Origin of the sequence: Psychroserpens sp. SPM9 (genome assembly GCF_025153525.1) — a bacterium.
Lineage (GTDB): Bacteria > Bacteroidota > Bacteroidia > Flavobacteriales > Flavobacteriaceae > Psychroserpens.
In genome coordinates this window covers 1-198,285 of the sequence record NZ_JANZNR010000008.1, presented here as the reverse complement: position 1 = coordinate 198,285, position 198,285 = coordinate 1, and the positions used below count along the sequence as shown (strand labels likewise).

General features: G+C 33.6%; 191 protein-coding genes and 4 tRNA genes. 98 read left to right on the top strand and 97 right to left on the bottom strand.

Translation table 11 applies throughout. The features are described 5' to 3' along the window. Positions 1 to 233: 233 nt before the first annotated feature. The 5 genes from thrS (at position 234) to N4270_RS16040 (ending at position 6,911) form a co-directional block, all read left to right on the top strand. The gene (gene thrS / locus N4270_RS16060) at positions 234 to 2,177 is read left to right on the top strand and encodes a threonine--tRNA ligase (protein ID WP_260098367.1); all 1,944 of its coding nucleotides are present in this window, start codon (positions 234 to 236) and stop codon (positions 2,175 to 2,177) included. 65 nt (positions 2,178 to 2,242) lie between these two features. Beyond that, positions 2,243 to 2,758 (top strand): translation initiation factor IF-3, encoded by a 516-nt coding sequence (gene infC, locus N4270_RS16055; RefSeq protein WP_260098372.1) that lies wholly within the window; start codon positions 2,243 to 2,245, stop codon positions 2,756 to 2,758. Between the two features lie 85 nt (positions 2,759 to 2,843). Next, positions 2,844 to 3,041, top strand: coding sequence for a 50S ribosomal protein L35 (gene rpmI / locus N4270_RS16050; protein WP_260098366.1), 198 nt, complete (start codon positions 2,844 to 2,846; stop codon positions 3,039 to 3,041). A 104-nt stretch (positions 3,042 to 3,145) separates the two neighbouring features. Then, complete coding sequence (gene rplT, locus N4270_RS16045; RefSeq protein WP_204347045.1) at positions 3,146 to 3,490, top strand: 50S ribosomal protein L20; 345 nt, start codon at positions 3,146 to 3,148, stop codon at positions 3,488 to 3,490. A gap of 163 nt (positions 3,491 to 3,653) precedes the next feature. Continuing rightward, positions 3,654 to 6,911, top strand: a complete 3,258-nt coding sequence (locus tag N4270_RS16040) for an amidohydrolase family protein (protein ID WP_260098365.1) — start codon at positions 3,654 to 3,656, stop codon at positions 6,909 to 6,911. Positions 6,912 to 6,946: 35 nt separating this feature from the next. Here the strand turns inward: N4270_RS16040 and N4270_RS16035 are convergent, their stop codons facing one another. From N4270_RS16035 to tgt, 9 genes are all read right to left on the bottom strand, one after another. After that, entirely contained in the window at positions 6,947 to 8,023 is a 1,077-nt protein-coding gene (locus N4270_RS16035; protein WP_260098364.1) for an adenylate/guanylate cyclase domain-containing protein, read from the bottom strand. Between the two features lie 18 nt (positions 8,024 to 8,041). Then, positions 8,042 to 8,317: an EF-hand domain-containing protein gene (locus N4270_RS16030; RefSeq protein WP_260098363.1), complete on the bottom strand. Its 276-nt coding sequence runs from the start codon at positions 8,315 to 8,317 to the stop codon at positions 8,042 to 8,044. A 54-nt stretch (positions 8,318 to 8,371) separates the two neighbouring features. Then, positions 8,372 to 9,631, bottom strand: a complete 1,260-nt coding sequence (locus N4270_RS16025) for an asparagine synthetase B (RefSeq protein WP_260098362.1) — start codon at positions 9,629 to 9,631, stop codon at positions 8,372 to 8,374. 116 nt (positions 9,632 to 9,747) lie between these two features. Beyond that, positions 9,748 to 10,797: an AI-2E family transporter gene (locus N4270_RS16020; protein WP_260098361.1), complete on the bottom strand. Its 1,050-nt coding sequence runs from the start codon at positions 10,795 to 10,797 to the stop codon at positions 9,748 to 9,750. A 74-nt stretch (positions 10,798 to 10,871) separates the two neighbouring features. Next, positions 10,872 to 12,410 (bottom strand): replicative DNA helicase, encoded by a 1,539-nt coding sequence (gene dnaB, locus N4270_RS16015; RefSeq protein WP_260098360.1) that lies wholly within the window; start codon positions 12,408 to 12,410, stop codon positions 10,872 to 10,874. Positions 12,411 to 12,576: 166 nt separating this feature from the next. Continuing rightward, the gene (locus N4270_RS16010; RefSeq protein WP_260098359.1) at positions 12,577 to 13,530 is read right to left on the bottom strand and encodes an acetyl-CoA carboxylase carboxyltransferase subunit alpha; all 954 of its coding nucleotides are present in this window, start codon (positions 13,528 to 13,530) and stop codon (positions 12,577 to 12,579) included. Between the two features lie 58 nt (positions 13,531 to 13,588). Further along, positions 13,589 to 14,503 carry a DMT family transporter gene (locus N4270_RS16005; RefSeq protein ID WP_260098358.1) on the bottom strand — a complete coding sequence of 305 codons (915 nt, stop codon included), beginning with the start codon at positions 14,501 to 14,503 and terminating at the stop codon, positions 13,589 to 13,591. After that, the gene (locus tag N4270_RS16000; protein WP_260098357.1) at positions 14,490 to 15,560 is read right to left on the bottom strand and encodes an LptF/LptG family permease; all 1,071 of its coding nucleotides are present in this window, start codon (positions 15,558 to 15,560) and stop codon (positions 14,490 to 14,492) included. The genes N4270_RS16005 and N4270_RS16000 overlap by 14 nt, the downstream gene beginning before the upstream one ends. A 114-nt stretch (positions 15,561 to 15,674) precedes the next feature. After that, positions 15,675 to 16,805 (bottom strand): tRNA guanosine(34) transglycosylase Tgt, encoded by a 1,131-nt coding sequence (tgt, locus tag N4270_RS15995; RefSeq protein WP_260098356.1) that lies wholly within the window; start codon positions 16,803 to 16,805, stop codon positions 15,675 to 15,677. A gap of 222 nt (positions 16,806 to 17,027) precedes the next feature. Between tgt and N4270_RS15990 the strand changes: the two genes are divergently transcribed. The 4 genes from N4270_RS15990 (at position 17,028) to N4270_RS15975 (ending at position 20,204) form a co-directional block, all read left to right on the top strand. Further along, complete coding sequence (locus N4270_RS15990) at positions 17,028 to 17,873, top strand: transketolase (protein WP_260098355.1); 846 nt, start codon at positions 17,028 to 17,030, stop codon at positions 17,871 to 17,873. 1 nt (position 17,874) lies between these two features. Then, a complete protein-coding gene (locus tag N4270_RS15985) occupies positions 17,875 to 18,582 on the top strand; it encodes a hypothetical protein (protein WP_260098354.1) in 708 nt (235 codons plus the stop codon). Continuing rightward, positions 18,579 to 19,535, top strand: coding sequence for a transketolase family protein (locus N4270_RS15980; RefSeq protein ID WP_260098353.1), 957 nt, complete (start codon positions 18,579 to 18,581; stop codon positions 19,533 to 19,535). The genes N4270_RS15985 and N4270_RS15980 overlap by 4 nt, the downstream gene beginning before the upstream one ends. Positions 19,536 to 19,613: 78 nt before the next feature. Beyond that, positions 19,614 to 20,204 carry a PorT family protein gene (locus N4270_RS15975; protein ID WP_260098352.1) on the top strand — a complete coding sequence of 197 codons (591 nt, stop codon included), beginning with the start codon at positions 19,614 to 19,616 and terminating at the stop codon, positions 20,202 to 20,204. A 70-nt stretch (positions 20,205 to 20,274) separates the two neighbouring features. Here N4270_RS15975 and N4270_RS15970 read toward each other — a convergent pair whose 3' ends face one another. Continuing rightward, complete coding sequence (locus N4270_RS15970) at positions 20,275 to 21,225, bottom strand: FKBP-type peptidyl-prolyl cis-trans isomerase (protein ID WP_260098351.1); 951 nt, start codon at positions 21,223 to 21,225, stop codon at positions 20,275 to 20,277. A 124-nt stretch (positions 21,226 to 21,349) separates the two neighbouring features. On the opposite strand from N4270_RS15970, the gene N4270_RS15965 reads away from it, so the two are divergent. Both N4270_RS15965 and N4270_RS15960 read left to right on the top strand, forming a co-directional pair. Then, positions 21,350 to 21,730: an RNA-binding S4 domain-containing protein gene (locus tag N4270_RS15965; RefSeq protein ID WP_260098350.1), complete on the top strand. Its 381-nt coding sequence runs from the start codon at positions 21,350 to 21,352 to the stop codon at positions 21,728 to 21,730. Positions 21,731 to 21,787: 57 nt separating this feature from the next. Then, on the top strand, positions 21,788 to 22,291 hold the full coding sequence (locus N4270_RS15960; RefSeq protein ID WP_260098371.1) for a phosphoribosyltransferase family protein: 504 nt from the start codon (positions 21,788 to 21,790) through the stop codon (positions 22,289 to 22,291). On the opposite strand, the gene N4270_RS15955 is transcribed toward N4270_RS15960, so the two are convergent. Further along, the gene (locus tag N4270_RS15955; protein WP_260098349.1) at positions 22,283 to 22,801 is read right to left on the bottom strand and encodes a shikimate kinase; all 519 of its coding nucleotides are present in this window, start codon (positions 22,799 to 22,801) and stop codon (positions 22,283 to 22,285) included. The two genes, N4270_RS15960 and N4270_RS15955, sit on opposite strands and share 9 nt — an antisense overlap. 129 nt (positions 22,802 to 22,930) lie before the next feature. Between N4270_RS15955 and N4270_RS15950 the strand changes: the two genes are divergently transcribed. From N4270_RS15950 to N4270_RS15920, 7 genes are all read left to right on the top strand, one after another. Next, a tRNA-Lys gene (locus tag N4270_RS15950) sits at positions 22,931 to 23,003 on the top strand. Positions 23,004 to 23,058: 55 nt separating this feature from the next. Continuing rightward, positions 23,059 to 23,142: transfer RNA gene (locus tag N4270_RS15945), tRNA-Leu, on the top strand. Positions 23,143 to 23,265: 123 nt separating this feature from the next. Next, positions 23,266 to 24,165 (top strand): MerR family transcriptional regulator, encoded by a 900-nt coding sequence (locus tag N4270_RS15940; RefSeq protein WP_260098348.1) that lies wholly within the window; start codon positions 23,266 to 23,268, stop codon positions 24,163 to 24,165. Between the two features lie 53 nt (positions 24,166 to 24,218). Then, complete coding sequence (locus N4270_RS15935) at positions 24,219 to 25,685, top strand: NAD(P)/FAD-dependent oxidoreductase (RefSeq protein ID WP_260098347.1); 1,467 nt, start codon at positions 24,219 to 24,221, stop codon at positions 25,683 to 25,685. 1 nt (position 25,686) lies between these two features. Then, positions 25,687 to 26,526 (top strand): phytoene/squalene synthase family protein, encoded by an 840-nt coding sequence (locus N4270_RS15930; RefSeq protein ID WP_260098346.1) that lies wholly within the window; start codon positions 25,687 to 25,689, stop codon positions 26,524 to 26,526. A gap of 5 nt (positions 26,527 to 26,531) precedes the next feature. Next, positions 26,532 to 26,981, top strand: coding sequence for a sterol desaturase family protein (locus N4270_RS15925; protein WP_260098345.1), 450 nt, complete (start codon positions 26,532 to 26,534; stop codon positions 26,979 to 26,981). A 15-nt stretch (positions 26,982 to 26,996) separates the two neighbouring features. After that, positions 26,997 to 28,142 carry a lycopene cyclase family protein gene (locus N4270_RS15920; RefSeq protein WP_260098344.1) on the top strand — a complete coding sequence of 382 codons (1,146 nt, stop codon included), beginning with the start codon at positions 26,997 to 26,999 and terminating at the stop codon, positions 28,140 to 28,142. Here N4270_RS15920 and N4270_RS15915 read toward each other — a convergent pair. The 5 genes from N4270_RS15915 to N4270_RS15895 all read right to left on the bottom strand — a co-directional run bounded on the left by N4270_RS15915 (position 28,129) and on the right by N4270_RS15895 (position 34,145). After that, a complete protein-coding gene (locus N4270_RS15915; protein WP_260098343.1) occupies positions 28,129 to 28,707 on the bottom strand; it encodes a TlpA disulfide reductase family protein in 579 nt (192 codons plus the stop codon). The genes N4270_RS15920 and N4270_RS15915 overlap by 14 nt on opposite strands. A 94-nt stretch (positions 28,708 to 28,801) precedes the next feature. Further along, on the bottom strand, positions 28,802 to 29,683 hold the full coding sequence (locus tag N4270_RS15910) for an anti-sigma factor (protein WP_260098342.1): 882 nt from the start codon (positions 29,681 to 29,683) through the stop codon (positions 28,802 to 28,804). Positions 29,684 to 29,755: 72 nt separating this feature from the next. Then, positions 29,756 to 30,427 (bottom strand): Crp/Fnr family transcriptional regulator, encoded by a 672-nt coding sequence (locus N4270_RS15905; RefSeq protein WP_260098341.1) that lies wholly within the window; start codon positions 30,425 to 30,427, stop codon positions 29,756 to 29,758. Between the two features lie 119 nt (positions 30,428 to 30,546). Continuing rightward, positions 30,547 to 32,817 (bottom strand): aconitate hydratase, encoded by a 2,271-nt coding sequence (locus N4270_RS15900; protein WP_260098340.1) that lies wholly within the window; start codon positions 32,815 to 32,817, stop codon positions 30,547 to 30,549. A 191-nt stretch (positions 32,818 to 33,008) separates the two neighbouring features. Then, positions 33,009 to 34,145, bottom strand: coding sequence for an acyltransferase (locus N4270_RS15895; protein WP_260098339.1), 1,137 nt, complete (start codon positions 34,143 to 34,145; stop codon positions 33,009 to 33,011). Positions 34,146 to 34,209: 64 nt separating this feature from the next. Between N4270_RS15895 and N4270_RS15890 the strand changes: the two genes are divergently transcribed. Both N4270_RS15890 and N4270_RS15885 read left to right on the top strand, forming a co-directional pair. After that, entirely contained in the window at positions 34,210 to 35,352 is a 1,143-nt protein-coding gene (locus N4270_RS15890) for a hypothetical protein (RefSeq protein ID WP_260098338.1), read from the top strand. 3 nt (positions 35,353 to 35,355) lie between these two features. After that, positions 35,356 to 35,949, top strand: a complete 594-nt coding sequence (locus N4270_RS15885) for an SCO family protein (RefSeq protein ID WP_260098337.1) — start codon at positions 35,356 to 35,358, stop codon at positions 35,947 to 35,949. Here N4270_RS15885 and N4270_RS15880 read toward each other — a convergent pair whose 3' ends face one another. Genes N4270_RS15880 through N4270_RS15865 form a run of 4 tightly spaced genes read right to left on the bottom strand, consistent with a single transcriptional unit; the run spans position 35,950 to position 41,119 of the window. Continuing rightward, positions 35,950 to 36,903, bottom strand: coding sequence for a MoxR family ATPase (locus N4270_RS15880; RefSeq protein ID WP_260098336.1), 954 nt, complete (start codon positions 36,901 to 36,903; stop codon positions 35,950 to 35,952). 1 nt (position 36,904) lies between these two features. Then, positions 36,905 to 38,338: a peptidylprolyl isomerase gene (locus N4270_RS15875; RefSeq protein ID WP_367399967.1), complete on the bottom strand. Its 1,434-nt coding sequence runs from the start codon at positions 38,336 to 38,338 to the stop codon at positions 36,905 to 36,907. Beyond that, on the bottom strand, positions 38,322 to 39,173 hold the full coding sequence (locus N4270_RS15870; protein WP_367399966.1) for a peptidyl-prolyl cis-trans isomerase: 852 nt from the start codon (positions 39,171 to 39,173) through the stop codon (positions 38,322 to 38,324). Before N4270_RS15870 ends, N4270_RS15875 begins: the two co-directional genes overlap by 17 nt. Before the next feature lie 5 nt (positions 39,174 to 39,178). Beyond that, positions 39,179 to 41,119, bottom strand: a complete 1,941-nt coding sequence (locus N4270_RS15865) for a peptidylprolyl isomerase (protein ID WP_260098334.1) — start codon at positions 41,117 to 41,119, stop codon at positions 39,179 to 39,181. Between the two features lie 313 nt (positions 41,120 to 41,432). On the opposite strand from N4270_RS15865, the gene N4270_RS15860 reads away from it, so the two are divergent. Genes N4270_RS15860 through N4270_RS15850 form a run of 3 tightly spaced genes read left to right on the top strand, consistent with a single transcriptional unit; the run spans position 41,433 to position 43,971 of the window. Beyond that, positions 41,433 to 41,888 carry an SRPBCC family protein gene (locus tag N4270_RS15860; protein ID WP_260098333.1) on the top strand — a complete coding sequence of 152 codons (456 nt, stop codon included), beginning with the start codon at positions 41,433 to 41,435 and terminating at the stop codon, positions 41,886 to 41,888. Continuing rightward, positions 41,881 to 42,117, top strand: a complete 237-nt coding sequence (locus N4270_RS15855; RefSeq protein ID WP_260098332.1) for a hypothetical protein — start codon at positions 41,881 to 41,883, stop codon at positions 42,115 to 42,117. Before N4270_RS15860 ends, N4270_RS15855 begins: the two co-directional genes overlap by 8 nt. A gap of 6 nt (positions 42,118 to 42,123) precedes the next feature. Beyond that, a complete protein-coding gene (locus N4270_RS15850; protein WP_260098331.1) occupies positions 42,124 to 43,971 on the top strand; it encodes a M1 family metallopeptidase in 1,848 nt (615 codons plus the stop codon). 38 nt (positions 43,972 to 44,009) lie between these two features. On the opposite strand, the gene N4270_RS15845 is transcribed toward N4270_RS15850, so the two are convergent. Next, positions 44,010 to 47,672 (bottom strand): hypothetical protein, encoded by a 3,663-nt coding sequence (locus tag N4270_RS15845; protein ID WP_260098330.1) that lies wholly within the window; start codon positions 47,670 to 47,672, stop codon positions 44,010 to 44,012. A 279-nt stretch (positions 47,673 to 47,951) separates the two neighbouring features. Here N4270_RS15845 and N4270_RS15840 point away from each other — a divergent pair, with 279 nt between their 5' ends. From N4270_RS15840 to N4270_RS15770, 15 genes are all read left to right on the top strand, one after another. After that, positions 47,952 to 48,398: a hypothetical protein gene (locus N4270_RS15840; RefSeq protein WP_260098329.1), complete on the top strand. Its 447-nt coding sequence runs from the start codon at positions 47,952 to 47,954 to the stop codon at positions 48,396 to 48,398. 175 nt (positions 48,399 to 48,573) lie between these two features. After that, positions 48,574 to 49,785 carry a leucine-rich repeat domain-containing protein gene (locus tag N4270_RS15835; protein WP_260098328.1) on the top strand — a complete coding sequence of 404 codons (1,212 nt, stop codon included), beginning with the start codon at positions 48,574 to 48,576 and terminating at the stop codon, positions 49,783 to 49,785. A 212-nt stretch (positions 49,786 to 49,997) separates the two neighbouring features. Next, the gene (locus N4270_RS15830; protein ID WP_260098327.1) at positions 49,998 to 50,759 is read left to right on the top strand and encodes a DUF6090 family protein; all 762 of its coding nucleotides are present in this window, start codon (positions 49,998 to 50,000) and stop codon (positions 50,757 to 50,759) included. A 36-nt stretch (positions 50,760 to 50,795) separates the two neighbouring features. After that, entirely contained in the window at positions 50,796 to 54,359 is a 3,564-nt protein-coding gene (locus tag N4270_RS15825; RefSeq protein WP_260098326.1) for a T9SS type A sorting domain-containing protein, read from the top strand. Positions 54,360 to 54,999: 640 nt separating this feature from the next. Continuing rightward, on the top strand, positions 55,000 to 56,223 hold the full coding sequence (locus tag N4270_RS15820) for a hypothetical protein (protein ID WP_260098325.1): 1,224 nt from the start codon (positions 55,000 to 55,002) through the stop codon (positions 56,221 to 56,223). A gap of 42 nt (positions 56,224 to 56,265) precedes the next feature. Beyond that, the gene (locus N4270_RS15815; RefSeq protein ID WP_260098324.1) at positions 56,266 to 57,180 is read left to right on the top strand and encodes a toxin-antitoxin system YwqK family antitoxin; all 915 of its coding nucleotides are present in this window, start codon (positions 56,266 to 56,268) and stop codon (positions 57,178 to 57,180) included. Beyond that, entirely contained in the window at positions 57,177 to 57,959 is a 783-nt protein-coding gene (locus N4270_RS15810; protein WP_260098323.1) for a hypothetical protein, read from the top strand. The genes N4270_RS15815 and N4270_RS15810 overlap by 4 nt, the downstream gene beginning before the upstream one ends. A gap of 148 nt (positions 57,960 to 58,107) precedes the next feature. Continuing rightward, the gene (locus N4270_RS15805; RefSeq protein ID WP_260098322.1) at positions 58,108 to 58,689 is read left to right on the top strand and encodes a Crp/Fnr family transcriptional regulator; all 582 of its coding nucleotides are present in this window, start codon (positions 58,108 to 58,110) and stop codon (positions 58,687 to 58,689) included. A 66-nt stretch (positions 58,690 to 58,755) separates the two neighbouring features. Further along, positions 58,756 to 59,379: an FMN-dependent NADH-azoreductase gene (locus N4270_RS15800; protein ID WP_260098321.1), complete on the top strand. Its 624-nt coding sequence runs from the start codon at positions 58,756 to 58,758 to the stop codon at positions 59,377 to 59,379. 198 nt (positions 59,380 to 59,577) lie between these two features. Beyond that, the gene (locus N4270_RS15795; RefSeq protein WP_260098320.1) at positions 59,578 to 60,507 is read left to right on the top strand and encodes a hypothetical protein; all 930 of its coding nucleotides are present in this window, start codon (positions 59,578 to 59,580) and stop codon (positions 60,505 to 60,507) included. A 309-nt stretch (positions 60,508 to 60,816) separates the two neighbouring features. Continuing rightward, positions 60,817 to 61,362 carry a carboxymuconolactone decarboxylase family protein gene (locus N4270_RS15790; RefSeq protein ID WP_260098319.1) on the top strand — a complete coding sequence of 182 codons (546 nt, stop codon included), beginning with the start codon at positions 60,817 to 60,819 and terminating at the stop codon, positions 61,360 to 61,362. Positions 61,363 to 61,426: 64 nt separating this feature from the next. Continuing rightward, a complete protein-coding gene (locus N4270_RS15785) occupies positions 61,427 to 61,846 on the top strand; it encodes a nuclear transport factor 2 family protein (protein ID WP_260098318.1) in 420 nt (139 codons plus the stop codon). An 11-nt stretch (positions 61,847 to 61,857) separates the two neighbouring features. Then, positions 61,858 to 62,742, top strand: a complete 885-nt coding sequence (locus N4270_RS15780; protein WP_260098317.1) for an AraC family transcriptional regulator — start codon at positions 61,858 to 61,860, stop codon at positions 62,740 to 62,742. Positions 62,743 to 62,907: 165 nt separating this feature from the next. Beyond that, on the top strand, positions 62,908 to 63,255 hold the full coding sequence (locus N4270_RS15775) for a hypothetical protein (protein WP_260098316.1): 348 nt from the start codon (positions 62,908 to 62,910) through the stop codon (positions 63,253 to 63,255). 189 nt (positions 63,256 to 63,444) lie between these two features. Continuing rightward, positions 63,445 to 63,906 carry a hypothetical protein gene (locus N4270_RS15770; protein WP_260098315.1) on the top strand — a complete coding sequence of 154 codons (462 nt, stop codon included), beginning with the start codon at positions 63,445 to 63,447 and terminating at the stop codon, positions 63,904 to 63,906. 41 nt (positions 63,907 to 63,947) lie between these two features. Here N4270_RS15770 and N4270_RS15765 read toward each other — a convergent pair whose 3' ends face one another. After that, positions 63,948 to 64,223 carry a helix-turn-helix domain-containing protein gene (locus tag N4270_RS15765; RefSeq protein WP_260098314.1) on the bottom strand — a complete coding sequence of 92 codons (276 nt, stop codon included), beginning with the start codon at positions 64,221 to 64,223 and terminating at the stop codon, positions 63,948 to 63,950. Between the two features lie 157 nt (positions 64,224 to 64,380). Here N4270_RS15765 and N4270_RS15760 point away from each other — a divergent pair, with 157 nt between their 5' ends. From N4270_RS15760 to N4270_RS15710, 11 genes are all read left to right on the top strand, one after another. Continuing rightward, positions 64,381 to 64,893, top strand: coding sequence for a VOC family protein (locus N4270_RS15760; protein ID WP_260098313.1), 513 nt, complete (start codon positions 64,381 to 64,383; stop codon positions 64,891 to 64,893). 172 nt (positions 64,894 to 65,065) lie between these two features. After that, positions 65,066 to 65,449 (top strand): VOC family protein, encoded by a 384-nt coding sequence (locus tag N4270_RS15755; protein WP_260098312.1) that lies wholly within the window; start codon positions 65,066 to 65,068, stop codon positions 65,447 to 65,449. A gap of 349 nt (positions 65,450 to 65,798) precedes the next feature. Continuing rightward, a complete protein-coding gene (locus N4270_RS15750) occupies positions 65,799 to 66,176 on the top strand; it encodes a DUF2200 domain-containing protein (RefSeq protein ID WP_260098311.1) in 378 nt (125 codons plus the stop codon). Between the two features lie 142 nt (positions 66,177 to 66,318). Beyond that, positions 66,319 to 66,753: a hypothetical protein gene (locus tag N4270_RS15745; protein ID WP_260098310.1), complete on the top strand. Its 435-nt coding sequence runs from the start codon at positions 66,319 to 66,321 to the stop codon at positions 66,751 to 66,753. Positions 66,754 to 66,847: 94 nt separating this feature from the next. Then, on the top strand, positions 66,848 to 67,162 hold the full coding sequence (locus tag N4270_RS15740) for a hypothetical protein (RefSeq protein ID WP_260098309.1): 315 nt from the start codon (positions 66,848 to 66,850) through the stop codon (positions 67,160 to 67,162). Positions 67,163 to 67,172: 10 nt separating this feature from the next. After that, complete coding sequence (locus tag N4270_RS15735) at positions 67,173 to 67,979, top strand: GLPGLI family protein (protein ID WP_260098308.1); 807 nt, start codon at positions 67,173 to 67,175, stop codon at positions 67,977 to 67,979. An 82-nt stretch (positions 67,980 to 68,061) separates the two neighbouring features. Next, positions 68,062 to 68,634 (top strand): DUF4738 domain-containing protein, encoded by a 573-nt coding sequence (locus N4270_RS15730; RefSeq protein WP_260098307.1) that lies wholly within the window; start codon positions 68,062 to 68,064, stop codon positions 68,632 to 68,634. Between the two features lie 128 nt (positions 68,635 to 68,762). Beyond that, positions 68,763 to 69,329 carry a hypothetical protein gene (locus tag N4270_RS15725; RefSeq protein ID WP_260098306.1) on the top strand — a complete coding sequence of 189 codons (567 nt, stop codon included), beginning with the start codon at positions 68,763 to 68,765 and terminating at the stop codon, positions 69,327 to 69,329. Between the two features lie 98 nt (positions 69,330 to 69,427). Further along, the gene (locus N4270_RS15720) at positions 69,428 to 69,844 is read left to right on the top strand and encodes an ACT domain-containing protein (RefSeq protein ID WP_260098305.1); all 417 of its coding nucleotides are present in this window, start codon (positions 69,428 to 69,430) and stop codon (positions 69,842 to 69,844) included. Positions 69,845 to 69,851: 7 nt separating this feature from the next. Beyond that, positions 69,852 to 70,724 carry a ketopantoate reductase family protein gene (locus N4270_RS15715; RefSeq protein WP_260098304.1) on the top strand — a complete coding sequence of 291 codons (873 nt, stop codon included), beginning with the start codon at positions 69,852 to 69,854 and terminating at the stop codon, positions 70,722 to 70,724. A gap of 29 nt (positions 70,725 to 70,753) precedes the next feature. Next, a complete protein-coding gene (locus N4270_RS15710) occupies positions 70,754 to 71,416 on the top strand; it encodes a DUF4272 domain-containing protein (RefSeq protein ID WP_260098303.1) in 663 nt (220 codons plus the stop codon). Between the two features lie 151 nt (positions 71,417 to 71,567). Here N4270_RS15710 and guaB read toward each other — a convergent pair whose 3' ends face one another. The 10 genes from guaB to N4270_RS15660 all read right to left on the bottom strand — a co-directional run bounded on the left by guaB (position 71,568) and on the right by N4270_RS15660 (position 85,526). Continuing rightward, complete coding sequence (gene guaB / locus N4270_RS15705) at positions 71,568 to 73,040, bottom strand: IMP dehydrogenase (protein WP_260098302.1); 1,473 nt, start codon at positions 73,038 to 73,040, stop codon at positions 71,568 to 71,570. Positions 73,041 to 73,384: 344 nt separating this feature from the next. Then, complete coding sequence (locus N4270_RS15700) at positions 73,385 to 73,888, bottom strand: ferritin (RefSeq protein ID WP_260098301.1); 504 nt, start codon at positions 73,886 to 73,888, stop codon at positions 73,385 to 73,387. A gap of 89 nt (positions 73,889 to 73,977) precedes the next feature. Next, complete coding sequence (locus tag N4270_RS15695) at positions 73,978 to 76,404, bottom strand: TonB-dependent receptor (RefSeq protein WP_260098300.1); 2,427 nt, start codon at positions 76,402 to 76,404, stop codon at positions 73,978 to 73,980. Next, the gene (locus N4270_RS15690) at positions 76,385 to 77,752 is read right to left on the bottom strand and encodes an HTTM domain-containing protein (protein ID WP_260098299.1); all 1,368 of its coding nucleotides are present in this window, start codon (positions 77,750 to 77,752) and stop codon (positions 76,385 to 76,387) included. Before N4270_RS15690 ends, N4270_RS15695 begins: the two co-directional genes overlap by 20 nt. 105 nt (positions 77,753 to 77,857) lie before the next feature. Further along, positions 77,858 to 78,973 (bottom strand): imelysin family protein, encoded by a 1,116-nt coding sequence (locus tag N4270_RS15685; RefSeq protein ID WP_260098298.1) that lies wholly within the window; start codon positions 78,971 to 78,973, stop codon positions 77,858 to 77,860. Positions 78,974 to 79,056: 83 nt separating this feature from the next. Further along, positions 79,057 to 80,253 carry a DUF4856 domain-containing protein gene (locus N4270_RS15680; RefSeq protein WP_260098297.1) on the bottom strand — a complete coding sequence of 399 codons (1,197 nt, stop codon included), beginning with the start codon at positions 80,251 to 80,253 and terminating at the stop codon, positions 79,057 to 79,059. Between the two features lie 187 nt (positions 80,254 to 80,440). Further along, positions 80,441 to 82,633: a PepSY domain-containing protein gene (locus N4270_RS15675; protein WP_260098296.1), complete on the bottom strand. Its 2,193-nt coding sequence runs from the start codon at positions 82,631 to 82,633 to the stop codon at positions 80,441 to 80,443. Positions 82,634 to 82,644: 11 nt separating this feature from the next. Continuing rightward, complete coding sequence (locus N4270_RS15670) at positions 82,645 to 83,130, bottom strand: DUF2271 domain-containing protein (RefSeq protein WP_260098295.1); 486 nt, start codon at positions 83,128 to 83,130, stop codon at positions 82,645 to 82,647. 10 nt (positions 83,131 to 83,140) lie between these two features. Continuing rightward, entirely contained in the window at positions 83,141 to 84,619 is a 1,479-nt protein-coding gene (locus N4270_RS15665; protein ID WP_260098294.1) for an ankyrin repeat domain-containing protein, read from the bottom strand. A gap of 1 nt (position 84,620) precedes the next feature. Then, positions 84,621 to 85,526, bottom strand: coding sequence for a DUF6607 family protein (locus tag N4270_RS15660; RefSeq protein ID WP_260098293.1), 906 nt, complete (start codon positions 85,524 to 85,526; stop codon positions 84,621 to 84,623). A 104-nt stretch (positions 85,527 to 85,630) separates the two neighbouring features. On the opposite strand from N4270_RS15660, the gene N4270_RS15655 reads away from it, so the two are divergent. Both N4270_RS15655 and N4270_RS15650 read left to right on the top strand, forming a co-directional pair. Continuing rightward, a complete protein-coding gene (locus N4270_RS15655; protein WP_260098292.1) occupies positions 85,631 to 87,772 on the top strand; it encodes a TonB-dependent siderophore receptor in 2,142 nt (713 codons plus the stop codon). Positions 87,773 to 87,785: 13 nt separating this feature from the next. Next, positions 87,786 to 88,874 (top strand): HmuY family protein, encoded by a 1,089-nt coding sequence (locus N4270_RS15650; protein WP_260098291.1) that lies wholly within the window; start codon positions 87,786 to 87,788, stop codon positions 88,872 to 88,874. Between the two features lie 56 nt (positions 88,875 to 88,930). On the opposite strand, the gene N4270_RS15645 is transcribed toward N4270_RS15650, so the two are convergent. Then, positions 88,931 to 89,794, bottom strand: coding sequence for a hydroxymethylglutaryl-CoA lyase (locus tag N4270_RS15645; RefSeq protein ID WP_260098290.1), 864 nt, complete (start codon positions 89,792 to 89,794; stop codon positions 88,931 to 88,933). A 38-nt stretch (positions 89,795 to 89,832) separates the two neighbouring features. Further along, on the bottom strand, positions 89,833 to 90,459 hold the full coding sequence (locus N4270_RS15640) for a LysE family translocator (RefSeq protein WP_260098369.1): 627 nt from the start codon (positions 90,457 to 90,459) through the stop codon (positions 89,833 to 89,835). 91 nt (positions 90,460 to 90,550) lie between these two features. Between N4270_RS15640 and N4270_RS15635 the strand changes: the two genes are divergently transcribed. Next, on the top strand, positions 90,551 to 91,501 hold the full coding sequence (locus tag N4270_RS15635) for a spondin domain-containing protein (protein ID WP_260098289.1): 951 nt from the start codon (positions 90,551 to 90,553) through the stop codon (positions 91,499 to 91,501). Positions 91,502 to 91,587: 86 nt separating this feature from the next. Next, positions 91,588 to 93,330, top strand: a complete 1,743-nt coding sequence (locus N4270_RS15630; protein ID WP_260098288.1) for a T9SS type A sorting domain-containing protein — start codon at positions 91,588 to 91,590, stop codon at positions 93,328 to 93,330. A gap of 41 nt (positions 93,331 to 93,371) precedes the next feature. Here the strand turns inward: N4270_RS15630 and N4270_RS15625 are convergent, their stop codons facing one another. Further along, complete coding sequence (locus N4270_RS15625; RefSeq protein ID WP_260098287.1) at positions 93,372 to 94,409, bottom strand: quinone-dependent dihydroorotate dehydrogenase; 1,038 nt, start codon at positions 94,407 to 94,409, stop codon at positions 93,372 to 93,374. Positions 94,410 to 94,524: 115 nt separating this feature from the next. On the opposite strand from N4270_RS15625, the gene pepT reads away from it, so the two are divergent. Then, complete coding sequence (gene pepT / locus N4270_RS15620) at positions 94,525 to 95,778, top strand: peptidase T (protein WP_260098286.1); 1,254 nt, start codon at positions 94,525 to 94,527, stop codon at positions 95,776 to 95,778. Beyond that, positions 95,775 to 96,374 (top strand): YdeI family protein, encoded by a 600-nt coding sequence (locus N4270_RS15615; protein ID WP_260098285.1) that lies wholly within the window; start codon positions 95,775 to 95,777, stop codon positions 96,372 to 96,374. Before pepT ends, N4270_RS15615 begins: the two co-directional genes overlap by 4 nt. 90 nt (positions 96,375 to 96,464) lie before the next feature. On the opposite strand, the gene yajC is transcribed toward N4270_RS15615, so the two are convergent. The 4 genes from yajC to N4270_RS15595 form a co-directional block, all read right to left on the bottom strand. Next, positions 96,465 to 96,755: a preprotein translocase subunit YajC gene (yajC, locus tag N4270_RS15610; protein ID WP_260098284.1), complete on the bottom strand. Its 291-nt coding sequence runs from the start codon at positions 96,753 to 96,755 to the stop codon at positions 96,465 to 96,467. A 4-nt stretch (positions 96,756 to 96,759) separates the two neighbouring features. After that, a complete protein-coding gene (locus tag N4270_RS15605; RefSeq protein ID WP_260098283.1) occupies positions 96,760 to 97,257 on the bottom strand; it encodes a DUF1573 domain-containing protein in 498 nt (165 codons plus the stop codon). Positions 97,258 to 97,382: 125 nt separating this feature from the next. Beyond that, positions 97,383 to 98,294 (bottom strand): transcription antitermination factor NusB, encoded by a 912-nt coding sequence (nusB, locus tag N4270_RS15600; RefSeq protein WP_260098282.1) that lies wholly within the window; start codon positions 98,292 to 98,294, stop codon positions 97,383 to 97,385. Between the two features lie 137 nt (positions 98,295 to 98,431). Beyond that, positions 98,432 to 99,535, bottom strand: coding sequence for a Glu/Leu/Phe/Val dehydrogenase (locus tag N4270_RS15595; protein WP_260098281.1), 1,104 nt, complete (start codon positions 99,533 to 99,535; stop codon positions 98,432 to 98,434). A 130-nt stretch (positions 99,536 to 99,665) separates the two neighbouring features. Here N4270_RS15595 and N4270_RS15590 point away from each other — a divergent pair, with 130 nt between their 5' ends. The 3 genes from N4270_RS15590 (at position 99,666) to N4270_RS15580 (ending at position 104,474) form a co-directional block, all read left to right on the top strand. Next, positions 99,666 to 101,420 carry an ABC transporter ATP-binding protein gene (locus N4270_RS15590; protein WP_260098280.1) on the top strand — a complete coding sequence of 585 codons (1,755 nt, stop codon included), beginning with the start codon at positions 99,666 to 99,668 and terminating at the stop codon, positions 101,418 to 101,420. Positions 101,421 to 101,491: 71 nt separating this feature from the next. Continuing rightward, positions 101,492 to 101,887, top strand: a complete 396-nt coding sequence (locus N4270_RS15585; RefSeq protein WP_260098279.1) for a PUR family DNA/RNA-binding protein — start codon at positions 101,492 to 101,494, stop codon at positions 101,885 to 101,887. 82 nt (positions 101,888 to 101,969) lie between these two features. After that, positions 101,970 to 104,474 (top strand): M14 family metallopeptidase, encoded by a 2,505-nt coding sequence (locus N4270_RS15580; protein WP_260098278.1) that lies wholly within the window; start codon positions 101,970 to 101,972, stop codon positions 104,472 to 104,474. A 2-nt stretch (positions 104,475 to 104,476) separates the two neighbouring features. Here the strand turns inward: N4270_RS15580 and N4270_RS15575 are convergent, their stop codons facing one another. Next, positions 104,477 to 104,812 carry a tRNA-binding protein gene (locus N4270_RS15575; protein WP_260098277.1) on the bottom strand — a complete coding sequence of 112 codons (336 nt, stop codon included), beginning with the start codon at positions 104,810 to 104,812 and terminating at the stop codon, positions 104,477 to 104,479. A 39-nt stretch (positions 104,813 to 104,851) separates the two neighbouring features. Here N4270_RS15575 and N4270_RS15570 point away from each other — a divergent pair, with 39 nt between their 5' ends. Together N4270_RS15570 and N4270_RS15565 are read left to right on the top strand one after the other, a co-directional pair. Further along, complete coding sequence (locus N4270_RS15570) at positions 104,852 to 105,406, top strand: thioredoxin family protein (protein ID WP_260098276.1); 555 nt, start codon at positions 104,852 to 104,854, stop codon at positions 105,404 to 105,406. A gap of 59 nt (positions 105,407 to 105,465) precedes the next feature. After that, positions 105,466 to 106,428: a DUF2268 domain-containing protein gene (locus N4270_RS15565; RefSeq protein WP_260098275.1), complete on the top strand. Its 963-nt coding sequence runs from the start codon at positions 105,466 to 105,468 to the stop codon at positions 106,426 to 106,428. Between the two features lie 76 nt (positions 106,429 to 106,504). Here the strand turns inward: N4270_RS15565 and N4270_RS15560 are convergent, their stop codons facing one another. Further along, positions 106,505 to 108,655 carry a TonB-dependent receptor gene (locus tag N4270_RS15560; RefSeq protein WP_260098274.1) on the bottom strand — a complete coding sequence of 717 codons (2,151 nt, stop codon included), beginning with the start codon at positions 108,653 to 108,655 and terminating at the stop codon, positions 106,505 to 106,507. A 143-nt stretch (positions 108,656 to 108,798) separates the two neighbouring features. Here N4270_RS15560 and N4270_RS15555 point away from each other — a divergent pair, with 143 nt between their 5' ends. Beyond that, the gene (locus tag N4270_RS15555) at positions 108,799 to 109,467 is read left to right on the top strand and encodes a lysoplasmalogenase (protein ID WP_260098273.1); all 669 of its coding nucleotides are present in this window, start codon (positions 108,799 to 108,801) and stop codon (positions 109,465 to 109,467) included. A 38-nt stretch (positions 109,468 to 109,505) separates the two neighbouring features. On the opposite strand, the gene N4270_RS15550 is transcribed toward N4270_RS15555, so the two are convergent. Beyond that, positions 109,506 to 110,777, bottom strand: coding sequence for an NAD(P)/FAD-dependent oxidoreductase (locus N4270_RS15550; protein ID WP_260098272.1), 1,272 nt, complete (start codon positions 110,775 to 110,777; stop codon positions 109,506 to 109,508). 133 nt (positions 110,778 to 110,910) lie between these two features. Here N4270_RS15550 and N4270_RS15545 point away from each other — a divergent pair, with 133 nt between their 5' ends. Next, positions 110,911 to 111,405 (top strand): RNA polymerase sigma factor, encoded by a 495-nt coding sequence (locus N4270_RS15545; protein WP_260098271.1) that lies wholly within the window; start codon positions 110,911 to 110,913, stop codon positions 111,403 to 111,405. Positions 111,406 to 111,409: 4 nt separating this feature from the next. Continuing rightward, positions 111,410 to 112,048, top strand: a complete 639-nt coding sequence (locus N4270_RS15540) for a hypothetical protein (RefSeq protein ID WP_260098270.1) — start codon at positions 111,410 to 111,412, stop codon at positions 112,046 to 112,048. 14 nt (positions 112,049 to 112,062) lie between these two features. Here N4270_RS15540 and N4270_RS15535 read toward each other — a convergent pair whose 3' ends face one another. Together N4270_RS15535 and N4270_RS15530 are read right to left on the bottom strand one after the other, a co-directional pair. Further along, on the bottom strand, positions 112,063 to 112,860 hold the full coding sequence (locus tag N4270_RS15535; RefSeq protein ID WP_260098269.1) for a 1-acyl-sn-glycerol-3-phosphate acyltransferase: 798 nt from the start codon (positions 112,858 to 112,860) through the stop codon (positions 112,063 to 112,065). A gap of 47 nt (positions 112,861 to 112,907) precedes the next feature. Then, positions 112,908 to 113,546, bottom strand: a complete 639-nt coding sequence (locus tag N4270_RS15530; RefSeq protein WP_260098268.1) for a CoA pyrophosphatase — start codon at positions 113,544 to 113,546, stop codon at positions 112,908 to 112,910. A 180-nt stretch (positions 113,547 to 113,726) separates the two neighbouring features. Here N4270_RS15530 and N4270_RS15525 point away from each other — a divergent pair, with 180 nt between their 5' ends. From N4270_RS15525 to N4270_RS15505, 5 genes are all read left to right on the top strand, one after another. After that, complete coding sequence (locus N4270_RS15525) at positions 113,727 to 114,503, top strand: hypothetical protein (RefSeq protein ID WP_260098267.1); 777 nt, start codon at positions 113,727 to 113,729, stop codon at positions 114,501 to 114,503. A gap of 4 nt (positions 114,504 to 114,507) precedes the next feature. Beyond that, positions 114,508 to 115,347 carry a T9SS type A sorting domain-containing protein gene (locus N4270_RS15520; protein ID WP_260098266.1) on the top strand — a complete coding sequence of 280 codons (840 nt, stop codon included), beginning with the start codon at positions 114,508 to 114,510 and terminating at the stop codon, positions 115,345 to 115,347. Between the two features lie 85 nt (positions 115,348 to 115,432). Beyond that, positions 115,433 to 116,140: a peptidylprolyl isomerase gene (locus N4270_RS15515; RefSeq protein ID WP_260098265.1), complete on the top strand. Its 708-nt coding sequence runs from the start codon at positions 115,433 to 115,435 to the stop codon at positions 116,138 to 116,140. 116 nt (positions 116,141 to 116,256) lie between these two features. After that, on the top strand, positions 116,257 to 118,410 hold the full coding sequence (locus N4270_RS15510) for a M3 family metallopeptidase (RefSeq protein WP_260098264.1): 2,154 nt from the start codon (positions 116,257 to 116,259) through the stop codon (positions 118,408 to 118,410). Between the two features lie 82 nt (positions 118,411 to 118,492). Continuing rightward, on the top strand, positions 118,493 to 118,846 hold the full coding sequence (locus N4270_RS15505) for a VOC family protein (RefSeq protein WP_260098263.1): 354 nt from the start codon (positions 118,493 to 118,495) through the stop codon (positions 118,844 to 118,846). Here N4270_RS15505 and N4270_RS15500 read toward each other — a convergent pair. After that, positions 118,843 to 119,463: a trimeric intracellular cation channel family protein gene (locus tag N4270_RS15500; RefSeq protein WP_260098262.1), complete on the bottom strand. Its 621-nt coding sequence runs from the start codon at positions 119,461 to 119,463 to the stop codon at positions 118,843 to 118,845. The genes N4270_RS15505 and N4270_RS15500 overlap by 4 nt on opposite strands. Before the next feature lie 116 nt (positions 119,464 to 119,579). Beyond that, a complete protein-coding gene (locus N4270_RS15495; RefSeq protein WP_260098261.1) occupies positions 119,580 to 120,338 on the bottom strand; it encodes an RDD family protein in 759 nt (252 codons plus the stop codon). Positions 120,339 to 120,361: 23 nt separating this feature from the next. On the opposite strand from N4270_RS15495, the gene N4270_RS15490 reads away from it, so the two are divergent. The 7 genes from N4270_RS15490 to N4270_RS15460 all read left to right on the top strand — a co-directional run bounded on the left by N4270_RS15490 (position 120,362) and on the right by N4270_RS15460 (position 127,228). Further along, positions 120,362 to 121,339, top strand: a complete 978-nt coding sequence (locus tag N4270_RS15490) for a stage II sporulation protein M (protein WP_260098260.1) — start codon at positions 120,362 to 120,364, stop codon at positions 121,337 to 121,339. Then, a complete protein-coding gene (locus N4270_RS15485) occupies positions 121,326 to 122,267 on the top strand; it encodes a hypothetical protein (RefSeq protein WP_260098259.1) in 942 nt (313 codons plus the stop codon). The genes N4270_RS15490 and N4270_RS15485 overlap by 14 nt, the downstream gene beginning before the upstream one ends. Continuing rightward, positions 122,260 to 123,015, top strand: coding sequence for a DUF4129 domain-containing protein (locus tag N4270_RS15480; protein ID WP_260098258.1), 756 nt, complete (start codon positions 122,260 to 122,262; stop codon positions 123,013 to 123,015). Before N4270_RS15485 ends, N4270_RS15480 begins: the two co-directional genes overlap by 8 nt. Next, positions 123,012 to 124,208, top strand: coding sequence for a DUF4350 domain-containing protein (locus N4270_RS15475; RefSeq protein ID WP_260098257.1), 1,197 nt, complete (start codon positions 123,012 to 123,014; stop codon positions 124,206 to 124,208). Before N4270_RS15480 ends, N4270_RS15475 begins: the two co-directional genes overlap by 4 nt. A 72-nt stretch (positions 124,209 to 124,280) precedes the next feature. Then, positions 124,281 to 125,300, top strand: coding sequence for a MoxR family ATPase (locus N4270_RS15470; protein WP_260098368.1), 1,020 nt, complete (start codon positions 124,281 to 124,283; stop codon positions 125,298 to 125,300). A 45-nt stretch (positions 125,301 to 125,345) separates the two neighbouring features. Next, a complete protein-coding gene (locus N4270_RS15465; protein ID WP_260098256.1) occupies positions 125,346 to 126,677 on the top strand; it encodes a DUF58 domain-containing protein in 1,332 nt (443 codons plus the stop codon). 122 nt (positions 126,678 to 126,799) lie between these two features. Then, positions 126,800 to 127,228, top strand: a complete 429-nt coding sequence (locus N4270_RS15460; RefSeq protein ID WP_260098255.1) for a DUF2141 domain-containing protein — start codon at positions 126,800 to 126,802, stop codon at positions 127,226 to 127,228. Positions 127,229 to 127,307: 79 nt separating this feature from the next. On the opposite strand, the gene N4270_RS15455 is transcribed toward N4270_RS15460, so the two are convergent. From N4270_RS15455 to N4270_RS15445, 3 genes are read right to left on the bottom strand one after another with little or no spacing between them, the layout of a single operon-like run. After that, the gene (locus N4270_RS15455) at positions 127,308 to 129,599 is read right to left on the bottom strand and encodes a TonB-dependent receptor (RefSeq protein WP_260098254.1); all 2,292 of its coding nucleotides are present in this window, start codon (positions 129,597 to 129,599) and stop codon (positions 127,308 to 127,310) included. Positions 129,600 to 129,604: 5 nt separating this feature from the next. Then, on the bottom strand, positions 129,605 to 130,531 hold the full coding sequence (locus N4270_RS15450) for a FecR family protein (protein ID WP_260098253.1): 927 nt from the start codon (positions 130,529 to 130,531) through the stop codon (positions 129,605 to 129,607). Positions 130,532 to 130,589: 58 nt separating this feature from the next. Then, a complete protein-coding gene (locus N4270_RS15445; RefSeq protein ID WP_260098252.1) occupies positions 130,590 to 131,102 on the bottom strand; it encodes an RNA polymerase sigma factor in 513 nt (170 codons plus the stop codon). 127 nt (positions 131,103 to 131,229) lie between these two features. Between N4270_RS15445 and N4270_RS15440 the strand changes: the two genes are divergently transcribed. Beyond that, on the top strand, positions 131,230 to 132,675 hold the full coding sequence (locus tag N4270_RS15440; protein WP_260098251.1) for a hypothetical protein: 1,446 nt from the start codon (positions 131,230 to 131,232) through the stop codon (positions 132,673 to 132,675). An 82-nt stretch (positions 132,676 to 132,757) separates the two neighbouring features. Here the strand turns inward: N4270_RS15440 and N4270_RS15435 are convergent, their stop codons facing one another. Then, on the bottom strand, positions 132,758 to 133,237 hold the full coding sequence (locus N4270_RS15435) for a Dps family protein (protein ID WP_260098250.1): 480 nt from the start codon (positions 133,235 to 133,237) through the stop codon (positions 132,758 to 132,760). Between the two features lie 100 nt (positions 133,238 to 133,337). On the opposite strand from N4270_RS15435, the gene N4270_RS15430 reads away from it, so the two are divergent. Further along, on the top strand, positions 133,338 to 134,276 hold the full coding sequence (locus N4270_RS15430) for a LysR substrate-binding domain-containing protein (RefSeq protein ID WP_260098249.1): 939 nt from the start codon (positions 133,338 to 133,340) through the stop codon (positions 134,274 to 134,276). A 64-nt stretch (positions 134,277 to 134,340) separates the two neighbouring features. Here N4270_RS15430 and N4270_RS15425 read toward each other — a convergent pair whose 3' ends face one another. The 5 genes from N4270_RS15425 to N4270_RS15405 all read right to left on the bottom strand — a co-directional run bounded on the left by N4270_RS15425 (position 134,341) and on the right by N4270_RS15405 (position 140,591). Continuing rightward, the gene (locus N4270_RS15425; protein ID WP_260098248.1) at positions 134,341 to 136,899 is read right to left on the bottom strand and encodes a T9SS type A sorting domain-containing protein; all 2,559 of its coding nucleotides are present in this window, start codon (positions 136,897 to 136,899) and stop codon (positions 134,341 to 134,343) included. A 108-nt stretch (positions 136,900 to 137,007) separates the two neighbouring features. Beyond that, positions 137,008 to 138,543: a LuxR C-terminal-related transcriptional regulator gene (locus N4270_RS15420; RefSeq protein ID WP_260098247.1), complete on the bottom strand. Its 1,536-nt coding sequence runs from the start codon at positions 138,541 to 138,543 to the stop codon at positions 137,008 to 137,010. Positions 138,544 to 138,919: 376 nt separating this feature from the next. Further along, positions 138,920 to 139,117: a hypothetical protein gene (locus N4270_RS15415; protein WP_260098246.1), complete on the bottom strand. Its 198-nt coding sequence runs from the start codon at positions 139,115 to 139,117 to the stop codon at positions 138,920 to 138,922. Positions 139,118 to 139,249: 132 nt separating this feature from the next. After that, on the bottom strand, positions 139,250 to 140,047 hold the full coding sequence (locus tag N4270_RS15410; protein WP_260098245.1) for a TIGR00266 family protein: 798 nt from the start codon (positions 140,045 to 140,047) through the stop codon (positions 139,250 to 139,252). Between the two features lie 88 nt (positions 140,048 to 140,135). Continuing rightward, positions 140,136 to 140,591, bottom strand: a complete 456-nt coding sequence (locus N4270_RS15405; protein WP_260098244.1) for a DUF4442 domain-containing protein — start codon at positions 140,589 to 140,591, stop codon at positions 140,136 to 140,138. Positions 140,592 to 140,735: 144 nt separating this feature from the next. Here N4270_RS15405 and N4270_RS15400 point away from each other — a divergent pair, with 144 nt between their 5' ends. The 6 genes from N4270_RS15400 (at position 140,736) to N4270_RS15375 (ending at position 145,876) form a co-directional block, all read left to right on the top strand. Then, the gene (locus tag N4270_RS15400) at positions 140,736 to 141,182 is read left to right on the top strand and encodes a DUF4870 domain-containing protein (RefSeq protein ID WP_260098243.1); all 447 of its coding nucleotides are present in this window, start codon (positions 140,736 to 140,738) and stop codon (positions 141,180 to 141,182) included. Between the two features lie 168 nt (positions 141,183 to 141,350). Beyond that, a complete protein-coding gene (locus tag N4270_RS15395) occupies positions 141,351 to 141,689 on the top strand; it encodes a PadR family transcriptional regulator (RefSeq protein WP_260098242.1) in 339 nt (112 codons plus the stop codon). Continuing rightward, positions 141,689 to 143,548 carry a PspC domain-containing protein gene (locus tag N4270_RS15390; protein ID WP_260098241.1) on the top strand — a complete coding sequence of 620 codons (1,860 nt, stop codon included), beginning with the start codon at positions 141,689 to 141,691 and terminating at the stop codon, positions 143,546 to 143,548. Before N4270_RS15395 ends, N4270_RS15390 begins: the two co-directional genes overlap by 1 nt. Before the next feature lie 123 nt (positions 143,549 to 143,671). Continuing rightward, entirely contained in the window at positions 143,672 to 144,157 is a 486-nt protein-coding gene (locus tag N4270_RS15385; RefSeq protein WP_260098240.1) for a DUF4440 domain-containing protein, read from the top strand. 36 nt (positions 144,158 to 144,193) lie between these two features. After that, entirely contained in the window at positions 144,194 to 144,922 is a 729-nt protein-coding gene (locus N4270_RS15380; protein WP_260098239.1) for a head GIN domain-containing protein, read from the top strand. Positions 144,923 to 145,042: 120 nt separating this feature from the next. After that, complete coding sequence (locus tag N4270_RS15375) at positions 145,043 to 145,876, top strand: DUF2807 domain-containing protein (RefSeq protein ID WP_260098238.1); 834 nt, start codon at positions 145,043 to 145,045, stop codon at positions 145,874 to 145,876. Positions 145,877 to 145,954: 78 nt separating this feature from the next. Here the strand turns inward: N4270_RS15375 and trxB are convergent, their stop codons facing one another. Then, entirely contained in the window at positions 145,955 to 146,932 is a 978-nt protein-coding gene (trxB, locus tag N4270_RS15370; protein WP_260098237.1) for a thioredoxin-disulfide reductase, read from the bottom strand. Positions 146,933 to 147,125: 193 nt separating this feature from the next. Here trxB and N4270_RS15365 point away from each other — a divergent pair, with 193 nt between their 5' ends. Further along, positions 147,126 to 147,536, top strand: coding sequence for an arsenate reductase family protein (locus tag N4270_RS15365; protein WP_260098236.1), 411 nt, complete (start codon positions 147,126 to 147,128; stop codon positions 147,534 to 147,536). Between the two features lie 73 nt (positions 147,537 to 147,609). Here the strand turns inward: N4270_RS15365 and N4270_RS15360 are convergent, their stop codons facing one another. From N4270_RS15360 to N4270_RS15340, 5 genes are all read right to left on the bottom strand, one after another. Then, positions 147,610 to 147,747: a hypothetical protein gene (locus N4270_RS15360; RefSeq protein ID WP_260098235.1), complete on the bottom strand. Its 138-nt coding sequence runs from the start codon at positions 147,745 to 147,747 to the stop codon at positions 147,610 to 147,612. Positions 147,748 to 147,801: 54 nt separating this feature from the next. Beyond that, entirely contained in the window at positions 147,802 to 147,963 is a 162-nt protein-coding gene (locus N4270_RS15355; RefSeq protein ID WP_260098234.1) for a DUF1328 family protein, read from the bottom strand. A gap of 114 nt (positions 147,964 to 148,077) precedes the next feature. Continuing rightward, positions 148,078 to 148,788: an SOS response-associated peptidase gene (locus N4270_RS15350; protein WP_260098233.1), complete on the bottom strand. Its 711-nt coding sequence runs from the start codon at positions 148,786 to 148,788 to the stop codon at positions 148,078 to 148,080. A 122-nt stretch (positions 148,789 to 148,910) separates the two neighbouring features. Then, positions 148,911 to 149,360, bottom strand: a complete 450-nt coding sequence (locus tag N4270_RS15345) for a PA2169 family four-helix-bundle protein (RefSeq protein WP_260098232.1) — start codon at positions 149,358 to 149,360, stop codon at positions 148,911 to 148,913. A 204-nt stretch (positions 149,361 to 149,564) separates the two neighbouring features. Continuing rightward, positions 149,565 to 149,999, bottom strand: a complete 435-nt coding sequence (locus N4270_RS15340) for a hemerythrin domain-containing protein (protein ID WP_260098231.1) — start codon at positions 149,997 to 149,999, stop codon at positions 149,565 to 149,567. 354 nt (positions 150,000 to 150,353) lie between these two features. Between N4270_RS15340 and N4270_RS15335 the strand changes: the two genes are divergently transcribed. Continuing rightward, complete coding sequence (locus N4270_RS15335; protein WP_260098230.1) at positions 150,354 to 151,397, top strand: AraC family transcriptional regulator; 1,044 nt, start codon at positions 150,354 to 150,356, stop codon at positions 151,395 to 151,397. A gap of 50 nt (positions 151,398 to 151,447) precedes the next feature. On the opposite strand, the gene N4270_RS15330 is transcribed toward N4270_RS15335, so the two are convergent. From N4270_RS15330 to N4270_RS15320, 3 genes are read right to left on the bottom strand one after another with little or no spacing between them, the layout of a single operon-like run. Then, positions 151,448 to 151,648: a hypothetical protein gene (locus N4270_RS15330; RefSeq protein WP_260098229.1), complete on the bottom strand. Its 201-nt coding sequence runs from the start codon at positions 151,646 to 151,648 to the stop codon at positions 151,448 to 151,450. Positions 151,649 to 151,653: 5 nt separating this feature from the next. Next, positions 151,654 to 152,001 (bottom strand): hypothetical protein, encoded by a 348-nt coding sequence (locus N4270_RS15325; protein ID WP_260098228.1) that lies wholly within the window; start codon positions 151,999 to 152,001, stop codon positions 151,654 to 151,656. Between the two features lie 3 nt (positions 152,002 to 152,004). Next, positions 152,005 to 152,337: a YtxH domain-containing protein gene (locus tag N4270_RS15320; protein ID WP_260098227.1), complete on the bottom strand. Its 333-nt coding sequence runs from the start codon at positions 152,335 to 152,337 to the stop codon at positions 152,005 to 152,007. Between the two features lie 170 nt (positions 152,338 to 152,507). On the opposite strand from N4270_RS15320, the gene N4270_RS15315 reads away from it, so the two are divergent. The 3 genes from N4270_RS15315 (at position 152,508) to N4270_RS15305 (ending at position 154,600) form a co-directional block, all read left to right on the top strand. After that, positions 152,508 to 153,869 carry an NAD-dependent succinate-semialdehyde dehydrogenase gene (locus tag N4270_RS15315; RefSeq protein WP_260098226.1) on the top strand — a complete coding sequence of 454 codons (1,362 nt, stop codon included), beginning with the start codon at positions 152,508 to 152,510 and terminating at the stop codon, positions 153,867 to 153,869. Between the two features lie 11 nt (positions 153,870 to 153,880). Beyond that, complete coding sequence (locus tag N4270_RS15310) at positions 153,881 to 154,036, top strand: hypothetical protein (RefSeq protein WP_260098225.1); 156 nt, start codon at positions 153,881 to 153,883, stop codon at positions 154,034 to 154,036. A gap of 87 nt (positions 154,037 to 154,123) precedes the next feature. Beyond that, on the top strand, positions 154,124 to 154,600 hold the full coding sequence (locus N4270_RS15305; RefSeq protein WP_260098224.1) for a hypothetical protein: 477 nt from the start codon (positions 154,124 to 154,126) through the stop codon (positions 154,598 to 154,600). 399 nt (positions 154,601 to 154,999) lie between these two features. On the opposite strand, the gene N4270_RS15300 is transcribed toward N4270_RS15305, so the two are convergent. Next, on the bottom strand, positions 155,000 to 155,197 hold the full coding sequence (locus N4270_RS15300; protein WP_084176766.1) for a hypothetical protein: 198 nt from the start codon (positions 155,195 to 155,197) through the stop codon (positions 155,000 to 155,002). Positions 155,198 to 155,421: 224 nt separating this feature from the next. Between N4270_RS15300 and N4270_RS15295 the strand changes: the two genes are divergently transcribed. From N4270_RS15295 to N4270_RS15275, 5 genes are all read left to right on the top strand, one after another. Then, a complete protein-coding gene (locus N4270_RS15295) occupies positions 155,422 to 156,177 on the top strand; it encodes a hypothetical protein (RefSeq protein WP_260098223.1) in 756 nt (251 codons plus the stop codon). A gap of 2 nt (positions 156,178 to 156,179) precedes the next feature. Then, positions 156,180 to 156,602 carry a DUF5675 family protein gene (locus N4270_RS15290; RefSeq protein WP_260098222.1) on the top strand — a complete coding sequence of 141 codons (423 nt, stop codon included), beginning with the start codon at positions 156,180 to 156,182 and terminating at the stop codon, positions 156,600 to 156,602. Next, positions 156,580 to 156,822 carry a hypothetical protein gene (locus N4270_RS15285; protein WP_260098221.1) on the top strand — a complete coding sequence of 81 codons (243 nt, stop codon included), beginning with the start codon at positions 156,580 to 156,582 and terminating at the stop codon, positions 156,820 to 156,822. The genes N4270_RS15290 and N4270_RS15285 overlap by 23 nt, the downstream gene beginning before the upstream one ends. Continuing rightward, on the top strand, positions 156,812 to 156,994 hold the full coding sequence (locus N4270_RS15280) for a hypothetical protein (protein WP_260098220.1): 183 nt from the start codon (positions 156,812 to 156,814) through the stop codon (positions 156,992 to 156,994). The genes N4270_RS15285 and N4270_RS15280 overlap by 11 nt, the downstream gene beginning before the upstream one ends. 65 nt (positions 156,995 to 157,059) lie before the next feature. Then, positions 157,060 to 157,386, top strand: a complete 327-nt coding sequence (locus N4270_RS15275; protein ID WP_260098219.1) for a YegP family protein — start codon at positions 157,060 to 157,062, stop codon at positions 157,384 to 157,386. A 639-nt stretch (positions 157,387 to 158,025) separates the two neighbouring features. On the opposite strand, the gene N4270_RS15270 is transcribed toward N4270_RS15275, so the two are convergent. The 4 genes from N4270_RS15270 to N4270_RS15255 form a co-directional block, all read right to left on the bottom strand. Beyond that, positions 158,026 to 159,192 carry a hypothetical protein gene (locus N4270_RS15270; RefSeq protein WP_260098218.1) on the bottom strand — a complete coding sequence of 389 codons (1,167 nt, stop codon included), beginning with the start codon at positions 159,190 to 159,192 and terminating at the stop codon, positions 158,026 to 158,028. Further along, positions 159,179 to 161,251, bottom strand: coding sequence for an AAA family ATPase (locus tag N4270_RS15265; RefSeq protein ID WP_260098217.1), 2,073 nt, complete (start codon positions 161,249 to 161,251; stop codon positions 159,179 to 159,181). Before N4270_RS15265 ends, N4270_RS15270 begins: the two co-directional genes overlap by 14 nt. Positions 161,252 to 161,346: 95 nt before the next feature. Further along, complete coding sequence (locus N4270_RS15260) at positions 161,347 to 161,940, bottom strand: RidA family protein (RefSeq protein WP_260098216.1); 594 nt, start codon at positions 161,938 to 161,940, stop codon at positions 161,347 to 161,349. Position 161,941: 1 nt separating this feature from the next. Then, entirely contained in the window at positions 161,942 to 162,529 is a 588-nt protein-coding gene (locus N4270_RS15255) for an NAD(P)H-dependent oxidoreductase (protein ID WP_260098215.1), read from the bottom strand. 94 nt (positions 162,530 to 162,623) lie between these two features. Here N4270_RS15255 and N4270_RS15250 point away from each other — a divergent pair, with 94 nt between their 5' ends. Further along, positions 162,624 to 163,514, top strand: coding sequence for a LysR family transcriptional regulator (locus N4270_RS15250; protein ID WP_260098214.1), 891 nt, complete (start codon positions 162,624 to 162,626; stop codon positions 163,512 to 163,514). Here N4270_RS15250 and N4270_RS15245 read toward each other — a convergent pair. From N4270_RS15245 to N4270_RS15125, 25 genes are all read right to left on the bottom strand, one after another. Next, complete coding sequence (locus tag N4270_RS15245) at positions 163,511 to 165,319, bottom strand: hypothetical protein (protein WP_260098213.1); 1,809 nt, start codon at positions 165,317 to 165,319, stop codon at positions 163,511 to 163,513. The genes N4270_RS15250 and N4270_RS15245 overlap by 4 nt on opposite strands. Position 165,320: 1 nt before the next feature. Continuing rightward, positions 165,321 to 167,777 (bottom strand): sensor histidine kinase, encoded by a 2,457-nt coding sequence (locus N4270_RS15240; RefSeq protein WP_260098212.1) that lies wholly within the window; start codon positions 167,775 to 167,777, stop codon positions 165,321 to 165,323. A 6-nt stretch (positions 167,778 to 167,783) separates the two neighbouring features. Then, on the bottom strand, positions 167,784 to 169,040 hold the full coding sequence (locus tag N4270_RS15235; RefSeq protein WP_260098211.1) for a hypothetical protein: 1,257 nt from the start codon (positions 169,038 to 169,040) through the stop codon (positions 167,784 to 167,786). A gap of 137 nt (positions 169,041 to 169,177) precedes the next feature. Then, positions 169,178 to 169,840 carry an ATPase gene (locus N4270_RS15230; RefSeq protein ID WP_260098210.1) on the bottom strand — a complete coding sequence of 221 codons (663 nt, stop codon included), beginning with the start codon at positions 169,838 to 169,840 and terminating at the stop codon, positions 169,178 to 169,180. A gap of 42 nt (positions 169,841 to 169,882) precedes the next feature. Next, complete coding sequence (locus tag N4270_RS15225; protein ID WP_260098209.1) at positions 169,883 to 170,572, bottom strand: hypothetical protein; 690 nt, start codon at positions 170,570 to 170,572, stop codon at positions 169,883 to 169,885. Positions 170,573 to 170,599: 27 nt separating this feature from the next. Next, positions 170,600 to 170,878, bottom strand: a complete 279-nt coding sequence (locus N4270_RS15220; protein WP_147679082.1) for a helix-turn-helix domain-containing protein — start codon at positions 170,876 to 170,878, stop codon at positions 170,600 to 170,602. Positions 170,879 to 171,159: 281 nt separating this feature from the next. Continuing rightward, the gene (locus N4270_RS15215) at positions 171,160 to 172,002 is read right to left on the bottom strand and encodes an RteC domain-containing protein (protein ID WP_260098208.1); all 843 of its coding nucleotides are present in this window, start codon (positions 172,000 to 172,002) and stop codon (positions 171,160 to 171,162) included. 117 nt (positions 172,003 to 172,119) lie between these two features. Then, a complete protein-coding gene (locus tag N4270_RS15210; RefSeq protein WP_260098207.1) occupies positions 172,120 to 172,695 on the bottom strand; it encodes a VOC family protein in 576 nt (191 codons plus the stop codon). 69 nt (positions 172,696 to 172,764) lie between these two features. Beyond that, on the bottom strand, positions 172,765 to 173,526 hold the full coding sequence (locus tag N4270_RS15205; protein ID WP_260098206.1) for an alpha/beta fold hydrolase: 762 nt from the start codon (positions 173,524 to 173,526) through the stop codon (positions 172,765 to 172,767). A gap of 17 nt (positions 173,527 to 173,543) precedes the next feature. Continuing rightward, positions 173,544 to 174,026, bottom strand: a complete 483-nt coding sequence (locus N4270_RS15200) for a GNAT family N-acetyltransferase (protein WP_260098205.1) — start codon at positions 174,024 to 174,026, stop codon at positions 173,544 to 173,546. Positions 174,027 to 174,033: 7 nt separating this feature from the next. Beyond that, positions 174,034 to 174,465 (bottom strand): ester cyclase, encoded by a 432-nt coding sequence (locus tag N4270_RS15195; protein ID WP_260098204.1) that lies wholly within the window; start codon positions 174,463 to 174,465, stop codon positions 174,034 to 174,036. Between the two features lie 4 nt (positions 174,466 to 174,469). After that, positions 174,470 to 174,994, bottom strand: coding sequence for a DinB family protein (locus N4270_RS15190; RefSeq protein WP_260098203.1), 525 nt, complete (start codon positions 174,992 to 174,994; stop codon positions 174,470 to 174,472). 12 nt (positions 174,995 to 175,006) lie between these two features. Then, a complete protein-coding gene (locus tag N4270_RS15185; RefSeq protein ID WP_260098202.1) occupies positions 175,007 to 175,318 on the bottom strand; it encodes an antibiotic biosynthesis monooxygenase in 312 nt (103 codons plus the stop codon). A 5-nt stretch (positions 175,319 to 175,323) separates the two neighbouring features. Continuing rightward, entirely contained in the window at positions 175,324 to 175,743 is a 420-nt protein-coding gene (locus N4270_RS15180) for a hypothetical protein (RefSeq protein ID WP_260098201.1), read from the bottom strand. Positions 175,744 to 175,745: 2 nt separating this feature from the next. Next, positions 175,746 to 176,504 carry an MBL fold metallo-hydrolase gene (locus N4270_RS15175; RefSeq protein WP_260098200.1) on the bottom strand — a complete coding sequence of 253 codons (759 nt, stop codon included), beginning with the start codon at positions 176,502 to 176,504 and terminating at the stop codon, positions 175,746 to 175,748. An 18-nt stretch (positions 176,505 to 176,522) separates the two neighbouring features. Next, positions 176,523 to 177,026 carry a GNAT family N-acetyltransferase gene (locus N4270_RS15170; RefSeq protein WP_260098199.1) on the bottom strand — a complete coding sequence of 168 codons (504 nt, stop codon included), beginning with the start codon at positions 177,024 to 177,026 and terminating at the stop codon, positions 176,523 to 176,525. A gap of 63 nt (positions 177,027 to 177,089) precedes the next feature. Beyond that, positions 177,090 to 178,409: an amidohydrolase family protein gene (locus N4270_RS15165; RefSeq protein ID WP_260098198.1), complete on the bottom strand. Its 1,320-nt coding sequence runs from the start codon at positions 178,407 to 178,409 to the stop codon at positions 177,090 to 177,092. Continuing rightward, a complete protein-coding gene (locus N4270_RS15160) occupies positions 178,402 to 179,226 on the bottom strand; it encodes an alpha/beta hydrolase (protein ID WP_260098197.1) in 825 nt (274 codons plus the stop codon). Before N4270_RS15160 ends, N4270_RS15165 begins: the two co-directional genes overlap by 8 nt. Before the next feature lie 3 nt (positions 179,227 to 179,229). After that, a complete protein-coding gene (locus tag N4270_RS15155) occupies positions 179,230 to 180,114 on the bottom strand; it encodes a PhzF family phenazine biosynthesis protein (protein ID WP_260098196.1) in 885 nt (294 codons plus the stop codon). Positions 180,115 to 180,116: 2 nt separating this feature from the next. Continuing rightward, positions 180,117 to 180,476 (bottom strand): cupin domain-containing protein, encoded by a 360-nt coding sequence (locus N4270_RS15150; RefSeq protein ID WP_260098195.1) that lies wholly within the window; start codon positions 180,474 to 180,476, stop codon positions 180,117 to 180,119. A 46-nt stretch (positions 180,477 to 180,522) separates the two neighbouring features. Next, positions 180,523 to 181,107, bottom strand: a complete 585-nt coding sequence (locus tag N4270_RS15145) for a TetR/AcrR family transcriptional regulator (RefSeq protein WP_260098194.1) — start codon at positions 181,105 to 181,107, stop codon at positions 180,523 to 180,525. A 95-nt stretch (positions 181,108 to 181,202) separates the two neighbouring features. Beyond that, the gene (locus N4270_RS15140) at positions 181,203 to 182,453 is read right to left on the bottom strand and encodes a site-specific integrase (protein ID WP_260098193.1); all 1,251 of its coding nucleotides are present in this window, start codon (positions 182,451 to 182,453) and stop codon (positions 181,203 to 181,205) included. Between the two features lie 232 nt (positions 182,454 to 182,685). Further along, positions 182,686 to 182,760 (bottom strand) — tRNA-Pro (locus N4270_RS15135). A gap of 38 nt (positions 182,761 to 182,798) precedes the next feature. Then, positions 182,799 to 182,887, bottom strand: a tRNA-Ser gene (locus N4270_RS15130). A 94-nt stretch (positions 182,888 to 182,981) separates the two neighbouring features. Continuing rightward, a complete protein-coding gene (locus N4270_RS15125; RefSeq protein WP_260098192.1) occupies positions 182,982 to 185,027 on the bottom strand; it encodes an HD family phosphohydrolase in 2,046 nt (681 codons plus the stop codon). Positions 185,028 to 185,182: 155 nt separating this feature from the next. Here N4270_RS15125 and N4270_RS15120 point away from each other — a divergent pair, with 155 nt between their 5' ends. Further along, complete coding sequence (locus tag N4270_RS15120) at positions 185,183 to 186,361, top strand: acetyl-CoA C-acyltransferase (protein ID WP_260098191.1); 1,179 nt, start codon at positions 185,183 to 185,185, stop codon at positions 186,359 to 186,361. A gap of 85 nt (positions 186,362 to 186,446) precedes the next feature. After that, on the top strand, positions 186,447 to 187,196 hold the full coding sequence (locus tag N4270_RS15115) for a C40 family peptidase (protein ID WP_260098190.1): 750 nt from the start codon (positions 186,447 to 186,449) through the stop codon (positions 187,194 to 187,196). A gap of 54 nt (positions 187,197 to 187,250) precedes the next feature. On the opposite strand, the gene N4270_RS15110 is transcribed toward N4270_RS15115, so the two are convergent. Both N4270_RS15110 and gyrA read right to left on the bottom strand, forming a co-directional pair. Further along, positions 187,251 to 188,534 (bottom strand): tetratricopeptide repeat protein, encoded by a 1,284-nt coding sequence (locus N4270_RS15110; RefSeq protein ID WP_260098189.1) that lies wholly within the window; start codon positions 188,532 to 188,534, stop codon positions 187,251 to 187,253. A gap of 27 nt (positions 188,535 to 188,561) precedes the next feature. Then, a complete protein-coding gene (gene gyrA, locus N4270_RS15105) occupies positions 188,562 to 191,111 on the bottom strand; it encodes a DNA gyrase subunit A (protein WP_260098188.1) in 2,550 nt (849 codons plus the stop codon). 256 nt (positions 191,112 to 191,367) lie between these two features. Here gyrA and N4270_RS15100 point away from each other — a divergent pair, with 256 nt between their 5' ends. Further along, positions 191,368 to 193,917: an ATP-dependent Clp protease ATP-binding subunit gene (locus N4270_RS15100; RefSeq protein WP_260098187.1), complete on the top strand. Its 2,550-nt coding sequence runs from the start codon at positions 191,368 to 191,370 to the stop codon at positions 193,915 to 193,917. An 85-nt stretch (positions 193,918 to 194,002) separates the two neighbouring features. Beyond that, a complete protein-coding gene (locus tag N4270_RS15095; protein WP_260098186.1) occupies positions 194,003 to 194,368 on the top strand; it encodes a hypothetical protein in 366 nt (121 codons plus the stop codon). A gap of 207 nt (positions 194,369 to 194,575) precedes the next feature. On the opposite strand, the gene N4270_RS15090 is transcribed toward N4270_RS15095, so the two are convergent. Next, positions 194,576 to 198,285, bottom strand: a 3,710-nt coding sequence (locus tag N4270_RS15090; protein ID WP_260098185.1) for a T9SS type A sorting domain-containing protein, incomplete at its 5' end; no start/stop codon positions are given.

Genomic DNA, 198,285 nt, shown 5'->3' with positions numbered 1-198,285 from the left:
GGGTGCAAATATACAACCCTTATTTTCTTCTTTCCAAACCTTTTGATATCTTTTTTTTAATTCTTTTTTTTACAAACGCTTAACACCTTAATATATCGACTATTGGGTAATGAAATTTGTTTGAAAACTCCACCACTTTGCAAAATAACTCAGATTAAAATATTATACATGACATATATTGTATGTCAATTTTTATCATCTTATCTTTGCCAACCTAATAATTAGGTACAATTATGATAGATATTACTTTGCCAGATGGCACAATTAAAACTTTTGAAGAAGGAACAACTCCAATGGATGTTGCAAAAAGCATTAGTGAAGGTTTTGCAAGAAACGTGATTTCGGCAAATTTCAATGGCGAAACTATTGAAACCTCTACTCCATTAACTACTAATGGTTCCTTAGTTCTATATACATGGTCTAATGATGAAGGCAAAAAGGCATTTTGGCACTCAACCTCACATGTCTTGGCGCAAGCTTTAGAAGAACTATACCCAGGTATTAAATTATCAATTGGACCTGCTATAGAAAACGGTTTTTATTATGATGTCGATTTTGGGGAACATTCTATTTCTGAAAAAGATTTTAAAACTATAGAGAATAAGATGTTAGAAATAGCCCGAGGGAAGCATGATTTTAAAATGCGAGCTGTTTCTAAAGATGAGGCCTTATCATTATATACATCTCAAAACAATGAATACAAAGTAGAACTCATTGAGAACTTAGAAGATGGGACAATCACTTTCTGTGATCATTCTACTTTCACAGATTTATGTCGTGGCGGTCATATTCCTAATACAGGAATAATCAAAGCCGTAAAAATCATGTCTGTCGCTGGAGCATATTGGAGAGGTGATGAAAACAACAAACAATTAACAAGAGTTTATGGTGTTTCATTTCCGAAGCAAAAAGAGCTAACCGAATATTTACACTTATTAGAAGAAGCAAAAAAACGCGACCATAGAAAACTTGGTAAAGAATTAGAATTATTTACATTTTCTCAAAAAGTTGGTCAGGGTCTTCCTTTATGGTTGCCAAAAGGCGCTGCTTTACGAGAGCGTTTAGAAAACTTTTTAAAAGCTGCTCAAAAAAAAGCAGGTTATGAAATGGTGGTTACACCACATATTGGACAAAAAGAATTGTATGTAACCTCTGGTCATTTTGCAAAATATGGTGAAGACAGTTTTCAACCTATAAATACGCCTGCTGAAGGTGAAGAGTTCTTGCTTAAACCAATGAATTGTCCGCATCATTGTGAAATCTACAATACGAGACCCTTTTCATATAAAGAACTTCCGAAGCGCTATGCCGAATTTGGTACTGTATACCGATATGAGCAAAGTGGTGAACTACACGGCCTAACACGAGTTAGAGGGTTTACTCAAGATGATGCCCACATCTTTTGCACTCCAGATCAATTAGATAAAGAGTTTAAAGAGGTTATAGATTTAGTACTATATGTGTTTGGTTCCTTAGGTTTTGAAAATTTCAAGGCGCAAGTTTCTCTTAGAGACCCAGAAAATCCGGAAAAATATATAGGTAGTGATGACAATTGGAAAAAAGCCGAAGACGCCATATTAAACGCAGCTATTGATAAAGGTTTAGATTATGTCGTCGAAACAGGAGAAGCTGCTTTTTATGGGCCGAAATTAGACTTCATGGTGAAGGATGCCTTAGGTAGAAACTGGCAATTGGGCACCATTCAAGTCGATTACAACCTCCCTGAACGTTTCGATCTTACCTATAAAGGAAGTGATAATGAATTGCATCGACCTGTAATGATCCATCGTGCACCATTCGGTAGTATGGAACGATTCATAGCAATTTTACTAGAACATACAGGTGGTAATTTCCCATTATGGCTGATGCCAGAACAAGTAATCGTACTCTCCTTAAGTGAGAAATATGAAAAATACGCGGAAAAAGTTTTAAATTTGCTAGAAAATCACGAAATTCGCGCCCTCGCTGATAATAGAAATGAGACGATTGGTAAGAAAATCCGTGAAGCGGAAATGAATAAAATACCGTTCATGATTATCATTGGTGAGAATGAAGAGCAAGAAAACAAGATTTCTGTTCGTCAACATGGTGGAGAAGATTTAGGCATGATTAGTGTAGATGAGTTTTCGAAAATTGTTGAAAATGAAATCAATAAAACATTAAAAACATTTAAATAAATAAGTTTAACTATAAAATATATAAAGTCATAGCAATACGTAGAAGACAAAACTCTAAGCGAGTTATAAAAGAAGATCAACACAAAATCAATTCGAAAATTAGAGCCGAAAAGGTAAGACTTGTTGGTGACAATGTAGAGGTTGGTATTTATTCAACTAAAGATGCATTAGCCATTGCAGATGAGCAAGGGTTAGATCTTGTTGAAATTTCACCAAAAGCTGATCCTCCAGTATGTAAAGTTATGGACTATAAAAAGTTTCTTTACGAACAAAAGAAGCGTGAAAAAGCTCTAAAGTCTAAAGCATCAAAGGTCGTTATCAAAGAAATTAGATTTGGTCCTCAAACCGATGATCATGATTACGAGTTTAAAAAGAAACACGCTGAGAAATTTTTAAAAGATGGAGCAAAACTGAAAGCTTTTGTGTTTTTCAAAGGACGTTCTATCATATTTAAAGAACAAGGTCAAATCTTATTATTAAGATTGGCTCAAGATTTAGAAGAACTTGGTAAAGTAGAACAAATGCCAAGATTAGAAGGTAAGCGTATGACTATGTTTATTGCGCCAAAAAAGCCTAAATAAACTATCAAACAGAAAATAAAAGCTCAATCCTGAAGTTCGGGACAGCCTAAAAATAATAAGCGAATCGTAAATAAAAAATAGGAAAATGCCTAAAATGAAAACTAATTCAAGTGCTAAGAAACGTTTTAAACTAACTGGCACTGGTAAGATTAAAAGAAAGCATGCTTTTAAGAGTCATATCTTGACAAAAAAATCTAAAAAGCGTAAGCTAGCTTTAACTCATGACACTTTGGTACACAAAGCAGATGAGGATAATATTAAAACATTATTACGCTTAAAGTAATAGCGTTTTAATCGGTTAAAACAAATTATAAACCCTGGAGTTAGGCAAAATAATTTAGCAAGTGTCGATTATCGACCGCCTACTACAAAAAAACAATTTAAGAAATGCCAAGATCAGTAAATTCAGTAGCGAAAAGAGCCAGAAGAAAAAAGGTTCTTAAGCAAGCAAAAGGTTACTTCGGAAGACGTAAAAACGTCTGGACAGTAGCAAAAAATGCGGTTGACAAAGCGATGCAATATTCGTATAGAGACCGTAGAAACAAAAAAAGAACATTCCGCTCACTTTGGATTATGCGTATAAACGCAGGAGCTAGACAACACGGAATGAGCTATTCAAAATTTATGGGAAAACTTAAAGCTAATAACATCGAATTGAACCGTAAAGTTCTTGCCGATTTAGCGATGAATAACCCAGAAGCTTTTGAAGCTATAGTAAACAAAGTAAAATAGGGCTTTCGCCTAAACAATAACAACAATTCGCTTATAAAACCGATTCAGAAATGAATCGGTTTTTTTATGCTTAACATTTTAATACATACCCTATTCCGTATAGAAAATTAACATGTATTTTCGTTTTTTATGGCTAACTTACAAGTCAATTAAAACCAATCCAATGAAACGCATACAACTCATCACAACCCTCATTCTTCTACTTAGTTTTAATACCTTCAGTCAAGATAAAGAAAAGTCTGAAACCTGGAACGTCTCTAATCCTGAAGGCGACTGGGACTTTAAAGAGCTCAAATTATCAACCAATGAAGGCACATGGATGAATTTAGATGTGAGTCCTGATGGCAAATCAATTGTTTTCGACTTGCTGGGTGATATTTATAAACTGGACATCAATGGTGGCAAAGCCAAAATTTTAAGAGAAGGCCTGGCTTTTGAAATCCAACCGCGTTTCAGTCCAGATGGTCAACATATTTCATTTACCAGTGATGCTGGTGGAGGCGATAATATCTGGATTATGAATACTGATGGTTCTGATGCTAAACAAATCACCAAAGAAAATTTCAGATTACTAAACAATGCTATCTGGACACCAGACAGCAATTATTTAATTGCCCGAAAGCACTTTACATCGGGTCGATCTCTTGGTGCTGGTGAACTATGGATGTACCACAAAACTGGAGGCAGTGGCATTCAGCTTACCAAAAAGAAAAACGACCAACAAGATCTTAATGAGCCTAGTCTGTCTCCTGATGGAAAATCGCTGTATTATAGTGAAGATGTATATCCTGGCGGATTTTTTCAATACAATAAAGATCCTAACAGCCAAATTTATGCGATTAATCGTTACGATATGGAAACAGGGAAAATTACAAGAATTACTGGTGGTCCAGGTGGTGCTGCCAGACCACAAGTATCCAGAGATGGCAAAAAACTGGCCTTTGTCAAGCGTGTTCGTACAAAATCGGTATTATACATTCATGATTTAGAAACTGGCGAAGAATGGCCAATCTACGATCAACTTAATAAAGACCAGCAAGAAGCTTGGGCGATTTTTGGCGTATATACAAATTTTAACTGGATGCCTAATGACGAAGCTATTGTAATTTGGTCTGGAGGAAAAATCAAAAAAATCAACATCAATTCGCTTCAGGTTACTGAGATTCCTTTTCAAGTGGATGCCACTATTAAGATTGCTAAAGCTATTGAAGTAGACACACCTGTGGCTCCTGATACATTTGACGCCAAAGTGATTAGACATGCTACAACTTCTCCAGACGGAACGTCCATTGTTTTTAATGCTTTAGGCTATTTACATATTCAAAAATTACCTAACGGAAAAGCGAAACGTTTGACCACTGGAACCGATTTTGAATTTGAGCCTGCATTTTCTCCTGATGGAAAAACAATTACCTATGTGACTTGGAATGATGAACAGCTAGGAGCCATTTACTCAGTACCTATAGCTGGAGGAACACCAACAAAACTCTCTTCAGAAAAAGGAATTTATAGAAACCCAGCGTATTCTCATAATGGTAAACAAATTGTCTATCGCAAAGAAGGTGGAAATAACGAACAAGGCCGAACGTTCTCAAAAAAAACAGGATTATATCTTATGAATTCTGATGGTTCTAACCCTAAACTGATTACTAAGGAAGGAGATTTCCCAATGTTTAACACCGATGACACTAGAATTATTTATCAAAATGGCGGACAGTTTTTTGGAGCCTTAACAAAAGAACTTAAAAGTGTAGACCTTCATGGTTTTGACGAACGCACCTTGGTAAAATCTAAACATGGAAATATTCTGGTACCAAGCCCTGACGGAAACTGGATCGCATTTGTACATTTACACAAAGTCTACATGGCACCAATGCCTCGTGCCGGACAAACATTAGACTTGACCGATAGCAGTAAATTTGTGCCAGTTACAAAACTTTCAAAAGACGCAGGCATTAATCTGCATTGGTCAAAAGACAGTAAGTTGTTGCATTGGACTCTAGGGAATCAATATTTTACAGCTGAAGTTTCCGAAGACACGAAGCTGGTTGAAAACAGTACTAAAATCAATTTAGAAGTCAAAACAGATAAACCTTCAGGACGAATTGCCCTAAAAGGTGCTCGTATTATTACGATGGAAGGTGATGAAGTCATCGAAAACGGAACAATCGTAATACATAATAATCGTATTGAAGCAATCGGAAGTGCTTCTGAAATTAACATTCCGTCTGATGCCAAAGTGTATGACGTTACTGGGAAAACGATTATGCCTGGAATGGTAGATGCCCATGCGCATATTGGTGGGTTCCGCTACGGATTAACCACTCAAAAACACTGGCAATTTTACGCCAATTTAGCTTTTGGTGTCACAACAGCACATGATCCTTCAGCACATTCTGAAACGGTTTTTGCGCTTTCAGAATTACAAAAAAACGGAACACTTGTTGGTCCACGCCTCTACTCTACAGGCTTTATTTTATATGGCGCTGATGGTGATTTTAAAGCTGTTATTAATAATCTGGAAGATGCACGTTCTTCAATAAGACGTACTAAAGCCTTTGGTGCTTTATCGGTTAAAAGTTATAACCAGCCCAGACGTGAACAACGCCAGCAAGTTTTACAAGCGGCTCGTGAAGAAGGTATTTTTGTAGTACCAGAAGGCGGATCGACATTTTATCACAATATTACGATGGTCATGGATGGCCATACAGGCGTTGAACATAATATTCCTGTTGCTCCAGTCTATAAAGATGTACTTGAACTCTGGGGAAATAGCAATGTAGGTTATACACCGACACTTATTGTTAACTATGGCGGCATGAATGGCGAAATGTTCTGGTATCAAAACACCAATGTTTGGGAAAATGAAAAACTGCTTAAATATACACCAAGAGGTATCATTGATTCCCGTTCGAGGCATCGTATTATGATTCCGGATGAGGAATACGAAAACGGTCACATCTTAGTTTCAAAAACTTGTAAAGCCCTTAGTGATGCTGGTGTTAAAGTGAATCTTGGTGCTCACGGACAACTTCAAGGTCTTGGTGCGCATTGGGAATTATGGATGCTACAGCAAGGTGGCATGTCTAATCATGAAGCACTTAAAGCAGCTACTATTAATGGCGCAGATTATATAGGTGCCGCAAATGATATTGGTTCTCTTAAAAAAGGAAAACTTGCTGATTTAATCGTTATGGATAAAAATCCTTTAGAAGATATCAAACATTCAGAAAGTATTATTTACACCATGATTAATGGTCGTATGTATGATACTGAAACGATGAATGAAATTGGTAATTATCCAAAAGAACGCACTCAGTTCTATTGGGAAAACTCAAAATACAACGAGGCATTTCCGTGGCATGAAGACTCACAAAGCTTTACCCGAAGTGGTTGTGGCTGTCATGTAGGCTCTCATTAAAACAAAAAACCGATTCGTAATTGAATCGGTTTTTTTTAATGTTCGTTAATTGCTACAATTTTAAGCGTGTCTTGTTTTCCTTTGAGGAGAATATCACCAATAACTTTGGATTTGTATTTAGATTTCAGCTTAATTCTACTTACTAATTCTTCGGAAATTAATAAGGATTCGTCATATTTATTACACTCATCTTGAATTCTGGCTGTCGTATTAATGACGTCACCATGGAATGCTAATTCTTTTTTAACCGTACCTACTTGAGCTACGATTAATTGTCCGCCATGCACACCAGCCTTGAAAAAAGGTTTTAAATTATAGGTTTTCATATAATACTTTGAACGTCTCTCTAGTAACTTTTTAAAAGCAAAGTACAATTCTATACAATTGTTATGTTTGAGACCCTTTTTAAGTTTCCAAGTAATCACCGCTTCATCTCCAACATACTGATAGATTTCACCATCGTAGCGTGATACGATTTTATTGAGGTCAAAAAAACAATCCTGTAATAATTTACTGTATTTATTATGCCCGATTTCTTCAGCAATAGTGGTAGATGATTTTAAATCTACAAACATAAAAATACGGTCTTCTTCAGTTGGGTTTCTATACTTTCCGATTAACATATTTATCAAAATTCCTTTCCCAAACTTTTCGTAAACCAGCCTTAGAAATAAAAAGATAAAAGAAGCCAAGAAGAAATAGGACGTGGCTAGCCAAAACAATGCGCTTGTTTTCCACCAGCCTCTTTCATTAGGCAAATCAATGTCCATTTCGAGTTCAATAAGTGTAATAATGAACGTTAGTGAAAATATGAGTATCACTAAATAGATGCATGTTTTTAAGACCATCGACAGTCCTAAATAGATGTTTTTGGTAATGAATTTATCAAATACAGATTCTATGATGGCATAAAAAATTCCTACAAGCACACCTAGAATGACGCCAAAATGAATCCATTCGGTTATAGGGACTTCATTTTTAGGATTGACAAACATGGTGCCTTGTTCTTCTCCATGAGCTACAAATCGTATCAAAATGAATATAGAAAAGGCAAAAATCCAATAGATAATTGCAAAAACTAATTGCTTTAAAAACCGCTTGAGGTTATACATGTAGAGAACGTCTAACTATTAAGTTGTTTTTGCTATTTCGTCAACGGCATGCTTAAATTCATCCCAATCAATAAGTTCGTCACCATCTTTATCATAACCTTCAATAAGTTTGGACGATACAATACCTCTTAAAAATCCACTTATTTCAGCCTGTTTTAATAAATCTTTTATTTCACTTTTCGTTAATTTTCCGTCTCCATCTTTATCAAAAAAAGCAAAAGCTTCTTCTGGTGAGTTAAAATGATTGGTTATCAAAATTTGGATTTTGTTGAGTATTTTCTTTTTGGATGCCATAGCTAATAAAATTTGGAATATTAAAAATACAAAACTTTAGAGAAAATCAAGTGTTTAGGTTTTCTGCTTCTTCTTTTTAGCGGCAGGAAATAACACATTATTGAGTATTAACCTATAACCAGGCGATGTTGGATGCAAATCGAGTTCTGTTTTGGGATCGCCTACTTTATGCGTATAGTCTTCAGGATCATGTCCGCCATAAAATGTAAAAAAGCCTTTACCTTTAATTCCGTGAATATATTTGGCTTCACCATTGGTTTTATTTTCCCCCATGATGAGGACATTTGACTTGATTTCTTCACGTGTGAACGACGTTGTTTGTCCCATAAATCCTTTTACTAAAGCCGTATGGTTTTGACACAACATTGACGGAATTGGGTCCCACTTTGCCGAAAACTCCATCAATGAAAAATAGTCTGTTGTCATTGGAATACGACGTTTTCTAGTCATATCAATGGATGAAAATTCATAAACATTTGGACTTCGTTCAAGTATAAAATCTTTGAATGCGAAGGTTTTATTATAATCAATTTTATTCTGGTAACCCGGATCACTTCCATCGCCATCAAACATAGGCTCGCAAATATCGATGCCATCAGCAGACAAGGCAATATCAAAACTATCGGTTGCGCTACACATCGCAAACATAAATCCGCCACCAATCACATAGTCGCGAATCTTTTTGGCTACGGCTAATTTTTCTTCAGAAACTTTAGCATATCCTAATTTGGTTGCCAAATCTTCGGCTTCTTTCTTCTCTTGAATATACCAGGATGCAGAACGGTAGGCACGATAGAATTTCCCATATTGACCAGTAAAATCCTCATGATGCAAATGCAACCAATCGTACAACAGTAATGCATCATTTAAAACATCTTCGTCATAGACCGTTTCATAAGGAATTTCGGCATAAGTTAACACCATCGTTACGGCATCATCCCAGGGCTGCAATCCTTTTGGTGTATACACTGCAATTTTTGGTGCTTTCTCCAAAACAACGGCTTCCATATTTTGTGACGGACTCGCTATCATCTCCAGAATTTCTTCAGCTTTAGCATTAGAAATCACCTCAAAGCTTACGCCTCTAATTTGACATTCGCGTTGGATTTCTTCAGAATCGGGTAATAAAAAGGAACCGCCTTTGTAGTTTAATAACCATTTTACTTTTAATTGCTTTTCTAAGGTCCAATAGGTAACACCATAGGCTTTTAGGTGATTGTTTTGCCCTTCAGCATCCATAGGAATTAAAATATAGGACGCATAAGATTGCAAAGAAACAAGAAATAGAATTAGGATTATAATGGTCTTTTTCATTTGGGAATCATTCTTTTTTATCATTGAAATATACTCAAAAATTATTCCTTAAAGCGAACCTTTAATATAGTTTTAGGTATTTTTTAGCTGAAATATACCAAAGTAAAAAGAAAATCCTATTTATTTTTAAGTGGCGGAATGGTACGTTCTGGTCCAGACAATAGCGTGGCTATGGTTTTAGTCTCTTGAAATTGTTCTAGAATAATTTTAATGAATACGGTAATAGGAATTGCCATAATCAACCCTGGAATCCCCCAAATAAATCCCCAAAGCATCAACATAATAAGCACTGTTATCACATTAATTGAAAAAGATTTACCCATAAAAATAGGTTCTAAAATAGCACCAAATAATACCTGTACACCTGTAATTGATAGGATAAAAAAGAAAAGTGTACTTGTTGGATCTAGCTCTACAAAGGCAAAAATAGACAGTAGAATTACCGAAATAAATGAGCCAACCATTTGCACAAAATTAATTAAGAACGCAAATAAGCCCCAGAAAATAGGAAAACTCACATCAAAAAACACGCAGGCTAAACCTGTGAAAATTCCTGTTAGTAAACTCACTAAAAATTTAACTTTGATAAAGGTGATTAAGTCTTTTTCAATTTTCATAAATGCTTTTATAGAGGTATGCTTTCGTTTTAAAATGGTATTATTCAACACCTTATGCATGTTAATCGATTCGGATAACCATAGAATCGTAAAAAAGGTAATCATCAATATATTCGTCAGAAATTTTCTCACAAAATCAAAGGTAGACCCTATGGTTTCTTTCTGAAAAAATTGTGATAAAAAGTTACCTTCCGGGTTGTATTCCATACCGACTTTATCCTGCATATACAGCATAAGCTCGTTAATTTTCACTTCTGCCTTACCAAAAAAGCCAGAGTCATTTGATAAAATCTGTTTGCTTGAAAGCTGAACCAATTCGACACCTATAAAAACACCAATCACAATTAAGGTTATCACAATAATGATACTAATCAATCTTGGCACATTTCGTCTGCCTAACCAACGCATAAGCGGTAAAAACAGTAAAGCAATAAACATTGAAGAAATCAACGGAATGAAAATAAATGATAATATTTTAAGTAAATAAAATACTAACGGAACCACTATAAATAGCAGTAGGATATTGGTAGTACGTCTTTGTTCTAACATGAGGCAAATTTTCGTTTGTTAACGGGCAAAAAGCAAATTTAGGATAAAATGTTGTTATAATATCCCAAAAAATCTTAAAAAGGCACATCATTGTCATCATCCTCTGGTGCATCAAAGGCATCAGAAGGTGACGGGAAGTGGTCTGGTTTTAAGGTGTCATCATTTGCTGCAGCATTCATTTTGGAATGAAATTCGCCAAAAGGTGTATCAAAATCATCGAGGTTATCAAACTTACCTAGATGTCCGATAAACTTTAATCTAATATTATCTAATCCACCATTTCTATGCTTAGCAACTATAAATTCACCTTGCCCTTCGGTTGGCGAACGCTCGTCATCATCCCATTCGTCAATTTTGTAGTATTCTGGTCTGTAGATAAAACTTACAATATCGGCATCTTGCTCAATCGCTCCAGATTCACGTAAATCTGATAGCAACGGACGCTTACTACCACCACGAGTTTCAACAGCACGTGACAATTGTGATAAGGCGATAACAGGCACTTCCAATTCTTTAGCCAAGGCTTTAAGGTTACGAGAAATCATAGAGATTTCCTGTTCACGGTTTCCACCTTTTTGACTGCCTCCAGCGGTCATTAACTGCAGGTAATCAATCATGATCATTTTAATACCATATTGAGAAGCCAAACGACGCGCTTTTGCTCTTAAGTCGAATATAGATAAGGATGGTGTATCGTCAATAAACAAAGGCGCTTTCTCTAAGGTTTTCACCTTAACATTTAATTGTTCCCATTCGTGTTTTTCTAACTTTCCAGTTCTTAATTTTTCTGAAGACAAACCAGTTTCCGAAGAAATCAAACGCGTAATCAATTGTACCGATGACATCTCTAATGAGAAAAATGCAACTGGAATATTAGAATTTACTGCAATATTTCTAGCCATCGTCAAGGTTAAAGCTGTTTTACCCATACCTGGACGTGCAGCAACAATAATTAAATCACTTGGTTGCCATCCTGAGGTTAATTTATCTAACTTGGTAAATCCGGTAGGAATTCCACTTAAGCCTTCTTTGTTTGAAATTTCTTCAATTTTCTTTTTCGCCTGAATCACCAAACTCTGAGCCGTTTCTGTAGATTTCTTAACGTTACCTTGGGTTACTTCATAAAGTTTAGCTTCGGCATTATCTAATAAATCGAAAACGTCTTTGGTTTCGTCGTAAGCTTCTTCAATAATTTCGTTAGAAATCTTGATCAAACTACGTTGAATATATTTCTGAAGAATAATACGAGCGTGAAATTCGATATGGGCTGAAGAAGAGACGCGTTGGGTTAATGAAATGAGATAAAAATCACCACCAACCAAGTCTAATTTTGAATCTTTCTTAAGTTGACTAGAAACGGTTAATAAATCGACAGGTTCACTGTTTTCAAATAATTTGAAAATAGCTTCAAAGATGTGTTTATGCGCTTCTTTATAAAAAGCATCAGCACTTAAAATATCAATAACTTCATCGACACCTTTTTTGTCAATCATCATCGCACCAAGCACAACTTCTTCTAAATCAATAGCTTGCGGAGGTATTTTACCTTTTTCTAAACTAATAATTGTGCTTTTATCGACTTGATAACCTTTTATTGGGTTGGGTTGTTTCATAACTGCGAATGTAAAACAATTGTGACCTAAAACTGAATTTACAAAATTTTCAATCTTAACAGGTCATCAACAATTTAACTGTTAATAACTTGATTATATTGTTAATAGCGACAAAAAAAACCGAAACTCAACGTTTCAGTTTTTTCAATCCTTTATTCTATAAGGTTTAGCCTTTAAAAACTCCCATTCCCAAGTATTTTTCCATACGCTGGTTTACCAAATCTTTTGGTGATAAGTTTTTAAGGTCCTCAAAATTCTTTTCGATTGCATCTTTTACAGCTTTAAATGTAGCTGTTCTATCGGCATGCGCACCTCCAAGCGGTTCTTTAATAATCGCGTCTACAACTTTTAACTTTTTAGCATCGCTAGCGGTAAGCTTTAATGCTTCGGCTGCTTGTTCTTTTTGGTCCCAGCTTCTCCATAAAATAGAAGAACAGTTTTCGGGAGATATCACAGAATACCAAGCATTTTCTAACATTAATACGCGATCTCCTACACCAATACCTAAAGCACCTCCTGAAGCTCCTTCACCAATAACAATGGCAATAATAGGCACTTTAAGTCGGGCCATTTCCATGATATTTCTCGCAATTGCTTCTCCTTGTCCGCGCTCTTCTGCCTCCAAACCTGGATAAGCACCTGGTGTATCAATTAAGGTGACTACAGGAATTCCGAATTTCTCAGCAGATTTCATTAAACGTAGCGCTTTGCGATATCCTTCTGGGTTTGACATTCCAAAATTTCTGTACTGACGTGTTTTGGTATTGAATCCTTTTTGCTGACCAATAAACATGTACGTTTGGTCACCAATCTTACCTAAACCACCAATCATCGCTTTATCGTCTTTAACGTTTCTGTCACCATGTAATTCTAAAAACGAATTACCACACAAAGCCTTAATATGATCTAAAGTATAAGGGCGATCAGGATGTCTTGACAGTTGAACACGTTGCCATGCTGTTAGGTTTTTGTAAATTTCTTTTTTAGTCTCTAACAACTTCTTTTCAATTTTTTTACAAGTCTGAGTCACATCGACATCACTCTCCTCGCCTATTAATTGACATTTTTCAAGTTGATCTTGGAGTTCTTTTATGGGTAGTTCAAAATCTAAATATTCCATTGAAATTTTGATTTAGTTTTTAATTAGTCATTAGTTAGTTGGTGCAAATATAAAAACTTTAATTGGGTTTGTTTGTTAAGGTACTTCGGTTTTTATAACTCTTATAATTTTTTAAGATGCAATCAGCTAAAACTGTGGCTAATATTAAAAAGGCACCATAATAAAACTGGGCGCTCATAATTTCGGTTTCAGGAAATAAAACCAAGGCCATGGCAATACCATACAAAGGTTCTAGATTATAGGTTAAAATTACGGTATACGGACTTAAATAGCGCATTACATCAACAGATCCAATAAATGCATAAGCCGTACAAACTGAAGCTAAAATGAATAAATAGAACCAATCATTGGATGATAAGATGAAAAAATCCGCAGAAAAACCTCCTTGAAATATCATAATAAATAATGATAGAAAAGCGACTCCACTAATGAATTCATAAAATGAAATTACCGTAGCGCGATGCACCTCAATAAATCGTCCGTTAATAACTGCAAACAGCGTTGAGAATAAGGCCGAAGCGATGCCAAGTACAATTCCGTAAAGGTATTTTATCTCACTTTGGGTAATTAAAAATACGCCAAGTATGACTATCATTCCGAAGATAATTTCATACCAAATAATCTTCCGTTTATATATCAATGGTTCAATAAAGGACGCAAAAAAAGCTCCCGTTGAAAACATGGCTAAGGTGATTGACACATTCGATTGGTTAATCGCTTCAAAAAATGTAATCCAATGCAAGGCAATAATGATTCCAGCACCAAAAAACTTAAGCTTTGTTTTGGTATTGACTTTAATCTTAAGCTTAATCATTTTAATATACAAAAACATTAAAATTCCGGCAATACACATACGATACCAGACTAATGCTGTAGAACCTATAGAAATTAGCTCGCCTAAAATTGCTGTAAAGCCAGCAATAAATACTAAGACATGTAAATGAATGTAATTTTTTAGTTTAGCGTTTGGCATTATATAGCAGATATACCGCTAAGATACCAAAAACGATATTAGGAAACCACACCGCAACCAGTGGTGAAAAACTAGATTGTTCTGCCATCACACCAAATACTTTATCGAAGAAAACATAGACCATGGCAATGGTAATTCCGAAAGCTAAATTGACACCCATTCCGCCACGACGTTTTATTGAAGAAACGGCAACGGCAATGATTGTAAGAATAAAAACAGATACAGGAATACTCCATTTTTTATATTTTACGACTAAATAGCGTCCAATATTTGAAGAACCTCTGCTTCTTTCTTTTTCAATAAACTTGGTTAATTCTCCATATTGAAGTGTTTCGGCAATGTATTCTTCAGGAGTTAAATCATCTGCATCAAATTCGAAAGCCATGTCTTTTCTTCGGGCAGTTTCAATGGTATCATCAAAATCGCCAAAGGTGCGTTTAACATAGCCAGTTAATCGATAAATACTATCGTTATCCTTGATAGAATTGGCCGAAATTTTATACTTAAGCTTATTGTCTTCGAAGTGTTCTAAGCTAAAATTTCTGCCCACTTTAGTTACCGGATTGAAATTACTCACATAGATATAATCATTATCATTAATCTGCCTGTAAATATTCTGAGTTTGAATAACCTTAGAATTATTTTTCAGGTATTTATACTTAAATTGATTAAACCCTTTACTCGCTTTAGGCGCTAAGTACAATCCCATAACCAGAGCCAATAACGCAATGAGTGTTGCTCCAATCATATACGGTCGTAAAAACCTCCAAAACGAGACACCCGAACTTAAAAAAGCTACAATTTCGGTGTTATTGGCTAGTTTAGAAGTAAACCAAATCACAGATAAAAACAAAAATATTGGAAATAGTAAGTTCGCAAAATAAATGGTGAAATCGAGGTAATATTGTGCAACAGCTCCAAAAGGCACTTCACGTTCAAGAATTTTACCAATCTTCTCGGCAAGATTTACCGTAATCCCAATAGGAATGAAGAGCAGCAACATCATTAAAAATGTAAACAAGTAACGTTTTAATATGTACCAATCGAGTATTTTCAAGTGTTGCTTATTGTTTTAATTGTTTAACTGGGTTGTAAAATCTAATGATTCCATGATTCACTATCTGTTGTTTTTTGAAGAAATCCATAAAAGCACTCATATAGTCTCTCTTTTTTAAAGTCGTTTATCCATTTGCTTTACCATTTGGTCTTTCCATGCTCTGAAATCACCAGCTAAGATATGCTTTCTTGCTTCTCTTACCAACCACATGTAAAACCCTAGATTATGAATTGTAGCAATTTGCTTTCCTAATAGTTCATTAACTGTAAACAGATGTCTCAAATAAGCTTTCGTATATTCAGTATCTACAAAAGTGATGCCCATCTCATCTATAGGTGAAAAATCGTCTGCCCATTTCAAATTTTTAATATTAATAGTGCCATGAGCTGTAAACAGCATGCCGTTTCTTGCATTACGTGTTGGCATGACACAGTCAAACATATCGACACCAAGCGCAATGTTTTCTAAGATATTAATAGGCGTTCCTACCCCCATTAAATAGCGTGGTTTTTCCCAAGGAAGAATGTCGCAAACCACATCGGTCATGGCATACATTTCTTCGGCAGGTTCGCCTACAGACAATCCGCCAATAGCATTCCCTTGAGCACCAGCATTAGCAATATACTCTGCAGATTGCTTTCGTAAATCTTTATAAGTACTCCCTTGAACTATCGGAAAAAACGTTTGTTCATAATCATACTTAAATGGTGTTTTATCTAAATGCGTTAAACAACGTTCTAACCATCTGTGCGTCATGTGCATCGATCGTTTGGCATAATTATAATCACAAGGATAAGGCGTACATTCGTCAAATGCCATAATGATATCGGCACCAATACTTCGCTGTATTTCCATCACATTTTCTGGTGTAAAAACATGATAGCTTCCATCAATGTGTGATTTAAATTTTACACCTTCTTCTTTTATTTTTCTATTTGCAGAAAGTGAATATACCTGATAACCACCCGAATCGGTTAAAATATTTCTATCCCAATTCATAAACTTATGCAAACCACCTGCCTTTTCTAAAATTGGTGTTTGTGGTCGCAAGTACAAATGGTAAGTGTTTCCTAAGATAATATCAGGATTAATGTCATTTTTGAGTTCACGTTGATGCACACCTTTAACAGAAGCAACAGTTCCAACAGGCATAAAAATTGGGGTTTCTATTGATCCGTGATCTGTAGTTATTACTCCTGCTCTGGCTTTACTTTGAGCATCATTTCCTTTTAATTCAAAATTCATATAAAAACGTCATCAGTGGGCAAAGATAATTATATAGACGTATTATGGTCTTAAACATTTAATAAAATTATACTTTAGAAAACTTAAAATCCGCCTTCATCATTTTCAATCTGATGAAATTGTTAGCAACTGAGCAAAATCGTTAATAAGTGAGTTAACTCTATTTTTGATTAGGCTTATGAAAACTTTATTTTTGGGGCTTAAATTACTCACTCTATTTTTATGCCAAATACACAAGAATTACAAGACTTAACTACACAGGTTCGCAGAGATATTTTGCGAATGGTTCACAAAGTAAACTCAGGTCATCCTGGAGGTTCATTAGGATGTGCCGAATTTTTTGTTGCGCTTTACCAAGAGATTATGGACCGTAAAACGTCCTTTGATATGGACGGTATTGGCGAAGATTTATTCTTCCTTTCCAACGGTCATATTTCTCCGGTATTTTATAGCGTTCTTGCAAGATCAGGTTATTTTCCTGTCGATGAATTAAACACATTCCGATTAATTAATTCGCGTCTGCAAGGTCATCCAACCACACACGAAGGTTTACCTGGTGTACGTGTCGCCTCTGGATCTTTGGGTCAAGGCTTTAGTGTTGCTTTAGGTGCTGCCGAAACTAAAAAATTAAACAACGACTCACACTTGGTGTATAGTCTTCATGGAGATGGCGAATTACAAGAAGGCCAAAACTGGGAAGGGATTATGTACGCTGCTGCCAATAATATTGATAATATCATTTCTACAATAGATTTAAACGGACAACAAATTGATGGTGCTACTGATGATGTCTTACCAATGGGAAGTTTGCGTGCTAAATTTGAAGCCTTCGGATGGACTGTTGTTAGCATTGAAAAAGGGAATGATATCACCGCTGTTTTAGAAGGAATGGCCAAAGCAAAATCACTAACAGGTCAAGGTAAACCTGTATGTGTATTGCTTAAAACTATTATGGGTAACGGTGTTGACTTTATGATGCACACCCATGCTTGGCACGGTAAAGCTCCAAACGATGAGCAGTTAGAAATCGGTTTAAGTCAAAATGCTGAAACTTTAGGTGATTATTAATATGAAAGCATTAATCCTACCCTTATTAATCTTTTCTTTTTTCTTTGGAAATTCTCAAGAAACAAAGATTCAAATTGATTATACGGTTGATTATATTGTGCCTAGTGAACGAAGAAAAACAAATGATACCGTTTCTATAGGATATAGCAAATCGGGAAAGTTTGTTTGGACAGACAGTAAAAAACTAGCGCAAAGCTTGGCGCGTAACATGTTTAAAAATAATCCGGAGTTATTAGATAACGCTGATTTATATGTTATTTATAATGCTGAAGACGCTCTGTTAATGATGTGTTTTGAATCCGGTAAAAATAAATTATTTTTCAATGTTGAGTTATCAAAACTCGTTCCGGGACCAGATATTATTGATGAAAGTAATGAATTTGAACTCATTTCTGAAAGCACCAATGAAAGCATCACCATACTAGACAAAAAAGCAGCGATTTACGATATATATCCTTCCCATAAGGAAACAGATATTGTAACTATGGCTTTTGATGAATCTATAAAAATTGACAATACACAATTATTTAAAAATTTATTCCAAATTATGTTTGCTTCCGAAGGAAATTCAGGCTTACTAGGTATTAACATTCCTGAAGGATTGATTATGAAAGTGAGCAGTAAAAGGGAAACCATACTCGAAGCAATACATGTGGATACAACTCCAAAAACAATTAATATTAATTACAGTTTCAAAATCACAGAATGAAAACATACACAAACACAGGAAATAAGGATACACGCTCAGGTTTTGGAGCTGGATTAACAGAATTAGGAAAAACTAACGAGAATGTGGTTGCGCTTTGTGCCGATTTAATTGGTTCTCTTAAAATGGACGACTTTAAAGCGAATCATCCAGAACGCTTTTTTCAAGTAGGAATTGCTGAAGCGAATATGATTGGTTTAGCAGCTGGTATGACCATTGGTGGAAAAATTCCGTTTACAGGAACCTTCGCTAACTTTTCTACAGGTCGTGTTTATGACCAAATTAGACAAAGTGTTGCCTACTCTGATAAAAATGTAAAAATTTGTGCCTCTCACGCTGGTTTAACTTTAGGTGAAGATGGTGCAACACATCAAATCTTAGAAGATATTGGCTTGATGAAAATGCTTCCAGGCATGACCGTTATTAACACTTGTGATTACAATCAAACTAAAGCTGCTACGATTGCTATTGCTGAACATCACGGACCGGTTTACCTTCGTTTTGGAAGACCAAAAGTAGCTAATTTTACTCCCGAAAATCAAAGCTTTGAAATCGGTAAAGCAGTACAATTAACTGAAGGTACAGACGTCACTATCGTCGCGACAGGTCATTTGGTTTGGGAAGCTCTTGAAGCCTCTAAAACTTTACACGAAAAAGGTATTTCTGCTGAAGTCATAAATATCCACACGATCAAACCTCTTGACGATAAGGCCATTCTTGATTCGGTATCTAAAACGGGTTGTATTGTGACTGCCGAAGAACATAACTACCTTGGCGGTTTAGGAGAAAGTGTTGCCAGAGTATTAGCGCAACACCAACCAACACCTCAGGAATTTGTTGCAACAAATGATACTTTTGGAGAATCTGGAACACCTGAACAGCTTATGGAAAAATACGGTTTAAACGCTAATGCCATTATTAGCGCTACTGAAAAGGTCTTAAAACGTAAAAACTAATTCATAAAAAAAGAAATAATTTTCGTTTGGCAACGTTTTTGATACTATACATCCAAATCACAAAAAACGAATATTATTATGAAGAAATTAGTTATTAGCACGTTTTTATTAACGTTATTTTGTTTTAGTGCCTCGGCGCAAAAAGGAAGTTCTTTCGGACTTAAAGGTGGATTGAATTACAATGCCAATGGTGATTATTTTGAATCTATTGGAGATAATGCGCAACATCCAGACCGCAATATAGGCTATCATATTGGTGTCTTCGGAAAAATTGGTAACGACCTTTATTTTAGACCAGAGCTCATTTATACAAGTACCAAAAGTGATTATCAGAATGATTCTTTTGATATGAAAAAAATTGATGCGCCTCTATTAGTTGGTATTAAAGTTATCGGACCAGTAAGTGTCTTTGGCGGCCCTTCACTTCAGTATATATTAGATACCGAATTTGAAGGTATTAATATCGACAATGTCGAAGATGATTTTTCGGTAGGATTAAATTTTGGAATCGGTTTAAACTTCAATAAGATTGGAATCGATTTAAGATATGAAAGAGGATTTTCAGACAATGAAGCGACATTTATAGGCAATAATTTAGGCGAAGGTATTATTAGCAGAATTGATACGAGGCCAGATCAACTGATTTTAAGTTTATCGGTTGCCCTTTAAAATGAGAAATAACAGACAAAAAAAAGACGCTAGAAATAGCGTCTTTTTTTATTATGTATTAATCAAATTCTTAACTGTCTTGATTAGATTCTGTGGAGTCTTCATCTAAGTAATTAGGAATTCCATCACCATCAGAATCATCATTTGATGGATCGCCATCACCATCTAAATCTTCGTAAATAGTTAACACACCATCACCATCGTCATCTGGATCAAAAAAGTTAGGAACGTTATCGCCATCGGTGTCATCATCATTAACATCTTCGTTATTGTTTAAATCTTCAAGATGCGTTAAGATTCCATCACCATCATGATCGTTAGCATCAGCTTGGTACAATTCAAATTTAAAGACCAAATTATCATAAACGCCCAATCCGAAAGGAGGCGACGCAAAATATGCTAATCCTGAAGGAATAAACATAACTCCTAGTCCGGAACCTGAATAATCAACAGTTCCATCTTCATTCACCACAAACTCTGAAGCAACATTGAATTGCGGAATAACATTACGCCATCCTTGAATCAATCCAAGCATATCAAAAGGTGCATTGGGATTAATAGCACTATCAAAAATTTCACCATCCTCAATATTAATTCCAGAATACACTAATCGGATATCATCAGAGAAATTAGGAGAATACTCCCCTTCACCTTGATTGATTCTTAAGATATAGTATTCGTAATCGGCCTCTTCAAAAGTTGTAAAATGCGTTTCAACAGCATCGATGAGTAAGGTATTCGTATCTGGATCTGGAAGCGGCAAATAATTACCTTCATCGTCTTGAGGTAATTCTGTAATAATAATATCATCGATTGAATAATCGGTTCCGTCATCGACCAAATCACCTGCATTGTAATAATGCGTTTCCAAATAACTAATTATAGAATCTCTGTCTTTTACTTGCTGTTCCGTTCTATCGGCTTCTGGAACCAAGCTTACTTCAGCGTCGTCAGGCTTACAGGAAGCAAGCATCGCTACTAATAGTACCACAACTATTAGACTGTTTTGTAATTTCATCATGATTAAATTTTTCTTTAATTCAAATACAATTTGAATCGTTCAATATTGCTTATTTTTAACACGCAAGATACAATAATATAATATTTTTGTGCAATACAATTAACGTCAATTTTAGAGTTTTAACATGAGAGTCGATAAATATCTTTGGTGCATTAGATACTGCAAAACCAGAAGTATAGCTACTACTGCTTGTAAAAAAGGTCAGGTTAAAGTTAACGATCAAGTTGTAAAACCCAGCCGTGAAGTTTATCCTACAGATAAAATTGAATTCAGAAAAGACCAAATCAACTATCAAATTATTGTTAATGACATTCCTGAAAGCAGAGTTGGTGCAAAATTAGTCGACATCTACAGAACCGATGTCACGCCTAAAGAAGCTTTTGAAGCAAAGGAACTACTTAAATACTCTAAAGATTATTACCGAAAAAAAGGTGTAGGAAGGCCTACAAAAAAAGACCGAAGAGATATAGACGACTTTTACGATACACCAGAAGAAGATATCTAGAATTTAAAGAGTGTTTAAGAAAACTCTTTTTTATCTTTGAAAAAATCAAAATCACCAATGAGCATTCCTAAAAATATAATTCTTAATCATCAGGAAATTCAACATAAAATCAGACGTATTGCCTACCAGATTTATGAAAGCAATGTTTATGAAAAGGAGATCATTTTAGCTGGTATAGAAAGTAATGGCTATATTCTTGCTAAAAAACTCAAACTTAATCTTGAGAAAATTTCTGACTTAAAACCTATATTATGTAAGGTGACTATAGATAAGAAAAATCCGTTATCACCCATTACAACTTCACTAGATCAGGAGGAGTATACCAATAAATCTATAGTACTTATTGATGATGTTTTAAATTCGGGAAGTACATTAATTTATGGTGTAAAACACTTTTTAGATGTTCCGTTAAAACAATTCAAAACAGCTGTATTAGTCAATAGAAACCACAAAAAATACCCTGTGAAAGCAGATTTTAAAGGGATTTCACTATCGACCTCGCTAAATGAGCATGTAGAAATTATCTTAACCGGAAAAACACAAGAAGCTTATTTAAAATAGTTGTAGTAGTAATTCTTCAACAATAGTACTTACCGATTTATCATCAGTTTTTATCTGTAATTGCGACTGTTCATAAAAAGGAGCTCTTTCAAATAAATGTTTACCTATAAATTCACTCAACACGTCTTTTGAAGCAATATGGGAAATTAATGGACGCTTAGATCTTTCATCAAACAAACGATCTACTAAAGTTGGTATCGTCGCCTTCAGGTAAATACATAGAGCGTCATTAGCCATTATAAGTTGTTCCATATTACGACCATAACAAGGCGTTCCGCCTCCAAGAGAAATCACGGTGTTGTCTAAGTTTAAAACCGATTGCAGATAATTACTTTCAGCCTTTCTAAAATAAATCTCGCCTTTAGTTTCAAAAATCGTTTTTATTGTCGCGTTTTCATTTTGTTCTATATAATCATCAAAATCCATGTAATTATAATTCAAAACCTCAGCTAATTGTCGCCCGATTAACGATTTTCCTGACCCCATATATCCAACTAAAAATAATATCATTTTCTCCTTATAAATTGATTATTAAAAACATAAGATATTTAATGACAAAAAAACAAAAAATTATCTAATAATAGGTTTGGAATATTAATTAAACGTTTTATATTTGCACCCTCGTTAGAGAAACTTATTGACCAGTTAGCTCAGTTGGTAGAGCATCTCCCTTTTAAGGAGAGGGTCCTGGGTTCGAGCCCCAGACTGGTCACAAATAAAATCGTTAAGCACTCGCTTAACTTTTTTTTTATCTTTACTGAAATAATGCGCACGTGGCGGAATTGGTAGACGCGCTAGCTTGAGGGGTTAGTGGACATTAGTCCGTGGAAGTTCGAGTCTTCTCGTGCGCACATTATTTTTAATTCATACTTCACCAAATACAACAAGCTCGCTTTTCCTGCTATTAAAAAAAACCTAAATTTTAGTTCAAGTTCAAAAAAAGCTTATTTTTGTTTAACCTTTTTAAACTAAATATGAACAATATTAAAAGTAGATTTAGTATTAAAGATCTTGAAAACCTCTCAGGTATCAAGGCACACACCATTAGAATTTGGGAAAAAAGATACAACTTGCTGGAACCAGAACGAACTGACACCAATATAAGATATTACAGCTTAAGCAATCTTCAAAAACTGCTCAACATTAGTTACCTTAACAATAATGGTTACAAAATTTCTAAAATAGCAGCTATTGAAAGTTCAGAAATTCAAGACCTTGTTAGAGATGTTGCCCAAAAAGATGTAACTAACAGTCATACGTTGAGTACATTTAAGCTTGCGATGATTAACTTTGACCAAAAGCTGTTTTACGACACTTATACCAGTTTGGAAAAAGAAAAATCGTTTACCGATATTTTCTATCAGGATTTTATTCCTTTGCTTTCTGAAATTGGAATGCTCTGGCAAACTGATACGATTACGCCTGCTCATGAACATTTTGCTACGACTTTAATTCGTCAAAAAATCTTAGTGAATACTGAAATTATTCAAGCTCAAAATCAAAGTAAAGCTAAAAAGGAATTTGTATTATTTCTTCCAGACAATGAAGTGCATGAACTCGGACTAATGATGTTGAACTATGAAATTATAGCCAGAGGCCATCAAAGCATTTATCTGGGGCAAAGTGTTCCTATTACAAGCTTAATTGATGTTTTAGAACATCACGATGCTATTACTTTTATATCCTATTTTACGGTTAAACCTGATAAAGATTGTATTAATGATTACCTCAATAGCTTTTCTGAAACGATACTCACTTACCCAAAAACAAAACTATGGGTTCTCGGAAGAATACTAAAAGAAGCCAATCTAAAATCACTTCCAAAACATATAGCAACATTTGATAGTATTGAAAGCTTAGTTAAAAAACTCTAAATTATATCTACGAAAGTTAATTTTGTTTAACTTTTTTATATATTTGTTAAACAATGAAACAACGTATCTCAATAATTGGATCTGGTTTTTCGGCACTCGCTGCTTCTTGCTACCTTGCACGTGATGGTTATGAGGTCACCATATTTGAAAAAAACAAAACGGTTGGTGGTCGCGCAAGACAGCTAAAAAAAGAAGGTTTTACCTTCGATATTGGTCCAACATGGTATTGGATGCCAGATGTATTTGAACGCTTTTTTGCCGATTTCAATACCACTCCAGAAACGTATTACACACTCGAAAAACTCAACCCGGCTTATAGTGTTTACTTCGGAAAAGACGATTATATCACCATTGAAGATACCTTAGAAAAAATTTGCATTGCTTTTGAAAAGGAAGAACCCGGAAGCTCCAAACAACTTCTAAAATTCATTAAAAATGCTCAAAACAACTACGATGTAGCCATCAAAGATTTAGTATACAGACCTGGTGTATCGCCTTTTGAATTGGTCACGCCTGTCACCATGAAAAAAATCGGACAGTTTTTTAGCACGATTAAAAAAGATGTTAGAAAGGCCTTTAAAAATGAGAGACTTGCCATGATTCTTGAGTTTCCGGTACTTTTTTTAGGCGCTAAACCAGATCACACACCCTCCTTTTATAGCTTTATGAATTATGCCGATTTCGGAATTGGCACATTTCATCCAAAAAAAGGGATGTATCAAGTCATTCTGGCTATTGAAGCTTTAGCCAAAAGTTTAGGTGTGATCATAAAAACAGAAAACTCTATCGATAAAATTATCGTAGATAATGGTAAAGCCGTTGCAATAGTCACAAATGGAATTAATTATAAAAGCGATATTATTTTGAGTGGTGCCGATTACCATCATACCGAAACACTCTTAGACGCCAACTATGTACAGTACTCACAAAATTACTGGGAGAAAAAAACTTTTGCGCCTTCTTCCTTGTTATTCTATGTTGGTTTTGATAAAAAACTAAAAAATGTTAATCATCATACCTTATTTTTTGATGTTGACTTTGAGGTGCATGCCAAAGCTATTTACGATACACCTAAGTGGCCTGAAAACCCTTTGTTTTATGCGAGCTTTCCTTCTATTACAGATGATCATGCTGCACCTGCTGGAAAAGAAGCTGGCATTTTTTTAATTCCGCTTGCTCCAGGTTTAGAAGATACTCCAGAATTAAGAGCGCTTTATTTTAACAAAATAATTGACCGATTTGAAAATCTCACCTCTCAAAGCGTCAAAAAAAATATTATATTTAAAGAGTCCTTTTGTGTCAACGATTTTATCAACGATTATAACTCGTACAAAGGAAATGCCTACGGAATGGCTAACACGCTCTTACAAACTGCATTTTTGAGACCCAAATTAAAAAGTAAAAAGGTCAGTAATTTATATTTCACAGGACAATTAACGGTTCCAGGACCAGGAGTTCCGCCTTCTCTAATTTCAGGAAAATTAGTGGCAGAACTCATTAAAAAACACCACAGCAATTAATATGAAAGCTATTTTTGACTCCGTTTCGAACCAATGCAGTAAGACTGTTACCAAGTCGTATAGCACCTCGTTTTCATTGGCTACCAAAATGCTATCCAACTCCATTCGTCAGGATATTTATAATATTTATGGGTTTGTAAGATTTGCAGATGAAATTGTTGATAGTTTTCATGATTATAACAAAGAACTTTTATTCGATAATTTTTCAAAAGATTTAGAATTAGCTCTTCAGCATAAAATAAGTTTAAACCCAATCTTAAATTCGTTTCAAGAAACTTATCATAAATACAGCATTGATAAAAGCCTGGTTGACGCGTTCATGAAAAGTATGCGTTTAGATTTACATAAACAGAATTACTTAACCACTGAAGAATACAAACAATACATTTATGGATCTGCCGATGTTGTCGGACTCATGTGTTTGAAGGTTTTTGTAAAAGGCGACCAAGATAAATATGATGCACTAAAAGACTCAGCAATGAGTTTAGGTTCTGCCTTTCAAAAGGTAAATTTCCTCAGAGATTTAAAAGCAGATTATGAAGATTTAAGTCGGTCGTATTTCCCAAACACCGATCTAAGTCAGTTAGATGAAAACTCAAAGCAAGCCATTATCACAGACATTGAAAATGATTTTAACAAGGGCTTACAAGGCATTAAAAAATTACCAATAGAAGCCAAATTTGGTGTCTTTATGGCTTACAGATATTACAGTCAGTTACTCAAAAAACTCAAAAAAACACCTGCTTTAGAGATTAAATCCACCCGAATTAGAGTGCCTAACTACAAAAAATTTGAGCTGCTTACCAGAAGTTATGTCAAATATCAACTTAATTTAATGTAAATCGCATGCATACGTTATATTGGATTCTTATTTTTTTAGGTGTGTTCTGTATCATGGAATTTATGGCGTGGTTTACCCATAAATATGTGATGCACGGTTTTTTATGGAGCCTGCATAAAGACCATCATCTTAAAGATCACGATAGCTGGTTTGAACGTAACGATGCCTTTTTTATATTTTATGCCATTGTAAGTATGACTTGCTTTTACTTATGGAGTTATGAAGATGTTTGGTATTGTTTACCAATTGCACTGGGTATTATGGCTTATGGTGCGACCTATTTTGTGGTTCATGATATTTTTATTCATCAGCGGTTTAAACTCTTCCGAAATGCCAATAACTGGTATGCCAAAGGTGTGAGACGAGCCCATAAAATTCACCACAAACACTTAGGAAAAGATAGAGGCGAGTGTTTTGGGATGCTTTTCGTACCTTTCAAATACTTTAAAAAATAGTAGTATTTCTATCCTATGACTAAGTTTTCCCATTTCGATTATATCATTATAGGAAATGGTTTAGCGGGCTTTCAACTGGCTTTAAAACTAGCTGCAGATCCTTTTTTTAAAGACAAACAAATTGCGCTTATTGATCCTTCTGAAAAAAACACCAATGATAAAACCTGGAGTTTCTGGGAAAAGAAACCTTCGCAATGGGATGCTATCATCTATAAATCCTGGAGCAAAGCTTCCGTAAAAACTTCTAAAAAGAACATTGATTTACACCTAAATCCCTATACCTATAATACCATTCGTGCTATTGATTTTTACACGGAAGCTAAAGCAAAACTCCGTCAGCAACCTAATATTCATCGTATTGTTGATCGTGTGATTGCTGTTTCCGAAGAGCAACAAGTGACCGTTACTACCGAAACAAATTCTTATACAGCAAGACATGTATTTGATAGTCGCGTCCCTAAGGCATTTTCAGAAGAAAAAACAAATAGCATATCAATTATTCAACATTTTAAAGGTTGGGTAATACAAACCGATAAGGATACTTTTGATGATGACCATTTTACGATGATGGATTACCGTTTAAAAGATGCTAAGCAAACCAACTTCACTTATGTGTTACCCTTTTCGAAAAGAGAAGCCTTAGTAGAGTTCACCTATTTTACTGAGCATATAGTTGATGACGCAGTCTATGATGACTATATCAAAACCTATATTAAAGACTATTTGAAGATTGACAACTACACGATTATAGAAACTGAAACAGGACAGATTCCTATGACGAACTTTAACTTCGGAAAGTTTAATACTCAAAACATTACTAAAATTGGAACTGGTGGCGGATGGGTAAAAGGGTCTACTGGCTATTCATTTAAACACACTGAAAAAAAAGTAGCGCTCATTATTGAAAATTTAAAAGCGGGACGTTTACCATCTCATGGATTGTTCCGAAGAAAATACAAGTTTTATGACAAGGTATTTCTTAAAGTCTTAAAAGATGAAAACCACAAAGGCGAATGGATTTTTCAGCAATTTTATGATAAAAATTCGGTACAGACCATGTTTCGGTTTTTAGATGAAGAGTCATCATTTGCTGAAGAATTTAAAATTATGACCTCTCTTTTTTCCTGGTCGTTTATCAAAGCCTTTTTTAAAACGCTTTAAGCAATTCATCTATCGTATTGATAACCTTATCACTATGCCAGTCGGCTGCACCAGACTTATCAATCACAATCGCTCCATTTTTGTCAATAATAAACGTTCTCGGAATGGAAGACACCTTAAATTCTGAAGGATATGGCGTCAACGGTTGATACACAGGAAAGTTGTAGACTTTATCCATCATAAATTTATGAAGTTTATCACTGTCTTCATTTGACACAAATAAAAATACAACATCGTCATTAGAGCTATAATCTTGATACAGTTTTTCTAAGCTTGGCATTTCGGCAATACAAGGCGGACACCAAGTCGCCCAGAAATTTAGGACAACCACTTTCCCTTCCGCAGCAGAAAAATTAAAATCAGTTCCGTTTAAATTTTTCAATTGCCAGTTATAGTTTTTTAGCTGAATCCGTTCCGAAGTATCAATTACCGAAGGTTTTACAACCATCGCAAGTCCTTTATTCAATACAACCTGAATCGGCTGTCGCGTTTGTGGTATAATCAGCAAAACAATAACAATTATAAAAATGAGGTTATATATTTTTGATCTTTTGGATTTTGCCATAGGTATAAAAATAAGAAACGTATCACCATAGTCGGCAATACGTTTCAAATCTAACAACAAAAACTCTAAATGTTGTATACTACTAATCCCTAAATTAGTTTCGTGTCACAGATCCAGAAATTACAGTCACAGGACCAGTTCCTAGAGAAAGTGCCGTATGGGTCATCGCATCAGCAGGCACCATATTTGCTAGCGGTTTAAAAGTAAATGGCATGGCACTGTTATCTGGACTAGGTTCTACAGAAATCACAATCGTTTGACCTCTTAAATCTGTTGGAAATGTCATTCCTGCTGGAGCATTTTGTAAATAATCCTCACCAGGATAGTTTGGTCCGTTGTTGGCATCACCTTTAAACATTGATGTTGCAGCATTAGTATCGGCAGACGAAGGATCGGTAAAAGTTCCTGTGCTAATTGGTGTTCCGTCTATAACCGCCCAGCCTTCATAAACCCAGCCCTCTGTTAAGGTTGGTAAATCTAAGCCAGTCACAGCACTTCCACTTGAATTGTCTAAAAACCAAACACCACTTTCTTCATTAGTATCATCGGTATCGGTTGGTGTTGCCAGAATGTAAGTTCCTGTGGAAGCACTAAAATTGGCAACAATACCATTAGAATCTACACTAGCTGAGTTTCCTGAAAAATCGCCTGCTAAAATTTTTGTAGCGGCAGGTGCAGGATCTGGATCAACTGCTGGTTCGATAGACAGTACAAATGTTGTGGCACTGTTTAATTGTGCCGTATTCACTGAAAAGGTTTGTGGAAATGTAACACTTGAAAAAGTTCCTGTAGAAACCGGAGCACCATCGACAATAATCCAGCCTTCGTAGACAAAATCATCACCAAGCGCTTCTAATCCGCTTAGGTTAAGAATTAATTCTGAGTTTGTAGGATTGCTTCCGTTATCGTCATCACTACTACATGCTGTGGCTAACATTCCTGTTGCCAATACAGCTAAAAACATTTTTTTAATCATCGCTTTATAATTTTAAAATTTATGCTTCAAAATTATAAGGTCACAGCTTCATAAAATGTTAGCTAGCTAACACTAAGCGATTTTTTTTAATATTCTAATTTCTTTTCTATTGAAATTGAGGTAATTTTCTTCTTTGAGTTCATTGAGAAGAATATTGAGCGTTGATCTGGAGGTGCCAATTAAAGAAGCCATATCTTTTTGGGTGTAGGGATGTTTAATCACATGATCTCCTGTTTTCTGACAGTCGTAACCATAATCGGAACACAATTCATCTAGAAACTCTACAAGTCGTGTTTTGGTATCTTTAAATAAAAGTAACTGGAGTCGGCGTTCTAACTTTTTAAATTTAAATCCGATAAACTTATACACCTTAAAGCTAAAGGTTTGATTGTCTCGCATTAAGTCATGCATTGTTGAGACTCCTATGGGACAAATAGACGTTTTATTATCTATGGATTGAGCAAATTCATCACGCTTATTATCACCAAGAATGGCTTTCTCTCCAAACAACTCTCCACTAGACAAAATGGCTTTGACAACTTCATCACCTGCATCAGTGTAATAACCAATTTTCACTTTTCCTTTTTCAATAAGGTATACTTTATTGGCTGAGTCGTCTTCAAAGTAGATGTAGTCTTTTTTCTTGTAGGCATCAAAATCGTGATCGTTTTTATAGGCTTTGAATTTATGAGGACAAAGCACCTTAAACAGGTTGACATCATCAAAAAACCACATGGATTGCATTAGGAACGTTTTAGAGTTAGATGTCATAGCAGTCGTTCTAGCTCTAAAAGCCTTACAGTTCTCTCATAAAAAAAGCCCTTGAAACATCAAGGGCTTTGTAATTTATTAGCTTTAAAATGCTAAGCAGCATTCTCTTTTTTAATTAAGTTTAAAGCAGAACCTTCATTATACCAGTCAATTTGAGATTGGTTATACGTATGGTTTACTTTAATAGTATCTTTTGTTCCATCAGCATGTACAATTTCAATTGTTAATTGCTTGTCTGGAGCAAACTCGTTTAGGTCTAAGAAGTTAAACGTATCATCTTCCTGAATTAAATCGTAATCACTTTCATTTGCAAAAGTCAATCCTAACATCCCTTGTTTTTTAAGGTTAGTTTCGTGGATACGTGCAAATGATTTTACAATCACCGCAGCAACACCCAAATGACGTGGTTGCATCGCAGCATGCTCACGAGATGACCCTTCTCCGTAGTTATGGTCTCCCACAACAATCGATTTAACTCCGGCAGCTTTATAAGCTCTAGCGGTATCTGGCACACCTCCATATTCACCTGTTAATTGGTTTTTAACAAAGTTGGTTTTCTTACCAAAGGCATTTACAGCACCAATTAAGGTGTTGTTTGCAATATTATCTAGATGTCCACGGAAACGTAACCAAGGTCCAGCCATGGAAATGTGGTCTGTTGTACATTTTCCGAAGGCTTTAATTAAAAGTTTGGCACCAGTGATCGAATCACCTAAAGGTTCGAAAGGTGTTAGTAATTGTAGACGTTCAGAATCTGAAGCGACTTTAACTTCTACACCACTTCCGTCTGCCATAGGCTCTAAATATCCGTTATCATCCACTGCAAAACCTTTAGGAGGTAATTCCCATCCTGTTGGTTCATCTAGCATCACTTCTTCTCCATTTTCATTGATTAATTTATCGGTCATCGGATTAAAATCCAAGCGACCAGCAATTGCGATTGCAGCCGTTATTTCAGGAGACGCGACAAAGGCATGTGTATTTGGATTTCCATCGGCACGCTTGGCAAAGTTTCTGTTAAATGAATGTACGATACTGTTTTTAGGTGCATTTTTAGGATCTTCATAACGTGCCCATTGTCCAATACATGGTCCGCAAGCATTCGTAAAAATCTTAGCATCTAATTTTTCAAAAATTTCAAGAATCCCGTCTCTTTCAGTGGTATATCGTACCATTTCAGAGCCTGGATTGATTCCAAATTCAGCTTTTGTTTTTAAACCTTTATCTAAAGCTTGTTGTGCTACAGACGAGGCACGTGATAAATCTTCATAAGAAGAATTGGTACAGGACCCGATTAATCCCCATTCTACTTTTAATGGCCAATCGTTAGCTTTAGCTTTTTCATTCATAGCTGAACCCACAGCGGTTGATAAATCTGGTGTAAACGGACCGTTTAACAACGGATTTAATTCTGATAAATCGATATCGATAACCTGGTCAAAGTATAATTCTGGATTCGCATATACTTCAGCATCACCTGTTAAATAGTCTTTAATTTGATTTGCCGCATCGGCAACATCTGGTCGATCTGTAGCACGTAAATAACGCTCCATAGATTCGTCATAACCAAACGTTGACGTCGTCGCACCAATTTCGGCTCCCATATTGCAAATGGTTCCTTTACCCGTACAAGACATTCCTGTAGCTCCTGGTCCGAAATATTCAACAATAGCTCCTGTTCCACCTTTAACGGTTAAGATATCAGCTACTTTAAGAATAACGTCTTTAGGTGCTGTCCATCCTGATAATTTACCAGTTAATCTTACACCAATTAACTTCGGAAATTTCAATTCCCAAGCCATACCAGCCATCACATCAACAGCATCTGCTCCACCTACACCAATGGCAACCATTCCTAATCCACCAGCATTTACGGTGTGAGAATCGGTTCCAATCATCATTCCGCCAGGAAATGCATAATTTTCTAAAACCACCTGGTGAATAATTCCTGCACCAGGTTTCCAGAAACCAATACCATATTTATTTGAAACAGACTCTAAGAAATTAAACACTTCATTACTCGTATTAATGGCATGTTGCAAATCTGAAGTTGCACCATTTTTAGCTTGAATCAAGTGATCACAATGTACAGTAGTAGGAACAGCCACTTTAGGTTTTCCAGCTTGCATAAATTGTAATAAAGCCATTTGTGCTGTTGCATCCTGACACGCTACTCTGTCTGGAGCAAAATCCACATAGTCTTTACCTCTAGTAAAAGCTTTTGTTGGATTACCATCCCAAAGATGTGCGTATAATATTTTTTCTGAAAGTGTTAGTGGTTTACCAACAATATCACGAGCGGCATCTACACGCTCAGTCATATTAGCATAAACCTTTTTTATCATGTCTATATCAAAAGCCATATATATTTTTTAAAGGGTTAATTATCGTATTAAAAAGTCTCGCAAAATTACGAATTTTATAGCATATTTTAAAATATGTAATAAAATGCTAAAAACATTAAACATAACTCACTAAAACCATTGTTTTTTAGGTTTAAAATGAAATATTAACAAAAAAAATAGGTCAAAATTATTAAATTAACAAATGAACCTTATTTAAAATGATTCTTAATTCTATCAGAATCACGTAGATTGGTCATTGGTCGTTCAAAAAGCACATATAAGACATAAGACAAGATACAGGTAACAATAAGATAAACGAAACAATAGCCTAATAGCAATGTTGTTGACAAGCCTTCCGTAGGAAAAAAATGCTTCATGACTTGCATCACTACAGAGTAATGAATCAAATACATAGAATAAGAAATCAAACTAATGAGCGTTACGGGCATCAAAATCCATTTAGGAGCCGATTTTAGTTGCGATAAAAACGGAAGTGTAAATGCAATCGCTATCGAGTTAATTGGTAAGTAAAGTACATTCCAAAAAAACGGATGACTTTCAATAAAAATCTGTTTCATAGGCACTACAAAGTTCAACCCTAAAAACATAAGACCTCCGAGTATTAAAAATAAATAGCGGTATCGCTTCCAAAATGACACACGAATAATAGATACATAAGCTGCTAAAACGCCATAATAAATAGCGTCAATTCTATAAATCGTCACTGCTTTTAAATTCACATTCCAAAATATCATATTAGTTTCCGGGTGACTGTTGTTGTAAAACACTTTGGTTACAAAAAAGAAAATGACAATGATAAGGGTTACCCCAAAAAACAGTTTAGACTTGTTGACCTTCAGTTTAAGAAACCCTAAAAAATATAGTAATAATGGCCCAATGATATAGGCAAATTCTTCAATAGGCAAACTCCAGGATTCACCAAAAAAGAGCGGCATTTCCCAAGAAAAATTTTGCATAAAAAACGCATAACGCCACAAATGATCTGGCATCACAGTTCCGAGAAACAGTGCCAAAATCACATTAACTAACAAAATTAAATAATAATTAGGTAAGGTTCGAAACCAGCGCCTTACCCAAAAATAGCTTATACTTTTAAAGCTAAAATCATCATTTTGAAAAAGACGATAAATCAATCTTCCAATTAAAAAACCACTCAGTACAAAGAAAATCTCCACACCCAAAACACCTGCAATACTCATCAAATCGGTCACTATATTTTTAGATTGCGGAAAAATCCAAACCGCATGTGATGCTACGACCAAAAGTATTGCTATGGCACGCATGATATCTAAGCCAAAAATTCGTTTCTCGTTGTCTATTTTCATTCGTGTCACATCATTTTTTTTATCATGATGGTTTCATTACATTTGATTATACACATTTTAAGTTATGCGCAAGAGGTTTAAATTTATACTAATTTTTCTGGTTTTGATTCTTGGTGGCGGATTTATTTATTTCAAAACCTTAAAAACAAGACATCAAGAGCTCATCAAATCTAAGATTTATTACACTTTAAATTTAGTAGATTCTGAATGGAAAAAAGACCTAAGTAAGGACAAGATTGTTTTCACGTCTCCAACCTTCGTTATTAGTAATATTTACAAGTCTATGGAAGGCCCAAAATCGGATCAATATGTAGTTATTGACGATTCAAAAGATGAATTATTATGGTTGACCTCTTTTAAAACAAATGCTGTTTCATCTGATGAAAAGCGAAAACTATCCAACGACTTTGTTTGTCACACCAATTTTGAATATCGCGATGCCGAACATTACAACCGATGGAACTTAACAGAACGTATTGGTTCGCAATATCCTAGAATCACATCCATAAGTAATGGGGTTGAAGATTTTAAATTACCAGACGGTTTTGGCTTTCCTGTATTTTCAAACGAACGTTTATTTATCAATGCGCAAGCTCTTAATCACAATATCACAGATTCTACATTTAACATAAAGCATAAAATTGAAATTGGTTATGTAAACAACCGTGAGAAAACCTTAATTCCGTTGCAACCAAAAACGGTATTTATGATGTTTCCTTACGACCCAAAAGATCCTTTTAAAGGTCCGACAGAGCAACTCCCAAACGCTTGCATTCCTGTAGAAACTAAAAACCATTCGTATTTAGATACTGAAGGCAATGCACTTTCCGGGCATTGGATCATAGCGCCAGGGAAACATAATTACACCTACGATGCTACACAACAATTACAAATTAAAGACAGCATACGGTTACATCAAATCACTTCGCATTTACATCCGTTTGCCAATCGCTTTAAACTCAGAGATAAAACTACGGGTACTATAATTTACGATTGTAACAGTGAAAATTTCACAGAAAAAATTGGTTTAAAAAGCACACCTTCATTTTCCAGCCAGAAAGGCGTTTGGATGTATGCAGACCATGTTTATGAAATGGAATTGGATGTAGACAATACAACAGACAACGATCAGGAAATGATGGCAAGTATGGCTATCTTTTACTACGATGGTGAAATGGAAAATAAAGTTAGAGAACTCAAACTTTAGGCTTTGAAATCAAAACTTCTTTACGGATTACTGTTTTTGACACTCGCTTGTAGCGAAAAGGCTGCAGAGCTTCCTATATTGAGTTATAATTATGTTGACGGAAAGAAAGAAGTATATAAAATTTCAGATTTCAAATTCGTCAATCAAGATGGTGATACCATTACCTCATCGGCTACGGAAGGCACAGTACATACCATGAATTTCTTCTTCACAACCTGCCCTTCTATTTGTCCGCCAATGCGGATCAAACAACAAGAGCTTTCTGAAATATTTTCTGAAGAGAAGCAGTTTAAACAATTTTCGATATCGATAGATTTTGAAAAAGACAACATAGAGCAATTGGCCTACTATTCTAAAATTCACCATATCAATACTTCGCAATGGCAATTGTTACGCGCAACTTCCGAAGCACAATTACAAGCGATTGCACAACAACTAAAAACCAATTTTAGGCCTAACGAAGATGGGACAGACTTTTACCATTCCAGCTACGTCGCATTAATTGACAAGCAACAATACATTCGTGGGTTTTATAATATTCTTTTGGAAAGTGACTTACACCTTTTAGAAGCAGATATTCGTCGATTATTAGACTAATTAAAACAAACTTTTGATGATTTGCTCATCGGTAATGCCTTCTGCTTCGGCTTTGTAGTTTTTGATAATTCTATGGCGAAGAATCCCAGAAGCAACCGCTTGAATATTTTCTATATCTGGTGAAAATTTCCCATTAATGGCAGCATGAGTTTTTGCTGCAAGAATCAAATTCTGTGATGCTCTTGGTCCAGCTCCCCAATCTACAAATTCGGCCACTAACTCTGATGCTGTTGAGGCTTTTGGTCTTGTTTTACTAACCATACGAACTGCATATTCAATCACATTATCTGGCACAGGAATGCGACGAATCACATTCTGAAAATCGATAATTTCCTGAGCTGTAAATAAAGCATTCACTTGATTTTGTACATCTGTTGTGGTAGATTTCACTACCTGAACTTCTTCAGCAAATGTTGGATATTCTAGATTGATTGCAAACATAAATCGGTCTAATTGCGCTTCGGGTAACGGATAGGTTCCTTCTTGCTCAATAGGGTTTTGTGTTGCTAAAACAAAATACGGTAAACTCAACTTATAATGATGTCCAGACACAGTCACAGCGCGTTCCTGCATTGCTTCTAATAAAGCGGCTTGTGTTTTTGGAGGCGTACGGTTGATCTCATCTGCCAAAATAATATTGGCAAATATCGGACCTTTAATAAATTTAAATTGTCTGTTTTCGTCTAATATTTCGCTTCCAAGAATATCACTTGGCATCAAATCTGGCGTAAACTGAATTCGTTTAAAATCTAAGCCTAAAGCCTGAGCAATGGTATTTACCATTAAGGTTTTTGCTAAACCAGGCACACCAATTAATAAGGAGTGACCTCCCGAAAAAATCGATATTAAAATCTGATTTACAACCTCATCCTGACCAACAATAACTTTGGCGACTTCGGTTTTTAGGGCATTATATTTTTTTACAAACTGTTCAATTGCAGCGACGTCAGACATATTATTCTTTTTCTGTTTTTAACCAGTTACTATTAAATTCGCAGCTTTTATAATCATCACTGATTTTTACATAGGTATCAAAAATCTTTTCTTCTTGCCATTTTTGAATTTCTTTGTACTGCTTTTCTTGAAGCGCTAAGGCTTTAATTTTTAGATAATCACGAGAGAAGTCGGCTTCATGCTCATCAATTCTATCTGTAACTGTAAGTATTTTAAATTTGATTGGATTGATTCTATCCTGGTCTTGTAACACCAAACTAATTTCATCATCCTTTAAATCTTGAATTTGACCATAAAGCTCAGGATCCATTTTGGTTAACTCCATACTGGAATCTTGTGTGTAAGGATTGATTAATTGTCCGCCCTCATACTTCGTTTCCTTCTCATCACTAAACTCACGAGCAGCATCAGCAAAGCTTAAATCTCCTGCAATAATTTGCTCTCGCACTTTCGTGATTTTTTCTTTTGCAGCTAATATAGAGGCTTCGGTAATTTCTGGACGTAGCAATATGTGTCTTACATCGTATTCTTGTCCTCTAATTTTTTCTAACAAAATAATATGATATCCAAAATCGGTTTCAAAAGGTTCTGATATTTCGCCTTCTTGCAATGAAAAAGCGACATCTCTAAACTCTTTTACCATTTGAGGACGCTTTCTGTTTAAAGTGTACATCCCTCCTTTTTTCTTGGCAGCAACATCATCAGAATAGAATACTGCTTTGGTTGTAAAACTCGCTCCGTTTTCGATAACATCGGCTTTATACTCTTTAAGTTTGTCAATAGCAGCTTGTTTGGCTTCCTCACTAATTTCAGGAATAACTACAATTTGAGCTACTTTCAGTTCGGTACCAAATACAGGACGCTCATCTTTAGGGATACTGTTAAAATAGTCTCTAACTTCTTCAGGAGTAACCTCAACATCAGCGATAATTTTACGTTGCATATCGCTTGCCAGTTTTTGGTTTTTGTTGATTTCAAACATTTCTTCACGCAAACTTTGCTCACTATCTTTATTGTAATAATCTAACAGTTCTTGCATGGTTCCTTTTTGTTCTAAAAAGGCATTCATTTGTTGCTCGATATTAGAACGGATTTCCAATTCGTTAACTGTTATACTATCCTGAATAGCATGATGCGCATACAGTTTGTCTTCCAGTAATTTTCCAAACAACTGGCATCTTGTAATCTCTTTAATCGAAACACCTCGTGCTTGTAGTTGGATGTATTCTTTGTCAATATCAGAATCTAATACAACAAAGTCACCAACGACTGCTGCAACACCATCCACTTTTCTTCGATCTGAACGTTGCGTCGAATCTATTTCTTTTTTAGAGGTATCTTCAACATCCTGAATAATTTCCTGAGCAAAGGATACGCTCATCGTCAAGACACACACAAGTAAAGTGGTGTATATAGATTTAGTTGTAGATTTCAAATTGTTTGTTTTTAATTGCATCTTTAGTAATATCTTTTTCAAGTTGTTTAATCAACTCTAATTTTCTTTTGTTTATAACGATTTGTTCAACCGTAGGTTTTACGTACTCTAAAGGCGCTAAATCGTTTTGCGACAAGACGTCTTTTATTTGCATCAAATATAGGTCTAATGAATCTTTGAGTTGTACAAAATTAGATTTTTTTAACAGTTCTTTTTTGTTTTCAGAATTTAAAACACTGATTTTTTCAGTCATTTGTGATGCTTTTACCCAAACTGAATCATTAAGCGAATAGCTTTTAAACTGAACTGAAATAGAATCTAAATAGCGCTTATCGTCGGCATCAAAACGTTTAAATCGCGACTTAATTTCGTCTTCATTGATGGCGTTCTGCGGAATTGTAATGTATCTGAATTTCACCAATTCCTCATTAAGCTTAAAGGTTTCTTGATTGGCATCAAAAACGGCTTTTGCTTCGGTTTCATTAACTACAGTATCGATGCTTTTTTTTACCAGAGCTTCCAGATAGGCTTTGGTATACAAATCGTTTTTATACTGCGTTATTAATTTATTAAAATCGGCTTGCTTGCCTTCCGAAAGGTTACGCACAGCACCATCTAGTAAGAGTTGTTGTGTGGCCCATCGGTTTATAAAACTGTTTACAATTTGTGTGCTGTCATTGGCTGGCGTTCCTTCTACAACCAAATCTTCAATATCTTCTTGATACAGGTAGTTTTCGCCAATACGAGCCACAGGAATTCTGTCATCGGTTTCTTTAAAGAAATCACAAGAAACCAAGGTCATAATACTGATAACTAAAACAGTTACTTTTTTCAAGCTAATTAGTTTTTGATTTGTTTTTTAACGCGTTTTAATACCGATTCGTTGAGCGTTACGTTATAACGTTGGTTCAAAGCCTTCACCCAATTGTCTTCAATATAAGTTTGATAATCACTAACCACTTTCCCTTTAGCTTCATCTAAGGATTTTGGACCTGCAGGATGAACCTCTTTAACATATACAACATGATAAGAATCATTGTGCTGATACACTTTTGAAGTGCCTTTCTTAAATTCGAAATCGGCAGGAAGTGTTTCGTTTCCTTTCTCAAAGACATCGGCTGTTGAAATCACGTTTAGTTCACCATTTGCATTCATTTCAGGAAGTATATTTTCAACAGAAACCCCATTTTCTAACTGACGTTTTACCTTTTCTATAGTCGCTTTTGAAGCCGATGACAAAATCACAGCATCAACACGGTCTTTCCAGACATAATTAGCGGTATGGGTTTCGTAGAATTCCTGTAGACCAACGGAGTCTTTGGAGGCAGCATTCCAAACCTCTTGTTCCATAAGATCAAACAATAACAATCCATCTCTGTATTCTTTTAAAACGAAAGCAAAATCTTCATTTTCAAACTCTAAATTATCTTCATGATATTTTAAGACTTGCTGCTCATAAAAGGTATTATATTCGGTCGCAAGCATTGCTTTAACCGTTACATTTCTAGTACTATACTTACGTTGGCTGCTCATCAAATGCCCTAAAAAATCTTTATATGTTACTGAACGCTTTCCAATTTTGATTAGAGTTTTATCGGCTTCTAGATTTTCTGGAGCTTTCCATGCACGCTTGAAAAAATCATCGGTAATGATACTTTCAAAATAAGTTAACCCTTCTTTATGTTGTTCAACATCATACTTGGAAGCTAATTTTTTAACCAATGTCGAATTAATTAGATTTGATCTCGAATCACGCTTTACTTTATTCTTTAATTCTAATTGCACCTCTTCAAAAGGCTGAATGCCTTTCTTACCAATTAACTTTACAATATGCCAACCATAATCGGTTTTAAAAGGTTTGGAGATATCTCCTTTATTTTCTAGTGAAAAAGCCATTTCCTCAAACTCCTTAGACGTTAATTGTCCGCCAGTAAAAGGTGCCAACATACCGCCTTTAGACGAAGAGCTTTTATCATCAGAAAACTGCTTAGCAAGCGATTCAAATTTTTCGCCTTGCTCTATTTTCTTATAAATTTGACGGATTCTGGTTTCAGGATTAAGCGTCGAATCTTTTTGCTTTGAAGACACCATAATATGCGCTACTGTAACTTCACCTAATGATTTGCGTTTGTCAAATACCTTAACGATATGAAATCCAAAGCGTGTTCTAAATGGCATTGACACTTCGCCTATTGCGGTATTAAAAGCTGCTGATTCAAAAGGATACACCATTTTAAAACCGCCAAAATAACCTAAGTCTTCGGCAAACATAGTTTTCCCATCGTGTATTTCTTTTTGCAAAGTAGCAAAGTCTTCATTTTGCAAACGCTCACGCAATTTTAATAAACGGTTATAAACCGCCATGGTATCGGTTTCGGTTTCGTCAATACGAATTAAAATATGAGATGCTTTTACATCATTAGTTGTACGTTCATAAGCTTCTTTTACCAGTGCGTCTGTCACTTCACTATCCGACATGTAATTTTTAGTAAGCTGCTTTTTATAATTATTGAACTCTCTAATATAATTAGGATCTTTATCCAATTCTAGTCGTCGTGCTTCTTTAACTTTTAACTGATAATTGATAAAAAGTTCTAAATACGAATCGATGTCTTTCTGACTTTCATCTTTTACCAAATCGAGATTTTTATTGTAAACTCTTAAAAATTCCGAAGCCATTACAGGCTCATTATCAACAGTAAACAAGACATCCTTATCCTTGACTTGTGCTTGACTAAATAAGGAAACACAAAGAAGGACAACAGTAACTAATAATTTCATTTGTACGTTTTTATTTTAATAATCATGTGTAAACTCATCCTTAAAAAAGCGCACTATTTAAAGTCTAAAATGCCGCTTTTTTAAATTTAACTGAATACAAGCTAATTTCAGCAAAAATAACACAATTCACCTATAAAACAAGTTGCTTTTTGGAAACGTTTAGGATTCCTTTTTAGTATGAAATTAGAGCTGATATAATTTAAGAGATACTTTAATTGACCACTCAACTAAAATTATTGCTATTGGACTTTTAATCCTTAGATTGTAAATGAATCTATTTATATTTAAAGTTGAATAATCCCTCTACATTCAAATGAAATATACTACAGAAATAAAAGTGAATGTGCCATTAGACGAGTTCATAAAAAAAATGGACAATGTCGAAAACATGAAACATTGGCAACGCGGTTTAGTTTCTGCGGAACACATCTCAGGTGATCCCGGAGAACTTGGTGCAAAAATGAAACTCAAATATAAATTTGGCAATCGTAAAATGGAACTCATTGAAACCATTACCAAACGCAACTTCCCAAATGAATTTCATGCCAACTACACCAGCAAAACTGTTCATAACGTACAGCAGAACTATTTTGAAAAAACGAGTGACGGATTTACAAAATGGACGTCGGTAAGTGAATTTTTACCCTTAAATTTGGTAATGAGAATTTTACTTTTTATAATGCCAGGTGCTTTTAAAAAGCAATCTCTAAAATACATGCAAGACTTTAAAAATTTTGCCGAAAACGGAACCTCTGTTGCTAATGCGTAAACTAAAACTAATCTGGGACTTTAGAGGTCCCGATGCTTTAAAAATTGCCGAACACCACGAAAAACATCTTAAAGAGTTTATCGTTATTAAAAAAACGAACCTTCAAATTACCGGATTTGAACAACTCAACACGCAGCATAGCATTGCCTTTATGGTGGTAACAGATGACGAAATGAAACCTATTAGAGATGCACTAAAACCGCATCGCGGACAATTATACAACGAATAACTCCTTATGAAAAAACACAGTCTATTGTTTTCCTTAATCGTATTGGCATTTGCTTGCCATGACGAAAAAAAAGAACCCATTACTCCTAAGTATGTCGAAGAATCGCATTCGTATGCGCGTCCTAATACAGCTGCGATAACGCATTTAGATTTAGACATTGAAGCTAATTTTGATACCAAGACGATTTCTGGAAGTGCCACTTATGCTATTGATAATAATGTAGCAACTTCTATTGTTCTGGATTCTAAATTTTTAAACATTACTAAGGTTCAAGCGGATGGAAAAGACACAACCTTCACCTTAGGTGATTTTGACGCACAGTTAGGTCGCCCTTTAATTATTGACATTGCTCCAAATACAAATTCAATTACGGTTTTTTATAACACAACCGATCAAACGGAAGCCTTACAATGGTTGAGTCCGCAACAAACAGCAGACAAAACACATCCGTTTTTATTTACGCAAGGGCAAGCCATTTTAACACGTAGTTGGATTCCCATTCAGGATAGTCCGCAAATTAGAATCACCTACAATGCCACTGTCAAAGTCCCTAAAGCATTAATGGCTGTGATGAGCGCCGAAAATCCGAAAGAAAAAACAGCCGATGGGATTTATACCTTTAAAATGAAGCAACCCATTTCGCCTTACCTCATGGCCTTGGCTGTTGGCGATATACAGTATAAAGCCGTAAGTCACCGAACTGGCGTTTACGCCGAACCTTCTATGGTTGATAAAGCGCAAGCCGAATTTAGCGATATGGAAAAAATGGTTGTCGCTGCAGAAAATCTTTATGGCGATTATGACTGGGATCAATTTGATGTGATTGTCCTTCCGCCGAGTTTTCCTTTTGGAGGCATGGAAAACCCTAGATTAACTTTTGCTACACCAACTGTTATTGCTGGCGACAAAAGTTTAACCTCTTTAATTGCACACGAATTAGCCCATTCTTGGTCTGGAAACCTCGTGACAAATGCGACATGGAATGACTTTTGGCTTAACGAAGGATTTACTGTCTATTTTGAAATCAGAATTATGGAAGCGCTCTACGGAAAAGATCGAGCGAATATGATTGCTTTAATTGGCCGACAAGATCTGGAAGAAGAAGTTGAAGGATTTAAAAACGAGCCCGAAATGACCAAACTAAAACTGGATCTCACCAATAAAAATCCAGATGATGGTATGAATAGCATCGCTTATGATAAGGGCTATTTATTTTTACGCACCTTAGAAGAAACCGTAGGTCGTGAAAAGTTTGACGCCTTTTTAAAAAACTATTTTAAAACCAATGCCTTTTCAACAGTTACTACGGAAGGCTTTGTAGATTACTTAAATACGAATCTTTTAGAACCAAATGCTATAGAATTTAATGTCGACGAATGGATTTACCAACCAGGTATTCCAGACAATCAAGCCGTAATCGTTTCAGATAAATTTGAAAATGCGCGACGTACTTTACAATCCTTTTTAGACCAAAAAACGGTGGACGTTTCCAAAACACAAAATTGGACAACACAAGAATGGGTTCATTTTATTAGAAATTTCCCAGAGAGTATAACTGTCGAAGATATGAAGCGACTAGATGACGCCTTTCATTTCACCAATTCTAGCAATTCTCATATTGCAATGGTATGGTTTGAACAGGCGATTAATCACGATTATCATGATCATCATGTAGATCAAAAGATTGAGGACTTTTTAATTCGTGTTGGCAGACGCTGGTATGTATCTACACTTTATAAAGCCTTTAAACGCCATGATAAAGTAGATGAAGCCTTAGAAATCTACCATAAAGCGCGAGGCAATTACCACTCGGTAACCAGCAATACAATTGATGAGATGTTGGGATATAACTAGTTGTACAACATTTGACTATCGATAATCCCAAACTTTAATTAAGAATATTTAGCCACTACTTTAACTTTTCCTCTCTTAATTGAAACAGACGAAATAATACCTTTTCTTTTTAGATTTTCAGTAAAATCAATATTAAGTTGTGTAGCTTTCAATTTAGTTTGTTTTCTAGGAACAAGAAAATCAGAATATGGATAAGATAAATGGGCAACTAAACTTTTTGCCTCTTCTGGCGATAAATAACCTGCTTGATTGTTAAAAAGTTTAATCCTGTCATCATTAGAATCACTACAATTAAATAAACCTAAAAGAAAGCTTGAATTCAAAGCACCATAATCATTTTTAGATATCAACTCTGTTACTTTCGCTCCGAGTTTTTTCGATTCAGTAATTATATATTCATCTAGCTCTTTTATAAATTCTATTTTTTTATTGTCTTTTACTTTTGATGAATTTAAAAGTTGTGTTATCTCATCTTCGTCCATTTCATATTCATCATAATTTTCCAAAAATTCATTAAAATTATCCTCTATAAACTTTAAATGCAATCCTTTAAAATCACTTCTTAAATCATCGTAATAAATAACTGATAAATTTATAAGTTTCAAATCAATTATTTTCTCAACCTTTGCTTTTTCAATTTTACTAAGGACTAAACCAGTCCACTTTTGTAACACCGATTTTAAAAGATTTTCATAAGAATCAATCTCGAATTCATTACATTCTATAATAGCCAATGATATTTTCTTTTGATCATCATGATCATATGATGTTAATGATAACTGGTGTTTGGAAAGTTCTTTATATATATTCTCAGAATTTAAGTAATTAAATAACGGCTCATCTAATTTATCTTGATCAACGGTCAAATAGTAATTAAGTACATTCTCCCAGTTAACTTTAATCATAAATTGATTTAACAACATCGCCTTCACATCATTCTCGTCAATAGTTTTTAAATCAATTATAGGATTCGAATTGTGCTCAATTAATCTTTCTTTTTGCTCATCTGATAATTCAATATTGTTCAAAAGTCTAATTAATGCTTGTTCATTTTCATCATTATTTTCAGTAAATGAAAGTAAAATTTCATCAGTATAATTAGATATATTATCTTCTACATATTCTATAAGTTTATCACTTTTTGAGTTAACAATTGTGGTGTAATTTTGAGTATCTAACTGTTCTTGAGAAACTTCGCTATTATCATGGTTAATGATAAAATCAATATTCCTCTTATTTAAGACATACAATTTATTTAATTTCACATAACCAAAAAGCTCACTTTTAGATTGACTTGGTTTATCTAAAAAATTGAATTTTAACTTTAATTGAGATATAATTTTTTTCGCTTTTTCTAAGGATGATACTTGGGCGAAAAAACTAATTGGTTCTTTTTTATTAGACAAATATTTATCAATGCTTGACGTCTTTGCCAAAGTAGTTACATCTTTAATATCCGAATTATTGAGAATTAGAAGAAGAAGTTCATCTTTTAATTTTGAGTTATATTCAGTATTACTCTCAATAAATTTCCATAAGTTTCTATCCTTTTTGCATAATAATTTTACAAATGCTTTAACTTCTCTACCAATATCTTTATAGTCAGATAGAAATTTAATTGCTCTTTCTTGTTTAAAAACTAAGGAGTCTAGCAAAGCATTTATTTTTGTGTTGTACTTAGTCTTATTTTTAACTAAAGTATCTACTAAATCATAGTTGAGCACATATTCATCTTTAAAATGCTCCAAACTTATCCTATCAATAATATTTTCAACTTTATCTAAACTATAATCTGAAGAAACACTTAACTTACTTTTAATGCTTTGCAAAAAATCATTGTCATTAGAAGTAATACTACCTTCATGAAAATAAGAAACATAATCAAAATAATCTTCTTTGATATAACCATTTCTTAATAAAAACATTATTAATCTGTCATTTTGAACATCCTCTGTCAATAATGCATCAAAATTAGTCTCTGAAAGAATCTTATCCATTCCTAAAGCAGAAATATCACGTTTTTCTGTCTTCAATGAATCTATCTGCATGTTATAAGAAGATATTGAATTATCCAGCTTTTCAAGTATAAGATTCTCTCTTTCATCATAACTTAAATCTGAATCAATATTTTTTTCTATATCGCTAAATTTCTTACCACTATTAACATTTTGCAAATAATTTCCACTATACTGCTGTTTGTAACTTATATTGGTAGAATCTCTCAGCATTTTAAATTTTTCATCAGAAACCAACTTATTAGGAGTAAATGTAGTTGAACCAAAGTTTACACCATATAATTGAGGTAGCATATCCTGTAGTGTATTTAAATAAATTGCTCTCAATTCTTTTACAGAGGTTAATTTTTCATTTTCAATTTTTTCAATTTTGGAATTAAGTTCATCTAATTTTAAATCCACATCAATTAGTTTTTTGGATATAAATTCTTTTCTCAAATTTAAGATGTCATGCAATTTTCCTTCTCCATTATTTAAAAGATTAAAATCATCTGGTCTTACATTTTTATAAACCATCATAGCCAATAGCCTATCAGTGTTTAACTTAGGGTTTAAGTTTTTGCGATAAATTAAATACTCATTACAAATATTATTTAGTAATCTCATATCGTCTACAAATAAAGATATATCATCAATAAAAGTTTCAGATGGTCTGTCATTTTCATCCAAAAACAATAAGCGCTCTCTTAGTTTTCCTGCAGAATTGGATTTATTAATAATTGGTATTACTGGTATTATAAAATCAAAAAACTTGGTCCTTTCTTTTTCTTGAGTAAAAATATCATCTTTAATAGCATAGATAAATACAATCTTTCCTTTGTTGATTCTCTGTTCTGAGTTATTTATTAAAGAATTTATTTCTCTTAGTTTAGTGAAAATTTCTAAACTGTTCTTAAACCTGTCTAAGTCCTCAATCACAATAACATCATAATGATTCCTTTCAAAGAAATACAAAAGTTCGTCTAAATATTCATTTAAAATCGATTTGTCTACGTTATTAAAATCGACTTCACCTTTTAAGCTTACTTTGCTTATTTTAGAATTATTAAAAAAACGAATGATTTTTTTTATTAAAAATGCAACACCTACAAAAAATATACTATATAGTGCTATCGCAACCACATCTAAATATTGTGGATTTCCATTCCAATTTCTTGGATTTAAACTATTTAAGTAATCAAATTCATAAATTATTATTGTACTTAAAGTCCAAAAAGAAAAACCCAATAAAAACCAAACCATTTGAGATTTAGTGATATTATTTATTCTCTTAAATCGTGAATCTGGTATTTTACTGGCTTTAACATGATAAATTATTTGCTGAATAATACTTAATTCAACTTTTTTTTCAATGTTTTGGGTCGTTCCACCATTTTCAAAAGAGGCTAGTGAAATATTAAGAAATTTATAGTTACTCTTAAATTTATTTATGAATGTCTTAATTAGGCTACTTTTTCCAGAGCCATATGTTCCAGTTAAAGCTATATTACGAATATCTTCATCATCAATTCCTGATTTTAAAGCATGCATATAAGTCTCTACTTCTTCAAAATTTAAGACTTTTGGAGTCAATGAATCATAACTAATATACTGATTTTTTGAATCGATAATTGAATCACTTTTCTGGAACAATTCTTTAACTAATTCTTTTAACCCAATCCAAAAAGTCTTCAATCTATCAACCATAATTATATGTTTAACAATACATTAACAAAAAGCAATCCAAATCAAAAAAAAAATACATTTTAATAATAATCTCCTAAAAAACAATGCCATATTGTCATAAAAAAACGAAAATGATAATTAAAAAACGTTGTACAACAACGTGTATAATTCATTGTTTGGTTCGTATGTACTCGGAAAATTCCTTCGGATTTTCCTCTGGTTCGTTTTCTTTTACTAAATTAGACCTAACCAACGCAACTAGCCATACACAACACGTTGTGGTTAATTATTAAAGATTATATGAAGTTTCTTTTATTACTTTCTCTTCTATCTATATTGTCACTTGAAGCTCAAAATTCTTCTGATAAGAACTTGAATGACAACATTGAAATCATTAAAGACTCGATTTCTTATTCAGAAAGTGATTTTGATAAAATGGTTAAGTATTATTCTAATCACGAGGAATTCTCAAATATTATACATAGTAAAGCAAAAGAAGGAGATACCATTGCTAAGGAATATCTCACAGTCTTTAAAATGTCATATAGTGAAGCTATTGATTCTCTTGGAGGAAATAAAATTCATGAATTAATTGATGGTCATTATAAAATCAAAAGTTTATTAGCTGAAATGGAAATGCAGCTACAGAAAATGGACGAAGCTCTGAAACTAAAAGATAGCACGTTTAAAACGTACAATTTTAAGTCCAAAAACAAGTCCTCTGATAGTTTAAAACACAAAAACTAGCTACAACAACGTGTATAATTAATTGCTTCGCAAGTTGGCTAAGACGAAGGTCCTTCCCTACTTTTTAGTATATTGCATAGCAAAAAATAATAGCGTACTTACACGCAACTAACCATAAACGAACACGTAAAACATTTTAATCAAATAACAGTAATAAAAACCAGATGATATTATAATGAAATACTTTAAAATTGTAATCTTTCTTGTACTAACGACTTCTCTGTACTCACAAACGGTTCATATTCCTGATGCAAACTTCAAAAAAGAATTACTAAAAACCGGTTATACAAGTGCCAAAGATTTAAATGGAAATTCATTAGATATAGATGCAAACAACGATGGCGAAATCCAAATAAGTGAAGCCGAAAAAGTAGGATATTTAGAATTGTTTGAAGCCAATATTAGTTCCTTAGAAGGAATAAATAGTTTCAAAAATCTGATTTACTTAGAATGTATGAGAAATAAATTAACTTCTCTGGATGTAAGTAAGCTAGTAAATTTATCAGTTCTTCAGTGTTTAGGTAATGATATAGCTTCATTAGAAATTAACCATATAACTAGTCTCGAATACTTAGGTTGTGGGTATAATAAATTGAAAAAACTTGATGTATCAAATTTAGAGAACCTAAAGTATTTAAATTGTACAGATAATGAGTTGGAGTTTCTGAATTTACCTAAATCTAATAGCATTATAGAATTAAATTGTGCGGCAAACAAATTAACTGACTTAGACGAATCCAAATTAATTAATGTAGAAAAGTTAAATTGTGTTCGTAATGAACTAAAAACCTTAGATGTATCTAAAATGATTCACATGACTGAGTTCAGTTGTAAATCAAATAATATAACTTCATTAGATTTTTCGAAGTGCACTAAGCTTATTGAACTGGAGTGCGCTTTTAATGAGTTACAATATTTAAACGTATCTAATTTGTCTCAATTAAAATCTTTAGTTTGTTTCACAAATCAATTAAAATCAATAAACTTAGATGATTTAGTTAGCCTAAATGTTTTAAAATGTGGTTCTAATATGTTAACAGAGTTAAATCTTTCTAACAATCTGGAAATTGAAGTATTAAGATGTGGAGGGAATAATCTAAAAACATTGAATACATCTGGTTTAGTTTACTTGACACAATTATATTGTGATGACAATAATTTAATTTCTTTGGATATTTCTAATTCTCCAAATATAGATGCTCTAAAATTAGAAAACAACCTCATAGAACACTTAAATATAAAGGGCTACACAAAAGATATAGATTTTTACGATCTTCCGAAATTAAGGCAAATTTGTACCAATAAGAAAGAAGAAGAAAAAATAAAATCTGTTTTAAAAGAACTAGAAATCGATAACATAAACGTTAGCGATTCGTGTGATTTTTGAAAGATTTTTTATTAAAAAATATTAAATGTTTTACAACAACGTGTATAGTTAATAGTGTTTAATGATGGTTCGGGAAATTCTACCGAATTTCCGCACTCTTCTTTCTTTTTTGCTAACTTAGTTCTCTAATACTTCTAACCATATATAATCACGTTATGCGTCATTATAATTAACCAATGATAAAATTCTTTAGAAAAATAAGATACGACCTCATGAAAAAAAACAAAACTGGAAAGCCTGCCAGCCGGACAGGCAGGTATTTTAAATATGCAATCGGAGAGATTATCCTAGTGGTCATTGGAATTTTAATTGCATTAAGTATCAATAATTGGAATGAAAAACAAAAAGAAAAAAAGAGTGAAATATTAATACTTAAAACTCTGCAAAAAGACTTTATTGAAAACAAAAAAATATATTCAGAGGTAATCGATAAACAGACGTTTGTAATTAATAGTTGTAAATCACTTATAGAATGCTTAGAAAGAAAAGATTTGCAATATAAGAGAGACTCTGTTGGTAGATTTATCTACTATGGAGCTTTTAATTATTATAGAACCGAACCTATTGTTGGAAGTTATCAAGCTTTGATTGGAAGTGGAGATTTAAAAATATTGAAAAGTGAAAATCTTAAATCAAAATTAGCCTTATTTTCAGCGGAAATCAATCAAGGATTCGAAGATGAAACATTATCTATGAATTTACTAAACACACTACATATTGAATTTAAATCAATTGGAGGATTATTTTTAGACAATAGAATTAGACAATCTTTTGGCTTAAGCAAAGCTTTTAAAAATGATATTGAGTTTCAGAATAAAAAATTAATAGAATTATATCATAACCCAAATATTCTACACCCACTCTTTATGAAAATGGGTGTTGAAAATAATCGATTAAACTTGTATGTTAAAATGTTAGATTACACAGATAATATATTGAATTTAATTGAATCTGAACTGAAAGACAAAAACTAACGAACGCACAACAACGTGTATAATTAAAATGTACTTATGAAACTAAAACTATCTTTACTGTTAGCTTGTCTTTGCTTTACTATTTGTAATTCTCAAATTGGGTTTTTGGATAATACCATTTTAGATACTGACAAAATAAGTGGTGATGTCCATCAAATTATTTCGGTAGATTTTGACAATGATGGTGATAGTGATTTATTAGTCGCTACACATGATATAATAGGATGGTTTGAAAACCTTGAAGCTGCTACCGATTTTAGTAAACTAAATGTTATTGCTGAAATTGAGACGGGCTCAAGTCAGCCTAGTAGTGTTTTTGTAGAAGATTTTGATAATGATGGTGATAAAGATGTTGTTTATGCTTCATCCTTTGAGAATACAATATATTGGTGTGAAAACATGGACGGATTAGGAAATTTTGGCGATAGACAAATGATTTCAAGTGATTTGAATTATGTATTAAGTATAATATCCGCAGATATTGACGGAGATGGTGATTATGATATTGTTTCAGCGTCAAGAGATGACGATAAAATTGCTTGGTATGAAAACACAAATGGCTTAGGCGATTTTGGAAACCAACAAATTATATCAATTACTGCAGAGCCTCACTCAGTAATATCAGTAGATTTAGATATGGATGGAGATATGGATATAATTTCTAATTCATTTACAGAAGAAAAGATAATTTGGTACGAAAATCTTAATGGACTTGGGGATTTTAGTGATGAAATCATAATAGATCAGTTAGAATTTTACAAGGCTGAGTCTATCGCATCTTCTGATTTAGATAATGATGGAGATATGGATTTAATTGTTGGATATTATACATTTTCAACACTTTCAGATCGTTTAGTGTGGTTAGAAAATTTAGATGGCTTAGGGAATTTTGGATCGAGTCAAATTATAACGACTGAAATTAATGGAATTCGTTCAATATTTGTAACAGACTTTGATAATGATGGTGATAATGATATTCTTTCAGCATCAGAAGATGATGGTAAAATAGCATGGTATGAAAACTTAGATAGTAATGGTAATTTTGGTAACCAAAATATTATTTCAGATAACTCAGATGATGTGAAAACTATAAGTGTTGCAGATATTGATGATGATGGAGTTTTTGATGTAATAGCAGGTTCTAGTATTGAAAATCAAATGAGTGAAGTTGTTTGGTTTTATAATAATTCTAGTGGAGTTAATTTTCCTAAATTGACAATAAATGTTGGATATGGTCAGGTAGGCTCTGTTCATCAAGCAGATTTTAATAACGATGGTAATACAGATATTTTGTCTGGCTATTCAAATCCTAATCATGATAAGCTGATCTGGATAAAAAATATTAGCGGTGATTTTGATAACCCTTCACCACAATTTGTATCTACGTTTAATAATAACATTTATAGTGTATTACCCACAGACATTAATAACGATGATTTTGTTGATGTCTTTGCCGTAACTAATATTGAAAATAATGCATTTTGGCTTGAAAATATAGGGCCTGGTTTTTTAGCTACTCAGAATGATATTGCTAACGACATTTCTGGAGTACCATGTTTATTATCAGCTGATATTGATGGTGATAATTTGATTGATATCGTTGTTGCTTCAAATAATAATAATGAAATAGTATGGTATAAAAACCTAAATGGCGTAGGAGCTTTCTCTTCAGCAAATACAATAACTGATAATGCTCTTTCTGCTCGTTCAGTTTATGCTTCAGATATAGATAATGATGGAGACATGGATATTCTATCTGCTATTTCATTTCAAGATAAAATAGCATGGTACGAAAACTTAGATGGTTTAGGGAATTTCTCTAACGAAAAGATTATAACTTTAACTGCTAATTCTGCATATTCTGTCTATTCTGCCGATATAGATGGTGATGGAGATGAGGATGTTTTGTCTGCATCAGATATTGATGATAAAATAGCTTGGTATGAAAATTTAGATGGACTGGGTAATTTTGGTGTAGAACAAATTATTTCTACTAATGCAGATGGAGCTAGAGCAGTAACTGCTGGTGATTTAGATAATGATGGTGATATGGATGTTATTTCTGCATCAGAAGGAGATGGAAAAATAGCTTGGTATGAAAATCAAAACGGACTAGGAAGTTTTAGTTCTCAAAAAATCATCTCATTAGATGTAGAATTTGCAAAATCAGTATTTACCATAGATATTGATAATGATGGAGATATGGATGTTATTTCTTCAGGTTCTGATAAGATAATCATTCATGAAAATTTAGGCATTGTCAATCAAATTACTGGTACTATAAAACTTGATTTAAATTCTAACGGTTGTGACGATAATGATCTAGAAATCCCTAACGTTTTAGTTATAGCAGAAAAGCTTAATGAAAGTTTTGCTTCATTTACACAAGAAAATGGCAGTTACCTTATAAATGTTGTTAGTGGTGAATATGATGTCTCAATTATTTCGCCAATTGAAAATAATTACCAATCTAATCCTGATTTTTACGCTGTGACTTTCACAAACACAAATGATTCATTTATAGGAGATTTCTGCTTAGAACCTATCCAAATTATTAACGATTTAAATATTAGTATCATTCCAGATTTAGATGATCCAAGACCAGGTTTTGATACATCCTATCAAATAGTTTATAAAAATATTGGTACAGAACAATTGACTGGTTCTATAACTTTTCAATTTGACAGTTCTAAAATGAATTTTTTAGGAGCTAGTGAATCTATAAATTCACAGTCTGCTGGAATAGTTACATTTGATTTTTCAGATTTAAATCCGTTTGAAACTAGAACTATTAATCTAGATTTTAATATACTTACTCCACCTACAACAAATATTGATGATATCTTAGCTTTTACAGCTACAATTAACCCTATTACCAATGATGCGACTGAAAACGATAACGTATTTTCTTTTGAACAAACTGTTATTGGCTCTTACGACCCAAATGACATTACAGTTTTAGAAGGAGACGAAATACTATTTGAAGATGTTGACAAATATTTGCATTATGTAATTCGATTTCAAAATACCGGAACCGCTAGTGCTATAAATGTCAGAGTTAGCAATACATTAGATCAAAAATTGGATTGGACAACTATGCAACTTGAGAGTTTAAGTCATACAGGCAGAGTAGAAATCACAAATGGCAGTGAAATAAATTTTATTTTTGATGACATTAATTTACCAGACAGCACTAATGACGAACTTAATTCTCATGGTTTTGTAGCGTATAAAATAAAGCCTAAGAATGATGTTATTGTTGGTAATATTATTTTCAATACTGCTGAAATATATTTTGATTTTAATCCACCGATAATTACAAATACTGTTTCCACTGAGATAATTGATGATGAGCTTTCTATTCAAGATAATACGCAATCAATTTTTAAATTGTATCCAAATCCAACACATGGTCTTTTATCAATTACATCTAATCTGCCAATTAGTATTGTAAAAGTATATAATAGTATAGGTCAACTTATGTATTTATGTACTCATTCAGACTCTATAGATCTATCAAATTTTGAATCTGGAATTTATATTATTGAATTAAAAGACATTCATAACTCAGTTGAATGGAAAAAAATAATAAAACGATAGAAAAACTAATTGAAATAAAGCACAGTTGGCAATAACCTGTATAATTTATTGTTCGGTTCGTGTGTGCTCGGAAAATTTCTGCGGAATATTCCTTTGATTCGATTTGTTTTACTACCTTAGACCAAACCAATACAACAACATCATAAACAACACGTTAGCCTTCATTATGGCCAGCCGCTAAACCAATTAAAAAATTCTATTTAAAATTCGTCTAAACCCAATTTCATAAAAAAACAGGGACGTATTTTCAATACCCCTTTGGAGAAATTAATCTTAAGAAACAAGTCGTATTAGGGCTGCTAGTCGTATTTGGTTTCTCACTTAGCAGAACAGGTCAAGAAGTTAATTGTAGTAAGATTGATAAGAGGTTTAGTAAATCTAATAGTACCATTAGATATAGAGTTAAAACTAATAACAGTTTAGGCTTAAATAAATTTATTTCTACTAAGGGTATTTTTATTACCCAAAAGCAAGTATAAATGTCAAGCCTTAAAATATAATAGAGCTCCAAAAGGATTAATTATACATTCATAAAAAGATTATAGCAAATCTGATAAAATGTATAAATCTAGAGCACACATAAAATGTCTAATTACAATTTAAAAAAAGATAAGCCTGAATATTTACAAATAAATTAATTATGAAAAAAATAGTATTAGTAGTTGTAATCATCACAATGTGTTCAAATTTATTTGCACAAAAAAGCGGAATGGCTGTTGAAAAAGATAACCTATCTGGAAGAATTACTGGAGAAGGTGAAGTTAAAAATAACAAAGAAGTTGGGATTTGGAAATATTATTCAAAAGATGGTTCTAGTGCTTTAGCAGATTATGGTGATGGCACTGGAGAACCCATAACTAAATATTTTGACAGGAAAGGACAATTAGTATTTATTGGTGATCATTATGTTGTAGACTTTTTTTTACGAACCTTCAGGGTTAGCGAAACGGATGATGAACCTTACCAGTATTTTATTGGGTTTGAATACCTCAAAGAAAAATTCATAGTATTAAATGGGCTTTGGAAGGAGTATAATGAAAATGAGGTAATGATATCTAAGACTAATTTAATAGATGGCAACAAAGATGGAATAGAAGAATTTTATTACGACTCAGGAAATTTAAAAAGAAAATGCTACCACCATAACGGACAACTAGATTTAGAAACTTGTAGATATTATGATGAAAATGGTAATGAAAGATCATATGATTTAGAACTAGCCTCAGTGCTTTATTATGACAATAAAGATTATAAAAATGCATTTACACATTTTAATGAAGCTGCAAAAGATGGCGATTTAATAGCAAAGCAATTCCTTGCGATGATGTATGAAGATGGGCAAGGTGTTGAGAAGAATTTAGATTTAGCAATCAAATTATACGAGGAACTTTGCAATAAAAACATTTCAAGAACTTGTAAAGCATTAGAGACTATTCATTTAAAAAAAGCAGTTTCGTATTTAGAAAAAGAACAATATACCAAAGCCATCGTTCATTTAAAAGAAGCTGCTAAAAATGGAAATTTAGATGCTCAGTATAACCTTGCTGTTATGTACCATACAGGGATGGGAACTGATATTGATTTAGATTATGCTACTCAATTATACAATAAACTTTGCGATAAAAATCACTTTAGTGCATGCTTAAATCTAGGTTTATTGTATTTAGATAATGAAACTTTAATTATGAAAGAAATAAATAGTTTAGGCTCCTCTAGTGCGGACAATGCAAGATATGAAGAATTAAAAAGTCAAAGAAAAAATATTTGTAAACAAGCGCTTAAGTCACTTGAGAAAGCTTATAAATTGAAACCTAACGAAGATTTATTGGCTACTATTAATAATCTAAAATCAATTTTAGAGTAAAGTGACATCTAACATCATTTAACATATTTCAAACACATCAGTATGAAAAAAACAATCCAGTTATTAATCATTTGTATCATTTTTGTAAATACATATGCTCAAGAAGTACAAAAAGAATATTACGACAATGGTCAATTAAAATCCATTGGTAAAGGAAAAAACCCTAATGCTCCTATTACCTTAAACCCAAATCAGCCACCTCCTGCGGAAGGAGAATGGAAATTTTATTATGAAAATGGCAAACTTAAAAGTATTGGATCCTATAAAAAAGGGCGACGTACTGATTTCTGGAAGTATTATTATGAGAACGGTCAAATAGAATCTGAAGGAAAATGGACAATCACATCATTAACGTCAAAAAAAGATGGTGTTTGGAAGTTTTATCACGAAAACGGTAAACTTAAAGCTATGGGAAGCTATTCTTTTCATGACATTTATGGGCATCAAATGCATGGAGAATGGAAGAGCTACGATGAAAATGGTCAGTTATTCACTATACAGAATTATGATGGAGCCAAGGTGACTTGGATGAAAGAATATAATGTAAATACAGGTAAAATTCAACGTGAATACCAAATAAGTAATGATCTTGATTATTGGAAATTTTATTATGAAAACGGCCAAATTGAATCCGAAGGACATACCAATACAGATAGCAAACAAGTAGGCGTTTGGAAAAGCTATTACCCAAACCATCAATTGGGTAGAATAGTCAATTACTCAAATGGACTAATGGATGGTAAGGAAACGGTATATTATAAAAATGGTGTATTGTTTAAAGTAGTTTTATGGGAAAATAATAAGTTAATGAACATTATTAGTTATAATGATAATAACGGAAACGAATTAGATTATGGCGATTTTAAAGATGGTAATGGTACGCTTATTTATTATGATAGTGAAGGCAAGTTGGATGGTAAAATAGAAGTTGTAAATGGTGTTATTCAGAACCAATGATAAAATTCTTTAGAAAGATTAGGCAGAACTTACTCTCAGAAGGAAAAACTGGAAAGCCTGCCAGCCGGACAGGCAGGTATTTAAAGTACGCGATTGGAGAAGTTATACTCGTGGTCATTGGTATTCTCATTGCTTTGCAGATTAATAATTGGAATGAGGAAAGGAAAGCTAAAATATTTGAGAAAGAATTATATGGTCGTATTCTAGTGGATTTGCAAATAGATGAAAATCGAATAAATGAACACATTGTGTACTATAATAAAGATCAAGAAATTCTTAATAATATTTATCAAGAAACCCAGAGATTTTCAACCAACGATTCTATAACTGAATTCAGTACCATTAGAGCTGCGAGAATATTTGATCTGATTCTAACGGTAAATTACTCTCACTTAACCAAAGACATCAAAATGCCTCAGATTTTAGATAATATTGACCACTATTTTAGAGAAGAGCAACACGTAAAGGACGCATTTAATATGATGGCGGAATTTAAAGAAGAACATTTAAAACCCTATTTAGCAAAACATGGAATCAATGATGCGAAAGAATTATTCAATAATCACCAATTAAGCTATTATGAGCTTAGAGAAAAGAATGTGTTCTCTTATTCAAAACTTAAAGAACAATATGGAACGGTGGAATTAGAACAAATGTTGTTCGATTTAGGTATAAGAACATCTTGGGCAAAAACAGCATTGGAAGATCTATTAAAAACCAATAAAAACCTTCAATTGGATTTAACTAATGTATTGAAAACGAACAAACCATCCAATTGATAAAAACTCACAACAGCGTGTTTAACCAATTGCCTGATTTGTGTGCACTCGGAAAACCTTAGCGAATTTTCCTCTGTTCATTTTTCTTTTGTTAACTTAGTTCCAGCCTATATAACTAGTCATACACCTTACATCGACAACAATTTGAATGAAAGAACAACTAATCAATTCCATTTCAAAACACATTAAATTAAGTTCTGAAGAAGAAAATGTAATTGAAGATTTCTGGACTAAGAAAATCCTTGAAAAAGGAGATTATCTTTTGAGAAATGGTGAAATTTGCAGAACTGACAATTTTGTTACTAATGGGGTGTTAAAAGCGTTTTACATTAACCCCCAAACAGGAAAGGAAGAGATTCTATATTTTGCAATTGAAAATTGGTGGGCAACTGATATTGAAAGTTTTCAAAAACAAAAGGCTTCTATCTATAATATTCAAGCAATTGAAACAACTGAACTACTACAAATTAACTACCACTCCTTTCAAAAAATGTTAATTAAAATCCCAAAGCTAGAGCGCTTTTTTAGAATTATTCTTGAAAATTATCTTGGTAGTTTACAAAAAAGGTTAATCACAAATAACACCTTGGACGCCGAACAACGTTATTTCAGCTTCATTGAAAATTACTCAGAAATTGCAAATAAAGTACCTCAATATTTAATCGCTTCTTACCTAGGGATTACCCCAGAATTTTTGAGCAGAATTCGCAAAAAATATAACCTATCTTAAACTAGGTCAATATTTTTCTTATTCTCATTATAGAACTTTGCTTCATTATTCAAAAATTAGAAAAAAATGAACAAAGTACTTATTATTAATGCAAGTGTCAGAAATGAAAAATCGCACAGTAGAAAACTAACGCACCTTTTTGTAGAAAACTGGAAAAACAAAAACCCAAAAGACACTTTTTCTTATAGAGAAGTCGGACTCACTGAAATCCCACCTATAGATGAAAAATGGATTGCAAGTGCATTTATCAAACCGAGTGAAAGAACAGAAGAAAATCAATTGGGTGTTGAGTTTAGTAACGAATTGATTAAAGAGTTTAAAGAACATAATATTTATGTTTTAGGAACACCAATGTACAATTGGTCTATTCCAAGCGGACTAAAATCTTACATCGATCAACTTATGAGAATTAACGAAACTTGGAAATTCCGTTCAGGCCAACCAGATGGAGATTATGTTGGACTTCTTGAACACAAAAAAATGTTCATTCTGTCAAGTCGTGGCGACACAGGTTATGGAGAAAATGAGAAAAACGAACATATGAATTACCAAACAACTTACTTAAAATTCGTTTTTGGGATTATGGGTATAGAAGATATTTCGATAATCTCATTAGACAATGAAGAGTTTGGTGGAGACCTATTTGAAAAATCTAAAAAGAAAATCTATCAAAAGATTAAACAGATTTAAAAACTGTTGCAAATACCATATATAATTCACGGTTTGGCTTGTTGTGTTAACTTAAACATAACACCACAAATAGCCACATAAACACATTAAAATTAATTTGATTAACACTTCGTCCTTGAAAAAATACAGTTCGGAAATAAAAAATTCTGTAAATTACCAAATAGATTTAGATTTGAGCAATCATAAATATTTAACTAAATGAATAAGGCTTTAAGAATTTTAAAAAAGGGAATTATATATACCTTCTCAATCCTCTTACTTCTTTCAGTTACAGGCTACGTTTACCTATATGTACTACCAAAAGGACCTGAAATTACGCCAATTAAAAAAATCGATAAGGGTATTGACTCTTTTGTAATTAACGCTTATAAAAGTAGTGAGAGAAAAACGATTAGGGTATGGACTTACAAACCTGAAAATTGGAATGACAAAGACCAAATAGTTTTTGTTATGCACGGCGGAGGACGAAATGCAGAAGACTATTTAAATGCTTGGGTAGAATTAGCAGACAAAAATAATTTGTTAATAGTCGCACCAGAATTCGAGAATAAATTTTCGAAATATACTACCAATGATTACCAAGAGGGAAATTTATTTACTTTTTTTGGCACTAAAAACCCAAAAAGCGAGTGGGCATATACGATCGTAGAAAATATTTTTGACCATATCAAATCGGTTAACAGTATTACAAACGAACAATATGATATATTTGGACATTCGGCTGGCGGACAATTTGTACATAGGATGGTAATGCTAATGCCTGAATCCAGAATTGGAACAGCTATCGCAGCTAATTCTGGATTTTATAGTTTACCGAATAAGGATCTTGAATTTCCCTATGGCATTCAAAACACAGAAATAGATTTACAAAAGTCTTTCAATAAAAGATTGATAATTTTATTAGGAGAATTAGACAATGACCCTAGTTTAGGAACTTTCAGAACAACGGAATTGGCTATGAAACAAGGAGCACATAGATTAGAACGTGGAACCACCTTTTTTAACGCGAATAAGGAATTGAAGAATAAAAATAATTGGAAGTTTAATTGGGAAATAGATACTGTGAAAAATATAGGTCACGACTATAAAAAAATGTCGAAAAGTTCAATTGAGTGGATAAAAAACTAATCCTAACACCAGGTATAATCCATGCTTTGCTTCGTGTGTACTCGGAAAATGCTCGCTGATATTCCTCTGGTTCGTTTTCTATTTACTAACTCAGTTTTTCCTAACGCAATTAATCACCCACACGTTATATATCATTCCCTGTATAAGAAAACCCAATTAATAACAAGAGAAATGTTTAACATAAATCACAATTAAATCGTATTTAAGAAAATCGTCCATCTATAAACGAGAATTATCCATTTTACACTATTTCATTCTTCATCAACTTTGTATTGTCAATATTGACAAGCAATTTTAAAGAATAAAAAAATGGAAAATTTATCTAAAACAGAATTTAACGTTCCAACAAGAGATGAAGTATCTCAAACCAATCAAGAGATTTTTGACAATTTAAATAAAGCATTAGGATTTGTGCCTAATCTTTATGCAACAATAGGGTATTCAGACAATGGCTTAAAACGATTTTTAGACTATCAAAATGCAAAAACCTCATTAAACAACAAGGAGAAAGAAGCCGTAAACCTTATTGTAAGTCAGGTAAATGAATGTGTTTATTGTCAAAGTGCACATGTAGTATTAGGAAAAATGAATGGCTTTAATGATGAACAATTATTAGATATAAGAAAAGGAAGAAGTGAAAATCCTAAATTAAATGCATTAGTAAAATTGGCAGCAGATATCACTCAAAACAGAGGTAAAGCTAAAAATGAAAATGTAGAGGACTTTTTTGCTCAAGGATATACTAAAGAAAATCTTGTGGATGTAATACTTCAAGTGAGTGATAAAACAGCTATGAATTATTTACACAATCTCACTAAAGTGCCTGTAGATTTCCCTTTAGCTGTAACCATTTAAAGCAAATAAAGGAAATATGGGCTGTCATATTTCCTTTATTTATAACTTTTAAACTAATTAAGATATGAATCAAGAAAAAAAATATCCGCTTCCCCCATTTAATTTAGAATCTGCACTTGAAAAAGTTCAAAAAGCAGAAGATGCATGGAATTCCAAAAACCCCATACAAGTCTCAAACGCATACACCATAGATTCTGAATGGAGAAATAGAACACAATTTATTAACGGAAGAGAAGAAATTATTGCATTTTTAACTAAGAAATGGGAAAACGAAAAACATTATAAACTAAAAAAAGAACTATGGGGTTTTAGAGAAAATAGAATGGCTGTTAGATTTGAGTATGAATTTCAAGATAAAAACGACCAATGGCACAGAGCTTATGGCAATGAACTTTGGGAATTTAATGAAAATGGACTCATGAAAAAACGTTACGCTAGTATAAACGATTTAAAAATTGAAGAAAGCGAAAGAAAACTCATGTAAAATGTTGAATAATGATACAAAACAACAACTTCACACTTATTAATCCGCAAACGGGTAATCTAGCATTTAAAATATATCATTTAGAAAAAGATAATCCTTTTGACCATATCCAGAGACTAAATTATTACTCACTCATTTGGATCCAAAAAGGGAATGGTATCTTAAAAGCTGATTTTTCTGAATACGATTTTAATGAAAATATGTTGTTGTCCTTTTCACCTTACCAACCATTTATGCTTTGCACTAAAGCAAACATAAGTGGTGTGGTAATTCATTTTCATCCCGACTTTTTTTGTATTCATAAACATCACAAAGAGGTTGCTTGTCAGGGTGTATTATTTAACAATATTTACAACCCACCTATAGTTCAAGTTGAAGGCAAAGCTGCAGCAAGTTTTGAAATGATAATAGAGCTGTTCAAAGACGAAATGAGAAAGTCTGCTTTAGCTCAATATGAGTTATTAATATCCTATTTAAAAATATTTTTAATAACCGGATCAAGATTAAAAACAGAACAGCAGACCATTGAAATAAAAACAAACACCAATAACGAAGAACCCTTCATTTTACAGAATTTAAAAAATTATATTGAAAAACATTACAAAACAGTGCATTCTGCTAGTGAATATGCCAATATGCTAGCAATTACACCAAAAGCATTAACAAAACTTACCAAAACCCATTACAATAAAACATTAACCAATTTAATATCAGAACGTATCATTATAGAAGCCAAAAGAGAATTGTATTTAACCAATAAAACAATTAAAGAAATTGCTTTTGAGTTAGGCTATAATGACGAATACTATTTTAGTAGGTTTTTTAAAAAAAATGTTGAAATTTCACCACAGCTATATAGAGAAACCGTTGGCTTTGATAGGGCATCTGCTAGTTGAAAAGAGAGTAAAACTAACGCACAACAAGGTGTATAACTAGTTGATGGTTCTGTGTGTACTCGGAAAATCCTATCGGGTTTTCCTAATTGTTCCTTTCATTTTTGCTAACTTAGTTCCAGCCAATACTAGGAATCCTGAAACTATAAAAACTTAAATTCAAAACATATGAAAACTCTTAAATTAATTTTTGCACTATTATCCATCACTTGCTTCATTAACTGTAGTACCTCAAAGCAGGCAAGCGTTACTGCAATTGATTATAAATTAGATATGGTTGATTATAATGTTACGGATAGTAGTATTAAAGATTTATTGTACACTCATATGGATAAAACGAAATTTAAAAAGGGACAATCCATAAAAGAATCAACTTTTATTAAAGAGAGAAAACGGATTGTGAAATTGGTACGTAAAAATAATAATCCAGAATTTACAGCTGATAAGGTAAGTTTTGTAATTGACACAACATTTTCAAAAAATAAATTCTCTGTGACGACTATAGTCAAACAATAATCAAACTATTCAGACTTTAAAATTAAAACCTTGCACAACAACGCATATAATTAATGCTATGCAAGTTGGTTAAGATGATGTTCCTTCTTTACTTTTATTATATTGCATCACAAAGAATTATTGCGTATTTGTAAGTAACGAAACCATACACAAATTCGTTTACAAGCATCAAAACTCACTCATAGCAAAATGAATGACCACTTAATTAAGAATCTTAAATTATCATTATTCTGGAGTTTAATTGGAAATTTTATAATTGGAGGATTATTACTATATTTTATAAATACATTTAAGCCAATTGAATGGTATGCTTGGCTCATCTATTTAGTTTACCCAACGTATCTAATGGTTAGGGAAAAGAAAATCTTACTTGAAATTGTAATAAATCGGGACGATATAAACATCAAAAGTTATTCGCTATTTGGCGGAAAAAAAGAACTATCCCTAAACATCAATGAAATTATCGAATTGGATTTTTTTAGAGGTTTTGTTATTAAGTATAAAAATGCTCTAGGAAAAAACACAGAAACTTTTCAGATAAATGCTGAACCTTGGAATAATCTTTACGGACAAATAAAAGATCTAAAATTAGCTGTTCAAAAATTAGAACTAAGTAAAACCAAAAACCTAGATTTAAAAGCAGCTGAATAAAATTGCTGTTACTGAAAGTTTGAAATCGAGCACATCTCACATTACTTCTTACAATCTTTCAAACCCCAAGTATCCAAACTTCTTAAAATAGTCTCAAGTGATTTCCCTCTGGTCGTTAACGTGTATTCCACTTTAGGAGGAACCACAGGAAAAACTTTTCTAGAAATAAGTCCGTCCTTTTCTAAATCCCTCACTGTTTGGGTAAACATTTTATTTGAAATACCTGGAATTTTCTTTTGTAATATTCCTGAACGCAAACCGCCTTCTAATAAATGAAATAGAACTAATGGTTTCCATTTTGTCCCTATTAAATTCATTGTGTAATTCAATGGACAACTATTTTCTTTATTCAAAATTTAAGATTTATATTATTAATTATCAGTATTTTACTCTTTTTAGTAACTATACTACCTTTTAGTAAGTTATTGCCAATAAAGCAAATATAGATTAATTTTGCAATCTAAAATATAACTTATGACAACTAATAAAAATTATCCAAAATCATTTTCCCATATCGGCATAACAGTCCCTAATATAAAAGAAGCAGTAACATTCTATTCGGAAGTAATGGGCTGGTACATAATCATGGAGCCTTCAAAAGTCAAAAAAGAAAAAGAAACTGCAATTGGGCAAATGTGTATTGACGTTTTTGGAGACGATTGGACGGAATTTGAAATTGCTCATTTAGCAACTTCAGACGGAATTGGAATTGAATTATTTTCGTTCCCAAATGGCATCAAAGAAGCACCTGAATTTAATCCTTTCAATACGGGTCTATTTCATTTTTGTGTACAAGACCCAAATATTGAAGCACTCATTGATAAAATTTTGTCTTATGGAGGAAAACAAAGAATGCCAATAAGGGAATACTATCCAAATGATAAACCTTTCAAAATGTGCTATGTTGAAGATCCATTTGGAATTGTATTTGAAATTTACACTCATAGCTATGAACTAACATATTCTTCTGGTGCTTATTCAAATTAAAAACCAGTTGCCATAACATATAAAATTAATTATTACTGATAGCTAAGGGCAGAATCTTCTCTTACTATTCACTATATTGTTATGCAACAATTAGCGCGTACTTGTATGCCACCAACAAACTTTAAACATTAGGGTCTTCTTTAACATTATTATAATCTAAAAAACTCAATAAATGCTTACTTTTTCATTCAACCACATAGCGCTTTCAGTTAAAAATGTAAATGAATCTGTTGCGTTTTATAAAAAAGTACTGCAACTTCAAGAAATTGAAAACACAGCTTCAAACTCAAAAACAAGATGGTTATCGCTGTATGAGGGAAAACAACTTCATCTGATTCCTCGTCCCAATTCTGAAATAAAAATTAATAAAGCTGTTCATTTTGCTTTAGCCACAACCGATATAAATTCATTTATAGAACATCTAAAAAAATTAAAAATTGATTATTCTGATTGGCTGGATACACCAAACAAAGATTATATAAGAAAAGATGGCATAAAACAAATCTACTTTCAAGACATAAATGGCTATTGGATTGAAATTAACGATGATATCTAATTAGGTTTATGTAGACAACTCCTAAAAACCAGTTGCCAATAATGTAATGATATTATTTAATTGTTGCTGTTGGCTAAGTGCATAACCATTCCTCACAATTCACTATATTGTATCACCTTAATGCGTTGCCTACTTGTACGAAATCAACTATAATAAAACGATTGACAACAACTAAAACCAAGCAAGAAAATGGCTAAAAAAATTGATAGCTTAAAAAATTTTTAATGTATAAAACACAGCTCAAGAACGTAGCTCCCAAACAAATGCTTACTTTATCAAAATAGTCGTATTTTTAAGCTACGTGTCTAACGCAATCACAATAGCAGCAATCCATTCAAAATCATAAAAAATGAAAGTTACAGCCGAAAAAAATGAACAAGTCGCCAATATGGTATTTGCATCCATTTATCCCCTTTACTTAAATAGATTAGAAAAAAATGGGAGAACAAAAGAAGAGCTTAACCAAGTCATAGAATGGTTAACGGGTTATGATACAAATAAATTACAAACACTCATTGATGAGAAAGTAACTTATAGAACATTTTTTGAAAAAGCTAAAATACATCCTAACGCACACATGATAAAAGGGGTTGTTTGCGGATATCGTATTGAAGAAATAGAAGATGAATTTGAATTGTATAAGCAATGTAGACGTATGGAAAAGCTCATTGATGAACTGGCAAAAGGTCGTAAAATGGAAAAAATTTTACGTGAAGAAAAAAAGTAAGAACTTGTGCTCAAACTCTATATAATCTATTGTAGTTCTATATATCTTCTTTAAACTCTAAAGTTTTCATTCATAGTTCGCTTACTTCATAAACTTTATTCAAAGCAATACAACGCATCATAAACGAATCCTTCAAGATTAGATGAAAACCGTTCACTTAAAACAAAACTGGAAAGGATTTTTTACGTATCTGGAAGCATATGATACTTCCCAACAGTATCAAAAAGTTGAATTCACCTTAGAAATCACGCTCTCAGAAAATTCGTTTATTGGAATATCCTATGACCTTGAATCAAAAGATGCTTTTAATAAACCTGCAACTGTAAAAGGTTTTATTGAAGATGATAAAATTAGCTTTGTAATGAAATACCCTTGTTATTATTACAAAGACGAAAAAGGAAACATAATTTTAGACCCCTCTTCTGAACATCCTGACATTCATTACCTTGGTTTTCTAGATGAGAATAAAAAATATGTCAATGGAAATTGGGAAATGACCGTTTATGAAGAAAAATATGCTGATGGCTATCTTGAGGATATCATAAACGGAGAATTCGAAATGTGGAAGGTTAATTAAACCATTATCTATCGACTCGTTTTCTTTTTCCTATATTAGCAACAAAACCCAATAAATATTAATCATACAAGCCATTTTTAAGCCTCATTAAACCATGAAAAAAACAAACTTACTACTCGTACTTTTCTTCGGACTTATACTTTTTTCTTGTGCATCTGATGATGATACAAACACTACAAATCAAGATGAACTTATTGCCACTTGGAGCTTAAAGTCGGTTGAAAATCAAGGTAATGATGTTCCTGTTTTTGGCTGTGGAATCGATCAAACAACAACATTCAATAACGGAAACACAGGTAATGAATACTTTCCTGAAGATTATGATGGAATCCCTTGCGAGTTCAATACATTGCAATTTTCATGGCTTAGAGAAGTTAACCATATAAAAACAGCTAAAATCTTAATTTAAAACCTAAATTATGAAAATAAAACACCGCTTATTCCTACTTAATATATTGATATTCAGCATTTGTATTGGTCAAGAAGATAAAAAATCTAATTTATTTATTGAATATAATATCACCTACAATCTTGGAAAAAAATTGACAAAAAAAGGCTATTTGTTTAAATTTAAAGGTGATAAATATTTTTTTACAACAAAAAGTGATTTTAAAGATAAATTAGAAGACAGTCATTATGATAGTATAGGAAATCACAGATTTATTAATTTAAAATCTGCTGGAAATGGTAGGCAATATGAATTAACCTCTATTAATAAAAGCCTACATTTTGAATCAAGAGTAATTGGTAATATGATTGTAAAAACAAAGGAAGAATTACTTAAAATGAAATGGAGAGAGACTGATATTGAGAAAACTATAATGAATCAAAAATGCCGTCTTTATGAGACAGAATTTAGAGGCAGAACCTACAACGCCTATGTAGCCTTAGAATTAAAGTATGATTTTGGCCCTTGGAAATTTAATGGTTTCAAAGGAGTTCCAATGCTTATTTACGATTCAGAAAATAAATTAAAATGGGAATTAAGTAGCATAAAAAATTATGATTCGGAACAACTTTTAAGTTTTGCTCAAAATGTAATCCAAGAATTAAATAGCCTAAGAGAAATGAACCTGACTGATTTTGTAGAACTTTCAGATCAAACAAAAGGAGGAATGTATTTGGCAAAAAATTACCCTAATTTACCATCCGATTTTCAAAAAAGCAAAAATGAAGATGAACCCGTAAGAAAAGGGCTTGAACTTATCTACGAATGGGAAAAATAAAACAATTCTGATGATTATTAAATAAGTACAACAATTTATAATAATAAATCAAAGTTAGACGTATCTTAAAAAAGTTCAAACCATGAAAACACTTCTAACAATGCTATGTGCTTTTTCGATTTTGATAAGTTGTAAGGAAAAACAGTCTAAGACTGTGCCATTAGACACAACTCCAAAAACAGAAGTAGTCACCAAACTAAAATCTGAACCTCAAAAAACAGAATCTGTAGTTTACTGGCAAACAGATTACGATACCATTTCAAACACCCAAAACATCAAGATTGGAAATCTTGTACACCAACTCGACATCAAATCCTATTCGCTTAATGATAGTTCGATTACCAAAATGAACGGAACCCTCAAAGAAATCTATCATAATTATAATTTCAACATTATTTTAAAGCGACATAACGACACAATTTTTCAGTCTGTATTCCATAAAGAAATGTTTAAAGATAGCTTGTCTCGTGAGTTTTATGACAAGTGTATTTTACTCGGACTAGAATACACTGGTATTCGATCAAATAGACTTTATTTTAAAGGCGCTTTTTTTGTGCCAGATACCGATTGGGGTGTTCAAAACGAGATTGCCATTTTCTATAAAACCAACAAGAAAAACCAATTCAGTTCTGGGAATTATAAAGAGATTGAATAAAATCTTTTGCGCAAAACATCTCATAACTTAACATTTCTAATGCGTCGCAAATGCTACTAAAAGACGTTGTCAATACTAAAACGAAATAATTTCATTATATTTATACTACTGATAGTCAATATTTTAAAATGAAAACTATTTTCCAACTTGCCATATTAATCCTTGTGATTATATCGTGTTCAAATAGTGATACATTAGCACCAGAACCGGATCAGTATAGCGGCATTGATCTATTTAGTGAAATGAGCGACCAAGAAAGAACTTTACTGGGAACTTGGTCTTTTGGCTATGAAATATTTAAGCTGAATTCTGGTAACGACTCTATAGTCTACCACTCCTTGCTTAATTATGGAAATACAGACAGAACCGATTCTATTAAATTTTATGCGTCCAAATTTGTAGGTTTTGAAGATTATTGTCCGATAAAAGCACCAAATACCTTAGCAAATAAACTTAAGACCTATTATTTAGAAACAGCATATATCTCTGCTTGTTTTCCTACTTATAATGGTGGTTGGTATATTGAAAACAACAGACTTTATAATTATTGGGGACTTGATGGATCTGCTGAAACTATGGAATCATTTCTCATTGAAGAAATAAATAATGACTCATTGGTTTTTGTCTATAGAGACTCCACAAACATCAACCTGAATACAGCTACAAAACGTACTGCCGTTTTTTATAAATTGTAGGTGTTTACTGAATTTATTGAGTCCTTACCGAAACATTTACAATACATGTGAGCATTATCGCTTATCTTTGAGTACTTCAAAGCGTTATAAATCGGAATATGTCTGGAGAAAAAAACATTGCAGAACTGATCAAAAACATGAAACCTATCCACCAACAAGGAGACTTTGTGTTTTGTACTGTAAAAGACCTGTCTAAAATTGATCGAAACGAGACCATTTGCGAATTTAAAGAAACTGAAGGTACCACCATTATCATCGAAAAAAGCAAAGCTGATACCTTACAACTCGACTACCATTATGTGGCTACTTGGATTACATTAAGTATTCATTCGTCACTAGAAGCCGTTGGCTTAACGGCTGTTTTTTCTTCAGTATTAGCCAAGCACAACATCAGTTGTAACGTGATTGCTGGCTACTATCACGACCATATTTTTGTGGATAAAAAGGATGCCATTCGCGCTATTGAAGTCTTAAATGCCGCTTCAAAAGAATATCACAAAACACCAAAGTTTTAAACCCTAAATGGACAACAAAACAACTATAGGCATTTTGGGTGTTGGCGCTATAGGTACTGTCATTGCTTGCCATTTACAGGAACAAATCAAGAATGAATTGTTCTATTTCAGTAGAACAAAACGCGAACAGCTACATTTAATTTCTAAAACCTCAACTTATACTATTCCGGTTGATATTCAAACCGAAACGACGACATCTCCTAATTTAGATTGGCTAATCGTTTGTATCAAAGCACATCAATATAACGACGCGCAACAGTGGTTCTCTCCTCTTATCTCCTCTAAAACTAAAGTAGCTGTTATTAGAAACGGGCTCCATTTAAAAACGCCTTTTCTAAAATTTACTTCTGAAGCGCATATTTTAGAATGCAGTATTGATTGTCCGACACAACAATCCCAAAACGACTACTACGAAATACATAAAACACCTATAATTACAGTTCCAAAAGGTAGCCTGGCCTCCAAATTCGAAGCGTTGTTTGACACTTCTAAAATACACATACGCCAGGTTGACGATTATAAAACCGAAAGTTGGAAAAAACTCTGCGAAAGCGCCACACTTGGTGCCATACTTTGCTTGCACAATGATACCTGTAGAATTTTTAAAGCTGAAAACAGACAACAGGAATTTAAAGATTTATTACAGGAGTGCATTCAGGTTGCTATTGCTGATGGCGCTCAAATCGAATCTCATTTTGTAGATATTCTAATGAATAAGGTATTGGCGTATCCTGATACTAAAGGAAGTTCTATGCTCACCGATTTACGTCACGGAAACCGCCTGGAACTCGAAGCCAAAAACGGAATTATTTCAAAACTCGGAAACACTTATAATGTTAAAACACCTATCAATGATATGATTATAAAATTACTATCTTGATAACCTATTAAATTCTGAAAGCCTGCAACATGTTTAATCTATTTAAAAAGAAACCTCTATCCCGAAAAGAACGTTCTATTAAGTTTCTCGAAAAGAAAGGTGTCAAAGTTAATTATAACCTTCCTAATATTGAATCTGATGACGAGACCACCATTAGAACACCAAAAGAGATCGCGCAAAGAGTGACCATTTTGGCTGTTACCAATCTTGTTGCGTTTAGTGCAATAACTAGCGAACAAGCTATAGAATATCTTAAAAGTCATAAGCTCTGGCAGTATGTAACACCTGATGAAATTAAGTTTTTAAATCATCCAACAGACGAAAGAAAAAATCAAGAATCCTGGAAATGTGAAGGCATTTGGACGCTCCTTTGGGCGCTTAAAATTGTTGACGAATTAGATTACCCGAATACGATGTGCGATCTTAATGAGATTCCTATAGAACAATATCCGACGCAACCTGGGAAAGACCCAAATATATTTATCGATAAAAGTCATACCATACGTTCTAAAAAGGAAATTTTAGATGCCAATGACTTATACTACAGGTTTGATTGGGCTTGTGTAGATGCCAGATTAAACAATCACGAGTTGAATGTACATCCTGGTGTAGTTTACGAACGCCATTATGCACTAAACTGGCTTATTAATTATTTGGATTTGGATTGGGACGATGTCTCATGTGATACTTAAAAAGCAATCAAGCTATTTGGTTTATACTCTCTGATAGTTACTTTATTGTACCTAATCATCTTCAAATTACTAATCAAAGTCATATCTCCAATTGGTTTGACAAAAAAAGCGCAACCTAGGCTGCGCTTATATATTATGATCGTCTAAAAATCTATCGCGAATAATTAGGCGCTTCTTTAGTAATGGTAACATCATGAGGATGACTTTCATTTATTCCTGAAGAGGTAATTTTTACAAATCGCCCTGTAGTTTTTAAGGTCTCTACATCCTTTGCACCACAATACCCCATTCCTGCACGGAGTCCGCCTACAAACTGATGAATACTTTCAACCAATTCACCTTTATAAGGAACACGACCTACGATACCTTCAGGAACAAGTTTTTTAATATCATCTTCAACATCCTGAAAATAACGGTCTTTACTTCCTTGTTTCATGGCTTCAACAGAACCCATCCCACGATAGGATTTAAATTTACGGCCTTCATAGATGATGGTTTCTCCCGGACTCTCCTTTGTACCAGCCAATAGCGAACCTAACATCACACTATCAGCACCAGCAGCAATTGCTTTTGGAATATCACCTGTATAACGAATACCACCATCGGCAATCACAGGAACACCTGAGCCTTTAATAGCGGCTGCAACTTCTAATACAGCTGAAAACTGCGGAAAACCAACACCTGCAACAACTCTGGTTGTACAAATAGAACCCGGACCAATACCTACTTTTACAGCATCGGCTCCTGCTTCTACCAAATATTTAGCAGCTTCGGCTGTAGCTATATTTCCAACAACAACCTCTAGCTTCGGAAATTGCTTTTTGATAGCTTTTAAAACCATGACCACACCTTTAGTATGTCCATGCGCTGTATCAATTATCACTGCATCAACTCCCGCTTTAACTAAAGCTGAAGCGCGTTCAACGGCATCTCCAGTAACACCAATTGCAGCGGCCACACGTAACCTTCCATAGGTATCTTTGTTAGCCATTGGCTTTTGGGTCACTTTTGTAATATCTCTAAAGGTGATGAGTCCAACCAATTTATAGTGGTCATCGACGATGAGTAGTTTTTCAATTTTATTCTGCTGAAGGATTTGCTCGGCATCTTTTAATGAGGTCCCAACAGCAGCTGTTACAAGGTTTTCGGCTGTCATGACTTCAATAATTGGCCGATCATCACGATGTTCAAAACGTAAATCTCTATTGGTAACAATACCTTTTAAAGTCCCTTGATCATCAACAATTGGAATACCACCAATACTGTGTTCAGCCATAGATTGTTTGGCATCACTCACTTTAGCAGTTAACGGCAAAGTCACTGGATCGATAATCATACCGCTTTCGGCACGTTTAACCTTTCGAACCTTTTCGGCTTGCTGTTCAATAGTCATGTTTTTATGAAGCACTCCAATACCACCTTCTTGCGCCATGGCAATAGCCATTTTACTTTCGGTAACAGTATCCATAGCAGCAGAAACCACAGGGATATTAATAGTAATGTTACGCGTGAATTTGGTTTGAATATTGACTTCTCTTGGTAAGACTTCCGAAAATGCCGGAACTAGTAGAACGTCGTCGTAGGTAAGACCTTCTCCAACAATTTTGTTTTCGTGTGCTGTCATGATGCAATTACAATTATAATTGCGCACAAATATACGATATAAATAAGGAACTACATTAAGACTGAGTTAAATCTTAATTGAAAATATGTTCAGAATAAAAATAAATGATAGCCTAAAGTCTTGGGCAACGTCTACAATTGGTTTTCCCTTTTTTCTTATACTTTTTACAGCACTTTGATTTCTTATTGAGGTCACAATACAACACACATGAAGTGATAATTACTGGAGCATTTTCTATGGTCAATTCGTCTTGCATTATTTTAATTTATTCTAAATAAATGCAAATTTATAAAAAAAAGATGCTAATCATAGCATCTTTTTCGAGTTAGTTATTAACAGTAAGTTTAAGCGTTATCTTGTGCCGCTGCGATGGTAATTATATCACGATCAAACAAGTAGTGTCCCGATTTATCATTACCGATTATATTTAATTTATCGAGTAAAGTTCTGGCCATAGCTTCTTCTTCAAGCTGCTCGGTAACGTACCATTGCATAAAATTATGAACATTATAATCTTTATGTTGTAAACATTCATAAATCACATGATTAATTTGCTCTGTTACAAACATTTCGCTTTCCAAAAACTTTTCAAATAATTCATTAAGTCCTTTGTAAGTCGCTTTAGGTTCTTCTAATTTTGGGATACTTACCTTTCCGCCTCTTTCGTTCACAAATTTCACCAACTTGGTCATGTGCACGCGTTCTTCTTCTGATTGGCTATAAAAGAAATCAGCAACACCGTTATACCCTGTGGCATCAGCCCATGAAGCCATGGCTAGGTATTGCATAGATGCTTGCGCTTCGTATTTGATTTGATTATTCAATAATGTTTCAATAGTAGCATTCATAAATCATTGTTTTTTACGAAGATAATGAACTTTTAAAAGGAAAAATAACGCACAGTAAAATTAAGACTGACTCTAAATTGTACATCCCATCAGAGTTTAATTTGAAGTGTTGTGTACCAGTTTCTTGGAGCAGAAGGTATAATTCCAGGACCTGGATAACCTGTAGCTCTACGTGTAAAATACGTTTCGTCTAAGACATTATTGATTCCAGCTTCTAGCTTAAAACGCTTATAGGTATACGATAATGAGACATCTAAAATATCATACTGAGGAATGGCACCAATCACACCACTTAAATTAGCATCTTCAGAGTTGGTTGCATCTGTAAATTGCCGACTTAAATACGAATACTGCACATTGGCGAGAAGGTTTTTATATCCAAATTTAACACCTGTTTTTATATTGACATCAGGTACAAACTCAACCTGATTTCCTTCTACTCCTGCTTGTTGCGACGCTGTGTATTCTGAAGAAATGAATGACGCATTGATAAAGTAGTTACTACTAAAATCATTATTCATTTTAAAAATTTTCTTCAAGTTAAAGTCAACCAAAGATTCAACCCCAAACATTCGTGCATCACCAACATTACCACGTTCACTAATAACGCGTCCATCATCAAATGACTTTTGAATAAATCCAATTCTTCCATTATAAAACAAGGCAAAAACACCCAAATCATACGATACTAGGTTTTTGTAGTTCCCTCTAAAACCAATATCAGCAGTAAATCCTTTTTCATCAGTAATATCCGGATTTACAGCAAAAGCAGGATTATTGATATTTATGTCAGAAAAGGTCACCGAGCGGTAATTTTGAGAAATATTTCCATAAATCTCTAAGCGTGTTGAGGGTTTGTAGCTTAAACCCAATCCGAGTAATACAAAATCGCGCTTAAAATCACGATTGTCGGTCACGGTTTCCTCGAAGATAACATTACCAGCTGCATCGGTATTTATACGCTTATAAAAGCCTTCACTTTCGGTTTTAATGTATTCAAATCTAAATCCGGGTGTAATCGAAAACTGATCATTCACATAATAAATGTGCTCACCAAATAAGGCGACATTCAGATTAGGGAAATCAAATTGTGACTGTGCTGGATAATTCGGAAAGTCGTCATTATAAAAATTAAAATCAGGACCACGTCCATCAGATCCTGGACCTTGCTGTTCGGTATTATTTGCTTTGTAGAACTTAGACCCGATAAGAAAAGTCGCATCCTTTCCGAATAACTTATAACGACTTAACACACGTGCTTCAGCACCAAAATTTTTGAAATCCCCTTTAATTAAATCACGCTCATTATTGGGATCTACCTGATCGACACGATTGGTTCTAAACCCAAGCGCATCACGTGATGCATTGAGTCCGAAAGCATTAAACGTCACATTGGTTTTATCTGAAAATTTATGACTTAATTTCAGGTTATACAACAACCAGTTAACCTTAAACCAATTACGTTCTCGGTTACTTTGAAAGGCATCTTCATTAAACTGCGCATCTGTTAAACCACCACCTTGCTGTGCGAGGTAATATAAATGCGTGAATTCTGCGGAAAGCTTAGTGTTCTCATTAAACTGATAGCCTAAATGTGCAAATACATTTTTAGATTCAAACTCCGAATTAGGTCTGAATCCATCACCTGTTTTATAATTGAAATAAGTATAATAACTAAATTTTCCTTTCGTACCGCTTAGACTCGTAAAATTGGTATATAGACCATAGCTCCCAAGTGTGTTTCTAGTAATTAATTCGATAGGTTGATTTGGATTTGGTGCTTTGGTTTTAAAGTTAATGAGCCCTCCAAATTGAGTACCATATTGTAAAGAAGCGGCACCTCGAATCACCTGGATTTCTTTTAAACCTTCAGCAGCTGGCGTGTAATAACTTTCAGGATAGCCTAAAACATCGGCACTAATATCATATCCGTTTTGTCGCGTGTTAAAATTTGCTGTACGATTAGGATCTAAACCACGACCACCAATATTGAGCTGTAATCCGGCATCATCATTTTGATAAATATTTAATCCTGCAACTTGATTATAAATTTGTCGGGCATTATTAGTCGCCAGATTAGCAAGCGATTGATCGACAAGTACTACTTCTGTTTTTTTACCAGCATAGATGGCCGTTTCTTCTACATCTTTTAACCTGTTCAACTCAAAAATTTTGGCGCTTCTAGCTTTTATTATGATTTCTGAAAGGTTTTCCTGTAAGGGTAATAAAACCACATTAAGATTCTTATTGCTATCCAGAGTTTGCTTGAGTTCCAGAATTTCAAATTCTGACTTATAAAACACTAAGGTGAGCTCCGTTTTACCTGAAGACAACTCATAATAGCCTTGGTCGTTAGATGTTGCTAATAAGCCGGAAACCTTATCGTAAACTTCAACATTGCTAATGGCTTCATTTGTTGTTCCGTGAGTGATATAACCTGAAACTTGATGCTGAGCATATACAGGTAAGCTCAATAAAAATAATACGATGTGAAATTTAAAATCCTTTAATGTCATCTTTAAATGGTAAAATCCAGTGTTTGGGTTTAAATGATTCTTTTTCTTGATACAAATCTATGGTTGGGTCAATGTATTGCTGACTCAACCTTCCGTTAAGCGCAACATAACTATCGGCAAAAACTTGAATATTTTCATGGCCTTGTGATTTAAAATGATCTCCTAAAAAATGGGCATATTCTAAAATAAAATCTGGTTGAAAATTCATTTGCTTTTCCTGAAAAGGCGTTAAAAAATCGGTATTATCCACATAAAAATAATGTCCGGTTTCAGCATTAGCGATTTTAAATGTGGTTAATCCAGCTTTTTCCATCAACATCACGCGCCATGAAAAACGGTAGCCTTCTTCGGTCCAGAACAATTCGTTTGGATACAAAAGATATCGAAACGGAATTAGGAGTTGAAATACAAAGAATACAATGAGAATTGTTTTGATGGGCTTCAGATAAGTAAATGGATAGATCTCTTGTGGTTGAGGTGTTTTTAGTTGGCTTCGGAAAGGACTTAGTAATCGCTTTATAAGTGTAATAATTTTCTCATGCGTACTGGCATCAAAGAAAATCAAAGTGGCAACAATCATGATATACGGAAACATCCCAATTGGAAATAAAATACGCGTAAACACATGAAAGAACACGACTAAAACAAATGCCATCGTACGTGTTTTTCTGAAGAGTAATAAAAATGGAATCGACAAATCATACAGCATTCCAGACCAGCTCATCGCATAGTGAAACCAGTCTTGTTGCATCAAATTATTACCAATAAATGGTATATCATATTTTGATGGCAACCATATTTTTAAAGGCATGGCTTTAAACAGCCAATCACTATTGATTTTTGCAATTCCTGCGTAAAAATAGACAATGCCTAAAAGCAACTTAATACTGTCTATACACCATCTGGGAATTTGAGTGTAGCTTTTCTTCCGAAGTAAATTATCTAAAGAAAACTGAGCGTTTGCAGGCAGGAAAATCATCAAAAAACTCAAGACACTTATAAAATAGTAGTGATTTAAATAGGTGGTTTTATCAATGAGCTCTATGTAAGTAAAACTGAGGAAAAAAGTAACAATGGCGATTCTGTATTTAAAACCTAATGCTACAAAAATTGCTGCGATTCCGCAGATTGCAAATAATAGGTAGTTATAAGATCCAAGTGATTTCAACCATTCAAATCCGTAATATTTAAAATGAAAATTTGGTGCGATATACAGTTTTTCTATCCAGCCATGATACCAAAACCTGATAATGCTAAAACACATCATGAGTCCAAACAACACACGAAACACAGCCAAAGGTGCTGCACTTGTAGTAGTATTGACATAGGATTTTAGTTTTGCAACCATCTTATAATGTGTTGTATATTTTAGTCTGTTTGAGATATTGGTATAAAAAAAGATTCTTTAGCGGCACACCACTAAAGAATCCTGTTTGTATTATGTTATCTGCAATTAATCGCCATCTGCATCTACAAAATCGACACTAATATTCATGGCTTGTATCATATCAACTTTTAAAAGTACAACAGCACGTTGCAGTTCGTCATAAGCCTCTAACATTTTAGTATTATCTGTTTCTACTTGCTGCGAGAAATTAGTATTTAATATTTGAATTTTGGTTCTGGCAGTATTCAACTGATTGTTGATTAGCGTACTCAAATCTTCACCATCTTTAATGGTATTTAAATACTCTAAATACGACGCAAAACTCTCGTCGGTCACTGAACTACCATAAGCTTTACCATTAAAAAAATCTTGTACTGCCTGTAAAGCCACTAATGCTAAATCTTTAGACACCTCTTTATTGTAAAACGCTTCAACTTTATCATTTAAAGGTGTTGATGAAAACACACCTGCAGGAATACCAAACTTATTAGCACGAAGTCCTTTTTCGTAATAAAAAATAAAGTCATTCGTCAATTTATTAGTCGCACTGGTCGCTGTATTTGCTGTACTATTTACAAAGGTATTTCTATAAGACGTTGTCCAGTCATTTAAAACTGTCGTCGTTAACGCTTGCATTTGATCCACCAAATCAGATAAATAGGTTTTATTAGCTTCAAAATTTGCAGCAGCTGTATAGGCATTTAAAATCTCGACATCACTATCGGCGATGCCATATAACATATAATCTACAGCAGGAAAACCAACAGCATCGTTATTATTAACATTAGCTAAATCATAAGTTCCAGAACTGATATTGTTTTGAATATCGTTGACGTTAGTCGGATAAATATTCATTTGAAATGCGTAGTTAATTTCTTCCGCTTTACCAATATTGAACATTTCAACATACTGCCAAGTTTTGTAGGCCTCCAACCAAGCAGCTCTCAAAAGGTCGAGATTAGTTTGATTAGGTGTTGCTATAAACGTCTCTTTTTGTGAGGTTAAGCTTGCTAAATCTGAACTTAAATCTTGAAACGCTGGAATGATAATATCATCAGCCCAATTAGTTAACATCGCCTGGCGATTGAAATTATCGTTAGTGCTTCCGCTGGAATCATCAGACGATGAGCAGGCCACTAACAAAGCTATTGTGAAAACGCTTAAAACAACTTTTTTTAACATCCTTAATTTATTTTCAGTTTGCAAAGATAATCAAGCCTTAGAGTTCAACCTAATGAACACTAAGGCATTTCTAATAATTTATATTAATTAGCTGCTTCGACTGTAAAATCGAATCGATCAGCAATTTCTTGAGATATGGTATCTAAAGTTTCAGCAGTAACATCCCAAAATCCGTTACCTTCAGAAAGCGTATTCATATATGCTGTCACTTCTGCATTCGTAAAATACGGTTGGGTAGAATTTGGTTCTCTTGTAAATTGAAGGCTATAGATAAACCCTAAACCTTCAGATAGCTGATGAAAAGCGCTCGCCATATCATTTTCGGCTAGTTTTTGTTTTCCAGCTTGTAAATAGTGTACAGCTCTTACAGCACTAACTTTTGAAATTTGAGCTTTAATGATTTCAGCTTGTGCATCTCTTAAATCATAATCTTTGGCAACAATTGCTGCACGACCTAATTTAAATGCATCAAAAACAGTTTGTGCAATGCCTGCAAAATCTTCGTCGTTTTCTAATCGGTTTAAATAATTATTCAAGAAACTATCGGCTCCAAGTGTTGGCATTGTCGCATCAGCTTCAGCACCATAAAGATACCCATAAGCTTCATCCCATTTGTGTTCCATGGTTGTATAGGTTTTACCGTCTTCAACAATATCATTGTCATTATTTTCGATGTTAGAACCTTCATCTAACACCGCTGGACTTAAATAATTATTTAATATTTGATCGGTCATTAAACCACCAATTAATCCTTTAGCGACTACCTGATTTAATTCAAAACCTTTTCCGTTAATATAACGTATCGAACCACCTCCAGCTTGTTGCAATTGTCCTGCAGAACCAGCAGTAGCAGTGGCATCCCAGTTTGGAAACACCGTTGTCGCCTGATCTTCAATCCATGTGTCAAATTCAGCTTTGATTGCAGCTGAAAGTGTCGCATTTGCAGAGAAAAAATCTTTAGAAGCAGCAACTTTCGAACGGATACTTTTATCAGAAGCGTTTAAATCAGCATCAGAAAAATCAGCTTCCCCTTCAACATGAGCAAACATACCATCTAATTGAGCTTCCGTATTGGTGTTATCTAATAAGGCAGATGCTAATTCTCCAGCCATGGCAATTCTTGTGGTTTGACCACCAAAATTTACTGTAGATTCTCCATTTCTTTCAAAACTGTAGGTGATTGGTGTTTCAATTTGTTGACCAGTATTATTATCGTCATCACTTGAACACGATGTGAATATACTTGCTATGACACATAAACTTAGAGCTAATCTTTTCATTTGATTTTAGGTTGTATTGTTTTTATTTAGACTTGTTACAAATAATTAATGTAATTCGAGTGCAAAAATAAAACACAGTATTAAATATTCAAACTTTATTTAGATTAAATTTAAATAAAAATTCTAGCGCTCTATATATCAGTAATTAAGACAGTGTACTTAAAATATAGACAGGTATTAAATCCCCTTAATAGCAATCGGTTTTGATTTGACTTCGGGATTGAAAGTATTGAATGGACAGGTTTAATCTGGCTTGCAAAATAGCATCGAGAACCTCAAATAGTTGATTTTGCATAACTATAGATCCGCATATCATAACGATGCCGCCGTTTTTAAGATGATTAGCAATAAACTCATCGTGTTGTTTGATCAAATCTTGTACATAAACTTTTACTGAATTGTCTTGTGAAAATGCCACTTGAGATGTTTTTAAATGATGATTTGTTAAAGCCTGATCAATATATCTTGAATAGAGTTGCAAGGATTGTTGGGTTCTTAAGCCTAAAAACAAATGACGGTTCTTTTTAGTTTTTGGGTCGTGAATCATCCCTAAAAATGGTGCTATTCCTGTGCCATTGGCAATCAAAATGGTGTTTGAAGATTTCGATAGATGAAACTCAGGATTGGGTTGAACGGTTGCTGTAATAACATCACCTGTATGTCGTTGACTTAAATAGGAAGAACATAAGCCTTGTTCATGTTTCTTGATACTCAACAACACCTCATCTCCTATTCTAGCGATAGAATACAGACGTTCAGCTTGAGAGTCATCTGGTCGAAACGCTAACAGATCTCCAGACTGAAATACAACTTTTTTTATTGGTTGTAATCGCAACATAAAAGTAGCATCTTCATTTAATTCGGTACGTTCAACAACTCTGAATTGTCTCGTGTATTTTGAATCTGGAATCAATTTAGGTGGTTTAATCTGAAGTGTGAGACCATAAGCTTTTTCCCATTGTTGTATCCAGTTCTGAAAAGCATCAAACGACTGATTATTAATTTTAAACACTTCCAGTTTCTTCTGAAAGTTTTTATGTGATGTCAATAAGGCATCGACGTCTTCAGCATATTTACAGTAATCTGAATATTGTAACGAACCAAAACCTAAGACAGCGTAATCTATCGTATGATTTTGAGCGGTTCGTTTTACTAAATCTTCAAATTTACTGGCATTTGACGGTGCATCACCTTCACCATAGGTAGATGTGAAAATAAAAAGATGTCTGGCTTCTTTATAACTGGCATAAGCATTCATTGAAGCCATAAACACCGTTTTACCTTGAGCAATCAAGGCCTCATAAAATAAGCTTGCAAAACTAAAAGTGCTTCCTGTTTCTGAGCCAACAAGAATGATATACTCTGAAGTATCTTTGGTAAACTTATTTCTTGAAACCTTAGTCTTTTTAGGACGGCTTAATGTCATTGCAAAACCCGAATAGATAAAAAACAGTAAAGCCACACAAACCAGAAACAATACAACAGACCATAAAATCGTCCCTTGTCCTGTATGCAGCAATAAACTCCATTGTGACAACAAAGTGACTAATGGATAATCTTGCTCACTTATAATCACACCAGAATATTGATTGACCAACAACTCCCGATCTTTCAGTTTGATAAAGAAATAATCGTCAACAGCTTCAGAAAAAGGAAACTCCAGACTGTTTACATCGGCAAGTTTTAAGGTCTTAAAAACCTCAAAATCTGAAATGGAAATCGTATCAGGTTCAGCATCTTCCGTCTCTGGGTATTCATGTGATAGATGAGTTTCTGGAAGCATTGAAAATTTCTCCAAGGATAAATACACACCTGTCAATGCAACAATAAGTATAGGAATTAAAAGCCATCGCCCAAAAATAACATGATAATATTGCTCGAAATTTTCGTTGACAACCTTAGAAAAATAACGACGTATTCCGCCTTGTCGTTTTAGGATGAGCATGATGCCAGAAATAGCCATTAGTACCAGAAAAAAGGACACTAAACCAACAATAAAACGACCTGTTGATTTTAAAAACAGGGAACGATGCAAATTAGTCGCAAAACTAAATAGTGGTGCTTTTTCTATAAGATCACCTAACTTTTCTCCCGTTTCAGGGTTGATATAAAAGGTCTCACTTTCACCCGCTTTGGTTATTACAGAAGCTACGACAAAATCATTTTCATCGGTTTCGATAGTAATAATTTCATCATAGCGGCCTTGTAAATTTTCAATAGTTGTAGCGATTGTAACCTCATCGTTAAAGCCATAAGAGTGCAGCTGATTTGAAATGGGCTCAAAAGCCAAAATCATACCAGTAACCGAAGCTAAAACAATAAAAACAGAAGATATTAAAGCCAGTAAAAAATGACTGAATCTCCAGATAGACATGGTCATTCGCAATAGATTTATTGAGGCATCATTCGTATGTATCTAATAAAGCCTTTCCCTTCAATTTTGCTTTTTACATTTTGAGATGTTAGGTCAAATTCAACATCGTTTTTATAATATTCCTGATCTTCAACGGCCGATTCAAATCTGAGTTTATAGCCTTTATCAAGTTGAGCATCATCAATTTCTATCACAGAAACTGCGCGTTCTCCACCACTAATTGTAGCTCCAGTAATCGCATCGATATCTGTTCGTCTTTTTCCGTAGAAATCCCACCAGGATTCTACCGTATTATACCATTCATCATCATCACCTTTCACATACAAGGTTTTCTCATATTCACCTTCAGGATTGATTAAAGAAATGACGATATAAGCACCTTCACCTGAATAGTTTTTCATTTGAATCATGCATTTATACTTTGATGATTCGGTTAAGGTTTTAAAAGACATGAGTCCGAAAACGACAATACATAAAGGCAGTATTAAACGTAAATTTTTCATATGATGTTTTCTATTTTAAAAATTCTACTGAAATATTTTGCTGTTGAAGTAACTCATTTTCTTTAGCTAAATCGTAAGCTGTTTCTTCAAAGTCTGTGACTATAGTTGACTTTGCTCCGTGTTCTAAAAGAAACTTAAGAACCGTATCATCTTTTGCTTTCATCGCAGCCAAATGTAGAGCTGTATACCCTTCATTGTTTTTAGCATTGATATCCTGATTCATTTGTAGTGCTAAGTTCAGAATCGCCATACTCTGCTTTTCAACCGCCAGATGAAACCAGGTGTTTCCACTCTTTTGAACAGCAGATACATCAACATGATTGGCCTTTAATAGCTCAAGCTTTTTAGAAAATTCGGATTTCGTTCTATCTGAATAGGATTGAATCAAATAGTAGGCTAAATTATTGCCTTCAGCATCAACAATCTTGGTATCGTAACCCTTGTCAAGCAAAAATGCGACAACATCTGACGTATTGTTTTGAACGGCTAACGATAAAGCCGACTGTCCTTTTTTATTGGTCGTATTAATGGGCTTTAAATTAGCAACCATTATTTTAACCACATCAATAGTATTTCTTGAAGCAGCGTTCATAACAGCAGTATTACCATTGAAATCTTTGGTGCTTACGTCCAAACCTCTGTCTATTAAATAATTAATCAATTCGAGATCTTTACTTCGAGACGCAACAATATGTAATGGCGATATACCTTCACCATTTGATATATTTGGATCTAAACCTACAGTTTCTAAATACTTATAAACTTCGACGCCATTTGTTTTTCCTCGTGTTCCATAGGCAGCAAACAAAAAGGCCTGATGGTTTCCTTTGACGCCATTATCGCGTAGCGTATTCATAAGCTTTATATTTCCAGTCTTAGCCACATAATTAAATGCATCATTACCCTCATTATCTACGCTATTAAGCTCTAAACCTTTCGATTGAAAATAATCAATCAGCTTAAAGTTCTTATCGCTTGGAGCAGCTAACAGTAAAGCATTAGCACCATCTGGAGTCAGGTCTTTTTTAAGATCAGCGCCATTGGCCAGACATACATCATAGACTTCAGTGTTTGGTTGCCCAGACGATGCTGCAAAATTCAAAATTGTGTAGCCTTTATCATCTGTCAAATCTGTTTTTGCGCCTTTACTAAGCAGATATTTCATAAACTCGACATTTCCTTTATAAGCCGCCCAAAAGATGTAAGTTCTCCCATCATGTGTGAGCTTATTGACCTCATTTCCTTTTTTAGACTGAATATATTTAATGGTAGTATTTGGGGCATTTTGAAGGATAGCATAGACCACAGCATCAAAATTGTTGCTATTGGCCTCAGCGATATCGTGACCTTCTTTAATTTTTAAATCGATACTTTCAATGGAAGGATTAGTACTCCAATAATCGCGACTTAAAAAAATATTATCTTGAGAAAAACCATAGGCACTTATTAAAAGTACCATAAGGATGGTATATATTTTAAACTGCTTCATCTTATTTTTTTACAAAGGATTCAATGACACTATCAATATCTTTTTCTTCACTTATGTCATCAGAAAACAAATACTTAAACAACAATTTATTGTCGACTTTAGAAGCTAAAGTCAAATCCTGATTCCTGCTATAAACCTCATCCCATTTATGTCTGACATTTCCCCACTTATCTTGATGTTCTTTCCACCAATCTGCTGCAGCCTGACATCTACTGTCATCAACTTTTACATACGTATTATAGCCTTTTTCTTTGGCTAAAATCACATCGTCTTTTCCATCTTCACGAATCACTTTATCATTATCCTGATCATGTACCCAACCATAAGTTGTAATTTCATGTCTGTTACCTCTTAGCGTTACATTATAATCACTACGCTTCGTATATTCACGCCTCGGCAAAGGTGCTGGTGTCGTATTTTCCCAGTAGCTTTTTCCATCCACATGAACCCAAGTTGCAGAACCTTCATAACGCGGACTATCATCTACCTGAAACACCTTTTGAGTCCATTGTCCTTTTACATCTGAAGGCTTTTTAGTTTCAAAAAGCCAGGCATTATCACCGTTAAACATGTAGAAGTCGGTATTTTCAAACAACCAATCTTGTCGCCAGTGTTTAACGATGTGAGGATTTGAAGGGTTTCCAACCTGTAATAAATGCTGAATTGATAATTTGTTATCGGTATCTTCTATTAATTGTGCCCACTCTAAACCTTTGTCAACTTTAGTTTTAGAAGGCTTATAAAGTGAATCCTGGCTGAAAGAAAATGTTTCTGCAAAATTGAAGGTCACTTCAAAACAACCACACATATTTTTAATGGCTTCTTTATCCAATTCCTTTTTGTTTTGAGCATTTCCAAGTGATGAACCTGTTAAAATTAATACGAGTAAACCTGCTATTTGTTTCATTTTTAAGTGCTTGTTTTTTGTGATTAAAAAAAATTGAAATTTATTTGTTCTTATTTAGACTGAATTAAAATAAGTATTTATATTTGCAGCAAATCTAATCAAGAATGAGTCTAAATAAAAATAATTTCAGTATTTATTTTTCACTTTTTATTATCGGATTTTCTTTTTCTCAGGAAATCAAAGAGGTAGCTAAAGATTCTGTGCTACTCGAAAAATTAGAAGAGGTAGTGATTACAGGACAATATAATCCGCAGTCTATAAAAAAATCAGTTCATAATGTGATTGTGATTAACCGAAAACAAATCGATCAACAAGCCGCAAATAACTTAGCCGACCTATTAAACTTTAATCTTAACCTTACGATTATTCCGAATTCTCAAACCGGAAAATCAACCATTTCATTCTTCGGATTAGATGCACAATACTTTAATATTCTTATAGATAATGTACCATTAGTAAGTGATAATGGCTTAGGAAATAACATCGATTTAACCCAAATAAATCTAGATGATGTTGAACGTATCGAAATTGTTGAAGGCTCCATGGGTGTTGAATATGGTGCGAATGCTGTCTCTGGAGTCATAAATATTATTACTAAAAAATCAACTAGTGACGATTGGAAAATCCAAACTTACATACAAGAAGAAACTGTTAGTGATGAGTACGCATGGTTTGATGAAGGAAGACATATTCAATCCATAAATATCGCTCATAATATTACTGATAATTGGTTTGCAAAAATAGGTTTTAACCGAAATGATTTTGCTGGTTTTTTTGATAACAGACAAGGTCGCGATTATTATCAAAATGATGGTTTACGAGGTTATGAATGGCTACCAAAGCATCAAATAGTGACCAATGCTTTAATCAATTATAAAGCTAAAAACTTCAGACTGTTTTATAAATTCGAATACTTTAACGAACGTTTAAATTACTACGATGCAGCCGTTAGAGCTAATATTGATACCGAAACACAAACCAGTAATCCATCGGCTACAGATCGCATTTTTAGAACCAATAGATGGCTCAACAATTTAAATATTGATGGTCACTTAAACTCGGGTGCCAATTATAATATTGCACTGTCTTATCAGCAACAAAAACGCAACTTAAACGAATTTAACTACTTTATTTTATCGCAAGAAAGAAGTAACGAAACCGAAGACACCTATCAATCGAGCAAAGTTTTATTTTCTAAAGGGACCATCGGAAATTTAGTCAAAAGTGATTTCTACAATTTTCAATTAGGCTATGAAGCAAGATATATTGAAGGTTTTGACACACAAGCTTCTGGTGAGGTCACTCAAGAAGATAAAACAAACACACAAAGCAATATCGCTTTATTTGGTTCTTCAGAATTAAAACTCTCAAACAATTTTTCTATCCGACCAGGTATTAGATATGAATACAATTCACAGTTTGATTCTAAACTTTTAGGATCATTGAGTACCCGCTATTTAATGGCTGATGGCTTTGAACTTCGCGCTAATATAGGCACCTCTTACAGAGTTCCAAATTTTGAGGAATTGTACTATTACTTTGTAGACTCCAATCATGATGTTCAGGGTAATGAAAATCTCAATCCCGAAAATGGATTTTCAGCATTTATCAACCTCAAAAAGAGAAGCTGGTTTGATGATATAGCACTCGTAAACAATTTAAAATTCAGTTATATCAATCTTTCAGATAAAATTGATTTAGCTATTGTAAACACGACACCTCTACAATATCAATTTATCAATATTGACCGATTTAAATTAATAGGCATCACGTTCGATAACAGCTTAAAAACTAACAGATTTTCTTTCAATTTAGGCGCGACGCTTCAAGGAATTTCAAGAATTAATGAAGATGAAGTTCATGGAGAAGATGACTATTTATACAATTTTCAAATTAATACCAGTGCTTCCTATTTCCATAAAAAATGGAATACGTCCTTTTCCATCCTTCTTAAATATAATGGGGAACAGCAAAATTATGTGGCCACTGACACTGATGAAAATGGTAACTCATTATTCTCTAAAGCGACAACAGATACCTACAGTTGGCTTGACGCTTCGGTTAAAAAATCATTTTTCGATAATACCATAGACCTCACCCTTGGCGCACGAAATCTATTAGATGTGACGAATGTGAATGTTAGCAATGCTACATCTGGAGGAACTCATGCCTCAAATAACAGCTCTCTTTTACTGGGCTACGGACGATCATATTACTTAAAACTATTATATAATTTAAACTTTTAAAACACTATTTATTATGACAAACAAATTATTCAAACTTGCACTATGTATATCCCTTTTTGCTTTTTCTAGCTGTAGCAGTGATGATGATAGTCCGCAGGGACCCATAGAAATTGTAATTGAAGGCGCAGCAGTGTCTCCAGAAGTTGGTGGACCAAATCAACAAAATCAAGTCTATATTGATTTAAGCACCAACACAACGACTAGCGCTCAAAGAGATTCTTGGGATTTAGGCTTTTACTCTGGAAATGATTTTAGAGTTGTTATCAATGGGTCTATTTATATGGCAACAGCAGAACTTTCTAGTACAGATATTGATGCTATAAATTCTTCAACCCAAGAAGTTATTGATTTACAGCCTCAGGTTGCAGTAGGAACTTTTGATGAAGCCAACATGGAATTTATTGATGCACCAAGTGGAAATATAGCAAGTACAGCTATTGCACAAATTTCAGATACCGATGCCAATAATAAGGTGTATTTAGTAAATCTTGGATTTGAAGTTGGTACTGAAACACCTTCAACGGGAAGTGTCGATGTATCTGACGATAGCCGTGGCTGGAAAAAAATTAGAGTGCTAAAAAATGGTACAGACTATATCTTACAATATGCCGACTTAGACGATACAACGCACGAAGAAATGACCATCTCTAAAAACAGTGCGTATCATTTTACATTTTTCAGTTTTAATACGCAATCAATTGTAAATGTGGAACCGCAAGCCACACAGTGGGATTTAAACTTCACTGTGTTTACAAATGAAATTCAAGGGTATGGCTCTTATGGTTATTCAGATTTTGTAGTCAATAATTCTAAATCTAATGCCTTGGTTTATATGTTAGATTCTGAAGAAGATCTACTAACCTATGAGGAGTTTACACTAGCTGATGTAGACCCAACAAAATTTGAGAATGACCAACGCGGAATTGGTAGTTCTTGGCGAAATGGTGGTGGTCCAGGAACACTACCGTCTTTAAAAGACAATGTGTTTTATATCGTCAATGATACAGACGGCAACCTATATAAGCTTAAATTTTTAGCCTTAACTAATGAAGCTGGTGAGCGTGGCTACCCAGAATTTGTGTACAGCTTATTACAAGAATAACTTTTATTGTTGATTATTTTAAGTGAAGGTCCTTACTTTTTTAAGTAAGGGCTTTTTTAATGATATCTATTGAAAATTTTTGAAGCCTCGTTATAGGCACTTTCAAAACTCATCGCATTGAGATTATTATGCTTATGAGACGTAAAATAGGATAAGACTTTCTCTGTTGGCATGTTTCCAGTCAGTTCATCTTTGGCCATCGGGCAACCACCAAAACCTTGTATGGCTCCATCATATCGCATACATCCCGCTTTGTAAGCGGCATCAATTTTTTCAAACCAAGTACTCGGCGTTGTATGTAAATGTGCACCAAATTCAATGTCTGGATAACTCGGAATCAAATTAGAAAACAAATAATCTATACTCTCAGGATTTGAACTGCCAATCGTATCGCTCAAGGATAAAATCTTAACACCCATCTTGCTTAAGCGTTCGGTCCACTCCCCTACAATATCAACATTCCAGGGATCGCCATACGGATTTCCAAAACCCATCGAAATATAAACCACCACTTCTTTATCGTGCTTATTAGCTAATTCTAAAATTTCAGAAAGCGTTACAACCGATTGTGCGATGGTTTTATGTGTATTTCGCATTTGAAAGTTTTCAGAAATTGAAAATGGGTAGCCTAAATAATCTATTTCCGGATGTTGACATGCATCATTTGCGCCTCGTGTATTGGCTATAATCGCTAACAATTTACTCGTGGTGCTACTCAAATCGAGTTGTGATAATACTTCGGCTGTATCCACCAGTTGCGGAATGGCCTTTGGTGATACAAAACTTCCGAAATCAATAGTATCAAAACCGACACGCAACAAAGACTGAATGTACTGAATCTTGGTTTCGGTAGGAATAAAATCCTTGATGCCTTGCATCGCATCTCTTGGACATTCTATGATTTTAAGAGCTTTCTTCATCGTCTTCAAAGATAGTAATTAAGATGATTCTTTACCGCTTATTTTTCCGAAGTAAAAATGATAATAGCAATGCCCACAAACACAATAATTTGTAACCATTTTAGATATAAACCTACACGTTTATGCGTTTTTATATAGTCTGAAATAGAACCTGCTAACACTGCAATGGTCGAAAATATAATTGCTGAAACCAACATAAACAACAAGCCTAAAACATAAAACTGAAGCACAGTACTCATCGAATCACTAAATAGAAATCCGGGAAAAAAAGCTAAAAAGAAGATAGACACTTTAGGATTTAAAACATTCATAATAAAACCTTGTTTGAATAACTGTGTGGTGCTTTTCTTCGGAATTTGCCCCGATTCCAGACTTAATTCAGAATTAGACCGATATACTTTAAAGGCTAAATACAATAGGTATAAGGCACCCAATAGTTTGATTACAAAGAATAGCGTATCATTTTCTTTAATAATTGCTGAAACACCAAAAGCGACTAATGTCGTATGAACCAAACACCCTGAAATGAGTCCTGCAACAGTGGCTAAACCAAATTTTTTTCCATTAACAATACTTTGCATAAGTACATAGATATTGTCTGGCCCAGGAGATATTGCTAATGCCGAAGTGGCAAAAACAAATGATATGAGAAGATCGTAATTCAGTGTCTTTATTTTTTGATAAAAATAATTAAAAATTAATGTAAGAATTGAATTCTTTTTTCGACATAATAAACTTAAAACTAATCATAGCATTATGAAAAAAATTACTTTAGCTTTAAAACACATGGTATCGTGCTTAATAATGCTTCTTTCCGCAATTTCTTTTGCGCAAAGCACTGCGAGTTACGATATCACATTTTCCAGTACTTGGGAAAATGAAACCGTTGATCCTGTAAATGGTAATAGTACTGCAGCAATCCCAGGAAATGCCCATTGGTCAAATCTTGTTGGCGCCACGCATAATAGTAATTACACACTTGTTGAAATGGGTACTTTAGCCTCTACAGGCGTAAAAAATGTTGCCGAATTAGGACATAACGATGCGTTAATGGCAGAAGTTATGAATGAAATTAATAATACATCCAATGCAAATCAATGGTTACAAGAACCCTTTTCTCCTTTTGCAGCCATTAGCTCAGCTACTTTGAGTAATGTGGTAGTGAGTTCAGATTATCCGTTATTAAGTTTGGTATCTATGATTGCTCCAAGTCCGGATTGGATGATCGCCGTTAATGGTGTAAATTTAAGAGATGGTAACACCTGGAAAAATGAAATAATAATAGATCTATTTCCTTATGATGCAGGAACAGATAGTGGCGCTACCTATGAAGCAGCTAATCAAGTGACCATGCCATTTGTGCCTATTGATGTTCTAATCAATCAAGGACCTTTTAATAGCAAACCTATTGGTACACTTACAATAACACTTAATGAAACACTTAGTGTTGATACTCAAAACATAAATAGTGTAGGCTTATACCCTAACCCATCACATGGTAAATTTAAGGTGCTGACTTCTGAAGCCAATACGTTGAAATCTATTTTGGTTTATGATGTGCTTGGAAAACAAGTATCAAAAGTTGAATATAAAGATGCAAACTATCAAACACAAGTCGATTTTACTCAGTTAAACAAAGGTGTATACTTGGTTCGATTAGTACTTAAAGATGGTTCGCAATCGACCAAAAAAGTCTTGATAAATTAACTTACAAATTGCAATTCATCGATACATTTAGGTATTTTGTCGATTTTTTAATATGTTTACGTCCGAATTTTAACCTAATTATACTTATGAAGTCTTCAGCCCTGAGAAAACGATACCTTTCCCTTTTATTTATATGGGGTTCTATGCTGTTTGTATCAGCACAAATTGAACCACAATGCGGAACTGTTGCTACACCAGAATCTGAAAAATACTTTAAAAATCTCTTACCACAAATTCAACAATTTGAGCAGGAGTTTTACCAAAGAGCAAATTTTCGTTCCTCTTCAGCTTTGAGTTCTGTCCCTATTAAAGCACATATTCTTAGAGATGATTCAGGATCTGGCGGATTAACAGAAACTCAGTTAAATGATGCTATTTCAGTCATGAATACGTATTATGCCAATGCTTACATAGAATTCTTTTTATGTGATGGCATTAATTATATAAACAGTAGCGAATTTTTCGACTTTACTACAGATGAACAAGATGCACTTACCAACCCTAATAACGTTGATAATGTCATCAATATCTATTTTGCAAATACAGTTAGTACAACTGAAGGTGGCGGATTATGCGGTTATGCTTATTTTCCTGGTGGACCAGAAGTAATCTTAATGGCTAATTCTTGTGCGACCAATGGCAGTACTTTATCTCACGAAATGGGCCATTTCTTTGCCTTATCACATACACACGGAAACACAAATGGAGCATTAACGACTGAATTGGTTGATGGGTCTAACTGTGATACCGATGGTGATTTTATTTGCGATACACCTGCAGATCCGCAATTAGGATTTAATAACGTATCTACAGCTTGTACTTATGTTGGAAGTGCAACGGATGCTAATGGTGATTTCTTTGCGCCTAATGAACTTAATATTATGTCGTATTCACGCAAATCATGTCGTACAGAGTTTTCTGAACAACAATATGCCCGAATTTATGGCGTCTATCAAGCATCGAGATTTGACATGGCTTGCCCAAGCTTTAATCTTAGAATTGCGTCAAACTTTGATAGAGATTGTGATCCGACTTTAGATGTCGAATTTTCCGATATTAGTTTTGGTGCTACCTCATGGCAATGGGATGTTGATGGTGATGATATTATCGATTATACCACTCAAAACGTTTCTCATACCTATACAACGTCAGGACAATATGATGTAGCTTTAACAGCTTCTAATGGATCTAACACCATCACTAAGGTTTTTGAAAACTATATAGAAGTTGGAAGTGAAGCTATTTCAACCAATGAAATTGTGTTAACCTTAACCACAGATGATTGGGCTAACGAAACCTCATGGGAATTAAAAGATAGTAACGATAGTGTTTTATATGCGAGTCCGACATACACCAGCGATGACGATTTCCAAACGTTTACTTACAATTTTACTGTGTCGACAAACGAATGCTATACTTTTGAAATTGCTGATAGCTATGGCGACGGAATTTGTTGTTTTTCTGGAACAGGATCATATACTTTGACAACTCTAGAAGGCAACCCAATTGCTAGCGGTGGAGATTATAGCTTTGGAGAAGTCACTTATATGTCGAATGCCGTATTGAGCGTTGAAGATTATTTTACCGACACTAATATTTCGGTATATCCTAATCCGACAAAAAATACGCTTAATATTCAGGTTTCAAATTCAAACGATTTACCAGATAGCTACACCATTTATAATGTTTTAGGACAACATATAATGTCTAAAACCATCATTAATGAATCCGATTTAAGTATTGAAACTAAAAACTTTAGTGAAGGTGTTTACTATATCAAATTAGAAAAAGGAACCGTCTCAAATACGATTCCATTTATAAAAAACTAATCTGAAAAAACAGACCAATTAGAAGCGAATTGATGGAAACATTAATTCGCTTTTTTTATGAGCGTTTTGTTGATGTTTTTAATCAATCGCGGACCTTCATAAATAAAGCCTGTATAGATTTGAACTAGGTCTGCACCAGCTTCAATTTTCTCTAAAGCATCTTCAGCAGAATGAATGCCCCCTACACCAATAATAGGAAAAGGCTTTGAGCGATTTTCGGCCAGATATTTAATAACCTGAGTAGACTTATTTTTAATAGGTTGCCCGCTTAAACCTCCGTTACCAATTTCAGCAAGGCGTGCTTCTGAAGCTAGCAAACCTGTTCGATCCACAGAAGTATTACTGGCGATAACACCATCCAAGTGGGTTTCGGAAATCAACTCTATAATTTCATCAAGCTGATTTGTGTTTAAATCTGGAGCTATTTTTAACAAAATAGGCTTTTGATTTTCAAATTGACGGTTGGCTTTTTGTACTTCGGAAATCAATTCCAATAGATAATCTTTGTCATTCAATTTTGCATGACTTCCAACATTTGGACAACTTACATTAAGTACAAAATAATCAACATAAGGATGCAAACCATTAAAACATTCCAGATAATCTTTAGTATAATCTTCAGGGGATGTGCTGGTATTCTTTCCTATATTTCCACCAATAATGAGCTGACCTTTATTCTTTTTTAACTGCTTAATTGCAGCCTCTAAACCCTCATTGTTAAAACCCATTCTATTGATAATCCCTTTATCATCTTTTAACCGGAATAAGCGTTTTTTAGGATTTCCTGCCTGACCTTTGGGCGTTACTGTTCCAATTTCAATAAAACCAAAGCCAAAATTTGCCAGTTCGTTATACAACACCGCATTTTTATCAAATCCGGCAGCTAATCCAACAGGGTTTTTAAACGTGAGTCCGAATAATTGGCGTTCTAAAGATGTGTCATTCACACAGTAATAGCTTCGGAATAAGGCTTTCATTCCAGGGATTTTAGAAACATTCCGAATTAAAGAAAAGGTGAAATAATGAACTTTTTCAGGATCAAAAGAAAATAATACGGGTCTCAGTAAACGCTTATACATCAGAAATCTTTTCTAGTGCAAAAATAATATACATTTGAATATAATCGCTAACTTTAGCTTTAATAATTAACAACTAATTTTTAACCATTTTAAACTCATAAAAGAAGTACACTTTATGATTAGTAAACAAGATATTATTAAACGTTTTATAAGTTATGTTACTGTAGATACCGAATCTGATCCCGAAAGTGACACCACACCAAGCACAGCAAAACAATGGGATTTAGCGCATGCACTTGCCAAAGAATTAATAGCTATTGGTATGAAAGATGTGACTATAGATCCCAATGCATACATCATGGCTACCTTACCAAGCAATGTTGACCATAAGGTGCCAACCATTGGTTTTATTTCCCATTTTGACACTTCTCCAGATTTTACCGGAGCAAATGTAAAACCACGTGTTGTTGAAAATTACGATGGTAAAGATATTGCGCTTAATGCAGAACACAATATCATTTTATCTCCCGATTACTTTGAAGATTTATTACAATATAAAGGTCAGACACTCATTGTTACCGACGGAACCACCTTACTTGGAGCCGATGATAAAGCTGGCATTACAGAAATTGTGTCTGCGATGGAATACCTGATTAAGCATCCCGAAATCAAACACGGAGATATTAGAGTAGGTTTTACACCTGATGAAGAAATTGGGCGAGGCGCTCATAAGTTTGATGTCGAAAAATTTGGAGCCGATTGGGCCTATACGATGGATGGAAGCCAGATTGGTGAATTGGAATACGAAAATTTTAATGCTGCAGGAGCCAAAGTAACTGTAAAAGGTAAAATTGTACATCCTGGTTATGCCAAAGGAAAAATGGTTAACTCGATGTATATTGCTACTGAATTTATCAACTCATTACCACGTTTAGAAACTCCCGAACACACCGAAGGTTATCAAGGATTTTTCCATTTGTATAGCGTTGAAGGTAAAGTTGAAGAAACTGTATTACAATACATCATCAGAGATCATGATATGGACCATTTTGAGGCACGAAAAGAAGTGATGCAAAAACTCACAGATGAAATTAATACCCAATACGAACGAGAAGTCATATCTATCGACATTAAGGATCAATACTTTAATATGAAAGAAAAGGTTGTTCCTGTGATGCATATTGTTGATATTGCTGAAGAAGCGATGAAACAACTGGATATCGAACCTTTAATTAAACCTATACGAGGCGGTACTGACGGCTCACAACTTAGTTATATGGGTTTACCATGTCCGAATATATTTGCTGGCGGACATAATTTTCATGGACGCTATGAATATGTGCCTGTAGAAAGCATGATCAAAGCAACTGAAGTAATTTGTAAGATTGCTGAACTTACAGCTGAAAAAGCATTAAATTCTGTACAATGAAAAAAGTAAATTCCGTAGAAGAGTATATAGAAATTCATCCGCATTTTGCTGAAGAATTAACCTTACTCCGAAACATTATTACAACCACAGAACTCGAAGAAACCCTTAAATGGAGCATGCCAACTTATTGTTTAAACGGTAAAAATGTACTGGGAATTGGAGCCTTTAAAAGCCATTTTTGCTTATGGTTTCATCAAGGTGTCTTTTTAAAAGACAAGCACAACTTATTAATAAATGCGCAAGAGAACAAGACCAAAGCCTTACGCCAAATGCGTTTTGATACCAAAGCCGATATCAATGAGGCAGCTGTTCTGGACTATGTAAAAGAAGCTATTGAAAACCAGCGTTTAGGACGCGAGATTAAACCCACTCGAAAAACGGCAACTGTTATTATTCCTGAGGAATTAAAAGCTGCTTTTAAGTCTGATGCCGAACTTCATTCGTGTTTTAAAGCACTAACACCTGGTAAGCAACGTGAGTATTGTACCTATATTAATGAAGCCAAACGAGAAGCGACCAAACTATCACGTCTAGAAAAAATTACACCGATGATAATTCAAGGTGTGGGCTTAAACGACAAGTATAAAAATTGTTAGACCTTTGAAGGTTTACTAAAGGTATATAAAATAAAAAACTCCGAAAGTAACAACCTTCGGAGTTTTTTTATATTGAAGAATATTTAAATTCTATTTTACAGTTGCAGGTGCATTTAACTTCTTACTAATTTCCATAGAAATTGCAGAACGTTCAAATTTAATCTTTCCGGCAAGTGTTTCGATTACACAGCTGTTATCCTTATCATTAAGGTCAACTATTTTGCCATGCATACCGCTTTTAGTTACAACTTTATCACCTCTTTTCAATCCTGCGGCAAAAGCTTTTTCTTGTTTTGCTCTTTTCATTTGCGGTGCAATCATAAAAAAATACACCACAGCAAACATTGCTATAAAAGGTAAAAAATTTCCTAGTTCTCCCATAAATTTACTTTACAGGTTTGATAGCTGCAGATCCAGCTTTCGCATTCTTGGCGTTAGGATCTGGTTGCACAAAAGCCTTGATTTTAACAATCTCTGAACCTTTTTCAGTATTTGTTGTTAAAGTGATTGATTTTTGTACTTGATTTGTTCCTTTTCCGTTGAATTTCACAGTAAATTCTGCCGATTCACCTGGAGCTAAAGGATCTCTGTTCCAATCTGAAGGTACAGTACATCCACAAGTACTTTTAATATTACTAACGACTAAAGGAGCTTTACCTGTGTTAGTATATTTAAATTTTGTTTCTACTGGAGTACCGTTTACGATAGTTCCAAAATCGTGTTCAGTTTCATCAAAAGAAATTACTGGATAATCGGCTGCGTTAGCATCTCTTTCAGCAGCTGCTGCAACGTTATCAGAATTAATTTTAGCTGTTGCATCTTCTTTACAAGAAGTGAACGCTACTAAACATAATGCGCTAAGCGCTAAAATTGTTTTTTTCATTGGTATAATATTTATATAATTTTTGATTCGAGAAGTCAAATGTACTAATTATTTCATCTAATTAAAATTTTTAGTGCATTTTCAAACAAAACATTAACAGTCTATTCCCTATAAAACCTAAAGGTTTACATCAAACCACGACCAATTTTGTTCAGTTGTCCTTCAGCAGTATATTCTTTAATAATCTTGTCGAGAATACCATTTATAAAGTTGCTACTCTTTGGTGTAGAGTACTCTTTAGCAATTTCCAGATACTCGTTAATCGTTACTTTCACTGGGATTGACGGGAATTTCTGAAATTCGCAAATAGCCATTTGCATTAAAACAGTATCGATTTGTGTGATACGCTCGGCATCCCAATTTTTAGTTTTTGCTGAGATTTCTTTACTAAATGACGCTTGATTTAATATCGTTTTTTTTAATAATTCAACCCCAAAATCTCTGTCTTCCAAATCTTTAAATAAACTTGGCGTAAACAAACCAGGCTCCGAAGTGGCTTTAACTTTCTTAAATAACTTCAAAATTGTCGTATTGACTACAGGAAGGTCATCTAACCAAGTAATTCGTCGATCTTCAAAGTAATCATAAAGCTTATCATTAGGCGCTATGATTTCAGTAAATAAATCAATGACAAAATTTTTATCCTCCTTAAACGTCGAAGTTTTAGTGGTCATATACGACTTGTATATATCACTTTCGAGGATGGTTTTTAGAATCACATCCACATATTCAAAGTCGAGATACCACGGATTTAATTTTTGGTCTTCAATGCGTTCTTTCAAAACGACATTGGAACTAAGACGTTCTAAAACTTCGTTATTTATAAACTTGGCATTAGGATTTATCTCGTCTTTGGTAGCTAGTAGTTTTTTCTGTGTTTTTTGTAATCGGTCTTTAGACTTCGTATGAACTTCAACGATAAGTGTCAATTGGGTCAAAAAAAGATCGTATAGGCTATCTAAACTTTGAAGTAAAAATTTCTCATTAGTTTTGAGATCATCACCTTCACTTCCTTTAGAAGCGTAAAGTGTTTGCATAACTTTAATACGAATGTGTCGTCTATTTAACATACTTACAAAGAACTATAAATTAACAAAGCGAAAGATGATTTACTTTCGCTTTGCAAAAATACTATTATTTTAAATTTAAAGAAATATTTAAAGCAGGTTTTAAATTATTTTCCTTGCTCTCTTTTTCGTGTTTCAATTCGCTCCTTAGCAATACTTAATGCCGCATCGTTGGTTGTGATATTTGTAGCTTTGGCACGATCAAATATTTCTAAAGTAGTATTGTAAATATTCTCAGTTTTACGCATGATTTCTTGTTTATCATAGTTCTCTAATTCTGCGTAAACATTGATAATTCCTCCAGCATTAATTAAAAAATCAGGCGCATACAAAATACCTTTATCTTGTAATAATTTACCGTGTTTAGACTCATCAGCTAGTTGGTTGTTAGCAGCACCAGCAATAATACTAGCTCTCAATTTATGAATGGTATCATCATTAATTGTTGCGCCCAAAGCACAAGGTGCGTAAATATCCATAGGTTCACTATAGATGTCATTTCCTCCGTAAATGGTTACATCGTATTTAGAACGTACTTCTTCTAAACGTTCCTGATTAATATCGGCGATTGTAACTTTTGCTCCTTCATTAGTTAAGTGTTCAACAAGAGATTCACCAACATGACCAATCCCTTGAACAAAAACAGATTTATCCTCAAGAATATCGCTTCCGTATTTAAATTTGGCCGCTGCCTTCATCCCCATAAATACGCCATAGGCTGTAATTGGTGACGGATTCCCTGCTCCTCCTTTACTTTCAGAAATACCTGTAACATAAGGCGTAACCTCTCTAACCGTATCCATATCTTCGGTTGCCATTCCTACATCTTCAGCAGTGATATATTTTCCGCTTAAAGAGTGAACAAATTCACCAAATTTTCGCATTAATTCTGGTGTCTTTTGCGTTTTTGCATCACCTATAATTACCGCTTTCCCACCACCAAGATTGAGTCCGGTGATGGCCGATTTAAATGTCATTCCTCGTGATAACCTTAATACGTCATTTAAGGCTTCCCACTCGTTACTATAGTTCCACATTCTAGTTCCTCCAAGTGCAGGTCCTAAAACTGTATTATGAATACCAATTATTGCTTTTAAACCAGTATCTTTGTCGTTGCAAAAAACGATTTGCTCGTGATTATCAAAAGATAATTGTCCGAATACTGGATTGGCTTTTGAAAGTTCTTTAGAACTTATAACATCTGATGTCATATGAATTTAGATTAAAATCTATTTTTAATTATGTTCAAAATAGCGAGCAAAAATAATTTAATATTAGAGTATTAGCAACATTTAGTGTGCTAAAATGTCAAATTGCTAAAAATCAGCCCTCAACTTATAGATGAAAGAGCTTAAACATATTAACAAATATTTTTATAAGTATCGTAAAAGACTCTTATTTGGTGTATTAATTACCATTGGCGCCAAAATATTTGCCTTATTCACACCGAGATTTATTGGAAAAGCGATTACAACCATTTCTGACGCCATTAAAGGCGATATCACTAATGAGGTGTTTAAACAGGAACTCGCTATGAATATTCTCTACCTCATTGGCGCTGCTGTGATTACTGGTATTTTTACGTTTTTAATGCGTCAAACCATTATTAATGTTTCGCGCTATATAGAATACGACCTGAAGAACGAAGTCTATCAACAATATCAAAACCTATCTCTAAACTTTTACAAGTCTAACAGAACAGGTGATTTAATGAACCGAATTAGCGAAGATGTTGGTAAAGTTAGAATGTATGCAGGTCCAGCTATTATGTACACCATTAATACCGTTACATTATTTATTGTCGCCTTGATTTACATGCTAAGTGTCGCGCCAAAACTCACATTATACACTGTACTTCCTTTACCTGTACTCTCTTTTATTATTTACAAACTGAGTAGCATCATTAACAAACGCAGTAGAATTGTACAAGAATATTTATCGCATTTATCAACCTATACTCAAGAATCGTTTAGTGGTATATCGGTCATTAAATCCTACGGAATAGAACGCGAAAACTATGATGAGTTTAATGCGCTTTCTGAAACCAGCAAACAAAAGCAAATTGACCTTACTAAAGTTCAAGCCTTATTTTTTCCATCGATGATTTTACTTATTGGAATCAGTAATATATTGGTTGCTTACATTGGTGGGATGCAATATATAAATGGTGAAATTAAAGAAATAGGCACCATTGCTGAATTTTTAATCTATGTCAATATGTTAACTTGGCCTGTTGCTACGGTAGGCTGGGTTACCAATCTGGTACAACAAGCGGAAGCTTCACAAAAGCGTATTAATGAGTTTTTAAAGGAAGAGCCCGAAATTAAAAACAACAACCCTACACCTTCTCATATCAACGGAAATATTGTATTTGACAAGGTCACTTATACCTATCCTGATACAAATATTACAGCCCTTGATGGTGTGAGTTTTGAAATTCAAAAAGGAGAAACCTTGGCTATTTTGGGAAAAACAGGATCTGGAAAATCTACCATTCTAGATCTTATTGGTCGGTTGTATGACGTACAAGAAGGTACAATTAAAATTGATGGTGTTCCCGTAGATCAAATTAACCTGCAAAGTTTAAGAGAGCATATTGGTTACGTTCCTCAAGATGCGTTCTTATTTTCGGACACCATAGAAAACAATATCAAATTTGGTAAAGGTGATGCGTCTGAAGAAGAGGTGATTAATGCTGCTAAATTAAGTGATGTTCATAAAAACATTAAAGGGTTTAAAAATGGCTATCAAACCAAATTAGGAGAACGAGGCATCACGCTTTCGGGCGGACAAAAACAACGTATTTCTATCGCGAGAGCTATTATTAAAACACCTGAAATTATGTTGTTTGACGATTGCTTATCGGCTGTTGATACCGAAACCGAAGAGAAAATACTGAAAAGTCTTCGGAAAATCACAGTAGGTAAAACAACCATCATTGTGAGTCACCGTGTGTCTTCTGCTAAAGATGCTGATAAAATTATTGTGCTCGAAAATGGTAAAATCATTCAAAATGGCACACATGAATCTCTCGTTAACTCAGATGGTTACTACAAAGAACTCTACCTAAAGCAACTTAGCACAAAAGAATTATAATTTTTGTTGGTTACTAATCTTTTTTTTTAGATTTTTGATGCACAATCAAACAAAAAAACTACAAATTAGCTATGAGTGATCACGGAATGATGGAAAAAGAGGAAATTTACTCGAAAGTATTACGAGCAGGTAGGAGAACCTATTTTTTTGATGTAAGAGCGACCAAAGCTGGAGATTACTATCTTACAATCACAGAAAGTAAAAAGTTCACTAACGATGATGGCTCTTTCCATTACAAAAAACACAAAATCTATTTATACAAAGAGGATTTCTCTGAATTTAATGAGATTTTACGAGAAATGACAGACTATATAATTTCTGAAAAGGGAGACGAAGTTATTAGTGAACGTCATCAAAAAGACTTTAAAAAAGAAGACTACGCATCTAATGATGATTTAGCCGAAGGCGGTGAATCTATTGATGATTCGGCAGATAAGTTTACAGACATCAACTTTGAAGATATCTAAACAACTAAGTGTTAAATTATACCAAACCGCTATTCTATGAATAGCGGTTTTTTTATTTTTATAATCTAACTAACTTTCAGATATGAGACTTACATTCCTATTATTGGCATTCATCTGTTTTCAAATGAATGCACAATCTACACCTGATTTATCGTATTACCTTCCGCAGAATACAAGCTACAACACAAACATTCCAACACCAGAATCAGTCATTGGACATCAAGTAGGTGAATGGCATATTACTCATGATAAGTTAGTTCAATACATGCAAGTCTTGGCTGCAGCTTCAGATAGAATTAGTATTGAAAATAGAGGGACAACTTTTGAAGGCAGACCACTGCTCCTACTCACCATAACAAGTCCCGAAAATCATACCAATCTTGAAAGTATAAGGCAAACACATATTGCGCAAACCGAAAGCAATTCAGTAAACACAAGTAACAGACCCATAGTTGTATATCAAGGGTTTTCTATTCATGGCAATGAACCCAGCGGCTCTAATGCAGCATTATTAGTTGCTTATTATCTTGCTGCTGCCCAAAGTAATGATCTCAAAGAACTCCTCGACCAAACGGTTATTTTATTTGATCCTTCACTTAATCCGGATGGCTTACAACGTTTTGCTTATTGGGCAAACACCAACCGAAGTGAGCATTTAAATCCAGATCCAAACGATAGAGAATATAACGAAGTATGGCCTGGCGGCAGAACCAATCATTACTGGTTTGATATGAATCGGGACTGGTTACCAGTTCAGCTACCAGAATCTCGTGTTCGTATCGCGAGTTTTCATCAATGGCTCCCTAATATATTAACAGACCATCATGAAATGGGTACTAATGCAAGTTTCTTTTTTCAACCCGGAATCCCGTCACGAACACATCCATTAACGCCAAAACTCAATCAAGAACTGACCAAAAACATAGGAAACTATCATGCAAAAGCCTTAGATAAAATTGGCTCCTTATATTATACCGAAGAAAGTTTTGATGACTTTTACTACGGAAAGGGCTCTACTTTTCCTGATATTAATGGAGGGATTGGTATTTTATTTGAACAAGCCAGTTCTCGCGGACACATTCAGGAAAGTGCCAATGGAATTCTCACCTTTCCGTTTACCATTCGAAATCAGTTTACTGCGGCCTTATCTACTTTAGATGCTGCAAAAGGCATGCGTGAAGACATCTTACAATACCAGCACGATTTTTATAAAAATGCACGAGCAGAAGCTTCTAAAGAACATGGCAAAGCGATCGTTTTTGGCGATGAAAAAGATGCCGCAAAAACCTATCATTTGGCCGAAATTTTAAAGCGTCATCATATTGAATTTCACGAATTAAAATCTGATTTTACCAATCAGGGAAAACAATTCAAGAAAGCCCATGCTTATATCATTCCGAAGCATCAAAAAAACACACGCTTAATCAATGCCATGTTTGAAAAACGAACCACATTTCAGGACAGTTTGTTTTATGATGTGTCTGCCTGGACCTTCCCTTTAGCATTTGGTGTCGATTATGCTGAAGGCGTTTCAATGTCAAACGCAGGTGCCAAAGTGGATCATCTAGAATTTAAAACAGGAACCGTTTCAGCAAAAAGCAATTACGCCTATCTGATGGAATGGCATGAATACTATGCGCCAAAAGCCCTAAACACTATCTTAGGAAGCGGGTTAAGAGCCAAAGTTGGGATGAAGCGTTTTAGCATGAATGGAAAGGCTTATGACTACGGAACCATATTGATTCCTGTTCAAAATCAGAATAAATCGGCCGATGCACTTTATTCTTTTTTAACACAAGTGGCAAAAGACAATCATTTAGAAATATCAGCTGTAGATACGGGACTCACAGAAGGTATTGATTTGGGAAGTAATCAATTTAGAGCCTTACAACAACCAAAAGTGGCATTAATTGTAGGTGACGGTATTCGAAGTAGTGATGCCGGCGAAATCTGGCATTTATTTGACCAGCGTTATGCCATGCAATTAACCAAACTAGACACCAGATCTTTAAACCGGGTGGATTTAGACCGCTATAATACGATCATCTTACCAAGCGGTTCTGCAGGCTCGAATGTTGCAAAAAAACTAAAAGAATGGGTTCAAAATGGTGGTACATTAATTGGTTACCGAAGTGCATTAAACTGGCTAAAAGCTAATGAGTTTATCAAATTAGATTTCAAAAAAATGACACATGATGCCAAAGACGTTACATTTGAGCAGCGTGGTGATTTTAGAGGTGCTCAGGTGATTGGTGGTGCTATTTTTGAAGCCGATATAGATCGGTCTCATCCTATAAACTTTGGGTATAAATCGGATAAAATTGCCTTATTTAGAAATAATACCATGTTTATGAAAGCTGACAAACAGAGTTATAATAACCCGATTCGGTATACTAAGAACCCTTTATTAAGTGGTTATATTTCTAAACCCAATTTAGACAGCTTAAGCTTATCAGTCCCTTTTAAAGCTAAAGGTTTAGGTCGAGGTAACGTCGTTGTGTTTACTGATAACACCAACTTTAGAGCTTTCTGGTATGGCACTAATAAACTATTAATGAATGCTATTTTCTTTAGGAATGAATTATAATATTAAGAAACAGTACTACCATTTTTGACTTTATTCTCTGGATGAAGTAAAATTACGTCCTTGCCATCAACAGCGCCAACCACCAGACATTCACTCATAAATGTAGCGATTTGTTTTTTCGGAAAATTAACAACAGCCACGATTTGCCGTTGAAGAAGTTCGTCTTTTTGATAGCGTTTTGTTATTTGTGCTGACGATTTTTTAAGTCCTAAATCCCCAAAATCTATAACAAGCAGATAAGCTGGATTTCTGGCTTCAGGAAAATCATTAACTTCAATGATGGTTCCTATACGTAAATCTACTTTTGTAAAGTCTTCGAAAGTTATTATCTTATCCATTCAGTAAACTTACAAATTAATTTAAAACCTTTTACAACTATGGCAATGACGCCTTCAAATATGTTAGCTTTGGGCACCAAAGCTCCAGATTTCAATCTATTAAATACTGTTGACGATACGCTAATTAACTTAGAAAATGCTAAAGGTTTAAACGGAACCGTTATCATGTTCATCTGTAACCATTGTCCGTTTGTAAAGCATGTTAACGAAACGCTATCTGAATTAGCAAAACAATACATTTCTAAAGGAATCAATTGCATTGCTATCTCCAGTAATGATGCCGACAAATATCCATCTGACAGTCCAGAAAACATGAAGCAAAATGCTATAGACAACGATTTTATATTCCCTTATTTATACGATGAAACACAAGCGGTTGCTAAAGCTTATGATGCGGCTTGTACGCCAGATTTTTATGTATTCGATAAAAATTTAACCTTAGTCTATCGAGGTCAGTTAGATGATTCAAGACCTGGAAACGGAATTCCTGTAAGCGGTAAAGATCTTAAAAATGCTTTAGATAACATCTTAGAGAACCAACCTGTTTCCGAAGTTCAAAAACCTAGTATTGGTTGTAATATTAAATGGAAATAAACAGTCTTAGCTTTTCAAAATAATTCCTGAAAATTCTCGTTGTCAATAAAACTAGCCTCATGAGATTACCTTGTCATCTACTTATCTTTTTTCTTTCTGTTTTATTAATTTTTAATTGTAGTGACACTTCAAAAGATTGTGATTCCATCACGATGAATTTTTCTGATATTGATAATTTCTGGAATGCATATGACAAAGTAAAAAATGTTAGAGATTACGAAGAACGCACCAAAATTATTCAAGAGTATTACATCGATAAAAGTAGTAAAGGCCTAAAGTTATTGATTGAAAAAGACAAGCTCACTGCGGCTAATTATGCAACCTATTTAAAAGACACGGTCTTTTTTAATTCGATTAAATCGGTGACACTCAATTCTAAAAATGATACAACAAAAATCAGAGAGCATCTTAACGCATTTAAAACACTCTATCCTGATGCTACATTTACCGATATTTATTTTGTTATTGGACAGTTTAAACGTGCCGGAACAGTTATTGACAGCACCATGATTATTCAGCTGGAAAAAAATGCGAAAAGCGACCAAACCGAATCGGCTTTTTTATTTAGTGACGATCAATTACACAATATTAACGACCATAACTCATTGATTCCGCTTGTTGTACATGAGCAAGTACACGTCAACCAGAAAAACATCAATACACGAAACCTATTATCAAAATCGATTTGCGAAGGATCTGCCGACTTTTTAATGTATTTACAAACGGGAAAGTTACCGTCCTCGTTGCAAGAAACTTATGCCTATGGTGAAATGAATGAAAGTCAATTATGGGCAAAATTTCAAACCGATTTAGATATTAGGTATCATTACATCAAAACCGATTGGTTTTATAATTATGACCGAACAGATATCCCGCCAGATTTAGGCTATTTTATGGGTTTTAAAATTTGTGAAAAGTATTATAATGATGCTGAAGACAAAGTGAAAGCCATCAAATTTATGCTAGACAGCACTAATAGTGAAAGGCTTTTAGAATTGAGTAATTATAATGGCGGTTTGTGAATTACTGTAGGCTTCGGAATGTTTATACTTAAACCTTAAACTAGTGGCGCTCGTACTAAACGAGCGCCACTAGTTCTTATAGATTATCCAACTGATTATCGGTTCCATCTTCACTAATTGTCCAGAAGAAGCCAATAAAGAAAAACTGATCGGCTGCTGGTCGAATGGTGCGTCTGTTAAAATTACCATTCATATCGGGCGTATTAGCATATTGATACCCATTGATATTTTTAAAGCCAAGTACATTATTAACTGAGAGGTAAAGTATTTTTTGCGGACTCAACAAATAGGCCCAGTTCAAGCTAATACTATTATAACTCTTAGTCATTTCACCAAGAAAATCGGTTGTATTTGGATTATTATAAGGACGACCAGACGCAAAGGTATAACTAAAACCTACCTGACTTTTCCAATCTTCAATCCAGTATTTAGCCACTGCAGAAAAATTATGTGTATTCGCAAAACTGGGTTGTGCTTTTGTTGGGTAATTACGATAATCACGTTCGGTATCTAAAAACGAATAACTCAACCAGTAATCTAAATTTTTAATGCTACTATTATCTCTCCAGAAAAGATCCAAGCCTTGCGCAAAACCAGACCCTGAATTGTCATAATTACTATCAAAGCTTTCAAATTCGGTATCAAATTTCACCAGATTATCATAGTCTTTTCTATACACCTCAGCCCTAAATATGCGTCCGTCATTAACAAACTGATAGTTCATAATATAGTGTTTGGTATGCTGAGTTTCTATATCGGAATCAAACTTCAAAACTGAAGAATTGGCATTTTGATAAAAATCACCATATGCCAAAGACAGCTGGCTATTTTCTGAAGTCTTATAAGCAATAGAAGCTCTTGGCGCTACTTTGAAAGCATCAGATAAAGCGTAATTATCACCTCTCATACCTACTTTTAAAGCAAGGTTTTTGCTGAATACAATATCCGATTCTAAAAAGAGTCCGGTATTGTTGTTATTAAATCCGTAAGCCGCATTAAAACTATCATCAGAAAACCTTTCATCGAATTGGGTTGTCAAGTGCTCAACTCCAAAGTTCAATTTGAATCGGCTGTTAAAACGCTTTTTAAGTTTCAGTTTCATATGTGCCGAATTTTCATCACTAGCAATATCACTACCCACCACATTCACATCGGTTCTTCCTATGGTATAACTCAAACCTGTTTGCATGGACCAACCACTGCCTAGAACACCATGATACGAGGTATTAGCATAAAAGTTTTTATTATTTAATTTGTAGCGAACGCCTTCAGTGATATTGATATCATCTTGGGTTAAATCAAAATCTGACACATCAAAAGCAGCATAAAATTTTAGCATTCCGCTATTGAGTTTCTGCCGAAAAACAGCTTCACCTTGAGCACCTTCATAAGGTTTTTCCCAGTCGTTTCTATCAGAAAAAACAGCTAAATAAGGTGCCAAATTGATATAAGAAGCATTCACACTTAAAGAACTTTTATCCCATTTTTCGGTGCGCCCTAAACTGGCACCAACAGTCATTATTCCGATATCTGTTTTTTCTTGATCTGGTTCGTCTATGGTGTTTAACAAGAGTACACTAGATAAGGCATTACCATATTCGGCAGAGTAACCTCCAGTAGAAAATGTGATGCCGTCAAATAAAAATGGTGAATAACGCCCTCGGGTGGGAATGTTATTCGCTGTTGGGGAGAATGGTGTAAATACACGAATCCCGTCAATAAAAATTTGGGTTTCATTGGCATCGCCTCCTCTAACAAATAAACGACCATCTTCTGCCACCGTTGAAGTACCTGGAAGCGTTTGTAATGCGCCCACAAAATCACCTAAAGCACTAGCCGTTGTTACAACATCTAATGGTTTAAGCACTGACACTTTACTATTATCATTGGCTTCAAAAGTTCCTGCAGATATCACCACAGCATCTAAGGTTTCCATATCTTCTTTGAGTATGATATTTAGGTTGTTTAATGTCGAAACCTCACCAGCTATGGTTTTGGTTTCATAAGATAAATAGGAAATAATTAAACGTTGTGCACCAGTAGTTTCGGTTGAAAAACTGAATTCACCTAGATCGTTAGTAGTGTCTCCATCGTAAGTGCCGTCGAGATATACATTAGCACCTAGGATGGGTTGGTTTTTGGAATCGGTAACTTTCCCGCTAATGGTTGTTTGCGAAAAAACTACAGAACTGATTAAAAGAATTAATAATTTAATGATTGATTGCATGGTTGATGATTTTAACTATTCGTTTTTTGATGGGTCAAAGATGTTACAAAAGTGTTTCGGTAAAAATTCTATACGACCGAATTGTCAAAAATCAATACTGAAATGTATATTTTTGAAAAAACCCAATACGTATGCTTAATCCTATGGAAAAAAAATTCAGCCTAGCATTTAGTCTTATTGTCATTGCAGAATTAATATGTACTAGCTATGATTCATTAATGGTCTACCATTATATCACCAAACCAGCCATTGTTGGTATGTTACTGGTTTTTTTCTGGAAACAAAGTGCGCATTTAGACAAAGGCGTAAGGCATTTAACTTTGGTTGCATTAATTGCGTCATGGATTGGAGATATACTACTCATATTTGAAACATGGCATCCAGAGCTTTTTATGTTTGGCTTAATTGCGTTTTTAATAGCTCATATGTTTTATATACTCCTTTTTTTAAAGCATAGAAATCGTCATAAAAACCCACTAGTTTTTATAGGGTTACTTCTTATTTATGCAGGTTGTTTATTCTATATTTTGAAGGATGGCTTAAACGATATGCTTATTCCTGTTATTGTTTATATGTTAGTGATTTTGGGAATGTCTACAACTGCTTTTTTGCGACAAGGTAGTGTTCCTAAACAAAGCTTTTTATTAGTTTTTGCAGGAGCTATATTGTTTATGATATCTGATAGTATATTAGCTCTGAACAAGTTTTATGAACCATTAGTCTATTCTAATATTAGTATTATGACCACTTATGCTTTAGCTCAATTTTTAATTGTTATCGGAATTTTAAAGCTCACTAAAAAGCAGCGTTAAGCCTGCCTGTCAGCAGACAAGGATGGAAACGCCAAAATCTACTTTTTAAAAGGCCTGATAATGAGTCGGGCAGCCTTATCAAAATTAATATAATTATAGGTCCAGTTAAAGAATACGATGACTCTATTTCTAAAACCAACAAGGGACATTAGGTGGATGAACATCCAGATAAACCAAGCAAAAAATCCGCCAAACTTGAAATGTTTTAAATCGACTACCGCTTTATTACGACCAATGGTTGCCATAGACCCTTTATCGTTGTAAGTAAATGGTTTTGGAGCTTGATTATTGATAATTCTCATAAGATTTTTTCCCAATAGTTGCCCTTGCTGAATTGCTGGCTGAGCAACCTGCGGATGTCCTTTAGGATAATTTTCGGTAGGCATTAAAGCAATATCTCCAACAGCAAAAATGCTGTCATAACCTTCAATTTGATTAAAGCGATTCACCTTATAGCGATTTGCATTTTCGAGAAGAGCTTCGGCTTTAAGTCCGTTAACAGGCGCACCCGTGACTCCTGCTGCCCAAATAAGTGTTTCGGTTTGCAATTCGAGATCAGAGTTGGTAGTCACGCGCTTACCATCGTAATCTTTTACAAATGTATTGGTATGGACCTGAACACCGAGACTTTTAAGAAAAGTCTCTGCTTTTTTAGAGGCATGTGCACTCATTGGAGGCAATACTCTATCTGCACCTTCTAATAAGTGAATTTGCATATCACTGCTATTTAAATCGTGATAATCTCTTGGGAGAATGTGGTTTTTGAGTTCGGCAAAAGCACCTGCCAACTCCACTCCTGTTGGTCCGCCACCAACAATCACAAAATTCAAGTAGGCATGTCGTGCTTCATCTGAATGCGTAATTGTTGCTTTTTCAAAATTTTGAAGAATCAGACTTCTAATATTGAGAGCTTGTGGTACCGTTTTCATCGGCATACTATGAGCTTCAATAGCCGTATTACCAAAATAATTTGTTTGAGTTCCGGTAGCGATGATCAGATAATCAAAGGCGAGTGTTCCTATGGAGGTTATGATTTCTTTTTCTTCGGATTTGATTTGTTGAACCTCAGCAAGTCTAAAGTAAGAGTTTTTGTGCTTTTTTATAATTTTCCGAAGCGGGTAAGCAATCGAATCGGGTTCTAATCCAGAACTTGAAACTTGATATAATAAAGGTTGAAATGTATGGTAATTGTGCTTGTCTAGTAATACGACTTGTACGTCTTTGTTGGCTAGTGATTTTGCTAGATTAACACCTGCAAAACCGCCTCCTATGATAACGATTCTGGGGAACTTTGATTCAGGAATATTCATAAAAAAACACTCTTAAAATGTCTTTTACAAAGATACGATTTACGGCTGGTAAATCCTTATTTTTGAATTAATGTTTCATCCAGTGTAACATTTTAAATTTTAATGCTACATATAGATAACTAACTAATCAAATTTGAACAAAGAACTCGAACATAGTTTTGTAGAATTGCTTGAGAAGCATCAAAACATTGTGCATAAAGTTTGCCGATTATATACCAATAATCAAGATGCGCACAATGACTTGTTTCAAGAGATTACAATACAGTTATGGAAGGCATATCCTAAGTTTAGAGGCGATGCTAAGTTTAGTACCTGGATGTATCGTGTGGGCTTAAATACAGCGATTACCCTGTATCGAAAGTCAAAACGAAGCATTAAAACACAAGAATTTGAAAGTGTTTCTTTTAAGATTAAGGCTGAAGCATATGATGACACAGAAGAACAACAGCTCAAATTATTATACAAGGCTGTACACCAGTTAAATGATATTGAAAAAGCCTTGGTGTTTTTATATTTAGAAGACAAGAATTATAACGAAATAAGTGAAACCCTAGGTATAAGTGAAGTTAATGCTCGCGTCAAAATGAATAGGGTAAAGAAAAAATTAAAAACAATATTAAATCCGTAACACTATGGATGAATTAGAATTATTAAAAAAAGACTGGCAATCTGATCGTTCAAAAAACGAACCCGCACTATCTAGTGAGGAAATTTATCCGATGATGCACAAAAAATCGTCATCGATTGTTAAAACCTTGTTTTACATAAGTATTGCCGAACTTATTTTTTGGGTGATTATTAATAGTATTCCTTATTTTTCTTCGGAAGAATATCGTGCAGACTTGGCAGCTATGTATGGTAACAGTACTATTTTACTGGCGATTACACTTTTTGGCTATGCTGTAATACTAGCATTTGTATACCTGCTATATAAATCTTATAAATCAATTTCTGTCACCGACAATGCCAAACGTCTACTTAAAAACATTTTAAATACCAGAAAAATAATCAAGTACTACGTGATTTATAATCTGGTAGTCGCTTTTTTATCCATGGCTTTTGGTCTTTATTATATGGTGTATGTGAACCCTGAAGTATCGCAACAATTTGCTGAGTTTTCAGATAAGCAAATGTTTATAGCAACAACGCTTATGATTTTATTTACACTTGGATTTTTACTTATATTTTGGCTATTCTATCGCATTATTTACGGTATTTTACTGCGACGACTCAATAAAAATTACAAGGAACTTAAAAAATTAGAAGTATAGATTCTTAGAACAAATTACCAATCTCTGAGTTTATTAAGACGCTCTTGTTCTTCAAGTACTTCTTGCGGAATGACCTTTAAAAACGAAGGATGTTGCTCAATAGCATATTCTATTTTTTCAACAATCTCAGCAATTGATTCATTCTCATAATCGATTTGCAATGGTTCCTTTACTTCAAAAGTCTGATAGACATTTTTCTTTTTAACACGTAAACCTTTTTTATCAAATGAGCGTCTAAAGCCGTCAATAACTATAGGTACAACAACGGGTTTGTACTGTTTAATAATATGAGCTGTTCCTTTCCGAATAGGCTTAAAAGGTGTTGTGGTTCCTTGCGGAAATGTAACTACCCAACCATCATCTAGTGCTTTTTTGATACTGGTAATATCACTCATTTTCACCTGACGATTTACATCCTTACCTTCTGCTCTCCACGTACGTTCGATACTTATAGAACCTGTGTAGGCAAAAATCTTCGGAATCAAACCCGATTTCATCGTTTCCTTAGCAGCAACGTAGTACATATTGAGCTTAGGATTCCAAAGGTAGCCCACATTTTTTATATTATCTAATCGGCCACTTAAACTGGCATTAAACACGTGAAACATGGCTATCACATCAGCAAAATATGTTTGATGATTTGATATAAAAAGAACATTAGTATCTGGAAGGTTTTTTATGATATCAGACCCTTCAATCTGTAATTCGTTAAAGCCTCTAAATCTTCGGTGTGTTAGGAGACCAAGGATTCTTATTAGCCATTTTTTTACAAAAAGTATGTGCCCAAAAGGGTTTCTTTTAAATAATCCCATGCAGTGTTAGTTATTAGCGGAAAGACAAACTTACAAAAAACTGCTGCTTACATCACCATTTTTAACAAGTCTTTTAATTCGCTAAGCATCATCGCTGTTGCGCCCCAAACTACATGTCCGTTAAGTAATATCGCAGGAACTTCGAGTTCAACTTCATAAGAGGTCATCACACCTACATCGGTTATATTAGCATCGTCAAGTAAATCGCTAAGTTTTACTTCTATCAAATCTTCGACCTCTTCATCTTGTTTTACAAATGCAGGCGTTTGCTGAGTTATTCCCAGAAAAGGCGCTACCGTAAAGTTACTTGGCGGAATATACAATGGCGTTAGAGGTTTCATTACCTCCACTGTATCTACAGCAACACCAACTTCTTCAAAAGTCTCTCTTAATGCTGTATATTCTAAGTTAGGATCATCGTTTTCAAATCGGCCACCAGGAAAGCCTACTTGAGCCGAATGTACGCCTTTATAGGTTTTTCTGAGGATAAGAATTAAATACGTTTCATTCTGTTTCGGATAAAACAAAGCCATAACACCAGCTTTTTTGGCGTTTTTCATTTTTTCTTTGTTAGCCTCTTGAAGCTTCTCACGGAAAGGCGGCGACATTTTAAATTGCGATTGCTCTCCTGGAAGATTTAGATTTTTGACCTCTTGAAGTTGGTTTATAAATTCATTAAAATTCATTTAGCTAAGATAGACATTTTAAGCAAAACAAAACTCACACTTCAAACACGCATCAGACATAAAAACTACGGAAAAACCGTAATTAAAACCCTAAACAACAACAACTTATTGATTAAAATTTAACACCTATTCGTTATTAAGTTTTGTAGCTTACTAACTTAATCATTAAACTTATTTATTATGAAAAAATTAATTTTATTAACGACTATTTTAATTACTCATCAAATATCAATTGGACAACAAACTATCGATGATAATATTGTAATTGAAAATCAAAACGTTCCATACCCAGGAATGACTATTTTTTCTCATCATGGAAATAATGTCAACGGTAATGCACATCCAGTAATTAATTTCAAGTCATCTGATGGCTTCATGGGAAGTGAATTAGCTATAGGAAAAAATAGAATTTTAGGATCTATAATTTTTTCAGGTTTTGATGGTACTACTCCGCATTTTTATTATCAAGCTAGTCGTATTGAAGTTGTAACCAAAGACACATTCAACTCTATTAATCATAAAAGTCAAATGAATTTTAGAATTGGTGGCGTTAATACCGGAATTACAAGAATGTCTATTGACGGAGAAACTGGTAACATTGGTATAGGAACTATAAATCCAACTGAAAAATTGTCTGTAAGAGGAAAAATTCTATGTCAGGAAGTTGAAGTTATTCAAAATGTAGCACCAGATTACGTGTTCCAAAAATACTATAACGGCTTTTCTTTATTAAAAGAAGATTATAAAATGCCTACTCTTGAGGAAGTTGAAGCTTTCATTAAAGAGTATTATCATCTACCCGAAATACCTAGTGCATCCGAAATTAAAAAAGAAGGTATGCAACTTAAAGAAATGACGACACTATTATTACAAAAAATTGAAGAATTGACATTGTACACTATTGAACAAGAGAAACGTATTAAAGCCCTAGAGGCTCAGCTAATTAAAAGACAATAGTGATATGAATCATTTAATATATAAAGTAGTTTTTCCAATACTATTGTTTATTAATAGTAATACCTTTGCTCAAGCAAACCCGTGTAATTTTACTCACCAACAATTAGCTGATAATATAATTAACTCAATTACTCCAACGGGTAATTGCAATGAATATAGCTTTACTATTCCAACGGGTTGCTCTACTGCATTTTTTATTTATATTTCATTACCAGGCACTCCTTTTTCTGATGGTATTAATATTTTCACGATTACTTCTGATTATGTAGTTGTAGCAGATGTATGTACTTCTGAAGTTTTTGAATGCTTAGGAACCGCAGTAAAAAATTTACAATTTGAAGATTGTCCAACATGTCCTGCAGATTTAGTTATAACCCAAACAGTGGATACAGGTGAAAATGATATTCAAGAATCGAGTAATACTATAATTGCAACTAATAAAATAGAGAATGGTGCAAATGCCGAATATGACTCAGTAAAATTTGTGAAATTATCGCCAAATTTTCATGCTAAAGCTGGATCGACTTTTAGAGCATATATAGAAGGGTGTGATCCTCCTGCAAGTGAAAGGTATGCCGACGCTACAAATAGCTATGAAACTATATTGAAAGATATAATTTTAATACCAAATCCTGCAAAAGAGAAACTGCATGTTTCAATCGAAAACACCAAAATCTCTTCCATAGAGTTATACAATATCTATGGAAATAAAAAACTCAATGCTAAAAAACTTAATGTTTCTAAACATTTACTGGATGTAAATGACTTACCAAGAGGATATTATATACTCAAAGTCATTCTGAAAGATGGCACAATACAATACAAGAATGTAGTTCTAAACTAGAACTTTATAATAATTCAACATAGATAGCTGATTAGTCAATCTAATCAACTTTTTATATTTTTGAAATATATCAACAAAATCGTTTATGCGCTTATTTTTACTTGTAGTTTTTTGCACACTGATTTTCAACTGTGAAGATAAACATTCTAAGAAAAAAACACCTACCGCAACCATAGATTCTACACAACTCAAAACAGAGACTTTTAAAGCAAATACCGATACGGCTTCCGAAGCCAAAGAAGAACCATTCCTATTGACCAAAGACAATGCTATGGAATTCTTTTTGCATTATGAAAAAGAGCATAAAGAAAATAAAGTCCGTATCGTTACCGACTTTGGTAATATTGATATTTTATTATTCAATGAAACAAAATTTCATCGCGCCAACTTTATTTACCTTATTAAGAAAGGCTATTTTGACAACACACAGTTTTATCGTGTGATTGACAATTACATTATTCAAGGTGGTAGTACCGATGATCGAGACGTTATGAAAAAGCGCCGTTATATTGGTAAATACTTACTACCAACCGATACCAAACGCGGTTTTCGTCATGACAGAGGTGTAATTTCTATGCCGAGTAGCGATATAGAAAACCCCTATAAACTGGCCTCGCCCTATGAATTTTTTATAACACTAAGAGATGTATATCAATTGGATGGTGACTATACCATCTTCGGAAAAGTGATTAGCGGATTAGAGGTCGCCGATAAAATTGCAAAGGTAGAAACCGATGATGGCGACTGGCCGCACGATAATGTGTACATTCGTAAGGTAGAGATTTTAGAATAGTCTTGATTTCTATATCCAACTCAAAGATTTAAAAAGGTAATATTTAACACAACTGCAACAGCAAGTATCTTTAAATTTAAGTACCTTAATCACGTCAAACCAATACCAATAAACTAATGATTTCTAAATCCCTAAATGCTGTACTTCTGTTTAGCATTATTCTGTTTGCAGGTTGCAAAGACGATAAAAATTCTGAAGAAAAAATGGCGACAAACAACTATGACAATGTGCTTTTACAAGAATGGACAGGTCCTTATCAAGGTGTACCTGCATTTGATCAAATGAATGTAAACGCTATTAAGGAGGCTATGGAAACTGGAATGGAACTCAGTTTAAAAGAAATAGATGCGATTGCCAATACTAATGAAGCTCCAACATTTGAAAATACAATTGTAGCTCTGGAAGCTTCTGGAGATAAACTCAATGATGTCTTCACTTACTACGGAATTTTTAGTAGTAACAAATCATCTCCTGAATTTCGAGACATTCAAACCGAATTAGCACCAAAACTGTCTGATTACCGTTCAAAAATATCTCAAAACGAGGCTTTATTTAAACGTATCAAAGCGGTTTATGAAGCGTCTAAAAAAGCACCTCTAGCTGAAGATCAACAACGTGTTGTAGACCTCGTTTACAAGCAATTTGAAATGAATGGTGCGAATCTCGATGCCGAAAAGAAAAAGCGCTATGCCGAAATCAATAAAGAATTGTCGTCGTTGTATACCAAATTTTCTAACAATGTACTTCATGACGAAGAAAACTATGTCACCTACCTCAATAAAAATCAACTGGGTGGTTTATCTGAATCGTTTATTAATTCGGCTGCAAAAATCGCCGCAGATAAAGGTGAAGAAGGTAAATATGCCATTACCAATACACGGTCGTCAATGGATCCTTTTTTAACCTATTCTACAGAACGTGACTTGAGAAAAATTGTCTGGTCCAACTACTATTCTCGTGGTGATAATGGTGACGAATACGATAACAACCAAATCATTGCAGAAATTTTAAAACTCAGAAAAGAACGCGTTTCCTTAATGGGTTATGATAATTATGCCGAATGGCGTTTACAAGATCGTATGGCAAAAACGCCCGAAAATGCTATGGCTTTAATGGAAGCGGTTTGGCCTGCAGCTATTGCTCGGGTTGAAGAAGAAGTTGCCGATATGCAAGCGGTTGCAGATGCCAATGGCGATCAACTAAAGATTGAACCTTGGGATTACCGCTTTTATGCTGAGAAAGTGAGACAGAAAAAATACGATTTAGATAGTGACGAAGTAAAGCAATACCTTCAGTTGGATAAATTAACAGAAGCCCTTTTTTACACGGCCGGACGTTTATTTAATTATAAATTCACACCTGTTGAAGACGGTAAAGTTCCGGTATTTCATGAGGATGTGAAGGTTTGGGAAGTAAGCGATAAAACTACTGGAAAGCACATCGGCTTATGGTATCTTGATCCCTTTGCACGTCAAGGAAAACGTTCGGGAGCATGGGCAACCACTTACAGAAGTTATACCTCTTTTCAAGGCGAAACTAATGTGCTGGCGTCTAACAATTCTAATTTTGTAAAACCTGCTCCAGGTGAAGCTGTTTTAGTATCTTGGGATGATGCCGAAACTTTCTTTCACGAATTTGGTCACGCTCTACATTTCTTTTCAAGCAATGTTAAATATCCAACCTTAAATGGTGGTGTAAGAGATTATACCGAATTCCAATCGCAATTATTAGAACGCTGGTTATCTACCGATGAAGTGATTAATCAGTTTTTAGTACATCACAAAACAGGAGAACCTATTCCTGCTTCATTAGTTGAGAAAATTAAAAAAGCATCGACCTTTAATCAAGGCTTTGCAACTACCGAATATCTGGCTTCGGCTTTAATTGATATGAAATTACATTTAGCCGACCCTACAGCTATCGACATCGACCAATTTGAGCGTGAGACTTTGGCCGAATTAAACATGCCTGAAGAATTACCTATGCGTCATAGAACACCGCATTTTGGACATGTATTTTCAGGTGAAGGTTATGCAACAGCGTATTATGGTTATATGTGGGCTGATGTCTTAACAAGTGATGCATCTGAAGCGTTTAAAGAAGCGCCAGGCGGTTTTTACGATAAAGGGATTTCTGAAAAATTAGTGAAGTATTTATTCGCGCCTAGAAATTCTATGGATCCTGCTGAAGCCTATCGCTTGTTTAGAGGTCGTGATGCTAAAATTGAAGCTTTAATGCGAGATCGAGGATTTCCGATACCTTCAGAATAATACTGAATAAAAAAATAGTCACTTCCCATCAGTCTGTTGTAATTTGGCTGATGGGACCATAAACCTTAATATCAAAAGACTCATGCTTACTCATATTCATCCTAAACTTCCGATGCGTCAAAAATCTGCTACCAAAGCTTTCTATAAAAGTTTAGGTTTTAAAACCTTAGGTGATGTCGATTATGAAGGTTACCTGATGCTTAAAATGGATGCTATCGAGCTTCATTTTTTTGAATTCAAGACACTCAATCCGTTAGAAAATTATGGGCAAGTCTACATCAGATTAGATGATATTGAAACTTTTTATCAAACGCTTATAGCTAAACATATCGCCATTCATCCAAATGGTTCTCTAAAACAACAACCTTGGGGACAATTAGAATTTTCTGTATTAGATCCCGATTCTAATTTACTCACTTTCGGTCAAGCTGTTTAATTATCGCCCTCTTCTTTAGTATATAAACTTGGTAAGCTAATTTTAAATTTAACAGCGATTAATCGTACCGAAATCACAATGACACCTGCAATTATAAAGATAAAATTAGTGTCGTCCATAAATTCACGTAGCAGGAAATATGTGAGTCCGCCTAAAATACAAGCCGTGGCATAAATTTCTTTTCTGAAAATTACCGGAATCTCATTACATAAGATATCTCTTAAAACACCTCCAAAACAAGCTGTCATCGTTCCGAGTGCGATGCAAATGATAGGATGCAAACCGGCAACTATGCCTTTTTCGATGCCAACGACAGTGTATAATCCTATACCGATGGTATCAAATAAAAAAAGCGAGGTTCTTAAGTAGTTTATTTTTTTCCGAAGTAAAACAGCAAAAACAGCTGAAGCAATGATAACATAGACATAAGTCATGTTGGTCATCCACGACACAGGATGTATACCAATCATCACATCTCGTAAGGTACCACCTCCAACAGCGGTAACAAATGCAATAATAAGCACACCAAAAGGATCCATTCGCTTATTGAGTGCTACCAAAACTCCTGAAATGGCAAAAGCAATGGTTCCTAAAATATCGATAACTTGAAAAAACATAAGTTGTTTTATAGGTGGTGCAAAGGTAGCTTGCTAATTTGATATTTCACTAAGAATGGTAAAAAATAGTGTTAGTATAAACAACACATTCACAGAATTTTTAAACTAAAAAAAGTTTAAAACAGCTTACCAACACTAGCGCCTGTATAATAGTTGTAATCTTTTAAAATGGTGTCAATAAACTGAATATCAGATCCATTATAATCTTTTATCTCAACGACTTCTACTACCTTTTTACGCAGTTTCACAAGCGTTTCGTAATCTTTTGAAGCCTTAGCTCTCACATAAGTTTCTTTAATGATACGCGCATCATTGTCAGACAGCTTAATCACGTTAGGATAGGTTGGCTTATAACTATCATCCAATTCTTCTAAAATCGTATGATTGATATTAACGTTATTTTTAAGTGTAATTACCGAAGTTCCCGCAGTCATATCTCCCAAACGCTGACTCTTTTTACTGGTAACAATAGCGATTAAAGCCACAACACCAGACATCATATTTAAATCGACAATCCTAAAAAACCAACGCACGAGATAATCGGCCAAAGCCGCTTGATAACCATCAATTTTAACGACTTTAATTTTCATAATTCGCTTCCCAATTGTTTGGCCATCTAAAAAGGTTTCAAAAATTAAGGAATAAAACACAACCGGTAAATAAAAGGAGACCACAATGGCTATTTGCGACCATTGATCCATATCTTCAATCATACGATCAATAGCAAATAAATTAAAGGTAATTTGATAGACAACAACGATGTAAGCAATTTTAATTACCAAATCGATAATGTAAGCTAATATGCGTTCACCAACACTCGCAGCGATGAAATTTATATTAACGTTTTGTGTCGTATTTATTTGTAACTCTACCATTAATTGCTTTAATTTGAAAGCTTATGAGAGAAGTGGCATTTATTAAACAAAATAAAGAAAAGTGGCTTAGTTTTGAAAAGGCCATTTTTGGAAAAACCTTAAAAAATCCTGATGAATTAGCATCACTTTATATTCAGTTAGTAAATGATCTATCTTATGCACAAACTTACTATCCCAAAAGTAAAACAATTCTTTATTTAAACAACTTAGCAGCCAAAGCTTTTCAAAAAATTTATAAAACTAAACGTGAAGATACGAATCGTTTTGTGTATTTCTGGAAAACTGAAGTACCGCTAATCGTCTATGAATACAGGCGTTATGTGCTTTACGCTTTTATCATATTTGTAGGTTTTATGGCTATTGGCGCCTTATCGGCCGCTTATGATGATTCGTTTGTACGATTGATTTTGGGAGATCACTATGTCAATATGAGCTTAGAAAATATTGAAGCTGGTGATCCGGTAGCTGTTTACAAAAGCGGAAGTAATTGGGGAAGTTTTATAGGCATCACACTCAACAATCTATATGTTGGTATTTGCTCCTTTATTTATGGCGTGTTTGGTGGTTTAGGAACTGCCTATTATATGTTACATAACGGAATTATGGTAGGTGCATTTCAGTATTTTTTCTATAAAGAAGGTGTGCTTTGGGAAAGCGTTAGAGGTATTTGGATTCACGGTTCTATGGAAATATTTGCTATTGTTATTGAAGGTGCTGCAGGGCTTATTTTAGGCGCCAGTATTTTATTTCCTAAAACCTACTCCAGAATGCGTTCTTTTAAAATGGGCGTTAAAAATGGAGTCAAAATTTTGATTAGTACCTTCCCATTTACCATCGCAGCAGGATTTTTAGAAGGCTACGTCACACGATATTCTAACACCATGCCTAATTGGTTATCTGTTGGCATTATATTAACCACACTCAGTATCATATCCTATTACTATTTAATTTATCCTTTTGTACTGAACAGAAAAATAAAAAACCTACATGCAGTTATATAAATCCAGAGGCTTCGGTGAGTACTTTCAGGATACGTTTGCTTTTTTAAAACACAACGGCAAGCACTTATTCAAGCACTTTTTTATCATCAACGGAATCTTCCTATTAATCCTTATGGTTATGGGATATTTCTTTAGTAAATTCTATACCGATGTGATTTTCAATAGCCTTATTTATGACAGTCCGAGTGTCGTCGATAAGTATATGAATGAGAATGCCGGACTCTTTATTCTGTTGATTTTTATTTTTGTTATCGTTGCCCTTATCGCTGCTGTAATAGCCTACGCCTTTATCCCGATCTATTTAAAATTATATGCAGATCGCGATGGTAAAAATTTTAATGCAACAGATATTATTAAAGTTTATAAAGCGAGTATAGGCAAAATTTTAGTGTATTTAATTTGTGGTATTCTTATCGGATTAGTTGTTGGTATAATTGCTGGTATTACCGCATTTATCTTAACCATAACTATTATTGGAATTTTACTCCTTCCCTTGGTTATTGGTGCTGTAAGTTTACTGTATCAAGGTGCGCTAATGGAATATCTCCATAATAAAAAAGGCATCTGGGACAGTTTTGGTTATTCATGGAAATTGATGAGTTCAAAATTCTGGGCTGCTATTGGCTGTGTTGGTTTGTTCTACTTAATGAGTTATATCACACAGCAGGTCGTATCTCTGATTCCGTATATCTTCGGAATGGTGAACCTTTTTACAGATATGCAGCCTGGTGTAAATCCCGATCCAAATGCTATCGGTAGAAGTGTTACCATTTTGATGCTGGCCATTTTTCTTCTAACCTTTTTAATAAGCAGTATTTTAAATGTGATTGTACAACTCAATCAAGGCATTGTTTTTTATAGTCTTAAAGAAGAACATGAAAATATAAACACTAAAAGTGATATTGATTTAATTGGTTCTGGTGAATAGATTCCTTTTTGTACATATCACCCTTTTTCTCTTCGGAATTGTACTCAACTCGCATGCTGCTGTTGACGAAACCTTTCAAACCGAAATCGAACAAGACTCGGTTTATTATGATACCGAACCTATTGATAAACGTGAATACGATAACCTTAAAGACAAGTATAATGACGATGAATTCATTTATGAACGGACTGTAGAAAATTCGGGATGGTGGTCTAGATTTAAGCAGTGGTTATCCGATTTCTTTAAAAACCTATTTGATTTTAATTCGGATGCTCAAGCTTCAAATTTTACAGACATTGCTTTAAAAATATTTTACGTTGTCATTTTCTTATTGGTCGTCTTTTTTATCGTTAAAGCCATTATCAATAAAGAAGGCAACTGGGTCTTTGGAAAATCCTCTGACAAGAACATTATTCCGGTAACCGATATTGAAAATAACATCTATGAAACCGATTTTAAATCGCTCATTAGTCAGGCAGAAGCCGAAAACAATTACCGATTAGCCATTAGATATTATTATTTGTGGTTACTTAAAACGCTTTCCGAAGCCGAAATAATTGATTACGACGTCGAGAAAACCAATAGTGATTACTATCTGGAAATTGAAAGTCAAGCCACCAAAGAAGAATTTTCATACACTTCATACCTTTATAATTACATCTGGTATGGTGAGTTTGATATTGACAGCCTTCAATTTAACAAGGGCAAGCAAGCATTTACTCAATTTTTAAACAGCATTAAGAAATGAGTAGAACCCTAAAAATATACATCGGAATATTAGCATTGCTATTTATAGGAATTATCGCCATTGAGTTTTCGACACCTCAACCTGTAAACTGGCAACGTACTTACAATGAAACGCATAAAATTCCGTACGGAACATTTATCTTTTATGAAGAATTAGAAACCTTATTTCCTGAAAGCAAAATACACAACATTAATGTTACTCCCTATGAGTATTTTGATGATTATTACAGCTGGGAAGACAGTACTTATCTCACTTCAGGAACTTATATGGTTATCGACGATTATCAAGATTTAGACAATACCTCAGCACAAGAGCTTTTAGATTTTGCTTCCTTTGGTAACGACATTTTTATCTCGAGTAATAACTTCCCTGACAAATTAAAAGACTCACTTGGGTTTAACACCAGAAACGATTATTCATTTCAAGGAAAAGGAGAATTAACCTTAACGAATCCAACATTTGCAACAGATTCTATCACTATAGACAAAGGATTAAGCAATATTTATTTTTCAAGAATAGACACGCTTTATACCGCAGTTTTAGGACATCAAAAGTTTGGTGAATCTACCTATGCTAATTTTATTGAAACCTCATGGGGAGACGGTAATTTTTATATTCATTTACAACCAGCAGCGTTTACCAATTACCATTTGCTTAAAAAAGACAACCAAAAGTATGCTTCGGCAGTGATGTCATATTTAAGTGACGATACTATTTATTTTGATTCCAGAAATAAAGTTGGAAAAGAGCTGGGCAACTCCCCTTTACGATTTATTTTAAGTCAGCCAGCACTACGTTGGGCCTGGTATCTAGCTCTCATTACGACAGTCCTTTTTATGATTTTTAATGCCAAACGCAGACAACGTATTGTTAACGTTAAAGAGCCGCTTAAAAACACAACGGTCGATTTTACCAAAACCATTGGTAATTTGTATTATGAAACCAAAGACCACGACAATTTAATAGAAAAGAAAATCACTTATTTCTTAGAGTATATTCGTCGCGTCTATTATTTAGACACCCAACTTTTGGATGATAAGTTTATTAAAAACCTGGCTCAAAAATCAGGAAAAGACGAAAGTGATATCAAAAAATTAATTAATCAGATTGTATATTTAAAAGCAAAAACCAATTGTAACGAATCTAATTTATTACAATTAAACAAGGCTATAGAAGATTTTTACACCACATAAATTATGGAACATTTAGACGACAACAACCAAGAAGACTTAACACCAAAAAGCGAACAATTTGACGAATCGTTATTGGGTGAAACACCTTCAACTTCGGAAGATTTAACCACTACCGAAAGTGATCTCAGCTTTAAAAATCGTATCGATTTAAGCGAACTTCAGGAAGGTATTGGGCTTATTAAAAACGAAATCAGCAAAGTTATCGTTGGTCAAAAAGGAATGATAGACATGCTCATTGCCTCCATTCTTGCTAATGGACATTCACTGATTGAAGGTGTTCCTGGTGTGGCAAAAACCATTTCGGCAAAATTACTGGCAAAATCTTTAGATATCGGATTTAGTAGAATTCAGTTTACTCCAGATTTGATGCCTAGTGATATTTTGGGAACTTCGGTTTTTAATATGAAAAATTCGGAATTCGAATTTAAAGAAGGTCCGATATTTTCAAATATGATTCTCATTGATGAAATTAATAGAGCGCCAGCAAAAACACAAGCGGCTTTATTTGAAGTGATGGAAGAGCGTCAAATTACCATTGATGGAAATAAGTTTAAAATGGACTTGCCATTTATTGTTCTCGCCACACAAAACCCGGTAGAACAAGAAGGAACATACCGTTTACCTGAAGCTCAGTTAGACCGTTTCTTATTTAAAATAGACATTGATTACCCCAATGTGGAAGAAGAAGTCGAAATCTTAAACCGCGAACAACATTTACAAGGTGCGCTTAAAACCGATCAAATTAAAGCACATTTAAGCAAAGCTCAAATTAATAAATTTCAAGGCTTGGTAGAACAAGTGATTATTGAATCACACCTTATCAAATATATTGCTGATATGATTGTGAACACACGTAATAATCCGTTTTTATATTTAGGTGCTTCTCCAAGAGCTTCAATTGCTATTTTAAAAGCGAGTAAAGCTTTTGCTGCCATGAGTGGTCGCGATTTTGTAACACCTGAAGACATCAAACGTGCGGCTATACCTGTATTACAGCATCGTGTTATTGTAACTCCTGAACGTGAAATGGAAGGTGTCACAACCAAACAAATCATCAAACAAATTATTGAAACCGTTGAAATTCCGAGGTAACTATAGAAACAATACCAGATTCTAAAAACAACTTATAACAAACCCGTGAAACGTATCAAACCTTTTTATTTACAAAACAGATTTTTCTATGCCTGCATTGGTATTATGATATTGTTTGTTTTAAGCTTTATTTTCCCAAGAGGTTTTGCGGTTGTTAAATTGCTATTGTTGTTATTGGCTACGCTTACCATTTTAGATACCATTCTTTTATTTGCTGCTAAAAATGGTGTTATTGGATCGCGTGTGCTACCCGAAAAGTTTTCGAATGGTGATCAAAATCCGGTAAACTTAGTCATTGATAATTACTATACCTTTAATGTAAATATCAAGATTATTGACGAAATTCCTGAACAGTTTCAGGTTCGTGATTTTAGTATTGAACGCCAATTAGAGGCTTCAAGTTCTTCACAAATTGAATACAAACTTCGTCCTGTAGATCGCGGCGAATATCACTTCGGAAAGTTAAATATTTATGTCACATCGGTTTTCGGACTCATAGCGCGTCGCTTTTCATATGATGACAATGCGATGGTTCCAACCTATCCGAGTTTTATGCAATTACGTAAATATGACTTGATTGCCATCAGTAATAATTTGCACCAATACGGCATAAAAAAAATAAGAAAGATTGGCCATACTATGGAGTTTGAGCAAATTAAAGACTATGTTTTAGGCGATGATTTGCGTACCATCAACTGGAAAGCTACAGCAAAACGCAATCAGTTAATGGTGAATCAGTTTCAGGATGAAAAATCCCAGCCTGTCTACTCTATCATTGATAAAGGTCGTGTGATGAAAATGCCTTTTGATGGCTTGACCTTGTTAGATTATGCCATAAATGCGGCTTTGGTGATTTCAAATGTTGCTTTAAAAAAACAAGATAAGGCTGGAATTTTAGCCTTTTCTAAAAAAGTCGAAAATATTGTAGTAGCAGAGCGTCGTACCTCTCAAATGAATCTCATTTTAGAAACTTTATACAATGTAAATACCGATTTTTTTGAAAGTGATTATGGCCGACTTTATGCCGATACCAAACGAAACATCACGCAACGTAGCCTCATGTTGTTGTACACCAACTTTGAAACCCTAGATAGTTTACACAGACAACTACCCTATCTTAAAGGGATTGCAAAAAGTCATTTATTAGTTGTGATTTTCTTTAAAAACACTGAACTCAATACCCTAATTACTGAAAAAGCAGAAACTGTTCAGCAAGCTTATGATAAAGTCATCGCTGAAAAATTTGCTTTTGAAAAACGACTGATTGTGAATGAACTTCAGAAATATGGCATCCAGTCAATTTTAACTTCGCCTCACGATTTAACGATCGATACTATTAATAAATATCTGGAAATTAAGGCAAGAGGTTTGTTATAAACACCACTATTCTACAGTTCAGTCTTAAAAATATACAGTTCGGTTATTCTCTTTATGTAAAATGCTGGTTTCGTTAGATATTTGAATCATCAATAACAAACAAACCATTAAAACCACATATTATGACAACTAAAACTCACACTTTACTCTTAACAATCGTATTGACATTAGTAACTGCATTAGGCTTTTCGCAAGACACAAAAGGACAAACCGTAACTATAACCATTGAAAATGCTAAAAATGATGACGGAAAATTATTAGTCGCTTTACACACCAAAGACACCTTCATGAAAGGTCCTGGCGTCAAAAATGCAGAATCAAAAATTAAAGACGGAAAAGCTGTAATTACCTTTGAAGATGTAACAGCTGGCGAGTATGCTGTAATGGTATTACACGATGCAAACGAAAACAACAAAATGGATTTTGAAGAAAGTGGTATGCCAAAAGAATCTTATGGTACTTCAAACAACACTAGAAGTTTTGGACCGCCAAACTACGATGATGCAAAATTTAAAGTAGACAAAGACATCGCGCTATCAATAAGATTTTAAACCCAAAATCATCAATCAAATAACCAACCTTGTTTATCAAAAAAAGAGTCTTAACCTTAAGGCTCTTTTTGCATTTGAATTACCAAAATAAACGGCACATGAAATTGGGTGTAAATCCAATCGAAAACCGATCTAAAACTTCAATCTCACTATTAAAATCATTATTACCTCGATATTCCCGACTAATAAGATTCGTTGTACGGTAGACATTGCGTATTGACAAGCCAATTTTTGCCCTAAGCTTACTGTCCTTTGAAAATTTAAAGGCATATGTTGACGAAAAATCTAAGCGATGGTATTCAGGAAGTCGCTGTGTATTAATACCATCATTAAACTCTAACCCATCTTCTCCATTAGTCGATTTTGTGTAAGGTTTTCCTGTCTGCCAACGCCATCCTAAAGCCACTTGAAATTCTGAAATTTTATAACTCAATGCTGTGGTAAAAGCATGTCTAACATTAGATCTAGACACAAAAAAAGTCTCATCATTTAAATTGTCGTATTTGCTTTCAGAAGAATTAAACGAATAACTGAGCCAGGAATTAAAACCTTTAAAACGTTTTCTTACAAAAAGATCAATCCCATAAGTACGTTGTTCTCCAAGATTAAACCGACTGTCTTCCGGGTTCAAAAACCCAAGAGATAAGGCCGTAATACCATCGAGATGTTTGTAATAATTATCGATATCAATGGTCCATCCCTTATTAGTATAAATAAAACCTGCAGAAATTTGCTTGCTGTTTATAATTGGAAATTCGTTTCCGTTTGCTAAGCGCCATAATCTGTTTTCTAGTGCTAAATCACTGATAATAGTTTCGTCTATTTCACTAATAATCTGATGCTTTATTTCTCCCGAAATCTGAAGTTTAACATGCTTAAAGAGTGGTTTAAACAAGCGTATTCTCGGTTCAAAACGCCAAGCCTCTAATTCTCTAAAATAAGTAAACCTTCCGCCCAGAGACACATCAAATAAGTTTGGGTTTTTATATTCATAATTTCCAAAAACACTATGGGTTTGCACAACCGTTTTAGCTTCGTCTAAAATAAACTCCAAGTCATTTGTGTTCAAAAAAGCATAGCCAACATCTTTCAAACTGTATTGATAACCAAGTAATGCCGAATGATGCTCGTTGATATACTGCTCAAATTCTGTTGAAATACCAGAATCAAAAATCACATTGCGCTTTTCAAAATCTGATGTCTGGCTCCCATCTTCCGAAGTAATGAAATTATAATTCAGTTTATATTCTGAAAAATAAGCCGAAGTCCGCTGACTTAAATTTGAATTCCATGTTGTATTCCACCCTAAACCATAGCCAGAATTCTTAATCGACAAGCGGTCATTAAAGGTGTCATTACTTTCGGTATCCTCAAGCGTATAATCCAGTGTATTATCAATATTAATAACACTAGCGAACATACTATTATTGGGATTCAATTTAAAATTCAGTTTGAGGGTATAATCTAAAAAACTGAAGTCATTATTGGGATTATCGCCTCGCTGAATTTTTGTGCTTTCAAAAACTTTATCGGCCAACTGGTTAAATGTATAAGACTGATAGAGTTGTGTGTAACTGGATCTAACAGACGCCTGAATTCCTAATTTATCTTTAATAATTGGTGCTTCAATCACGGCATCACCATATATCCCATTTACGCCTAATTGCGCTTTAAACTGATTTTCAATATTAGTGCCTGTAGACATGTTAATAACGCTAGACGCCCGTTCGCCATATCTTGGATGTGTTCCTTTATTAATAAAATCAACCGTTTTAGTCACGTTTGGGTTAAACGGAGAAATCATCCCAAAAAGATGGCCTTTATGATACATATTAATACCATCCCAAATGATTCTGTTTTGATCCATTTTTCCGCCTCTAACAAGATAACCTGAAGCGGTTTCGTTGGGACTAACGACGCCAGGTAATAATTGAACACTTTCTAAAACATCAGGTTCGGTAAGGCCTGGCAATATACCGAGACCAATAGGATTTATACGGTAAGCCCCATCTTTCCGTTTTGAAATCCCATTAGTGAGATAGGTATTAAGTATAATTTTATCGAGTTCTTGCAGCGGAATTTCAGATTCAAAATCATTGACAATAATGTAGCGACTTGCAACAATTTCAAAACTGAGATTTGTTTGAATTTCAAGAGCTGTAAGCAATTCATTTAAAGTACGTTCTTCTTTATTTAAACGGACAGTTTTGTAGGTAATAAGCTCATCTTTATATGAAAATCTCACATTGTAAACATCTTCAATAACTAAGAAAGCATTTTCTAATGATTCGCCATTGAAACTTATGTAAAATTTAGCCTCTTCTTGCGAAAAGGCTAAAAACGGCAGCATCATTACAATGTAGATAATCAATTTCTTCACTTTGTGCTCAAATAGATGTTTTCTTTTTCTTTTTCAGTATATCGTATTTGCAAAGATTTAAATACTGTTTTTAGTGCTGTATTTAAATCATTATGTGTAAAACTGCCGGTATAAATTTGTGTAGTATCAACGGCCTCAGCATGAATTGTTATATGATATTGCGATTCTAAAGCCGAAATAACATAGCGCAAAGGCACACTTTTAAATGAGCTTTCGCCATGAATCCATGTTGGGTTAGACGTTAAGGTTTCCCATTTTTCTATGGTATGCCCATTGATTCGTCTTAATGAGTTTTTAGGTAAGAGGACAAAATTTTCTTGATGTGATTGCACTTGCACACGACCCTCAAAACAGATGACTTCAAATAAATCGTTTGTACTATTAACATTAAACTGAGTCCCAAGTACTTCTACGTTACCATTGGGAGTTTTGACGGTAAACGTACTTCCTTTTTTAACTTTAAAATAAGCTTCCCCTTCTAGTGATAAAGTTCGGTTTGTTTCCCAGTCTTTTTCATTATAGCTTAAGGTAGATTTGGAGTTTAATATGACTTCAGAACCGTCTAAAAGGGCAATTGTTTTTTGTTCACCATATTGTGTTTCCGTATGAATCACAGCCTCATCAAAAATGGAAAACAATCCTAAAAACAGCACAATAGAAGCAGCAACACCTATGAGCCACGGATTGGTATGTAACTTACGAACCTTTGGCTTTTTATTTTTTATTTTTTCTTGAATTTTATCAAACGACGGTTGTATAGAAGTTTCTAAAGCCTCATGGATTTCAATACCTTTTCGCAATTTTAAATACGCATTAAAATCTGCTTCAGACACCTGTACTTTTAGTTCGGCATCAGAGCGTTCTCCAGCTAACCATTGCGCCAGAAAAGCCTCTTTATCGTTATGTAATTGTTCTGAATTCATAAGTTTCCTAGTATTAAGACAATTGGGTTCAAAAAAACCCTACCTCAATGTTTATGTTTTAAATATTTCCTATCTGCTCCCGAATAACCAAAAGCGCCAAATGCATTCTTTTTTCTACAGCTTTTACTGAAATATTTAATTGAGAAGCAATCTCTTTATATTTCTTTTTTTCAATTCTGTTAAGCAAAAACACTTCTTTTTGTTTTTCGGGAAGCGTATTTATGGTACGTTCGAGTTTTTCCATAAATTCTTTTTCTAACATGATAAATTCAGGAGATTCGTTCGTGCTATGTATTGCGCCTTTAGCCTGATGTTTTTGTATAACTTTTTCGTGCTTAACGACATTTAAAAATGTATTTGATGCTACGGAATAAAGATAACTCTTCACTTTTTCAAAGTCTACTTTTTCGCAATTGTCCCACAATTTTATAAAGGTATCTTGCAAAAGATCTTCAGCTTTATCAATATCTTGCGTTTTGTAAAATAAAAATCGCCTTAAGTCTTTAGCATACATTTGATATATCTTTTCAAAAGTTTCAGACTGACATATAGGATGATGGCTTTTAGGCATTTTTTAATATAAAAGTGAACATGTCAAAACTAAATAAAAAAAAATTAGAGAAAAAAGTAGGGCATTTTTTCTATGTGTTGTCTTACTAATAATTAACACAAAAATGAAACATCTAAAAAAAATTGCTATGAAAAAGAATTTTAAATTAGTGCTTTTAAGTTTTGGTATGATTGCTTTACTTTTTTCATCATGTACAAATGATGAACCTGTAGTTCAAGAGCAAAATATTGATGAAAGTACGTCGATTACAACCTCATTATCTCAATTACGATTACAGTTTAACAGCGAAGGCAATGTGATTCCTGATGAAAATCCGACAGGTAACATTGTGTTTGATTTCTGTTTTGATTTTGTATATCCGTTAAATCTATCTTATAACAACGGAACAACAGTTACTGTAAATGGTCTTGATGATCTTATTGAAGTTATGATTAATTCTAATGATGACTTATATGTTAACGGAATCGCATTTCCGTTTGATGTAGAAACTTATGATGCCGATTCTGGTGCTATAGTTGTTGAAACCATTAGTAACGAAGATGCGTTTATCGATTTATTAGAAAGTTGTGATTTTGAAACCGCTGAACCTTGCGAATGCTTTGAAGACTACAATCCCGTATGTGTAGAAGTAGAAGCACCAAATGGAGACATCTTTTTAGTCTCTTACCCAAATGCATGTTATGCTGCATGTGATGGGTTTACACCTAACAATTTTGCTGAAGATTGTGAAAACGATTATAATTATCCAGGTGGAAATGATTGTTTTGAATTTAACTTCCCGCTTAGTATTATTACCGATAATGGTGATACTATTGAAGTAAATTCGCAACAAGAGTTAGACACGGCGCTTTATAATTCGTATTACTTTGATTTTGTCTATTCATTTGATGTTACATTGAGTGATGGCACTTTATTAACTATAGGACATGAAGAAGGTTTTATTGAGCTCTTAGAGACTTGCTCTAACGAAAATGGTTGCCCTTGTCCTGCAGATGTCAACCCCGTTTGTGTTGAAGTTGAATCGCCAAACGGTAATACAGAAATCATTACTTTTTTAAACGCTTGTGAAGCAGAATGTGAAGGCTATACTGAAGCTGATTTTGTAGATTGTGAAAACAATACTAACTGTGATTGCTCAGATGAAGTTAATCCCGTTTGTGTTGAAGTTGAATCGCCAAATGGTAATACAGAAATCATTACTTTTTTAAATGCTTGTGAAGCAGAATGTGAGGGCTATACTGAAGCTGATTTTGTAGATTGTGAAAACACTAACCCTGATTGCACACCTAATAGTATTTTACCTATTCTTTTAGAATGCCCTTGGTCTGTAGATGACACGTTCTATTACAACTTTTCTTCTAACGGAGAGGTTACGATTACTGGAGAAGGTCTTTCATCCAACGGAACTTGGCATGTTACAATGGGTAATGAAGGATATCCAATTGTAGTTATTAATGACGTTAACGGCAACCTTATAGATGAGTGGTCTTTTGTAGATTGTAATTTAATTAATAGCTTATTGGTTATTAGCTCAGAAAATCCATCATCGAATATTGCGCTGAGTTGCGATTAAAATTTTTTAGTTGAATTAATTAAACAAGAAGAACCCTTGGGTATTTTATATACTAAAGGGTTCTTTGATTATAATCAAAAAACTAAATGATTTCACCTAACCAAGCTTTCATCATCCAAACTGTTTTCTCTTGCTCGGTAATAAAATCACTCATCATTGAGTTCGTACCTTCATCATTGGCATCATCTGAAACATCAAGGATAGCCCGTTCAATTTTTAATAATTCTGATAAAGAATCAACGATAAGCTGTACTGCTTTTTCATCCTCCGAAATATTTTTCCCAACAGGTACTTTGGCTGCTTTTGTATAATCTTCAAAGGTATGTAAAGGTGTTTGGCCTAAGGTTAAAATACGCTCGGCAATTTCATCGACTTTAAGATTAGCGTCTGTGTATAATTCTTCAAATTTAGGATGCAATTCAAAAAAACGCTTTCCTTTAATATTCCAGTGAATTCCTCTTAAATTCTGGTAATAAATTTGAAAATTAGCTAAGAGTGTGTTCAACTCATCTGCGATTACTTTGGTCTTTTTAGTCTCTAAACCTATACTATTAATGCTCATAATGTTTATTTTTGTTTATACAAATTTACCTTAGATATAACCCATTTAAGTATAGTTTTTATGAATAGTTTTAATATCTTTATAGCTTAAATTAATAGTTATGACCATTACTCAATTGCATTACGTATTAGCAATCGCCGAACATAAAAATTTCACTAAAGCTGCCGAAAAATGCTTTGTGACCCAACCAACACTCAGTACACAAATACAAAAATTAGAGGACGAACTCGATATTCAGATTTTTGACCGAAGCAAAAAACCTATAGAATTGACCGATGTTGGTCGTAAAATTGTTCAGCAGGCAAAAAACATCGTAGACGAATCGGATAGAATTCAAGATATTGTAGATCAACAAAAAGGATTTATTGGCGGTGAATTTAGAATTGGTATTATCCCAACGATCATGCCTACATTACTCCCAATGTTTCTCAAAAGTTTTATCAAAAAGTACCCAAAAGTCAAGCTAAAAATTGAAGAGTTAACTACTGAAGAAATCATTACGCGTATTCAAGACGGCCATCTGGATGCTGCCATAGCTGCAACGCCATTAGAACACGACCATATTAAAGAACGTGTGTTATACTATGAGCCTTTTGTTGGGTATATACCAGACGACCATCGCTTAAAACACAAGAAAAAAATTGATGTCTCCGATTTAGACATTGAAGACATGTTGCTATTAGAAGATGGTCATTGTTTTAGAGATGGTGTTATTAATCTGTGTAAAGCTTTTAAAACGCATCAAGATGATCAATTCCAACTGGAAAGTGGCAGTATCGAAACCTTGATAAAATTATCTAATGAAGGTTTAGGCATGACGCTTCTACCCTACCTTAACACCTTAGATTTGAATGAAAAAATGTCAAATAAACTCCATCATTTCAACGAGCCTTCACCTGCACGAGAGGTGAGTATTATTTATCATAAAAACGAATTGAAGATGCAAATTATTGATGCTTTACACAATGTGATTTCTGGTATTATTAGAGGCGCCATTGCTTTTCAAAATGTGGAGATTATTAGTCCGTTAGCCAAATAAAAAAAGCCTAGAAAATACAATCTAGGCTTTTACATTTTAATGTGACAAGAAAGTTATTACACTTTTATTTAATTACTATTTTTTGTGAAGCGATATAATTTCCGCTATTCATGCGAATCACATAAATTCCTGCTGAAACATTTTTCACATCAATGGTATTGACGCCAGCATTTAGAGTCCCTTTTTTAACAATACCTCCAATGACATTATACATGATGTAGTTAAAGTCATCACTATCGCTTTTTAATTTTATATTTAAAGAGCCATCTAAAACAGGGTTAGGATAAATTAATGGCGCCAAATCATTAGAAATAGTTTCTTCATTGACACCAAGAGTATTATTGTCAATACTAATTTCCCATAGCCCACGACCATAGGTAGCAACCACTAACTTTTCAACCGTATAATTTATTTCTATATCATTGATAATTACGTTAGGTAAGCCTTGCCCTAATGGTTGCCAATTACTGCCAGTCGTTTTATAGTATACACCTAATTCTGTCCCTAAAAATAAAATTTCCTGACCTTGATTTTGTTTTAAAACCACCTGTTTTGCCAGAATATTTGGCAATCCTGCTGAAATATTTGACCAAGTTGTTCCGCCATCAGTTGATTTAAATACTTTTGAACCATCAATATAACCTCTAACAGTTGCATAGACAATATTTGTGTTGTTTTGATCAAACGATATTGAATTCATTCTCGCTAATGCTTCAGGTTCTACTAAATTTGACCATGCGCCACCGTCATTTAATGATTTCCTACCACCATTAGCACCTATTACGAATACGTTATTGCCAAAGGTCTCGATATATTCTATTTGACCAGCTCCTGAGTTTAAGTTGGTCCAATCATCACCTTTATTTGTTGTTTTATAAACGTCACCGAAACCACCATATAACGTTGTCGAAACAGTAGAATTCATTTTTAAAGTCCAAACAAAAGGCGCTCCAAAAGTTGATGTCTCTGGATAAGCATCGCCATCATAATTATTAGCAAAACCACTATCTGTTCTTATTAATCCGCCATTTTGTGAACCTAAATATCTTATATTAGGATTATTGTAATCTATTGCTGTACATGTGCCATCTCCAGCTAAGGCAGCCACCCATTTTAAAGATCCATCTTTCATCTCTAAACTATAGCCGTCATTATCCTGATTTCCCATGATTTTATGATCTTCACTTTGTGGAGAAATGGCTACCGAATACAGTTGTGTGATTAATACGCCATCTGAAATATAATCGACCGCTGGTTTTTCCTCTGATCTTGTAGGATAATCAAAATAAATTAATCCACCATCATTTACTGCCCAGAACGAATATCCAGAATCCAGATACCCCATTTCGTGAATATCTGCATGACCATAAGATCCTTCCGAGCTATTATCTTCCCAGGCATTGTTTAAGGTCGTATACCAAATGGATCCGTTATCTTCAGAATTAATAGCATCAACTCCTCCACTAATTATTAAACCGTCTTTAACCACTAAAGCCATATTATATGCTCCTTGAGGATTATAGTTGGTGGTTGGACTCCCTAAAGTAGTCAATGTTGGTGTGATAGCACCTGGATTATACGTTGATACTTGTCCCGATTTTGCCTGAACATAAAATATACCTGTAGCCGCATCTGCAGTAACTGAATGTCTTTCGTAAGCGTTTCCTTCAGATTTGACCGTAGACCAAGTAACACCATTATCAGAAGAAAAAAACAATCCTCCCCAACTATCGGCACACATGATATTTGATCCTTGTTTATGAAACTTTCCAATTTGAGCATCGGGATAGTTATGTGTGAATACATTGGTCCAAGTAGCGCCACCATCGGTCGTTCTTTTAATATATTGATTGGTACCTACAATGACCGTATTGTCATTTATTACTATAAGGTTAGAAGTCGATTCTCTGTCGGCTAGGCTAAAAGAAAGTCCGGTAGATTGATACGTTTCTCCAAAATCGGTTGATTTTAAGACGCCAATGGATTTGATATGATCGGCATCATAATCTCCCGTAGATACATAAATCGTTCCTGGATTATTAGCATCGTTAGAAGCACTTCGCATATCGGTAACACCAATGCCTGCAATAAAATCCAGTTTAGGTGCCCAAGTGTTCCCATTGTCTGTAGATTTCCAAATGCCGCCATCTGGAGCACTAACAAAAAGTACGTTTTCATTGGAAGGTACTTTTACAAACCTCAAAAAGTTGGTCAAGCGCCCCATTTGCGGATAATTTGGATATCCATTAGCGTCAGGTACTACTTGCGGACCAACATTTGTCCAGTTTTGCAAGCTTTGAGCAGACCTATGGACTCTCGTATTTAAGCGACCATCTGCATTAATAAGACCTGCATTATACCATCCTAAGAGTGCACTTGGAAAGTTTCCCTGTGCATCAACTCGATCTCGCCAATAATAAGCCCAACGCTCAAATTGCTTTTCTGCCTTGATTTCGGCCTTAGACATGCCTTCAGCTTTCCTAGCAGCAAAATCCTGGCGCATTTCAGAAACAATCTGATAGTAATTACTCCCTGTTTTAGCTGGAGCCTTTTTGTATTCCAGAGATTGTGAAAAACCTACTGAAAAACATAAACATAAGATGAAAGTGTAAATTTTTTTCATAGTAAAAACATTTAATTGATTAATAACCAAAACAAATATCTTTAACTATTTTAGAGTTGCACCATAATCAACTACGCACCTACTACGCACGAGTAAAAAAACAGATTATCAGTTATTTAAAGCACCTAAAAGGTATTGATGAAGAGTCGTGTTTTTTGAATTCAAATTAATCTTTTTTGTTATTCGGTAACGCTTACTTTCGACGGCTCGAACCGAAGTATTGAGAAAAGCGGCAATGTCTTTGTTTTTAAAACCCGTGTATATGTAATAACAAATAATGATTTCCGAATGATTTAACTGTGGATGCTTGGTCGAAATTTTATTAAAGAAATCGACATTGAGTTCGTTAATAAGCTTGAGGTGATTTTCGCCATTATCAATAAGCGTCGAGGAATGTAAATGAATGTTTCTATACAACTCCTTGATTTGTTCTTTTTGTTTTTTAGCATCATCTATATTGGATATTCTTTTAATGTCCTTTTTCGATTCGCTAATAAATTTTTCAAGACCTTGAACCTTTACTTTTAATTTTTCGTGGTTCTTCTGAAGATAGCTGTATTCGTTTTTACGTTGAGTAAGCTCAATGAATTTTTCCTTAATCTGCTTATATTTTACCGTAATAAATATAATCAAGCCAATCAATAGTGACCCTAAAACTATGATCCAGATCCGATTCTTTTCTTTTTTTTCAGATTCTGCCATGAGTCCTTCATTACTTTGCACTAAAGATTTACTGACCTTAAAATTGACGTTCATTGCCTTATCAAACAATTCGCTCTGATACGCATCTAAAGAATCAACGTAATGTTGTTGCGCTTCTTTATCATTTAACTGTCCGTAATAATCAATAAGGCTATTATAATAATTTTTCACATCAGAAGAATTCATATACGTTCTTAATTCACGAGCCTTGGAAAAGTAATACCTAGCAGAATCCAACTGTTTGGTTTTATTGTAATATTTTGCTGAACAGACAAGTAATGTAATCTTATATCTATTATGCAAACTTGTGGGAATGGTACTGTCATTTTCAAGCGACTTGAACCGCTTAAAATATTTTCTGGCATTCGTACTATCTTCTAAATGTAAATAATTTGAAGTAAGCATGAACAAAGGATTCATATAGTAATATCCATCTTCTTTTATCGATTTGTAATAATCCAGCTTTGGCATAATAAGCTCATTGCTTTTCTGATAGTTCCCATCGTGAAATTGTACAAAAGCTGGACTTTGCATAACATCCAGTAGACCATACTTGTGATTTGCTTTTTCGTAATGATATTTTGCCTTTTCCAAATATTCAAAGGCAACAGTATCCTTTTTAGTAATATATAGATTATAGAACAGTTCATGGCTAGCAAATCCAGCTATGTAATGGTTTTCTTCTTTTTCAGCATACTGAAGCGCCAATAAAAAATTCTGAAAGAGTTCCGTTTGTTGGTTCTTAGTTTCGTAAATCAATGCCTTGCTATTATAATATTCGGCTAAATGACCACTAATGTGTTTTTCAAGCGGCAAGGGAATAGTGTCTAGATATTGCATTGCCAAATCAGGATCATTATTTACCTTAACATCTGCCGAATCAAGATATCTCAAATATTTTGAGGTCTCTTGAGCAAACCCAACAATTGATATACTTAGCAAGATTAATAAGTTAAGACTTGTTTTCCGGCAGCTTTTACTTAGGTGACATAAGGTACTTAAATGTATGTTAATGTTCATCCAACAGTTTCTTTATAGTTACAATATTAATGTTCACCGATTAAATAATTGCAACACTTATTATATACATAGACTATTTGCAATAACCTCCAATTGATACTAGTTGAAAGTAAAAGTATTAATTAAAATGCAAAAGTAATCCATATCTAGATTGCACCTAAAAAATGACTACGCGTTTTATACGCATTATTATAAAAAATTGGAAAATTCACCTATATAACTAGAAGCCTATACGTTTTTAAAAAGAAAAGAAGGACGATTGAATACACTAAAAAAGCGACCGTTAAGTCGCTTTTATTTATTGTTTTAATAAGATTAAACATTGATCTAGTTCTGGGTTCTGTAAGATTAAAGATTTAATATAAATCTTAAGCTCTTCAATTTCGTAAGGTAATAAGCGTTGAAGTGCTTTTTGTAATTCTTTACAGAACAAATTAGCATCGAAACTAACTTTATTAAGTACAGTTTTAGTGTACTCAAACATTGCTCTTGCCATTTTTTTAATTGGGTTTAGGGTTTAAAGTAGATTTGTTTTATAGGCAATTGTTTTATTTTAATTCATTCTAAATGTAGTAAAAAAAACAATTCGTTGAACGAGTAGGTTCAAATTTTAACAGCTAATTATATGTTAAAAGCGATTATCGCCATCCAATAAATCTCCTAAACCACCAAGTATACTGCCTTCTCCTTTACTGTTTCCGCCTTTTGGTAAAGAAGAAACAATTCGGCCAGCCAATCGACTAAAAGGTAAAGATTGTATATATACAATTCCCGGACCTTGTAATTTAGCAAAAAATAAACCTTCGCCTCCAAACACTGTATTTTTAATACCTCCAACAAACTCTATATCGTAATCTACATCTTGTGTAAACCCGATAATACAACCCGTATCAACTTTTAAAACTTCTCCTGGTTGTAGTACTTTTCTAGCCATGGTACCTCCTGCGTGTACAAAGGCCATCCCATCACCTTCTAACTTTTGCATGATAAATCCTTCACCACCAAAGAGTCCGCGGCCTAACTTCTTAGAAAATTCAATACCAACACTTACGCCTTTTGCTGCACAAAGGAAGGCGTCTTTTTGACAAATAAACTTCCCTTTATATTCGGTAAGATCTATAGGTATAATTTTTCCAGGATAAGGAGATGCAAATGAGACATTTCGTTTTCCGGTAAGATCATTATAAAATGCCGTCATAAATAAGCTTTCTCCCGTAAGAATACGCTTTCCGGCACCTAATATTTTTCCGAAGAAACCGGTATCTTTTTGAGAACCGTCACCAAAAATAGTTTCCATTTTGATGCCATTGTCCATCATCATAAAGCTTCCCGATTCTGCAATAACGCCTTCTTGTGGGTCGAGTTCTATCTCGACGTATTGCATTTCTTCTCCGTAAATTCTGTAATCGATTTCGTGTGATGTCATGTTATTATGTTTTTTAATTGATTACTTATATGTTTTAATATAATCGTATTTGTTACAAAACGATGAAAACAAAACTTGATCTTTCCTATCAGGATTTCACTTTAATTGTCCATTCAAAATTAAACTCAGAGACCTGTACACCTTCTTTATTAATACCTTTAGAATTTAAGGTCACGATTTGTCCTTCACCTGTTTCTATTGCTTTGTTAATAGCGTCATCAATGATTTGTCCTTGATCACAGGTAAATGTAATTCTTCCAGTGGCTTTCTTGGTAAAAGCAGCATTATTGGCAGCTACTAACATAGAAATTCGTTTGCCACTTGCTTTAATTTTAGACATGACCAATGCACCTGTAGTTAACTCTGCAGCCATCCCCTGAACAGCCCAAAACATTGAACTAAACGGATTTTGATTGATCCATCTGTGCTTTACCGAAACCACACAAGTGGTCTCTGTTATGGATTTTGTACGCACACCACAAAAGTATGCTGAGGGTAATTTAAATATTAAAAAAGCATTGAGCTTTCTGGGCGAAATAGTCATATTTACTAGAAGTTTCAGCTAAAATATTGAAAATAAACGAGATTTCAATTTGTTAATATTATGTTAATTTTTAGTACTATGCGTAACATAATACCTTCTTTTAGACATATATTTGTATAAGAAATTACTATATGTTTTAAAATCATGCCAGATAATCACCAAAAAAACATCGCAACATTCATTCACTTATCAACCTTTAGCAGGTTTATAATTCCTTTAGGAAATTACATTGGTCCTATCGTATTGTGGATGGTTAATAAAGACAAATCAGAATTTGTAGATCGCCATGGGAAGCAAGCCATCAATTTTCAGATTAGCATATTATTATATACGCTAATAATTGGGACGCTAACCATTCCATTTTTCATCTTCAAATTTTTTAATGGTTTGGATTTTATTGATTTTCACGGATTTCATGATTTCCATATTAATATAGGTGAGCCTTCTCCTTTACTATTCATCACAGGCGGATTAGGTTTTTTAGCCATAATTGGATTTATTCTAGAGCTTGTTCTCATTGTGATTGCAAGTTTAAAAGCGCGCGATGGCGAATTATATGATTATCCGTTAACCATCAACTTTTTAAAATAATAGTTTATCAATTAATCATCAATCAATCATCAATCAAAAAATGAACAGTTTAACAAAATTTAATCGAATTCTAACATGACACGAGTATCCTATCAGTTATTGTTGAATTATCAAAATGTCTCAAATGCGCTTATGCAAAAGACTTTTGAAAAACATTAGAAGACACTTATGAAAATAGAAAACACAAAAGCACAAATGCGTAAAGGTGTATTAGAATACTGCATATTATCGGTCTTAAAAGACGATGATGCTTATGTTGCAGAAATTTTAGGCACACTAAAAGACGCAAAACTGCTTGTAGTTGAAGGCACCATTTATCCGCTGCTCACAAGACTCAAAAATGCTGGATTACTCAATTATCGCTGGGAAGAATCCACATCAGGACCACCAAGAAAGTATTATGGTCTTACAGAAACAGGTCAGTTATTTTTAAAAGAATTAACTCTAACCTGGAACGAATTACAAAACGCAGTTAACATAGTAACCAGAGAAAAAACAAAAAAATAATGAATAAAACAGTCAACATAAATTTAGCAGGTATATTCTTCCACATAGATGAAGATGCATACTTAAAATTACAGCGCTATCTTGAGGCTATAAAACGTTCATTTACAGACTCTCAAGGTCGATCAGAAATCATATCTGATATTGAGGCACGTATTGCCGAATTGTTTAGCGAGCGTGTACAAAACGAAAGACAAGTTATAGGAAATAAAGAAGTAGACGAGGTAATTACTATTATGGGGCAACCTGAAGATTACCTAGTCGATGACGAAATCTTTGAAGATGAGCCTAAACAAAAGTATACAAAATCAAGTTCGTCACCTTCAAAAAAGCTTTTTAGAGATACCGACAACTCCTATGTTGGTGGTGTATCGTCTGGATTAGCGCACTATTTTGGAATCGATGTGATATGGATTCGCCTTATCTGGTTCTTACTTTTCTTTGGTGCTGGAACTGGTGTATTACTATACATTTTACTTTGGATTTTCGTTCCTGAAGCCACAACGACAACAGAAAAGCTAATGATGAAAGGGCAACCTGTTAATATTAGCAACATCGAAAAAAAAATCAAAGACGGATTTGATAGCGTTTCAAACGCTGTTCAAAATGTAGATTTAAAAAAACATGGCGAAAAAATTAAGGAAGGCTTTGAACATGTTTCTGATTCTATTTCCGAAAGTGTAAAAAAAGCCGATTTACCTCGTCAAGGGGAACGTATTAAATCTAGTTCAACATCTTTTTTTGAGACCATTGGTGATATTATCATGTTCTTTTTTAAGTTGTTTGCGAAGTTTTTCGGACTCATATTAATGATTGTTGGTGCAGTCACCATTATTTCACTCATCGTGAGTCTATTCAGCCTTAACCTTTTAGAAAGTGTTCACATTCCGGGAACCAATTTCTTTGATGTGGCCGATGCAACCAATGTCCCTGTTTGGGTCATGTCATTACTGGTGTTTTTCTTTATAGGAATTATTGCCTTCTTTATTTTTTACTTAGGTCTGAAAATATTGATCAATAACCTAAAATCTATCGGTAATGTGGCAAAATACACCTTACTTGGTCTTTGGTTTGTGTCCTTTATATCATTAATCATCTTATCAGCCAAATTTGGACTAAGCTTTAGAGAAGAAGGTTCTTATATCAAAACTGAAAAATTAGCAGCTATTACTGCTAATGACACTATCACATTGCGTATGAATAACAACGATTTGTTTACGAGTCATGGTTATTACCGAAGTTACGGCTTTGACACCGCTTATGATGAAAATGATAACAAAGTACTTTATTCTCGTGGTGTGCGATTAATTGTAAAATCGACCAAAGATAGTATCGCGAAAATTAGAATTGAACAAAGTGCCCGAGGAACAGATTATTTAAATGCCAAAAACCGAGCTGAAAGAATCAATTACAAGTACCAGTTGAATAATAATGAATTGCTATTAGATAGCTACTTCACTATTGATTTAAATGAAGCTAGAAAAGGTCAAGAAGTCACCGTAACGGTCTATTTACCTGAAGGCTCTGTGCTTTATCCTGATGAAAACACGTATAACTACCACAGTAATAATTACCATTATAACGATATCCTAGACCATAAAATGGAAGAATATCATCTTAAAATTATCACTAATGGTGTTGAATGTCTCGATTGTCCGGAAGATGAAGAATTTAAAACTGAAGTCGATATCGATGATGACGAAAATGGTCTGGAGATTAATAATGACGGACTTAAAGCTACGTCTGACAGTAGCAGTTTAAAAATTGATAGTGACGGCGTAAAAGCAAATATGGATGATGTTAAAGTTAATATCGACGAAAAAGGCGGTATTAAAATTACAACAGAAGACAACGATAATTAACAATTCAACCTAAGCAATCAACGGTTCAGATATTTAGAATTTTACTAACCAACCATTTTTTAAATATTTGAACCTTTAACAAGCTCGAACGTGGTTCAAACCTTGAGTTAAAAAATTAAACTAATGAAAAAAATAGTGTATTGCCTTTTATTTTTCTTCGGAATGCAGTGGAGTGTCAATGCACAATCTGGTAGTTATTCTGAAATTTATGATACACTAAAAAGTAATGATAGCCTATTATTTGATCGTGGATTCAACCATTGTGAAATTCAATATTTTAAGCAATTTATAGCTGAAGACTTTGAGTTCTATCACGATAAGGCAGGTACAATCGAATCAAAAGCTGCCTTTATAAAAGTGATGCAAAATGGTATTTGTAATCCGGATAACACCACCAAGTCCCGACGAGAGCTTGTTGGAAAATTAGAAGTATTTCCTCTATATAATAACGGAAAATTATATGGAGCCTTACAAAAAGGAATTCATAAATTTTATGAAACCACCAATACCATTGAGGTCGAAGGAAGCATTGCTAAATTTTCGCATTTATGGATTTTAGAGCAAGACACCTGGTATTTAAAACGAGTTATTAGTTACGACCATCAATAATATAAAAAATCAATCATCAATTAAACATTCAAAATCATGACAACACTAACAAAATTTACAGTCGCAGTAATCTTAAGTTTACTGTTTATGTCTTGTAACTTCGACGTCAACTTTAATACAGGCGTTAAAGGAAACGGCAATGTATCTACCGTAGAACGAAACCTAGATGGTGATTTCAATCAAATTGAAGTCAGCAGAGGTCTAGACGTGTATTTAACTCAAAGTGACACGCCTTTATTAAAAGTACAAGCAGATGAAAATTTACACGACATTATCATTACAGAAATTGATAACGAAGTCCTAAAAATTTATGCGAGTGAAAACATTAGCCGTTCTGAAGCTCAAAAAGTAATGGTTAATGTAAAAGACCTTAACTATATCCTATCAGAAAGTGGTAGTGATGTGTACAGTACTAATACAATTCTTGCTGACAATTTAAAGCTGGTAACAACAAGTGGTGCAGATATGGACCTCAACATAGAGGTAAATACTGCGACTTGTATTTCTGAAAGTGGAAGCGATTTAAAAGTCTCTGGCACAACAAACGATCTTAGTGCAGAAGCCTCAAGTGGAAGCGACATTAAAGCCGGAAAACTCAAAGCTCAAAATTGCGTAGCTGAGGCTTCAAGTGGTGCTGATATTGTTGTCTACAGCGAAGTAAAACTGCGTGCCAATGCTTCAAGCGGTGGCGATATTAAATATTATGGGAATCCGGAATCTGTTCAAAAAAGCGATGGTGTTTCTGGAGATATCCGAAAAATGTAACACGCTGTAAATAAGGCAAAACAACCAACTAATCAACCAAGTATTTAAACCATTTCAGGCTCAAAACGAGTTTGGGATGGTTTTTGTTTTATATTTGCCCTAATACTTAATTAAATTAGAATGAAAAACATTACAATATTTCTGTTACTTGTTTTTGGTCTAAGCACTACAATAAATGCACAAGATCTCGAAAAAGTTAAAGGAGATAGAAACCTAACCATAGAGCAAACCTATATTGATGGGTTTAAGAAGATTGTAGTTGGTGAAGATTTTAAGGTCGAATTGTTTTACAATAAAAAGCCTTCCGTAGAAATTGAAACAGATAGTAATCTTCATGAATATATTAACGTGAGTGTTGTTGATAGTGTATTGACCATTACGACAACACGAGACATGCGAGCTAAAAAACTGAATGTAAAGGTTAATTATGGTGATGCCTTTTCTGATATTGAAGTGAAAGACGATGGCGAAGTGCGTTCATTAACGTCATTAGAATTAAACAATGCGTCGTTAAAAACCAGTGGTTCTGCCAGAGCTTATTTAAATATTAAAGCCAAAAATTTCAGCTTTGTTAGTACCGAAAAAACCAAAGTAAAGCTCAATATTACGGCAACTAATGTTTCTGTAGAAATAAGTGACAATACCAAAATGGATGCTTTAATTAATACTACGGAAGCTAAAATAGACCTATACCAGCGTGCAAGTGCTGATATTGAAGGTACAACAAAAATCCTGAATTTAAGAACCGATAATAACTCGCAATTCAACGGAAAGAACTTTACCGCGAACACCTCAAATGTACTTGCCGAAATGGAAAGCGATGTATATGTTGAAACCCTCGAAACGATTACTATTGATGCTTCAGGGTCTAGTGAAATTTACCTTTACGGGACACCAAAAATTACAATCAACAAATTTATTGATACGGCTAAACTTCAGAAGAAAGAGAAGTAAACCTTCATCAAATAACCGCATAAAAAAATCCGAAGCTATCTATATAACTTCGGATTTTCTATATATAATTTGTTCTACTTAATAGACAGGTGTTGACACTTCAAAATCAGATTCTTTAGCGGCTAAATAACGCTCAGCATCTAAAGCTGCCATACATCCTGTTCCTGCTGCAGTAACTGCTTGACGATATACATGATCGGCAGCATCACCAGATACAAACACACCTTCTATATTGGTTTTTGCTGTACCAGGAACATTAATAATATATCCCGTCTCATCAAGTTCTAAAAACTCTTTGAAAATATCGGTATTAGGTTTATGACCAATTGCAACGAAAAATCCTGTGGCAGGAATTTCAAAAGTCTCATTGGTTTTATTATTAATAGCTCTAACGCCAGTAACAACTTGACCATCACCTAAAACTTCTTCGGTTTCAGTATTGTAAAGAATTTCAATATTAGGCGTGTTAATCACACGATTTGCCATAATTTTTGAAGCTCTAAACTCATCACGTCTCACTAACATGGTTACTTTTTTACAAAGTTTTGACAAGTAGTGGGCTTCTTCGGCAGCACTATCGCCTGCTCCAACAATTACCACTTCTTGGTTTCTGTAGAAAAATCCATCACAAACAGCACAAGCCGAAACGCCGCCACCAAGTTTCAAGTATTTTTGTTCAGATTCTAATCCTAAATATTTAGCCGAAGCTCCAGTAGATATAATCACTGTTTGGCAATGAATTTCTTTAGTATCATTTACCCAAACTTTATGTATATCTCCAGAAAAATCAACTTTGGTCACCCAACCATCACGTACATCTGTACCGAAACGTGTGGCTTGATTTTGTAATTCGATCATCATTTCCGGACCAGTAATTCCGTCAGGATATCCAGGGAAATTTTCGACATCATTAGTGGTCGTTAATTGACCTCCAGGTTGTGTTCCTTGATAAAGTACAGGATGCATATTAGCCCTTGAAGCGTATATAGCTGCAGTATATCCTGCAGGTCCTGAACCTATAATTAGGCACTTTACTTTTTCTATTGTATCAGACATATGTTTTGTTTCAAATTGATACAGCAAAAGTAGGATTTTTGATTAAAAACTTACGTCAAAGTTATTAACAGTTAAAATAGTCTTATTGGGTTTTTCTATACTGAATGATCAAGGCTATCGGGTTAATCATTATTGGATTTGAGTTAAACAGACTTCCCAAATACAATTACTTTAGAAATTCAAAACACAAACGATGACTATAATATCAACACATAACGACATGAATAAAATATACTACAGCTCGGAGTCGTCAATAGGAAAACAAACTTATGGATATCTCAATGCATCCTTTAAAGATTTGTTAGCTATTGATGTAACCAAAACAAATGTTACTGGAACACAATGGAAAGAACTAGCTGAACATCTCCATATTAAAATTGGTGATCTTATCGATAAGGAGCATCCTATTTTTGTTGAAAATTATGATAAAGACACAAAGCTTGACGAAGAAGATTGGATTAAATTATTACAAAAGAGTCCTGAGATTTTAAATTATCCTGTTGTGATTTTAGGTACAAGATATATTCAGATTAAAAATCCTTCCGACATTGAGAAAAAGTTAGACCCAAACAGCAAGGGTATTGATGAAAAGAAACATCTTTAAAATTCTGTTTTAACCAATATGTCAAAAAAAAAGCCTCATTTCTGAGGCTTTTTTAATGATTTATATTCTGAAATTAATCTACTGCATCTTCAACATCATCTGCAACATCTTCTACTGCATCTTCAACTTTATCTCCAGTCGTTTCCCTACAGCTCGTAAACACTGTAGATATCGTAAATACGATTAAAAATATTTTTGCTAATTTTTTCATAATTATATAGTTATTATTGGTTAATATTAAATTGTGGTTGATTCCATTCTTAGCTTATTTTTTTATGACCCCTTTTAAAAGTGAAAGGATGAATAAAACAATGAAGATAAAGAATAATATTTTAGCTATTGAAGCAGCGCCTCCTGCAATGCCTCCAAATCCTAAGACTCCAGCTATAATGGCGATTATAATAAATGTGATTGTCCAACGTAACATATGTTTAAGTTTTAAGTTAATTACAAACTGATTTTCAGCTTCTTATAATACAAATATCGCACAAACACTTTGGTTCTATTAGCTCATTTACAGCTAACATTAACGTTTTCACTATCAATGTGCTATCCTTAAAACCGACTTGTAGTGCTGACTTTCGATAATTTGCTTAAACACCTTTGGATTCTTATAAAAATCTTGCTCAATTGGATGCGCTATAAATTCATAGCGATCATGATCATCTATTATTGGTTTTAATTCTTTAAATGTATGAGACCTATCCAGCCAGGAATTATAATCTTTTTTCTTAAAAATAAGAGGTTTTTGAATGCCCATATTAGGAAGGTGTTTACTTCCTACCACAGAATTCGTAACCAATAAAGTACAGGTTAAAAAGCCATCGTCTATTTTATTATAAACGCCTGCGATGCAAAAAGGTTTATGTTGTTTGAGATGAACATGATGCGGATATAATCTTCCCTTGTGAAGTTTTGCTGTAAAAAACCCATTAACAACAATTAAACAACGACGTGTATCTAAAGAATCGGCATATATTTCTTCGTTTAACAAATTATCATTTGCAGAAGTGTTTAAGGTATTGGTAATCTCTTGAAAGTCTTCCCAATCACCATCATAACCTGGAGGTAGTAATCCCCAAATAGCAAAGTCAATAGTATTAGGAGCTTCACTTGTAATGACAGGTAAATTAGACTCGTACTTACCATTTATGATAGCCTTTTGCTCATACAGTTTTGGATATCGAAACTTTGTATTAAGTTCGCTTTCAACATCATATAAACTCGACGTGTTGCATAACTTGTAGAACATTTTTTATTTTAAAGAACGTCAAATTTAAAAACAAGGCTTAACTCGTATGCGATAAAAGTGTCTTCAAATAAAAAAAAGACACCACTTGGGTGCCTTTAATTTCTATGAATCAATAATTTCGATTACCTCAAATCTTCTAAAGTTTTGATATTTGTTAATCCATTTTGAATCGTGTTTTTTTGAGATTCTAAAATTGATTTTGTTGAAGATGGTAAACTTGTTTCGCTTAATACGTCTTGATATTCATCAATAGCAGCTTTTTCTCCTCTTATAGCTTCTTCAAGCATCGATTCTTCATTATCTGAAGAAAACAACGACTTCACATCCATCCAGGCTCGATGTGCTTTTCCTGTAAGACTTCCGCCTTTATCAACTTCTTGGTTGTATGCTTTGATTTCAGACTTTAATTCATGTCCGAAATTATAACGCTCCTGTGCTTTATTTTTAAAATAAGATTTCAAAGCAGCATGTTCTATATTTTCTGCAGCCTTTGTATATCCTTTTTCAGCATCATATGTTTTTTCTAGTAAATCGTTTAATTTTGATCCTACTTCTTCTGTGTAAGTACTCATGTTATATATATTTTAGTTAAACGATAGTTTTCTTTATTGATGTCTACCGATTTACATCATCGTTAATTGTTAACGTTTGATATCAAACTACTACAAACTGCTATAAGTATTTGATGGTATTAAATCAAAAATTGACGCAAATCCTAAATGATTTATTATTTAGGATTTGCGTCAATATTATTTATAGGTTTTAGCATTTTTTAATCACCTATTGGAGTCCATGTAATTGTTATAAGATTTAGCTAAGCTGGCTTTTTGATTGTCACTTAGCACTTTTCCTGAAAGTTGAAAAAACTTATGTTCTTCATCTTCTAAATGATGTTCTACCTTATGTTTTAAATCTTTTGCAATTTTTAACCACGCTGAAGAATCGTAATCGGTGTCTTCTAACTTTTCAACAAGTTCATCAATCTCATGGTGCTCTGCAATACCATGTCGCGCTTTCTCTTGCATCATATCAGAATCTATAAGTGGTTTATAATAATGACGCTCTTCGGCATCAGCATGTACCTGAAGTTCGTTTTTAAGAGACTGAAATAGTTCATCTCTTTTTTTTGTATCTCCCGAGGTTTCTACTAAACGATCTAATAATTCTCTTTGGATATCGTGGTCTTTTCTAATGGCTTCAAAAATGTTCATAATGCGTGTTTTAATTGTTAATATTATTTTAGGTAAAAACCTCAGTAAATTAATACTGAGGCTTACTAACCAATCTACTTAACATGTCATTCATCAACTTAACATGATAATACTTAAATATACTATATGCTTAGTAAACACAGGTGCTGTATCTATTGAGATCTTAACGCAAATAATAATCAATAGCTAGATTTAAGATCTTAGCGAAAAACCTGTTGTTTTTTTAACATTTCCTTATTACTTTCAGTTAAAAAAGGCTTAAATTGTGAGATTAAACTATCTATTAAAGATTATTCAACGTATATCTATTAACTACTTAATTGTAGTATCACATTAACCAATTTGATTGAATTTATGACTGAAATCGAAATAATTGCTGAAAGCCCAAAAGATTTATTACATCAAATTAAAGATGTTCTTGGTGGAAAAATCGATGAAAAATGGAACGAATACAGCCTGACATTTGACAATGAAAATGCAAGAGGCACCATTAAATATTTACCTTTTGACTGGGGCGTAAACTTCTTAGATTTTGATATCACTTTTTCTGAAGAAGTCACCTTGAAGGTCAAAGCAAGTAGCTTTAATCCGATTCGTTTTATTTATAATTATAATGGCGATTTTAAACACCGCTTTGGAATTAATAATGATGAAAAATTAGTAGAACAGTTTCATTCTTTAATTTTCACCAATAAAACTGGTGGTTATAATTACATTCATTTTCCTAAAGACAAAAAATTAGAGATTAGTATCATCCAGATTATTCGTAAAAATTTCCTTAAAAAAAGAACGACCAATGCGTCCTTATTAAATGAGCGCTTATACGAAGTTTTTGTAGATACCGATCACGATAATCGGTTTGCACATTACGGAGCCCTAAATCTAAAAATGGCCGACTACATCAAAAAGATGAAAAAAATAAAGTCGAAAGGCATGGTCAAAGTTTTAAAGATTGAAGCCTTAGTTTACGAAATTTTATCACTTCATATTCAACGTCACAACAAATTTCAAAAAGGAGTACAATTACCTACTTCTTTAACTAAAACAGAATTAAAACTCATTAGAAAACTAGGCAATAAAATAATTAAAGATCCTTCGTTTAGCTATTCTTTAGAACATTTATCTATGGAATCTGGATTATCGCAAGCTAAGTTACAGGACGGATTTAAATTTTTATACTCTAGAACTGTCACCGAATTTGTGAGACATATCAGGCTCGAAGCTGCACGTGATTTAATGAGTAATGCCGATTTAAACGTGTCGCAAGTGGTGTATAGTATTGGGTTTACAAGCAGGAGTTATTTTTCTAAAATCTTTAAAGAAAAATACGATGTAACCCCTAATGAATACAGAAAAAACGTCTTAAATAATTTGGTTATCGAAGAATCTGCTGCATAAAAAAAGCACAGATAAAATCTGTGCTTCATTGTTAATATTCTATTAGATAGTTATTTAATAATCTTTTTCAAAAGCAATAAAGAGCCATATTTAGACGCGTACTTAAATACTGTTTGCATCCAATGTATAGGCTTTAAATCTTCTTTTAATTCGCCCTTAACTCCTTTGAGTTCTTCCAGCGCAATTTGGCGCTCTAAGTTTAAGCGCTTTAAATCGTATTCAATGTCTTCAAATGTGGTGTAATTTTTCATAAGTACTAATCAAAGAATTTATCAGATAAAACTTTAATGATTTTTTGATCTATAGCCTTTCTGGAGTAATAGACTAGGACGGCGAATACAATAAATACGAGTCCGACAATCGCATACCCCAAAGGCAAACTATCTAATGCTTTACCTATTTCAATAGCGCCAGCAACAGCCATGAATATCAAAGCTAAAGTGATTAAACCTCCAATTATTGAAAGTTTAATGATTAAACTTAATGATATGGTTAATTGCTGAAATACTTTCAACTTAAAATACTGCTGAGAGGTCTTTACATACTTCTCAGCGGTATCTGTAGCTTTATCTGTTGTGTTATTTAATGATTCAAATACGGTCATATATTACGACGTCTTTTGTAGTTTCTTATTTTTAGCTTTTAAATCGGCTAATTTCTTTTCCAGAGTGTTAATCAAATCATCAGCTTTGTGGCTGGCGTCTGAGACAATCGTTTCAATTTGATCATCTAAAGTTTCCTTTCGAGTTGAAACGGTACTTACAACGCTATCTTTAAGTGATGTTGCGCGCTCAGCTAATTTATCTTTAGTGTGAATCGCCTCGTCTGCAATTCGTTGTCTCGTCGCACTTCCTTTATCTGGCGCAAACAAAATTCCTAATGTTGCACCAATTGCTGTTCCTGCTAATATTCCTAAAATTGTGTTACTATCTTTTCCCATAATATTTTTATTGTTTGTTTTAATTGTTGTAACAAATATTGCTCATTTTAAGCGTAATCATTGACGTAATTGATTTAATTATTGCCGTAAACAGTAATATCATTACCGCTAATACTTTTTTCTTATGAGCAAACTCGCAAAGGTGACTCCTTTTAATTTAGCAAATAAAAATGGCAGATATAATAACATTAAATCCTTACACCAATGAGATCCTTGATAAGTACCAAACATTCTCTGACACAAAAGTCAAAAATGTCATAAAAGCTGCGGAAAAGACCTATAGTACATGGAAACTAGAAAGTGTTAGTGATCGTGCTCAATTATTAGATCAAGTAGCCAATACACTGTATCAAAATATTGAACGTTACAGCCTGCTTATAACCAATGAAATGGGAAAGCCTATATCTGAAAGTAGAGCAGAAATTGAAAAATGCATCTTCTTGTGTGATTTTTATAAAAAAAATGCTGAAGATTTATTAGCTGATGACATTATTAAAACCGATGCCACCGAAAGCTTTATAAGTTATGATCCTCTAGGTACCATATTAGCTATCATGCCATGGAATTATCCGTTCTGGCAAGCTCTAAGATTTGCAATTCCTACTTTAACCGCAGGTAATACTGCTCTTTTGAAACACGCTAGTAATGTATCAGGATGCGCCTTAGCACTTCAAGAGCTTTTTGATAATTCGGGATATCCTGAAGCATGTTTTCAAACCTTACTCGTTACACATGAGCAAATAGAAACTATCATCGAAAGTGACAGTATTAAAGCAGTATCACTCACTGGAAGTGAAAAAGCTGGTAAAAAAATTGCCGCAATAGCAGGTAAGCATCTAAAAAAAACTGTCTTAGAATTAGGTGGTAATAATGCTTGTATCATACTTAATGATGCCGATTTAGACCAGTATTTAGACATCATGGTAAAGGCTAGAATGCAAAATACAGGTCAAAGTTGTATTGCAGCTAAGCGATTTATAGTACAGGATACCATTTATGACGAATTCTTAGAACGTTTTGTAGATAAAATCAAAGAATTAAAGTCTGGTGATCCTTCGAAAAAAGACACTAGCATTGGTGTTTTAGCAAGAGAAGATTTAGCAGATATCTTAGAAAAACAAATAAAAACATCTGTATCATCTGGAGCAAAAGTGGTATTTGGAAATTACAAAAACAGTACCTACTACCAACCTACGGTACTTACAAATGTTACTCCAGGAATGCCGGTTTTTGATGAAGAAACATTTGGTCCTGTGGCAGCTATTATTAAAGTTAAAACTAAAAATGATGCTTATCAAATGGCTTCCAAATCGCGCTTTGGTTTAGGTACAATGCTCTTTACTGAAGCTACAGATGATGCTGTAAAAAGAATTTCAACTATTGAAGATGGTGCCTTTTTTATCAACGAAATGGTTAAATCAGATCCGAGATTACCCTTTGGTGGCACTAAATCATCGGGTTATGGAAGAGAATTATCAAGAGAAGGGATCTTAGAATTTGTAAATAAGAAAACCGTATATATTAACAAATAAAATTAGTAAAGATGAAATTTATAAAAGAAGACGAAGACGACAAAAGAAGAGACTATATTTTTCAAAAAGATGAAACTACAAAAAAGACATCTGCCGTTGTGATTATAATTTTGGTAGTATTAGTAATTGCTGTTATAATATCTGGCATCTATTTTATCGCGTTTTAATTTTAAATTATGAAACGAGGCATTATTAGTTAAAGTGACAGTTTTTTCGTAAATTTAATGTAACTCACACCATAAAATCCTCTCATTATGAAAGCTACAATGTCATTACTACTAACTATGCTTTTGATTTTTTCTTGTAATGAAAAACCTAAAGATCAAATTTCAGAAACTGACATAGATGTCTCTAAAACCATTAATTCCAATCCGTTAGAAGGCGCTTGGGAATTAGTGGGTTATTATAATTATCTAGATAATAAAGTCATAGATTCATTTAGAACTAGCGAAGGCTACAGGCAAGTAAAAATGTACACCCCATCAAAGGTGATGTGGAGTAAGTATGTACCTACAGATTCTTCCGAATGGTTTGGTTATGGAACTTATAAAGTAAACGGAACCGAGTTAGTAGAAGTTCTAGAATACGGATCTGAAATGATGAGTAAAATAATAGAAGAGAAAAAAGAGTTTAAACACGAACTTATTATAAATGGTAATTCATTTAGCCAAATTGAAATTGACGAAGATGGCAATAGAATCTATGCTGAAAACTATAAACGCATAGAATAGACAACTATAAATATTGAAAACATACATCAAAAAAAGCTGAACAATTATTTATTGTTCAGCTTTTTTTGATTCTGTGTGGCGAGGTTACTCCTCGTATCTCTCTAAATAGTAAGTAGCCTATAAAAGTCAAATCTACGAAAAGTAGTGCATTGGCTGCCTTAAAAGAAAAAAGCCTAAAAAATCTTTGATTTTTTAGGCTTTAATGGTCGGGGTGGCAGGATGATAACTAAACCGCCACTATGCAGTAAAATCAATACTTTCAGAAGTAGACTAAAACAGTGTGAACCGAATTGTAGACCTATCTGTTAGTTTGAAATAGTATTATTTATCTGAACGTCTTACTACAAATTTACAATTTTAACTCCATTAAAACCAGTCAATTTGTATCAAATATTATGATTAATCTATTAAATATTTATTGACAATTTCCTCTTCTATTCCGCTGTATTCAACAAATTCTTTGATTGTAACAAATTGGTAAGATTCCTTTCCAAAGTAGTTTCTAATATCGTTTAAAAGCTTACGCCCATAGCGTTCACTACGTCCTGTGATACGCTGGATATCTTTTGGGTATATGCAAGCTCTTTTTGGGGTCATAATACTTTATCTATGCTTTATCCGTACATCATCCATAATTTATTGTTTTATGATTATGGTGATGATGATGCGTTGTTAAAATGTTGAAAATCCCGATAGGGTTTTCAATATTTTAATGACGTTTTTGGTTGTATCGGAATGGATGACCGAAAACGGAATTGCTTTTTTAACAACGTGCCATAAAATTACGTGATTTGGTTTCATTAATCAAAAAACGAATTATTATGGCAAAACAAACTGGTATTATTAAACTGAAAGGAACTATCGGTGGTATTTCCTTTTACAAAACGACTGACGGACATCTGGCTCGTGAAAAAGGCGGTGTTGATGGCAATCGAATTGCAAACGACCCAGCGTTTCAGAGAACGCGAGAAAATGGCTCTGAATTTGGGCGTGCTGGTAAAGGTGGTAAGCTCTTACGAAATGCGATTCGTATTCTTTTGCAGAATGCAAAGGACAAACGTGTGGTTTCTCGTTTGACCAAAACACTTGTAGCGGTTACCAAAACTGACACAACCAATGAGAGAGGTTTAAGAACCTTACAGGATGGCGATTTAAGCTTATTAAATAGCTTTGAATTCAATTTGGGTGGAAAGTTAGGCACAACACTTTTTGCTCCGTTTACAAATGCCTTTGACCGTGTTTCTGGGGATGCAACAGTTAACCTTGATGCTTTTTCTCCAACGGTTAGGATTGCAGCTCCAACGGGAACAACCCATTTTAAGGTGGTAATGGGTGCTTCTGAATTAGATTTTGAGAATGAAACCTCAACATTTGAAAATGATGAGACTGCTATTCTTCCTTACACAGCTGCTGATACTGCTGCTATAGCTTTAACAGCTACAGTGAGCGCTAACTCAACCTTACCTGTTATTCAGGTGTTGGGTATTGAGTTTTACCAAGAGGTAAACGGACAAATGTACGAGCTTAAGAACGGTGCCTACAACGCTTTGGCAATTGTTATTGTAGATACGCCGTAAGTATGGAATTAGTGCTGCATAGAGCCTATTTTGAAGAGGGCACCAATGGTGCTCTCTTTAATTCTGATAAGTTTCTTTGTCACACCATCGAATTGCCCTGGAACGATAACAAGCGAAATATTTCCTGCATTCCTGAAGGTGTTTATGAAATTGAACCACGTTTTTCCAAACGGTTTAAGCATCATTTAATCTTAAAGGATGTAAAAGGTAGAAGTTTCATTTTGTTTCACCCTGCGAATGATGCCTTAAAAGAGCTTCAAGGGTGTATTGCTCCAGTAACTTATTTGAATGGTATAGGAAAGGGCATTTACTCAAGGGATGCTATGCAAAAACTGTTGCCTTTGGTGTACCAAGCTAAAGACCGAAAAGAAACCATTTTATTAACTATTAAATCACAGAATTATGAACATTGTAGAACGTTATAAAAAACCAACTCCTAAATTTTTCAAGACCTTAAGAAACATAGGTATTGCATTGGCTACTGCAGGTGGTGCTATAATTGCAGCTCCAATCTCAATGCCTACTATTGTAGTTACCATCGCCACTTATATGACCGTTGCCGGAACTGTGGCCACCGCAGTAAGTCAAGCAGTAGTTACTGATGAAGAAAACACTGAAACTGATGAGAATGACGATGGATTATAACACCAAATCTGCCATTATTGGCGGTACTTTCTTTTCATCAATCGTTAATATTGGGGTTGAGGATTTGATTACTACCATTGTTTTGGCTATTGTTGGTGCTATCGTTAGTTACATAGTTTCCATTTTAATTAAGTGGATTCATCAAAGGATTCGAAAAAGAGGAAAACCATAATCTAAAGTGTTTCATTTGAAGCACTTTTTTAGTATATTTAGATACAAATTATATCAAATATTATTATGGGAAAATTCGAAGTTTATCAAGACGCAAGATCTGAATACCGTTTTAGATTAAAAGCAAGCAATGGTCAAAAAATTTTAGCAAGTGAAGGATATTCTGCAAAAGCAGGTTGTATGAACGGCATAGAATCCGTTAGAACCAACTCACAAGATGATAGTAAATTTGACCGAAAGGTTTCCAGTAACGGTAAACATTATTTTAATCTAAAAGCAAGTAACGGCCAGATAATTGGCACAAGCGAAATGTACGAGGGATCTTCCGGAATGGAAAATGGTATTGAATCCGTTAAAACAAACGCTCCGAGCGCACCAGTCGAAGAAGTTTAAATATACATTGACTACCGCTTTTCTCGGGGCAAAGTGTCGTAGGTGGAAGTAATTATTGATGTTAAGCGGTTGGAAAGATAAATAAAGGGCATTTTCTAAAAAATGCTCTTTTTTTATGCGCGGTGTTGAGGTGGGTAAATGAAAAGAGCGATACCCTGATAAGGGATTGAGAGAATGTAATGCACCTACCGCAGACACAAGGCAAAACATTAATAATTGCTGTAACCTACACCGTTGAAATGGGTGGTGGGGAAAAGTGGCAACCTTGTTTGTTCTAAATTTCAATGCCAGTTCTGAATTGAGCGTGGGGAATGTCGGATATTTTACATAATGGCGTTATAGTACAGAAAGTGAATGAATGCTACTATAACTACCCGTTATGTAAACATAGCTTTGGGTAGTTTTTGGTGTGAGGGTTGGGAACAGCTCTTTGCTTTTTTGTTTTACCTATTTTCAACAAATAATTCCTTTAAACAAAACAAACAATGTGCTGTGTGAGCGTTGGAAACTAAAAACTACATGCGCGTTGGATAGCGGAACAAACCAAAAGACAGAGGATTTTGAGCTTTCGATAGGCTCAAGTGAGGATAAGTGAGAAAACTGGGTTTTGGTTTGTGGGGATATTGAAATAGACTTAAGTTAAATTATATCTAACTGCTTTGCAATATCTTTCTTGTATTTTTCAAATTGAGCATTTGAATCTTCTTCAAAAATTACTGAACCAAAAATCTGTTTCTTCAATTCTATCTCATTAATTTCAATATTTTTTTCACCAAATAAAGTTACAATTTCTTGAATCTGTGAATCAGAGTATGTTTTACGTTTATCAATTAATTCAAAGGAAATGTCCTTATGGAAATTATATCTTCCTTGAAGATTTAATCTTTCTATATACTCTTTATGTGTACTATCGATTTTGATTGAGTATTCATTAGCTGAATCTGGAAGATTGTTTTTGCCAAAACCATCTTTAAAATAAAGTTTGAAATTCAAATCAAACACACCATCCACACCTGTTGGCGAAATAGATTTTATTTCTGAAATACTACTGTATATTTTAGCATCTCTTTTTAATTTTGAGTTACAAGAATAACAACTTGGTGTTAGATTGAACAAGCATAGTGAAAGATATGGGTAAAGACTTTGAGGCAAAACATGATCTAATGTGAAGTGATTTTTGTTTTTTATTAAAGAATTATCGATTTTTAAATTACCGGATTTATCTGTGAGATTTTTTAAGATGTTTTTAATCCTGGTATCATCAATTAAATTTTCAATATCTTCATATTTCTTAATCTTTCCTTGATACTTACTTATAATAATATCTGCTCGGTTAGAACCAATATTATTTATTTTTAATAGATCAGCTTTTGTACAACTATTGATAAAATGGTAAAAATCCATATAATCGTTTGAAAAAGGGATATAAGGGTTTACAAAATCTATATTACAATAACAGCATGTTTTAATCTCTAGCTCTTTACCATGCTTCATAAAGAAATTTGATAAAATGTTAGTCTGATATTCTTTATAGTTGAATATATCTTTAATCCTTTTCTTTTCTAATTGTGTCGCTTTTTTATCTAAACCTTTAAATACATTTAAAGAACTTAATTCTGGTAATTTTATAAGTTCTTCAATTGGTAGCACCAAGATTTCCTGTAAAGAATATTTAACTCCAATATCTTTTAAAAGCTTTTGTGCTTCAGCTTTATTAAGTAAACTACTGTCTAATATGGATTTTTTGTATTCTTCTTTAAACGCATCAAAAATTTTGAAATCTTTATAGTATTTAATTTTCCTCATCCTCTAATCTCCTCTTTTCTGATTGAAGCTTTTCAATTTCTTGTTGAATTTTTTCAATACGATTATAACCTGTTAAATATTTTTTATCTAAAACTTCTAGATGATTTTTGAGAATATTACTAATATACTTTTCACCAACAAGATCAATAAGCTTAACAAAATCAGTTCTTTTCTCATTATATTTTAATTTTTTTGAATCCAAATTGCCTTCTTTCTCAAAAGCTAAAAAATCTTGAATCTTTGATCTTGCAAATTCACCCATTGTATTATTTAAGAAAAAGCCATTTGATAAAATTTCGTGCACATTTTCAGCAAAGGTATTATCAGAGCCATATTTTTTAGGGATTGATTCTTTGGATTCATTTACTTCTAGAAAAAGCACATTTTGACTTGGAATATCTGATAAAACAAATGGTGAATGTGAAATTATTAGAATATTTATTCCTTTAATTGCTTTTAATTTCGCTCTGTTAATATCGTCTAATAATCTTTTTAAAAACTTTCTTTGATACTCTGGATGAAAGTAGAGTTCAATTTCATCTAATACAAGATTTACATACTGATACTTGACTAACATATCATCTTTTTCTACTGAATTTAAATTGCTTAAATGGTATATGACAGAACTCGTAGAATGTACCAATTGCATTTCACCAGAACTAATACTGTCTAGCAAATCAATATTATTCTTTGAAAATAATCTTGTTTCAAAAATAGCAGGTGGTAACAATTCTATAAGTGGCAAATTGGAATTTGATTTATCAATTAATTCATTTGACAATTCTTTTATTGAGATTTTTGTAGTTGAATTTTGATTGAGAAACTCTTTCCAAGTAGATTCGTAGTTTTTAATAAAATTGACAACTTGTTTTAGCTTTAAAATAATATGACTACGACTATCTATTAACTTATCGATAAAACCGTTAATATTTATATAATAGCGTTTATATTTCTCACCACCATCATCTATTCTAAAATTATTATAGCTAACATACTTTTCGCAAATACTTATTATCTTATATAGAATATAAATATCTAATCTACACAAAATATCTTTCGGAATAGAAGTCCTATTTATGTCTAACCTTTCTTTAAAAACTAATAGCACTTCATCTAAATCAAAATAAAGTGCAGATGGATGGTTATTATTATTTGGCCTAAAGCTTATTCCTTTTTTAGATTGTAGAATACTATAAAAATTATTTCTTATATCCTCTTCCTCTGTAAAGTCATTACCATCTTGATAAATGTCATTAGAATATGAAAAAAATGATTTTGATTTTTTATAATCAAGCTTTAAAGAATTAACAGTAAGGTTTTGAGTTACTTCGAAATCTTTATTCATTAGAACAACAGATAAAAGGCGTTGTTGTAACAAATAGTTTTCATTATTGATATCTATAATACCTGCTTTTCCTTCATCCTTCCTTTCTCTTTTTGGATTTATTACTATCGGTATTTGATATGAGTCATTTTTATGAAATAAATTATCTATCCAATCTCCTAGCTCCCATGAATTGAAACCATATATAGAATAATTTATGACGTTTGAGTAAAAGAATTTCTCGAAATCAAAGTTGTTAACTTCATCTTGTAAAGTTTTGAATTCAAAATCTCCATCTTCTATTTTAACAATATAATATCCGTTTTCTAATTGGTAATAAAATTCACAATGTATTTTGCTATCATCATCTTTTCCTGTTGGAATAAGATTAGCAGTGGTTTCCAACATTTCTTGAGATTGAAGCTTAATGGACATCTGGTTAATTGCAGCCACAAACAAATTGATAAGACTACTTTTTCCACTCCCGTTTTTCCCTATAATCGCAGATACGTTGACTTTAGATCCAAAAAAATCTTTGGGTAGTGTATTGTTGGATTCTATTTTATCAATTGATAAATATTCTGGTATTTCTGTATTAAAATCATCAATAACGCTACCATTTGAATAGAATGTATAGTCATTATACATTTTATAGATTCTATTCTTTTGTAAGTTTTTTAAAAACTTTATACCACACCTTTCAAGTGGCCTAATTGCTAATAATTTAAAACTCATAAACCCATTTAAATTGATACTTAAAATATGATGAACAATTTAAATAAATTAATTTGATAGATGGTTATTAAGAAAGTTTACTTTAGGTGAATACATTATTTTTTTTGTATTGTGATATTCTCAATTGCGATTGCTTCAATTTCAATTAATGCATCCGGTGAGTACAATGAACTAATTTCTACGATTGTATCTGCTGGGTATGGTGGTGTGAAATATTTTTCCCTTAATGCCACAATCTTATCGAAATTACCCATATCTTTTAAGAAGATGGTTACTTTAATTACATTTTCTAAACTTGAACCACCTGCTTCCAAAACTCTTTTTAAATTTTTGAATGTTTGTTCTGCTTGTAAATCAAAATTGTTAATACCTACTAAATTTCCGTCTGCACCATAGGCTGCTTGACCAGATATGTAGAGCATATTATCTACTTTATAACCTTGAGCTAAATTGTATGGTTTGTATGGATCTGGATTGATTTTAATCTGTTCTACTTTTTTCATTTTCTCTGTTTTATTGGTTTCTAAATAATGTGCGTATGCTTGAGCACTACTGAATTTATTTAAATTGGTTTTTACTTCATTACTGTTGCTACAATTGTTATTACAACTTGTTGTAATAGTCATTATTACAGAAATTCCATATATAATTGAAGCTATTGTTATAATTACTTTCTTATTTGATTTCATTTTAAAAATTATCTTCTAAAAATTCTTTATAGCCTTTTAACAGTCTTGATGTATCTGCATTTTTTTCTACATCATGGAACTTTAATGAGGTATGTAGTTCTATGCCTAAATATTTTTTCATACCATGAAAGCCAGATAATGGACCGTTATCTACGCTTATCTGATTAAAGAATTCATCGGGTAAGGTAAATGCGCCTTCAGGTGCATTCCAACTGGTTGTGAGCATGTATTGTTTTCCATGTAATAAACCACCAGTACCATAATTGATTTCTGGATTCTCCGAATTTCTGCCATCACTTGTCCACATGCCATTATTATAGCCTGCTGTTAATACCTCATCTAAATACTTTTTGAAATTAAATGGTACTGAAAACCACCAAATTGGTGTATGATAAATAATTAAATCTGACCATATAAATTTCTCTACTTCATCTTGAACATGATACCCTTTGTTTATTTCTGTAGTTTTAATGGTGTAGTCTGGTTTTTCTGTAAAATACATTTTAGAAATATCAAATAAAGACTTGTTAAAAGTGCCTTTTGAAATTGCAAATTCATGCCATCCGTTTATTATAAATATGTTTTTCATTTTTGTTTTTTATTCATTAAGCAACAAAGATATGTTCAGTTTATGTATTATATAAATAATACATTTTATACATTTGTATTATAATTATAATAGCATGATAAATTTAGAATGGTATCGCACTTTTAAGGCTGTATATGAAGAAGGAAATTTAACAAGTGCCTCTGAAGCATTATTTTCATCTCAACCAGGTGTGAGCTTACATATTAGTAATTTAGAAGCTTATGTAGGCTACAAATTGTTTGAACGCACCTCAAGAAAAATGATACCTACTGAACGCGCAATTATTTTATATGATTATATTATTGATGCCTTAAAAAAGCTAGAACACACCGAACAGTATTTTAGAACGAGTAAGACGAATAAAAGAAAAACTTTAAGCATTGGGATGTGTTCGGAAGTTTTTCAAACTTTCTTTGAGCCACATATTGGCAAATTAGAATTTGATATTATTGCACACTTTGGTGAATATCCACAGATGCTAAAGGAACTAAATGAAGGCATTTTAGATTTAGTCATTACTCCTGAACAGATTGAGAATCCAACATTAATTTACACACCCTTTTTTAAAGAGCAAATTTTGCTTGTTTCTAACCCTACTACAGATACTTCGGTACTGGAAGCCTATATTAAAGGTAAGCAGTGGGATGATTTGGAAAAAGAATTAAAAGCTCAAGTATGGTATGGCTCTAGTAATGTTTTAGGGTTTTCTAAAAAGTTTTGGTATCAAAACTTTAAGAAGAAACAACTATATAAGCCTAATTATTTAGTGCCAAATATTATTTCTATCATTAGATGCTTAAAAATGAATGAAGGAATTGCTTTGGTACCTGATTTTTTATGTCAAGAGGCATTAGAGAAAAACGAACTTGAACTACTATGGGAAGGTAAAAAGCCTTTATACAACACTTTCCATTTTGCTACTAAACTTAATAGTAAGCTACAAAATGAGATTGAACAGATTGAAAATTTAGTTATAGATAGTTAAGAAGTAAAATCAATATCAAAACCGTTTCTAGAAAGATAAGACATGAAACTATGTAATAAATCAGTAGAGTAAGGGTCTTTATATCTTTTTATGCGTTTTAATTGAAAGTTAAAAATTCTATTTTCATAATCATAAACTTCAATATCTTTTAATTTAAACTTCTTAATTGTAAGTGGATTATCAAAAAAGGAATTTAATAAATTGAATTCACTGGTGAATTTACCTTCTAGTTTTTGTTTGATAGTATTGTAAGCCTGATAAACTTTCTCCTCACTTTTAAAGTTCTTGTGAATTGCTTTATATCTTTTTTTCCATGATTCTTGGATAACATTATTACTATCAACATTGTTATTTTTCATGTCCATAATTGCTGAACTCTCTGAATTAAAGACTGTCAAATCGAGTATATCAAGATTAATATTTTGATACTCTGAAAAAAGAGCACATAAAATTTTATCATGACTGTCTGTGCGATATAATTTATAGGAAGTATTAGAATTGAACCTTTTTATATCAATATCAATTAATGGAATTAATATACCTTTGTTATAAGATCTTGTTCTTGTACCATTGCTTCTCAAAGCAAGATTACAAGGTTGTACAGCTAAAATATATTTTTTTGTCCCAATTTCAAAAATATCACCATTAGCAATAGGTAAATTGAGATTGTTTAAATATTGTTGATTTATATATAATTCTTTTTCTCTAATATTTAAGGATTCAGGGCTTTTTTTCTTTCTACTATAGCCAGTTTCAACACTATCAATTCCTCTAACACTTAATACTGAACTGTCAAAGCTTTTTCTCACTTCTTCATCTAATAAAGATGACAAATTAGCATCCGAATTCAAAATGGTATTTAAGCGAAAAAGTGATTCAACCTCCCAAACACCTTCTTTATATGATGATTTTTGAATAATTTGATTAAATGTTTTAGGTGATATTTTTTTAAAATCCTTAATAGATTTTTCGTTACTTTCTTTAAGTATTTTTATTGATTTAGATTTTAGGTCTTCAATATATCTAGTTATCAAAATATACTTAATTCCTTCAGCAAAACCACTTAATTGCGGGTCATGAGCAAATCTACTTTTAGAAATAGTACAAAAATATTTTTTCTTTAAGTCAAATTCTTTACGATATTCTTTTCTGAATGTATCTTCTTGCTCTTCCGTGTATTTATGCGAAAAAATTCCACAAATGACTTTTTCAGAATAACCACTTTCTATAAGTTCTTTAATAAGATGAATTCCATTTTTTTCATTATTTGGGCCAGTAAAGTTTTCTAATTCAAAGTCAAATAGGCATAAGACCTTACTATCTCCAGATACAGCATCTAAAATCTCTTTCTTTTTTTCAATCCATTCTTCAGGTGTCAATAAAATTACATTGTCACCCGAAAAATAATCTTTAAACTCTAGTGCAGGAATTATATTAGAACTTTCATTATCTCCGATAATATTAGAAACCGCGTGTATTAAATCTTTTTTGGAATCTGCTTCTTCCCATAATTTCAATATTATTTTATCAAAAGCAGCATCCGGCAAATTCCAATTAACATCTTCTTCAAAAATATTTTCATTGGGAAAATCTCCAGAACTTTTGACTTGTTTCATCATTCCAATGAAAAACCCTTTTTGAGCTTCAATATCAAACTTGTCATCAATATATAATACCTTTTCAATTCCTTCTTTCTCTAATAAAGTATTTATAGCGTTTACAGCTGTACTTGTTAAATTAGGGTCGTCTTTGGGAATTATACAAAGATTTTCGTCCTTTAAACTTATTGTAATCTTTTCACTCATACTAAATCATTACGTTACTTAAGTTAATAGCAAGAATGAACTTTTTGTCATACTCATTTCTTTTAGGTTCGAGTGAAATTGCACAACCCATTGAGTCTAATAGTTGCATTACTATAAAAAGGCCTAACCCTCTTCCTTCACCCTTTGGCTTTGTAGATACAAAAGGTTCAAATATTTGTTTTTCAATATTTTTAGGGATGCCAAATCCGTTATCTGATATATAGAGCCAAGGCTGTTCGATAACAATATTTATTTTTGGTTCAAATTGTTTTTCTTTAAGTTTTTTCTCATTAAGCCAGTATTCGGAATTAATCAAGATATTATCTATAATTTGTGTTAGCTTACCCTTGTTTATATTTAAAGAGAAGTCATCTTTTGTCTCAATATCAATAAGGATACCTTTAGACATAAACCTTTTATTATAGTACTGTTTTTCCTCTAAAAAGTATTTCGATAAACTAAATTGACTTTTCTTTTCTCTTTGGTATTTTAATGCTGGGTCAAGATGTCGTAATTGAATCTTTAACCCATTTACGGTTTCGTTAATATATTCCAACAAAATAAAACTATCCGATTCTTTTAATTGCTTGTCCTTTAGTTTTTGTTTATAAAATAAAGCTCTTTCATTTAAGTTGTCAGCTATATTAAAAAATTCATGACTAATTGATTCTGCCGTTATACCTAAACCTGCCAATTCTGAAAAGTTATTTAGTTGTTCTTCTAATGTTTGTATTTTGGGTTCTAGTATATCAATTACTTCATTTAAGTTTTCAGTTTTCTTTATTACTTTTTCAACTTTAGAAAAAGCTGCTTGAATACGCTTTAATTTATCTAATAATTTTTGTGCCTTTTTAATATTTGCTTTATTTTCTTCTGAAGCAAAAAGTGGATTATCCTTTACATCACTAACTATAGTTGTTTGCTCATTAACCAATTCATCAATTACAGATTCAGTATCTTTTAATTCATCAGATAATGTTGTTGAAGAATCAACGATAGCACTTATATGGTTAAAAGACTGTGTAACAGTAGTTATACCACTATTTTTTGTCTTGTAAACCTTTAGAAAATCAACGTAAGCTCTTCTTATTCTTTCTTGATAACTATTTATTTGTCTAACTATAAAAAAAGCTAAAACGAAAAAATTCCTTGAATAAGGATTTGAAATTAAACCTTCTCTATCAGTTTTATCCTTTAGATTTTTATTAACCCCTTCATCAATAGCAAAATATCCAATAACATTTTTAGGTCTTAATGGGTAATACGATGATGCATTAGTTTGTGAATCTGCTAGTTTGAGCCAGTCTTGACCATTTATACCAAAAGGCTTTATAGCAAAGCCATTTCTAAACAATTTAATACCTGATTGACTTTGCGCAAAAGTTCTATAATTGGATAAGCTATTGAAAATATCATTTACTCTTTCATCATAAGTTAACCAGTTATCGAAACTAAATTCATCTATAACACCTTCAAAACTTCCTGGATTAGCTATTTCACCATCAAAGACTTCTAGACCAGAAATTTCATCTAGTGTAAATACATTATCTAATTCGATAAAGAAGTTTTTATTTTTTGACAGAATAATATCATCATATTCACTCTTTTTTAAGAATTCATAAAATTTTTTCCCGTTATCTGATTGTAAGAAGTTTTCAAAGTCATTTTTCTTATTCCCTATAAATTTTGTTAGTTTGGTTTTACCACTAATTTTAACTCTTTTATCATCAAAATAAAATTCAAATTTAGAAATCGCTAAATCTCTTAAATCATCATTAATTTTTTCTAAATCAATGACTTCGTTATTAACAGTAAGGTAAACATCAAATGGTCTATTTTCTTTGTAAGGCGAAATTATTTGAGATACAAACCCTTTAAACCTTTCTAGATTTTTACCTTCCCATACTTCAGCGTGATTAAGGTTTGTTAGAATTAACTTTGTGCCGTTTTTTATTTGGGGATGATACTCTTTTGATTGTATTTCAACATCGGAAAGCCTTTCTTCTTTTTCAAAATCTTTCCAATTAAAAGCTAAATGTGTCCCATCCTTTTTGTTGGTGTTTGTAAGAATTTCACATATATCAGCCAGTCGTTGAGTACTTAATCTTCCTAAACCTTTTTCCCCTAATGGCGTTCTCCCTCCTGGTGTTTTTATGTTTTTTGCTTTTTGCTCACGCTTTTTTGAGTATGAAATCAACAACCATGACTTAAGTATGGTTTCTTCATTCATACCAAAACCATCATCTTCTACAGCTATGTAACCTTTATGCTTTGGAAATATTAAATTTTCATTGGTATATTGACCTTTGGTATTTATGTCAATCGAAACATAGTTAGCATCAGCATCGTAAGAATTTTTTATTAACTCAAGTAGCGCTGTAACTTCATCAGAAACTAATTGCTCCCCTAATTGTTTTACGATATGAGGGGTTATATCAAAATGGTAATCATCACTCATTAGTTATTAGCTATTGTAGATTAGGATTTTTTCTTTACTCATAGTTTTAGAAAAATTGTTTTTATCTGGCATTCTTTTAGATAGAATTTCCCTTTCTAAATCCGTAAAATTTTTTATACCTTTTGTAGCCAATAATTCGGTTAATATTTTATCATTCTCAACTTCTTTATTATTGACATTTCTATTACCGACAGTCCAAGCATAAAACGAATTAGGCATCATCTTTTCCAAAACATTATCAATTGTAGTGTCTAAATCATAAATAAAACTAACGACTTTCCTTGCTTTAAGTCTTTCTTCAGAATTAAAGTTTTTGAAAAACCTTTTTAACGTTTTGGATTTTCTAAACAATTCCTTTTCTATTGTCGAATAATCAGAAATATTCTTTCCTCCTAGACTTCTTGAATCAATTTCTTGGATAACATCTAAATAGTTCATTGATATGTTTTCATCAATATCTTCTACAGGGATCCATTGTAACGGTAAATATGAAAATTGACCATAAGTAACTGTGGTATGATTGTCACCGTACGGCGGTGATGTTACAAGAAGATTAAACTTTTTATCAGTATTTAATTTCTCTTTAGAATCTCCCCATGTAACTTCAACATTATATTTATATTTATCATTTTCGAGAAGGTCGTTTTCAATTAATTTTTTTTTCACCTCAAAAATATCATTGATACTTCTTTTACATATTTTTTCAAAGTATTCCTTTGGCGACAAATTTCTATTATCAATTTCCTCCTGGGTTCTAACGTGCATTTTAAAAGTCGAAGTTCTATCGTTATTTGTTAGGCGTATTACTTCCGCTAGTGTAACCCAATAAAATTTCCTTATAAATAAATCTTCTTCTTGAATTATTAGTCTTCTTATCTGTGACAATTCAATCTGAACTTCACTTTTAAACCATTTATCAATATTTTTAAAGCTAACGTCTATTTTTTCTGACCTTGCTCTACTTAAACGTTTTTTAAAATTAGAAAAACTAATTTTTAGATCTTCTGAATAAATATGCGTTTTTACTTGACTTATTAATAGCGATAATGGGTTTATATCTTGACCAAATGAATTGATCCCATAACGCATTGAAGTAATGATGGTATTAGAAGCACCCATAAAAGGATCTATCATTGTAGAATTTTCAGGTAAAGCGTCAATTAATGTTTTAATAATTGGCTCTTGAACACTTGGAACCATCATAGCTGGATAATTCAAGATTTTTCTTGCATAATCATTTCTATCAAAACTGTCACCGTTCAATACCGATGTACTGATGGAATTTAATTGTCTTTTTATTTGTAGGCTCGATATCACGCTTATGGATGATTTTTTAATCTGAAAAGATAAGAATTTTAACAATACGTTTTACGTTAAATTGAGATTATTAAACACCTGATTTATTGTCTTTTATCAATAGTTTCCTTGTCAAAAGCTATTAAATTAAACAATTGGCGCATCCTAGAACGGACTCGACTACCGTATCTTTCCTCCAATTCCTGTGCATTTAAATTTGTGGTGGCATGAGTTCTAATTTTTCGTTGAAGAAATAAATCGTAGCGAGATAAGAGGATTTCGCCCATTACATTACAGTCTTTACCAAAATGTCTTCCGGTAGTTTCTACGCCTAAATCGTCAAAACAATAGAAATTACTGTTTCCGTATTCTTGAATGGTTTTGTAGCCAATGTTATTAAAAGCAAAAGTGATGTTTCTTGCTGGAATTAGTTCGTAAGATTTTTGATGTGGTACAATGTGCCTTAACAGTTTCATTAAACTAGTTTTACCGCAACCAACAGGACCAGATAACAGAATACCTTTGTTCGGATCTATATTTAGTTTTGCACACGCATCAATATCACGAATGAAATAAATACACAGTTTGTAAAGCACCACCTCATCTTCTTCATAAATCTTGAAGTTTTTACCAAACAGTAGTTTTCCTTTTGCATCTAGGTAAATTAAAATCTTCTTGAAATCGTATGAAATATTATTGTCATTTAACTCCCCCAGTTGATATTGGACACTACCTTCTGTTATAATATGTGGTTTAATTTTACTCATTTTTTAAAGTAGATTCCTGCCTTCGCAGGAATGACAAATTTATTATAGAGGTTCATTGTAGTTTTTATTTTTCACAGTCTTAAGGTTGTCTTGACCTCTCGACAAGCTCGATACAGAGTTTTGGCTAACTCCTTTTTGTGTTTTTTCTGTTTTAATTTCTTCTGCTTTTAGCATCCAATTGCGAGCGGTTGCTTGCCAATTAACAATTTTTGTTTTACCACCAACCTTCCAACCAATACCCTGATAATGATTAAAGAATTTTTGAGCTTCAACTATAGGCCAATTTTCCTTTTTGAAAAAATCAATAATTTCTTTTTCATTTTTTGGCTTGTCTAGTTTATTACTGTTTTTATTTGTTTGTATATGTTTATTAATAGATACCAATGCTTGTCCATTTTTGGGACTGTATAAGTCCACAACTTGTTTAGAACTTGTCTCAAAATTGAACATCTTAATTTTACTTCCTTTGAATGGATTGTGTGATGGATAATAGATGATGTATTTCCAATGATTCAAGTCCTTAATACATTTATGATACGTTGATTTAGAGCCTATTTTTGAAAAGCTCATTACCTCTTCACGATTGATATAGAATTCATCTAAAAACCGGTTGTTATTCCAGATTTGAAACAATGCCATATATAGACTTATATGCGTTGGGTTTAAACGGTTGTCTTTAGAGAATTGAATAAACACACCTTTTAGGTGTAATATGTAATTCACTTTTTGCATATGGAAAGATTCCCACTTTCGTGGGAACTAGAATTTGTTATGAATGCGATTTTCTTCCATTACTTTTAGAATTTCTTCGTAGTCGTAATAGATAACACCACCTACTTTTGTATAAGGTAAAGTGCCATTGATACGAAGATTTTGTAAGGTTCCTGGTGAGATACTTAATAAGTCGCGAACTTCTGGTGACTTTAGCCACTTTTTTGGTGCAAAACCTGATTGATGGTTAATGATTGCTTTGATATCTTCTAACAATTCTAATTTGAACTCTCGAAGATCTTCTGTAGTAATAATTGTTGCTGCCATAGTAAACGATTTTAGATTAATAAATTAAAATCAAAAGATCCCCACTTTCGTGGGGACTGCGACAAAAGATTTCTTTTGTCTTGATTTGACTTTCGTTTGGCAAATATGTAGTGATTTATTGATGTATATTCACAAGTTAACACCAAGTTGGGCGTTTTTATATGTTCATTTTTAATGAGTTACATTATTTTAGTATGATATATTGAATTTAAAGTAGTATTACTAAAAAAGAGCAAATTTTATTACAGGTACTTGTATTTCAAAACACCCAAGTTGGGTGTTTATTCATCTGATTCAAGCATTTTATTTACAAGTGATTCTTTCAATTTATCAATGAATTTTGTTTGATTTATTTTTCTTAAGCGTATTTCTAAAAACGTTCGATAGTAGTCACCTAGATTTATATTAAACATTTGCTCACAAGTAGAAGCTACTTCTTTAATATCAGCAGTTCCGCTATTTACAACACCAGAACTGTGTAGAGCATAAATAAGCTCGATGAGATCTGTTTTGTTTCCTGTCCAAAATAATTTAGATTGATTTTGAAATCCTCCTACACTTAATTCCATGTTGTGATTTTCTAATTTATCTACTTCTTTCTTTAAATACACAATTAATAAATCGTAAGCAATAATATTTGCTACTGTTGCATCATGACTTGTAGAGAATTGTTTATCGGTAAAAGAATGCAACGAGTCTGGATGCAAACGAATATCAATTTTACCTCTCAAAAAATATAGTTTGTCCAAAAAAGTTGCTTCACTTCGATAATAGTGATAGAACTCTAAATTCTCATTGAAATACCTCTGCAGAATATCTATATGTCCATTTAAATATTTTACTTGAGATTTATTGCTACTTCTTGGGCGTTTACTCTCTATACTGAACAACTTAACATAGTAAATAAGCTTACTATAGATTTGAGGTTTTATTTTTTTGAAAAATAGAATTTCATCAGCTTTACTAGAAAATCCTGTAGAGGTTACAATTGCTCTAGTTTCTTCTAGTGCTAGTTTAATTAGAATAATTGCAGACTCTGCATATTCGATTATGTTTTCATTATTATTTTCGAGCTCTTCTAATTTTTCTTCAAGTTTGGTAATTATAGGGGCGCATTTTTCCAAAAATGTGAATGATTGAATACTACTTATTGTTTAATTGGTAGTGATAGGTTAATAAGTATTTCGTTTGGGGACGTGGTATGGTATAATAATTAGGTTTTTGAGTTTTATCCGTTTTACTTATTCCTCAAATAGTGTTGAGGTTTCAAATAATGTAAATTGCATTCCACTTGGATCTTGCATACGTTGAACTTTGCTCCAGGGTGCTTGTTTGACTTCTGCTATTTTTTTTGCTCCAGCTAGTTCTAAACTTTCTCCGACTTCTTTAATATTATCACCTATATTAAATGCTAATCGTACAGGACCTGCAATATTTTTTCCTACTTCAATTGAGTCTATTGTTTTGGCATGGTCTATATCTATTAACTCTAATGATGCTTTTCCTGCTTCTAAAATAATTCCGTTACCTGTAGCTTCGTGCCATTCTTTTGATGTTTTAAGTCCCATTTCATCTCGATAGAACTTTATAACCTCATCCAGATTCTCAACGGTTAATATTATTCTTAATTCTTTCATTTTTATTTGATTTTTGAACGATGAATCTCTTTTAAAATTGATTGCATTTATATTAGTGCTAGTGACCTTTTGAGCGTTTTGCTTATTGTTGGTATTACAGCTCGTTATGAATGTTATAATCACAGCTATTCCATAAGCTATTGCTACACCTATGGAAATGCGTTTTTGGGTTATTCTCATTTTATATTAGTATTTTTTTTAGATCCATCAATGATTAAAATTATTCATATTAATAACCATTGATAAAACTTACTTTCTTGAAAACTTTACTATCAGTTCTGATATCTGTTGAGGATGTGTCCAAATAATTAAATGGTCTGCCTTTTTAATGATTTCAAACTCTATATTTTTCGCTTTTTTAAACTTATTTTTTATCTCGAATAAGTCCTTTTTATCTTCATTTCCTAGAATGAATAGTGCTTCAGTTTTTAGGTCGGTGAGTTGATTTATGCTAGATGGTTCTGGCCATTCTTGTTCAAAGTTTTTCCAAGACAAAGATTTTTCAATGTTTTCACGGTGGATTTGAACGATTGTTTCTTTATGAGAACTTTTTAAGCTTTCTTGAACAGCATAATTATTTGGGGAATTGAGCATAATGTCTAACATTTTTGAACTGTCTGGTACGACATTCCAAATCTTATTAATCATTTCTTGATATGATGCGTCAAATTCAAAACCAGTTAAGCCTGGTGCTATCAAGATTAACTTTTTGACCTTTTCAGGTTTTGTTAATGCAAAGTCCGTTGCAATCTGACCACCTAGAGAATGTCCTACGAGTATTGCTTTATTTATTGATAGTGAATCTAGAAGTATTTCTAAATCTGCTACATGATTTGTCTTTTCTTTTGGTACTGGTGATTTACCCATTCCTCTTAAATCATAAGTTATTACACTAAATTTTTGTTCCAGATTTGAAGCTATTAAATTCCAGTCTCGACTGTCGGTTCCACCACCGTGAATTAATACTACAGGTTCTCCTTTTCCTTGCTTTTTAAAATGTAAGTCTGTCATAATTTTTTGTTTTTATTTTAGCTTGAGAAGTTTAATTTCATTTTTAAAGTTGCTCTTTTAATTAGCTTTTGGTCGTTTGGCACTTCATAAAACCCATTTCTCTTATATAGTTTTATAGCGCTTATAAGTTTTGGGTTAGTGTATAGAACTAAACTCTCAATGCTTAATTGTTTTGATTTCTCTATGGCTTTTAGCATTAATAATTTTCCGATTTTTAGTCCTTGATAATTTGGTTTAACACCCATTTTGGATAATTCGAAAATCGTATCACTTACTTTTTCTAATGCGACACAACCCACAATTTCATTATTGTATTTCGCAAAATAGATATAGCCTCCTTTATCAATTATTTCTTCTTTGGGGTTTTCCAATACTAATTTGTCGTGGTCTATGATTTCAAAATAATTATCAATCCATTCATAATTAATTTTCTTGAAATGATGTTGTATGTCCTCTCTAAAAGGAATGATTTTAACTTTATTTTCTAATGATTTTTCCATTACATTTTTATACAAATTGATTTTTAGAATTGTTCTTTAATTCTTGAAATAACTCGTAAGCACTTCGTTCTACCCAACATTCTGAAAGTTTATTATCTCTAACTGTCCAAATAGCAATACCAGAGAAAGACACAAACTTATTATCTGCGTCTAAACCAAATAAGCCATTATTTTTCCCGGAACATATCCAACGCGACACGACTTTATTAGCTTCTTTATCATAAAAAGCATCAACGCTTTCTGTTTTGGCTTCTAATAATAATTCTTGAAAACCTTTTACCCAGTTCTTAAAATTCTCTCTACCATCAATTACACTTCCTGCTGTGGTGATTTTATAATCTTCGGTCATTAAGTTGTCTATTGCATCCAAGTTATGTGGCTCATGCCATACGTTATTGAAAAATTCGTTTACTAATTGTTTTGGTGTTTTATTTTTCATGATATTACTTTTTTAAAATGCTTAAATATGCTATCCAAGGACCAACTTGTTTTTGGTACTGTTTTGCCATCACTCGATTTATTTGAGCTAAATGGTTAAAATCGTGAACTACCCATGTTGATAGTAATTGCTTTAAAGTAACTTCACCAAAATCGGGATGTATGCCTTTAAGCTTTAGTGTTTCTTCTGTGATGTTTAATTGCTCTAATTTTTTTAGATTGGATTTTCTCAAATTTTCAAATTCATTTAAAAGCTCATCTAATGATTTCCTTTTGCTTTCCTCAAATTGTGCAAAACGGTCAAAAGGTTTGAAGGGTTGAGATGTGCCTTGATTGATAATTATTTCTGCTCGTTGCATCCAATCTGTTTTTTCTCCGTGGATGAAATGGCCAACAACATCATAAGGACTCCATGTATTCTCTCCTTCATTTTTTATAATCCAACTGCTAGATAATCCAGAAAGCTGTAATTTTAAAAGCTCTGGTGTTCTTTCAAGTATTTGTTTGGCTTGTTCTAAATTATATTCCATAATATTTTAGTTTTATTGACTACTGTATTTTGTGTAACTCCTAATAGGTGCTAGTATTTTAATACTATAATCTTTAAACAATTCGTTATAGCCTAGAGGCATTACTGATTGATGTTTTTTATTATTTTTCCATTTGATAATTGCTTCTTCATTTTTCCAAATTTGTAAAGACAATAGTTTACTCTCTTCTTCGATACTTTCAAACCTTTCTAATGAGATAAAGCCTTTCTGCTTATTCAATTCAGTATTTAAGCTTTTTGCTATTTCTAAATATTTCGATTTAGCATTTGAATGTAATTTCACTTCAAAAAGGACAACCACCATAACTATTATATTTTATCACACCATACAACTGAAGCAATTAACCAACCTTTGTTATTCTCAATAAATTGGAAACTCTTTACACCTTCAACTTCAAAATGCTTACTATTTTTTACTCCCAATTTTTTATAGTGAGAATATCTATAAGCGATATTGCCATTTACATCTGTATTACTAAATGTTTCCTTTTCGCTAAACTCTTTTAGACTTCCATCATTTAAGATTTTTTCTCTGCTGATTATGAATTCTCCCAATGAATACACTTCTGAACTACTATTCGTATTATTTATAATAATTACTTCTGGTATCATTAATTTTTTTAAGGATTTTACATTTTCTGTTTGACCATTTGCATTTGTGAATACCTTGAAGAATTCTGAAACCAGTACATCAATTTCTTGTAAAGATTTTGCACTATCTATTTTCATTTTTAGAAAGTTATAGTATCACCATCATTAGGAATTAGTAATTGCTCATTTGAAATATTATTTGCGTTAGCATATTCGCGTAATGATTTTCTTGTTACTCTACAAAAATCAATAGATTCTAAATGCACCGCTACTACTTTTGAGCTTTCAGATAGTTTACAAACTTCAATGGTCTGTTCTTCATCCATTATAACTGGTGTATTTTCAAAACCTGGTATTAAACCACCTCCAGAATTTGTAATGATGATATCTGGTTTAAACTGTTGTATATTTTGAATAACGCTATCGGTTAAAATACTATCACTGACTATATAAACAGTTGGTTCGTTTTCGGCTTGAAGTATAAATCCTGAAACTTCAACCATATATTGCAACACCGCACCACTACCGTGTTGGGCTTCAACTCTTGAAATAGTTATATTGTTCCAAGTTGTGTTGCCATCAATTATTTCCACGTTGGTAAAACCGTAATTGTTTATAAATTCTTTATCTACTGGTGAGCCGAACATCTTGATATTTTCTGGCAACTTTTCGGCTGCTATAGCATCTAAATGGTCGGGATGTGAATGGGTTACCAATACGCTGTCAATATCTTTCATTATTTCATCAACAGGAATTTTTAAATCGCATGTAGGATTCCTTTCCAACCCTTCAAGGAATGGGTTAAAAAAATCTTTTTCACAAAACATAGGATCTACTAAAATGGTATTTCCTGCATAATTGAGCTTTAGAGTAGCATTTCTAATTAATTGTAATTTCATAATGTTTGATTTTATAGGTTAATTTTCAAATAGCATAAATTCTTCTTCGCTGTTAGGCGGTGTTATTTTACCACTATCTTTTAAACCTATTTTCTTTAAAAGGTTTTGGGATTTAATATTATCTTCGGTTGTAATGGCATAAATTTTTGATACCTTAAGTACATTAACACCTAGGTTCATCATTGCCTTTGCTGCTTCAAAGGAATAGCCTTTGCCTTCGTATTTTGGCAACATTGCAAAACCAATATCAGGATGGTTTAAATAATCTCTTTTTACGAAACCTGACATTCCGATAAGCTTGTTAGTTTCCTTAAGCTCTACAAGGAATAAACCATAGCCATTTATTTTGTAGCTTTTGATTAGTGAATTATTTATGTAATCAATTGCACCAGATTCATCTTTAATCCCTCTATCTCCAATGAATTCTATCCAGTTTGGGCTGTTTAAAAGTTTTTTAATGAAAGCAGCATCTTTGGTTGATGCTTGACGAATTATTAATCTTTTAGTTTCTGCTATTTTCATCTTTATTAAATTTTATTTTTTTTGAGCAAATACCAATTGGTATTTGATTGGATAAAAATTTTTCTAATTAGTGTTTAGGTTTTGCTCTAAACTGTTCAGGTGAATTTTCCCATCTTTCATTACAAATACAATACTATCCACTGTATTTACAAAATCGCTTTTTAAATTCCCTTTGACTGCAATAATATCTGCATAAGCATTTGGTTTAATAACACCAATTCTATCTTCTCTTTTTAAATATTTTGCTGATATATATGTTGTCGATTGAAGAATATCTAATGGCTTCATACCTGCCTCAAAGTAGGCTCGAAACATATCTTTTGAAGATTGTCCTCGGGTGATTGCCATTTTGGTATAATTGTCTGAACCTGCTACAATAGGCACACCATAATTGATAGCTTTCGTTAGTCTATCTTTCATATTGTTCAAATAGGCATCAATCCAATCTATATCATCAGAAGCATTTCCTGCAAGCTTATTATATTCTATCATATAGTTTCGACTGTTTTCTGTAGGAACTAAATACACCTGCTTTTTTGCCATTAGGACTAAAGTAGAATCTTCTAACATAACTCCATGCTCTATCCCATCAACACCAGCTTGAACAGCATCCCAAGTTGATTGATTGGTTATGGCGTGTGCTGTAACAGACAGTCCATAAGAATGTGCAGTTTCTACTATAGCTTTCATTTCATCTATTGTAAGTCTCGTATTATTTGGAATGTTGTCAGAACATATTTTAATAACATCGACATTTTGATTAAGGTGTTCTCTAACCGCATTTTTAGCATCCTCAACATTTTTAATGACTCGATATTCCAAATTGATAATATCCTGATGGTTATGAGGCACACCATATATTTGTCCTCCTGTAGAACTCATTATTTGACCAGAAGCAAAAATTCGAGGTCCCTCAATAGTGCCTTCATTTATGGCATCACGAAGTGCCACGTCTAAAAATGGACCAGAATTTCCAAGATCTTTTATACTTGTAAAACCTTCAAACAGGTAAGACTTTGCTCTTTTTGCTCCGCGTAAAGTTCGCAGTGCATCACTTTCCATAGTTAAGGTATGCATACTGTGTTTCGCAAGGTCTTCACTTGCTTCTTGTGAAAAAAGGACGTGGGTATGGGCATCTATTAAACCAGGTAGAACGGTGTATTCTGATAAGTCAATAACCTCAACACCTTTAGGAATATCGTTACCATCTTTAATGGATTGAATTTTGTTTCCTATGATGTGAATACCTTTATTTTTTAGTAAAGTATTTTGTTCGCTATCGTAAAGTAAACCCGCTTTTATGAATACCTCTTTTTGTTGAGCAGTACCATGCAGTACAAAGAGAAAAATAAGCGACATAACTAAATAACCTAATTTATTCATCTTGAGCTTTTTTAAATTTTATAAATGCATTGTAAACAGCCGAGTGTAAAATGTTACCATGATTAAATTGGTCTAAAAATTCATAACGTATAACGAGTGATTTTTCTAACTCTCTCTTACGTAGTGTTTGCAGTTTAGAAATAAGTTTTAATGCTGTTCCTTCCATAGCAGGACCTTCTGCTCCAACAGCTACATATATCTTTTTAGGTGCTGTAATTTTATTAACTGGAAATTCTAATAATGAACGGTCATCCCACCATAAAGCTGGACTTACAATTATATAATTATCAAAAAGTTGAGGTGATTTTAATAAAATCTCTGTTGCCAATAAGCCACCAAAAGATTGACCTATTAACGTTTTCTCTTGAATAATCCTATAATTATTTTTAATGTAAGGTTGGACTTCCTTTTCAATAAACTTTATGAAGGCTTCTGAACCTCCTGTTGTTGGAAAATCCTTTTTATCTTCTTCGTTATTTGTTGGAAAAGTGAAATCTCTTTGCCTGTCAACATTTGCAATTCCTACTACTATGGATTCTGGAATGATATCAATCCAAGAAAATGAGCAGAACTGTACTAAACCTGAAATATGAATAAAATCTTCATCCGCAGAACCATCTAATAAATAGATGACTGGGTATTTTTTATCTGTCTCTTTCCCATATGTTTTAGGTAAGTAGATATTTAAAGGTCTCTCTTCATTCAGAATTTCAGAATCCAGCTTAACAACTTCACCTATTGTAAATGGTTGTTTGTTTTGTGATTGAACTCCAAAAGTGACGCATGCAATTATGAATGTAATTATTGTTTTTCTCATTTCTTAACTTATTTCAATGTTAAACTGTTTTTGTACCGTTCCTTTACCACCTGCCATTAAACCTAAAATCTTATTATTTTTAATTTTTAAATCGACAATAATCAAACTTGGTGATGGCTCTTTCATAAACTCGCCTTGTTGAATGAGAAACCTCTCTTTTTTGATGTTCATCTTGTCGTGTAAGTAACATGCTAATGGACCTGCTGCCATTCCTGTTCCTGCTTCTTCCCAAATCTCATAGCGTGGACCGAACATTCTTGTACTGGCATCCCTATTTTTGTTTTGAATATTCGTTGTAAAAGGGTAAAAACCTATTAAATCGAATTCATCGCTCAACTCGATTATCATTTCGTTGTTAGGAATGATGTTTTCTAATATTTCTGTGCTCTTGACTGGTATTAGAATAAATGAATTTCCAGTATTGACAAGTTGTATTTCTGCATTTGGCAACAAATCTTTTTCTTCAATATTCAATGATTTTAGAATCTCATTTTTTCTATGACTGACATCTACATATTTTGGCTCCAGTTGCTCCATAAATGCCAAATCGCCAATTAGTTTTATATCTCTATTACCATCAACTGTTTCTTTAGAGGTGTTGTCATTTTTCACTAATCCTAATTGTTTTAAATAAGAGAATGTGGCTACTGTTGCGTGTCCACAATGAGCTATTCTTCTATTGGGTGTAAAGAAGTCCAATTTGAAATCTGCTTGGTTTGATTTTGAAACAAAAGCAGTTTCTGAAAGTCCAACTTTGCCAGCTATTTCGAGCATTTGTTTATCTGTTAAATTATCTGCATTTAGGACAACTCCTGCTGGATTACCACCTTTATCATTATCTACAAATGCGTTTAATATTTGTACTTGAATTTTATTTTTAACTTCCATATTTATATGTTATCTAATTCTTGTTGGGTTAGTTTATTTTTAACATTACCTGTATTCACAGTATCTTTAGGTTCAAACAACATGACTGAACATTCTTCAATTGCTATGGGTTTATGCTCGACTCCTTTGGGTACTATAATAAACTCTCCTTGATTTAATGACACTTCTTTATCTCTAAATTCTATTTTTAGTTTGCCTTCTAACACATAAAACAACTCATCTTCATTATCATGTTTATGCCAAACGAATTCGTCTTTAAATTTTGCTAACTTTACCAACTGACCGTTCAATTCCCCAATAACTTTAGGATTCCAATACTCTGAAAACAAGTTCAATTTCTGATTTATATTAATCACTTTCATAATTCCATTTCACATACCAATCGGTATTTGTTAGGGTAAAAAATTTTTACTTTACAAATTGAGTTTTTATCATTTCTTCAATAGTATCCATAATATTAATTAGATGTTTTTTATCATCGGTAAAAATTGACATAAATACACCACCTTCAATCATGGCAAATATCTTTTGCGCAAATACATCAGGGATTATATTTTGCTTTATCTCTCCTGCATCTTTTCCTTCTTCAATTATTTTAGCTAATCCATTAACTAGCTTATTCCAATTTTTTTTAGATTCATTATATAAAGAAGTATTAGTGAATTTCGCATCAACACCTGCATTCAATATTGGACAACCACCTCTTGATTTAGCAAGGTCATAATAACCACGATAATACTCTGTTAGAATAAATAGTTTATCGATAGAAGATTTACCTTCCTTTAACTTAACTTGTAAAGGATAAATGGCTTTTTTAAGGTTTAATCTGAATGCTTCTAGAGCTAATTCCTCTTTGTTTTTAAAGTTACAATAAATTGCTCCTTTTGTTAAATTAGTAGCATTAGTTATGTCAGACATTGATGTAGCCACATAACCTTTTTGGTTAAAGATAGGTGCTACTTTTTCAAGAATATGTTCTTTTGTTGTCTCCATAAATTTCAATAATACGATACAAATATAATTAAAATACCGATTGGTATCTGAAAATTTAATAAATATTGTAGTAATATGTATTTAATAGATAAAGTCTAATTTGCTTGCTTTTGATTTAAAGAAGCCTTTTCATTTAGTTTAGACCTTAATTTGTTGATATCATCACTCACTTTGCGCTCGATAACTCTTGCATAAATTTGAGTAGTTGCAATTTTGGCATGACCTAATAGTTTTGAAACTGTTTCTATTGGTACTCCATTACTTAAAGTTATTGTTGTTGCAAATGTATGTCTAGCAATATGGAAAGTAAGGTTCTTGTTTATTCCACATAAATCAGCAATTTCTTTTAAATAAGAATTCAACTTTTGATTTGAAATATTAGGAAATAAGGTTTTTGTTTTTTTGGTTTTGATATGACCTCTATATTTTTCTATTAATTCTTCAGCTATTGAAAGTAATGGGACTTTTACTTTATTATGTGTTTTCTGTCGATTAGTTATGAGCCAGCGTCCACCATCAATGCCAATAGCAATATTATCTTCGTTGAGTTTCATTACATCTATGTATGACAAACCTGTATAACAACTGAAAATGAATAAATCTTTGACAAGGTTTAGCCTTTCTATTTCAAATTCTTTTTCGATAATAGATTTTAGCTCGTCTTCTCTCAAAAACTCACGTTCGTTTTTAATATAGGTAGGTTTGAATTTTATAAAAGGATCCTTATCTATCCATTCCATTTTATACGCCAATGTTACCATTTTACGAAGTCGTTGAATATGCTTCATAACCGTATTATTTTCCATTTTCTTTTGATGGTCCTCTGGAACATGGGAACGTAAAAACTTCTCAAAGTCCACTAAAAACCTGAATGTTAGTTGTGATAAGTAGATGTCTTGAATTTTCTTTTTAGCCAGAAAAAGCTTGATATACTTTTGAGTTGTGAAGTAATTCTTTAAAGTCCCATAACTTAAAGATTCACTCATTTGGGTATTGTGGTAATCAACTAATGTCAACAAAGAGTACTCTTCGTTATCTTCTCCAAGAAAACGTGCTTTAATGGATTGAGCACAAATAAAAACTTTCTCTTTTACCAGTTCATCGTGAGCTTCATAGATTCTATTTTTAACCTGGTCTAAATACCTGTTGAGTAGTCGAGATTCCTGTTTGTTTCCTCTAGCTCTTCCTTTGTTGGAATCCCATTCTGATAAAACTACTTTTCGCTTTAAACTAATATTTGCGCGTTTACCATTAACTGTTATTCTGCCATAAACAGAAACCTGGTTATTTTTTGCTCGTGTTGCGTTTACCCAAAATGACAGGGTAAAGGTGGTTTGTGATTGCATAGTTGTCGTCTTTTTGTTAAACATTCATTCAAGACGAAAGTCAAATCAACTATTTCAATTACAGTATTTTAATCATCTATTCGGTTCACACTTTTTGTGTTTTTAAACTGTGAACCGAATTGTGAACCGAATTAAGTCATATTAATTCAATTCTTATGATAGTCCAAAAACCATAAAACCTTGTAAATCATACGATTTACAAGGTTTTAGTTTCTGTTGGTATTAATTTTTGTCGGGGTGGCAGGATTCGAACCTGCGACCTCCGCGTCCCAAACGCGGCGCGATAACCGGGCTACGCTACACCCCGAAATGGTTATCTGTATTAATAAATAACTAGGAAATTAGCGGAGAGACAGGGATTCGAACCCTGGGTACCTATTTCTAGGTACGACGATTTAGCAAACCGCTCCTTTCGGCCACTCAGGCACCTCTCCGATTGTATATGAACTTTGCAATAAATTGCGGATGCAAATGTAACTTATCATTACAAAGAACGCAACTATTTTTTTAAGTTTTTTATCAAAAATTTTATTCTGGGTACTCAATCCGTAAGTGAAATATGTTTGCCAACTTGGTTTTCAATACTTTCTTTATGGATTGAATTTCTTTAAACGTAATATTCGCATTTAAAAATTGCCCATCTTCCATTTGTTTACTTATAATAGACTCTACAAATTTATCAATTTTAGTTGTCGTAGGTTCTTTTAAGCTTTTAGAAGCCGCTTCAACACTATCACACATCATTAATATGGCCGTTTCTTTACTGAATGGTTGCGGACCAGGATATCTAAAATCATCTGCATTGGTGGCATCGTTTATATCTTTTTCTTTTCTGTAGAAATAATAAACCAAACTCGTACCATGATGTGTTCTGATAAAATCAATAACACGATCAGGTAAATTATTTTTCTTCGCAATTTCTATTCCGTCTAGCACGTGATTTATAATTGTCTTCGCACTTTCACGGGACGATAATTCGTCATGCGGATTGATCCCTGTTGCTTGGTTTTCGGTGAAGTAGGTAGGATTCTTCATTTTGCCTATATCGTGATATAAAGCACCTACCCTAATGAGCATGGCATTAGCACCAATCTCATTGGCTGAAGCTTCTGCTAAATTGGCAACATTTAATGAATGATGGAAAGTCCCTGGAGCTTTATTAGATAACTCTTTCAATAATTTTGTGTTGGTATCTGAAAGCTCTAACAGAGACACATCAGATACTAATCCGAATAATTTTTCATAAATATAAATCAGCGGCTGGACAAACAAAGTTGCTAATCCGCAGAGAACAAATAGTCCGAAAGTTGTTGGATCTAAACTCGAAATATCGCCTTCTTGAATCACAAAAAATGCAAAATAAGCAATGATATAAATTAATGTAATTTGACCTACAGAAATAAATAAGTTGGCACGTTTATACAATTCGGAAACTGTCAAAATTGTAACAATTCCTGCAATAATCTGAAGGAACATATACTCATAGCTATTAGGCACAATAAAACCCAATAAAAGCACTGTAAGCACGTGCGCAAACAAGCCCAAACGCGCATCGAAAAAAGCTTTGAGCACTAATGGAAGAATACACAATGGCACCACATAAACGTACTGTGAATTATAGTTAATTACCAGCGTTGTTAACAAAATCATTAACAGAATATTGAAAAATATGAAAGTGACTTTTGTATTGTCCAGAAAGACTTCCATTCTATATTTCCGAAGAAATAACAACAACATCAATAAAGCTAATGCAACTAGTAAAGCATAAGCAAAAATGATAAGATTGTAATTGGATTCGTTCCATAGCTGCGATTCATATTCGGCTTCAAGAGAATTTAAAACATCGTACTTATTCCCTTCAACAATTTCGCCTTTTGAAATGATGAGCGTTCCTTTTTCTATACTTCCTCTAACTGTCGAAATTTCGTCTAGTTTCTCATTTAAAGCATTTTGGGTAAAGGTCGAATTAAGCGTTAAATTGGGCTTAATAACATTAAAAAAAATAGAGATAAAAGTGGCATCAAAGTTTGAATAGCCATTAGCAGCTAACTTGCTTTCTATAATGCTTCTGAAGCCATCCAGCTTGGTTAAATTAGAAAATTGAGTTTCTGCAAACTGTGTCCGTTCATTCAGTAAAATCACATTTTTATCAGCAGCATATTCATAGTCTTCATCCAAAACACCATAATCATAAATTTCATTAATTGCCGATTCGCCTACCGCAAATAATTTAGGATTCTGGCTTACAATACTATCCGCAAAAGAAGTTTTGAATTTTTCAGTATACTCTTTTAAAACCAGGGATTTAATAGGAATATTGATATCAAAATAAACTGCACTTTTGTTAGAAGCTTCAATTTGTTCTTGCTTAATTTCATCTGCAGATTTCTTAATCGCAAAATCGAAAGGCGCTAACAAGCTTTCAGATTGCCAAGGCTTTCCTTTATCAAAATCGTATCTAAATTTTCCGCTCTTCGGAAACAAATAAACAATCAAAAATGTCGTACTTAAAAATAAAAGCACTTTATACAAAAGTGCATGATTTCGGTACCACTTATTTATTAAATCATTCATTATACAAACTATTACAGCACATTTTTAAGCTAATCATCCTATGTGCTTAGGCTTTCAAAAGTAAGAAAATATAATAGAATTCATGTTATGGTATTGAAGCCTGTATTTAATTAAAAATGATTAATTTTGCAGCAATAAAATAAAACAGAATAAAAATGAGTAGAGAGGTCGTTATCGTATCAACTGCAAGAACTCCAATTGGTAGTTTTTTAGGAGCATTATCAACTATCCCAGCACCAAAATTAGGAGCTATAGCTATTAAAGGCGCTTTAGATAAAATTAATCTGAAACCAGAACTGGTTGAAGAAGTTTTAATGGGAAATGTTGTGCAAGCTGGTACAGGTCAAGCGCCTGCCAGACAAGCTGCTATTTATGCTGGAATTCCTGATACAGTACCTTGTACAACAATTAATAAAGTATGTGCCTCTGGAATGAAAACAGTGATGCAAGCAACCCAATCTATTGCTTTAGGTGATGCTGATATCATTGTTGCGGGCGGCATGGAAAACATGAGTATGATTCCGCACTACCTACACGCAAGGTCGGCTACCAAATTTGGACCAGCAACCTTAATCGATGGTATGCAAAAAGATGGATTGGTAGACGCTTACGACCAAAATGCAATGGGTGTTTGTGCTGATGCTTGTGCAACCGAATATAAATTTTCAAGAGAAGATCAAGATGCTTACGCTATTCAATCGTATAAACGATCTGCAGCCGCCTGGGACTCAGGAAAATTTAACAATGAAGTAGTTCCTGTTGAAGTACCTCAGCGTCGTGGTGAACCGATTATTGTTGTAAAAGACGAAGAGTATTCTAATGTTAGAATGGAAAAAATTCCTGCATTACGACCGGCATTTACCAAAGACGGAACGGTGACAGCAGCAAATGCTTCAACGATAAATGATGGTGCTGGTGCAATGGTTTTAATGAGTAAAGATAAAGCCATCGAATTAGGTTTAAAACCATTAGCCACGATAAAAAGTTATGCTGATGCTGCGCATGAACCACAATGGTTTACAACGGCTCCAGCTAAAGCGCTTCCAAAGGCGATAACAAAAGCAGGAATCACTTTAGATGATGTTGATTATTTTGAATTTAATGAAGCCTTTGCTGTTGTTGGTTTAGCCAATATGAAAATTCTAGGTTTAAACGATAGTAATGTTAACGTTAATGGTGGTGCTGTTTCTTTAGGACATCCTTTAGGGTGTTCGGGTGTTCGAATATTGATTACCTTATTAAGTGTCCTTGAGCAAAATGATGCTAAAATTGGTGCTGCTGCAATTTGTAATGGTGGTGGCGGAGCGTCAGCAATGGTAATTGAACGCTCTTAATTTGCAATACAAGTTTTTTGAATCCTCAGTTATCAAAAGTATATAAGCCAGTTTTCTTATAGATAATTAACAAGAATTAATTTTAATGCAATACGGAATTTGTAATCTAAGCATTGTTCCTCTTAGAATTGAACCAAGTGACCCAAGTGAATTAGTTTCACAAGTACTCTATGGTGAAATTTTTAAGGTGTTAGAGCAACGGAAATCTTGGAGTAGAATTCGTTTAGCATTTGATAACTATGAAGGCTGGATAGACAATAAACAATATCTGGAAATTTCGGAAGACACTTACAAAACTATTAAAGATCAAGATCCTATTCTGTCTACTGATTTGATTGAATTTGTTCAAGGAGATAACAACCAATTATATACCATCCCAATAGGCTCTTCGTTAAATGGTTTAGAAATTATAGGACACACGTTTGACGGTCATTCTATCAGTACAAAACAAGACAAATCCAATTTATTAAAAACGGCATTCACGTATCTCAATGCACCTTATCTTTGGGGCGGAAAAACACCTTTTGGCATTGACTGCTCAGGTTTTACCCAAATGGTCTATAAAATTAACGGCCATACCATTTTAAGAGATGCTTCGCAACAAGCTACTCAAGGGCAGGCTTTAAGTTTCATTGAAGAAAGTGAACCTGGTGATTTGGCATTTTTTGATAACCAGGAAGGGTTGATTACTCATGTTGGGATCATTATGGAAGACAACTATATCATTCATGCCCACGGAAAAGTTAGAATAGACCGCTTAGATCATTCGGGCATCTACAATACCGATCGCGGAATTCACACTCACAAATTAAGAGTCATAAAGAAAATCATATAAAAAAAGCGTCTCGATAATTATCAAGACGCTTTTTGTATACGTATATTCTAAAGTTTAGTTTCCGCCTCCGGCTTGTAGTTCTTCAACTTTTGCTTTCATCGCTTTAAACTTATCGGTTTGAGATGTCGCGCTATAGATATTCATTAAAGTTTGAGCGGCATTAATACTATTAGGCTTCAATTTTAAAGCTGTTTCAAGATAAGGCACAGCCGCTTCGTATATTTTGGTACGTTCTGCTCTTAACTCGTCATAACGTTTGTTATCAGCACTTGAAGTCCCAAGAGAGTTCATTTCTTCAACGATTTCTTTTTCAGTTCCTAAAATCAAAACGGCCATATTATTGTAAGCATCAGCATAAGAAGGATCTAATGCAATTGCTTTTTCGTAATATTTACGAGCGGCTTCATTTTCACCACCTTCAGCAGCAATAACACCAAGGTTGTATTGTAACTCAGCATTATTAGGGTCTTTAGTTGTAGCCTCTTCCATTAATTCTTTAAAACGGATTTTATTTCCCATTTTAAGCTGAACATTAGCTTCAGAAATTAACAGTCCTAAATCATCAGGATTTTGGTCTCTTGCAACTTTCATCGCATCTAATGCTTTTTCATTATCACCATTGCTTAAGTGAATCAAAGCAATATTTTTAACAATTTCAGCATATTTAGAAGGTGTCTTTTTGTTTCTAGGAACAATGTATTCTCCCGTTTTTACAGCAGCATCACGCAATACCATGTTATCAAAAAGTTCTTCTTCTCCAGTTTCCTTTTTCATTGCATAATACTGGTAACCTTCTCCATTATATCCTAAGTCTCTTAATTCTTCATAAAACTTCAAAGACGTTACATAATCCTGAGCTGTTACTGCAGTTGACGCCGCATAGTAAAGATATAATGTATCTTTTGGCGACATCTTATACGCTTTTTCAAATCCCGCAGAAGACTTCATATACTCTTTATTTTGAAGTGCTGCTTGTGCTTTTGTTAAAACCGTATTAAGCATAGTCGTCTTAATTTCGTCAATTTCCTTGGTATATTTTAATTTACCAGCACTCGCTTCAATAGCTTTAGCTTTATCAAAACTTTCTACAGCAGTTCCGATATCGTCATTTGAAACTGAACCAGTCGCATAAAAGGCTTTACCTTTAAGGAAATAAAACTTTGCTTTCATTTTATCATCTGCACCTCCTATTAAAGCTTCAGCAGATTGGATAGCAGATTTAGCATCAGCATAATTTCCAGATTTAATTGCTTTTTCTGCATCTTTTAGTTCGTTTTTCTGTGCAAAAGAAAGTGTACTTACTAAAAGTGCCAAAGCAACTACAATTAGTTTTTTCATTTTTAGTTATTTTTAGTGTTAATATATTTATTCTTCTTCGTTAGAATCAAGAGTTGTGCCATTCTCATTAACGTCTTGAATGTCAGTGATTTCAGAATCCAAATCTTCATCATCGTCTTCTTTCATCACTTTTGCAACCGCAGCAATAGAATCACTTCCTTTCAGGTTAATAAGCTTCACCCCTTGCGTAGCTCTTCCCATGACACGTAAATCTGCAACTTCCATACGAATGGCAATACCAGACCTGTTAATAATCATCAAATCATCATCATCGGTCACGGTTTTAATCGCTACTAAATGACCGGTTTTTTCAGTAACAGAAATAGTTTTCACACCTTTTCCTCCACGATTCGTAATTCTATAAATTGCTTCTCCATCTTCTGGATCGTCTATATAACTACGTTTTCCATATCCTTTTTCAGAAACCACTAAAACAGATTCTTCTTGAGGATTTTCAACAGCAATCATCCCTATGACTTCATCAGCATCATTTGCTAATCTAATCCCTCTAACACCCGAAGCATTTCTACCCATTGGTCGTGTCTTCTCTTCTTCAAAACGAATGGCTTTACCAGACTTCAAGGCTAGCATTACCTGACTATTACCGGTTGTTAATTTTGCTTCTAATAACTCATCATCCTCTTTAATGGTGATGGCATTAATACCATTTGTACGCGGTCTCGAGTATTGCTCTAAAGCTGTCTTTTTAACCTGACCTTTTTTAGTAGCCATAATCACATAGTGACTATTAATGTAGTCTTCGTCTTTTAAATCTTGAGTACAGATGAAAGCCATGACTTTATCATCTTGCTCAATATTAATTAGGTTTTGAATGGCTCTTCCTTTTGAGGTTTTGCTGCCTTCCGGAATTTCATAAACACGCATCCAGAAACATTTTCCTTTTTGAGTGAAGAACAACATGTACTGGTGGTTCGTTCCTACAAATAAATGCTCTAGGAAATCTTCATTTCGCGTTGTTGATGCTTTTTGACCAACACCACCTCTATTTTGAGTTTTATATTCGGTAAGCGATGTTCTTTTAATATAACCAGCATGAGAAATCGTAATAACGACTTGTTCATCTGGAATCATATCTTCAATGCTTAAATCACCTCCAGCATATTCGATTTGCGAACGACGTTCGTCACCATATTTTTCTTTGATGACCAAAAGTTCTTCTTTGATAATTTCGTAGCGACGCTCTTTTTTCTCGAGAATATCTTTTAAATCTTCAATGGTTTTCATCAACTCTTCATACTCAGAACGCAATTTATCTTGTTCTAATCCTGTAAGTTGACGTAATCGCATTTCTACGATAGCTTTGGCCTGAATTTCTGAAAGTTTAAAACGTTCAATTAATTTTGCTCTGGCTTCATCTGCATTTGAAGAGGCACGAATAAGAGCAATAACTTCGTCAATATTATCTGAAGCGATAATTAAACCTTCTAATATATGAGCGCGTTCTTCCGCTTTGCGTAATTCGTATTTGGTACGTCTTACAACAACGTCATGTCTATGTTCAACAAAGTAATGAATCATTTCTTTTAGATTCAATAACTGCGGACGGCCATTTACCAAAGCAATATTATTAACACTAAAAGACGATTGTAATGCTGTATACTTATACAACATGTTTAATACAATATTAGGGATAGCATCACGCTTTAACACGTAAACAATACGCATTCCGTTTCTATCAGACTCATCTCTAATGAGTGAAATCCCATCTATTTTTTTATCATTAATTAAGTCGGCAGTCTTTTTAATCATATCTGCCTTATTAACCTGATAAGGAATTTCTGTCACGATAATAGACTCTCTTCCTTGTACTTCTTCTATTCTAGCTTTACCACGCATGACAATTCGCCCGCGTCCAGTTTTAAAAGCCTCTCGAACTCCATCATAACCGTAAATGGTTCCACCAGTTGGAAAATCTGGAGCCTTTACATGTTGAATTAATTCGTCAATTTCAATATCATTATTTTCAATATAAGCGACGGTACCATCAATCACTTCCGATAAGTTATGAGGTGGCATATTTGTTGCCATACCAACCGCAATACCTGATGCACCATTAACTAGTAAACCGGGAATTCGTGTTGGAAGTACCGTAGGCTCTTGAAGCGTATCATCAAAATTTAGTTTGTGATCTACAGTTTCTTTGTCAATATCAGCAAGCATTTCTTCCGAAATCTTCTTCATTCTTGCTTCGGTATAACGCATTGCTGCAGGACTATCACCATCTATTGACCCAAAGTTTCCTTGGCCGTCAACTAACATGTAACGCAAACTCCATTCTTGGGCCATACGCACCATCGCATCGTATACAGATGTATCACCATGAGGATGATACTTTCCTAAAACTTCACCAACGATTCTCGCTGATTTTTTATGAGCAGTATTTGATCTAACTCCAAGTTCGTGCATTCCGTAAAGTACACGTCTGTGAACAGGTTTCAAACCATCTCTCACATCGGGTAAGGCACGTGACACAATGACCGACATTGAATAATCAATGTAGGCTGATTTCATTTCATCTTCAATGTTGATAGGGATCAATTTCTCTCCTTCTTCCATATATTATTAAATTAGATTTTTTGTAGGTTCTAGAATCGTGCTAAGATAACGATTTTCATAGTGTTTAAGCGTTATATCTATTCAAAATTAAAACTTTTTATTAACAAAATTTGACCTGTTTTTTAATAAGTATCTTGTTAAATACTTTGAATTTGTAAAGTTTTTTCACTCTATTAGTATCAGACCAATATTTAAGGTATAGTTTTTGCTTTTTTATAGGTAGATTTTATTATTTTTAATGCAGAAAGAGATTACTATGGATGACAATTTTTCCCCAAGAGTTAAAGATGTAATTGCATACAGCAAAGAAGAAGCCTTGCGTTTAGGTCATGATTTTATAGGTACTGAGCACTTGATGCTGGGCTTACTTCGTGATGGTAATGGCAAAGCTATTGATATATTAAATGCGTTGGATATCGACCTAAATCACTTAAGACGTAAGGTCGAAATTTTGAGTCCGGCAAACCCAAATATCAGCATAGCTTCTAATGAAAAAAAGAATTTACATCTTACAAGACAAGCAGAACGTGCTTTAAAAACGACTTTCCTAGAAGCAAAGTTGTTTCAAAGTACCTCTATCAATACTGCACATTTATTATTGTGTATATTAAGAAATGAAAATGATCCTACCACCAAACTTCTCAACAAGTTAAAGGTAGACTATGATAACGTAAAAGAACAATTCAAATTTATGATAACTAACGATGATGACTATATAGACCTTCCTAAAGGTGAATCCTTTTCTGATGATGAACCTAATGAGGAAGAAGGCGCTAAAGAAAACCCGTTTGGGCAATCTTCGGCTAAATCGGCAAAAAAATCAAAAACACCAGTTTTAGATAACTTCGGAAGAGACTTAACTGTACTTGCTGAAGAAGGTAAATTAGACCCCGTTGTTGGAAGAGAAAAAGAAATACAACGTGTTTCTCAAATTTTAAGCAGACGTAAAAAGAACAACCCCTTATTAATTGGTGAGCCAGGTGTTGGAAAATCGGCTATAGCTGAAGGTTTAGCGCTCAGAATCGTTAAACGAAAAGTATCAAGAATACTCTTCAATAAACGTGTTGTAACCCTTGATCTGGCTAGCTTAGTTGCTGGAACTAAATATCGCGGACAGTTTGAAGAACGTATGAAAGCGGTTATGAATGAACTAGAAAAGAATGATGATATTATTCTTTTTATTGATGAAATTCACACTATAGTTGGTGCAGGTGGCGCAACTGGTAGTTTGGATGCTTCTAACATGTTTAAGCCCGCTTTAGCAAGAGGTGAAATTCAATGTATTGGAGCAACAACATTAGACGAATACCGTCAATATATTGAAAAAGATGGCGCTTTAGAGCGTCGTTTTCAAAAAGTTATAGTAGAACCTACTACAGTTGAAGAAACCGTAGAAATTCTTAACAATATTAAAGGTAAATACGAAGAACATCACAATGTTGATTACACACCTGAAGCGATTCAAGCCTGTGTTAAATTAACCAATAGATATATGACCGAACGTTTCCTTCCAGACAAAGCTATTGATGCTTTAGATGAAGCTGGATCTCGTGTTCATATTACTAATATTGATGTTCCTAAACAAATACTCGAACTCGAAAAGAAACTTGAAGAAGTCAAGGAAACCAAAAATAAAGTTGTTAAAAAACAAAAATACGAGGAAGCTGCTAAGTTAAGAGATGATGAAAAACGTCTTGAAAAAGATTTAGCCATTGCTCAGGAAAAATGGGAAGAAGAAACCAAACAACATAGAGAAGTTGTTACTGAAGACAATGTGGCAGATGTGGTTTCGATGATGACTGGTATTCCTGTGAATAGAATTGCACAAACTGAAAGCAATAAGCTAGCGCAATTACCAGAGCTTATTAAAGGTAAAGTAATTGGTCAAGATGAAGCTGTCGCAAAGGTTGTTAAGGCTATTCAGCGAAATCGTGCCGGACTTAAAGATCCTAATAAACCGATTGGTTCATTTATCTTTTTAGGTCAAACTGGTGTAGGTAAAACGCAATTAGCAAAAGTACTGGCGCGTGAGCTATTTGACAGTGAAGAAGCTTTGGTTAGAATTGACATGAGTGAATACATGGAGAAATTTGCTATTTCCAGATTAATTGGAGCGCCTCCAGGCTATGTTGGTTATGAAGAGGGCGGACAATTAACTGAAAAAGTTCGTCGTAAGCCTTATGCTGTTATTCTTTTAGATGAAATTGAAAAAGCACATCCTGATGTTTTTAATATGCTTTTGCAAGTCCTAGACGATGGGTATCTTACCGACAGCTTAGGTCGTAAAATTGACTTTAGAAATACCATCATTATCATGACCTCTAATATCGGAGCCAGAAAACTAAAAGATTTTGGTCAAGGTGTTGGTTTTGGTACAGCTGCTAAGACGGCTCAAGCCAATGATAATTCAAGAAGTATTATTGAAAATGCATTAAAAAAAGCTTTTGCTCCTGAATTTTTAAATCGTATTGACGACGTTATGGTTTTCAATGCCTTAGAAAGAGAAGATATCAACAAAATAATTGATATTGAATTAGCGCATCTTATAAAGCGTATTAAAGATTTAGGTTATAAACTTAAGTTAAGCAAAAAAGCTAAAGATTATATTGCTGAAAAAGGCTTTGACAAACAATATGGTGCCAGACCATTAAAAAGAGCTATTCAGAAGTATATTGAAGATGCACTTGCTGAAGAAATTATCAATTCTCAATTGCATGAAGGTGACACTATCATTATGGATTTAGATACTAAATCTGATGAATTAACCATAAAAATAGAAAAGTCTGAAACGCAGACAGAATCTTAATATGTAACTTCAAAATATAAAAAGCCTCTTTAAATAAAGAGGCTTTTTTTTTGTTTCAAAATTAAAGATTGACTAACTTTAGGATATGACAGATAAGATTACACTAGATTTTTGCCATATTCATATCTATGAAAACTACATGATAGTAACCGTAAATACAGGTGTTAATATTTCTACAGAACATAATACCATTTTAAAAAATGTAGCTGACACTTATTTTAAGAAAAAGCCATTTATCTATATTACCCATCGTATTAATTCTTATTCTGTAGATCCAGCAGTGTATAGAGAAACTTCAAAAATCCCTAACCTTATTGGATTTTGTGTTGTATCAAAAAACTACATGGCTAAAAGTGCTGCTCAGATAGAAAAATTATTCCTTAATAAGCCTTTTGAAATCTTTGATACCTTAACTGAAGCCATTGATTGGGCAAAATCAATCACAAAGTAAATTATTACTGCATAGTATCTTTTGAAGTCTTAGTATCCACATATCTTGTTTTTTTTTTAGAACCCACTTCCATTTTCCTTTTATCAGTATTAACTTATTTGAAATTAGATTCATCTATAAAATCTATTTATAACCATAAAAAAAAGGCAGCTATAAAATAGCTGCCTTTAATTATACCCTTAGGGAATTTCCCTAATTATTTATGGTTTACTTCTTACCAGAAGATACAATCTTCTTAGTAACAGAACCTTTGTTCGTAGTTACCTTCACATAGAACAATTGGTTTGAGTATCTAGATAAATCAAATGTTGATTTACCATTAGATCCTTTAACATATCTAGTGTTAGTTTCGGTTAAGACTAATAAGCCTTTAGTATCGAATAACTCAATAGTTACGTTAGTATCAAACTCAAATGTGTATGCAATATTCACTTCTTTATCAAATGGTACTGGATAAGCTGTAAAGTCAACTGTTACATCTTCTTTAACATCTTGCTCTGGTCTAGAACCTGCAGTGAAAGCAAAGTTTGGATCACGAGTTGTTCTGAAGTTTTGAGCTTCAGTACTCCAAGTGTACGTCACAGAACATTCACCTACATTACCACAATCATCAGTTGCGTAGAATGTACGAGTTTTAGAATACAGAGTAGTATATTCAAACTGTGCACATTCAACAGTCATAGCTTTGTTATGACCATTTTGTGGAATGAAGAACCAATCTTCACTGTTACATGAAGTTTCAGCTCCTCCAGAGTTTCCTCCATATCCTACTAGGTCTGGTCCATTTCCGAAGTTTTGAAGTATATCAAACTCAGCAAATTGACTATTCCATACCATTTGGAACGTACCATAGTTTGGTAATACATTACCTGCATAATCGGTAACATAACCATTATAGTAAGGCTCACCGTAAGCAGAACCTGCTGGCGAATCTCCAAATGTTAAGATATAACCTGCTTCAAATATAAATCTGAATTCAGAACCAACTTGTACTTGCTCACCTTCTGATACCGTAGTTTCGCTATCTGTATATACCTGAGTATGTCCAGCTTCGCTACAGTTATCTGTGTAAGGTGCTTTATCAGCAAATGAACCTGTTGGATCTTCATCTACAAGACCGAAGTCCATATCTGCAGGACAATCAACTACTGGTGCTGTAGTATCGCTGATCGTGATAGTTTGTGTATGTGTTGCCACATTTCCACAAGCATCAGTTGCAGTCCAAGTACGTACAATAGTTGCGTCACAAGCATCTTCTCCAGTTGGATCGAAGTTAGCATCCTCAACACATTCTGATAACGATACATTAAAGTCACCATTACTGTTGTAAGGAATTCCATGGATTTCTCCTGAAATCTTAATCCAAGTAGACACTCCTAATCCTTCACTTTGTAAGCTTGCTTTCTCACCATATTGTAATCCAAACTTCAAGTTAGATGGGTTGTGAGACAGATCAAATTCTAATCCGTCGTATGCACCTGACCCAACAAGCTTGTTGTCTTTAGACTCATCCATGATATAGTATGTCCAATCTAAATATTCGTCTGTAATATCAACTGATGTTCCAGCGTCTAATTTAGGCTCACGGAATTCAGTCGTAGAACCCTCGATTGGTGTAGCAATCCATTCTTCATAAGTACTAGCATCTTTAAACCATGCTACGAACTCAAATGTTTGAGTGTTATCGTTAGCATTAGACACTTTACCAGTTAACTTAGCTGTACCATTTGAGAATTGCTCAAATGAAGTATAGTCAACTGCTACCCAGTTTTTACTACTAGCTCCTAATGGAGAAGTATTGTTTATCCATAAAGTATGGTTACTAGCATCATCAGCTTTACACTCTCTCTTGCTTGTACCTGGATTGTACTCTACAGTAACATCTGAACAGTCATCACTAGCAGTTAATACTGGTGCTTCTGGAATTTCAGTTCCACATTCAAGTTCCATATCTTGAGGTAACGCTTCATTAAATGTAGGCGCTGTTGTATCCTTAATGATAAATGTACAAGTAAATGGTGCAGAAACATTTTCACAAGTATCTTCTACTTCGAATGTAACAGTAAGTGTTGCTTCACAAGCTGTTCTTACATCATTCTTAGAAATCACTCTGAATGTTAAATCACTTACATCAGCACAGTTATCTACGAAACAAGGTGCTAAAGTACCGTTCAACTCTTCGATAGATATTCCAGCTACTGTCCAGTCTCTATCTGCTATGCTAATTTCATCTCCAACTTCTAGAGATATTTCAGCAGTTGCAGGGCAACCTTCAATAGTCATCGTTTCATTATCACATACTCCAGTTGATTCTGGTGCAAGATCATCTATTACTGTAATAGTTCTCTTCGCAGTGATTGTACGACCACATTCATCAGTGAATGAGTAATCGATATCGAAACTACCACAACTTCCTTCGAAAGGTCCAGCTACACCTTCAACAGATCCAGAAATCTCACAATCTCCAGTTCCACCATTAGTATAACTTAATGTTCCTCCTTCGAATGAATCAAGCTCATCACATTTTATAACCATGTCATTTGCTTCTTCAAACTCAGCCTGTGGTGCTGCTAATACAGTGATTGTTTTCTTAGCTGTGATTGTTCTATCACAGTCATCAGTATATGTCCAATCAACTTCTAGTGTTCCTCCACACTCAGTGTAAGAGCCACTTAATTGTCCTTCTACTGATCCTGAAATCTCACATGCTCCAGTGCCACCATTAGTATAACTTAATGATCCTGGCTCGAATGCATTGGCTTCTTCACATGTAATTGTCATGTCTTCCACTTCTTCAAACTCAGCCTGTGGTGCTGGTAATACAGTAACTGTTTGACTTGCTGTGATTGTTCTCTGACAATCATCAGTGTATGTCCAGCTAACAGCAATTGTTCCTCCACATTCAGTATAATTTGGAATAGCTTCTCCTTCTACTGATCCTGAAATTTCACATACGCCAGTTCCTCCATTAGTATAAGCTAATGATCCTGCTTCGAATGAATTCGCTTCTTCACATGAAATAGTCATGTCTTCAACTTCTTCAAACTCAGCTTGTGGTGCTGGTAATACAGTGATTGTTTTCTTAGCTGTGATTGTTCTATCACAAGCATCAGTATACGTCCAGTCAATCTCTAGTGTTCCTCCACACGTAGTGTAAGATCCACTTAATTGTCCTTCTACTGATCCTGAAATCTCACATGCTCCAGTGCCACCATTAGTATAAGCTAATGATCCTGCTTCAATTGATGCCGCTTCTTCACATGACACAGTCATATCTTCTACTTCTTCAAACTCTGCAGCTGGTGCTGGTAATACAGTGATTGTTTTTCTAGCTGTGATTGTTCTATCACACTCATCAGTAAATGTCCAATCTACATAAAGTGTTCCTCCACATTCATCGTATGTTCCACTTAACTGTCCTTCTACTGAACCTGATATCTCACAAGCTCCTGTTCCACCATTAGTATAAGCTAATGAAGTTACTATATATTGACTAGCTAATTCACATTCGATTTGAATGTCTTGTACACTATTAAACTCAGCTTGAGGTGCTGGTAATACAGTGATTGTTTTCTTAGCTGTGATTGTTCTATCACAGTCATCAGTATATGTCCAATCAACTTCTAGTGTTCCTCCACACTCAGTGTAAGAACCACTTAATTGTCCTTCAACTGATCCTGAAATCTCACATGCTCCAGTGCCACCATTAGTATAACTTAATGATCCTGGCTCGAATGAATTCGCTTCTTCACATGTAATTGTCATGTCTTCTACTTCTTCAAACTCAGCCTGTGGTGCTGGTAATACAGTAACTGTTTGACTTGCTGTAATTGTTCTCTGACAATTATCAGTGTATGTCCAGCTAACAGCAATTGTTCCTCCACATTCAGTATAATTTGGAATAGCTTCTCCTTCTA

Bases quoted from the DNA above. Each gene is read 5' to 3' on its own strand.
- thrS (WP_260098367.1), top strand. From the start codon at position 234: ATGATAGATATTACTTTGCCAGATGGCACAATTAAAACTTTTGAAGAA.
- rpmI (WP_260098366.1), top strand. From the start codon at position 2,844: ATGCCTAAAATGAAAACTAATTCAAGTGCTAAGAAACGTTTTAAACTA.
- rplT (WP_204347045.1), top strand. From the start codon at position 3,146: ATGCCAAGATCAGTAAATTCAGTAGCGAAAAGAGCCAGAAGAAAAAAG.
- N4270_RS16040 (WP_260098365.1), top strand. From the start codon at position 3,654: ATGAAACGCATACAACTCATCACAACCCTCATTCTTCTACTTAGTTTT.
- N4270_RS16035 (WP_260098364.1), bottom strand. From the start codon at position 8,023: ATGTATAACCTCAAGCGGTTTTTAAAGCAATTAGTTTTTGCAATTATC.
- N4270_RS16030 (WP_260098363.1), bottom strand. From the start codon at position 8,317: ATGGCATCCAAAAAGAAAATACTCAACAAAATCCAAATTTTGATAACC.
- N4270_RS16025 (WP_260098362.1), bottom strand. From the start codon at position 9,631: ATGAAAAAGACCATTATAATCCTAATTCTATTTCTTGTTTCTTTGCAA.
- N4270_RS16020 (WP_260098361.1), bottom strand. From the start codon at position 10,797: ATGTTAGAACAAAGACGTACTACCAATATCCTACTGCTATTTATAGTG.
- dnaB (WP_260098360.1), bottom strand. From the start codon at position 12,410: ATGAAACAACCCAACCCAATAAAAGGTTATCAAGTCGATAAAAGCACA.
- N4270_RS16010 (WP_260098359.1), bottom strand. From the start codon at position 13,530: ATGGAATATTTAGATTTTGAACTACCCATAAAAGAACTCCAAGATCAA.
- N4270_RS16005 (WP_260098358.1), bottom strand. From the start codon at position 14,503: ATGCCAAACGCTAAACTAAAAAATTACATTCATTTACATGTCTTAGTA.
- tgt (WP_260098356.1), bottom strand. From the start codon at position 16,805: ATGAATTTTGAATTAAAAGGAAATGATGCTCAAAGTAAAGCCAGAGCA.
- N4270_RS15990 (WP_260098355.1), top strand. From the start codon at position 17,028: ATGCCAAATACACAAGAATTACAAGACTTAACTACACAGGTTCGCAGA.
- N4270_RS15985 (WP_260098354.1), top strand. From the start codon at position 17,875: ATGAAAGCATTAATCCTACCCTTATTAATCTTTTCTTTTTTCTTTGGA.
- N4270_RS15980 (WP_260098353.1), top strand. From the start codon at position 18,579: ATGAAAACATACACAAACACAGGAAATAAGGATACACGCTCAGGTTTT.
- N4270_RS15975 (WP_260098352.1), top strand. From the start codon at position 19,614: ATGAAGAAATTAGTTATTAGCACGTTTTTATTAACGTTATTTTGTTTT.
- N4270_RS15970 (WP_260098351.1), bottom strand. From the start codon at position 21,225: ATGATGAAATTACAAAACAGTCTAATAGTTGTGGTACTATTAGTAGCG.
- N4270_RS15965 (WP_260098350.1), top strand. From the start codon at position 21,350: ATGAGAGTCGATAAATATCTTTGGTGCATTAGATACTGCAAAACCAGA.
- N4270_RS15960 (WP_260098371.1), top strand. From the start codon at position 21,788: ATGAGCATTCCTAAAAATATAATTCTTAATCATCAGGAAATTCAACAT.
- N4270_RS15955 (WP_260098349.1), bottom strand. From the start codon at position 22,801: ATGATATTATTTTTAGTTGGATATATGGGGTCAGGAAAATCGTTAATC.
- N4270_RS15940 (WP_260098348.1), top strand. From the start codon at position 23,266: ATGAACAATATTAAAAGTAGATTTAGTATTAAAGATCTTGAAAACCTC.
- N4270_RS15935 (WP_260098347.1), top strand. From the start codon at position 24,219: ATGAAACAACGTATCTCAATAATTGGATCTGGTTTTTCGGCACTCGCT.
- N4270_RS15930 (WP_260098346.1), top strand. From the start codon at position 25,687: ATGAAAGCTATTTTTGACTCCGTTTCGAACCAATGCAGTAAGACTGTT.
- N4270_RS15925 (WP_260098345.1), top strand. From the start codon at position 26,532: ATGCATACGTTATATTGGATTCTTATTTTTTTAGGTGTGTTCTGTATC.
- N4270_RS15920 (WP_260098344.1), top strand. From the start codon at position 26,997: ATGACTAAGTTTTCCCATTTCGATTATATCATTATAGGAAATGGTTTA.
- N4270_RS15915 (WP_260098343.1), bottom strand. From the start codon at position 28,707: ATGGCAAAATCCAAAAGATCAAAAATATATAACCTCATTTTTATAATT.
- N4270_RS15910 (WP_260098342.1), bottom strand. From the start codon at position 29,683: ATGATTAAAAAAATGTTTTTAGCTGTATTGGCAACAGGAATGTTAGCC.
- N4270_RS15905 (WP_260098341.1), bottom strand. From the start codon at position 30,427: ATGCAATCCATGTGGTTTTTTGATGATGTCAACCTGTTTAAGGTGCTT.
- N4270_RS15900 (WP_260098340.1), bottom strand. From the start codon at position 32,817: ATGGCTTTTGATATAGACATGATAAAAAAGGTTTATGCTAATATGACT.
- N4270_RS15895 (WP_260098339.1), bottom strand. From the start codon at position 34,145: ATGAAAATAGACAACGAGAAACGAATTTTTGGCTTAGATATCATGCGT.
- N4270_RS15890 (WP_260098338.1), top strand. From the start codon at position 34,210: ATGCGCAAGAGGTTTAAATTTATACTAATTTTTCTGGTTTTGATTCTT.
- N4270_RS15880 (WP_260098336.1), bottom strand. From the start codon at position 36,903: ATGTCTGACGTCGCTGCAATTGAACAGTTTGTAAAAAAATATAATGCC.
- N4270_RS15865 (WP_260098334.1), bottom strand. From the start codon at position 41,119: ATGAAATTATTAGTTACTGTTGTCCTTCTTTGTGTTTCCTTATTTAGT.
- N4270_RS15860 (WP_260098333.1), top strand. From the start codon at position 41,433: ATGAAATATACTACAGAAATAAAAGTGAATGTGCCATTAGACGAGTTC.
- N4270_RS15855 (WP_260098332.1), top strand. From the start codon at position 41,881: ATGCGTAAACTAAAACTAATCTGGGACTTTAGAGGTCCCGATGCTTTA.
- N4270_RS15850 (WP_260098331.1), top strand. From the start codon at position 42,124: ATGAAAAAACACAGTCTATTGTTTTCCTTAATCGTATTGGCATTTGCT.
- N4270_RS15845 (WP_260098330.1), bottom strand. From the start codon at position 47,672: ATGGTTGATAGATTGAAGACTTTTTGGATTGGGTTAAAAGAATTAGTT.
- N4270_RS15840 (WP_260098329.1), top strand. From the start codon at position 47,952: ATGAAGTTTCTTTTATTACTTTCTCTTCTATCTATATTGTCACTTGAA.
- N4270_RS15835 (WP_260098328.1), top strand. From the start codon at position 48,574: ATGAAATACTTTAAAATTGTAATCTTTCTTGTACTAACGACTTCTCTG.
- N4270_RS15830 (WP_260098327.1), top strand. From the start codon at position 49,998: ATGAAAAAAAACAAAACTGGAAAGCCTGCCAGCCGGACAGGCAGGTAT.
- N4270_RS15825 (WP_260098326.1), top strand. From the start codon at position 50,796: ATGAAACTAAAACTATCTTTACTGTTAGCTTGTCTTTGCTTTACTATT.
- N4270_RS15820 (WP_260098325.1), top strand. From the start codon at position 55,000: ATGAAAAAAATAGTATTAGTAGTTGTAATCATCACAATGTGTTCAAAT.
- N4270_RS15815 (WP_260098324.1), top strand. From the start codon at position 56,266: ATGAAAAAAACAATCCAGTTATTAATCATTTGTATCATTTTTGTAAAT.
- N4270_RS15810 (WP_260098323.1), top strand. From the start codon at position 57,177: ATGATAAAATTCTTTAGAAAGATTAGGCAGAACTTACTCTCAGAAGGA.
- N4270_RS15805 (WP_260098322.1), top strand. From the start codon at position 58,108: ATGAAAGAACAACTAATCAATTCCATTTCAAAACACATTAAATTAAGT.
- N4270_RS15800 (WP_260098321.1), top strand. From the start codon at position 58,756: ATGAACAAAGTACTTATTATTAATGCAAGTGTCAGAAATGAAAAATCG.
- N4270_RS15795 (WP_260098320.1), top strand. From the start codon at position 59,578: ATGAATAAGGCTTTAAGAATTTTAAAAAAGGGAATTATATATACCTTC.
- N4270_RS15790 (WP_260098319.1), top strand. From the start codon at position 60,817: ATGGAAAATTTATCTAAAACAGAATTTAACGTTCCAACAAGAGATGAA.
- N4270_RS15785 (WP_260098318.1), top strand. From the start codon at position 61,427: ATGAATCAAGAAAAAAAATATCCGCTTCCCCCATTTAATTTAGAATCT.
- N4270_RS15780 (WP_260098317.1), top strand. From the start codon at position 61,858: ATGATACAAAACAACAACTTCACACTTATTAATCCGCAAACGGGTAAT.
- N4270_RS15775 (WP_260098316.1), top strand. From the start codon at position 62,908: ATGAAAACTCTTAAATTAATTTTTGCACTATTATCCATCACTTGCTTC.
- N4270_RS15770 (WP_260098315.1), top strand. From the start codon at position 63,445: ATGAATGACCACTTAATTAAGAATCTTAAATTATCATTATTCTGGAGT.
- N4270_RS15765 (WP_260098314.1), bottom strand. From the start codon at position 64,223: ATGAATTTAATAGGGACAAAATGGAAACCATTAGTTCTATTTCATTTA.
- N4270_RS15760 (WP_260098313.1), top strand. From the start codon at position 64,381: ATGACAACTAATAAAAATTATCCAAAATCATTTTCCCATATCGGCATA.
- N4270_RS15755 (WP_260098312.1), top strand. From the start codon at position 65,066: ATGCTTACTTTTTCATTCAACCACATAGCGCTTTCAGTTAAAAATGTA.
- N4270_RS15750 (WP_260098311.1), top strand. From the start codon at position 65,799: ATGAAAGTTACAGCCGAAAAAAATGAACAAGTCGCCAATATGGTATTT.
- N4270_RS15745 (WP_260098310.1), top strand. From the start codon at position 66,319: ATGAAAACCGTTCACTTAAAACAAAACTGGAAAGGATTTTTTACGTAT.
- N4270_RS15740 (WP_260098309.1), top strand. From the start codon at position 66,848: ATGAAAAAAACAAACTTACTACTCGTACTTTTCTTCGGACTTATACTT.
- N4270_RS15735 (WP_260098308.1), top strand. From the start codon at position 67,173: ATGAAAATAAAACACCGCTTATTCCTACTTAATATATTGATATTCAGC.
- N4270_RS15730 (WP_260098307.1), top strand. From the start codon at position 68,062: ATGAAAACACTTCTAACAATGCTATGTGCTTTTTCGATTTTGATAAGT.
- N4270_RS15725 (WP_260098306.1), top strand. From the start codon at position 68,763: ATGAAAACTATTTTCCAACTTGCCATATTAATCCTTGTGATTATATCG.
- N4270_RS15720 (WP_260098305.1), top strand. From the start codon at position 69,428: ATGTCTGGAGAAAAAAACATTGCAGAACTGATCAAAAACATGAAACCT.
- N4270_RS15715 (WP_260098304.1), top strand. From the start codon at position 69,852: ATGGACAACAAAACAACTATAGGCATTTTGGGTGTTGGCGCTATAGGT.
- N4270_RS15710 (WP_260098303.1), top strand. From the start codon at position 70,754: ATGTTTAATCTATTTAAAAAGAAACCTCTATCCCGAAAAGAACGTTCT.
- guaB (WP_260098302.1), bottom strand. From the start codon at position 73,040: ATGACAGCACACGAAAACAAAATTGTTGGAGAAGGTCTTACCTACGAC.
- N4270_RS15700 (WP_260098301.1), bottom strand. From the start codon at position 73,888: ATGAATGCTACTATTGAAACATTATTGAATAATCAAATCAAATACGAA.
- N4270_RS15695 (WP_260098300.1), bottom strand. From the start codon at position 76,404: ATGACATTAAAGGATTTTAAATTTCACATCGTATTATTTTTATTGAGC.
- N4270_RS15690 (WP_260098299.1), bottom strand. From the start codon at position 77,752: ATGGTTGCAAAACTAAAATCCTATGTCAATACTACTACAAGTGCAGCA.
- N4270_RS15685 (WP_260098298.1), bottom strand. From the start codon at position 78,973: ATGTTAAAAAAAGTTGTTTTAAGCGTTTTCACAATAGCTTTGTTAGTG.
- N4270_RS15680 (WP_260098297.1), bottom strand. From the start codon at position 80,253: ATGAAAAGATTAGCTCTAAGTTTATGTGTCATAGCAAGTATATTCACA.
- N4270_RS15675 (WP_260098296.1), bottom strand. From the start codon at position 82,633: ATGACCATGTCTATCTGGAGATTCAGTCATTTTTTACTGGCTTTAATA.
- N4270_RS15670 (WP_260098295.1), bottom strand. From the start codon at position 83,130: ATGAAAAATTTACGTTTAATACTGCCTTTATGTATTGTCGTTTTCGGA.
- N4270_RS15665 (WP_260098294.1), bottom strand. From the start codon at position 84,619: ATGAAGCAGTTTAAAATATATACCATCCTTATGGTACTTTTAATAAGT.
- N4270_RS15660 (WP_260098293.1), bottom strand. From the start codon at position 85,526: ATGAAACAAATAGCAGGTTTACTCGTATTAATTTTAACAGGTTCATCA.
- N4270_RS15655 (WP_260098292.1), top strand. From the start codon at position 85,631: ATGAGTCTAAATAAAAATAATTTCAGTATTTATTTTTCACTTTTTATT.
- N4270_RS15650 (WP_260098291.1), top strand. From the start codon at position 87,786: ATGACAAACAAATTATTCAAACTTGCACTATGTATATCCCTTTTTGCT.
- N4270_RS15645 (WP_260098290.1), bottom strand. From the start codon at position 89,794: ATGAAGAAAGCTCTTAAAATCATAGAATGTCCAAGAGATGCGATGCAA.
- N4270_RS15635 (WP_260098289.1), top strand. From the start codon at position 90,551: ATGAAAAAAATTACTTTAGCTTTAAAACACATGGTATCGTGCTTAATA.
- N4270_RS15630 (WP_260098288.1), top strand. From the start codon at position 91,588: ATGAAGTCTTCAGCCCTGAGAAAACGATACCTTTCCCTTTTATTTATA.
- N4270_RS15625 (WP_260098287.1), bottom strand. From the start codon at position 94,409: ATGTATAAGCGTTTACTGAGACCCGTATTATTTTCTTTTGATCCTGAA.
- pepT (WP_260098286.1), top strand. From the start codon at position 94,525: ATGATTAGTAAACAAGATATTATTAAACGTTTTATAAGTTATGTTACT.
- N4270_RS15615 (WP_260098285.1), top strand. From the start codon at position 95,775: ATGAAAAAAGTAAATTCCGTAGAAGAGTATATAGAAATTCATCCGCAT.
- yajC (WP_260098284.1), bottom strand. From the start codon at position 96,755: ATGGGAGAACTAGGAAATTTTTTACCTTTTATAGCAATGTTTGCTGTG.
- N4270_RS15605 (WP_260098283.1), bottom strand. From the start codon at position 97,257: ATGAAAAAAACAATTTTAGCGCTTAGCGCATTATGTTTAGTAGCGTTC.
- nusB (WP_260098282.1), bottom strand. From the start codon at position 98,294: ATGCAAACACTTTACGCTTCTAAAGGAAGTGAAGGTGATGATCTCAAA.
- N4270_RS15595 (WP_260098281.1), bottom strand. From the start codon at position 99,535: ATGACATCAGATGTTATAAGTTCTAAAGAACTTTCAAAAGCCAATCCA.
- N4270_RS15590 (WP_260098280.1), top strand. From the start codon at position 99,666: ATGAAAGAGCTTAAACATATTAACAAATATTTTTATAAGTATCGTAAA.
- N4270_RS15585 (WP_260098279.1), top strand. From the start codon at position 101,492: ATGAGTGATCACGGAATGATGGAAAAAGAGGAAATTTACTCGAAAGTA.
- N4270_RS15580 (WP_260098278.1), top strand. From the start codon at position 101,970: ATGAGACTTACATTCCTATTATTGGCATTCATCTGTTTTCAAATGAAT.
- N4270_RS15575 (WP_260098277.1), bottom strand. From the start codon at position 104,812: ATGGATAAGATAATAACTTTCGAAGACTTTACAAAAGTAGATTTACGT.
- N4270_RS15570 (WP_260098276.1), top strand. From the start codon at position 104,852: ATGGCAATGACGCCTTCAAATATGTTAGCTTTGGGCACCAAAGCTCCA.
- N4270_RS15565 (WP_260098275.1), top strand. From the start codon at position 105,466: ATGAGATTACCTTGTCATCTACTTATCTTTTTTCTTTCTGTTTTATTA.
- N4270_RS15560 (WP_260098274.1), bottom strand. From the start codon at position 108,655: ATGCAATCAATCATTAAATTATTAATTCTTTTAATCAGTTCTGTAGTT.
- N4270_RS15555 (WP_260098273.1), top strand. From the start codon at position 108,799: ATGGAAAAAAAATTCAGCCTAGCATTTAGTCTTATTGTCATTGCAGAA.
- N4270_RS15550 (WP_260098272.1), bottom strand. From the start codon at position 110,777: ATGAATATTCCTGAATCAAAGTTCCCCAGAATCGTTATCATAGGAGGC.
- N4270_RS15540 (WP_260098270.1), top strand. From the start codon at position 111,410: ATGGATGAATTAGAATTATTAAAAAAAGACTGGCAATCTGATCGTTCA.
- N4270_RS15535 (WP_260098269.1), bottom strand. From the start codon at position 112,860: ATGGGATTATTTAAAAGAAACCCTTTTGGGCACATACTTTTTGTAAAA.
- N4270_RS15530 (WP_260098268.1), bottom strand. From the start codon at position 113,546: ATGAATTTTAATGAATTTATAAACCAACTTCAAGAGGTCAAAAATCTA.
- N4270_RS15525 (WP_260098267.1), top strand. From the start codon at position 113,727: ATGAAAAAATTAATTTTATTAACGACTATTTTAATTACTCATCAAATA.
- N4270_RS15520 (WP_260098266.1), top strand. From the start codon at position 114,508: ATGAATCATTTAATATATAAAGTAGTTTTTCCAATACTATTGTTTATT.
- N4270_RS15515 (WP_260098265.1), top strand. From the start codon at position 115,433: ATGCGCTTATTTTTACTTGTAGTTTTTTGCACACTGATTTTCAACTGT.
- N4270_RS15510 (WP_260098264.1), top strand. From the start codon at position 116,257: ATGATTTCTAAATCCCTAAATGCTGTACTTCTGTTTAGCATTATTCTG.
- N4270_RS15505 (WP_260098263.1), top strand. From the start codon at position 118,493: ATGCTTACTCATATTCATCCTAAACTTCCGATGCGTCAAAAATCTGCT.
- N4270_RS15500 (WP_260098262.1), bottom strand. From the start codon at position 119,463: ATGTTTTTTCAAGTTATCGATATTTTAGGAACCATTGCTTTTGCCATT.
- N4270_RS15495 (WP_260098261.1), bottom strand. From the start codon at position 120,338: ATGGTAGAGTTACAAATAAATACGACACAAAACGTTAATATAAATTTC.
- N4270_RS15490 (WP_260098260.1), top strand. From the start codon at position 120,362: ATGAGAGAAGTGGCATTTATTAAACAAAATAAAGAAAAGTGGCTTAGT.
- N4270_RS15485 (WP_260098259.1), top strand. From the start codon at position 121,326: ATGCAGTTATATAAATCCAGAGGCTTCGGTGAGTACTTTCAGGATACG.
- N4270_RS15475 (WP_260098257.1), top strand. From the start codon at position 123,012: ATGAGTAGAACCCTAAAAATATACATCGGAATATTAGCATTGCTATTT.
- N4270_RS15460 (WP_260098255.1), top strand. From the start codon at position 126,800: ATGACAACTAAAACTCACACTTTACTCTTAACAATCGTATTGACATTA.
- N4270_RS15450 (WP_260098253.1), bottom strand. From the start codon at position 130,531: ATGAATTCAGAACAATTACATAACGATAAAGAGGCTTTTCTGGCGCAA.
- N4270_RS15445 (WP_260098252.1), bottom strand. From the start codon at position 131,102: ATGCCTAAAAGCCATCATCCTATATGTCAGTCTGAAACTTTTGAAAAG.
- N4270_RS15440 (WP_260098251.1), top strand. From the start codon at position 131,230: ATGAAAAAGAATTTTAAATTAGTGCTTTTAAGTTTTGGTATGATTGCT.
- N4270_RS15435 (WP_260098250.1), bottom strand. From the start codon at position 133,237: ATGAGCATTAATAGTATAGGTTTAGAGACTAAAAAGACCAAAGTAATC.
- N4270_RS15430 (WP_260098249.1), top strand. From the start codon at position 133,338: ATGACCATTACTCAATTGCATTACGTATTAGCAATCGCCGAACATAAA.
- N4270_RS15425 (WP_260098248.1), bottom strand. From the start codon at position 136,899: ATGAAAAAAATTTACACTTTCATCTTATGTTTATGTTTTTCAGTAGGT.
- N4270_RS15415 (WP_260098246.1), bottom strand. From the start codon at position 139,117: ATGGCAAGAGCAATGTTTGAGTACACTAAAACTGTACTTAATAAAGTT.
- N4270_RS15410 (WP_260098245.1), bottom strand. From the start codon at position 140,047: ATGACATCACACGAAATCGATTACAGAATTTACGGAGAAGAAATGCAA.
- N4270_RS15405 (WP_260098244.1), bottom strand. From the start codon at position 140,591: ATGACTATTTCGCCCAGAAAGCTCAATGCTTTTTTAATATTTAAATTA.
- N4270_RS15400 (WP_260098243.1), top strand. From the start codon at position 140,736: ATGCCAGATAATCACCAAAAAAACATCGCAACATTCATTCACTTATCA.
- N4270_RS15395 (WP_260098242.1), top strand. From the start codon at position 141,351: ATGAAAATAGAAAACACAAAAGCACAAATGCGTAAAGGTGTATTAGAA.
- N4270_RS15390 (WP_260098241.1), top strand. From the start codon at position 141,689: ATGAATAAAACAGTCAACATAAATTTAGCAGGTATATTCTTCCACATA.
- N4270_RS15385 (WP_260098240.1), top strand. From the start codon at position 143,672: ATGAAAAAAATAGTGTATTGCCTTTTATTTTTCTTCGGAATGCAGTGG.
- N4270_RS15380 (WP_260098239.1), top strand. From the start codon at position 144,194: ATGACAACACTAACAAAATTTACAGTCGCAGTAATCTTAAGTTTACTG.
- N4270_RS15375 (WP_260098238.1), top strand. From the start codon at position 145,043: ATGAAAAACATTACAATATTTCTGTTACTTGTTTTTGGTCTAAGCACT.
- trxB (WP_260098237.1), bottom strand. From the start codon at position 146,932: ATGTCTGATACAATAGAAAAAGTAAAGTGCCTAATTATAGGTTCAGGA.
- N4270_RS15365 (WP_260098236.1), top strand. From the start codon at position 147,126: ATGACTATAATATCAACACATAACGACATGAATAAAATATACTACAGC.
- N4270_RS15360 (WP_260098235.1), bottom strand. From the start codon at position 147,747: ATGAAAAAATTAGCAAAAATATTTTTAATCGTATTTACGATATCTACA.
- N4270_RS15355 (WP_260098234.1), bottom strand. From the start codon at position 147,963: ATGTTACGTTGGACAATCACATTTATTATAATCGCCATTATAGCTGGA.
- N4270_RS15350 (WP_260098233.1), bottom strand. From the start codon at position 148,788: ATGTTCTACAAGTTATGCAACACGTCGAGTTTATATGATGTTGAAAGC.
- N4270_RS15345 (WP_260098232.1), bottom strand. From the start codon at position 149,360: ATGAGTACTTACACAGAAGAAGTAGGATCAAAATTAAACGATTTACTA.
- N4270_RS15340 (WP_260098231.1), bottom strand. From the start codon at position 149,999: ATGAACATTTTTGAAGCCATTAGAAAAGACCACGATATCCAAAGAGAA.
- N4270_RS15335 (WP_260098230.1), top strand. From the start codon at position 150,354: ATGACTGAAATCGAAATAATTGCTGAAAGCCCAAAAGATTTATTACAT.
- N4270_RS15330 (WP_260098229.1), bottom strand. From the start codon at position 151,648: ATGAAAAATTACACCACATTTGAAGACATTGAATACGATTTAAAGCGC.
- N4270_RS15325 (WP_260098228.1), bottom strand. From the start codon at position 152,001: ATGACCGTATTTGAATCATTAAATAACACAACAGATAAAGCTACAGAT.
- N4270_RS15320 (WP_260098227.1), bottom strand. From the start codon at position 152,337: ATGGGAAAAGATAGTAACACAATTTTAGGAATATTAGCAGGAACAGCA.
- N4270_RS15315 (WP_260098226.1), top strand. From the start codon at position 152,508: ATGGCAGATATAATAACATTAAATCCTTACACCAATGAGATCCTTGAT.
- N4270_RS15310 (WP_260098225.1), top strand. From the start codon at position 153,881: ATGAAATTTATAAAAGAAGACGAAGACGACAAAAGAAGAGACTATATT.
- N4270_RS15305 (WP_260098224.1), top strand. From the start codon at position 154,124: ATGAAAGCTACAATGTCATTACTACTAACTATGCTTTTGATTTTTTCT.
- N4270_RS15300 (WP_084176766.1), bottom strand. From the start codon at position 155,197: ATGACCCCAAAAAGAGCTTGCATATACCCAAAAGATATCCAGCGTATC.
- N4270_RS15295 (WP_260098223.1), top strand. From the start codon at position 155,422: ATGGCAAAACAAACTGGTATTATTAAACTGAAAGGAACTATCGGTGGT.
- N4270_RS15290 (WP_260098222.1), top strand. From the start codon at position 156,180: ATGGAATTAGTGCTGCATAGAGCCTATTTTGAAGAGGGCACCAATGGT.
- N4270_RS15285 (WP_260098221.1), top strand. From the start codon at position 156,580: ATGAACATTGTAGAACGTTATAAAAAACCAACTCCTAAATTTTTCAAG.
- N4270_RS15280 (WP_260098220.1), top strand. From the start codon at position 156,812: ATGGATTATAACACCAAATCTGCCATTATTGGCGGTACTTTCTTTTCA.
- N4270_RS15275 (WP_260098219.1), top strand. From the start codon at position 157,060: ATGGGAAAATTCGAAGTTTATCAAGACGCAAGATCTGAATACCGTTTT.
- N4270_RS15270 (WP_260098218.1), bottom strand. From the start codon at position 159,192: ATGAGGAAAATTAAATACTATAAAGATTTCAAAATTTTTGATGCGTTT.
- N4270_RS15265 (WP_260098217.1), bottom strand. From the start codon at position 161,251: ATGAGTTTTAAATTATTAGCAATTAGGCCACTTGAAAGGTGTGGTATA.
- N4270_RS15260 (WP_260098216.1), bottom strand. From the start codon at position 161,940: ATGAAATCAAATAAGAAAGTAATTATAACAATAGCTTCAATTATATAT.
- N4270_RS15255 (WP_260098215.1), bottom strand. From the start codon at position 162,529: ATGAAAAACATATTTATAATAAACGGATGGCATGAATTTGCAATTTCA.
- N4270_RS15250 (WP_260098214.1), top strand. From the start codon at position 162,624: ATGATAAATTTAGAATGGTATCGCACTTTTAAGGCTGTATATGAAGAA.
- N4270_RS15245 (WP_260098213.1), bottom strand. From the start codon at position 165,319: ATGAGTGAAAAGATTACAATAAGTTTAAAGGACGAAAATCTTTGTATA.
- N4270_RS15240 (WP_260098212.1), bottom strand. From the start codon at position 167,777: ATGAGTGATGATTACCATTTTGATATAACCCCTCATATCGTAAAACAA.
- N4270_RS15230 (WP_260098210.1), bottom strand. From the start codon at position 169,840: ATGAGTAAAATTAAACCACATATTATAACAGAAGGTAGTGTCCAATAT.
- N4270_RS15225 (WP_260098209.1), bottom strand. From the start codon at position 170,572: ATGCAAAAAGTGAATTACATATTACACCTAAAAGGTGTGTTTATTCAA.
- N4270_RS15220 (WP_147679082.1), bottom strand. From the start codon at position 170,878: ATGGCAGCAACAATTATTACTACAGAAGATCTTCGAGAGTTCAAATTA.
- N4270_RS15210 (WP_260098207.1), bottom strand. From the start codon at position 172,695: ATGAGAATAACCCAAAAACGCATTTCCATAGGTGTAGCAATAGCTTAT.
- N4270_RS15205 (WP_260098206.1), bottom strand. From the start codon at position 173,526: ATGACAGACTTACATTTTAAAAAGCAAGGAAAAGGAGAACCTGTAGTA.
- N4270_RS15200 (WP_260098205.1), bottom strand. From the start codon at position 174,026: ATGGAAAAATCATTAGAAAATAAAGTTAAAATCATTCCTTTTAGAGAG.
- N4270_RS15195 (WP_260098204.1), bottom strand. From the start codon at position 174,465: ATGAAAAATAAAACACCAAAACAATTAGTAAACGAATTTTTCAATAAC.
- N4270_RS15190 (WP_260098203.1), bottom strand. From the start codon at position 174,994: ATGGAATATAATTTAGAACAAGCCAAACAAATACTTGAAAGAACACCA.
- N4270_RS15185 (WP_260098202.1), bottom strand. From the start codon at position 175,318: ATGGTGGTTGTCCTTTTTGAAGTGAAATTACATTCAAATGCTAAATCG.
- N4270_RS15180 (WP_260098201.1), bottom strand. From the start codon at position 175,743: ATGAAAATAGATAGTGCAAAATCTTTACAAGAAATTGATGTACTGGTT.
- N4270_RS15175 (WP_260098200.1), bottom strand. From the start codon at position 176,504: ATGAAATTACAATTAATTAGAAATGCTACTCTAAAGCTCAATTATGCA.
- N4270_RS15170 (WP_260098199.1), bottom strand. From the start codon at position 177,026: ATGAAAATAGCAGAAACTAAAAGATTAATAATTCGTCAAGCATCAACC.
- N4270_RS15165 (WP_260098198.1), bottom strand. From the start codon at position 178,409: ATGAATAAATTAGGTTATTTAGTTATGTCGCTTATTTTTCTCTTTGTA.
- N4270_RS15160 (WP_260098197.1), bottom strand. From the start codon at position 179,226: ATGAGAAAAACAATAATTACATTCATAATTGCATGCGTCACTTTTGGA.
- N4270_RS15155 (WP_260098196.1), bottom strand. From the start codon at position 180,114: ATGGAAGTTAAAAATAAAATTCAAGTACAAATATTAAACGCATTTGTA.
- N4270_RS15150 (WP_260098195.1), bottom strand. From the start codon at position 180,476: ATGAAAGTGATTAATATAAATCAGAAATTGAACTTGTTTTCAGAGTAT.
- N4270_RS15145 (WP_260098194.1), bottom strand. From the start codon at position 181,107: ATGGAGACAACAAAAGAACATATTCTTGAAAAAGTAGCACCTATCTTT.
- N4270_RS15140 (WP_260098193.1), bottom strand. From the start codon at position 182,453: ATGCAATCACAAACCACCTTTACCCTGTCATTTTGGGTAAACGCAACA.
- N4270_RS15125 (WP_260098192.1), bottom strand. From the start codon at position 185,027: ATGAATGATTTAATAAATAAGTGGTACCGAAATCATGCACTTTTGTAT.
- N4270_RS15120 (WP_260098191.1), top strand. From the start codon at position 185,183: ATGAGTAGAGAGGTCGTTATCGTATCAACTGCAAGAACTCCAATTGGT.
- N4270_RS15115 (WP_260098190.1), top strand. From the start codon at position 186,447: ATGCAATACGGAATTTGTAATCTAAGCATTGTTCCTCTTAGAATTGAA.
- N4270_RS15110 (WP_260098189.1), bottom strand. From the start codon at position 188,534: ATGAAAAAACTAATTGTAGTTGCTTTGGCACTTTTAGTAAGTACACTT.
- gyrA (WP_260098188.1), bottom strand. From the start codon at position 191,111: ATGGAAGAAGGAGAGAAATTGATCCCTATCAACATTGAAGATGAAATG.
- N4270_RS15100 (WP_260098187.1), top strand. From the start codon at position 191,368: ATGGATGACAATTTTTCCCCAAGAGTTAAAGATGTAATTGCATACAGC.
- N4270_RS15095 (WP_260098186.1), top strand. From the start codon at position 194,003: ATGACAGATAAGATTACACTAGATTTTTGCCATATTCATATCTATGAA.